The 223,345-nt window shown below is 71.4% G+C and carries 234 protein-coding genes and 5 pseudogenes (1 of these 239 running past the window's edge); 120 read left to right on the top strand and 119 right to left on the bottom strand.

What is annotated here, in order from left to right; all coding sequences use genetic code 11:
* The 9 genes from ABD954_RS06510 to ABD954_RS06470 form a co-directional block, all read left to right on the top strand.
* Window positions 1-173, top strand: the 3' portion of a protein-coding gene (locus ABD954_RS06510) for a thiamine-binding protein (protein ID WP_345491996.1). Its footprint begins 103 nt before the window's first position; 173 of the gene's 276 nt are visible here — the last part of the coding sequence; its start codon lies beyond the left edge, outside the window; the stop codon is at window positions 171-173.
* 44 nt (window positions 174-217) lie between these two features.
* Window positions 218-556, top strand: a complete 339-nt coding sequence (locus ABD954_RS06505; RefSeq protein ID WP_345491994.1) for a helix-turn-helix domain-containing protein — start codon at window positions 218-220, stop codon at window positions 554-556.
* 155 nt (window positions 557-711) lie between these two features.
* A complete protein-coding gene (gene uraD / locus ABD954_RS06500) occupies window positions 712-1,227 on the top strand; it encodes a 2-oxo-4-hydroxy-4-carboxy-5-ureidoimidazoline decarboxylase (protein WP_345484822.1) in 516 nt (171 codons plus the stop codon).
* The gene (gene uraH / locus ABD954_RS06495; RefSeq protein WP_345484821.1) at window positions 1,227-1,634 is read left to right on the top strand and encodes a hydroxyisourate hydrolase; all 408 of its coding nucleotides are present in this window, start codon (window positions 1,227-1,229) and stop codon (window positions 1,632-1,634) included. The genes uraD and uraH overlap by 1 nt, the downstream gene beginning before the upstream one ends.
* A gap of 5 nt (window positions 1,635-1,639) precedes the next feature.
* A complete protein-coding gene (gene pucL, locus ABD954_RS06490; protein WP_345484820.1) occupies window positions 1,640-2,563 on the top strand; it encodes a factor-independent urate hydroxylase in 924 nt (307 codons plus the stop codon).
* Between the two features lie 72 nt (window positions 2,564-2,635).
* Window positions 2,636-4,042, top strand: coding sequence for a nucleobase:cation symporter-2 family protein (locus ABD954_RS06485; protein WP_345484819.1), 1,407 nt, complete (start codon window positions 2,636-2,638; stop codon window positions 4,040-4,042).
* A gap of 48 nt (window positions 4,043-4,090) precedes the next feature.
* The gene (locus tag ABD954_RS06480) at window positions 4,091-5,482 is read left to right on the top strand and encodes an 8-oxoguanine deaminase (RefSeq protein ID WP_345484818.1); all 1,392 of its coding nucleotides are present in this window, start codon (window positions 4,091-4,093) and stop codon (window positions 5,480-5,482) included.
* 295 nt (window positions 5,483-5,777) lie between these two features.
* Window positions 5,778-7,226: a nucleobase:cation symporter-2 family protein gene (locus ABD954_RS06475; RefSeq protein ID WP_382745966.1), complete on the top strand. Its 1,449-nt coding sequence runs from the start codon at window positions 5,778-5,780 to the stop codon at window positions 7,224-7,226.
* Between the two features lie 71 nt (window positions 7,227-7,297).
* Entirely contained in the window at window positions 7,298-8,215 is a 918-nt protein-coding gene (locus ABD954_RS06470) for an aspartate/glutamate racemase family protein (protein WP_345484817.1), read from the top strand.
* A 144-nt stretch (window positions 8,216-8,359) separates the two neighbouring features.
* Here the strand turns inward: ABD954_RS06470 and ABD954_RS06465 are convergent, their stop codons facing one another.
* Entirely contained in the window at window positions 8,360-8,923 is a 564-nt protein-coding gene (locus ABD954_RS06465) for a hypothetical protein (RefSeq protein ID WP_345484816.1), read from the bottom strand.
* A gap of 165 nt (window positions 8,924-9,088) precedes the next feature.
* On the opposite strand from ABD954_RS06465, the gene ABD954_RS06460 reads away from it, so the two are divergent.
* Both ABD954_RS06460 and ABD954_RS06455 read left to right on the top strand, forming a co-directional pair.
* Window positions 9,089-10,057, top strand: coding sequence for a fibronectin type III domain-containing protein (locus tag ABD954_RS06460; RefSeq protein ID WP_345484815.1), 969 nt, complete (start codon window positions 9,089-9,091; stop codon window positions 10,055-10,057).
* A gap of 34 nt (window positions 10,058-10,091) precedes the next feature.
* The gene (locus ABD954_RS06455; RefSeq protein WP_345484814.1) at window positions 10,092-12,134 is read left to right on the top strand and encodes a hypothetical protein; all 2,043 of its coding nucleotides are present in this window, start codon (window positions 10,092-10,094) and stop codon (window positions 12,132-12,134) included.
* 218 nt (window positions 12,135-12,352) lie between these two features.
* Here the strand turns inward: ABD954_RS06455 and ABD954_RS06450 are convergent, their stop codons facing one another.
* The 3 genes from ABD954_RS06450 to ABD954_RS06440 form a co-directional block, all read right to left on the bottom strand.
* Entirely contained in the window at window positions 12,353-13,501 is a 1,149-nt protein-coding gene (locus ABD954_RS06450) for a GDSL-type esterase/lipase family protein (protein ID WP_345484813.1), read from the bottom strand.
* 261 nt (window positions 13,502-13,762) lie between these two features.
* On the bottom strand, window positions 13,763-15,385 hold the full coding sequence (gene aceB, locus ABD954_RS06445) for a malate synthase A (protein ID WP_345484812.1): 1,623 nt from the start codon (window positions 15,383-15,385) through the stop codon (window positions 13,763-13,765).
* Window positions 15,386-15,612: 227 nt separating this feature from the next.
* Window positions 15,613-16,290: a nucleotidyltransferase family protein gene (locus ABD954_RS06440; protein ID WP_345484811.1), complete on the bottom strand. Its 678-nt coding sequence runs from the start codon at window positions 16,288-16,290 to the stop codon at window positions 15,613-15,615.
* 158 nt (window positions 16,291-16,448) lie between these two features.
* Here ABD954_RS06440 and ABD954_RS06435 point away from each other — a divergent pair, with 158 nt between their 5' ends.
* Window positions 16,449-16,811 carry a DUF5955 family protein gene (locus tag ABD954_RS06435; RefSeq protein ID WP_345484810.1) on the top strand — a complete coding sequence of 121 codons (363 nt, stop codon included), beginning with the start codon at window positions 16,449-16,451 and terminating at the stop codon, window positions 16,809-16,811.
* Window positions 16,812-16,817: 6 nt separating this feature from the next.
* Here ABD954_RS06435 and ABD954_RS06430 read toward each other — a convergent pair whose 3' ends face one another.
* The 3 genes from ABD954_RS06430 to ABD954_RS06420 all read right to left on the bottom strand — a co-directional run bounded on the left by ABD954_RS06430 (window position 16,818) and on the right by ABD954_RS06420 (window position 18,913).
* The gene (locus ABD954_RS06430) at window positions 16,818-16,991 is read right to left on the bottom strand and encodes a hypothetical protein (RefSeq protein ID WP_345484809.1); all 174 of its coding nucleotides are present in this window, start codon (window positions 16,989-16,991) and stop codon (window positions 16,818-16,820) included.
* A gap of 81 nt (window positions 16,992-17,072) precedes the next feature.
* On the bottom strand, window positions 17,073-17,699 hold the full coding sequence (locus ABD954_RS06425; RefSeq protein ID WP_345484808.1) for a response regulator: 627 nt from the start codon (window positions 17,697-17,699) through the stop codon (window positions 17,073-17,075).
* Window positions 17,696-18,913 (bottom strand): sensor histidine kinase, encoded by a 1,218-nt coding sequence (locus tag ABD954_RS06420; RefSeq protein ID WP_345484807.1) that lies wholly within the window; start codon window positions 18,911-18,913, stop codon window positions 17,696-17,698. Before ABD954_RS06420 ends, ABD954_RS06425 begins: the two co-directional genes overlap by 4 nt.
* 124 nt (window positions 18,914-19,037) lie before the next feature.
* On the opposite strand from ABD954_RS06420, the gene ABD954_RS06415 reads away from it, so the two are divergent.
* A complete protein-coding gene (locus tag ABD954_RS06415) occupies window positions 19,038-20,126 on the top strand; it encodes an ABC transporter permease (RefSeq protein WP_345484806.1) in 1,089 nt (362 codons plus the stop codon).
* Window positions 20,123-20,803, top strand: coding sequence for an ABC transporter ATP-binding protein (locus ABD954_RS06410; RefSeq protein ID WP_345484805.1), 681 nt, complete (start codon window positions 20,123-20,125; stop codon window positions 20,801-20,803). The genes ABD954_RS06415 and ABD954_RS06410 overlap by 4 nt, the downstream gene beginning before the upstream one ends.
* 86 nt (window positions 20,804-20,889) lie before the next feature.
* Here the strand turns inward: ABD954_RS06410 and ABD954_RS06405 are convergent, their stop codons facing one another.
* Window positions 20,890-21,699, bottom strand: a complete 810-nt coding sequence (locus ABD954_RS06405; RefSeq protein ID WP_345484804.1) for an IclR family transcriptional regulator — start codon at window positions 21,697-21,699, stop codon at window positions 20,890-20,892.
* Window positions 21,700-22,034: 335 nt separating this feature from the next.
* Between ABD954_RS06405 and allB the strand changes: the two genes are divergently transcribed.
* Window positions 22,035-23,369 (top strand): allantoinase AllB, encoded by a 1,335-nt coding sequence (gene allB, locus ABD954_RS06400; protein ID WP_345484803.1) that lies wholly within the window; start codon window positions 22,035-22,037, stop codon window positions 23,367-23,369.
* 1 nt (window position 23,370) lies between these two features.
* Window positions 23,371-24,486: an allantoicase gene (alc, locus tag ABD954_RS06395; protein ID WP_345484802.1), complete on the top strand. Its 1,116-nt coding sequence runs from the start codon at window positions 23,371-23,373 to the stop codon at window positions 24,484-24,486.
* A gap of 255 nt (window positions 24,487-24,741) precedes the next feature.
* On the opposite strand, the gene ABD954_RS06390 is transcribed toward alc, so the two are convergent.
* A complete protein-coding gene (locus ABD954_RS06390) occupies window positions 24,742-25,500 on the bottom strand; it encodes an SDR family oxidoreductase (RefSeq protein WP_345484801.1) in 759 nt (252 codons plus the stop codon).
* Window positions 25,501-25,673: 173 nt separating this feature from the next.
* Between ABD954_RS06390 and ABD954_RS06385 the strand changes: the two genes are divergently transcribed.
* From ABD954_RS06385 to ABD954_RS06375, 3 genes are all read left to right on the top strand, one after another.
* The gene (locus ABD954_RS06385; RefSeq protein WP_345484800.1) at window positions 25,674-26,288 is read left to right on the top strand and encodes a dihydrofolate reductase family protein; all 615 of its coding nucleotides are present in this window, start codon (window positions 25,674-25,676) and stop codon (window positions 26,286-26,288) included.
* A gap of 97 nt (window positions 26,289-26,385) precedes the next feature.
* Window positions 26,386-27,312, top strand: a complete 927-nt coding sequence (locus ABD954_RS06380; RefSeq protein WP_345484799.1) for a DMT family transporter — start codon at window positions 26,386-26,388, stop codon at window positions 27,310-27,312.
* An 11-nt stretch (window positions 27,313-27,323) separates the two neighbouring features.
* Entirely contained in the window at window positions 27,324-27,686 is a 363-nt protein-coding gene (locus tag ABD954_RS06375) for a hypothetical protein (RefSeq protein WP_345484798.1), read from the top strand.
* Between the two features lie 269 nt (window positions 27,687-27,955).
* On the opposite strand, the gene ABD954_RS06370 is transcribed toward ABD954_RS06375, so the two are convergent.
* Entirely contained in the window at window positions 27,956-28,177 is a 222-nt protein-coding gene (locus tag ABD954_RS06370) for a hypothetical protein (RefSeq protein WP_345484797.1), read from the bottom strand.
* Between the two features lie 167 nt (window positions 28,178-28,344).
* Between ABD954_RS06370 and ABD954_RS06365 the strand changes: the two genes are divergently transcribed.
* The 3 genes from ABD954_RS06365 to ABD954_RS06355 are packed head-to-tail and all read left to right on the top strand — an operon-like array spanning window position 28,345 to window position 30,217.
* The gene (locus tag ABD954_RS06365; RefSeq protein ID WP_382745968.1) at window positions 28,345-28,479 is read left to right on the top strand and encodes a hypothetical protein; all 135 of its coding nucleotides are present in this window, start codon (window positions 28,345-28,347) and stop codon (window positions 28,477-28,479) included.
* Window positions 28,480-28,488: 9 nt separating this feature from the next.
* Window positions 28,489-29,670: a cytochrome P450 family protein gene (locus tag ABD954_RS06360; protein ID WP_345484796.1), complete on the top strand. Its 1,182-nt coding sequence runs from the start codon at window positions 28,489-28,491 to the stop codon at window positions 29,668-29,670.
* 16 nt (window positions 29,671-29,686) lie between these two features.
* A complete protein-coding gene (locus tag ABD954_RS06355; RefSeq protein ID WP_345484795.1) occupies window positions 29,687-30,217 on the top strand; it encodes a PaaI family thioesterase in 531 nt (176 codons plus the stop codon).
* 18 nt (window positions 30,218-30,235) lie between these two features.
* Here ABD954_RS06355 and ABD954_RS06350 read toward each other — a convergent pair whose 3' ends face one another.
* Window positions 30,236-31,240 carry a Gfo/Idh/MocA family protein gene (locus ABD954_RS06350; RefSeq protein WP_345484794.1) on the bottom strand — a complete coding sequence of 335 codons (1,005 nt, stop codon included), beginning with the start codon at window positions 31,238-31,240 and terminating at the stop codon, window positions 30,236-30,238.
* A gap of 474 nt (window positions 31,241-31,714) precedes the next feature.
* Window positions 31,715-33,073, bottom strand: a complete 1,359-nt coding sequence (locus tag ABD954_RS06345; RefSeq protein WP_345484793.1) for a hypothetical protein — start codon at window positions 33,071-33,073, stop codon at window positions 31,715-31,717.
* A 401-nt stretch (window positions 33,074-33,474) separates the two neighbouring features.
* On the opposite strand from ABD954_RS06345, the gene ABD954_RS06340 reads away from it, so the two are divergent.
* From ABD954_RS06340 to ABD954_RS06320, 5 genes are read left to right on the top strand one after another with little or no spacing between them, the layout of a single operon-like run.
* Window positions 33,475-34,494: a sugar ABC transporter substrate-binding protein gene (locus ABD954_RS06340; protein ID WP_345484792.1), complete on the top strand. Its 1,020-nt coding sequence runs from the start codon at window positions 33,475-33,477 to the stop codon at window positions 34,492-34,494.
* Entirely contained in the window at window positions 34,491-35,546 is a 1,056-nt protein-coding gene (locus ABD954_RS06335) for an ABC transporter permease (RefSeq protein ID WP_345484791.1), read from the top strand. Before ABD954_RS06340 ends, ABD954_RS06335 begins: the two co-directional genes overlap by 4 nt.
* Window positions 35,543-36,352: an ATP-binding cassette domain-containing protein gene (locus ABD954_RS06330; RefSeq protein WP_345484790.1), complete on the top strand. Its 810-nt coding sequence runs from the start codon at window positions 35,543-35,545 to the stop codon at window positions 36,350-36,352. The genes ABD954_RS06335 and ABD954_RS06330 overlap by 4 nt, the downstream gene beginning before the upstream one ends.
* A gap of 36 nt (window positions 36,353-36,388) precedes the next feature.
* Window positions 36,389-37,570: an ROK family glucokinase gene (locus ABD954_RS06325; RefSeq protein ID WP_345484789.1), complete on the top strand. Its 1,182-nt coding sequence runs from the start codon at window positions 36,389-36,391 to the stop codon at window positions 37,568-37,570.
* Entirely contained in the window at window positions 37,567-38,148 is a 582-nt protein-coding gene (locus ABD954_RS06320; RefSeq protein WP_345484788.1) for a hypothetical protein, read from the top strand. Before ABD954_RS06325 ends, ABD954_RS06320 begins: the two co-directional genes overlap by 4 nt.
* Here the strand turns inward: ABD954_RS06320 and ABD954_RS33570 are convergent.
* The 3 genes from ABD954_RS33570 to ABD954_RS06305 all read right to left on the bottom strand — a co-directional run bounded on the left by ABD954_RS33570 (window position 38,121) and on the right by ABD954_RS06305 (window position 40,909).
* The gene (locus ABD954_RS33570; protein WP_382745972.1) at window positions 38,121-38,570 is read right to left on the bottom strand and encodes a hypothetical protein; all 450 of its coding nucleotides are present in this window, start codon (window positions 38,568-38,570) and stop codon (window positions 38,121-38,123) included. The genes ABD954_RS06320 and ABD954_RS33570 overlap by 28 nt on opposite strands.
* Window positions 38,567-39,148: an RNA polymerase sigma factor gene (locus tag ABD954_RS06310; protein ID WP_345484787.1), complete on the bottom strand. Its 582-nt coding sequence runs from the start codon at window positions 39,146-39,148 to the stop codon at window positions 38,567-38,569. Before ABD954_RS06310 ends, ABD954_RS33570 begins: the two co-directional genes overlap by 4 nt.
* Before the next feature lie 240 nt (window positions 39,149-39,388).
* Window positions 39,389-40,909: an FAD-dependent oxidoreductase gene (locus ABD954_RS06305; RefSeq protein WP_345484786.1), complete on the bottom strand. Its 1,521-nt coding sequence runs from the start codon at window positions 40,907-40,909 to the stop codon at window positions 39,389-39,391.
* 236 nt (window positions 40,910-41,145) lie between these two features.
* Between ABD954_RS06305 and ABD954_RS06300 the strand changes: the two genes are divergently transcribed.
* The 10 genes from ABD954_RS06300 to ABD954_RS06255 are packed head-to-tail and all read left to right on the top strand — an operon-like array spanning window position 41,146 to window position 45,180.
* The gene (locus ABD954_RS06300) at window positions 41,146-41,466 is read left to right on the top strand and encodes a gas vesicle protein GvpO (protein ID WP_345484785.1); all 321 of its coding nucleotides are present in this window, start codon (window positions 41,146-41,148) and stop codon (window positions 41,464-41,466) included.
* Window positions 41,467-41,525: 59 nt separating this feature from the next.
* Window positions 41,526-41,960, top strand: coding sequence for a gas vesicle structural protein GvpA (locus ABD954_RS06295; protein ID WP_345484784.1), 435 nt, complete (start codon window positions 41,526-41,528; stop codon window positions 41,958-41,960).
* Complete coding sequence (locus ABD954_RS06290) at window positions 41,957-42,676, top strand: GvpL/GvpF family gas vesicle protein (protein ID WP_345484783.1); 720 nt, start codon at window positions 41,957-41,959, stop codon at window positions 42,674-42,676. Before ABD954_RS06295 ends, ABD954_RS06290 begins: the two co-directional genes overlap by 4 nt.
* A gap of 4 nt (window positions 42,677-42,680) precedes the next feature.
* The gene (locus ABD954_RS06285; protein WP_345484782.1) at window positions 42,681-42,914 is read left to right on the top strand and encodes a gas vesicle protein GvpG; all 234 of its coding nucleotides are present in this window, start codon (window positions 42,681-42,683) and stop codon (window positions 42,912-42,914) included.
* Window positions 42,915-42,939: 25 nt separating this feature from the next.
* Window positions 42,940-43,224 (top strand): hypothetical protein, encoded by a 285-nt coding sequence (locus ABD954_RS06280; RefSeq protein ID WP_345484781.1) that lies wholly within the window; start codon window positions 42,940-42,942, stop codon window positions 43,222-43,224.
* Window positions 43,221-43,532: a gas vesicle protein gene (locus ABD954_RS06275; RefSeq protein WP_345484780.1), complete on the top strand. Its 312-nt coding sequence runs from the start codon at window positions 43,221-43,223 to the stop codon at window positions 43,530-43,532. The genes ABD954_RS06280 and ABD954_RS06275 overlap by 4 nt, the downstream gene beginning before the upstream one ends.
* Window positions 43,529-44,341, top strand: a complete 813-nt coding sequence (locus ABD954_RS06270) for a GvpL/GvpF family gas vesicle protein (protein WP_345484779.1) — start codon at window positions 43,529-43,531, stop codon at window positions 44,339-44,341. Before ABD954_RS06275 ends, ABD954_RS06270 begins: the two co-directional genes overlap by 4 nt.
* Window positions 44,338-44,523, top strand: coding sequence for a gas vesicle protein (locus ABD954_RS06265; RefSeq protein ID WP_345484778.1), 186 nt, complete (start codon window positions 44,338-44,340; stop codon window positions 44,521-44,523). Before ABD954_RS06270 ends, ABD954_RS06265 begins: the two co-directional genes overlap by 4 nt.
* The gene (locus ABD954_RS06260; protein WP_345484777.1) at window positions 44,520-44,792 is read left to right on the top strand and encodes a gas vesicle protein K; all 273 of its coding nucleotides are present in this window, start codon (window positions 44,520-44,522) and stop codon (window positions 44,790-44,792) included. Before ABD954_RS06265 ends, ABD954_RS06260 begins: the two co-directional genes overlap by 4 nt.
* Before the next feature lie 40 nt (window positions 44,793-44,832).
* Window positions 44,833-45,180 (top strand): hypothetical protein, encoded by a 348-nt coding sequence (locus ABD954_RS06255; RefSeq protein WP_345484776.1) that lies wholly within the window; start codon window positions 44,833-44,835, stop codon window positions 45,178-45,180.
* 131 nt (window positions 45,181-45,311) lie between these two features.
* Here the strand turns inward: ABD954_RS06255 and ABD954_RS06250 are convergent, their stop codons facing one another.
* On the bottom strand, window positions 45,312-45,539 hold the full coding sequence (locus tag ABD954_RS06250) for a DUF5133 domain-containing protein (protein WP_345484775.1): 228 nt from the start codon (window positions 45,537-45,539) through the stop codon (window positions 45,312-45,314).
* Between the two features lie 308 nt (window positions 45,540-45,847).
* Between ABD954_RS06250 and ABD954_RS06245 the strand changes: the two genes are divergently transcribed.
* Both ABD954_RS06245 and ABD954_RS06240 read left to right on the top strand, forming a co-directional pair.
* The gene (locus tag ABD954_RS06245; RefSeq protein ID WP_345484774.1) at window positions 45,848-48,085 is read left to right on the top strand and encodes a catalase; all 2,238 of its coding nucleotides are present in this window, start codon (window positions 45,848-45,850) and stop codon (window positions 48,083-48,085) included.
* Window positions 48,086-48,278: 193 nt separating this feature from the next.
* Window positions 48,279-49,322, top strand: a complete 1,044-nt coding sequence (locus ABD954_RS06240) for a LacI family DNA-binding transcriptional regulator (protein ID WP_345484773.1) — start codon at window positions 48,279-48,281, stop codon at window positions 49,320-49,322.
* Here the strand turns inward: ABD954_RS06240 and ABD954_RS06235 are convergent.
* From ABD954_RS06235 to ABD954_RS06225, 3 genes are read right to left on the bottom strand one after another with little or no spacing between them, the layout of a single operon-like run.
* Entirely contained in the window at window positions 49,306-50,016 is a 711-nt protein-coding gene (locus ABD954_RS06235) for a sulfite exporter TauE/SafE family protein (RefSeq protein ID WP_345484772.1), read from the bottom strand. The genes ABD954_RS06240 and ABD954_RS06235 overlap by 17 nt on opposite strands.
* Window positions 50,013-51,425: an amidohydrolase family protein gene (locus ABD954_RS06230; protein ID WP_345484771.1), complete on the bottom strand. Its 1,413-nt coding sequence runs from the start codon at window positions 51,423-51,425 to the stop codon at window positions 50,013-50,015. Before ABD954_RS06230 ends, ABD954_RS06235 begins: the two co-directional genes overlap by 4 nt.
* Entirely contained in the window at window positions 51,422-52,816 is a 1,395-nt protein-coding gene (locus ABD954_RS06225; RefSeq protein ID WP_345484770.1) for a uracil-xanthine permease family protein, read from the bottom strand. The genes ABD954_RS06230 and ABD954_RS06225 overlap by 4 nt, the downstream gene beginning before the upstream one ends.
* A 523-nt stretch (window positions 52,817-53,339) precedes the next feature.
* Here ABD954_RS06225 and ABD954_RS06220 point away from each other — a divergent pair.
* The 5 genes from ABD954_RS06220 (at window position 53,340) to ABD954_RS06200 (ending at window position 58,251) form a co-directional block, all read left to right on the top strand.
* The gene (locus ABD954_RS06220; protein ID WP_345484769.1) at window positions 53,340-54,764 is read left to right on the top strand and encodes a nucleobase:cation symporter-2 family protein; all 1,425 of its coding nucleotides are present in this window, start codon (window positions 53,340-53,342) and stop codon (window positions 54,762-54,764) included.
* Window positions 54,765-54,821: 57 nt separating this feature from the next.
* The gene (locus ABD954_RS06215) at window positions 54,822-55,532 is read left to right on the top strand and encodes a helix-turn-helix transcriptional regulator (protein WP_345484768.1); all 711 of its coding nucleotides are present in this window, start codon (window positions 54,822-54,824) and stop codon (window positions 55,530-55,532) included.
* A gap of 118 nt (window positions 55,533-55,650) precedes the next feature.
* Window positions 55,651-55,872 carry a hypothetical protein gene (locus tag ABD954_RS06210; RefSeq protein ID WP_345484767.1) on the top strand — a complete coding sequence of 74 codons (222 nt, stop codon included), beginning with the start codon at window positions 55,651-55,653 and terminating at the stop codon, window positions 55,870-55,872.
* A gap of 223 nt (window positions 55,873-56,095) precedes the next feature.
* Window positions 56,096-57,817, top strand: coding sequence for an aa3-type cytochrome oxidase subunit I (gene ctaD, locus ABD954_RS06205; protein ID WP_345484766.1), 1,722 nt, complete (start codon window positions 56,096-56,098; stop codon window positions 57,815-57,817).
* The gene (locus ABD954_RS06200; protein ID WP_345484765.1) at window positions 57,814-58,251 is read left to right on the top strand and encodes a hypothetical protein; all 438 of its coding nucleotides are present in this window, start codon (window positions 57,814-57,816) and stop codon (window positions 58,249-58,251) included. The genes ctaD and ABD954_RS06200 overlap by 4 nt, the downstream gene beginning before the upstream one ends.
* A 15-nt stretch (window positions 58,252-58,266) precedes the next feature.
* Here the strand turns inward: ABD954_RS06200 and ABD954_RS06195 are convergent, their stop codons facing one another.
* The gene (locus ABD954_RS06195) at window positions 58,267-58,689 is read right to left on the bottom strand and encodes an SPW repeat domain-containing protein (RefSeq protein ID WP_345484764.1); all 423 of its coding nucleotides are present in this window, start codon (window positions 58,687-58,689) and stop codon (window positions 58,267-58,269) included.
* 319 nt (window positions 58,690-59,008) lie between these two features.
* Here ABD954_RS06195 and ABD954_RS06190 point away from each other — a divergent pair, with 319 nt between their 5' ends.
* The 3 genes from ABD954_RS06190 to ABD954_RS06180 all read left to right on the top strand — a co-directional run bounded on the left by ABD954_RS06190 (window position 59,009) and on the right by ABD954_RS06180 (window position 62,365).
* A complete protein-coding gene (locus ABD954_RS06190) occupies window positions 59,009-59,398 on the top strand; it encodes a TOBE domain-containing protein (protein WP_345484763.1) in 390 nt (129 codons plus the stop codon).
* Between the two features lie 98 nt (window positions 59,399-59,496).
* On the top strand, window positions 59,497-60,312 hold the full coding sequence (gene modA / locus ABD954_RS06185; protein WP_345484762.1) for a molybdate ABC transporter substrate-binding protein: 816 nt from the start codon (window positions 59,497-59,499) through the stop codon (window positions 60,310-60,312).
* 106 nt (window positions 60,313-60,418) lie between these two features.
* Entirely contained in the window at window positions 60,419-62,365 is a 1,947-nt protein-coding gene (locus ABD954_RS06180) for an ABC transporter permease (protein ID WP_345484761.1), read from the top strand.
* A 65-nt stretch (window positions 62,366-62,430) separates the two neighbouring features.
* Here ABD954_RS06180 and ABD954_RS06175 read toward each other — a convergent pair whose 3' ends face one another.
* On the bottom strand, window positions 62,431-62,943 hold the full coding sequence (locus ABD954_RS06175) for a thermonuclease family protein (protein WP_345484760.1): 513 nt from the start codon (window positions 62,941-62,943) through the stop codon (window positions 62,431-62,433).
* A gap of 1,356 nt (window positions 62,944-64,299) precedes the next feature.
* Between ABD954_RS06175 and ABD954_RS06170 the strand changes: the two genes are divergently transcribed.
* The gene (locus tag ABD954_RS06170) at window positions 64,300-65,691 is read left to right on the top strand and encodes a serine/threonine-protein kinase (protein ID WP_345484759.1); all 1,392 of its coding nucleotides are present in this window, start codon (window positions 64,300-64,302) and stop codon (window positions 65,689-65,691) included.
* A 124-nt stretch (window positions 65,692-65,815) separates the two neighbouring features.
* A pseudogene (locus ABD954_RS06165) lies at window positions 65,816-66,061 on the top strand (IS5-like element IS4811 family transposase); the annotation flags it as partial.
* Window positions 66,062-66,546: 485 nt separating this feature from the next.
* On the opposite strand, the gene ABD954_RS06160 reads toward ABD954_RS06165, so the two are convergent.
* Together ABD954_RS06160 and ABD954_RS06155 are read right to left on the bottom strand one after the other, a co-directional pair.
* Window positions 66,547-67,215 (bottom strand): hypothetical protein, encoded by a 669-nt coding sequence (locus tag ABD954_RS06160; protein WP_345484758.1) that lies wholly within the window; start codon window positions 67,213-67,215, stop codon window positions 66,547-66,549.
* Window positions 67,191-67,619: a hypothetical protein gene (locus ABD954_RS06155; protein ID WP_345484757.1), complete on the bottom strand. Its 429-nt coding sequence runs from the start codon at window positions 67,617-67,619 to the stop codon at window positions 67,191-67,193. The genes ABD954_RS06160 and ABD954_RS06155 overlap by 25 nt, the downstream gene beginning before the upstream one ends.
* A 167-nt stretch (window positions 67,620-67,786) precedes the next feature.
* Here ABD954_RS06155 and ABD954_RS06150 point away from each other — a divergent pair, with 167 nt between their 5' ends.
* The 12 genes and pseudogenes from ABD954_RS06150 (at window position 67,787) to ABD954_RS06090 (ending at window position 77,126) form a co-directional block, all read left to right on the top strand.
* A complete protein-coding gene (locus ABD954_RS06150; RefSeq protein WP_345484756.1) occupies window positions 67,787-68,224 on the top strand; it encodes a restriction endonuclease in 438 nt (145 codons plus the stop codon).
* Window positions 68,225-68,505: 281 nt separating this feature from the next.
* Window positions 68,506-69,371: pseudogene (locus tag ABD954_RS33565) on the top strand (IS630 family transposase); the annotation flags it as partial.
* Window positions 69,372-69,625: 254 nt separating this feature from the next.
* Window positions 69,626-69,841 carry a hypothetical protein gene (locus tag ABD954_RS06135; protein ID WP_217171192.1) on the top strand — a complete coding sequence of 72 codons (216 nt, stop codon included), beginning with the start codon at window positions 69,626-69,628 and terminating at the stop codon, window positions 69,839-69,841.
* Between the two features lie 131 nt (window positions 69,842-69,972).
* Window positions 69,973-70,335: a hypothetical protein gene (locus tag ABD954_RS06130; protein ID WP_345484753.1), complete on the top strand. Its 363-nt coding sequence runs from the start codon at window positions 69,973-69,975 to the stop codon at window positions 70,333-70,335.
* Window positions 70,336-70,466: 131 nt separating this feature from the next.
* Entirely contained in the window at window positions 70,467-71,732 is a 1,266-nt protein-coding gene (pcaDC, locus tag ABD954_RS06125; RefSeq protein ID WP_345484752.1) for a bifunctional 3-oxoadipate enol-lactonase/4-carboxymuconolactone decarboxylase PcaDC, read from the top strand.
* Window positions 71,733-71,742: 10 nt separating this feature from the next.
* The gene (locus ABD954_RS06120) at window positions 71,743-72,375 is read left to right on the top strand and encodes an MBL fold metallo-hydrolase (RefSeq protein ID WP_345484751.1); all 633 of its coding nucleotides are present in this window, start codon (window positions 71,743-71,745) and stop codon (window positions 72,373-72,375) included.
* 97 nt (window positions 72,376-72,472) lie between these two features.
* Entirely contained in the window at window positions 72,473-73,252 is a 780-nt protein-coding gene (locus ABD954_RS06115) for an exodeoxyribonuclease III (RefSeq protein ID WP_345484750.1), read from the top strand.
* Between the two features lie 80 nt (window positions 73,253-73,332).
* Complete coding sequence (locus ABD954_RS06110) at window positions 73,333-73,767, top strand: DUF6278 family protein (protein WP_345484749.1); 435 nt, start codon at window positions 73,333-73,335, stop codon at window positions 73,765-73,767.
* 153 nt (window positions 73,768-73,920) lie between these two features.
* The gene (locus tag ABD954_RS06105) at window positions 73,921-74,673 is read left to right on the top strand and encodes an amino acid ABC transporter ATP-binding protein (RefSeq protein WP_345484748.1); all 753 of its coding nucleotides are present in this window, start codon (window positions 73,921-73,923) and stop codon (window positions 74,671-74,673) included.
* A 13-nt stretch (window positions 74,674-74,686) separates the two neighbouring features.
* Window positions 74,687-75,604, top strand: coding sequence for a glutamate ABC transporter substrate-binding protein (locus ABD954_RS06100; RefSeq protein ID WP_345484747.1), 918 nt, complete (start codon window positions 74,687-74,689; stop codon window positions 75,602-75,604).
* A 20-nt stretch (window positions 75,605-75,624) separates the two neighbouring features.
* On the top strand, window positions 75,625-76,269 hold the full coding sequence (locus ABD954_RS06095; RefSeq protein WP_345484746.1) for an amino acid ABC transporter permease: 645 nt from the start codon (window positions 75,625-75,627) through the stop codon (window positions 76,267-76,269).
* Complete coding sequence (locus tag ABD954_RS06090) at window positions 76,266-77,126, top strand: amino acid ABC transporter permease (RefSeq protein WP_345484745.1); 861 nt, start codon at window positions 76,266-76,268, stop codon at window positions 77,124-77,126. Before ABD954_RS06095 ends, ABD954_RS06090 begins: the two co-directional genes overlap by 4 nt.
* 52 nt (window positions 77,127-77,178) lie before the next feature.
* Here the strand turns inward: ABD954_RS06090 and ABD954_RS06085 are convergent, their stop codons facing one another.
* From ABD954_RS06085 to ABD954_RS06075, 3 genes are all read right to left on the bottom strand, one after another.
* Window positions 77,179-78,732: an alpha/beta fold hydrolase gene (locus ABD954_RS06085; protein ID WP_345484744.1), complete on the bottom strand. Its 1,554-nt coding sequence runs from the start codon at window positions 78,730-78,732 to the stop codon at window positions 77,179-77,181.
* A 120-nt stretch (window positions 78,733-78,852) separates the two neighbouring features.
* Complete coding sequence (locus ABD954_RS06080) at window positions 78,853-80,016, bottom strand: L,D-transpeptidase family protein (RefSeq protein ID WP_345484743.1); 1,164 nt, start codon at window positions 80,014-80,016, stop codon at window positions 78,853-78,855.
* A gap of 75 nt (window positions 80,017-80,091) precedes the next feature.
* Complete coding sequence (locus ABD954_RS06075; protein ID WP_345484742.1) at window positions 80,092-81,351, bottom strand: hypothetical protein; 1,260 nt, start codon at window positions 81,349-81,351, stop codon at window positions 80,092-80,094.
* A gap of 122 nt (window positions 81,352-81,473) precedes the next feature.
* Between ABD954_RS06075 and ABD954_RS06070 the strand changes: the two genes are divergently transcribed.
* Window positions 81,474-82,757, top strand: coding sequence for a cytochrome P450 (locus ABD954_RS06070; RefSeq protein ID WP_345484741.1), 1,284 nt, complete (start codon window positions 81,474-81,476; stop codon window positions 82,755-82,757).
* On the opposite strand, the gene ABD954_RS06065 is transcribed toward ABD954_RS06070, so the two are convergent.
* Complete coding sequence (locus ABD954_RS06065; protein WP_345484740.1) at window positions 82,711-83,442, bottom strand: hypothetical protein; 732 nt, start codon at window positions 83,440-83,442, stop codon at window positions 82,711-82,713. The genes ABD954_RS06070 and ABD954_RS06065 overlap by 47 nt on opposite strands.
* Window positions 83,443-83,664: 222 nt before the next feature.
* Between ABD954_RS06065 and ggt the strand changes: the two genes are divergently transcribed.
* Window positions 83,665-85,458, top strand: coding sequence for a gamma-glutamyltransferase (gene ggt, locus ABD954_RS06060; protein WP_345491989.1), 1,794 nt, complete (start codon window positions 83,665-83,667; stop codon window positions 85,456-85,458).
* Between the two features lie 13 nt (window positions 85,459-85,471).
* On the opposite strand, the gene map is transcribed toward ggt, so the two are convergent.
* The gene (map, locus tag ABD954_RS06055) at window positions 85,472-86,239 is read right to left on the bottom strand and encodes a type I methionyl aminopeptidase (protein ID WP_345484739.1); all 768 of its coding nucleotides are present in this window, start codon (window positions 86,237-86,239) and stop codon (window positions 85,472-85,474) included.
* Window positions 86,240-86,272: 33 nt separating this feature from the next.
* On the opposite strand from map, the gene ABD954_RS06050 reads away from it, so the two are divergent.
* The 9 genes and pseudogenes from ABD954_RS06050 (at window position 86,273) to ABD954_RS06010 (ending at window position 95,863) form a co-directional block, all read left to right on the top strand.
* Window positions 86,273-86,524, top strand: a complete 252-nt coding sequence (locus ABD954_RS06050) for a helix-turn-helix domain-containing protein (protein ID WP_345484737.1) — start codon at window positions 86,273-86,275, stop codon at window positions 86,522-86,524.
* A 469-nt stretch (window positions 86,525-86,993) separates the two neighbouring features.
* Window positions 86,994-87,434 carry a PPOX class F420-dependent oxidoreductase gene (locus ABD954_RS06045; protein WP_345484735.1) on the top strand — a complete coding sequence of 147 codons (441 nt, stop codon included), beginning with the start codon at window positions 86,994-86,996 and terminating at the stop codon, window positions 87,432-87,434.
* Between the two features lie 77 nt (window positions 87,435-87,511).
* Window positions 87,512-88,882 (top strand): UL36 very large tegument protein, encoded by a 1,371-nt coding sequence (locus ABD954_RS06040; RefSeq protein WP_345484734.1) that lies wholly within the window; start codon window positions 87,512-87,514, stop codon window positions 88,880-88,882.
* A gap of 348 nt (window positions 88,883-89,230) precedes the next feature.
* Window positions 89,231-90,073, top strand: a complete 843-nt coding sequence (locus tag ABD954_RS06035; RefSeq protein ID WP_345484733.1) for a nitrilase-related carbon-nitrogen hydrolase — start codon at window positions 89,231-89,233, stop codon at window positions 90,071-90,073.
* Window positions 90,070-91,365, top strand: a complete 1,296-nt coding sequence (locus ABD954_RS06030; protein ID WP_345484732.1) for an aspartate aminotransferase family protein — start codon at window positions 90,070-90,072, stop codon at window positions 91,363-91,365. Before ABD954_RS06035 ends, ABD954_RS06030 begins: the two co-directional genes overlap by 4 nt.
* 4 nt (window positions 91,366-91,369) lie before the next feature.
* Window positions 91,370-91,846, top strand: a pseudogene (locus ABD954_RS06025) (amidohydrolase family protein); the annotation flags it as partial.
* Between the two features lie 145 nt (window positions 91,847-91,991).
* On the top strand, window positions 91,992-93,383 hold the full coding sequence (gene hydA / locus ABD954_RS06020; RefSeq protein WP_345484731.1) for a dihydropyrimidinase: 1,392 nt from the start codon (window positions 91,992-91,994) through the stop codon (window positions 93,381-93,383).
* Window positions 93,384-93,434: 51 nt separating this feature from the next.
* Window positions 93,435-94,448, top strand: coding sequence for a TIGR03842 family LLM class F420-dependent oxidoreductase (locus tag ABD954_RS06015; RefSeq protein ID WP_345484730.1), 1,014 nt, complete (start codon window positions 93,435-93,437; stop codon window positions 94,446-94,448).
* Between the two features lie 428 nt (window positions 94,449-94,876).
* Window positions 94,877-95,863 carry a DUF5655 domain-containing protein gene (locus ABD954_RS06010; protein WP_345491987.1) on the top strand — a complete coding sequence of 329 codons (987 nt, stop codon included), beginning with the start codon at window positions 94,877-94,879 and terminating at the stop codon, window positions 95,861-95,863.
* On the opposite strand, the gene ABD954_RS06005 is transcribed toward ABD954_RS06010, so the two are convergent.
* Together ABD954_RS06005 and ABD954_RS06000 are read right to left on the bottom strand one after the other, a co-directional pair.
* Window positions 95,823-96,242 (bottom strand): PPOX class F420-dependent oxidoreductase, encoded by a 420-nt coding sequence (locus tag ABD954_RS06005; protein WP_345484729.1) that lies wholly within the window; start codon window positions 96,240-96,242, stop codon window positions 95,823-95,825. The genes ABD954_RS06010 and ABD954_RS06005 overlap by 41 nt on opposite strands.
* 675 nt (window positions 96,243-96,917) lie before the next feature.
* Window positions 96,918-97,274 carry a Fur family transcriptional regulator gene (locus ABD954_RS06000; protein WP_382745974.1) on the bottom strand — a complete coding sequence of 119 codons (357 nt, stop codon included), beginning with the start codon at window positions 97,272-97,274 and terminating at the stop codon, window positions 96,918-96,920.
* Window positions 97,275-97,554: 280 nt separating this feature from the next.
* Here ABD954_RS06000 and ABD954_RS05995 point away from each other — a divergent pair, with 280 nt between their 5' ends.
* The 6 genes from ABD954_RS05995 (at window position 97,555) to ABD954_RS05970 (ending at window position 104,896) form a co-directional block, all read left to right on the top strand.
* Window positions 97,555-98,214 (top strand): choice-of-anchor M domain-containing protein, encoded by a 660-nt coding sequence (locus ABD954_RS05995; RefSeq protein WP_345484727.1) that lies wholly within the window; start codon window positions 97,555-97,557, stop codon window positions 98,212-98,214.
* A gap of 77 nt (window positions 98,215-98,291) precedes the next feature.
* Window positions 98,292-99,995 (top strand): choice-of-anchor M domain-containing protein, encoded by a 1,704-nt coding sequence (locus tag ABD954_RS05990; RefSeq protein WP_345484726.1) that lies wholly within the window; start codon window positions 98,292-98,294, stop codon window positions 99,993-99,995.
* Between the two features lie 80 nt (window positions 99,996-100,075).
* A complete protein-coding gene (locus tag ABD954_RS05985; protein ID WP_345484725.1) occupies window positions 100,076-101,617 on the top strand; it encodes an anchored repeat ABC transporter, substrate-binding protein in 1,542 nt (513 codons plus the stop codon).
* On the top strand, window positions 101,614-103,242 hold the full coding sequence (locus ABD954_RS05980) for a TIGR03773 family transporter-associated surface protein (protein ID WP_345484723.1): 1,629 nt from the start codon (window positions 101,614-101,616) through the stop codon (window positions 103,240-103,242). Before ABD954_RS05985 ends, ABD954_RS05980 begins: the two co-directional genes overlap by 4 nt.
* Window positions 103,239-104,006: an anchored repeat-type ABC transporter ATP-binding subunit gene (locus ABD954_RS05975; protein WP_345484722.1), complete on the top strand. Its 768-nt coding sequence runs from the start codon at window positions 103,239-103,241 to the stop codon at window positions 104,004-104,006. Before ABD954_RS05980 ends, ABD954_RS05975 begins: the two co-directional genes overlap by 4 nt.
* Window positions 104,003-104,896 (top strand): anchored repeat-type ABC transporter permease subunit, encoded by an 894-nt coding sequence (locus tag ABD954_RS05970; RefSeq protein WP_345484721.1) that lies wholly within the window; start codon window positions 104,003-104,005, stop codon window positions 104,894-104,896. The genes ABD954_RS05975 and ABD954_RS05970 overlap by 4 nt, the downstream gene beginning before the upstream one ends.
* A 71-nt stretch (window positions 104,897-104,967) precedes the next feature.
* Here the strand turns inward: ABD954_RS05970 and ABD954_RS05965 are convergent, their stop codons facing one another.
* The 6 genes from ABD954_RS05965 to rpmB all read right to left on the bottom strand — a co-directional run bounded on the left by ABD954_RS05965 (window position 104,968) and on the right by rpmB (window position 109,359).
* The gene (locus ABD954_RS05965) at window positions 104,968-105,795 is read right to left on the bottom strand and encodes a class I SAM-dependent methyltransferase (RefSeq protein ID WP_345484720.1); all 828 of its coding nucleotides are present in this window, start codon (window positions 105,793-105,795) and stop codon (window positions 104,968-104,970) included.
* Window positions 105,796-105,934: 139 nt separating this feature from the next.
* Complete coding sequence (locus tag ABD954_RS05960) at window positions 105,935-107,095, bottom strand: GTP-binding protein (protein ID WP_345484719.1); 1,161 nt, start codon at window positions 107,093-107,095, stop codon at window positions 105,935-105,937.
* Window positions 107,096-107,101: 6 nt separating this feature from the next.
* Window positions 107,102-107,272, bottom strand: a complete 171-nt coding sequence (gene rpmF, locus ABD954_RS05955) for a 50S ribosomal protein L32 (RefSeq protein ID WP_344642506.1) — start codon at window positions 107,270-107,272, stop codon at window positions 107,102-107,104.
* 59 nt (window positions 107,273-107,331) lie between these two features.
* A complete protein-coding gene (locus ABD954_RS05950) occupies window positions 107,332-108,558 on the bottom strand; it encodes a GTP-binding protein (RefSeq protein WP_345484718.1) in 1,227 nt (408 codons plus the stop codon).
* Window positions 108,559-108,817: 259 nt separating this feature from the next.
* Entirely contained in the window at window positions 108,818-109,123 is a 306-nt protein-coding gene (gene rpsN / locus ABD954_RS05945) for a 30S ribosomal protein S14 (RefSeq protein ID WP_345484717.1), read from the bottom strand.
* Complete coding sequence (gene rpmB / locus ABD954_RS05940) at window positions 109,123-109,359, bottom strand: 50S ribosomal protein L28 (protein WP_282697264.1); 237 nt, start codon at window positions 109,357-109,359, stop codon at window positions 109,123-109,125. The genes rpsN and rpmB overlap by 1 nt, the downstream gene beginning before the upstream one ends.
* Window positions 109,360-109,426: 67 nt before the next feature.
* On the opposite strand from rpmB, the gene rpmG reads away from it, so the two are divergent.
* The 4 genes and pseudogenes from rpmG to rpsR all read left to right on the top strand — a co-directional run bounded on the left by rpmG (window position 109,427) and on the right by rpsR (window position 111,341).
* Window positions 109,427-109,591 (top strand): 50S ribosomal protein L33, encoded by a 165-nt coding sequence (rpmG, locus tag ABD954_RS05935; protein WP_345484713.1) that lies wholly within the window; start codon window positions 109,427-109,429, stop codon window positions 109,589-109,591.
* A 47-nt stretch (window positions 109,592-109,638) separates the two neighbouring features.
* Entirely contained in the window at window positions 109,639-109,884 is a 246-nt protein-coding gene (locus ABD954_RS05930; RefSeq protein ID WP_345484712.1) for a type B 50S ribosomal protein L31, read from the top strand.
* On the top strand, window positions 109,884-111,035 hold the full coding sequence (locus ABD954_RS05925) for a CobW family GTP-binding protein (RefSeq protein ID WP_345484710.1): 1,152 nt from the start codon (window positions 109,884-109,886) through the stop codon (window positions 111,033-111,035). Before ABD954_RS05930 ends, ABD954_RS05925 begins: the two co-directional genes overlap by 1 nt.
* 70 nt (window positions 111,036-111,105) lie before the next feature.
* Window positions 111,106-111,341: pseudogene (rpsR, locus tag ABD954_RS05920) on the top strand (30S ribosomal protein S18).
* A 182-nt stretch (window positions 111,342-111,523) separates the two neighbouring features.
* Here rpsR and ABD954_RS05915 read toward each other — a convergent pair.
* The 35 genes from ABD954_RS05915 to ABD954_RS05745 all read right to left on the bottom strand — a co-directional run bounded on the left by ABD954_RS05915 (window position 111,524) and on the right by ABD954_RS05745 (window position 143,280).
* Complete coding sequence (locus ABD954_RS05915) at window positions 111,524-112,819, bottom strand: SPDY domain-containing protein (RefSeq protein WP_345484709.1); 1,296 nt, start codon at window positions 112,817-112,819, stop codon at window positions 111,524-111,526.
* A gap of 13 nt (window positions 112,820-112,832) precedes the next feature.
* Window positions 112,833-113,984 (bottom strand): DnaB-like helicase N-terminal domain-containing protein, encoded by a 1,152-nt coding sequence (locus tag ABD954_RS05910; RefSeq protein WP_345484708.1) that lies wholly within the window; start codon window positions 113,982-113,984, stop codon window positions 112,833-112,835.
* Window positions 113,984-115,252: a DNA cytosine methyltransferase gene (locus tag ABD954_RS05905; protein ID WP_345491985.1), complete on the bottom strand. Its 1,269-nt coding sequence runs from the start codon at window positions 115,250-115,252 to the stop codon at window positions 113,984-113,986. The genes ABD954_RS05910 and ABD954_RS05905 overlap by 1 nt, the downstream gene beginning before the upstream one ends.
* A 5-nt stretch (window positions 115,253-115,257) precedes the next feature.
* Entirely contained in the window at window positions 115,258-116,118 is an 861-nt protein-coding gene (locus ABD954_RS05900; RefSeq protein ID WP_345491983.1) for an adenine nucleotide alpha hydrolase family protein, read from the bottom strand.
* 303 nt (window positions 116,119-116,421) lie between these two features.
* Window positions 116,422-116,760, bottom strand: coding sequence for an SH3 domain-containing protein (locus ABD954_RS05895; protein WP_345484707.1), 339 nt, complete (start codon window positions 116,758-116,760; stop codon window positions 116,422-116,424).
* A 305-nt stretch (window positions 116,761-117,065) separates the two neighbouring features.
* On the bottom strand, window positions 117,066-117,878 hold the full coding sequence (locus ABD954_RS05890; protein ID WP_345484706.1) for a hypothetical protein: 813 nt from the start codon (window positions 117,876-117,878) through the stop codon (window positions 117,066-117,068).
* Between the two features lie 52 nt (window positions 117,879-117,930).
* The gene (locus ABD954_RS05885; protein ID WP_345484705.1) at window positions 117,931-118,524 is read right to left on the bottom strand and encodes a hypothetical protein; all 594 of its coding nucleotides are present in this window, start codon (window positions 118,522-118,524) and stop codon (window positions 117,931-117,933) included.
* 81 nt (window positions 118,525-118,605) lie between these two features.
* On the bottom strand, window positions 118,606-120,399 hold the full coding sequence (locus ABD954_RS05880) for a type IV secretory system conjugative DNA transfer family protein (protein WP_345484704.1): 1,794 nt from the start codon (window positions 120,397-120,399) through the stop codon (window positions 118,606-118,608).
* A 43-nt stretch (window positions 120,400-120,442) separates the two neighbouring features.
* The gene (locus ABD954_RS05875) at window positions 120,443-121,195 is read right to left on the bottom strand and encodes an SPDY domain-containing protein (RefSeq protein WP_345484703.1); all 753 of its coding nucleotides are present in this window, start codon (window positions 121,193-121,195) and stop codon (window positions 120,443-120,445) included.
* Window positions 121,192-121,704 carry a hypothetical protein gene (locus tag ABD954_RS05870; RefSeq protein ID WP_345484702.1) on the bottom strand — a complete coding sequence of 171 codons (513 nt, stop codon included), beginning with the start codon at window positions 121,702-121,704 and terminating at the stop codon, window positions 121,192-121,194. Before ABD954_RS05870 ends, ABD954_RS05875 begins: the two co-directional genes overlap by 4 nt.
* Before the next feature lie 77 nt (window positions 121,705-121,781).
* Entirely contained in the window at window positions 121,782-122,639 is an 858-nt protein-coding gene (locus ABD954_RS05865) for an SPDY domain-containing protein (protein ID WP_345484701.1), read from the bottom strand.
* Between the two features lie 24 nt (window positions 122,640-122,663).
* Window positions 122,664-123,482: an SPDY domain-containing protein gene (locus ABD954_RS05860; RefSeq protein WP_345484700.1), complete on the bottom strand. Its 819-nt coding sequence runs from the start codon at window positions 123,480-123,482 to the stop codon at window positions 122,664-122,666.
* A complete protein-coding gene (locus ABD954_RS05855) occupies window positions 123,479-123,637 on the bottom strand; it encodes a hypothetical protein (RefSeq protein ID WP_345484699.1) in 159 nt (52 codons plus the stop codon). Before ABD954_RS05855 ends, ABD954_RS05860 begins: the two co-directional genes overlap by 4 nt.
* Window positions 123,638-123,937: 300 nt before the next feature.
* The gene (locus tag ABD954_RS05850; protein ID WP_345484698.1) at window positions 123,938-124,339 is read right to left on the bottom strand and encodes a hypothetical protein; all 402 of its coding nucleotides are present in this window, start codon (window positions 124,337-124,339) and stop codon (window positions 123,938-123,940) included.
* Window positions 124,336-125,025, bottom strand: coding sequence for a hypothetical protein (locus tag ABD954_RS05845; protein ID WP_345484697.1), 690 nt, complete (start codon window positions 125,023-125,025; stop codon window positions 124,336-124,338). Before ABD954_RS05845 ends, ABD954_RS05850 begins: the two co-directional genes overlap by 4 nt.
* Complete coding sequence (locus ABD954_RS05840; protein WP_345484696.1) at window positions 125,022-125,762, bottom strand: hypothetical protein; 741 nt, start codon at window positions 125,760-125,762, stop codon at window positions 125,022-125,024. Before ABD954_RS05840 ends, ABD954_RS05845 begins: the two co-directional genes overlap by 4 nt.
* Before the next feature lie 113 nt (window positions 125,763-125,875).
* Window positions 125,876-126,001, bottom strand: a complete 126-nt coding sequence (locus ABD954_RS05835; protein WP_345484695.1) for a hypothetical protein — start codon at window positions 125,999-126,001, stop codon at window positions 125,876-125,878.
* 321 nt (window positions 126,002-126,322) lie between these two features.
* Window positions 126,323-126,742 carry a hypothetical protein gene (locus ABD954_RS05830; protein WP_345484694.1) on the bottom strand — a complete coding sequence of 140 codons (420 nt, stop codon included), beginning with the start codon at window positions 126,740-126,742 and terminating at the stop codon, window positions 126,323-126,325.
* 139 nt (window positions 126,743-126,881) lie between these two features.
* Entirely contained in the window at window positions 126,882-128,630 is a 1,749-nt protein-coding gene (locus ABD954_RS05825; RefSeq protein ID WP_345484693.1) for an MFS transporter, read from the bottom strand.
* Between the two features lie 92 nt (window positions 128,631-128,722).
* Window positions 128,723-129,907: a hypothetical protein gene (locus ABD954_RS05820; protein WP_345484692.1), complete on the bottom strand. Its 1,185-nt coding sequence runs from the start codon at window positions 129,905-129,907 to the stop codon at window positions 128,723-128,725.
* Window positions 129,904-131,172, bottom strand: a complete 1,269-nt coding sequence (locus ABD954_RS05815; protein WP_345484691.1) for a hypothetical protein — start codon at window positions 131,170-131,172, stop codon at window positions 129,904-129,906. The genes ABD954_RS05820 and ABD954_RS05815 overlap by 4 nt, the downstream gene beginning before the upstream one ends.
* A 241-nt stretch (window positions 131,173-131,413) precedes the next feature.
* Window positions 131,414-132,148, bottom strand: a complete 735-nt coding sequence (locus ABD954_RS05810) for a hypothetical protein (protein ID WP_345484690.1) — start codon at window positions 132,146-132,148, stop codon at window positions 131,414-131,416.
* A complete protein-coding gene (locus tag ABD954_RS05805; protein WP_345484689.1) occupies window positions 132,145-132,408 on the bottom strand; it encodes a hypothetical protein in 264 nt (87 codons plus the stop codon). The genes ABD954_RS05810 and ABD954_RS05805 overlap by 4 nt, the downstream gene beginning before the upstream one ends.
* 190 nt (window positions 132,409-132,598) lie before the next feature.
* The gene (locus ABD954_RS05800; RefSeq protein ID WP_345484688.1) at window positions 132,599-133,096 is read right to left on the bottom strand and encodes a hypothetical protein; all 498 of its coding nucleotides are present in this window, start codon (window positions 133,094-133,096) and stop codon (window positions 132,599-132,601) included.
* A gap of 109 nt (window positions 133,097-133,205) precedes the next feature.
* On the bottom strand, window positions 133,206-133,733 hold the full coding sequence (locus tag ABD954_RS05795) for a hypothetical protein (protein ID WP_345484687.1): 528 nt from the start codon (window positions 133,731-133,733) through the stop codon (window positions 133,206-133,208).
* Complete coding sequence (locus ABD954_RS05790; RefSeq protein WP_345484686.1) at window positions 133,730-134,521, bottom strand: hypothetical protein; 792 nt, start codon at window positions 134,519-134,521, stop codon at window positions 133,730-133,732. Before ABD954_RS05790 ends, ABD954_RS05795 begins: the two co-directional genes overlap by 4 nt.
* A gap of 96 nt (window positions 134,522-134,617) precedes the next feature.
* Window positions 134,618-135,130 carry a hypothetical protein gene (locus ABD954_RS05785; protein WP_345484685.1) on the bottom strand — a complete coding sequence of 171 codons (513 nt, stop codon included), beginning with the start codon at window positions 135,128-135,130 and terminating at the stop codon, window positions 134,618-134,620.
* Window positions 135,127-136,053 (bottom strand): ParB N-terminal domain-containing protein, encoded by a 927-nt coding sequence (locus ABD954_RS05780; RefSeq protein ID WP_345484684.1) that lies wholly within the window; start codon window positions 136,051-136,053, stop codon window positions 135,127-135,129. Before ABD954_RS05780 ends, ABD954_RS05785 begins: the two co-directional genes overlap by 4 nt.
* Before the next feature lie 7 nt (window positions 136,054-136,060).
* Window positions 136,061-137,575, bottom strand: coding sequence for a VirB4 family type IV secretion system protein (locus ABD954_RS05775; protein WP_345484683.1), 1,515 nt, complete (start codon window positions 137,573-137,575; stop codon window positions 136,061-136,063).
* Window positions 137,576-137,603: 28 nt separating this feature from the next.
* The gene (locus ABD954_RS05770) at window positions 137,604-138,011 is read right to left on the bottom strand and encodes a DUF6238 family protein (protein WP_345491981.1); all 408 of its coding nucleotides are present in this window, start codon (window positions 138,009-138,011) and stop codon (window positions 137,604-137,606) included.
* 57 nt (window positions 138,012-138,068) lie between these two features.
* Window positions 138,069-139,517 (bottom strand): SCO6880 family protein, encoded by a 1,449-nt coding sequence (locus ABD954_RS05765; RefSeq protein ID WP_382745988.1) that lies wholly within the window; start codon window positions 139,515-139,517, stop codon window positions 138,069-138,071.
* 116 nt (window positions 139,518-139,633) lie between these two features.
* Window positions 139,634-140,986: an SCO6881 family protein gene (locus ABD954_RS05760; RefSeq protein WP_345484681.1), complete on the bottom strand. Its 1,353-nt coding sequence runs from the start codon at window positions 140,984-140,986 to the stop codon at window positions 139,634-139,636.
* A 28-nt stretch (window positions 140,987-141,014) separates the two neighbouring features.
* Window positions 141,015-141,704: a hypothetical protein gene (locus tag ABD954_RS05755; protein WP_345484680.1), complete on the bottom strand. Its 690-nt coding sequence runs from the start codon at window positions 141,702-141,704 to the stop codon at window positions 141,015-141,017.
* Complete coding sequence (locus tag ABD954_RS05750; RefSeq protein WP_345484679.1) at window positions 141,704-142,069, bottom strand: hypothetical protein; 366 nt, start codon at window positions 142,067-142,069, stop codon at window positions 141,704-141,706. Before ABD954_RS05750 ends, ABD954_RS05755 begins: the two co-directional genes overlap by 1 nt.
* A 92-nt stretch (window positions 142,070-142,161) precedes the next feature.
* Window positions 142,162-143,280 carry a C40 family peptidase gene (locus ABD954_RS05745; protein ID WP_345484678.1) on the bottom strand — a complete coding sequence of 373 codons (1,119 nt, stop codon included), beginning with the start codon at window positions 143,278-143,280 and terminating at the stop codon, window positions 142,162-142,164.
* A 496-nt stretch (window positions 143,281-143,776) separates the two neighbouring features.
* Between ABD954_RS05745 and ABD954_RS05740 the strand changes: the two genes are divergently transcribed.
* The 15 genes from ABD954_RS05740 to ABD954_RS05670 all read left to right on the top strand — a co-directional run bounded on the left by ABD954_RS05740 (window position 143,777) and on the right by ABD954_RS05670 (window position 155,607).
* Window positions 143,777-144,532: a DNA-methyltransferase gene (locus ABD954_RS05740; RefSeq protein ID WP_345484677.1), complete on the top strand. Its 756-nt coding sequence runs from the start codon at window positions 143,777-143,779 to the stop codon at window positions 144,530-144,532.
* Window positions 144,533-144,700: 168 nt separating this feature from the next.
* On the top strand, window positions 144,701-145,279 hold the full coding sequence (locus tag ABD954_RS05735; protein ID WP_382745990.1) for a DUF4913 domain-containing protein: 579 nt from the start codon (window positions 144,701-144,703) through the stop codon (window positions 145,277-145,279).
* On the top strand, window positions 145,276-145,752 hold the full coding sequence (locus ABD954_RS05730) for a hypothetical protein (RefSeq protein WP_345484674.1): 477 nt from the start codon (window positions 145,276-145,278) through the stop codon (window positions 145,750-145,752). The genes ABD954_RS05735 and ABD954_RS05730 overlap by 4 nt, the downstream gene beginning before the upstream one ends.
* Entirely contained in the window at window positions 145,749-146,123 is a 375-nt protein-coding gene (locus ABD954_RS05725; protein WP_345484673.1) for a hypothetical protein, read from the top strand. Before ABD954_RS05730 ends, ABD954_RS05725 begins: the two co-directional genes overlap by 4 nt.
* Before the next feature lie 22 nt (window positions 146,124-146,145).
* Window positions 146,146-146,835, top strand: coding sequence for a hypothetical protein (locus ABD954_RS05720; RefSeq protein WP_345484672.1), 690 nt, complete (start codon window positions 146,146-146,148; stop codon window positions 146,833-146,835).
* Between the two features lie 31 nt (window positions 146,836-146,866).
* Window positions 146,867-147,574: a hypothetical protein gene (locus ABD954_RS05715; RefSeq protein WP_345484671.1), complete on the top strand. Its 708-nt coding sequence runs from the start codon at window positions 146,867-146,869 to the stop codon at window positions 147,572-147,574.
* Window positions 147,575-147,715: 141 nt separating this feature from the next.
* On the top strand, window positions 147,716-148,165 hold the full coding sequence (locus tag ABD954_RS05710; RefSeq protein ID WP_345484669.1) for a hypothetical protein: 450 nt from the start codon (window positions 147,716-147,718) through the stop codon (window positions 148,163-148,165).
* Window positions 148,162-148,584 (top strand): hypothetical protein, encoded by a 423-nt coding sequence (locus ABD954_RS05705; RefSeq protein WP_345484668.1) that lies wholly within the window; start codon window positions 148,162-148,164, stop codon window positions 148,582-148,584. Before ABD954_RS05710 ends, ABD954_RS05705 begins: the two co-directional genes overlap by 4 nt.
* On the top strand, window positions 148,585-148,986 hold the full coding sequence (locus tag ABD954_RS05700; protein WP_345484667.1) for a hypothetical protein: 402 nt from the start codon (window positions 148,585-148,587) through the stop codon (window positions 148,984-148,986). It begins immediately after the preceding gene.
* 32 nt (window positions 148,987-149,018) lie between these two features.
* Complete coding sequence (locus tag ABD954_RS05695) at window positions 149,019-149,855, top strand: winged helix-turn-helix transcriptional regulator (protein ID WP_345484666.1); 837 nt, start codon at window positions 149,019-149,021, stop codon at window positions 149,853-149,855.
* Window positions 149,856-150,080: 225 nt separating this feature from the next.
* Window positions 150,081-151,367, top strand: coding sequence for an MFS transporter (locus ABD954_RS05690; protein WP_345484665.1), 1,287 nt, complete (start codon window positions 150,081-150,083; stop codon window positions 151,365-151,367).
* Window positions 151,364-152,869 (top strand): ATP-grasp domain-containing protein, encoded by a 1,506-nt coding sequence (locus tag ABD954_RS05685; RefSeq protein ID WP_345484664.1) that lies wholly within the window; start codon window positions 151,364-151,366, stop codon window positions 152,867-152,869. Before ABD954_RS05690 ends, ABD954_RS05685 begins: the two co-directional genes overlap by 4 nt.
* Window positions 152,866-153,717, top strand: a complete 852-nt coding sequence (locus ABD954_RS05680; protein ID WP_345484663.1) for an SPDY domain-containing protein — start codon at window positions 152,866-152,868, stop codon at window positions 153,715-153,717. The genes ABD954_RS05685 and ABD954_RS05680 overlap by 4 nt, the downstream gene beginning before the upstream one ends.
* Before the next feature lie 14 nt (window positions 153,718-153,731).
* Window positions 153,732-154,565, top strand: a complete 834-nt coding sequence (locus tag ABD954_RS05675; protein WP_345484662.1) for a hypothetical protein — start codon at window positions 153,732-153,734, stop codon at window positions 154,563-154,565.
* A gap of 58 nt (window positions 154,566-154,623) precedes the next feature.
* Complete coding sequence (locus tag ABD954_RS05670) at window positions 154,624-155,607, top strand: MSCRAMM family protein (RefSeq protein ID WP_345484661.1); 984 nt, start codon at window positions 154,624-154,626, stop codon at window positions 155,605-155,607.
* Between the two features lie 248 nt (window positions 155,608-155,855).
* On the opposite strand, the gene ABD954_RS05665 is transcribed toward ABD954_RS05670, so the two are convergent.
* The 3 genes from ABD954_RS05665 to ABD954_RS05655 form a co-directional block, all read right to left on the bottom strand.
* Window positions 155,856-157,130, bottom strand: a complete 1,275-nt coding sequence (locus ABD954_RS05665; protein WP_345484660.1) for an MFS transporter — start codon at window positions 157,128-157,130, stop codon at window positions 155,856-155,858.
* Window positions 157,131-157,211: 81 nt separating this feature from the next.
* Window positions 157,212-157,742, bottom strand: a complete 531-nt coding sequence (locus ABD954_RS05660; protein ID WP_345484659.1) for a carboxymuconolactone decarboxylase family protein — start codon at window positions 157,740-157,742, stop codon at window positions 157,212-157,214.
* Window positions 157,743-157,785: 43 nt separating this feature from the next.
* Window positions 157,786-158,676, bottom strand: coding sequence for a hypothetical protein (locus ABD954_RS05655; protein WP_345484658.1), 891 nt, complete (start codon window positions 158,674-158,676; stop codon window positions 157,786-157,788).
* 630 nt (window positions 158,677-159,306) lie between these two features.
* Here ABD954_RS05655 and ABD954_RS05650 point away from each other — a divergent pair.
* Window positions 159,307-159,642 (top strand): ArsR/SmtB family transcription factor, encoded by a 336-nt coding sequence (locus tag ABD954_RS05650; RefSeq protein ID WP_345484657.1) that lies wholly within the window; start codon window positions 159,307-159,309, stop codon window positions 159,640-159,642.
* A complete protein-coding gene (locus ABD954_RS05645) occupies window positions 159,642-160,364 on the top strand; it encodes a cation efflux transmembrane domain-containing protein (protein ID WP_345484656.1) in 723 nt (240 codons plus the stop codon). The genes ABD954_RS05650 and ABD954_RS05645 overlap by 1 nt, the downstream gene beginning before the upstream one ends.
* Window positions 160,365-160,588: 224 nt before the next feature.
* On the opposite strand, the gene ABD954_RS05640 is transcribed toward ABD954_RS05645, so the two are convergent.
* The 3 genes from ABD954_RS05640 to ABD954_RS05630 are packed head-to-tail and all read right to left on the bottom strand — an operon-like array spanning window position 160,589 to window position 164,207.
* Window positions 160,589-162,613, bottom strand: coding sequence for a coiled-coil domain-containing protein (locus ABD954_RS05640; RefSeq protein WP_345484655.1), 2,025 nt, complete (start codon window positions 162,611-162,613; stop codon window positions 160,589-160,591).
* Entirely contained in the window at window positions 162,610-163,185 is a 576-nt protein-coding gene (locus tag ABD954_RS05635) for an ABC-three component system middle component 2 (RefSeq protein WP_345484654.1), read from the bottom strand. The genes ABD954_RS05640 and ABD954_RS05635 overlap by 4 nt, the downstream gene beginning before the upstream one ends.
* A 47-nt stretch (window positions 163,186-163,232) precedes the next feature.
* Window positions 163,233-164,207: a serine/threonine protein kinase gene (locus tag ABD954_RS05630; RefSeq protein ID WP_345484653.1), complete on the bottom strand. Its 975-nt coding sequence runs from the start codon at window positions 164,205-164,207 to the stop codon at window positions 163,233-163,235.
* A 292-nt stretch (window positions 164,208-164,499) separates the two neighbouring features.
* On the opposite strand from ABD954_RS05630, the gene ABD954_RS05625 reads away from it, so the two are divergent.
* From ABD954_RS05625 to ABD954_RS05615, 3 genes are read left to right on the top strand one after another with little or no spacing between them, the layout of a single operon-like run.
* Window positions 164,500-164,862, top strand: a complete 363-nt coding sequence (locus ABD954_RS05625; protein WP_345484652.1) for an SPDY domain-containing protein — start codon at window positions 164,500-164,502, stop codon at window positions 164,860-164,862.
* Between the two features lie 43 nt (window positions 164,863-164,905).
* On the top strand, window positions 164,906-165,211 hold the full coding sequence (locus tag ABD954_RS05620; RefSeq protein WP_345484651.1) for a hypothetical protein: 306 nt from the start codon (window positions 164,906-164,908) through the stop codon (window positions 165,209-165,211).
* A gap of 41 nt (window positions 165,212-165,252) precedes the next feature.
* Window positions 165,253-165,930 carry an SPDY domain-containing protein gene (locus ABD954_RS05615; RefSeq protein ID WP_345484650.1) on the top strand — a complete coding sequence of 226 codons (678 nt, stop codon included), beginning with the start codon at window positions 165,253-165,255 and terminating at the stop codon, window positions 165,928-165,930.
* 189 nt (window positions 165,931-166,119) lie between these two features.
* On the opposite strand, the gene ABD954_RS05610 is transcribed toward ABD954_RS05615, so the two are convergent.
* The 9 genes and pseudogenes from ABD954_RS05610 to ABD954_RS05570 all read right to left on the bottom strand — a co-directional run bounded on the left by ABD954_RS05610 (window position 166,120) and on the right by ABD954_RS05570 (window position 173,780).
* On the bottom strand, window positions 166,120-166,812 hold the full coding sequence (locus tag ABD954_RS05610; RefSeq protein ID WP_345484649.1) for a hypothetical protein: 693 nt from the start codon (window positions 166,810-166,812) through the stop codon (window positions 166,120-166,122).
* An 88-nt stretch (window positions 166,813-166,900) separates the two neighbouring features.
* Window positions 166,901-167,134, bottom strand: a complete 234-nt coding sequence (locus tag ABD954_RS05605) for a hypothetical protein (RefSeq protein WP_345484648.1) — start codon at window positions 167,132-167,134, stop codon at window positions 166,901-166,903.
* 136 nt (window positions 167,135-167,270) lie between these two features.
* Complete coding sequence (locus tag ABD954_RS05600; RefSeq protein WP_345484647.1) at window positions 167,271-168,983, bottom strand: relaxase/mobilization nuclease domain-containing protein; 1,713 nt, start codon at window positions 168,981-168,983, stop codon at window positions 167,271-167,273.
* Entirely contained in the window at window positions 168,980-169,597 is a 618-nt protein-coding gene (locus tag ABD954_RS05595) for a plasmid mobilization protein (protein ID WP_345484646.1), read from the bottom strand. Before ABD954_RS05595 ends, ABD954_RS05600 begins: the two co-directional genes overlap by 4 nt.
* A 116-nt stretch (window positions 169,598-169,713) precedes the next feature.
* Complete coding sequence (locus ABD954_RS05590) at window positions 169,714-169,905, bottom strand: hypothetical protein (protein WP_345484645.1); 192 nt, start codon at window positions 169,903-169,905, stop codon at window positions 169,714-169,716.
* A gap of 809 nt (window positions 169,906-170,714) precedes the next feature.
* Window positions 170,715-171,179, bottom strand: a pseudogene (locus ABD954_RS05585) (DUF2637 domain-containing protein); the annotation flags it as partial.
* The gene (locus tag ABD954_RS05580; protein WP_345484644.1) at window positions 171,176-171,859 is read right to left on the bottom strand and encodes a WhiB family transcriptional regulator; all 684 of its coding nucleotides are present in this window, start codon (window positions 171,857-171,859) and stop codon (window positions 171,176-171,178) included. The pseudogene ABD954_RS05585 and the gene ABD954_RS05580, both read right to left, overlap by 4 nt.
* A 119-nt stretch (window positions 171,860-171,978) precedes the next feature.
* Window positions 171,979-172,731, bottom strand: coding sequence for an ATP-binding protein (locus ABD954_RS05575; RefSeq protein WP_345484643.1), 753 nt, complete (start codon window positions 172,729-172,731; stop codon window positions 171,979-171,981).
* Complete coding sequence (locus tag ABD954_RS05570; RefSeq protein WP_345484642.1) at window positions 172,728-173,780, bottom strand: hypothetical protein; 1,053 nt, start codon at window positions 173,778-173,780, stop codon at window positions 172,728-172,730. Before ABD954_RS05570 ends, ABD954_RS05575 begins: the two co-directional genes overlap by 4 nt.
* A gap of 1,235 nt (window positions 173,781-175,015) precedes the next feature.
* Between ABD954_RS05570 and ABD954_RS05565 the strand changes: the two genes are divergently transcribed.
* A complete protein-coding gene (locus ABD954_RS05565) occupies window positions 175,016-176,245 on the top strand; it encodes an MmyB family transcriptional regulator (protein WP_345484641.1) in 1,230 nt (409 codons plus the stop codon).
* Between the two features lie 158 nt (window positions 176,246-176,403).
* Window positions 176,404-177,066 carry a TVP38/TMEM64 family protein gene (locus ABD954_RS05560; RefSeq protein ID WP_345491979.1) on the top strand — a complete coding sequence of 221 codons (663 nt, stop codon included), beginning with the start codon at window positions 176,404-176,406 and terminating at the stop codon, window positions 177,064-177,066.
* Window positions 177,067-177,174: 108 nt separating this feature from the next.
* Here ABD954_RS05560 and ABD954_RS05555 read toward each other — a convergent pair whose 3' ends face one another.
* Window positions 177,175-177,741, bottom strand: coding sequence for a hypothetical protein (locus tag ABD954_RS05555; protein ID WP_345484640.1), 567 nt, complete (start codon window positions 177,739-177,741; stop codon window positions 177,175-177,177).
* A gap of 247 nt (window positions 177,742-177,988) precedes the next feature.
* Between ABD954_RS05555 and ABD954_RS05550 the strand changes: the two genes are divergently transcribed.
* The 5 genes from ABD954_RS05550 (at window position 177,989) to ABD954_RS05535 (ending at window position 182,987) form a co-directional block, all read left to right on the top strand.
* On the top strand, window positions 177,989-178,648 hold the full coding sequence (locus ABD954_RS05550) for a TetR/AcrR family transcriptional regulator (RefSeq protein WP_345484639.1): 660 nt from the start codon (window positions 177,989-177,991) through the stop codon (window positions 178,646-178,648).
* Between the two features lie 632 nt (window positions 178,649-179,280).
* The gene (locus ABD954_RS05545) at window positions 179,281-179,691 is read left to right on the top strand and encodes a four-helix bundle copper-binding protein (RefSeq protein ID WP_345484638.1); all 411 of its coding nucleotides are present in this window, start codon (window positions 179,281-179,283) and stop codon (window positions 179,689-179,691) included.
* 341 nt (window positions 179,692-180,032) lie between these two features.
* Window positions 180,033-180,761 (top strand): SanA/YdcF family protein, encoded by a 729-nt coding sequence (locus ABD954_RS05540; RefSeq protein WP_345484637.1) that lies wholly within the window; start codon window positions 180,033-180,035, stop codon window positions 180,759-180,761.
* 48 nt (window positions 180,762-180,809) lie between these two features.
* Window positions 180,810-181,289 carry a DUF6153 family protein gene (locus ABD954_RS33560; RefSeq protein ID WP_425584029.1) on the top strand — a complete coding sequence of 160 codons (480 nt, stop codon included), beginning with the start codon at window positions 180,810-180,812 and terminating at the stop codon, window positions 181,287-181,289.
* A 75-nt stretch (window positions 181,290-181,364) separates the two neighbouring features.
* A complete protein-coding gene (locus ABD954_RS05535) occupies window positions 181,365-182,987 on the top strand; it encodes a multicopper oxidase family protein (protein WP_345484636.1) in 1,623 nt (540 codons plus the stop codon).
* A gap of 43 nt (window positions 182,988-183,030) precedes the next feature.
* Here the strand turns inward: ABD954_RS05535 and ABD954_RS05530 are convergent, their stop codons facing one another.
* From ABD954_RS05530 to ABD954_RS05475, 12 genes are all read right to left on the bottom strand, one after another.
* Entirely contained in the window at window positions 183,031-183,309 is a 279-nt protein-coding gene (locus tag ABD954_RS05530) for a heavy-metal-associated domain-containing protein (protein WP_345484635.1), read from the bottom strand.
* Entirely contained in the window at window positions 183,306-184,460 is a 1,155-nt protein-coding gene (locus ABD954_RS05525; RefSeq protein ID WP_345484634.1) for a sulfite exporter TauE/SafE family protein, read from the bottom strand. The genes ABD954_RS05530 and ABD954_RS05525 overlap by 4 nt, the downstream gene beginning before the upstream one ends.
* A 115-nt stretch (window positions 184,461-184,575) precedes the next feature.
* Window positions 184,576-185,013: a hypothetical protein gene (locus ABD954_RS05520; RefSeq protein WP_345484633.1), complete on the bottom strand. Its 438-nt coding sequence runs from the start codon at window positions 185,011-185,013 to the stop codon at window positions 184,576-184,578.
* A gap of 60 nt (window positions 185,014-185,073) precedes the next feature.
* Window positions 185,074-185,706, bottom strand: coding sequence for a thioredoxin-like domain-containing protein (locus tag ABD954_RS05515; protein WP_345484632.1), 633 nt, complete (start codon window positions 185,704-185,706; stop codon window positions 185,074-185,076).
* A gap of 118 nt (window positions 185,707-185,824) precedes the next feature.
* A complete protein-coding gene (locus tag ABD954_RS05510; protein WP_345484631.1) occupies window positions 185,825-186,466 on the bottom strand; it encodes a DUF1326 domain-containing protein in 642 nt (213 codons plus the stop codon).
* Window positions 186,467-186,839: 373 nt separating this feature from the next.
* The gene (locus tag ABD954_RS05505; protein WP_345484630.1) at window positions 186,840-188,258 is read right to left on the bottom strand and encodes an NADH-quinone oxidoreductase subunit N; all 1,419 of its coding nucleotides are present in this window, start codon (window positions 188,256-188,258) and stop codon (window positions 186,840-186,842) included.
* Between the two features lie 5 nt (window positions 188,259-188,263).
* Window positions 188,264-189,769, bottom strand: coding sequence for a complex I subunit 4 family protein (locus ABD954_RS05500; RefSeq protein ID WP_345484629.1), 1,506 nt, complete (start codon window positions 189,767-189,769; stop codon window positions 188,264-188,266).
* A 4-nt stretch (window positions 189,770-189,773) separates the two neighbouring features.
* Window positions 189,774-191,621, bottom strand: coding sequence for an NADH-quinone oxidoreductase subunit 5 family protein (locus tag ABD954_RS05495; protein ID WP_345484628.1), 1,848 nt, complete (start codon window positions 191,619-191,621; stop codon window positions 189,774-189,776).
* Complete coding sequence (locus tag ABD954_RS05490; RefSeq protein WP_345484627.1) at window positions 191,618-191,923, bottom strand: NADH-quinone oxidoreductase subunit NuoK; 306 nt, start codon at window positions 191,921-191,923, stop codon at window positions 191,618-191,620. The genes ABD954_RS05495 and ABD954_RS05490 overlap by 4 nt, the downstream gene beginning before the upstream one ends.
* A complete protein-coding gene (locus ABD954_RS05485) occupies window positions 191,920-192,480 on the bottom strand; it encodes an NADH-quinone oxidoreductase subunit J (protein WP_345484626.1) in 561 nt (186 codons plus the stop codon). The genes ABD954_RS05490 and ABD954_RS05485 overlap by 4 nt, the downstream gene beginning before the upstream one ends.
* A 7-nt stretch (window positions 192,481-192,487) precedes the next feature.
* Entirely contained in the window at window positions 192,488-193,375 is an 888-nt protein-coding gene (locus ABD954_RS05480; protein ID WP_345484625.1) for an NADH-quinone oxidoreductase subunit H, read from the bottom strand.
* Entirely contained in the window at window positions 193,368-194,135 is a 768-nt protein-coding gene (locus tag ABD954_RS05475; protein ID WP_345484624.1) for a hypothetical protein, read from the bottom strand. Before ABD954_RS05475 ends, ABD954_RS05480 begins: the two co-directional genes overlap by 8 nt.
* An 18-nt stretch (window positions 194,136-194,153) precedes the next feature.
* Between ABD954_RS05475 and ABD954_RS05470 the strand changes: the two genes are divergently transcribed.
* Window positions 194,154-194,363, top strand: coding sequence for a hypothetical protein (locus ABD954_RS05470; protein ID WP_345484623.1), 210 nt, complete (start codon window positions 194,154-194,156; stop codon window positions 194,361-194,363).
* A 362-nt stretch (window positions 194,364-194,725) separates the two neighbouring features.
* Here ABD954_RS05470 and ABD954_RS05465 read toward each other — a convergent pair whose 3' ends face one another.
* Complete coding sequence (locus ABD954_RS05465) at window positions 194,726-195,124, bottom strand: NADH-quinone oxidoreductase subunit A (RefSeq protein ID WP_345484622.1); 399 nt, start codon at window positions 195,122-195,124, stop codon at window positions 194,726-194,728.
* Window positions 195,125-195,440: 316 nt separating this feature from the next.
* Here ABD954_RS05465 and ABD954_RS05460 point away from each other — a divergent pair, with 316 nt between their 5' ends.
* Window positions 195,441-195,869 (top strand): DUF6153 family protein, encoded by a 429-nt coding sequence (locus tag ABD954_RS05460; RefSeq protein WP_345484621.1) that lies wholly within the window; start codon window positions 195,441-195,443, stop codon window positions 195,867-195,869.
* Window positions 195,870-195,956: 87 nt separating this feature from the next.
* On the top strand, window positions 195,957-196,619 hold the full coding sequence (locus tag ABD954_RS05455; protein ID WP_345484620.1) for a hypothetical protein: 663 nt from the start codon (window positions 195,957-195,959) through the stop codon (window positions 196,617-196,619).
* A gap of 184 nt (window positions 196,620-196,803) precedes the next feature.
* Here the strand turns inward: ABD954_RS05455 and ABD954_RS05450 are convergent, their stop codons facing one another.
* The 7 genes from ABD954_RS05450 to ABD954_RS05420 form a co-directional block, all read right to left on the bottom strand.
* Window positions 196,804-197,259 carry a hypothetical protein gene (locus ABD954_RS05450; RefSeq protein WP_345484619.1) on the bottom strand — a complete coding sequence of 152 codons (456 nt, stop codon included), beginning with the start codon at window positions 197,257-197,259 and terminating at the stop codon, window positions 196,804-196,806.
* Window positions 197,260-197,414: 155 nt separating this feature from the next.
* Entirely contained in the window at window positions 197,415-198,617 is a 1,203-nt protein-coding gene (locus tag ABD954_RS05445; RefSeq protein WP_345484618.1) for a L,D-transpeptidase, read from the bottom strand.
* 91 nt (window positions 198,618-198,708) lie between these two features.
* Window positions 198,709-199,443 (bottom strand): hypothetical protein, encoded by a 735-nt coding sequence (locus ABD954_RS05440; RefSeq protein ID WP_345484617.1) that lies wholly within the window; start codon window positions 199,441-199,443, stop codon window positions 198,709-198,711.
* 209 nt (window positions 199,444-199,652) lie between these two features.
* Complete coding sequence (locus tag ABD954_RS05435; RefSeq protein WP_345484616.1) at window positions 199,653-200,069, bottom strand: hypothetical protein; 417 nt, start codon at window positions 200,067-200,069, stop codon at window positions 199,653-199,655.
* Window positions 200,070-200,115: 46 nt separating this feature from the next.
* Window positions 200,116-200,532: a MerR family transcriptional regulator gene (locus tag ABD954_RS05430; RefSeq protein WP_345484615.1), complete on the bottom strand. Its 417-nt coding sequence runs from the start codon at window positions 200,530-200,532 to the stop codon at window positions 200,116-200,118.
* 330 nt (window positions 200,533-200,862) lie between these two features.
* Entirely contained in the window at window positions 200,863-201,771 is a 909-nt protein-coding gene (locus ABD954_RS05425; protein WP_345484614.1) for a M56 family metallopeptidase, read from the bottom strand.
* Entirely contained in the window at window positions 201,768-202,136 is a 369-nt protein-coding gene (locus ABD954_RS05420; RefSeq protein ID WP_345484613.1) for a BlaI/MecI/CopY family transcriptional regulator, read from the bottom strand. The genes ABD954_RS05425 and ABD954_RS05420 overlap by 4 nt, the downstream gene beginning before the upstream one ends.
* A 357-nt stretch (window positions 202,137-202,493) precedes the next feature.
* On the opposite strand from ABD954_RS05420, the gene ABD954_RS05415 reads away from it, so the two are divergent.
* From ABD954_RS05415 to ABD954_RS05400, 4 genes are all read left to right on the top strand, one after another.
* Window positions 202,494-203,648 carry an aminotransferase class V-fold PLP-dependent enzyme gene (locus ABD954_RS05415; RefSeq protein ID WP_345484612.1) on the top strand — a complete coding sequence of 385 codons (1,155 nt, stop codon included), beginning with the start codon at window positions 202,494-202,496 and terminating at the stop codon, window positions 203,646-203,648.
* Window positions 203,649-203,675: 27 nt separating this feature from the next.
* A complete protein-coding gene (locus tag ABD954_RS05410; RefSeq protein ID WP_345484611.1) occupies window positions 203,676-204,074 on the top strand; it encodes a DUF6153 family protein in 399 nt (132 codons plus the stop codon).
* A gap of 93 nt (window positions 204,075-204,167) precedes the next feature.
* The gene (locus tag ABD954_RS05405) at window positions 204,168-204,806 is read left to right on the top strand and encodes a DUF305 domain-containing protein (RefSeq protein ID WP_345484610.1); all 639 of its coding nucleotides are present in this window, start codon (window positions 204,168-204,170) and stop codon (window positions 204,804-204,806) included.
* A 198-nt stretch (window positions 204,807-205,004) separates the two neighbouring features.
* Window positions 205,005-205,682, top strand: a complete 678-nt coding sequence (locus ABD954_RS05400; RefSeq protein WP_345484609.1) for a response regulator transcription factor — start codon at window positions 205,005-205,007, stop codon at window positions 205,680-205,682.
* Window positions 205,683-205,903: 221 nt separating this feature from the next.
* On the opposite strand, the gene ABD954_RS05395 is transcribed toward ABD954_RS05400, so the two are convergent.
* The 7 genes from ABD954_RS05395 to murJ all read right to left on the bottom strand — a co-directional run bounded on the left by ABD954_RS05395 (window position 205,904) and on the right by murJ (window position 213,843).
* Window positions 205,904-207,127: a DUF1015 domain-containing protein gene (locus ABD954_RS05395; RefSeq protein ID WP_345484608.1), complete on the bottom strand. Its 1,224-nt coding sequence runs from the start codon at window positions 207,125-207,127 to the stop codon at window positions 205,904-205,906.
* A 78-nt stretch (window positions 207,128-207,205) separates the two neighbouring features.
* Window positions 207,206-208,501: an MDR family MFS transporter gene (locus tag ABD954_RS05390; RefSeq protein ID WP_345484607.1), complete on the bottom strand. Its 1,296-nt coding sequence runs from the start codon at window positions 208,499-208,501 to the stop codon at window positions 207,206-207,208.
* On the bottom strand, window positions 208,501-209,646 hold the full coding sequence (locus ABD954_RS05385) for a PLP-dependent cysteine synthase family protein (RefSeq protein WP_345484606.1): 1,146 nt from the start codon (window positions 209,644-209,646) through the stop codon (window positions 208,501-208,503). The genes ABD954_RS05390 and ABD954_RS05385 overlap by 1 nt, the downstream gene beginning before the upstream one ends.
* An 81-nt stretch (window positions 209,647-209,727) precedes the next feature.
* Window positions 209,728-210,090 (bottom strand): hypothetical protein, encoded by a 363-nt coding sequence (locus ABD954_RS05380; protein WP_345484605.1) that lies wholly within the window; start codon window positions 210,088-210,090, stop codon window positions 209,728-209,730.
* 735 nt (window positions 210,091-210,825) lie between these two features.
* On the bottom strand, window positions 210,826-211,656 hold the full coding sequence (locus ABD954_RS05375; protein WP_345484604.1) for a hypothetical protein: 831 nt from the start codon (window positions 211,654-211,656) through the stop codon (window positions 210,826-210,828).
* Window positions 211,649-212,224, bottom strand: coding sequence for a SigE family RNA polymerase sigma factor (locus ABD954_RS05370; RefSeq protein ID WP_345484603.1), 576 nt, complete (start codon window positions 212,222-212,224; stop codon window positions 211,649-211,651). Before ABD954_RS05370 ends, ABD954_RS05375 begins: the two co-directional genes overlap by 8 nt.
* The gene (gene murJ, locus ABD954_RS05365) at window positions 212,221-213,843 is read right to left on the bottom strand and encodes a murein biosynthesis integral membrane protein MurJ (RefSeq protein WP_345491977.1); all 1,623 of its coding nucleotides are present in this window, start codon (window positions 213,841-213,843) and stop codon (window positions 212,221-212,223) included. Before murJ ends, ABD954_RS05370 begins: the two co-directional genes overlap by 4 nt.
* Window positions 213,844-214,067: 224 nt before the next feature.
* Here murJ and ABD954_RS05360 point away from each other — a divergent pair, with 224 nt between their 5' ends.
* The 3 genes from ABD954_RS05360 (at window position 214,068) to ABD954_RS05350 (ending at window position 216,521) form a co-directional block, all read left to right on the top strand.
* On the top strand, window positions 214,068-215,246 hold the full coding sequence (locus tag ABD954_RS05360; protein ID WP_345484602.1) for a lipid II:glycine glycyltransferase FemX: 1,179 nt from the start codon (window positions 214,068-214,070) through the stop codon (window positions 215,244-215,246).
* Between the two features lie 275 nt (window positions 215,247-215,521).
* Window positions 215,522-215,737, top strand: a complete 216-nt coding sequence (locus tag ABD954_RS05355) for a CbtB domain-containing protein (protein ID WP_345484601.1) — start codon at window positions 215,522-215,524, stop codon at window positions 215,735-215,737.
* A 19-nt stretch (window positions 215,738-215,756) separates the two neighbouring features.
* Window positions 215,757-216,521, top strand: a complete 765-nt coding sequence (locus ABD954_RS05350) for a CbtA family protein (RefSeq protein ID WP_345484600.1) — start codon at window positions 215,757-215,759, stop codon at window positions 216,519-216,521.
* A 69-nt stretch (window positions 216,522-216,590) separates the two neighbouring features.
* Here ABD954_RS05350 and ABD954_RS05345 read toward each other — a convergent pair whose 3' ends face one another.
* On the bottom strand, window positions 216,591-217,631 hold the full coding sequence (locus ABD954_RS05345; protein WP_345484599.1) for a C40 family peptidase: 1,041 nt from the start codon (window positions 217,629-217,631) through the stop codon (window positions 216,591-216,593).
* A 255-nt stretch (window positions 217,632-217,886) separates the two neighbouring features.
* Between ABD954_RS05345 and ABD954_RS05340 the strand changes: the two genes are divergently transcribed.
* Window positions 217,887-218,471: a histidine phosphatase family protein gene (locus ABD954_RS05340; RefSeq protein ID WP_345484597.1), complete on the top strand. Its 585-nt coding sequence runs from the start codon at window positions 217,887-217,889 to the stop codon at window positions 218,469-218,471.
* 28 nt (window positions 218,472-218,499) lie between these two features.
* On the opposite strand, the gene ABD954_RS05335 is transcribed toward ABD954_RS05340, so the two are convergent.
* The 4 genes from ABD954_RS05335 to ABD954_RS05320 all read right to left on the bottom strand — a co-directional run bounded on the left by ABD954_RS05335 (window position 218,500) and on the right by ABD954_RS05320 (window position 223,293).
* On the bottom strand, window positions 218,500-219,285 hold the full coding sequence (locus tag ABD954_RS05335; protein ID WP_345484596.1) for an SGNH/GDSL hydrolase family protein: 786 nt from the start codon (window positions 219,283-219,285) through the stop codon (window positions 218,500-218,502).
* Between the two features lie 269 nt (window positions 219,286-219,554).
* A complete protein-coding gene (locus tag ABD954_RS05330) occupies window positions 219,555-220,466 on the bottom strand; it encodes a F510_1955 family glycosylhydrolase (RefSeq protein ID WP_345484595.1) in 912 nt (303 codons plus the stop codon).
* 292 nt (window positions 220,467-220,758) lie between these two features.
* Window positions 220,759-223,038, bottom strand: coding sequence for a heavy metal translocating P-type ATPase (locus ABD954_RS05325; protein WP_345484594.1), 2,280 nt, complete (start codon window positions 223,036-223,038; stop codon window positions 220,759-220,761).
* Between the two features lie 36 nt (window positions 223,039-223,074).
* Window positions 223,075-223,293, bottom strand: coding sequence for a heavy-metal-associated domain-containing protein (locus ABD954_RS05320; RefSeq protein WP_345484593.1), 219 nt, complete (start codon window positions 223,291-223,293; stop codon window positions 223,075-223,077).
* Window positions 223,294-223,345: the final 52 nt, after the last annotated feature.

The following is a 223,345-nucleotide window of genomic DNA, read 5'->3' as shown; positions in this document are numbered from 1 at the left end:
CGGTCGACGTCGGGCCCTTCGGGAACACGGCGGAAGGGCGCGCCGACGAGGTGCTCACCGCGGTGGACGCCCTGCTGCGGAAGTCCCTGGCGGCCGGCGCCACCCGCGTCTCGCTCCAGGTCAACGTGCTCGGTGACGGTGGCGGCGACGCGATCGACGAGGGGGAGAAGTGACCGAGCATCCCCTGGTCACCGCGGTGAAGCCGCTGGTCGACGCGATGGGCGCCGAGCTGCTCGGCCCCGAGCAGGCCGAGGCGGACGACGTCGTCCTCGCCTGGGAGGGCGAGGACGTGCTCGCGGTACGGCTGCCGCAGCTGTCCGAATCCCTCGACCACATTCTGGCCGCCATGGAACGGCGGCACGGGATGCCGCTCGCCGAGCTCGACCGCAAGAGCAAGCAGGAGGTGGTCCGGATCCTGGAGGCACGCGGTGCCTTCTCGGTCCGCCACGGGGTCGAGACGGTGGCCGGCGCCCTGGGTGTCAGCCGCTTCACCGTGTACAACTACCTGAACCGGGAGACCGCCCTGAACAGGGAAAAAGCCCCGAAGGACAGCTAGTTGATCAATCCGCACCGGAAGCCGTCGTCCAGATGTCGGGACGACGGCTTTTGTGTGGCCGACTTTTCAACAAAGTGTTGACGTCGTGTTGCGGAGGGCGTTAGCTATCCGCAGCCCGTCCGACGCACAGCGAAAAACAGCCACGGAGGCTTCCCGTGACTTCAGGTACGACACCGGGCCTCACCCGGTTCAACACCTCGGCGGAGGGCGACGCCCTCGCGGCGCTCCACGAGGTGTGCTCCAGCTCGGCGTGGGGGAGCAAGATCCTCGCCCAGCGCCCGTATGCCACCGCCGAAGCCCTCTTCCTCGCCAGCGACGCCGCCATGGCCGAACTGACCGCCGAGGACCTGGCCGAGGCGATGGCGGGCCACCCGCCGATCGGTCGTCCGAAGGCCGGGGACCCGACCTCCTCCCGCGAGCAGAGCGGGATGGCCGGCGCCTCCGCGGAGCTCAAGGCCGAGATGCTCGAACTGAACCTGGCCTACCAGGAGAAGTTCGGCCATGTCTTCCTCATCTGCGCCACCGGCAGGACCGGCGAGCAGATGCGCGACGCGATCCGGATCAGGATCGAGAACTCGCCCGAGCAGGAGCGGGAGATCGTCCGCACCGAACTGGGCAAGATCAACCGCATCCGCCTGACCCGTCTCGTAGAGACCGAGGAAGAGAACTGATGAGCACCGACACGACCGCCTCGGTGTCCACCCACATCCTGGACACCAGCATCGGCCGGCCGGCCGAGGGCGTGGCCGTCACGCTCGCGGCCCGCGCCGGCTCCGACGCCGAGTGGGTCGCCCTGGGCGGGTCCGCCACCGACGCGGACGGGCGCTGCAAGGACCTCCCGGCCCTGCCGGAGGGCACGACCCACGTACGGCTCGACTTCCAGACCGAGGCGTACTTCCTGAGCAAGCAGAACCAGCAAGCCGAGGCGCAGCAGGACGCCCCCGCGAATCGGGACAGTGGTGCTCCGGTCGCGTTCTTCCCGGAGGTGGCGATCACGTTCGCCGTCGTGCCGGGTGAGCACTACCACGTACCGCTGCTGCTCAACCCGTTCGGCTACTCCGTTTACCGAGGGAGCTAGCAGACATGCCCACGATTCTCGGCCAGAACCAGTACGGCAAAGCAGAGAACCGCGTCGTCAAGATCACCCGCGACGGCGCCACCCACCACATCAAGGACCTGAACGTCTCCGTCGCCCTCTCCGGTGACCTCGACGACGTCCACCTCACCGGCTCCAACGCCAACTGCCTCCCCACCGACACGACGAAGAACACCGTCTTCGCGTTCGCCAAGGAGTACGGCATCGAGTCCGCCGAGCAGTTCGGCATCCACCTCGCCCGCCACTTCGTGACGAGCCAGGAGCCGATCAAGCGGGCCCGGATCCGGATCGAGGAGTACGCCTGGGAGCGGATCGCCAGCTCCGACGCCAATTCCAAGTTCATAGGCTCGGACGAGGTCAACCACTCCTTCGTCCGCAAGGGCCAGGAGACCCGCGTCACCCAGATCACCTACGACGGCCAGAAGTGGGAGGTCATCTCCGGCCTCAAGGACCTGGTCGTCATGAACTCCACCAACTCGGAGTTCTGGGGCTACATCAAGGACAAGTACACCACCCTCCAGGAGGCGTACGACCGCATCCTGGCCACCCAGGTGTCGGGCCGCTGGCGGTTCAACTGGACCGACGACGACCAGCGCATGCCCAACTGGGAGCGGTCCTACGAGCAGACCCGCAAGCACATGCTCGAAGCCTTCGCGGAGACGTACTCGTACTCGCTGCAGCAGACGCTCTACCAGATGGCCACGCGGATCATCAACCACCGCGCGGAGATCGACGAGGTCCGCTTCTCGCTGCCGAACAAGCACCACTTCCTGGTCGACCTCGAGCCCTTCGGTCTGAAGAACGACAACGAGGTCTACTACGCCGCCGACCGCATGTACGGCCTCATCGAGGCCACCGTCCTCCGGGACGGCGCCACGGCGCAGATCCCGGTCGACATGACCAACCTCTAAGCGGCACTGAGTCACCGGCCCCGCCCGCCCGCAGTCGGCGGGGCCGGTGCACCAGACCGGAGGGAACCTCCCATGGCTCAGCCTGCAAAGGGGCCGGCAACCGCCGAAGGCCCGTGTCCCACCCCGCCGTCCACCCCGGCCGACTGCCACCCCGTGGACGAGAAACTCCCCGCCTCTCGGCTCGTCCCGGCGGCACTCCAGCACATCGCCGCCATGTACGCGGGCGTCGTCACCCCTCCGCTCATCATCGGCCAGGCCGTCGGCCTCGACGCGGCCGGGATGACCCGGCTCATCGCCGCCAGCCTGCTCATCGCCGGCTGCGCCACCATCCTGCAGACCCTCGGCCTCGGCCGCTTCGCCGGAAACCGGCTGCCGTTCGTCAACGCGGCCTCCTCCGCCGGCATCGCGCCCATGCTCGCCATCGCCGAGACCAGCGCCCCCGGCCGCCAACTGCCCGCGATCTACGGCGCGGTGATGGTCGCCGGCGTCTTCTGCCTCGCCGTCGGCCCCTTCTTCGGCCGGCTCCTGCGCTTCTTCCCGCCGCTCGTCACCGGCGTCGTGATCACCCTGATCGGCGTCACCCTGATGCCCGTCCCCGTCGGCTGGGCCCAGGGCGGCGACCAGAACGCCGCTGACTTCGGCGCCATGAAGTACCTGGCGCTCGCCGCCTTCACCCTCGTCGTCATCCTGCTCTTCCAGCGCTTCGGCAGGGGGTTCGTCAAGCAGATCGCCCTGCTGCTCGGCCTGTTCATCGGCACCCTCGCCGCCGTCCCCTTCGGCATGGCGGACTTCACCGCCCTGCGCGAGGCCCCGGTCGCGGCCCTGCCCGCCCCCTTCGCCTTCGGCACGCCCGAGTTCCAGCCCGCCGCGATCCTCTCCCTGTGCATCGTGATGCTGGTCCTGATGACCGAGTCCAGCGCCGGCATGCTCGCCCTCGGCGAGATCTGCGAGCGGCGCAGCGACGGCCGGACCATCACCCGCGGACTGCGCACCGACGGCATCGCCACCCTCCTCGGCCCCGTCTTCGGCGGCTTCCCCACCTCGGCCTTCGCCCAGAACGTCGGCGTCGTCTCGCTGACCCGGGTCCGCAGCCGCTACGTGGTCGCCGTCGCCGGCGGCGCCCTCCTGGTCCTCGGCGCCTTCCCCGTCCTCGGCGCGGTCGTCTCCCTCGTCCCGATGCCGGTCCTCGGCGGAGCGGGCATCGTCCTCTTCGGCTCCATCGCCGTCAGCGGCATCCGCACCCTCTCGGAAGCGGGCCTCGACGACAGCTCCAACATCATCCTGGTGGCCGTCGCCCTCGGAGCGGGCATCATCCCGCTCGCCGCTCCCACGTTCTACGCCGGATTCCCCGCCTGGGCGCAGACCGTGCTCGGCTCCGGCATCAGCGCGGGCGCGCTCGTCGCCGTCCTGCTGAACCTGTTCTTCCATCATCTCGGCACCCGGAGCCGTCACACGGCCCCGGCACTCAAATCCTCCTAGGGTCCTGCCGTGCCCGACCGTCTCCCCTGGAATGAAGGAAGCACCGCCATGGCAGCACCTTCGGCAGCCCCCCAGCGCATCGTCATCGAGAACGCGGCGATCGCGACCGTCGACGCGAACGACACCGAGTACGCCACCGGCCACCTGGTCGTCGCCGACAACCGCATCGAGTCCCTCGGCGCCGGCAAGGCGCCCGAGGGCCTGGAGAACGTGGTCCGGCGGATCGACGCCACCGGCCACCTGGTCACGCCGGGTCTGATCAACACCCACCACCACTTCTACCAGTGGATCACCCGGGGTCTCGCGACCGACCACAACCTGTTCAACTGGCTGGTCGCGCTCTACCCGACGTGGGCGCGGATCGACGAGCAGATGGTGCGCGTCGCCGCACAGGGCTCCCTCGCCATGATGGCCCGCGGTGGTGTGACCACCGCGATGGACCACCACTACGTCTTCCCGAAGGGCTCGGGCGACCTGTCCGGCGCCATCATCGGCGCCGCCCGCGACATGGGCGTCCGCTTCACCCTCGCCCGCGGCTCCATGGACCGCAGCGAGAAGGACGGCGGCCTGCCGCCGGACTTCGCCGTCGAGACCACCGAGGGCGCGCTCGCCGCGACCGAGGAGACGGTGAAGAAGTTCCACGACGCCTCCTTCGACGCGATGACCCAGGTCGCCGTCGCCCCCTGCTCGCCCTTCTCCATCTCCACCGAGCTGCTGCGCGAGGGCGCCGCCCTCGGCCGCCGGCTCGGCGTGCGGATGCACACCCACGGCTCGGAGACCGTGGAGGAGGAGAAGTTCTGCCATGAGCTGTTCGGCATGGGCCCGACCGACTACTTCGAGTCCACCGGCTTCCTCGGCGAGGACGTGTGGATGGCGCACTGCGTCCACATGAACGACTCCGACATCGCGGCCTTCGCCCGCACCAAGACCGGCGTGGCCCACTGCCCCTCGTCCAACGCGCGCCTCGCCGCCGGCATCGCCCGCGTACCCGACATGCTCAAGGCGGGCGTGCCGGTCGGCCTCGGCGTCGACGGCACCGCCTCCAACGAGTCGGGCGAACTGCACACCGAGCTGCGCAACGCGCTGCTGATCAACCGCCTCGGCGCCCACCGCGAGGCCGCGCTCAACGCCCGCCAGGCCCTGCGCCTGGGCACCTACGGCGGTGCGCAGGTCCTCGGCCGCGCCGACAGCATCGGCTCCCTGGAGCCGGGCAAGCTCGCCGACTTCGTCCTCTGGAAGATCGACGGCCTCGGCCACTCGTCGATCGCCGACCCGGTCACCGCCGTCGTCTTCGGCGCGGCGGCCCCGGTCACCGCGTCCTTCGTCAACGGCAAGCAGATCGTCGAGAACAACCGACTGCTGACCGCCGACGAGGACCAGATCGCGCGCGACGCGCGCACGGAGGCCCAGCGCCTGGCCCGCATCGCGGCCCAGGGCTGATCCTCCCCCAGGAGTCCGACCGAGGGGGACGGCCCTCGGTCGGTCGCCGTGGACCCGAGCGGGGTGCACGGCAGCCGGGCCGGGGGGTGTCCGTACGCCCAGTCGTACGGCACCCCCCGGGACGGTGAACCAGCGACCGCCGCCCCCACCGGTCGCACCGTCACCGCGCCGCACCCCTCCGCCTGGCGCACCGCACCACCCGAGCAACGAGCCGCACCCTTGCACCCGCACCGCATCGCACCACCTCCCTGACATCCTCGTCGCCGCCGACGTGTAACCGACCGGAGGAACCGCCGTGGCCGCCAAGCCCCAGGTTCGCAATGCACCAGACGCAGGCTCCGCCCCCGACGACCGCGAGAAGCACCCGGTCGACGAGACGCTGCCGCCCATCAAGATGCTCACCAGCGGCTTGCAGCACGTGGCCGCCATGTACGCGGGAGTCGTCGCCCCGCCCCTGATCGTCGGAGCGGCCGTCGGCCTCTCCGGGACCGAACTGACGTTCCTCACCGGAGCCAGCCTCTTCACCGCGGGCCTCGCCACCTTCCTCCAGACCCTCGGCGTCTGGAAGATCGGCGCCCGGCTGCCCTTCGTCAACGGCGTCACCTTCGCCGGCGTCGCCCCGATGCTCGCGATCATCGACACGACGAAGGACAAGGCCGACGCCCTCCCCGTCATCTTCGGCGCGATCATCGTCGCCGGACTCCTCGGCTTCATAGCCGCCCCCTGGTTCTCCCGCCTCGTGCGGTTCTTCCCGCCGGTCGTCACCGGCTCCGTGATCACGCTCATCGGCGTGTCCCTGCTGCCGGTCGCCTTCGGCTGGGCCCAAGGCCCCAACCCGGCGGCCGACGACTACGGTTCGACCACCTATCTCTCGCTCGCCGGCATCACCCTCGTCGTGGTCCTGCTGCTGCGCCGCTTCACCCGCGGCTTCCTCAAGCAGGTCGCCGTCCTGGTCGGACTCGTCATCGGCACCCTCATCGCCATCCCCTTCGGCGTCACCGACTTCAGCCCGGTGACGGAAGCCGACATCGTCGGCTTCCCGACCCCGTTCCACTTCGGCGCCCCGCAGTTCGCCCTCGCCGCGATCATCTCCATGTGCGTGGTCATGCTCGTCTCCATGACCGAGTCGACCGCCGACATGCTGGCCCTCGGCGAGATCGTGGACCGGCCCGCCGACGAGAAGACCATCGCCGCCGGCCTGCGTGCCGACACCCTCGGCTCGGCCCTCAGCCCGCTCTTCAACGGCTTCATGTGCAGCGCCTTCGCGCAGAACATCGGCCTGGTCGCCATGACCCGCATCCGCAGCCGCTTCGTCGTCGCCGCCGGCGGTGGCTTCCTGGTCCTCATGGGCCTGTCGCCGGTCGCCGCCTCGCTGATCTCGGTCGTGCCCCGGCCGGTGCTCGGCGGCGCGGGTGTGGTCCTCTTCGGCTCGGTCGCCGCCAGCGGCATCCAGACCCTGGTCAAGGCCGGTCTGGAGAAGGACAACAACGTCCTGATCGTGGCCGTCTCGCTGGCGGTCGGCATCATCCCGATCACCAAGCCGGAGTTCTACCACGCCTTCCCGGAGACGGCGAAGATCATCCTGGACTCCGGCATCTCCACCGGCTGTGTCGCCGCCGTGCTCCTGAACATCGTCTTCAACCACCTCGGCCGGCGCCGGGACGACGACGAGGTGACCGCGCCGATGGAGCCGGGCGAGGAGATCTCCGAGACCCGTACGGCGAAGGCGGCGCACGTCCACTGAGCCACCGCCGTCCGTCCCTCCCCGACACCGCCCCGGCCCCCGCGCACCCCGCGGGGCCCGGGGCCGCGGCCGTGGTGCTGATCAACCCCAACTCCTCCACGGCGACCACCCGCATGATGACGGCGATCGCCCGGAGCACCCTCGCCGGCAGGAACCTCCACGTCCGCGGCGTCACGGCCCCCCACGGCCCGGCCATGCTCACCGACCCCACGAGCCTCCGTGCCGCCGTCCCCCACGTCCTGGCCGCCGCACACCAGGCCCTGGCCTCGGGCGACTGCGCGGCGCTGATCGTCGGGGCGTTCGGCGACCCGGGGGTGGGTGAGCTACGGAGGGCGTGGTCGCTCGGCCCGCCCGCGGGCCCGACGGCCGGAGCGGCCCTCTCCTCGCCGACCGGGCACGATGATCCCGCGCTGCCGTCCGGCCCGGCGGGGCCGCAGCCGACGGCCGGGTCCGACGGCGCCGGGTGGGCAAACGCCCCGGCGATCGTTGCCGGCGCGGTCCGTGTGCCCCGTATCGGCTTGGCCGTGCCGCAGCCGACGGCCGGGTCCGACGGCGCCGGGTGGGCATGCGCCCCCGCCGTCGTCCCTGGCGCCGTCCCCGTCGTCGGCATCGGCGAGGCGGCCCTCGCCGAGGCGGCTGCGGGAGGCAGGCGCTTCGGGGTCGCCACCACCACCCCGCATCTGGAAGGCTCGATCGCCGCCCACGTCGAACGCCTGGGCCTCGCCGCCTCGTACACCGGCGCGCGCTTCACCTCCGGCGCCCCCGCCCGCCTGGCCGCCCGTCCCGAGGCGCTCCTCGCCGCCCTCGCCGAGGCCGTCCGTGCCTGTGTCGTACGGGACGGGGCCGAGGCCGTCGTCATCGGTGGCGGCCCGCTGGGTGACGCCGCCACCGCCCTCCAGGCCCGCTTCACCGTCCCGGTCATCGCCCCCGTCCCCGCCGCGTGCCGCCTGGTGGCCACGCTACTGACGCGAGCCGCCCCCGAGGGATGACCTCCGGGGTCGCGGCCCGCGCCCACCCGGTGCCCCGCAGCCCTGGGCACGGGTCCGGACCGGTGTCCCCAGAGCGGACCGCAGCGTCGGCGCGGATCGACCCCGGACCCGCCCCCCCCGGACCCGCGCACCGTCCTCGCCCCCTCACCGTTCCACCGCCATCCGGCGCCGGCACTCCTGGGCCAGTGCTGGATAGGCCGTCGCGATCGCCTCGTACAGGCGGCGGCGCAGGAGGCGTTCGGCCTCGGCGCGGCCGGTGTCGCCGTAGAGGTCGTCGAGGAGGGACTCGTAGCGCGAGAGGGCGTGGCGCAGATAGCCCACCTGCCAGCGGGCCATCGCGCCCGCCGTGACGCCGCCCGGACCGCGTGCTCCGAGGAGGTGGCGGTGGCGGACCGCGCGGCGCTCCAGCTCCGGGGCGGGCATGCGGGGGACCTCGATCGGCTCCGCCCGGATCGCGGCCAGCACGGCGCGGCGCCGTCGCTCGGCGGCCACGCCCCTCGCGGCGGAGGACCGCCCGGACGTGAACTCGGGGGTGCGCTCCACGGCCTCGACCCGCGCGAGGAGATAGAGCCGCACCGGGGCGGGCGACCAGCGTCGCGGGTCGCGGCCCTGGACGTCGGCCTGGCCGAGCAGCTCGCTGACCATGGCGTCGCTCCAGCCGCGTCCGCGCAGCCCGGCCAGGGACACATAGGTCGTACGGTCCGTCACGATTTCCCCCAAGTCGACTACGGAGAGTGATGGGACCAGTGAAGCGCACGCCACTGACAACGCCCGCTCCCCACCTCCGCCCCCCGCACCCTTGCCGCGCCCCCGACCCGTGTGTCATACAGGTCCAGACCTTTCACGGACCGCCCGGCCGGACGGAGGCAACCCGTGCAACGCCCGCGCGCCGCAAGCCTGCTGACGCTCACCACACCGGTCCTGGCGGCCCTGCTCGCCGCCTGCTCCGGCCCCGCCGAACCCGCCAGGGACACCCGGGCCCCCTCCGTGCCCACCGCCGTCACCGCCACCGCGGGCAGCGCCACCACCGTCCACGTGATGTGGAGCGCCGCCACCGACGACCGGGCCGTCACCGGCTACACCGTCTACCGCCAGGGCCGCAAGGTGAGGGACCTCCCGGCAGGCACCCTGATGACCGACGTCACCGGGCTCGCCCCCGCCACCGCCCACACCTTCACCGTCCGCGCGCGCGACGCCGCCGGCAACCTCTCGCCCGACAGTGCGGCCGTCACCGCCACCACCCTCGCCGCCACCGCCGAGGACCGCACGCCGCCCACCCGCCCCACCGCCCTGCGCGTCACCCCCGCCGGCCGCGACGGAGCCACCCTCACCTGGCGCCCCGGCCGCGACGACACCCGCGTGACCGCCTACGACGTCTACCAGGCGGACTCCCGCATCCACACCGTCCCGGGCACCGCCACCACCGCCCGCCTGAGCGGCCTGCGCCCCGGCACCGCCTACTCCTTCACCGTCCGCGCCCGCGACGCCGCCGAGAACTCCTCCCCGGACAGCGACCCCGCCGACCTCACCACCGCCCCGGCCTCCGGCGCCCGGCCGAACACCGCCCCCACCCACGTCACCGCCCGCGCCACCAAGGGCGCCCTCACCCTCACCTGGACCCCGCCCCGCACCGGCGCCCCGGTCAAGGAGTACGAACTCCACCTGAACGGCCGCTTCGCCACCACCATCGTCTGGGGCGCCCAGCCCCCGCCCGGCCCCGTCAGCTACACCCTCACCGTCCCCGCCACCCCCGGCGTCCGCCACACCCTCACCCTCCGCGCCAAGCTCCCCGACGGCACCTGGGGCGACTTCTCCGCCCCGCGCACCGCGGTCACGGTCTGAGCGTCCCGACCCGCCCGGAACTACGCTGGGAAACGTGGCCGAGATCGTTCTCACCAACACCGGGCTCGACGCCTTCCTGGAGACGAGCCCCGAGTTCCGGGGCCCGGCGGCCGTCCGGGCCGTGGAGGCCGTGCTCGGGCTGCTCGCGCTGCGCGGGGCGGACCGGACGGCCGGAGTGCCCGAACCGACGCCGGAGCTCGCCGAGCGGCTGCTCCTGGAGGACCTGCCCGCCTTCGTGTGCGCGCCGCCCGAGGAGCTCGCCCTGTACCCGGCGGTGCTGCGGGCCCTCGCCGGGCGGTTCGACGGCGACCGCCGGGCCCGGGTCGAAGGCATGATCGGGGAGGCCGAGGGCGACTTCGAGCGCGCCATGCGCGATCCCGGCAACCTCACCTGGCCCCGCTGGTACGCCCAGCTCCTGCGCGCCGACGGGACCGACGCCGACGACCCCGAGGCCGTACGGGCGTGGCTGGGCCGCCTGGAGGCGCCGCCGCTGCCCGACGGCGTGCGACGGGCGGACCTGATGGGCCGCACCGCCCTCGCCGACGTGCTCCTCGCCGAGGCACTGACCCGGGCGTACGTCCGCGACGCCGAGCGGCCGCCGCCCGGCGGGCCGGTGCTCAGCGACCACGAGGTGGCCGGGGGCATCGGCGCCGTGGCCGCCGCGCTGCTCGACCGCTGGACCGCGGCGGGGCTCGCCGAAGGACTGGCCGGCGACTACGCGCACCTCGCGCCCGGCCCGGACGACTTCCCCCACCTCGCCCTCGCCGACGCCCTGCTCGACGAGCACCTCGACTACTACGGCGACGCGTCCGTTCCCCTGCCGCCGCCCCAGCCCGAGGCCGGGGCAGAGACCGGGAGCGGGGCCCAGGGCGGCACCGGCACCCAGGACCTCGAACGCGACGCCGACCTGCTCGCCGCCGCCGTCGACGCCCTCGCCCAGGCGCCGGAGACCGGACTCCGGGCCGGAATCGGAACCGGACTCGGAACCGAAGTCGGGACCGAAGTCGGGATTGGATCCCGGACCGGCCCCTCGGCGGGCCCGGGCCCGGAGCCGGACCCGGACACCGGAACGTACGGCGGCGAGGCCGCGCACCTCCTCTACACCCTCTACCAGCGCGGCTGCTCCGCCGAGTCCGTCGCCCGCCGGGCCGCCGAGTTCGAGGACTGGACGGTGGACCCGGCCCTGGAGGACGCCCCCGTCCGCGTACCGCCTCCGGCTTCCCCCGGATACACCACCCCCACCGCCGGAGAGCTCGCCCGGCTGCTCGGCGTCCCCGGCGTCGACGACACCGAGCGGGCCCGCCTGGACCGGCCCGCGCACCAGCTCGCCGCGGTCGTGGACCGACTGGCCGCGACCGGGCTCGTCTTCCGCAGCGGTGACGCCTTCGGCCTCACCCCCCACGGCGCCGCCGTCGTCCGCTACCTCCTCTCGGTCCGAGGGGTCGCCGTGCCCGACGCCGCCGAGACGACCGCCTGGGACGCGCCCGCCCTCGTGTCCGCCGCGCAGGGCTGGCCTCCGGCCGTCGCGGCCCGTGCCCTCGCCGAGTGGCTGCGCGCACACGGCTCCGCCGCCGGAGAGGGACACGGAGACGGAGAGGGACACGGAGACGGAGAGGGAGACGGAGAGGGACACGGGGACGGAGAGGGAGGCGGAACAGGCGACCGTATCGAGGCGGCCTGGAGCGCCCTGCTCCGTGCCGTGGGAAGCGTCAGCGCCGGCACCTCCGACGCCGCCGCCACCCGTGCGCTGCTCGGGCTCCTCGACTGGTCCGCCGCCCCGACCGCGGCACTGCGCGGGGCCGTCGGCGACCGGGTGGCCGGTGCCAGGGCAGCCGAGGAGCTGCGGGCCCGTGGTGAGACGGTCGCCCCGGACGCGGTGCCCCGGGCCGCCCTGGCCCTGCACGTCCTCGACCACCTGCCCGGCAAGCGGGGCCCGCTGGAGTCCCGGCGTGCCGCCTTCGACGCGGCCGCGGCGGACTGGCCCGGCGGCTCGGCGGCACTGGTCCGCGCGATGGCGGAGGCGGACCCGGACGAGACCGCCCGGATCCTCGGCCCCCTCGGCGTCGGCCTGCCGTGAGACCCCGGGGCCGGCCGCGCTCAGCTCCCCGATGAGCCCATGCCCCGGGCGCCCGACCCGGGCCCGCACCCCGCCCGGGCCCGCACCCCGCCCGTGCCCCGGCCGCCCGAACCCTCACCCGCCCCCGAGCCCTCACCCGCCCGGACCCCTCACCCCTCCCGAGCCCGCACCCCGCGTGGCCCCTCCCCGCAGTTCACAGCCCGCAGCCCTGGCGCGGGTCAGCCCGCCGTCAGGTACATCCCCGACGCGCCCGTCCCCGCCGTGTTGCGGCAGCTGTAGTTGCCGCTGGTGCGCCCGTTGACCAGGGCGAGGCAGCGGCCGAGCGCCGCCTGCCCGTAGGCGTTGGGGTGCATGTTCTCCTGGAGCGGTCCCTGCGTCTGGTTCTGGTCGATCCAGCGGGCCCATTCGCTGGTCGCCGCCGAGGCGGGCACGGTCGCGCTCACCTGCTTGCTGGCCTTCGCGCACACCTCGCGCCCCTGGAGCATGTCGCGCAGATCCATGAACTGCGCCCCCTTGGCCGTGGCCACGGCCTTGAGGCGGCCCGCGATCTGCGGCACGAGCGAGTCGCGCGCCCAGTCGGAGTCCTTGTCCCAGAAGGGGCAGCCGCCGGTGTTCGTCCGGCTCCAGCCGCTCTCGGAGTAGCGGTTCTCGGTGGAGCGGGGGATGGGGGAGGGGTACGACTGGAGCACGATCCGGTAGTCGCCCGCGGCGTAGCCGGCCCCGGTCATCACGGCCCGGATCTCGTCCACGGCCTTGCCGACGTCCGCCATCACCCCGTCGATCTTCGCGTCCACCTCGGCCTGCTGGTCGTCGTGGCAGTAGGAGTACCAGACGATGTAGTCGGTCGCGCAGGTGGTGATGATGTCGGCGAAGCCGAGGTCGTTGCCGCCGATCGACAGCGCGATCAGCTTCACGTCGTGCGTACGGGCGACGGTCGCGAGCTGGTCGGCCTGCGGGGCCTCGCCCTTGTACGCCACACCACCCTGCGAGGCGCGGAAGACGTGGTCCGTGGTCGCGCCGGAACAGGCCAGGTTGACGAGCGCGGAGGCGATCGGTCCGGCGCTCTTGACCTCGGCGGTGTCCGAGCGGTGGCAGCCGTTGGCCGCCGTGGCGCCGTAGACCCGGGAGGGGTCGTAGCCGCTGCCCGTCCAGGCGCGGTCGGTGCCGTTGCGGCTGCCGCTGGTGGTGAGGCTGTTGCCCTGCCAGCGGCCGGCCTCGCCGGAGATGTAGCTGTCGCCCATGGTGACCACGGCGGTGGGGCCGGATCCGGGCGAGGCGGCGGCGGGGGAGGGGAGCAGCGCGCAGAGCGCGGCGGCGAGGCACAGCACGAGCGACCCGCGCAGCACGCGGTGAGGGGACGAAGGCATGGCTGTACTCCTGCGGTGTGCGTACGGCGTCGTACGCGGAGCGGTGGGGGACAGCCGCCGGCCGGTGGCATGGCGGAATTTCGCATGCCGTGGCTTGTTACCGCTAGGTAGCTGCGCGTCTCGGTTGCGTCACGTGACTTGTGAAACACCATGGATCGAAAAGTGTGCAAAGGGCGAAAGGCCCCGCCCCCGGTGCTGTGCGAACACCGGGGGCGGGGCCTTCTCACGGCCTGCCGAGGAGGCCGGGCGGCTGCTGTGCGGTCAGCCGACCAGCTGGTCGTACGCGGGGAGGGTGAGGAAGTCCGCGTAGTCGGCGTCGAGGGAGACGTGCAGCAGGAGGTCGTGCGCCTGCTGCCACTTCCCGGCCGCGAACGCCTCCTCGCCGATCTCCGCGCGGATCGCGGCCAGCTCCTCGGCGGCGACCTCGCGGGCGAGCTCGGGGGTGGCCTTCCGCCCGTTCTCGAACACGACCTCGGCGTTGATCCACTGCCAGATCTGCGAGCGCGAGATCTCGGCGGTGGCCGCGTCCTCCATCAGGTTGAAGATGGCGACGGCGCCGAGGCCGCGCAGCCATGCCTCGATGTAGCGGATGCCGACCTGGACCGCGTTGCGCAGGCCCTCGTACGTCGGCTTCGCGTCCAGCGAGTCGATGGCGATGAGGTCGCCGGCGGCCACCGACACGTCCTCGCGCAGCCGGTCCTTCTGGTTCGGCTTGTCGCCGAGGACGGCGTCGAAGGAGGCCATGGCGATCGGGACCAGGTCGGGGTGGGCGACCCAGGAGCCGTCGAAGCCGTCGCCAGCCTCGCGGTCCTTGTCGGCCTTGACCTTCTCGAAGGCGACCTTGTTGACCTCGGGGTCCTTGCGGGACGGGATGAAGGCCGCCATGCCGCCGATCGCGTGCGCGCCGCGCTTGTGGCAGGTGCGGACGAGGAGTTCGGTGTACGCGCGCATGAACGGGGCCGTCATCGTGACCGCGTTGCGGTCCGGAAGGACGAACTTCTGCCCGCCGTCACGGAAGTTCTTGACGATGGAGAACAGGTAGTCCCAGCGGCCCGCGTTCAGGCCGGCGGCGTGGTCGCGGAGCTCGTAGAGGATCTCCTCCATCTCGTACGCGGCCGTGATGGTCTCGATGAGGACCGTGGCGCGGACGGTGCCCTGCGGGATGCCGACGTAGTCCTGGGCGAAGACGAAGATGTCGTTCCAGAGGCGGGCCTCCAGGTGCGACTCCGTCTTCGGCAGGTAGAAGTACGGGCCCTTGCCGAGGTCGATCAGGCGCTGGGCGTTGTGGAAGAAGTACAGGCCGAAGTCGACCAGGGCGCCGGGCACCGGGCGGCCGTCGACGGTGAGGTGACGCTCCTCCAGGTGCCAGCCGCGCGGGCGCATGACGACCGTGGCGAGCTCCTCGGCCGGCTTCAGGGCGTACGACTTGCCCGACCTCGGGTCGGTGAAGTCGATGTTCCGGGTGTAGGCGTCGATCAGGTTGACCTGGCCCAGGATCACGTTCTCCCAGGTCGGCGCGGACGCGTCCTCGAAGTCCGCGAGCCAGACCCGGGCGCCCGAGTTCAGCGCGTTGATCGTCATCTTGCGGTCGGTCGGGCCGGTGATCTCCACGCGCCGGTCGTCGAGGGCCGCCGGGGCGGGAGCGACCTTCCAGGAGTCGTCGGCGCGGATCGCCGCGGTCTCCGGCAGGAAGTCCAGGGTGGACGTACGGGCGATCTCGGCGCGGCGCTCGGCCCGGCGGGCGAGCAGCTCGTCCCGGCGCGGGGTGAACCGCCGGTGCAGTTCCGCCACGAAGGCGAGGGCCGCGTCGGTGAGCACCTCCTCCTGGCGCGGCAGGGGCTCGGCTTCGACGACGACCAGGGAGGACGGCGCTGGTGCGGACATGAACTGTCACTTCCTTCAGCGGACTTCACGGGCGGTGCCATCCGGCCGCCGGGCGTCGTCGTGCGGCACGCAGTGCCACAGGCGCCGGGATACGGCCGGGAGCGCCGTCACGGAGGATCAGGCGCTTCTGAACAGTGGATACTAGTTTCCTCATAGTGGAAGTTCAATGGTTTGTTGATGTCGAGATTCTTTGGGTCGACACAAGATGGCGCTCGGTGCCACCCCCCTCACTCAAGGTGCACCAGGTCCGCCTCGGTGTCGATGTCGTAGGGCTCGGCCACATCCGAACAGTCCACGAGCGTGATCGCGTCCCGGTGCTCCTTCAGATAGTCCCGCGCCCCCTGGTCGCCGACCGCGCCCGCCGCGATGCCCGCCCAGCGGTCCACCCCGAAGAGCACCGGATGGCCGCGCCGCCCCTCGTACGAGGCCGCCGCCAGGCTCCCGCGCCCGCGGTACGCCTCCCGGACCCGCGCCACCGCCGCCGCCCCGATCCCCGGCTGGTCCACCAGCGACACCAGGGCCGCCTCCACCGGCAGCGCCTCCGCCTCCAGCGACGCGAGCCCCACCCGCAGCGACGAGCCCATGCCCTCGGCCCACTCCGGGTTCTCCACCAGGACGCACCCCGGCAGCCTCGCCTCCGCCCGGACGCGGTCGGCCGCCGCCCCGAGCACCACGTGCACCACCTCGCAACCCCCCTCCCGCAACACCCGCACCGCGTGCTCCACCAGCGGCCGGCCACGGTGGGACAGCAGCGCCTTCGGCCGTCCTCCGAGCCGCCGGCCGCCCCCCGCCGCGAGCAACAGCCCGGCCACGAGCGGCTCGGCGGCGGCGACGGGACGGGTGGGTGCGGGTGCTGGTTCGGTGCGGGCGGTGGCTTCTTCCGTCCCAGAGGTCTCACGGTTCATGGGGACTGCATACCGCATCGGGGGCGCACCACTCGGATGCCTGAAACTGTGTCCGCCCGCTGGCGCGCCGGGCGCGCGAGGGAGTTAACTGACCCGCGACCGCGAGCGCCTGACCACCGCTCGGCGGTCGGCACAGAGTCGTGCGTGGGGGGAGAACCATGTTGCGAGGCGTGGGGCAGAGGCGAGTGACCACTGACGGCGTGGACCCGAGAGTGGCCGAGCTGCGCGCCGCCGTGTCCCGGCTCCGGCGGGAACTGGCCGGGCACCGGAGGGAGTTCGCCGACCGGGGCATCGCCGAGGACGAGCTCGCCGCGCTGGACGCGATGGCGACGAGCGGCGCCCCCGAGGTGTGGCGGCTGCGCCGCTCGCTCCTGCTGATCGCGGGCGCCGTCGGCTCCGTCAGCGCCCTCGCCGAGGGCCTCTCGGCCGTCCGCTGCGCCGTCGAACTGTTCGGCCCGCCCGCGACCGGCGGCCCGGCGCCCGGCCCGCCGCCGGTCCCGGGGCCGCGAACGGGAGCGTGAGCGCGATCAGAAGCTGCGCACGAGGAACCAGGCCGCCACGCCCAGCACCGCCAGCACGCCGCCGACGGAGACGACCGTGCCCGCCTTCTCGTTCGTGGCGTGCCCTATGGCACTGCCGAGGAGTCCCACGAGCGGTGCGACGAAGACGATCAGCGCGATGCCGACCACGTGGTCGATCACGATCCAGCCCCCCTGACGGTCACCGTGCGGTGATCCGGCCCCCATCGTAGGGGCGCCGCCCCCGGGCGGCGAGGTCCCGGCTCAGCGCCTGATCAGCCGGCGGGCCGTCGCCGCCGCCACCGCCGCCGTGCGGGAGTCGACGCCCAGCTTGGCGAAGATGTGCACGAGGTGGGACTTCACCGTCGCCTGGCTCAGGAACAGCGCCTTGCTGATCTGCTGGTTCGACAACCCCTCGCCGACCAGCTGGAGCACCTCCAGCTCGCGCTTGGTCAGGGCCTCCGAGGGCATCCGCATCCGGTCCATCAGCCGGTGCGCCACCGCCGGGGCGAGCGCCGACTGGCCGGCCGCCGCCGTCCGCACCGCCGCGGCCAGCTCCTCCGGCGGGGCGTCCTTCAGCAGGTAGCCCGAGGCGCCCGCCTCCACCGCCGCCAGGATGTCCGCGTCCGAGTCGTACGTCGTCAGGACCAGCACCCGCGGCCCGCCCCGTACGGCGGTGATGGCGGCCGTCGCCTCCGAGCCGTGCATCCCGGCGCCGAACTGCAGGTCCATCAGGACCACGTCCACGCCCCCGGCAGCGGCCAGCTCGACCGCCCGCTCGGCCGTCGCCGCCTCCCCGACCACCGCGAAGTCCGGCTCGGTGTCGAGGACGGCCCGCAGTCCGGCCCGTACCACCGGGTGATCGTCGGCGAGCAGCAGTCGGATCGTCATGTGTCGGCTCCGGTGGGCAGCGAGGGGGCGGAGGGCGAGGGGAGCGGAAGGGGCAGGGAGACGGCCACGGCGGTGCCCTGGCCCGGCGCGGACTCGACGGTGAAGGAGCCGCCGAGCGACTCGGCCCGCGAGCGCATCGCCGTCAGTCCGAAGCCGCCCTCCGAGGACGCCCGCCCGGCGCGCACGGCGGCCGGCTCAAAGCCCCTGCCGTCGTCCACCACGTCCAGCGTCACCCACCCGCCCATGAACGACAGGGTGATCTCGGCCCGCGAGGCCGAGGCGTGCCGGACGGTGTTGGCGAGCGCCGACTGGGCGATCCGCAGCAGCGCCACCTCGTACGGGGTGGGCAGGGCGACCGGCGTCCCGCTCACCGAGCACCGCACCCGAGGACCGTCCGGCCCCGCCGTCCCGCACAGCCGCTCGAGCGCCCCGGCCAGCGAACCGTGCTCCAGGCCGGGCGGCGTGAGCGCCCGCACGAAGCGCCGCGCCTCCGCCAGGTTGTCCTGCGCGGCCCGCCGCGCCTCCTCGATGTGCCGGGCGGCCGCCGACCCCTCGGGCAGGGCCCGCTCGGCGGCCCGCAGCAGCAGCTGGATCGAGGACAGGCCCTGCGCCAGGGTGTCGTGGATCTCCCGGGCCAGCCGCTCGCGCTCGGCGAGCGTCCCCGCGTGCCGCTCGGCCGCCGCCAGCTCGGCCCGGGTGGCGATCAGCTCCTCCACCATCCGGCGGCGCCGCTCGCTCTCCCGGTACAGCGCCTGGTAGCCGAGGACCGTGGCGACGGCGACCGCCGCGCCGAGCAGCGGACCGATGAACACGCCCGGGTTGAGCGGGGCGCCGTGCCCCACGTACGACAGGATCGCCGCGCCCGCCGTCAGCGCCACGGCCGGCAGCGACCAGCGCACCGGCAGCAGGTGCAGCTGGAGGAAGTAGAGCGGGAAGGCCACCCACAGCCCCTCGGGCGTGGCCCAGAGCAGCAGCAGCCAGGCCGCGCACAGCCCGGCCAGCCACACCGCCGCCGCCTGTCGCGACCCCCGGACCGCGTCCCGCACCGGGGGAAGCAGCGAACCGGCCGCGTAGACCGCGCCGGTCACCACCGCCGCCAGGGTCCCCCCGGCGGAGTGGGCGCGCAGCGCCGACAGCGCGAGCAGGCCCGCCATCAGCAGATGGAGGCACGCGCGCAGGACGCGCAGGGCGGGGGTGAGCGATCGGGGATCCATGGTCCGTCCAGCGTATGCGCGGGCGCGGGCCGGTTCGGACAATCCGGACTCAACCGAAAGTTTGATTGCCGAGCCATCCGTGGCGCGATGCCCGACGCGGACCCCGGCGAGCAGGCTTGGTCCCATGTTCGTGGCATGGAGAGACCTGAGATTCGCCAAGGGGCGATTCACCTTGATGGGCACGGTGATCGTGCTGATCACCCTGCTCGTCGGACTGCTGTCCGGGCTGACCGCCGGGCTCGCCCGCGAGAACATCTCGGCGATCACCGGCCTGCCCGCCGACCGGATCGCCTTCGCGGCGCCGCCGTCCGGGCAGTCCGTCTCCTTCACCAGCTCGACGGTGAGCGAGGACCAGTGGCGGCGGTGGGCCGGGCGGCCCGGAGTGACAGCCGCCGAACCCCTCGGCATCCGCACCCTCAACGCCACCGCCGGCGACCGCACGGCCGCGCTCTCCGCCTTCGGTACGCGGCCGGCCGGCGGCCTCGCACCCGGGACCGGGCGGCTCGCGCCCGGGCACGCCGTCCTGTCGGAAGCGGCCGCCGAGGAACTGGACGCCACGGCCGGGGACGCGGTGCGCCTCGGCCCCCTGGAGGTCACCGTCGCCGCGGTCGCCGGAGACGCCTCGTACAGCCACACACCCGTCGCGTGGATCACCCTCGACGACTGGCAGCGGCTCGGCCGCGACGGCACCACGCCCGAGGAGCGGGCCACGGCCACCGTCATCGCGCTCAGCGGCTCCGGCGCCGACTGGGCTGCCGGCGACCAGGCCCTCGGCACCCGGTCGCGGACGGTCGACGGCGCCCTCACCGCCATAGGGTCCTACCAGGCCGAGAACGGCTCGCTCCAGATGATGCGCGGCTTCCTCTTCGTCATCTCCGCGCTGGTCATAGGGGCCTTCTTCACCGTCTGGACCATCCAGCGCAGCGCCGACGTGGCCGTCCTGAAGGCGCTGGGCGCCTCCACCCCGTACCTCCTGAAGGACGCGCTGGGCCAGGCCGTGGCGATGCTCGGCGCGGGCACCCTGCTCGGCACCGGTCTCGCGGCCGCCGTCGGCGGACTCATCAGCGGCGGGGACGTGCCCTTCGTCCTGCGGCCGCTCACCGTGCTCGGACCCGCCGCCGTCATGATCGCGCTCGGCGTCCTCGGCGCGGCCCTGTCCATCCGGCGGATCACCGCCGTCGACCCCCTGACCGCCCTCGGGAGTGCCCGATGAGCCTGCGGCTCGAAGACGTGACCCTGACCTACCCGGACGGCGAAGGCCGCCTCACCGCCCTCGACGCCGTCTCCCTGGAGGTCCCGGCCGGCGGTCTCACCGCCGTCGTCGGCCCCTCCGGCTCCGGCAAGTCCAGCCTCCTCGCGGTGGCCGCGACCCTGGTGACCCCGGACCGGGGCCGGGTCGTCGTGGCCGGCACGGACACCGCGCCGCTGGGGCCGGCGGAGAAGGCGGTGCTGCGCCGCGAGAAGATCGGCATCGTCTTCCAGCAGCCCAACCTGCTGCCCTCGCTCACCGCCCTCGAACAGCTCCAGGTCATGGCCCACCTCTCCGGCCGGAGCCCGCGCGCCGTACGGGACCGGGCCCGGGACCTGCTCGACGCCGTCGGCCTGGCCGAGCAGGCGCACCGCCGCCCCCACCAGCTCTCCGGCGGCCAGCGCCAGCGCGTCAACATCGCCAGGGCGCTGATGAACGACCCCTGCGTGCTCCTGGTGGACGAGCCGACCAGTGCCCTGGACCACGAGCGGGGCGCGGCCGTCATGGATCTGCTCGCCACGCTGACGGCGCAGCGGGGCACGGCGACGGTCCTGGTCACGCACGACCGCACGCACGTGGGACGGGCGGGGCGGGTGGTGTCGGTGCGGGACGGGCGGCTCACCCAGGCCGCGACGGTCTGAGCCGCCACCCTCCCGTCACCGCGTACGCGAAGGGCGCCCGGAACCCCACGGTTCCGGGCGCCCTTCGCTCGGGCGCGGGCAGGGGATCAGCCCTGGCCGTTGCCCGCCGTGTTCGCGAGCGCCGCCGACAGTTCCTCGGCGACCTCGTGGAGGATCGGGACGATCTTCTCGGTGGCCGCCTCCGTCACGCGTCCGGCCGGGCCCGAGATCGAGATGGCCGCCGCGGTGGGGGAGTTGGGGACGGGGACCGCGAGGCAGCGGACCCCTATCTCCTGCTCGTTGTCGTCGACCGCGTAACCCGTCTCGCGCACCACGGCCAGGGCGTCGAGGAAGCCCTCGGGGGTGGTGATGGTCTTCTCGGTCGCGGCCGGCATGCCGGTACGGGCGAGGAGCGCGCGGACCTCGTCGGCCGGGGTGTGCGCGAGCAGCGCCTTGCCGACGCCCGTGGAGTGCGGCAGCACCCGGCGGCCGACCTCGGTGAACATGCGCATGGAGTGCTTGGACGGCACCTGCGCGACGTAGACGATCTCGTCCCCGTCGAGCAGCGCCATGTTCGCCGTCTCGCCGGTCTCCTCGACGAGCCGGGCCAGATACGGGCGGGCCCAGGTGCCGAGCAGCCGGGAGGCGGACTCGCCGAGCCGGATCAGGCGGGGGCCGAGGGCGTAGCGGCGGTTGGGCTGCTGGCGGACGTAGCCGCAGGCGACCAGCGTGCGCATGAGCCGGTGGATGGTCGGCAGCGGCAGTCCGCTGCTGGCGGAGAGCTCGCTCAGCCCGACCTCGCCGCCTGCGTCGGCCATCCGCTCCAGGAGGTCGAAGGCACGCTCGAGGGACTGGACGCCTCCGCTCGCGGCGGCGGGCTTGGCGGCGTCGGTGGTGCTGGCGCTGGACGTCGGCACGTCAACGGTCCTTTCGGGGCAGGCGGGCAAGTCAGCAGCCTACCGGGCGGCCGCGCCGGACACACGGCCCAGGTCCCGGCGTCCGGGCCGGTCAGGGGGGTGTTTGTCCGTTGTCGGCGGCTGCCCGGAGGGGCCCTGGTCCGCCCCGCATGTGCGGAGCTACGTTCTACTGTACGAAATTCCACTTCCACTTCATGGAAACCTCCAAGCAGGGTTCCTCGGCGGCCCATGCTGGAAGTGTGCCCTTGACGACATGTCGTCTCGCGCGCAGACTCCTTCAACAGTTCGTTGAAATTCTGCTTCGTGGAAGAAGCACGGAAGAAGAAGGGGTACGGGTGGACGTCAACCTGGTCCTGCGCTCGACGCGCGTCATCACCCCCGAGGGAACCCGCGCGGCGTCGATCGCCGTCTCCGGCGGGAAGATCGCGGCCGTGCTGCCGTACGACGCCGAGGTACCGGCCGGCGCCCGGCTGGAAGACGTCGGCGACGACGTCGTCCTGCCCGGACTCGTCGACACCCACGTCCACGTGAACGACCCCGGCCGCACCGAGTGGGAGGGCTTCTGGACCGCCACCCGCGCCGCGGCCGCCGGCGGCATCACCACCCTCCTCGACATGCCGCTCAACTCCCTGCCGCCCACCACCACCGTCGAGAACCTGCGCATCAAGCAGGACGTCGCCCGCCCCAAGGCGCACATCGACACCGGATTCTGGGGCGGCGCCCTCCCCGACAACGTCAAGGACCTGCGCCCGCTCCACGACGCCGGCGTCTTCGGGTTCAAGTGCTTCCTCAGCCCCTCCGGCGTCGAGGAGTTCCCCCAGCTCGACCAGGACCAGCTGGCCACCTCCCTCGCCGAGATCGCCGGCTTCGGCGGCCTGATGATCGTGCACGCCGAGGACCCGCACGAGCTCGACGCGGCACCCCAGAAGAGCAGCCCGAAGTACACCGACTTCCTCGCCTCCCGGCCCCGCGTCGCCGAGAACACCGCCATCGAGAACCTGATCAACCAGGCCCGCCGGCTCAGCGCCCGCGTCCACGTCCTGCACCTGTCGTCCTCCGACGCCCTGCCGCTCATCGCCGCCGCCAAGGCCGAAGGCGTCAAGATCACCGTCGAGTCCTGCCCCCACTTCCTCACCCTCACGGCCGAAGAAGTCCCGGACGGCGCCACCGAGTTCAAGTGCTGCCCGCCCATCCGCGAGGCCGCCAACCAGGACCTGCTCTGGCAGGGCCTCGCCGACGGCACCATCGACTGCATCGTCTCCGACCACTCGCCGTCCACCGCCGACCTCAAGACCCCGGACTTCGCCTCCGCCTGGGGCGGCATCTCCTCCCTCCAGCTCGGCCTCCCCGCCATCTGGACCGAGGCCCGCCGCCGCGGCCACGACCTCACCGACGTCGCCCGCTGGATGTCCACCGCCCCCGCCCGGCTCGCCGGCCTCCACCAGAAGGGCGCCATCGAAGCCGGCCGCGACGCCGACTTCGCCGTCCTCGACCCCGACGCCACCTTCACCGTCGACCCGGCCGACCTGGAACACCGCAACCGCATCACCGCCTACGCGGGCAAGACCCTGCACGGCGTCGTCACCTCCACCTGGCTGCGCGGAGAGCGGATCGCCGACCACGGCACCCTCACCGAGCCCACCGGCCGCCTCCTCGAAAGGAACAACTGACGTGTCCGCCATACCGCGCTTCACCGGTGACGCCAGCCCCTACGGCGGCGGTGACCCCTACGCCGACTACCGCACCGCCGACTTCCCCTTCACCCAGTACGCCGACCTCGCCGACCGCCGCCTCGGCGCCGGCGTCATCGCCGCCAACGACGAGTTCTTCGCCGAGCGCGAGAACCTGCTGAAGCCCGAGGCCGCCGAGTTCGACCCCGAGCACTTCGGGCACAAGGGCAAGATCATGGACGGCTGGGAGACCCGCCGCCGCCGCGGCGTCTCCGCCGCACAGCCCCACCCCACCGAGGACGACCACGACTGGGCCCTCGTACGCCTCGGCGCCCCCGGCGTCATCCGCGGCATCGTCGTCGACACCGCCCACTTCCGCGGCAACTACCCGCAGGCCGTGTCCGTCGAAGCCACCTCCGTCGCCGGCTCCCCCTCGCCCGAGGACCTCCTCGCCGACGACGTCAAGTGGACCACCCTCGTCCCCCGCACCGCCATCGGCGGCCACGCCGCCAACGGCTTCGCCGTCGACGTCGAACAGCGCTTCACCCACCTCCGGGTCAACCAGCACCCCGACGGCGGCATCGCCCGCCTCCGCGTCCACGGCGAAGTCGCCCCCGACCCGCAGTGGCTCGCCGTCCTCGGCACCTTCGACCTCGCCGCCCTCGAGAACGGCGGCCAGGTCGAGGACGCATCCGACCGCTTCTACTCCCCGGCCACCAACACCATCCAGCCCGGCCGCTCCCGCAAGATGGACGACGGCTGGGAGACCCGCCGCCGCCGCGACAAGGGCAACGACTGGATCCGCTACAGCCTCGCCGCCGAATCCGAGATCCGCGCCGTCGAGATCGACACCGCCTACCTCAAGGGCAACAGCGCCGGCTGGGCCGCCCTCTCCGTCGCCGCCGAAGGCTCCGAGGACTGGACCGAGATCCTCCCCCGGACCCGCCTCCAGCCCGACACCAACCACCGCTTCGTCCTCGACGCCCCGGCCGTCGGCTCCCGCGTCCGCATCGACATCTACCCCGACGGCGGCATCTCCCGCCTCCGCCTCTACGGCTCCCTCACCGAAACCGGCGCGGCCCGGCTGACCGCCCGCCACCAGGAACTGGGCGGCTGACCCCACCCGCCCACCGGAACCGGGCGGGCACGACACCCCGCCCGGCCCGCGAGGGCGCACCGGCCCGACAGCACCGGTGCGCCCCGTATTTTTTGTGGCTCGGTTCGCCTAGGTGCTCGTGGGTGCCGAGGGGGCCAGGACGGCACGTCACGGATTGCCCTGGGGGCGGGGCCGGACATCGGGGCTACCCGGCGGCGGGGCAGCGCGTCGGACCGGTTCGGGGCCGGGCCGCGCGTCCGCTTCCGCCCTCCCGTGTCACGCCGCGTGGCCGCCGTCCACCGAGAACTCGGCGCCCGTCACGTACGCCGCCTCCGGGCCCGCCAGGAACGCCACCATGGAGGCGACCTCGTCGGCGGTGCCGAAGCGGCCCAGGGCCGTCACGGCCGCCTGGCCCTGCGCGTACGGGCCGTCGGCCGGGTTCATGTCCGTGTCCGTCGGGCCCGGGTGGACGATGTTCGCGTTGATGCCCCGGCCGCCCAGCTCGCGGGCGAGCGCCTTGGTCAGGCCGACCAGGGCCGCCTTGCTCATCGTGTACAGCGTGCCGCCGGGGCCCGGGACCCGCTGGGTCATGCAGGTGCCGATCGTGACGATCCGCCCGCCGTCCGGCATCCGCGCGGCCGCCGCCTGCGAGGCGAGGAACACGGAGCGGACGTTCACGGCGAGGACCCGGTCCACGTCGGCCAGGCTCAGCTGCTCCAGCGGCGCGACCACACCCACGCCGACGTTGTTGACCAGGACGTCGAGCCCTCCGAGGGCGTCCACCGCCCACTCCACGGCGCCCGCCGCGTCACCGGCGCCTGCGGCGTCGGCCCGCAGCGGCAGGGCCGTGCGGCCCAGTGCCTCGATCCGGGCGGCGACCTCCTTCGCCCGGACCTCGTCCCGGACATAGGTGAAGGCCACGTCCGCTCCCTCCCGGGCGAGCCGCACGGCGGTCGCCGCCCCCACGCCCCTGCTGCCACCGGTGACCAGGACCGCCTTGCCGCTCATGCCGGTCGTCGCCTTCGTCGTGGACATCGCGTACTCCTCGCACATCGGTTGTCGTTGCGAGTTCAATCAAACGGTGGTGGTGCGGCCGGCGCTGGCGGGAAACGGACGGCGACGCGACCACCGATGAGATCCGCGGGCGGGCGGGGTCGACACGGGTGGGACACGATGGTCCGGAAAGAGCGGAAGAGAGGGCATTCGTCATGGCCACCCTGAGCCTCACCCAGTTCCTCACCCTCGACGGCGTCTACCAGGCCCCCGGCGGCCCGGAGGAGGACCCGAGCGGCGGCTTCGACCAGGGCGGCTGGGTCGCCCCGTACCTCGACGAGGACTTCGGCCGCTTCGTCAACGAGGTCTTCGCCCGGCCCGCCGCCTTCCTCCTCGGCCGCCGCACCTACGACATCTTCGCGAGCTACTGGCCGCACCAGACCGACCCCGACGACCCGGTGGCGGGCCCGCTCAACGCGCTTCCGAAGTACGTCGTCTCCACCACGCTCACCTCCGGCGACTGGCCCACCACCACGGTGCTGCGGGGCGACCCGGCCGATGCCGTCGCCGCGCTCAAGCAGCGCGTGGACGGTGAGATCCAGATGCACGGCAGCGGCGGCCTGGCGCAGACCCTGCTCGCCCACGACCTCATCGACCGGCTGAACCTGCTGGTCTTCCCCGTGGTCCTCGGCAGCGGCCGCCGGCTGTTCCGCGAGGGGGCGACCCCGAGCGCCTTCCGGCTGCTCGACGCCCGCACCACCGCCGCGGGCGTCGGCATCCACACCTACGAGCTCGCCGGCCGCCCCCGCTTCGGCACCGTCGGCGAATGATGTAGCCACCACCGTTGTCCGGCGGATACGGTGATCGCGCCCGCGTGAGAGCCGCCGAAGTCTCCACCCCGCAACAAGAGCCGGAGACCTCGCCGCCATGTCCTCGCTTGCCGCACCCCTGCCCCTCGGCGCCCCGCGCCGGGCCTGGCTCACCGACCTGCCCGTGCTCCTCGTGGCGGTGGTCTGGGGCACCAGCTACCTCGCCGCCAAGGGCATCACCGCCACCCACACCGTGATCGCCGTGCTCGTCCTGCGGTTCGCCGTGGTGCTGCCGGTGCTCGTCGTCGCCGGATGGCGCAGGCTGCGGGCGCTGGACGCGGCACAGTGGCGCGGCGCGGGCCTCCTCGGACTGATCCTCGCCGGAATCTTCCTCCTGGAGACCTACGGAGTCGTCCACACCTCCGCCACCAACGCGGGCCTGATCATCAGCCTCACCATGATCTTCACCCCGCTCGCCGAGGCGGCCGTGACCCGGGTCCGGCCGCCCCGCGCCTTCCTCGCCGCCGCGGCGCTCTCCGTGACGGGCGTGATCCTGCTGACCCAGGGCGCGGGCTTCACCGCACCGTCGGCCGGCGACCTGCTGATGCTGCTCGCCGCCCTCGCCCGGACCGTGCACGTCCTCGCGATGTCGCGGATCAAGGCCGTGCGGAGCGCCGACTCGCTCTCCCTCACCACCGTCCAGCTCGGCGCCGCCGTCGCCGTCTTCGCGCTCCTCGCCGCCGCGCCCGCCACCGGGGCCTCGCCCTGGTCGGTCGCGCTCGGCTTCGGGCCGCGCGCATGGGCAGGACTCCTCTTCCTCTCCGTCTTCTGCACCCTCTTCGCCTTCTTCGTGCAGATGTGGGCGGTGCGCCGCACGTCGCCTTCCCGGGTCAGCCTGCTGCTGGGCACCGAGCCCCTGTGGGCCGCCGCCGCGGGCATCGCCCTGGCGGGTGACCGCCCCGGCGCCCTCGGTCTCGCGGGCGCGGTCCTCGTGCTGGCGGGCACCACGTGGGGCCGCCGGGCCGCCGACCGGGACGCCGGGTAGGTTCACCGGTCATGACCACACGCCACCCGCGCCACCCCCGCCCCGTCCCCTCGCCGGTCGAGACGCTCCGCGCACGGGCGGTCCGCACCCAGGGCTGGGGCCTTTGCCTGCTGACCGTCGCCGCGCTGCTGTGGGTGTGGTGCGCGGTGCTGCTCCTCACCCCGTACGAGACGGACCGGGGCAACGACTGCGGCACGCTGCTCTCGGGCGACTACCACCACGACGAGCCGTGCTACGAGTCCCGTGACTGGCCCGAACTCCTCGGCCTGCTCGCGGCGTCCGTCCCCTTCGCCGTCGCGGGCGCCGCCGTCCACGCCCGCGGCGCCCTCACCCACCGCCTGGCGCCGCTCCTCGCCGACCTCGACGAGAAGTGACGGCCGTTTCGACCTGCTCCGGGTCCCCCGCCTGTACGGGATCCGGCACGGGAGGTTCGCCTCGCTGAAGCGGGCGTTGCGGAGCGTTGATCCGGTGGGAGTGGCCCTCCACGAGCCCCTCTCCAGCGCGCGCCGCCGGCATCCCGGAGCAGGACGAGGAGGAAGACCGGTTCAGATGGGCGGGCGCGGGTGACGTGGCGGGGTTCTGGAAACGGCCCGCCGGGGGAGGCCCGGCAGGGCCGGCTCGGAAAGCACGCAGGGCGGCCCGGTCAGTGGCGTGGCACCCGGTCCGACACCACCAGTATCGCCACGCCCAGGGCCGCGATCACGATGTTCGCGAAGACCTCGTGGCCGTGCAGGAACCCGACGTTCTCCGTCAGGAACCGGGTCATGCCGAGCAGTTTGAACCAGCCGTCGGTCAGCTCGCGGATCACTCCGGCCACGCCGAAGACCATCATCAGGAAGCCCGTGACTTCGAGAAACCTCTTCATGCCCCGATCGTGATCCATGCGCCGCCCGCGCCGCGTCGGCCGTCGGTATCCGTCTCGTGGGGCTCGCGTCCGACGTTCGTACGACCGAAGCCGCCCCCCGCGCGACTTTGGTATCGACCGGTCGCCGCACCCCCGCCGCCCGGCCCCCGCCCGCGTACATCGCCGTCATGGGCGTCCCCACCGTCAAGACCCACGACTCGCGGATTCCGGCCACCTTCGGCCTCGACAACCGTGTCCGGATCGCACTGCTCGTCCACGGCGCCGGCCCTCTCGACCTCCCCGACCCGGACGGCGGCGCCTAGCCTGGACCGATGTCCGTCATCGACCTGGGGGCGTACGGCCCGGACTTCACCGCCGACCCGTACCCGTACTACGCGAAGCTCCGCGCGTCCGGACCCGTCCACGAGATCCTCACACCCGAGGGCATCCCGGCCTGGCTGATCGTCGGATACGAGGAGGCCCGCGCCGCGCTCGCCGACCCGCGGTTCGTCAAGAACACCTCCGCCGTCGTCGACTTCGTCCCGCTGGAGGTCGAGGTCATCGGCCCCAACCTGCTCGGCGTCGACCCGCCCGACCACACCCGGCTGCGCAAGCTCGTCGCGGGCGAGTTCACCGGCCGCCGGGTCGAGGCCCTGCGCCCGCGCGTCGTGCAACTGGCCGGTGAACTCCTCGACGCGATGGCGCCCGCCGGCCGCGCGGACCTCGTCGACGCCTTCGCCTTCCCGTTGCCCATCACCGTCATCTGCGAACTCCTCGGCGTCCCGGCCGCCGACCGGGACTCCTTCCGTGCCTGGTCGAACGAGCTGGTCGCCCCGACCGGCGCCCTCACCGAGCGGGAGGCCGTCGAGGGCTTCGGCGGCTACCTCGACGAACTCATCGAGGACAGACGCGCGGCCGGGCCCGCCGACGACCTGCTGTCCGCCCTCATCGCCACCCGCGCCGAGGACGGCGACCGGCTCTCCCTGCCGGAACTGCGCGCCCTGGTCTATCTGCTGCTGATCGCCGGCCACGAGACCACGGTCAACCTGATCGCCAACACGGTCCGCGCGCTGCTCCGTCACCCGGACCAACTCGCCGCGCTCAGGGCAGACTTCAGCCTGCTTGACGGCGCGATCGAGGAGGGGCTGCGCTACGACGGACCGGTGGAGGCCGCCACGTACCGCTTCGCCGTCGAGGACGTCCCCGTGGGCGGCGCCGTCGTTCCCGCCGGTTCCGTCGTGCTCGTCGGCCTCGCCGCCGGCGCCCGCGATCCGGGCCGCTTCCCCGACCCCGACCGCTTCGACATCCGGCGCGACCCGCGCGGCCACCTCGCCTTCGGGCACGGCATCCACTACTGCCTGGGCGCCCCGCTCGCCCGCCTGGAGGGCAAGATCGCCATCCGGTCGCTCCTGGAACGCTTCCCCCGGCTGGAACTGGACCCTACCGGCGGCCCGTTGGAATGGCTGCCCGGCCTGCTGATCCGCGGCACCCGCCGTCTCCCCGTGACGTGGTGAAACCCCTAGGAGCCCCGTGAGCCCCGTGAACCCCCCGACCGACCGGGTCGAGCCCGCGACCGACCGGGTCGAGCCCGCGACCGACCGGGGCGGGCCCGCGACCGACCGTCCCGGCCCCGCCTCCTCCGACCGTCCCGGCCCCGCCCTCGACCTCGCCCAGAAGGTCCTCGACAGCCAGCCCTTCAGTCGCCTCCTCGGCGCCCGGATCACCGCCTTCGGTGACGGCGCCGCCACTCTGGAACTGGACATCCGCGAGGAACTGCACCAGCAGAACGGCTTCCTGCACGGCGGAGTGCTCTCCTACGCCGCCGACAACGCCCTCACCTTCGCCGGCGGAGCCGCCCTCGGCCCGGCCGTCCTGACCGGCGGCTTCACCATCCAGTACCTCCGCCCGGCGGTCGGAGCGGTCCTGCGCGCCCGCGCCCGCGTCGTCCACGCCGGACGGCGACAGGCCGTCGTCCGCTGCGACCTGCTGACCGCCGACGCGGAAGGGACCGAGACGCTGTGCGCGGTGGCCCAGGGCACGGTGATGCCGGCCGGCGGCTGAAGCCCAGGAGGCACCCGCCTAGGCCGGCACCTCGTCGATCCGCACCGGGCGCCGTTCGCGGCGCGAGCGCTCGCACGCCTCCGCGATCCGCAGGGCGGCGAGCGCCTCGCGCCCGTCGCAGGGGTTGCCGCGCTCCCCGCGCACCAGGCCGACGAAGGCGTCGAGCTCCGCCTCGTACGCCGGCGCGAACCGCTCGAGGAAACCGGTCCAGGGCTTGGCGGGCGGCGGCGGGCCCTGCGGTTCGAGCGACTCCAGCGGAGTCCGCTCGTCCATCCCGACGGCGAGCTGTGCCCGCTCCCCGGCCAGCTCCATCCGTACGTCGTAGCCGGCGCCGTTGCAGCGGGTCGCGGTGGCCGTGACCAGCGTGCCGTCGTCCAGGGTCAGCAGCGCGGCGGCCGTGCCCACGTCCCCGGCCGCGCGGAACATCGCGGGCCCCGCGTCCGACCCGGTGGCGTACGCCTCCACCACCTCCCGGCCCGTCACCCAGCGCACGATGTCGAAGTCGTGGACCAGACAGTCCCGGAACAGCCCGCCCGACAGGGGCAGATAGGCGGCGGGCGGCGGCGCCGGGTCCGAGGTCACCGCCCGTACGGTGTGCAGCCGCCCGAGCCGGCCCGATCCGACGGCCTCCCGCGCCGCCCGGTACCCGGCGTCGAACCGCCGCATGAACCCCAGCTGGAGCTGGGTTCCGGCCGCCGCGACCGCGTCGAGCGCGGCGAGCGTCCCCGGCACGTCGAGCGCGATCGGCTTCTCGCAGAAGGCGGGAAGCCCGGCCGCGGCGGCCCGCCGGATCAACTCCGCGTGCGCGGCCGTCGCCGACGCGATCACCACCGCGTCGAGCGCGTGCTGCTCGAACAGCGCCTCCACCGTCGGCGCCGCCTCGGCCCCCAGTGCCCCCGCCACGCGCGCGGCCCGCTCCCCGTCGGCGTCGGCGAGCACCAGGGCCTCCACCTCCGGGTGCCGGGCGAGCACTCCCGCGTGGAAGCCGCCGATCCGCCCCGTCCCGACCAGTCCGATCCGCATGCGCCCAAGGTGGTGCGGAACGGATCGGGTGTCAAGGAACGCCCGGCCACCCGACCACCCGACCATCCGGCCTCGCGGCCCCACCGCCCCGCCTGGTCGGCCCGCCCCGACCACCTCCCGCCCCGCCCCGCTCCCACCTTCCCGCCGGGTCCCCGTTCCGCCCGGCCGGGCCGACCGAGGCGCCTACCGGCGGACCCCGGCGACGGACCGTCCGTCGCCGCGGGTACGGGCGCGGCGGCGACCGGCGACCGGCGACCGCGCGTACGGCTACGGGACGGGCTCGGGCCCGGCACCACCGCGCCCCGCAGCGCGACCCTTGCCCCGCTGCGGGGGATCCGGGGCGCGGCATGCCTTCAGCGGGTGACCGGGCCCGCCGGGCACCCCGGCCGGCCGGGCTCAGGACGCTGCCTCGTCGCCGTCAGGCCGCCGGCAGGGGTGCCGGCCCGCACCGGCAACCGGCCCCCCTGCCCGCCGTCATGCGCCCCAGCCGCGCGGCCCGCCGGTCTTGCCGTCCTGCTCGTCCTGGTCGTCGGTGTCGGCACCGGAGTCGGGTTCGGCGCGGTCGTCGAGGGTGATGGTGACCCGTTCGCCTCCGCCGGGGCCGATGCCGGTCAGGCGCTGCCGGATCCGCTCGTAGACCTCGGCCGCGAGTTCCCGGTCTCCGCTGCCGTCGGAGGCAGCGGAGGCGACGGCGTCCAGGGTGATCAGGAGCGCGATGAGCGAGCGGCCGGACAGCGGGGCGAAGACCCGCTCGTCGGGCTCGTCGATGACGCGCGGCGGGACGCGGAAGTGCCGGTGGCCCGCCGTGAGGCCGGTGAGGAACTCCCAGGTGTCGCGGTGGCAGCGCATGTCGGCGGAGGAGATCCGGGCGGCGGTCCGCAGCAGCGCGGTGTGCTCCGCGCTCACCGGCGCCGGCGCGGCGTCCTCGCCCTCGGCGGCGTCCTCGCCCTCGGCGGCGCCCTCGGCCTTCGCGGCGTCCTCCGCCGCCGCTGCGGCGGAGGTCCGGAGCTGGTCGACCATCGCGCGGATCTCGGCGAGTTCGCCGGTCAGCGTGGCGAGACCGGTGCGTGCCTCCTCCAAGGCGGTGGTGATCCCCTCGGTGACCTGTTCGGTGACCTGTTCGGTGGCCTCGCGGACCGTCTCGAGCAGCCGTCCCGCGGCATCGCCGCCCCCCTCCCCGCGCTCCCCGGCGGTGGGAGGGGTGGTGACCCGCTGCCCGGCCGGGCCGGCACCGGGCTCCTGGGAGGCGCCGTGCTCCTGGGGGACGGGCGTCCCCCCGAGCGTCACCGCACCGCCGGCACCGCCCGCGCCGTCCGCGCCGCCCCCGGCCTCCTCACCGCCCTCGTCAGGCCCTTCGGGCCCGGCCTGCGTCGCCTGCGGCCCGGGGGAGACGGGGACGGAGCCGCTGTCGGGGTGCCGGTCGTCCTCGGTGCCGCGCTGGACCGGGATCGCAGGCGGGAGGAGCGGTGCCGTGGCGGCCGGGTCCGTCGGACGGGCGGGGCCGCCGGGAGCCGACGACCGGGGGACGAGGGCGAGGAGGTCCAGGCGGTCGAGGGTGGCGCGCAGTTCGGTCAGCTCGGCCCGCAGGAGACCGGTGACCTCGTCGACCTTGCTGGTGACGACCTCGGCGGAGGGTGCCTTGGTGGCGCTGAGCAGGTCGTAGCGCATCCTGCCGATCTCTTCCGTGACCCGGTGGAGCCCGTCCGTGACCGCCCGGGAGGTGGCCTCCTGGGCTGCCCGGTGGGAGGTGTCGACCCTGTCGAAGCTCTCGGTGAGCGACGTGCGCGTGTTCTCCTCCGCGTGGAGGACGGCGTTGTGCACCATCGTGACCATCTGGGCAAGATCCGGCTTTCGGAGCATCTCCACCTCGTGCATTGCGGTATGTAGTCGATCGGTACCGCTGCGTATGGTGCAGGAGGTCAAACCGGTGGCGCGGCGGAACGGACCAACTCCTTCCGCCACGAGCGAGATTGGCCGTTCAACGCCTCCTCCGTGGCCGGTTCGGTCCCCTCGTCGAGCCGGCCGCCGTCGGCCAGGGCCGGCGGCCGGCTCGGCGGGGCGGATCGGGTGCCCGTCGATGCCGGTCACCTATCGGTGACCCGCGCCCGGGGCTACGCTCCGACGCGTCGGCGCCCGCCGCGCCGACGGCGACGCAGGCCCCGCTGAAGATCGGCGCGACCCCCATGACCGATACTGCAATGCACGCAGAAGGACACAAAGGAGGGCACGGCCTCGTGACCAGGGTTCCTGACGGAGGGGTACGCGCGGCTGTCGGCGCCGTGCTCGCGGTGGCGCTGACCGCCGCGCTCGCGGGATGCAGCAGCACCGGCGGCAAGCGCGCGGAGGACGCCCGCAAGGCGGCCGCCGCCCAGGGCAGGGCGGCCGTGGACACCCCTCGCTGGACCTTCGCCATGGTCACCCACTCGGGCGACGGCGACACCTTCTGGGACATCGTCCAGAACGGTGCCAAGCAGGCCGCGGTCAAGGACAACATCAACTTCCTCTACGCCCACAGCGACGAGGCGCAGACGCAGGCCCAGCTCATCGACTCGTACGTGGCGAAGAAGGTCGACGGCCTCATCGTCTCCCTCGCCAAGCCGGACGCGATGAGGACGGCCGTCGAGAAGGCCGTCAAGGCCGGCATCCCGGTGATCACCGTGAACTCGGGAGCCGAGCAGTCCAAGGCGTTCGGCGCCCTCACCCACATCGGCCAGGACGAGACCGTCGCCGGTGAGGCCGTCGGCGAGGAGCTCGACCGGCGCGGACGCAAGAAGGCCCTGTGCGTCCTGCACGAGCAGGGCAACGTCGGGCACGAGCAGCGCTGCGCCGGAGCGAGGAAGACCTTCGACGGCGACCTGCAGAACCTGTACGTCGACGGCACCAACATGCCCGACGTCCAGGCGTCCGTCCTGGCCAAGCTCCAGTCCGATCCGTCGATCGACGCCGTCGTGACCCTCGGCGCGCCCTTCGCCGACGCCGCCGTGCAGGCGAAGAAGACCGCCGGCAGCAAGGCGGAGGTCGACACCTTCGACCTCAACGCCAAGGTGGCCGGCGCCCTGGAGGCCGGCACCCTCGGCTTCGCCGTCGACCAGCAGCCCTATCTCCAGGGCTACCAGGCCGTCGACCTGCTCTGGCTCTACCGCTACAACGCCGACGTCCTCGGCGGCGGCAAGCCGGTCCTGACCGGACCGCAGATCATCACCAAGGACCAGGCCGGGGCGCTGAAGGGCTACACCGAGCGGGGCACCCGATGAGCGCCGCCGCCCCGCCCTCCGACGGGCTCGACCACGTCGACGAACGCCTGCTGCGCACCTCGCCGCTGAAGAAGCTGCTCGCCCGGCCCGAGCTCGGCTCGGTCGTCGGCGCCGTCGCCGTCTTCCTCTTCTTCTCCGTGGTCGCCGACGGCTTCCTGCGCCCCTCCAGCCTCGGCACGGTCCTCTACGCGGCGTCCACCATCGGCATCATGGCCGTGCCGGTCGCCCTGCTGATGATCGGCGGCGAGTTCGACCTGTCCGCCGGCGTCCTGGTCACCAGCTCGGCGCTGATCTCCTCGATGTTCAGCTACCAGATGACCGCGAACGTCTGGGTCGGGGTCGGCGTCTCGCTGCTCGTCACGCTCGCCATCGGCGCGTTCAACGGCTTCATGCTGACCCGCACCAAACTGCCGAGCTTCATCATCACCCTCGGCACCTTCCTCATGCTGACCGGCCTGAACCTCGGCTTCACCAAGCTGATCAGCGGCACCGTGTCCACCAAGTCGATCGCCGACATGGAGGGCTTCCCCTCCGCCCGCGCGCTCTTCGCCTCCACCTGGACCGTCGGCGGCGTGGAGCTCAAGGTCACCATCCTGTGGTGGCTGGTCCTCGTCGCCGTCGCCACCTGGATCCTGCTGCGGACCCGCTTCGGCAACTGGATCTTCGCCGTCGGCGGCGGCGCCGACGCCGCCCGCGCGGTCGGCGTCCCGGTCCACCGGACCAAGATCGGCCTCTACATGGGGGTGGCGTTCTGCGCCTGGGTCTCCGGCCAGCACCTGCTGCTCTCCTTCGACGTCGTCCAGTCCGGCGAGGGCGTCGGGAACGAGCTGATCTACATCATCGCGGCCGTCATCGGCGGCTGTCTGATCACCGGCGGCTACGGCTCCGCCATCGGCTCCGCGGTCGGCGCCCTCATCTTCGGCATGACCGGCAAGGGCATCGTGTACGCGGAGTGGAACCCGGACTGGTTCAAGTTCTTCCTGGGCGCCATGCTGCTGCTCGCCACGCTCCTGAACGCCTGGATCCGCAAGCGCGTGGAGGCCGCCAAGTGACCACGACGACGAAGACCCCCGCGCCCGGGCCGCTGGTCGAGCTCGACGCCGTCAGCAAGTACTACGGCAACATCCGGGCCCTCGAAGGGGTCTTTCTGCAGGTGCACGCGGGGGAGATCTCCTGCGTGCTCGGTGACAACGGCGCCGGCAAGTCCACCCTCATCAAGATCATCGCCGGTCTGCACGGGCACGACGCCGGCACCTTCCGCATCGAGGGCGAGGAGGTCGCCCTCGCCAACCCGCGCGACGCCCTGGACCGCGGCATCGCCACCGTCTACCAGGACCTCGCCGTCGTCCCCCTGATGCCGGTGTGGCGCAACTTCTTCCTCGGCTCCGAGCCGACCCGGGGCAAGGGCCCCTTCAAGCGGCTCGACACCGAGCTGATGCGCACCACCACCCGCGAGGCACTGCTCCGCATGGGCATCGACCTGCGGGACGTCGACCAGCCCATCGGCACGCTCTCCGGCGGCGAGCGCCAGTGCGTGGCGATCGCCCGCGCCGTGCACTTCGGCGCCAAGGTCCTGGTCCTGGACGAGCCGACGGCGGCGCTCGGGGTGAAGCAGTCCGGAGTGGTCCTGAAGTACGTGGCGGCGGCACGTGACCAGGGCCTCGGAGTGGTCCTCATCACCCACAACCCCCACCACGCCTACCTCGTCGGTGATCGTTTCGTCCTGCTGAAGCGCGGTGTCATGGCGGGCAGCCACACGAAGGGCTCCGTCACCCTGGACGAGTTGACCCGGCAGATGGCCGGCGGCAGCGAGCTCGAGGACCTGCGCCACGAACTGGAACGTCCTTCCGCTTCGTGACGCGCCCTTCACCTCCCTCCTGGCAGAATCGAGCCGATGAGTACCTACCGTGACCTGACCGGCCGAGGCTCCGCCCGGGGCACGGTCCTGCGGACCATCGGCCCCCGGGAGCGGCGCTCGCACCTGACGGCGCCCCGGGTGCCGACCGTCGGCATCGACATCGGCGGTACGAAGGTGATGGCCGGCGTCGTCGACGCGGACGGGAACATCCTGGAGAAGGTCCGCACCGAGACCCCCGACAAGTCCAAGAGCCCCAAGGTCGTCGAGGACACCATCGTGGAGCTCGTCCTGGACCTCTCCGACCGCCACGACGTGCACGCCGTCGGCATCGGCGCGGCCGGCTGGGTCGACGCCGACCGGGCCCGGGTGCTCTTCGCCCCGCACCTCGCCTGGCGCAACGAGCCGCTGCGCGACGCCCTCCAGGACCGGCTCGCCGTCCCCGTGATGGTCGACAACGACGCCAACACCGCCGCCTGGGCCGAGTGGCGCTTCGGCGCCGGACGCGGCGAGGACCACCTCGTCATGATCACCCTGGGCACCGGCATCGGCGGCGCCATCCTGGAGGACGGCCAGGTCAAGCGCGGCAAGTACGGGGTCGCCGGCGAGTTCGGCCACATGCAGGTGGTCCCCGGCGGCCACCGCTGCCCCTGCGGCAACCGCGGCTGCTGGGAGCAGTACAGCTCCGGCAACGCCCTCGTCCGCGAGGCCCGTGAGCTCGCCGCCGCCGACTCCCCGGTCGCGTACAACATCATCGAACGGGTCAAGGGCAGCGTCCCCGACATCACCGGCCCGCTCATCACCGAGCTCGCCCGCGAGGGCGACGCCATGTGCGTCGAACTGTTCCAGGACATCGGCCAGTGGCTCGGCGTCGGCATCGCCAACCTCGCCGCCGCCCTCGACCCCTCCTGCTTCGTCATCGGCGGTGGCGTCTCCGCCGCCGACGACCTGCTGATCGGCCCGGCGAGGGACGCCTTCCGCCGCCACCTCACCGGCCGGGGCTACCGCCCCGAGGCCCGCATCGCCCGCGCCCAGCTCGGCCCCGAGGCCGGCATGGTCGGCGCCGCCGACCTCGCCCGGCTGGTCGCCCGCCGCTTCCGCCGCGCCAACCGGCGCCGGGTCGAGCGCTACGAGCGGTACGGCCGCTACGCGCAGGCCCTGCGCGCCGCCACCGCCGCCGCCGACCGGAACGCCCGCACCACCCAGGACCCGCAGTCATGACGCCGACCGAACTGACGCCGCCGCCCCCCACCCGCCCCGACGGCAAGCTGCCCGAGGACCGGCGGCACATGCTGCGCCGCCGCTGGCTCACCGCCATCATCATCGTGCTCCTCGTCGGCATCCCGGCCGGCTATCTCGTGATCTCCGCCGGCCAGAGCCGCGCCAGCGGCCGCGACAAGGAGCGCGAGTCCTCCGTCGTCGGTCTCCAGGACAACCGGCCCTCCCTGATGAAGCGCCGGATCTACGAGATCCCGATCCCCTCCGACGCCTGGCACGTCGCCTACTACGAGACCAGCAACTGGAAGACCAGCCGGCTCTACGTGCAGTTCGCGACCACCGCGGCCGGCCTCGACGCCTACCTCCACGACAGCGGCACCAGCCGCGCGGCCCTCGTTCCCGGCGACGTCACCATCGGCAGCCGCGACGCGGGGATCGTCGGCTGGAACTTCCGCCCCGGCCACCCCTGGTCCGGCACCACCGTCACCCGTGAGAAGCCCCGCCCCACCAGCGACATCACGGTCGACCTCACCGACCCGGCCTTCCCCCGCGTCTACGTGGTCTCCACCACCTCCCCCTGACGCGGCCCGGAGGCGGCGAGGGTGCAGACGCCGTCCGCGCACCGCCGCTCCAGCCGGCCGCGCGAGACGGTCTGCGCCAGGCCGACCAGCCAGCAGGCGGGACAGCCCCGGAACGGGATCAGGGCGAGCGGGGCCGCCAGCAGGGCGGCCGGGCCGGCGACGGGCACCAGCGCGATCGCGCCGGCGATCAGCCCGAAGCCGAGGACGCCGCGCACCAGGTGGCGCGGGACGGACCTGCTCGCGAAGCCGGCGGTTCGCGTGTCCGGGACGGCTCGCGTGACGAGGACGGGTTTCGCGTCCGTGACGGCTCCTGCGGCCCGCGCGCGTATCAGGTCACGGGCGGGGTGCGTGTCCGGGACGGATTTCGCGGTGTTCTCGGTGTTCACGGTGTTCTCGGTGTTCACGGTGCTCGCGCTGTTCACGGTCGTGGGTCTCCTTCGACGAGTGGGCCGGCCGCCAGCGCGTGGCGCAGTGCCGCGCGGGCGCGGTGCAGCCGCGACTTCATCGCGGCGTCGCTCAGTCCGAGCGCCCGGGCCACGGTCCGGCCGGGCAGGCCCTGGACGTCCCGCATGACCAGCACCTGCCGCTGGTCGTGGGGCAGGGCGGCGACCGCGGCCGCGATCCGCTCGGCCTCCAGCCGCTGCAGCACCGCGTCCTCGGCCGACGGTGCCGCGGGCGTCGCTGCCCCCGGCCCGGCCTGCTGCCCGCCGTCGCCGCGCGAGACCAGCAGCCGCACGTGCCGGAGGCACTCGTTGCGTACGATCCGGAACATCCACGAGGCGAGCGCGCCCGTGGCCCGCAAGGTGCCGATCTTCCGGTACAGGATGATCAGAGCCTCCTGCGCCGCGTCCTCCGCGTCCTGCGGTGAGGCGCACAGCGACCGGGCGAACCGGCGCACGTGCGGCTGCGACGCCAGGACGACGGTGGTGAGCGAGGTGACGTCACCGTCCTGGGCGGCCCGGACCAGCCGCTCGTCCGGCCAGGCGAAACGTGGGGTCATGAGCTGCTCCTCCCGGCGAGCCGTCCCGTACGCCGGCGCCGGTCAGCCACGGCTCCCGTAACGCCGCATCAGGTGCCAGGCGCACGCGCCCGCGAGCAGGACTCCGACCACGACGAGGCCAGTGACCATCATTGCTGTTTCCTCCCGGTTCCGTACCGGCCCGTGCGACCGGTACGGACATAGGAGGGGGGAAGGCCCGGAAAGGATTCGCCGCGGCGGAGGTTTTTCCCCTGCCGGCTCTCAGTCCAGCGGACGCGGTTCGAGCGGGCGGACGGCGGGGCCCTGGAGCACGCGGCCGTCGGGGGCGAACCGCGAACCGTGGCACGGGCATTCCCAGGCCCGCTCCGCGTCGTTGAAGTGCACCAGGCACCCCAGATGCGTGCAGCGCGCCGAGACCGAGTGCGCCGTGCCCTGCTCGTCGCGGTACACCGCGCAGCGCCGTCCGCCGACCCGTACGACCGCGCCGGTGCCCGGCGGGATCTGCTCGACCTCGTCCACGTGGGAGGAGGCCAGCCGGTCGCCGACGAAGTGCTTGACCACCGAGCCCTGCAGCTTCATCAAGGACGCCGTCTCCCGCACGTGGAAGCGGCCCGGGTCGTACAGCGCGGACCAGGGCAGTTCCTCGCCCGCGATGCGGGCCGCGAGCAGCCGGCCGGCCATGACGCCGTTGCTCATGCCCCAGCCGCCGAACCCGGCCGCCACGTGGACGTGCCGGGAACCGGGGTGGAAGCGGCCCACGAACGGCACCCCGTCCGTGGACGAGTTGTCCTGCGCCGCCCACCGGTGCGTGACGCGGGCCTGCGGGAAGTGCTCCCCGGTCCAGGCGGCGAGCCGCTCGTAGCGCGCGCCCACCTCGCCGTCGCCCGGCGTGAACGACTCGCCGGTGACGATGAGCAGCCGCCGTCCGTCCGAGAGCGGCGCGGTGCGCACCGAACGGGTGTCGTGCTCGTGCGTGAGGTACGTGCCCCGCGGGGCGAGGTCCGCGGGAAGTTCCGCCGCGACGACGAGTTCGCGGCGGGGTTCGAGCCGGGAGAAGAGCAACGCCCGGTCGAAGACCGGGTAGTGGGTGGCCACGATCACGTCACGGGCGACGATCTCGGTCCCCTGCTCGGTGGTGAGCCGGCAGGGCTCGCCCTCGTGCAGCGAGACGACCCGGGTGCGCTCGTGGACGACGCCGCCCCGCCGGACGAGGTCGGCGACGAGCGCGAGGAGGTACTTGCGCGGATGGAACTGCGCCTGCCCCTCGACCCGCACCGCGCCGGCGACCGGGAACGGCAGCTCCGTCTCCTCGACGAAGGAGGCCGGCAGGCCCGCCTCGCGCGCCGCGTCCGCCTCCTCCCGCAGCCCGTCGACGGCGTCGGGCCGCTCCGTGTACACATGGCTCGGCGCGGTCTCGAGCTCGCAGTCGATCCCGAGCTCCGCCGCCACCCGGCCGACCTGCTCGACGGCCTCCTGCTGGGAACGCGCGTACAGCCGCGCCTGTTCGGCGCCGAACGACGACCGCAGCCGTGCGTAGATCATGCCGTGCTGGACCGAGAGCTTCGCGGTCGTGTAGCCGGTGACGCCCGCGGCGACGCGGTCCGCCTCGAGCAGGGCCACCCGGCGTCCCGCGCGGGCGAGTTCCCACGCCGCGCAGATGCCGGCGATGCCGGCGCCGACGACCGCGACGTCGACCTCCAGGTCTCCGGCCGGGCCGGAGTACGCGGACCCCGGTGCGGTCTCCATCCAGTACGACTCGTAAGTGCCGGGCAGACCGGTCATCTCAGTGCCTCCACTTCGCACACGCTACGACGGGCGGCGGGGCCGGCCCGCGCGACGCGCTCGGAACCGTTCGCCTGATCGGGCGGACCCTGCCCGGTTTCCCCCGACCGCCGGCCCTACCCGTGCCTCCGGGGACGCCAATGCCGAAGGACGGGGCGTGAGGTGGCGTAGGGCGGGCAGGCGGATCGGGAGCGTTCGCCCGAAAAGCACCCCACGACAGGAGAGAGGAGAGCACCGTGGCCCCGTCATCGGACAGCCGCACGAACCGCAAGGCGGCCGACGCCGAGCCCGAACGTCCGCCCCCGCTCGCCGAGGTGAGCCGGACGGCGATGGAGCAGCTCGAGGAGCTGCTCGGCCAGCCGGCGGAGTCCGTCAGCTCCTGCGCGCGCGGCGAGGACGGCGGCTGGCACCTCACCGTGGAAGTCCTCGAACTGAGGCGCGTCCCGGACACCATGAGCCTGCTCGCCTCGTACGAGGTCGACGTCGACCACCACGGGCAGCTCATGGGCCACCGGCGCACCCACCGGTACGAGCGGGGGCGCGCGGACCGCCGCTGAGCCGGCGGCCCGCCCCGCACCCGTCCATCCGTCCCGAGACGAGAGGGAGACCGAGCACCATGACCGTCGTTCCCACCCAGACCGCCCCGGCCACTGCCTCCGGAGGCGGATCCAGCGGCCTCTACGACGTACTCGAACTGGTTCTCGACCGTGGACTGGTGATCGACGCATTCGTGCGTGTCTCGCTGGTCGGCATCGAGATCCTGAAGATCGACATACGGGTCGTCGTGGCCAGCGTCGACACCTATCTGCGCTTCGCCGAGGCGTGCAACCGCCTCGACCTGGAAGCCGGTCCGCGCAAGAACCCGGGCCTGCCCGAACTGGTCGGCGAGGCCACCGAGTCCGGTGCGCGCAGGAAGACCAAGGGCGCCCTCAGCGGCGCCGCGCAGAGCATCTCCGACGCCTTCACCCAGGCACGTGACGAGGCGGTGGAGGAGAAGAGCGGCAGCAGCTCGCGCCGGCGCGGCTCGACCCGTGGGGAGGAGAAGGAATGAGCACCTACGTCTACGTCATCGCACCCGCCGACCGGAAGGTCCCGGACGACATCGAGGGCATCGGCGACCCTCCGCGGCCGGTGCGGACCGTGCGCAGCGGCGAGTTGATGGCCCTGTGCAGCGACGCGCCCGCCGAACTCAAGCCCAAGCGCCGTGACCTGCTCGCACACCAGCACGTCGTGATCCGGGCCGGCAAGGACGGCCCGGTGCTGCCGCTGCGGTTCGGCGGGGTGTCACCCGACGACGACACCGTCGCCGCCGTCCTGGCGGAGCACCACGACCGCTACCTGGAGCGGCTGAAGGCGCTCGACGGCAAGGACGAGTTCAACGTGAAGGTGCACCACGACGAGGAGGCCGTGCTCCAGGCCGTGCTCGCCGACGACGCCGACCTGAGGGCCCGCCACGCCGCCAACAGGGCGGCGGGCGGCGGAAGCCACGAGGAGAAGCTCGCCTTCGGCGAGCTGGTGGCGCGGGCCGTCGCCGAACGGGAGAGGACCGACGCCGAACTGGTCGAACGGACCCTCACCCCGTACGCGGCCGCGGTGGTGCACGGCCCCGAGGGCACCGGTCGGCTGGCCAACCTGTCGTTCCTGGTGGAGCGCGAACGGCGGCAGGAGTTCCTGGACGCCGTGCGCGACCTGCACCAGGAGCACGCCCACCTCCAGGAGCAGGTGACGGGGCCGCTGCCCCCGTACAGCTTCGTCGAGACGGACTGACCCCATGGGACTGCTCACGGAGATCCTCCTGCTGCCCGCCGCGCCCGTGCGCGGTACCGCCTGGGTGCTGCGACAGGTCGTGGACGTGGCGGAGCGGGAGTACTACGACCCCGCCGTCGTCCAGCGGGAACTGGCCGGACTCGTGGCCGCCCTGGAGGCCGGCGAGATCGACGAGGCGGAGTTCGACCGCCGGGAGGACGCCCTCCTGGCCCGCCTGGACGCGAGGAGAACCCCATGAGCGGACACCCCCCGAGGGAGGACCGATGGCCCGTCCGATGACACCTGCCCCCCGCCTCCTCGTCGGTCTCGCCCGGGTCGCGGGCCGGTCCTCCGCCCGGCTCCACGCCCTCACCGGCGGCAGCCGCGGCCTGGCCTCGCTGACCCTGGCGGGCGCCCGGCGGGCCGGGCGCCTCCGGGGCGCCCTGCACGCCGCCGTCACCGCCGGCACCGGACGCCTCCGGCACCACGCCGGACGCGTCCGGGGCCGGGCCGGACGCCTCCGGCAGCGAGCCGGGCGGTCGCGGCACCGAGAGGAGAACGGAGCATGACGATGCCGTCGGGCCTTCCCCGCCCGTACGACGAACAATCGGCCAACCTCGCCGACATCCTGGAGCGCGTCCTCGACAAGGGCGTGGTGATCGCCGGGGACATCCGCATCAACCTCCTCGACATCGAGCTCCTCACCATCAAGCTGCGACTCGTCGTGGCGTCGGTCGAGCGGGCCAAGGAGATGGGCATCGACTGGTGGGAGCAGGACCCCGCCCTGTCGTCCCGAGCGCGGCGGGGCGAACTCGGCCGCGAGAACGAGGAACTGCGCCGCCGCATCGCCGAACTGGAGGCGAGGCAGGAGACATGAACGACGCACCCGTGCCGAAGGAGCACCTGCTGTACGTGTACGCCGTCGTCCGCTCCGCCGGAACCGGCGGGGGACCGCCCGCCGTCCCCGGCGACACGCTGGGCGGCGGCCTGACGACCGTGGAGCACCGGGGCCTGACCGCCCTCGTCGAACCGGTCCCGGCCGCCGACTTCGACGAAGCACCCCTGCGCGCCCACCTGGAGGACCTGGACTGGCTCGCCGAGGTCGCCCGCGCCCACCACGCCGTGGTCGCCGCGGCCGGGCGGCAGACCACCACCGTCCCCCTGCGCCTCGCCACCGTCTGCCGCGGCGAGCAGGGCGTGCGCCGGCTGCTCGACGAGGGGGAGCGCGGCCTGACGGACGCGCTGGACCGCCTGACGGGCGTCCACGAGTGGGGAGTCAAGCTGTACGCCGACGAGTCCACCGCCACCGGAGCGGCGCCCGCGACGGCCCCCGCCGCCGCGTCCGGCTCCGGGCGCGACTACCTGCGCCGCCGACTGGGCGAGCAGCGGGCCCGGCGGGACGCCGACGACACCGCGGCCCGTACCGCACGGGAACTGCACGACGTGCTCACCCGCGCGGCCGTGGACGCGGTCCTCCACCCGCCCCAGCAGGCGCGCCTGTCCCGGGCCCCCGGCCGGAACGTCCTCAACGCCGCCTATCTCGTCCCCGACGAACGGCAGCGGGAGTTCCTCGACGCCGTCCCGCCGGTCGAGGAGCGGCATCCCGGCCTGCGCCTGGAGATGACGGGTCCCTGGGTGCCGTACTCCTTCGTGCGGACCGGGGCCGAGGGAGGGCCGGAGCAGTGACCGACCAACGGGAGATCGCACTCGTGGACCTGCTGGACCGGCTCCTCGCGGGCGGGGTGGTCCTCGCCGGTGACCTCACCCTGCGGATCGCCGACGTCGACCTGGTGCGCATCGACCTGAAGGCGCTCATCAGCACCGTCGGCGAGACCGTGCCCTCCCCGTGGGCGGAGGTGACGCCATGACGCGGCCCCGACGCGTCGAACTCGACCCCGACACCGTCGAACGCGACCTGGCCTGCCTGGTCCTGACCGTCGTCGAGCTGCTGCGCCAGCTGATGGAGCGGCAGGCCCTGCGCCGGGTCGAGGCGGGCGACCTCAGCGAGGAGCAGGAGGAGCGGATCGGACTGACCCTCATGCTCCTGGAGGACCGGATGGCGCTGCTGCGCGAGCGCTTCGGACTGGAGCCGGAGGACCTGAACATCGACCTCGGGCCGCTCGGCAAACTCCTCTGAAGCCGGGTTTGTTCCCGTCCGGTCCGGTCAGACGCACACTATGACTGCATCGGAGAAGAGCAACGAGACCTCGTCCCGCCGCACCAACTCGGGCACCGCCTCGGCCACGGCGAAGAAGACCGTCCGTGCCGTGGAGGAGACCGGGGAGAAGGGCACCGGGACGCTGACCGCCCTCCCCGCGCCCCTCGCGGAGAAGACCCTCGCGGCCGTCCACGCCGTGCGCGGCACCGGCGACATGCTGTGGACCGCCGTACGCGCCCGCAAGGGGGTCACCGGGAGTGCGGCCGTCAGTGCCGCGGCCGCGCTCACCGGCGCGTACGCCCTGGGGCGCCGGGCCGGACTGCGGAGCCGGGGCCCGCTCTCCCGGCTCACCGGCGGACGCATCTGATCCGCCCTGAGGTCCCCCGCCGAACCGTCGAAGGCGGCGGGGGACCCCGACGAGAAGGGGCGGCTCCGGATCTCCGGAGCCGCCCCTTTCGACGTGCTTCTCGACGTGTCTTGCTCTGTCGGTCCCGCCGGTCAGGCCGGCAGGAGCGAGTCGTCCTCGGGGCGTGCACCGGGGAGCCGGTGGCGGGCGACGACGAGAGCCGTGTCGACGTCCCGGGTGCCCGTGGAGACGCAGAGGGTGTACGCGAGATCGTCCATGCGCCGGCGCACCTCCGGGCTTCCGTTCTCCGCGTGCAGCACCCTGAGCGTCTCGTACTGCTCGATCAGATTGCTCAACACCGCGGGATGGGCCATCAGCACAGTGCTTTCTCCTCTCGTCAGTACGGGCGGCCACCGCCCGGTCGAGGCGCCGCGTACCCCGCTTCCCGGGGTGTATGCACAACCCGTTCCCAGCGGTCGCCGGGGCCCGGGTCCCGGCCCGGACCGACCGTTTTCGTCCCCCGCCCCAGGGCAGACGGTGCAGAGGTGGAGCACGCCGGGCACGACGGCGTCGGTCAGATGCCGCGATTCCCGGCCGATACGGGTGAGAGCCGCCCGGACACGGCGTGGCCGGAGAGGGCTCCGGTTATGGCTGCAAGGTCCACCCCTACCGTTTCTTGGGAGTAACGATGGCGACTGAGCACTCCGACGCGGCCCCGGAACGGGGCGAAGGCGGCCTGCCGGGGAAACCGGGGCCGGTCTCTCCCAGCGTGGCCGAGCCGACGCATTCCACCGAGCCCCTGCCGGCGAAGCCGGACCAGGCAGGCCCGGAGACCGTGAGCCCGACCGGACAGGCCACCGGGGCGGCGCCGGCGCGCGTGGCGCAGAGCGGCGCCTATCTGACGACGGCCCAGGGCGCGCGCCTCCATGACACCGATCACTCGCTGAAGGCCGGAGCGCGCGGGCCGGTGCTGCTCCAGGACCACCATCTGCGGGAGAAGATCACCCACTTCGACCACGAGCGGATCCCGGAGCGGGTGGTGCACGCGCGCGGCGCCGCCGCCCACGGCGTCTTCCGCGGGTACGGCACGGCCGCCGAGGTCTGCAAGGCAGCCTTCCTGGCGAAGGACGTCGAGACGCCGGTCTTCGTGCGCTTCTCCACCGTCCTCGGCTCCCGCGGCTCCTCGGACACGGTCCGCGACACCCGCGGGTTCGCGACCAAGTTCTACACCGACGAGGGCACCTTCGACCTGGTGGGGAACAACATCCCGGTGTTCTTCATCCAGGACGCGGTCAAGTTCCCCGACATCATCCACGCGGGCAAGCCGCATCCGGACCGCGAGATCCCGCAGGCGCAGAGCGCCCACGACACCTTCTGGGACTTCGTCTCGCTGCACACCGAGGCCACCCACCACACGCTGTGGAACATGTCGGACCGCGGCATCCCGCGCTCGTACCGGATGATGGAGGGCTTCGGCGTCCACACCTTCCGGCTCGTCAACGGCGCCGGGGAGACCTCGCTGGTGAAGTTCCACTGGAAGCCGAAGCTGGGCGTGCACTCGCTGGTCTGGGAGGAGGCCCAGCTGATCAACGGCATGGACCCCGACTTCCACCGGCGGGACCTGTGCGACGCCATCGAAGCGGGCGCCTTCCCGCAGTGGGAACTCGGCATCCAGGTCTTTCCCGACACCCCCGACCAGACCTTCGAGGGGATCGACCTGCTCGACCCCACCAAGATCGTTCCCGAGGAGCGGGCCCCGGTCCAGCCGATCGGGCTGATGACCCTCAACGCCAACGTCACGAACTTCTTCGCCGAGACCGAGCAGGTCGCCTTCCACCCCGGCCACCTGGTGCCCGGCATCGACGTGACGGACGACCCGCTGCTCGCGGGACGGCTCTTCTCCTACCTCGACACCCAGATCAGCCGCCTCGGCGGGCCGAACTTCGCGCAGATCCCCGTCAACCGGCCGCAGGCCCCGGTCAACGACATGTTCCGCGACGGCATGCACCAGACCGCCGTGCACACCGGGGTGGCGCCGTACCGGCCCAACAGCCTGGACGGCGGGTGCCCCTTCACGGCCGGCGCCGACACCGGCGCCTACGTCGAGACGCCCGTGCGGGTGTCCGAGGCACGGAAGGTCCGCGAGGCGCCCGCCTCCTTCGAGGACCACTTCACCCAGCCGCGGCTGTTCTGGCTCAGCATGACCCCGACCGAGCGCGAGCACATCATCGCCGCGTACACCTTCGAACTGGGCAAGTGCTACGAGCAGGCGGTCAAGGAACGGGCCCTCGGCGTCCTCGCCAACATCGACCCGGTGCTGTGCGAGCAGGTCGCCGCGGGCCTCGGACTGCCGGCCCCCGAGCCGACGGTCCCGCTCGCCGACGTGGAGGCCAGCCCCGCGCTGTCCCAGCTGGGCGCCGCCTGGCCGACCGACGGCCGCGTCGTCGGCATCGTCGCCGACAAGGCGGCCGACCTGTCCGGCGTACGGGCGGCCCGCCAGGCCGTCCTGGACGCCGGCATGACCCCGCTCGTCATCGCCCCGGCCGGCGGCACCCTCGACGGCGACGGCGAACCCGTCACGGTACAGCGGACCTTCGCCACCGCCCGCTCCGTCGAGTTCGACGCCCTCCTCCTGGCCGGCGCGCCCGCGGCGGGCGCCGACGCCTACGGCGCCCGCGACGCCAAGGCCGGCTCCCCGCTCGCCCAGGGCACCGACCCGCGGGTCCTGCTGCTGCTCACCGAGGCGTACCGGCACGGCAAGGCCGTCGGCGGATGGAACGGCGCCTCGGCGCTGCTCCAGTCCGCCGGCATCGACCCGGGCGGCCCCGGCGTCATCACGGCCGAGAGCGGTACGGCCGCCGTGGCCGCGACCACGGAGGCCCTGGCCCGCCACCGCGCCTGGGACAGGTTCCCGCCCGCCCTCTGACGCCCGCGCCCCGCCCCCGGCACCGGCCGGCCCCGCTCCCGCACGTCCCCGGAGCGAACCGGCCCGAACGGCCGGGGGCGGCGCTCCACCCGCCGGGTCCGGCCCCGCGTGCCGGACCCGCTGGTCAGCGACGCCGGGCGTCGGCGAGGATAGGGGCACCACCTGTCCCCGAGCGCGCGAGGAGCGACGTCAGATGCCCACGTCCGGGGCCGGTTCCAGACCGCCGACGATCGCCGACGTCGCCACCGCCGCCGGAGTCTCGCGCACCACCGTGTCGCACGCGCTCAACGGGCTCGGCAAGGTCGACCCCCGCACCCGGGAGCGGATCAAGAAGGTGGCCGCCGAGCTCGGTTACCGGCCCAATCTGCGGGCGCAGCGGCTGCGCCGCGGCCGGGCGCAGGCCATCGCGCTCGCCTCGTCCATGCCGTTCGCCGTGGCCGCGGGTCCCTCCCGGCTCGGCTTCTACATGGAGATCGCCGCCGCGGCCGCCGAGAGCGCCCTGCTGCACGAGTACGCGCTGGTCCTCGTGCCCCCCGTGCGCTCCGGTTCCGGCCTGCACTCGGCCGACATCGACGGAGCCATCGTCGTGGAGCCGGACGTCGACGACGCGGCGGTGGCCGACCTGAAGGAGCGCGGACTGCCCTACGTGGCGCTCGGCAGGCCCGTGTCGCCCGACGAGGCGGCCCCGTACGTCGATCTGCGCGGCGGACTCGTCACCGAGAAGCTCCTCGCCCACCTGCGCGAACAGGGCGCCCGCCGGCCGGCGCTGATCATCGGGTCCGGGCGACGGCACACGGCGGTCGACGCCCGCGCCGCGTACGAACGGCTCGCCGCGGACCACGGCTGGGAACCGGTCGTGGCGGCCGCGCCCGAGGCCGGCGGCGAGGAGGCCGGCTACCGGTGCTGCGCGGAACTGCTCGCCCGCCACCCCGACACCGACGCCGTGTGCGCGCTCGTGGACGCCTTCGCCGTCGGCGCGGTCCGGGCGATCCGGGACAGCGGGCGCAGCGTCCCCGGCGACGTCATGGTCGTCACCCGGTACGACGGCCTGCGCGCCCGCACCTGCGAGCCGCCGCTCACCGCCGTCGACCTCCGCCTCGACCGGGCGGCCGCCGACGCGGTGGACCTGCTGCTCGGACGGCTGCGCGGCGAGGTGACCACCGGCGCGGTGGTCACCTCGCCCGAGCCCCGGGTGGTGCCGCGGGCCTCCTCGCTGCGCCTCACCCCCCGAGGATGAGGACCACACCGGAGACCAGGGCGAACCCGAGCACGAACAGCCGTGTCCTGGACGCGTTCATCCGGTGGCTCACCAGGCGGCTCGCCCACGCGCCCACGGCGATCGCCGGCAGCAGCGTGAGCGCCCAGCCCAGATCCCCGGGATTCCCCTTCCCCGTGGCCAACAGCAGCCCCAGCGAGGCCAGTTCGCCGACGAGGAAGCAGGCGGCGACGGTGGAGCGCAGCTCGGCCGCCGGCCGGTGCTGGTAGACCAGGGCCAGCGGCGGCCCCCCGACCCCGGTGGCCGTCTCCGTCAGGCCGGTCACCGCACCCGCGCCGAGGTAGGCGGCCCGGCCGGGGGCGAACGCGGGCGCGGCGAGGCTCACGACCGCCGCGAGCACGGTGGCGATCCCCACGAAGAGCCCGAGGCCGCGCTCGGGGATCAGCCAGAGCAGCGCGAGGCCGGCGGGTGCGGTGACGAGCCGTGCCGCGGTGATCCAGCCGGCCCCGCGCCAGTCGAGGAAGGCCCGTTCGCGCCAGGCGACGTACGCGTTGAGCGGGATCATCGCCGCCAGTACGAACACGGGCAGCAGGCCGGGCGTCAGCATCCCCGCCACGGGCGCGACGATCAGCGCGAAGCCGAGACCGCTGCTGCCCTGTACAAACGCGGCGACGGCCACGGTGAGGGCGAGGATGGCCAGCGTGGTGGTGCTCATGGTGCGGTGCTCCTCAGGCGGGCCGCCGTGGACGTCGGGTGCGCCCGGGTGACGGGCGCGCGTTCCACCGTGGCGCGGGCCAGTTCGACCGCGCGGCTCACCAGCGCGGCGCCGTCCCAGGCCGTGGGCCGGCCGTGCCACAGGCGCAGTCGGCCGCCGACGAACACGGCGGTGATCTGGTCCCGGTTGCCGCGGCGCACCAGCTCCCAGGGCAGGTCCCAGGAGAGCGCCAGCTCGGGGTGGGTGACGTCGACGAGGAGGAAGTCGGCGGCCAGGCCCTCGGCGACGGTGCCCGTCCGGGCGCCGAGACCGACGGCGTCGGCGCCGCCCCGGGTGGCGTGCTCCAGCCAGGTCCAGCCGGCGCCGCACGAGGAGTCGCCGCTGGCCAGGCCGTACGCGATCCGCTGGGCGAACTCGGCCGCCTCGGCGAGGCGGAACCCGTCGCCCCGGGTGCCGTCGGTGCCGAGGCCGAAGCGGACGCCGCGCTCGGCCATGGCGAGGGCCGGGGCGACGGCGTTGCCCTTCCAGGCGCTGGCCACCGGGTTGTAGCTGACGGCGGTCCCGGTGTCGGCGAGCAGGGTCAGCTCGCCCGGCGTGAGCAGGGTGGCGTGCGCGGCGAGCAGATGGGGTCCCAACGCCCCTACGCGGTGCAGGTGTTCGAGCGGACGCAGGCCGTGCCGCAGCAGGGAACGCTCGACACCGGCCAGATGTTCGTTGACGTGGATCTGTACGGTGGCGCCCGCCTGCGCCGCGAGTCGGGCGACGCGCCGCAGGGTCGCGGACCGTGCCGCCTCGGGGACGGAGACGGCGAGCGAGGCGTGGACGAGCGGGTCGCCCTCGTAGCGGGCGAGGTGCTTGTCCGCGCGGTCGAGGACGGCGGGGTCGGCGTCCTCGGCGTGATCGCCGGCGACGTCGTCGGCGTCGTTGCAGACCAGTCCGAGCACGCAGCGGACGCCGGCGTCCCGCGTGGCCGAGGCCACCACCTCCATGTCCACGGCGGCCCGGGTGCCCGCGTCGGCGACCGTCGTGAAACCGCCGCGCAGCGCCTCGAGCGCCGCCAACTTGGCCGCGACGTAGGCCGATTCCTCGTCGAGGGCGCGCTCCAGCGGCACCCACACCCGGCGGAAGATCTCCGAGGGCTCCCCGAAGGCGAGCGCGGAGCCGAAGCTCTGGGTGAGGTGGTGGTGGGCGTCGACGAAGCCGGGCATCAGGAGGTGGCCGGGCAGTCGTACGCTCTCCAGGTGCGGATGGGTGCGCCGGAGCTCCTCCACGGGGCCGACGGCACGGAACGAGCCGTCGGCGACGACGACCCCGTGGCCGTCGGCGGGCCCTGCCGGCAGCAGGACGGCGTCCGGTTCCAGGAACAGGGGGCCGGGGGCGTCGAGCAGTGCGCGGGTGCTGGGGTTCATCGGTCGCTTTCCGTGCGGCGGGTGGCCAGGCGTGCGGCGAGGCCCGGCCTGACGTGGTGGAAGAGGAGGTTGAGGACGGCGGCGGTGAACGCGCCGACGGCGACGCCGCTTTCGAGGAGGATGCGGAGGTTCGGCGGGAAGCCCGCGTACACGCCCGGGATGAGGATGGGCAGGAGGCCCAGCGCGAGGGCGACGGCGCAGACGAAGGTGTGGGTGTGCCGGTCGAGGTGGGAGCGGCCGAGCATCTGCACGCCGAGCACGGTGATGACCGCGAAGACGACCATGGCGGTGCCGCCGACGACCGCCGACGGGATGACGCTGATCGCGCGGGTCACGGGGGCGAGGAAGCCGATGACGATGAGGACCGCTCCGGCCGCCGCGGTGACGAAACGGCTGCGCACTCCGGTGACCCGGACGATGCCGATGTTCTCGCCGCTGGTCACCATCAGCGGCAGGCCGAAGCAGCCGCCGAGGAGCGAGGTGAGGGCGTCGCCGCGGATGGTCGCCGGTACGGCGGTGCGCCGGTCGACCTCCTTGCCGACGGCCTCGGCGTTGATGACGGTCTGGCCGGTCGCCTCCGCCATCGACGCGAGGCTGTAGAGCATCAGCGGCAGTGCGGCGAGCAGGTTGAACTGGGGCGAGCCGAACGGCATCGCCTGCGGCAGGCTGACCAGGCCGCCCTCCGCGACGCGGCCGAGGTCCATGTGGCCGAGGAGGGCGGCGAGCGCGGTGCCGGCCAGGAGCCCCAGCATGACGGCGAGTTGCCGCAGGACTCCGGTGAACAGCAGGTAGAAGACGACGGTGAAGCCGATCGTCGCCATGCCGAGGAGCAGGTTCGTGGTGTCGGCGAAACCGGGGCTGCCGGGCCGGCCGGTGACGAGGAGCGCGCCGACCTTCACCAGGTTGACGCCCACGATGACGATCATCGTGCCGATGACGAGGGCCGGGAAGAACGCCAGCAGCCGGGAGAAGACGGGCAGTACGACGAAGTAGAAGGCCGCGGTGAGGATCACGGCGCCGGTGGCCGTGCGCAGGCCGTGCTGTTCGGCGATGGCCAGGAAGAGGATCAGCGGTGCGCCGCCCGGCAGCATCACGAACGGCAGCCGGGGGCCGAACTTCCACGGGCCGAGGGACTGGACGAGCGAGCCGATCCCGGAGAGGACGAAGGCCGCCGAGAGCAGGTCGACGGTCAGCCCGGCGTCGAGCCGGAGGGTGGCGCTCATCAGGAAGACCGCCGAGATCGGCGTGGCGGCCATGACGAGGACGTGCTGGATCCCGAAGAGCAGGATGCGGCCCAGCGGGCGGGACTCGTCGACGGGGTGGACGGGGGCGGTGGACTCCGGCGCCGGTGGCTGATCCGTACCGGGAAGGGTCTGGCGGGGACTGGACACGTTCGAGCTCCGTTCGGCGTTCGACACGTCGTGGTTCAGCCGCGATCCGGCCCTGGACGGGGAGCCGAGCGAGGTGGCCAAATCGATTTGGCCGTCAGTATGTGAGGCGCCCCGGAGGTCGTCAAGGGGTGCGGGCGACGAGAGCCGTCCCGGCGGACCGGGCTGACGAGGCATCAGGAACGACAACGAAATCCGTAGCCCGGCGAGCCCTGCGCCATCGATTCGTAAGTTACCAGGGGGTTTTGCTTCAAGAAGCGGGGGCCGACGCCTTGCGTGATGGCCCGCCCGTCGGGAAGGATCTGACTCCGGCCCGGGCCCTTCGCCCCGCGGCCCCCTCATGCCTCCATGTCTGGACGCCTGGCAGCGCACGGTAACCCCGGGCCGCCGGCCGGTGGACCGCCCGATCCGCGCGGCCACCCGGATGCTCCCTTGGAGGCCCCCACCCCGACCCGGCGCCCCGGTCCCGCCGGCGTCCCCGCGTCCCGTTCTCCTCTCATTCACCTACCCCCAAGGCAAGGCAGAGATGGCACCACTGTCCTCGCGCCGGCGACCCCTCACCACCGGCCACCCGGTGGACGAGGTCCTCCCGCTCCCCACCCTCGCGCTCTACGGATTCCAGCACGTCCTGGCCTTCTACGCCGGTGCCGTGCTCGTACCGGTGATCCTGGGCAGCAGCCTCGGCCTCTCGCGGCAGGAACTCGTCTACCTCATCAACGCCGACCTGGTCACCGCCGGCATCGCCACCATCATCCAGGCCTGGGGCTTCTGGCGGATCGGCGCCCGGCTGCCGCTCGTCCAGGGCGCGACCTTCACGGCCGTCTCGCCGATGATCGCCATCGGCCAGGGCGCGGGCGGCGGCACCGCCGGCCTCCTGGTCGTGTACGGCGCCGTGATCACCGGCGGCGTCGCCGCCTTCCTCTTCGCCCCGTTCGCCGGACGCCTGACCGCGTACTTCCCCCCGATCGTCACCGGCACCCTCCTCACCGTCATCGGCGTCGTCCTCATCCCGGTGGCCCTCCAGGACGTCGGCGGCGGCGCGGCCCTCATGGGCGGCCCCGGCTACGGAGACCCCGCCCACCTCGCGTACGCGGGCGGAACCCTGCTGTTCATCCTGCTCGTGGTGCGCTTCGGCGGCCCCTTCCTGCGCAGCGTCGCGGTGCTGCTCGGACTCGTCGGCGGGACCACCGTCGCCTGGCTGCTCGGCGACGTCGAGTTCGGCACGGTCCACCAGGCCGACTGGCTGGGCGTCAGCACCCCCTTCCACTTCGGCCTGCCGCAGTTCTCGGTCTTCCCCATGCTGGCGATGGTCGTCGTCATGCTCATCACCATGGTCGAGACGACCGGGGACGTGTACGCCATGGGCGAGATCACCGGCCGCAAGGTCGATGGCGAGACGGTCAGCCGCGCGCTGCGCGCCGACGGCGTCGCCACCGTCCTCGGCGGGGTGTTCAACTCCTTCCCGTACGTGGCGTTCGCCGAGAACATCGGCCTGGTCCGCATCTCCCGCGTCACCAGCCGCTTCGTCGTCGTCGCGGCCGGCGTCCTCATGATCGGCCTCGGCCTGGTGCCCAAGGCCGGCGCCCTGGTCGCCTCCGTCCCGCACCCGGTGCTCGGCGCGGCGGCCGTCGCCATGTTCGGCATGGTCGCCACCGTCGGCATCCAGATCCTCGCCAAGGTCGACCTGCGCGAGGAGCGCAACGCCGTCATCCTGGCCGTCAGCCTCGGCGCCGCCATGCTCCCGACGGCCGTCGCGCCCTTCTTCGAGCGCATGCCGACCGAAGTGCGGGCCGTCCTCGGCAGCGGCATCACCCTCGGCACCCTCACGGCCGTCCTGCTGAACCTGTTCTTCCACGTCCTGGAGAGCCGCCGCACCCGGCAGGACATCGACTGGGACGGCCTGGCCGCGTACGACGACGGGACCGGACCGCAGACCACCACGGCCCGCTGACCCCCACCGCTCCCCGGCGCCACCGCTCCGGGAAGCGCCCACCGAGGTGATCCGCACGTGTCCCACCCTCCCTTCTCTCCCGCCCAGGCCCGCGCCGCGCGCGAGCGCATCGGCCTGGACCCCGGACAGGTCGTCTCCGTCATGGCGCAGCTGGGAGTGCGCCGCCCCGTGGCGGTCCTCCTGGCATGGGAGTCGGGGGCGATGGCGCCGACCGAGGCCGAACTCTTCGCGCTCGCCGACGCGCTGTGGTGCCCGGTGCCCGTCCTGATGGACCTGCGGCCGCGATCCCTGCGCGAACACCGCCTGGCCCGGCAGCTCACCGCCGAGCGGCTGGCCCGGCGCATCGGCATGGACCCGCGCGACTACCTGCGTGCCGAGCGGGAGCACCGCTGGAACGGCACCGACCGGCAGACGCTCCTGCTCGCCGACTCCCTCGGCCTCGAGGCGGACGAACTGCGCGGCGTCATCGGCCGCGCCGGGGAACTCGACGGCCTGCTCCGCCAGGCCGTCGAAGGCCGCTGGAAACAGCACACCGCCACCCTCGCCCGTCTCCTCGGCACCCGCGAGCGGCCGGTGGCCCACGCGCTGCGGACGCTGCACCAGGAGTACGCCCGTTTCAACGAGCGCTACATGGGCCACCTCGTCGCCCGCAGCGACGACACCCGCCTGAAGGAGATCGCCACGGAACGGGCCGCGTGGCTGAACGCCCTGTCCGACCGCTTCCTCGACCTCGTCGGCCACGACTCGCCGCCACCCTCCGCGCCCTGACGGACACGGGCGTTCAAAATGACGGACAGCGGGTATATCGGCCTGTTCGGCGCCGGCCGGGCGCCCGCGCTCCGCGGACGCGGGCCCGCAACCGCGGCTTCACGGCGGTGAGAACCCCATGACCCAGTGCAAGATCCCCGACTACCGCACCGGCCACCGCGGCCGGCACTGGACCCACGCCCTGCGGTACGCGCAGAAGACGGGGGCTGTCATCGTCACCGACGACACCGGCGAACCCGTCGTCTACGCGCACGAGCAGTCCGGGCCCGGCCGCTTCAGGCCCTGGATCACCCCGACGGGCACCCGTTACGACAGCCACGACGTCCACCCCGAATGGTGACCCCGGCGGCCCGGGGGGCGCCCGCGGATCAGCCGCGTGGACGCCCGCGCCCCCCTCCGCCGAACGGATGATGTTCGGGGGGCGGCCCCGCGTACCCGCAGGTCAGCGCCGGTGTGATGAAGCGACTGAGGCCGGGCGGCCGTGTCCTGGCGGCCCCGCCGCAGGCCACCTGGCTAAGGTCGCTCCGCCCCGCGTTCACCCCGTCGCCCTCACCGGAGTTCCCATGGTCACGTCCACGGAGCCGCCCACCCTCGTACCGGTGGAAAGGAGGAGCAGGGGACAGATCGTCGTGGACTGGCTGACCACGACGGACCACAAGAAGATCGGGCACCTCTACCTGATCACGTCCTTCGTCTTCTTCCTGCTCGGCGGCCTGCTGGCGCTGGTGATCCGCGCGGAACTGGCGCGGCCGGGTCTGCAGATCGTCTCGGCGGAGCAGTACAACCAGGCGTTCACCCTGCACGGCACGGTGATGCTGCTGCTCTTCGCGACACCCACCTTCGCCGGCTTCGCCAACGCGATCATGCCCCTGCAGATCGGCTCGCCGGACGTGGCCTTCCCCCGCCTGAACATGTTCTCGTACTGGCTGTTCCTCTTCGGCGGCCTGATCGCGTTCGCGGGGATCTTCACCACGCAGGGCACCGCCGACTTCGGCTGGACCGCCTACACGCCGCTCAGCGGCGGCGAACGCACGCCCTACGTCGGCGGTGACATGTGGATCATGGGACTCGCGCTCGGCGGCTTCGGCACGATCCTGGGCGCGGTCAACTTCATCACCACGATCATCTGCATGCGCGCTCCGGGCATGACGATGTTCCGAATGCCGATCTTCACCTGGAACGTCCTGCTGACGTCGGTGCTCGTCCTGCTCGCCTTCCCGGTCCTGGCGGCGGCCCTGTTCGCGCTGGAGGCCGACCGGCAGTTCGGCGCGCACGTCTACGACCCGGCCAACGGCGGAGCCCTGCTCTGGCAGCACCTGTTCTGGTTCTTCGGGCACCCCGAGGTCTACATCATCGCCCTGCCGTTCTTCGGCATCGTCAGCGAGATCTTCCCCGTCTTCTCCCGCAAGCCGCTCTTCGGCTACATCGGGCTGGTCGCGGCGACGATCGCCATCGCGGGCCTGTCGGTCACCGTCTGGGCGCACCACATGTTCGCCACCGGCGCGGTGCTGCTGCCCTTCTTCTCCTTCATGACCTTCCTCATCGCGGTGCCGACCGGCGTGAAGTTCTTCAACTGGATCGGCACGATGTGGAAGGGATCGCTCTCCTTCGAGACGCCGATGCTGTGGTCGATCGGCTTCCTCGTCACCTTCCTGTTCGGCGGCCTCACCGGCATCATCCTCGCCTCGCCCCCGATGGACTTCCACGTCACCGACACGTACTTCGTCGTCGCGCACTTCCACTACGTGGTCTTCGGCACGGTCGTCTTCGCGATGTTCGCCGGCTTCTACTTCTGGTGGCCGAAGATGACCGGCACGATGCTCGACGAACGCCTCGGGAAGATCCACTTCTGGTCGCTGTTCGTCGGCTTCCACGGCACCTTCCTCGTGCAGCACTGGCTCGGAGCGGAAGGAATGCCCCGCCGTTACGCCGACTATCTGCACGCCGACGGCTTCACCGCGCTCAACACCGTCTCCTCCATCGGCGCCTTCCTCCTCGGCATGTCCACGCTGCCGTTCTTCTACAACGTCTGGAAGACGGCCAAGACCGCCCCGCGCGTCACCGTCGACGACCCCTGGGGCTTCGGCCGCTCCCTGGAGTGGGCCACCTCCTGCCCACCGCCCCGCCACAACTTCCTCACCCTGCCGCGCATCCGCTCCGAATCGCCCGCCTTCGACCTCAACTTCCCGAGCCTCGCGGCCCTCGACTACGGCCGCGCGCACAAGCGGGACGTCATCGACGATCCCGGCGCGGCGCAGAAGCCCCAGGGCGGCCGGGACGCATGACCGTGCCGAGCCGTGGTGAGCCGTACGGCTCCGTGGACCACGAGGACGACGGCGGCTCACCGCGGCCGACCGGGCACCCGGCCGGCGACCGGCACGCCCTCACGGCGGAGGCCGCCGCCGGCATCAACCGGCTCGAGGGCTACCTGCTCGCCCAGCGCGCCCGCGACGAGGCCGCTGAGGCCGGCCTCGCCTTCGCCCGCCGGCTGCCCTGGCTGGGTGCCCGGGAGGAGGCGGAGGCGGCCCGCCTGTTCGAGCAGGAGTACCTGGCCCTGCGGCGCCGGATGCTGCAGGCCACCGTCGCCCGCGCGGAGGAGCTCCGGGAGGAGTACGGCCGGCGCTACGCGCTCCTGCGCCGCCGACTGGTCGCCACCGCCCTGGGCCTCGGCGGCGCCCTGTCGGCGGTGCTGGCGGTCGTGGTGCGCGGCGTCGGTTAGGCGGTGCGGGGTCGGTTAGGCGGTGCGGCGGCGGTCCAGCCACCACAGCACCATGGACGCGGCGCTCAGCACCACCAGAACGCCGCCGGCCACGATCGCGAGCATCCGGTCGGCCGTGTGCACGGCCGTGTTCTGCGCGTCGAGGACGAACGGCGAGATCACCAGCCACACGCCCGCGAGACCCACGACGGCGTCGGACCACAGGCCACCGCCGCGGTAGACGCGCCGGCCCGCGGTGAACGCGACGACGAGTCCGACCAGCATCTCGTTGATCTGCGCGTCCTTGGGGCCGGTCTGCGTGGCCATCGGCATCAGCAGGAGCACCGCCGAGACCACCAGCATGAGCAGGCCGAGGAGCTGATCGTGCGCCCCCTGACGCAGGACGTGCGGCGGGTTGGCCACCCGGGGCTTCAGCCCCCGGTCGATGTGGATCACCATGGCTCCTCATCTCCTCCGGGTCGTGCGGCGCCCGGCGGGTACCCCTGATGCCGCGGCCTACACGGGCGCCGGGAGACACCCCTGGAGTCGCGCGAGACACCCCCTGGAGTACGGATGTGGCGTCGCCCGGCACGGGGCAGGCCGCGCGCGACCGCTCGGGTGGGGATCGTGCCCCTGCACCCCGGTCGCCCCGTCCCGTCCGAGCGGTGAGACCACCGCCCACGGCCCTCGTCGCTTCCTACGGCCCTCCTCGCATCCGCCATGGACAGTCCCACAGACTTGTTGCAGATGAGATCGAGGACGGCCTACGGTGACGCATATGCAGTCCTACACCATCGGACAGGCCGCGCGGCTCCTCGGCGTCAGCCCCGACACCGCACGGCGCTGGGCCGACGCGGGCCGGGTCGCGACCCACCGCGACGAGAGCGGGCGGCGCGTGATCGACGGGAGGTCACTGGCCGCCTTCTCGGTGGAGATCGGACAGGGCGAGGACGACGACGCGTCGTACACCTCCGCGCGCAACGCGTTCCCGGGGATCGTCACCGCGATCAAGCTCGGCGACCTCGCCGCCCAGGTCACCGTCCAGGCCGGACCCCACCGCCTGGTCTCCCTCCTCACCCGGGAGGCCGTGGAGGAACTGGGACTGGAAGTCGGCGTGCAGGCCACCGCCCGCGTGAAGTCGACCAGCGTGCACATCGACCGCACCTGAGACCTCACCTCACGCGGGTCCGCGTACAGACGCCCCCGGCCGTCGGCGCGACCGGCCCGCCCCGCATCCCGAGACCTTCTCCAAGGAGCCCGACCCGCATGTCCGTCACCCGCACCCGCACCCGTCGCCGTACCGCCGCCGTCCTCACCGCCGCCCTGCTCATGCCGCTCGCCGCCTGCGGCACCGACGACGCCGGCAGGGGCACCGGCGGATCCACCGCCTCCGGCTCCGCGAGCGGCGACACCCCCGCGGCGAACCTCACCGTGCTCGCCGCCGCCTCCCTCACCGACGTGTTCGAGACGGCGGGTGCCGCGTACGAGAAGTCCCACCCGGGGACCCGGATCACCTTCTCGTTCGCCGGCTCCCAGGAACTCGTCGCCCAGGTGTCCCAGGGCTCGCCCGCCGACGTCCTGGTGACCGCCGACACCAAGAGCATGGACAAGGTGAAGGCCGACACCGGCACCCCGGCCGTCATCGCGCGGAACCGGCTCGTCATCGCCACCGGCGAGGGCAACCCGCACAAGATCGCGGGCCTGAAGGACCTCGCCGACACCAAGCTGAAGGTCGTCCTCGCGGCGCCGGAGGTCCCGGCCGGCAAGTACAGCAAGCAGATCCTCGACGCGCAGAACGTCACCGTGAAGCCGGTCTCCCAGGAGCCCAACGTGCGCGCCGTGCTCAGCAAGGTCGAACTCGGCGAGGCCGACGCCGGCCTCGTCTACCGCACCGACGCCACGAGCGCAGCCGACAAGGTCGACGCGGTCGAGATCCCCGACGCGCAGAACGCCATCGCGCAGTACCCCGCCGCTACGCTCAAGGATTCGAAGAACGCCCGGGCAGCCGCCGCGTTCGTCGCCTGGCTGTCCTCGCCCGAGGGCCAGAAGATCCTCCGGGACGCCGGCTTCCAGAAGCCGTGACCGACGCGATCCTCCCCGGTGACGGGCTGTCCGCACCGGGGGACCGGACAGCCCCGGCGCCTCGTGTCCCCGCCCGCTCCAAGCCGTCACACCCCCGGGACCAACGATGAAACGAGCAGACCCCCGCGTCGGCGGACGCCGCACGGGAAGCTCCCGGCCACCCCTCGTCCTCGCCCTGCCCGCGCTGCTGGCCGTGGCGTTCCTGGCGCTGCCGCTGACCGGCATCCTGGTGCGGACCCCGTGGGGCGAACTCGGCGACCACCTGACGTCGCCGGGCACGGTCGAGGCGCTGAAACTGTCGCTCCTGGTCTCCTTCTGGGCCCTCGGCCTCTCCCTGCTCCTCGGCGTCCCGCTGGCGTGGCTGCTGGCCCGTGTGCCGTTCCCCGGCAAGGCGTTCGTCCGCTCGCTGGTCCTGCTGCCGATGGTCCTGCCGCCCACCGTCGGCGGCGTCGCCCTGCTGCTCGCCTTCGGGAGGCGCGGGCTCCTCGGCCCCTGGCTGGAGAGCACCTTCGGCATCACCCTGCCGTTCCACACCTCCGGCGCCGTCCTCGCCGCCACCTTCGTCGCCATGCCGTTCCTCGTCATCAGCCTGGAGGGCGCCCTCGGCGGGCTGCGGCCCCGCTACGAGGAGACGGCGGCCTCGCTCGGCGCCTCACCCGTCAGGGTCTTCTTCACGGTCACGCTGCCGATGGTGGCGCCCGGGGTCGTCGCGGGAGCGGCGCTCACCTGGGCGCGGGCACTGGGCGAGTTCGGCGCCACGATCACCTTCGCCGGCAACCTCCCCGGCACCACCCAGACCCTGCCGCTCCAGGTCTACCTCCTGCTCCAGGACGAACCCGAGGCCGCCACCTCCGTCTCGCTGCTGCTCCTCGCCATCGCCATGGGCGTCCTCGTCGCCCTGCGCGGCCGATGGACCGGCACCCCCGCCGACCGCACGCACCAGGCCGCCCCCGAGGCGGGGCCGGACCCGGCCGGCCCCCACCCGGCCGACCCGGCGGCCCCGTCGCCCCCCACCGGCCGATGGGCGCTGCACGCCCGGGTCACCGGCTTCACCCGGGTCACCCTGGACGCCGAACCCGGCACCACCATCGCCGTCGTCGGACCCAACGGCGCCGGGAAGACCACCCTGCTCCGGGCCCTGCTCGGCCTCACCCCCCGCGCCCAGGCGGACCTCACCCTCGGCGACACCGACGTCACCGGCCTGCCCCCGCACCGCCGCCGCGTCGCCTGGGTCCCCCAGGACGGCGCCCTCTTCCCGCACCTGTCCGCCCTCGCCAACACCGCGTACGGCCTGCGCGCCCAGGGCGTCCCCCGGGCCGAGGCCCGCCGAGAGGCCCGCGCCTGGCTCGACCGCCTCGGCGTCGGCCCCCTCGCGCACCGCAAGCCGACGCAGCTCTCCGGCGGCCAGGCCCAGCGGGTGGCGCTGGCCCGGGCGCTCGCCGCCCGCCCCAGGCTGCTGGTCCTGGACGAGCCGCTCGCCGCCCTCGACCAGACCACCCGGGCACACGTACGGCACACCCTGCGCACCCACCTGGCCGGTTTCGGCGGCGTCTGCCTCATCGTCACCCACGACCCGGTGGAGGCCGTCTCCCTCGCCGACCGCGTGCTGGTCCTCGACGAGGGCCGCGCCCTCCAGGACGCCGCCCCGGCCGAGGTCACCCGCCACCCGCGCTCCCCGTGGGTGGCCCGGATGCTCGGCCGCAACGCCTGGCCCGGCACGGCCACCGCCGACGGCCTCGCCCTCGACGGCGGCGGGCTCCTGATCGCGGCCGAAACCCCGCCGCCCGGCACCCCCGCACTCGCGATCGTCGCCCCCGAGGCGGTGTCCGTGCACCGGGAGAGGCCCGCCGGCAGCCCCCGTAACGTCTGGCCCGGCACCGTACGCGAGATCACCACGAGCGGCAGCCGGCTGCGGGTCCTGGTCACCCCGGACGGGGCCCCCGACCTCGTCGCCGAGATCACCCCCCAGGCGGCCGCCGAACTCGGCCTCGCCGACGGGGTGTCCGTCTGGACCAGCGTCAAGGCGACCGAGACCACGATCGTCGCTCTCTGACCGCCCCGACGCCCCTCACGAGCACCCGGGCCCGACGGGGAGGCCCGAGCCGAGGTCCTGACCGGTCACCGGCCCGCCGGGCACGCGGACCAGAGACCCGCGCCGGACCGGCGGGCGGCGGACTCGGCCGCGGACATCGTCTTCCAGTGCTTGTCGTTGGGCTCGTACAGCACGGCCTTGGCGTGACCGCTGCGCACCAGGGACTCGTTGACGAAGACGCCGCTCTCGTTCCACACGTACAACAGGTAACGGCCGTAGCGGTCCTTGAGCTCGACGTCGATCTCCGTCCGCAGGATGCTGCCCGGTGGCAGCAGCCGGGCGGTACGGGCCGTGGCCTCGCGGCTGTAGCAGGCGCCGCGCTCGGGGGTGTCGATCTCGAGCAGGCGGACGCGGGCGACGGTGCCCTCCGGGACGATCCGTCCGGTGCCGCGTACCTCAAGCGTGTCGCCGTCGACGACACGGATCACGACAGGACCGTGCGGGGCGGCGGTCGCCGGAGCGGCGGGTGCCAGGACGCCGAGGCCCAGCAGTGCGGCGGCCGAGGCCACGACGGTGGTTCGCGGGCGTCGGGAAGACATCAGGACCACCCCTCTCGGGCGGGTTCTCCTCCTCCAGTACAGCACCGGAGCGGCGGGCGCGCGAAGCGCGTCGGCCGGCGGAACCCTCACGCCGGACCGGCACGGGGCTACCGCTGTCCTCCGGCCGCGGGTGACTTCTTCCGTTCCGCGCCGGCTCCGACCTGTACCTGCTGGAGAGTCCTGCCCGACGGGTCGGACGCGCAGGCGGTCACGATCCTCCGACACCGCCGCGGCGTACCGCCGCCCGACGGCCGCCTCCTGATCGGGGAGCCCGGGCTCCCCGAAGTCGTCGGTACGGGCGCCGCACGGTCTAGGAACCGGACCAGCCGCAACGCACCGTCTGAACCGAGCGCTTCCGGTCCCCTACGCTCGGAGCAGGCTGCCCATGAACAAGCCGCCACCTAGTCTGCTCGACTTCCGGCACAGGGGCTTCCGAGCCGCCCCTGTCCGTGCCGGCCGGGGGGAGGGGCTCCGTGGGGGCGCGTCCTTCTGAGGCGCCGGCGGCGTACGAAGCGGTGACCAGGGCTTGTTTCCTGGTCGAGGCGTACGGCTGCTGCGGTCTGGTCGTAGTTCAGGGCCATGCGCGATGCCCACCCGAAGCCCGGCATTCTGGTGGCACCCGACGAAGGGGTGGAGTCCGTCGGGTCCGGAGCGGAGCGGGTGTCGTCCAGGCCATGGTGTGCACGATCTCCTTGACCAACTCCAGGCCGTCTGCGGGTGCAGGAACGCGAACCGGGCGACCCTCTCGTCCTTCCAACCGGTCCGGGCGACGAACGCCGTCTGGCCCCCACGCAAGCCCGCCCGCCCTGTCGACCCGGCTCAGTCACCCTTCCCGGGGCGAGGGCCGGGTGGGTGTCCCGACCCTCGGCGGCGGGAATCCGCCCCCTTGCCGTCTCGAAGAACCTCGTCGGCAAGGGAAGGGCCCGGTGGGGTTGTCCGGAGCCTCCCGTCATGCGGATCGTGGTCGGCGCAAACATCCCGAGGAGACCCGGAGGTGGCCCGTAGGCGGCGACGGTCTGGGTCTTGTCCACGACCGGGATCAGGTCGGCGTTCTCGAACGAGGCAGTCTCGGCCTTGTTCCACAGCGGGCACCCGGCCTCGACCGGAAGGGTGGCGGCCTTCGCCGTCAGGCGGTCGCATGCCGTGTTCCGGATGTGGGCGAAGTTGTTGCCGTCGGGCGTGAAGGGGCCGGAGAGCAAGCCGGTCAGCTGTGAGGGACGCCGTAGAGCATGCCCGCATGGTGCCGCGCCGCCGCGGGGAGCGTCTTACGGCACGCCCGGGGCCGGTGCAGCTGGTTCGGGAGCACGGTCGGTAACCAGGTGAGCCGGCGCGGCAGGCCCCGGCTATATTCCATGCGTGGACGACGATGACGGGCAACTCCTCGCGGGTCGCTACCGGTTGAGGCGACTGCTCGGTCAAGGTGGCATGGGGGCCGTCTGGCAGGCCCACGATGAGCAGCTGGGACGGGACGTCGCCGTCAAGGAGTTGCGGCTGCCCGAGCATCTGGGCGAGGCCGAGCGGCAGAACTGGATCGCCCGGCTCGACCGTGAGGCCCGTGCCGCTGCACGACTGAAGCATCCGGGGATCATCACCGTTCACGACCGGATATCCGGCCCCGACGGACGGCCCTGGATCATCATGGAGCTGGTGAACGGCGGTTCCCTGGCCGATCTCATCGAGGCGCAGGGCGCGCTCACGCCCCAGCGGGCCGTCGATGTCGGGCGGCAAGTGGCAGCTGCGCTCGGTGCCGCGCACCGGATGGGGATCACCCACCGGGACATCAAGCCCGCAAACATCCTTCTCGAGGGGGACCGGGTCGTCCTGACCGACTTCGGGATCGCAGCCCTCGAGGGAGACGCCACCCTCACCGCCACCGGCATGATCATGGGTACGCCCGCGTTCATGGCGCCCGAGCAGGTCCGTGGCCTGCCCGCGACGGCCGAGTCCGATCTGTGGTCGTTGGGGGCGACGCTGTACGCCGCGGTGGAGGGGCGCCCGCCGTTCGAGGGGTCTGCCCCCAGTGCGGTCCTGGTCGCCGTCGTGACGGAGGAACCGGCCCCGGCGGTGCGGGCCGGTGCGCTCGGCCCCGTACTCGACGGACTGCTGCACAAGGATCCTGCCGCGCGTCTGACCATGGATCAGCTGCAGGACCGGCTGAACGACGTCGCCCTCACGGCTCCACCCCCTGCGGCGGCGGCCCCCGTCACGTTTCGAACCCCAACCATGCCGGCGCAGAGCCCCGCTGTGCAGCAGCTGGCCTCGCAGTCCACCGCCGCACCGGGGCCCGCACGGCACCGACGTTTCCCACCGTGGGCCAAGCTGGGCGCGATGACACTGGTCATCGCGCTGGTCACGTATGCCGGGTACTTCTTCGACAACCGGGCTGACGAGAACTCGTACGAGGCCAACCGGAGAGTGGCCGACGCCCTGACCGCGCCCACGGGCTTTTCCCGGCTGACCACGACCCGCATCGACCAGGACCGGGCACAAGTGACGTACACGTGGCCCGACCCGTGCGACAGTCATTGCGCCGACCAGGTGTCCGTGGTCGAAGAGTGGATGAGGACGCAGGCGGGCGTAGCCCGGGTCGACACCCTCGGGGCCGAGCTCGGCGGCTGTCTCGACGACGAGTTCGGTTGCCCCCTTCTTATCGAGCAGGCGCCGTCCTACAAAGACCCGACCCTTCAGGGCGCCGCACTCCAGACGGAGGGCGGCCGGCTCTCCTTCAGGGTCGACGTGGGCCGATAGCCGCCAGCCGCCGCCCCTGGGGCGGCGGCTGGCGGGAGTGACGTGGTGGAGCCAGCCGCGCCAGGTCCGGCCCCCGAAGTGGTTCAGCCCGAGGCCGTATTCGAGCTTGCGGTAGTCGTCCTCGATCACCATCGTCTGGGCCGACTGCGCCTACGCCGGCCAGCTCGTGATCTGGGCGAAGAAGTGCCTGGATCTGACGGTGAAGACGACGAAGCCGACCCAAGAACGCGGTCGGCTTCGTCGTCCTGCCCCGACGCGGGTGGTTGAAAGGTCGCCGGTCTGGGTCATGCACGCCCGCCGACACGCCCGCGACTACGAGCGGCTCATCCAGCACTCCGAATCACTGATCACCTGGGCCGCGATCACCCTGCCGGCGCACGCGGGGCCGTGAGGTGATGAGGGCGTCGGCCACCGGCAAGGGGTTTCGCCCGCCGTGCTGGTGGGTGCGTCGTCGCGTCAGTCCTGAGTGATCTCGTCGTCAGCAGCGCGAGCGACCACGTACACGGTGTCTTCCAGAAAGACGGCTGGGTAATGACCGGGGCCGGGGTCACATTTCCCGCCGTCAGCCCCCACCAGTTCATACGAGGTGGAGCCCCGGGCCCGCGTACTGGCCGCCGCCTTGCAGGCCGCCCTCTACGGCGACCTCGAACCTCTTGCCCGCGCCCTGCTCGAAGCGTCCTAACGGCGCTACCCAAGGCCGGGTTCCACGGCCGGGGGCCGGAGCAGGCGGGCTCGGGTGAGATCACCAGCTCCGGCTCCGTGCCAACGCCCCCACGCCCCGCGAGGCCACGCGTCCGCGCGGCCTGGCGCCTCCCGGCCCTCCAAGTCCGCGACAGCCCGCTCGGCGGCCTCGTCTCACCAGTCCGTGAGGTCCATCGCCCACGTGCAGTGCGGGTCCACGTCGTCCTTCCGCATGCGCTCGGTCTCGGTGACCAGCGAGGGAAGAGCGGCGGTCAGGGCGGTGACGGCCCCCGACGGACGCACATCGACCGCGACGATCCCATCGATGTCGTCCGCGGCCAGGTACAGGCGCAGAAGGTCCGGGGTCGGCAAGAGGAAGCCGACCATCAGCGGGTCGGGGAACTCTCCGGTGTACGGGTGGACGAGCGTGCGCATGATGGTCAGCGCCCGCTCCTCTACGGGCTCCGGCGTGGGCTCCACGGCCGCCAGGTCGACGCGAATCACCGGCACATGCGGCAGCTCGGCGCTGAGGCTCTCTTGCGGATCGACGTGCGGGCCGGTCAGGAGCGTGCGCAGCACCCCTGTGACGTGATCCGCGGTGACGGGCTCACCACCGGTGGTCAGGGGGAACTCGTAGAGGGTCAGGTCGGGTGCTTGGCTGGCGACCGGCGGGCCCGTCGCCAGCCGGATCGCATGCGCCGGTGGCGGCGCCGGCAGGACGCCCCGCAGATACCGGTCGCCCGCGACCGGCGCCAGGGCATGGTGGAACAGCAGGCCGGTGAGGGTGGCCTGCTGCTCCGTAGTCTCGTCCCACATGGTCACTCGTTGATCCAGTTCGGGCACTTGTTCACGCCCTTGCAGTAGGCGGTGATCACGCCGATCTTCTGGCCCCTGCCGGCGTCGTACCGCGCGTCGGCCGTCTTCTGCGCGTACTGCGCGATGACGATGATCTTCACCTGGCGGCCGCCGTTGACAGCGACACCCCAGTACTCGAGGCGCGCGCCGTTCTTCTTGTCGACCTTGCCGGCGATGGCCGCGTTGACGATGCCGCACTTCTTGATGTTGTGCTTGCCCGAGAAGTGGTTCCACCCAAGCTCGTGGTTACCGACGCGTGTAGGGACGGTCCGGCCGTCCGGGTCCGTCTGCGTGCACTTGACCGACTTGTTCCAGAACGGAGCGGCATCCGCCGGATGGGCAGTCAAGCCGAGGACCGCGATCGTGGCAGCCAACGCTGCGGTCTTCCTCATGGAGACCACGATGACACCAGCCTGATGCCACGTCACGGCGTCGGTAGCGCATGTGGGTGACCTCAAAACGAGTCACTTGCTGCTGCTGCCGCCAGGTCCCCGCGCCCGGGCCGCTCCTGTCCGCGCGGCGCACCCGCCGGTGGTCGTGCTCGCGACGTCGCGGAGCTGTGCCGGAGGGACGGCTGCCGCAACGTCGCCGTCAGGGCAGGAGCGGCGACCTGGGTGCGGACGTCGTCGGCCACCTGGCCGACGGCCGCAAACTGGTGATCCAGGTCAAGAAGTACGCCCCGCACCGAAGCGTGGGCTCGCAGGGCATGCAGAAACTCGTCGGCACCGCCCGCCTCAAGCACGGCGCGGACGCCGCCCTGTTCGTCACCACCTGCCGCGCGTTCCCCAGGGACGCGCTTGTCCTGGCGCTGCGCCAGGACATCGTGGCCCTGCACCGCGACCTGCTCGGCTCCTGGGGCAAAGGCGCTCACCTGGAGACACCAATCCCCACTCAACGGCAGCGGCGGCACCAGGCGCCGCTCCTCCGCCTGAGCGCGTCATCTGGCCTGCGGGCGGACGCCGCATTTTCCCCTGCGTGGCCCACTCATGAGTTGTGACGTGCCAGGATCGGTGTCATGGCGGTCCTCGGGGTACGCATTGAGTTCTACGAGAAGTCGGCGACGTGGGCGAGCCGTCTCAGAACATGCTGGGCGCGCTTACCGCGACCACGGATTCAGGGCCGCAGGTGGCCCGGCGTGGGGGAGCTGTTCTCGCTGACCTCCCTGCGGGTCGGGCCGCGTGAGCACCACGTCGGCGTCGACTTCACCGGGCACGGCCCGTTTCTGCCGGTGCGGGCGGTCGAGCACTACCCGACCCCCATGGACGATGAAGACAACCCAGGCTGGAACGGGAACTGGAGCGTGGGCCGCTGGTCCACGGCTGGGCCGACCTGCGGTGGACACTGGCCCGGGTCAAGACGCTGATCGGCCGGCTGTTCCACGTGAGCGACACCGTGGAGGGCATGTGGCTGCTGCTGCAGCGGCACGGCTGGTCCTGGCAGCAGCCGGCTCGGCGGGCGATCGAGCGTGACGACGCGGCGGTCGGGGCCTGGAAGAAGGAGACCTGGCCGCGGGTACGAGCACCGCGGCGGCATGTGACGGCTGGATCGTCTTCGAGGACGAAGCCGGGCAGTCGATGACGCCGCCGCGAGCGAGAAGCTGGGGACGCATGGGCTCAACGCCAGTGGTCCGGGTCCGTGGCCGGGGGTCCATAGCCGGGCCGACCTGCTACAAGCCGGGGAAGCGGTCCCGGACGTTCTCCTCGGTCCGCGAGTACCGGGGCCGCAAGGGCGAGCCGAAGGGCATCGGCTGGCGCGACCTGTGCGACCTGCTGGTCAGAGCGCACATCCAGCTCGGCGGCCCGATCGTGCTGGTCTGGGACGACCTGCGCATGCACCTGGTCGAGGCGATGCGCCGATTCATCGCCGACCACGCGGACTGGCTCACCGTGCTCCAACTTCCGTATCACGCACCGGACTTGAACCCGCAAGAGGGCATCTGGTCACTGGTCAAACGCGACATCGGCAACCTCGCCGCAGCCGACCTCGGCCAGATCACTCGCGCCGTCAAGCGCAGGCTCAAGCAGATCCAGTACCGTCCGGACCTGGTCGACGGCTGCCTGACCAGCACCGGCCTGATCACGGACGGCTGGCCGGCATCACGCATTCAAGCTCAGGCAATAGCTTCGAGCGTTTCTAGACAGTGACTAAAATCCGCCCTTGAATGACAGTGTGGCGGTCAGTAAATTCAGCTGCCCGCCGGACTGTTGTCCGGCGCCGTAGGTCGATATGCAGGGAGACAGGGATGCGCAGCAGGTTTTGAACCTGCCGCTGACTCGTGAAACGCGGGCCAGCGGGGTTCTTCGTCAGCTTGGTTGCCCTGACAGGGCACCGTCCGAGGGAGAAGTATGCCCTCAGTCGGACACCAGGTGACCCCGCTCGCGTATCCGAGGAGTACACCTTGCTGGACCGTTTGATCGACCTCCTGTCTCAGACCCGGACCCTCCGCGCCCTGCTGGACTTCTGCACCATCGTGGTCCGTCTGCTGCCCGCGTTGGTCGTGATCGTGGCGCTCATCCCCTCGTTCGTCGTCTTCGCGTTCATCTCCGCCGGGGCACGCAGGTCGGTTCTCGACATCGTGGACCGCCTCACGAACTGGACCCTCGCCCGCTACTGAAGTCGATCGAGTGATGTCGGTGCCGCTCGCCTGACAGCTGGCCGGCGGCACCGACCTGGCCCTGTGGGCGTCGGGTCGACGGACCCGAAACCGGTCGAAGCCCGAAGCTGCTGGTCAGCTACGGTGGCGGCATGCCTGAAAGCCTGCCCGAGGATGTAGCCGACGTGCTTGGCCTCGTCCTGAACTCGGACGAGCCGATTCACGTCCCCCTCCGACGGCAGGTGCCCCGACTCAGGGTGCGATCCCGCTGCACGTGTGGGTGCGGCACTGCCTACTTCGACCTTGACGCCGACGCGTTGGAGCCCGCGCCAACGGGCCCCGGCACCGTCGTGGCTGCCGACGTGCAGCTGTTCACCGAAACCGGCGAGTGCCCTGGTGAGGTCTTGGTCTTCGCGCGAGGCGGCTACCTCTCATGGCTGGAGGTCTGTTCTTGGAGCGATGACGTCGAGGTGAACCTCTCCGCGGCGCGGCGCCGGCTACAGCCGTCGTCCTGAACCCGAGCCGGTAACAGCCGACGTCTCGGACCCTGACGCCGCCACCACGGGTCGACCGACATCACGAGTTCAAGTTCAGTAGGTTCGACCCGGCGATGTGAGAGATTGTGAGAGATGAGAGGGTCACGCGGGTGAGTGAGACACCGACGAACACCCTGCAATACCGCTCCGACGGGCGAGAAGACGCTCCGGTCCTGGTCCTCGGGCCGTCCCTGGGGACCACCTGGCACATGTGGGACCGCCAGATACCCGAGCTCTCCCGCAGCTGGCGCGTCGTCCGTTTCGACCTGCCCGGGCACGGCGGCGCCCCCGCCCACCCGGCCGCCTCCGTCGCCGAACTCGGCGACCGGCTGCTCGCGACCCTCGACGAGCTCGGCGTCCAGCGCTTCTGCTACGCGGGCTGCGCCCTCGGCGGCGCCATCGGCCTCGACCTCGCCCTGCGCGCGCCGCAGCGGGTCGCCTCCCTCGCCCTCGTCGCCACCTCGCCCCGCTTCGGCACCGCCGACGAGTTCCGCCAGCGCGGCGTGATCGTGCGCACCAACGGCCTGGAGCCGATGGCCCGCAGCGCGCCCGAGCAGTGGTTCACCCCCGCCTTCGCCGGCGCCCAGCCCGCCATCGTCGACTGGGCCGTCCAGATGGTCCGCGCCACCGACCCCGGCTGCTACATCGCCGCCTGCGAGGCCCTCGCCGTCTTCGACGTCCGCGAGGCCCTGGGCCGGATCGGCGTGCCCGCCCTCGTCCTGGTCGGCGCCGACGACCGGGTCACCGGCCCGGCCGAGGCCCGTACCCTCGTCGCCGGCATCGCCGACGCCCGGCTCGCCGTCGTCCCCGGCGCCTCCCACCTGGCGCCCGTGGAGCAGCCCGCCGCCGTCACCGAACTGCTCACCGGCCACTTCGCCGAGATCGTCCACGACTCCACCGGCGCGCTGAACGCGCCGCCCGTCCCGCCGGTCTCCGCGCCCCTCCTGCCGGCCGACGGCACCGCCCCCGCCCCGGCCGCGGCCCAGGAGGAGGAGCCGCGCCCCGACCCGTACGAGACGGGGATCAAGCTGCGCCGGGAGCTCCTGGGTGACGCCCGGGTCGACGCGGCGCTCGCCGACGACTTCGGCAGCGACCTGCAGGACCTCGTCACCCGCTACGCCTGGGGCGAGGTGTGGAGCAGGGACGGCCTCGACCGGCGCACCCGCAGTGCCGTGACCCTCGCCGCGCTGGTCGCCGGCGGCCACCACGAAGCCCTCGCCGACCACACCCGGGCCGCGCTGCGCAGCGGTCTGACCCCGGACGAGCTGCGGGAGATCCTCCTCCAGACCGCCGTCTACTGCGGCCTGCCCGCGGCCGAGAGCGCACTGCGGGTGGTCGGCCGTGTGGTCGCGGAGGAGACCACGCCCCAGGCGTAGGCTGCGGGCCGTGAAGCTGACGAAGAACACCCACGCCTGCGTCCGCCTGGAGAAGGACGGACGGACGCTCGTCATCGACCCCGGGATGTTCACGGAGGAGGACGCCGCGCTCGGCGCGGACGTCCTCCTCGTCACCCACGAGCACCCCGACCACTTCGACGAGGGAAGGCTGCGGGCCGCCCTGGAGGCGAACCCCGCCGCCGAGGTGTGGACGCTGCGGAGCGTCGCCGAGCAGCTGGCGGCGGCCTTCCCGGGCCGCGTCCACACCGTCGGCCACGGCGACACCTTCACCGCCGCCGGTTTCGAGGTCCAGGTCCACGGCGAGCTGCACGCCGTCATCCACCCCGACATCCCGCGCATCACCAACGTCGGCTTCCTCGTCGACGGGTCCGTCTTCCACCCCGGGGACGCCCTCACCGTGCCGGACCGGCCCGTGGAGACCCTCTTCCTCCCGGTGATGGCCCCGTGGAACAAGATCTCCGAGGTGATCGAGTACGTGCGGGAGGTCAAGCCGGTCCGCGCCTACGACATCCACGACGCCCTGCTCACCGACCTGGCCCGGCCGATCTACGACCGCCAGATCGGCGCCCTCGCCGGCACCGACCACCGCCGGCTCGCCCCCGGCACCTCCACGGAGCTCTAGGGGGCCGCTCCCCGGTCCCGCCGGGCCGGCGACGCCCGGCGGGGGCTCGGGAGCCGACGGCGGCCCGTTGTCACACCCCCCGGCTAGGCTTGCGCTCATGCGCATCGCCACCTGGAACGTCAATTCGATCACCGCCCGGCTGCCGCGGCTCCTGGCCTGGCTGGAGAGCAGCGGCACGGACGTGCTGTGCATCCAGGAGACCAAGTGCACCGCCGAGCAGTTCCCCACCGAGCAGCTGCGCGAGCTGGGGTACGAGTCGGTGGTCAACGCCACCGGCCGGTGGAACGGGGTCGCCCTGGTCTCCCGGGTCGGCCTGGAGGACATCGTCACGGGCCTGCCCGGCGGTCCCGACTACGAGGGCGTCCAGGAGCCGCGGGCGATCTCCGCGACCTGCGGCCCCGTCCGCGTCTGGTCGGTCTACGTGCCGAACGGCCGCGAGGTCGCCCACGACCACTACGCGTACAAGCTGCGCTGGCTGGAGGCGCTGAAGGCGGCCGTCGCCGACGACGCGGCGGGCGAGCGCCCCTTCGCCGTGCTCGGCGACTTCAACATCGCCCCCACCGACCAGGACGTCTGGGACATCTCCCTCTTCGAGGGTGCCACCCACGTCACCGAGCCGGAGCGGGCCGCGCTCGCGGGGCTGCGCGAGGCGGGTCTGAGCGACGTGGTGCCGCGGCCGCTGAAGTACGACCACCCCTTCACGTACTGGGACTACCGCCAGCTGTGCTTCCCGAAGAACCGGGGCATGCGCATCGACCTGGTCTACGGCAACAAGCCCTTCGCGGACGCCGTCAAGGACGGCTACGTCGACCGCGAGGAGCGCAAGGGCAAGGGCGCCTCCGACCACGCCCCGGTCGTCGTCGACCTCGACGTCTGACCCACGGCCCGGGCCCCGGCGGCGGGACGATCTCCGCGTGCCGGGTGGTGCCCGGGGGAGCGGGGTGCCAGGCTGGTCGGATGAACATCCCGTTCCTGGACAACTGGCTCAAGCGGCACGACGTCGCGTCCCCGCTGGTCTCGGCCTTCGACCGGGATCCGCAGGGGGCGGCGGACCTGCTCGCCGAGTGCGAGCTGCTGAGGGCCCGCGCCCAGGAGGCCGGAGTGGAGCTCGACGACACGCCCCGCTCCCTCGCGGCGCTCGACCAGCTCCCGCCCCGCTGGCGGGACGACCCCGAGGAGCTGCCCTGGGTCGGCAACGACGCCGGGCTCTACCTCGGCACGGTCCTCGTGCGCACCGTGCCCGGCGCCGGCTGGCGTCTGCGTCCGGACGGCCAGCCCGTGGTGCTGCTCGCCTCGGGACGGGAGATCAACGTGGTGGAGGCGGGGCTCGACTGGGCCACCACCGGGACGCCCCAGCTCGCCCAGGTCTATGCCGAGGCCGCCGAGTTCTGACCGCTGCCAGGGGGCATCAAGCCCCGCCATGCCCCTTCTGCAGTAAATACGGCTTATCACCCCTTCATGCGTGTCGGGCGTGAAGTCCCTTTTTCTGCTGGATAGTTTGCGCTGACCTCGACACCAGCGGAGAACACAGGGGGCAGGGCAGACATGGCCGTCGTCGATCGCGATCCGTTGATCGAACTGCGGGGCGTCAACAAGCACTACGGCACGTTGCACGTCCTCCGGGACATCCACCTCACCGTCGGCCGAGGGGAGGTCGTCGTCGTCATCGGCCCGTCCGGCTCCGGGAAGTCGACGCTCTGCCGGGCCGTGAACCGTCTGGAGGCGGTCGAGTCCGGCGACATCCTGATCGACGGACAGCCGCTGCCCTCGGAGGGCAAGGCACTCGCCCGGCTGCGCGCCGAGGTCGGCATGGTCTTCCAGTCCTTCAACCTCTTCGCGCACAAGACCGTCCTCGCCAACGTCTCCCTCGCCCAGACGAAGGTCCGCAGGCGCCGCAGGGAGGAGGCGGACCGACGGTCCCGCGAGCTCCTCGACCGGGTGGGCCTCGCCGCGCACGCCGACAAGTTCCCCGCCCAGCTCTCCGGCGGCCAGCAGCAGCGGGTCGCCATCGCCCGCGCGCTCGCCATGGACCCCAAGGCCCTGCTCTTCGACGAACCGACCTCGGCCCTCGACCCGGAGATGATCAACGAGGTCCTGGAGGTCATGCGGCAGCTCGCCGAGGAGGGCATGACGATGGTGGTCGTCACCCACGAGATGGGCTTCGCCCGCTCCGCCGCCCACCGCGTGGTGTTCATGGCCGACGGCCGCATCGTCGAGGACCGCACGCCCGAGGACTTCTTCACCGCGCCGCGCAGCGAGCGGGCCAAGGACTTCCTGTCCAAGATCCTCACGCACTGAGGGGACCGGAAGCATGCAGCGTACGCGACGCACCCTCGCCGTGCTGGCCCTCCTGGTGGCCGCCGTCCTCACCGGCGCCGGCTGCGGCAAGGAGGGCAGCCCGCCCGTCAAGGGCCCCGCGCCGGGCCGGCTCCCCGTCTACCAGGTGCGGTCCGGCTTCACCCTGCCCGACTCGCCCACCTGGAAGCGGGCGAAGCAGCGCGGGCACCTGGTCGTCGGCGCCAAGGAGGACCAGCCCTACATGGGCGAGAAGGACCCCGCGACGGGCACCTACTCCGGCTTCGACATCGAGATCGCCCGGATGCTGGCCGCCTCCCTCGGCTTCGACCCGGCCGGCATCCGCTTCCGCACCATCGCCTCCGCCAACCGTGAGACCGCCCTGCAGAACGGCCAGATCGACTACTACGTGGGCACCTACACCATCAACGACAACCGCAAGAAGCTCGTCGGCTTCGCCGGCCCCTACTACATGGCCGGCCAGTCCCTCCTCGTCCGCACCGACGAGGACGGCATCCACGGCCCCGAGGACCTCGACGGCAGGCGCGTCTGCTCGGCCGCCGGCTCCACCCCGTTCCAGCGCATCCAGAAGGAGTACCCGAAGGCCGACCTCGTCGCGTACGACACCTACTCCGTCTGCGTCGACAACCTGCTCACCTACCAGGTCGACGCCGTCACCACCGACGACACGATCCTCATGGGCTACGCCGCCAAGGTCCCCGACGAACTCAGGATCGCCGGGAAGCCGTTCTCCAAGGAGCCGTACGGCATCGGCGTCCCGCGCGACGACACCGCGCTGCGCTTCGCCCTCGACGACGCCCTGGCGGCCCACGAGAAGAACGGCGACTGGAAGAAGGCCTACGACGCGACCCTCGGCCTCTCCGGGGTGCCCGCCCCGACGCCGCCCCCCATCGACCGCTATCCGGCGAGCTGAGGAAGGAGCACCGCCACCCCATGGACGTCCTGACGGACAACTTCTCCACCTACGGCGACGGGTTCCTCGGCACCCTCGAACTCACCGTCTACGCCTCGCTGCTGGCCCTCGCCCTCGGCTTCCTCATGGCCTCCTGCCGCGTCGCGCCGGTGGGCTCGCTGCGGGTGCTGGGCACCGTGTGGGTCACGGTGCTGCGCAACACCCCGCTCACCCTGCTGTTCTTCGCGGTGATGCTGGGCCTGCCCCGCTTCGGCATCGTGCTGCCCTTCGAGCTGTTCGCGGTCCTCGCGCTCGGCTGCTACACCTCCGCCTTCATCTGCGAGGCGCTGCGCTCGGGCATCAACACCGTCCCGCTCGGGCAGGGCGAGGCCGCCCGCAGCCTCGGCATGACCTTCGCCCAGACCCTCGGCAGCGTCATCCTGCCGCAGGCCTTCCGCTCGGTGATCCCGCCGATCGGCTCCACCCTCATCGCCCTCGCCAAGAACTCGGCCATCGCCGGGGCGTTCAGCGTCACCGAACTCCTCGGCACCTACAAGACGTTGAGCGAGCTCGGCTACAACATCATCTGGACCTTCGTCTGGATCGCCGTCGGCTACCTCATCATCACCCTCGCGATCAGCGCGCTCTTCCACCTCCTGGAGAGCCGCTGGGGAGTCGCCCGATGACCCATGCCTCCACCGCGCTCTACGACGTCCCGGGGCCCCGCACCCGCCGCCGGCACCTGCTCTACGGCCTCGTCTCGACCCTCGCGATCCTCGGCATCGCGGCCTGGGTCCTGTACCTCCTCTTCGACACAGGCCAGTTCACCGCCGCCAAATGGTCGCCCTTCGCGTACGAGGGAATCCAGGAACTGCTGCTGCGCGGGCTCGGCAACACCCTCAAGGCCTTCGCGTACGCCTCGGTGCTCTCCCTCGCGCTCGGAGCGGTCCTCGCCACCGGCCGGCTCTCCGAGCACCGGGTCTTCCGCTGGACCGCCACCCTGTTCGTGGAGTTCTTCCGGGCCATGCCCGTCCTGGTGATTATCTTCTTCATCTTCGTGGCGCTCAAGGTCCAGCCGCTGCCCGCCCTGGTCGCCGGACTGACCCTGTACAACGGCTCGGTCCTCGCCGAGGTCTTCCGTACGGGCGTCAACGCCGTGGCCCGCGGCCAGCGCGAGGCGGCGTACGCGCTCGGCATGCGCAAGACGCAGGTGATGACGTACGTCCTGGTGCCGCAGGCGCTGCGGGCGATGCTGCCCGCCATCATCAGCCAGCTGGTGGTGGCGCTGAAGGACACCTCGCTGGGATTCCTCATCACCTACGAGGAGTTCCTGCACGCGGGGAAGCTGATCGCCTCCGACCTCGACTACGATCTGCCCTTCATCCCGGTGGTGATGGTGATCTCGCCGATCTACATCGGGATGTGCGTGCTGCTCTCCTGGTTCGCCACGTGGGTGGCGAAGCGGGAGCGGCGCAGCCCGAAGACCAGGGCCACGGACATCGCCCCCGCCGAACCGGCCACGCTGCTGCCGGGCCGCGAGTAGCCCGGGCACGGGACCCCCGCACGGGCCCTGCCCGCCCGGCAGCAGCCGGTGATCACTCCTCCCGCAGCGGTACCGACACGTAACTCGGGTCGGCCGCGGGGGAGGAGAAGGTCAGCTGCGCGCCGGTCGGGTTGTGCTCGATGTACAGCGGGTCGACCGTGTCCACGACCAGGGCGAGCCGGTGCCCGGCCGGCACGTCGTACGCCGTCGAGAACAGCTCCAGGTCGACGGCGAACGGCTTGCCGGGCACCTTGCCGTGGAAGGTGTACGGGGCGTTGCTGATCAGCTTGCCCAGGCCGAGCGGGCCCACGTCGTACAGGTAGGCGACGAAGGTGCCGCTCGACGCGGTGGGCGTGACCGTGGTGTGCAGCCGCGCCGTGCCGCGCACGCGCTGCGGGGCGTCATGGCGCTCGGACTGCCAGACGCCGGCGAAGGAGCGGGGCAGCAGCGGGATCGAGGCGACGGGCGGCGCCTGGAGGAACTGGTCCAGGAGGTTGGAGAGCATCACGACGCCTCCGTTGGCGCCCGAGTCGACGTTCGCCCACACGTGCTCGGAGTCGCCGAGCATGAACTTCCGCCGGTCGGCGCCCACCGACTTCCAGTCGGCGTAGCCCTCGTAGCCGGCGGCCGAGCGCGGCTTGAGGCGGACCGGCTGCTCGCGGTCGACGCCGTTGTCGGCACCCTTGAGGTGGTGGTCGAACCAGCGCTGCGTGCTGGTCCAGGTGTCGTTGGGCAGGCCGAGCAGGCCGGTGGCCTCGGCGGTGGCGTGGTCACCCGGGCGGAACTCCAGGCGCTTGGGAAGGTTGAGCTTCTCGTAGAAGCTCGCGAACTGGTTGGGCGGGAAGACGGTGTCGCCCCAGGCGTTGCCGAGCATGATCGCGGGGCGGTTGGCGTTGAGGGCGTCGACGTAGGTCACCGCGGAGCGCTTGCGGCCCCAGGCGATCATCTCGTCCTCCTTCTCCAGGTTGGAGGAGAGGAAGTCGCCGAGGATCTGGCGGAGTTCGGGGCCGGGCCGTCCGGTGAGGTATCCGGCGCCGCCGAGCAGGGCGGCGGCCTGGAGGTGCTGGGTGCGGCCGCTGTAGATCGAGTCGATGAGGTCGGCCCAGCCGCTGAGGGCGGCGACCGCCCTGATCCGCTTGTCGTGCGCGGCGGCGAGCAGGCTGATGCCGGCGCCGTAGGAGACGCCGGCCATGCCGACCTTCGCCGGATCGGCCGGGGTGTTCGCCAGGGCCCAGTCGATGACGAGGGAGGCGTCGGCGACGTCCTTGGGGCCCGCGGTCTCGATCTCGCCGCCGGACTGCCAGAAGCCGCGCGAGTTGTAACCGACCACGACGTAGCCGGAGTCGGCGAGCTTCTTCGCCTGCGCCAGGTACTCGATCTGGGGCATGCCCCAGCTGGTGGGCAGCACGATCACGGGGTAGCGGACGGAGCCGTCGGCGCCGGCGGGGGTGGCGACGTTGGCCTTGAGGACCGTGCCGCCCTCGCCGGCGATGTCGACGAAGCGGAGGGTGGCGCCTTGGTCGGCGGCCTGGGCGGCGGGGGCGAGCCCGAGCGCCGTGCCGGCGACGAGGGCGGCCGAGACGGCGAGGGACAGGGCAGTGCGCACGGGTCACTCCTCACTGGTTCACTGGAGGGGGGCAGTGAAGTGACCCGACGGTAACCGGGGAGACTTACCCGTGGTAACCGGTCGGTAAGTTACGCATGGGTAACGATTGGCCGGTTCCTGTCAGCGCAGTGCGCTCCTGGCCTGCCAGTCGGCCCACGACAGGTTCCATTCGCCGTAGCCGTTGTTCAGGGCCTGCGTGCCCTTGGCGTCGGAACCGGTGATCTCGAACGGGTCCCCGACCTGCACCGCCGCGTACACGGCCGCGGCGTTCGCGTCGCTCATGCCGACGCAGCCCGAACTCTTGTTGGCGTTGCCGAAGTAGGCCGCGTTCCACGGCGCCGCGTGCGCGTACATCCCCGACCAGGTCAGCCGCATCGAGTAGTCGACCATCTTGTCGTAGGCGTCGCCCAGTCCGACGGTCTCGGAGCGCATGTTGATCGTGCCCTCCTTGGACATCAGGACGGTCTTCCCCCGCCAGGACGCCTTCTCGCCGCCGGGCGTACCCGCCGACACGGGCACGTCCTTGACCACCTGCCCGTCCCGCAGCAGCTTCAGCCGGTGCCCGTCGAGGTCGACCTCGACGACCTGGTTCCGGCCGATCGTGAAGGTGGTCGAGTAGTCGCGCACGAACCAGCCGCCGCTGCCGGAGTCGACGCCGTTCAGCTCCGCGTCCAGGGTCACCTTCGTGCCCGGCTTCCAGTACTCCTTCGGCCGCCAGTCCACCCGGTCCTTGCCTGACCAGTCCTGCATCCAGCCCCAGGACCCCTCCGTCGGATTGGACGTGGTGACCTTCAGCCGCCGCTCCACCGCCGCCTTGTCCTTCACCGGGTGGTCGAACACGATCGACAGCGGCTGCGCGACGCCCACCGTGGTGTTCTTCCCGGGCGCCAGCGTCAGCTTGTTCACCTTGTCCGGCGCCGCCGTGGCGAACTCCGCCTTCGCGCTTTTGCCGTCGGCGTCCTGCGCCTCCACCGCGTAGGCCGTGCCCGGTGCGGCCGGCCGCTCGGAGGTCCAGGTCTTCCCGTCGGCGGACACCCGCCCCGCCAGGTTCCCGCCCTTGGAGTCCGTCACCGTCACCTGCCGCAGCCGCGGCCCCTCGGTGAGCGTGACCACCACCGGGGCGCCCGCCTCCGCCTGTCGCCCGGTCAGGTTCACCGAGATCCGGGTCGACGGCGCGGCCCGGTCGGAGCCGGCCCCGGACCCGCCCGGACCGCCGGAACACGCCCCGAGCGTGAGGGCCAGGGCGGTGGTGGCGAGCAGGGCGGGCACGGGTATGCGGTTCACGGGAACGACCTCCGGTGGTGATCTCTTACGGAAGGTGAGAGTCCCGGCGACCGGAGATGGTTCCGTACATGTGCCCTATTCCTCGGATGTCGGATGTGACATGGGCGATACGGGCCGGGCGGAGCCGCCCTGGAGCACGACGGCCTCGGCGAGGTCCCGTCGCGCCTCGGCGTACCGCTTGACCGCGAGCAGGAACATCGCCCGGTCGGTGAGGGCCCGCGCGAGGACCGGATGGCCGTCCGGGAGGCCACGGGCGAGGGCGACGCCCTCGTCGAAGCACGGCAGGAGCGTCTCTGCCGCCCGACGGCCGGAGGTCTCCCACCGCAGTGCCCGACGGAGGACCAGGCGACGGTGGACGGCGATCAGGGCGGGCAGGTCACCGGACCCGCGCAGGGCGGCGACCTCCCGTTCCAGGGAGGGGACCGACGCGAGGTAGCCCTCCCGCGCGTCCGGTGACCAACCGTGGACGACATGGGCCCCGAACGGCGGCATCGGGGCGGCCGGAGTGGCCGCCGGTTCCTCCGGCCGCCCCGACAGGAGGAACAGCGTGACCCACCACGCCTGGATGTTGCTCCAGCTCACCGGCTCCCCGTCCCGCGCGAGCCGGGTGAGAACCGTCAGCGCCTCCTGCCGGGCAGCCGCGGCCCCGGCCACGCGCCCGGCCGCCCGCAGCATCCCGGCGTGCTGGACGACCAGCCACACCAGCGAGGCCAGCGGAGCACGGCCCGCCGCCGCCTCGCTCCGCCTGCCCGCCACGAGACGCGCGAACAGCTCCAGTGCCTCCTCCCGCCGTCCGGCGGCATCGAGCTCGGCCGCCCACTCGATCAGTTCCCACTCCGAGGCGTCCGTCCCCTCCTGTCCGAGGTGCCGGCCGAGCAGTCCGGCCGCCTCCGCGTGCCGGCCCTCCTCCGCCAGGACCTTCGCGAGCCTCCCGTAAGCCCCGGACCCCGCCAGCTCCTCGCACACCGCACGCCCCTCGGCCCGCCGGCCGGCGGCGAACAGGGCGCGTTCCCAGGCCCCGAGCGCGCGGCCCACCCGCGCCTCGGACACGTCGCCGTCCATCCGCAGCGCCTCGTCCGCCGCCTCGGCGAACAACCGAACCCGCACCTCCCGGTCGTCCAGTTCGTACCCGCGCTCCAGCAACGCGTCCACCAGCAGCGGCAGATAGGCCCGCGGGCTCACCCGCGCCAGCACCCGGTACGCCAAGACGCGCTCCCAGGTGCCCAGGTGCTCGACGCCCAGCAGCAGCACCCGCGCCCGCAGCACCGCGTCCTGATCGGTCTTTCCCGTGTCCGCCACGTTCCCCCTGCTCTCCGCGCCCTCCGTGTGAGGCACGAAGGGAGATTCTGGGAGTCGGGGCACAGGCCGGACAAGGCTCTCGAACTGTGCGTTCCGTCCTACGAAAAACGGCTCTGACCTGTCATGATGGTGACGTCTTCACCCCGACGGGAGGGCCGGTGGAGCACACGAGCGAGGCACCCGAGGCCGTCGGCGGACCGCGGACCGTCCCCGATGTCTTCGACCCGCGGCTCTACGCCGCCGGCATCCCGCACGACCGCTTCCGCGTCCTGCGCGACCACCATCCCGTCGCACGCCAGGAGGAGTACGAGCTCCTCGGCTGGCCCGCCGGGCCGGGGTTCTGGGCCGTGACGCGGCACGCCGACGTCGTACGGGTGCTCAAGGACGCCGCCGGATTCTCCTCGTACCTCGGCGCCACCCAGATCCGCGACCCCGACCCCGCCGACCTGCCCTTCATCCGGCGGATGATGCTCAACCAGGACCCTCCCCACCACGGGCGGCTGCGGCGGCTCGTCAGCCGGGCCTTCACCCCGGGCCGGATCGAGCGGTTCGCCGCCACCGCGCGCCTCCGGGCCCGTCAACTCCTGGACGCGGCCAGGGAGTCCGGTCCGGAAGTGGACCTCGTGCGGGCCGTCACCGACGACTACGCCCTGCTCAACCTCACCGACCTGCTCGGCGTGCCCGCGAGCGACCGCGGGCTGCTGCACTCCTGGACCGAGCGGGTCATCGCCTACCAGGACCCCGACGAGCCGCCTGTCCTCGACGCTGCCGGACGTCCGGTCAACCCCCGCTCACCCGCCCGGCTCGCCGAGATGTTCGCCTACGCGCGCGAACTCGCCGCCCACAAGCGCGCCCGTCCCGCCGACGACATCATGACGACCCTCGCCACCGGCGAACTGCGGGACGCGGAACTGGAGATGTTCTTCTTCCTGCTGACCGTCGCGGGCAACGACACCGTCCGCTCGGCCGCCCCCGGCGGACTCCTCGCGCTCGCCGAACACCCGGACGACAGGCGCGCGTTGTGGTCCGGAGACATCGGTATGGACACGTCGGTCGACGAACTGCTGCGCGTCCACCCGCCGGTGCTGTCCTTCCGCCGCACCGCCACCCGGGACACCCGGCTGGCCGGCGTGCCGATCGCCGCCGGCGACAAGGTCGTCGTCTTCCACCCCTCCGCCAACCACGACGAGCGGGTCTTCGCCGACCCTCACCGGCTCGACCTCGCCCGCACCCCCAACCCGCACGTCTCCTTCGGCGACGGCCCCCACGTCTGCCTCGGCGCCCACTTCGCCCGGCTCCAGCTCCGGATCCTCTACGAGGAGGTACGGGCGTCCTGCGCCGGCCTGGAGGTCACCGGGCCGCCCCGGCGCCTCGTCTCCAACTTCATCAACGGGATCAAGTCGCTGCCGGTCCGGCTGGAGCCGTACGCGCCTCGCGGGTGATGTCGGCGACCACCTCCACGACGTCCGGGCCGTACGCGTCGGAGTTGACGACCTTCAGCAGCAGCGCGAACGTGCCGTCGCGTCCATGGGTGCGCGCCAGCCGCTCGTGGTGACGCGACAGATGGCGGGCCGCCGCCTGATTGGCGACCGCGGCCTGGCCGCAGAGCAGGAACAGCGGCCGCTCGCCCTCGCCGCCCGTCAGCCGGGCGAGGACGACGTACTCGGTGGTGCCCCACTGGGCGCGGTAGCTCTGGCCTCCGACGGTGAACATGCCCCGGTCCTCGCGCGGATCCGGGTCGACGTTCATCGTCAGCCCGGGCAGCAGGTTGGCGAGGTGGGCGCCCATGCGGTGATTCGAGTAGGGCCCACCGATGCAGAATTCCGTCGTCTCGCCCAGTCCCCGGCGGGCCGTGTCGTGCTGGATGATCCGCAGCCGCGCGCCGCAGTCCTTGATCAGGGCCGAGAGTTCGAGCAGCGCCGACACGTCGGTGGCGTGCACGGCCCGTTCGTTGCCCGCCTGCCGGTTCACCACCAGCAGGCACTCGGAGCCGGTCGGGAGGCCGAAGAAGGCCTGCTTCCTGCGGAGTCGGCGCCGCAGGACGGAGGTGCGGGCCAGCCAGCCGAGGGAACCGCTGATCCCGGTGGCGAGGACACCGAGGACGACGTTCCACAGGTCTTCGTTCATGGGCGCGCATGCTATCGGCGATCGGGTGACCGTTCGAGATCCGGTGATCGGGTGAGCGTCCGAGGCGGTCCTGACGGCGGGCGGGCGCGGAAGTTACGCTGCGCGGACGGTCATCGACTGGAGGTAAGGATGCGTCGTTCCGCCGTCGTACGCGATTCCGCCGTGCGTCGTTCCGCACCGCACCGCTCCGCCCCGCGCGATCCCGCCGGGCGCCGTTTCGCCGTGCGGCAGGCGTCGGTCGTGGCCGTCGCCGTCACGGTGCTCTCGGTGGGCGCCGCCGCTCCGCCGACGGCCGCCCCGCCGCGTCCCGCGCCGCCGGTCAAGGTGCCCGTCGCGACCGGCTGGGGCGGAGCCGTCGCCAGCGTCGACGCCGACGCCTCCGCCGCCGGGGTCGAGGTCCTGCGCCAGGGCGGCAACGCCGTCGACGCCGCCGTCGCCGTGGCCGCCGCCCTCGGCGTCACGGAGCCGTACTCGGCCGGCATCGGCGGGGGCGGCTACTTCGTCCACTACGACGCGAAGACCCGTACCGTCCACACCATCGACGGCCGCGAGACCGCGCCCGCCTCCGCGGACGCGAACCTCTTCGTCGAGAACGGCAAGCCGATCCCCTTCGAGGAGGGCATGACCAGCGGCCGCGGCGTCGGCACTCCCGGCACCCCCGCCACCTGGCAGACCGCCCTCGACGCCTGGGGCAGCAAACCGCTCCGCACTCTGCTGCGCCCCGCCGAGCGCCTCGCCCGCGACGGCTTCACCGTGGACGCCACCTTCCGCGCCCAGACGGCCGCCAACGAGGCCCGCTTCCGCGACTTCCCGGCCAGCGCCGAACTCTTCCTCCCCGGGGGCCGGCTGCCGGTCGTCGGCTCGACCATCAAGAACCCCGACCTCGCCCGCACGTACGCGAAGCTCGGCCGGGAAGGTGTCGGCGCGCTCTACGAAGGGCCGCTCGCCCGCGACATCGTGAACACCGTCCGGCACCCGCCGGTCCGCGAGGGCGCCACCCGCGTCGTCCGCTCCGGCGACCTGACGGAAGGCGACCTCGCCGCGTACCACACCATCGAGCGCCGCCCCACGAAGGTGTCCTACCGGGGCCTCGACGTCTACTCGATGGCGCCGTCCTCCTCCGGCGGCACCAGCGTCGGCGAGGCCCTCAACATCCTGGAGGGCACCGACCTCTCCCGCGCCCCCGAGGCCCGCTACCTCCACCGCTTCGTCGAGGCGAGCCGGATCGCCTTCGCCGACCGCGGACGCTGGGTGGGCGACCCGGCCTTCGAGGACGTGCCCGTGCGCGGACTGCTCTCCCAGCGGTACGCCGACTCCCGGGCCTGCCTGATCCGCGACGACGCCGTCCTGACCAGCCCGCTCCCGCCCGGCGACCCGCGCCACCCGGTGCCCTGCGGGAGCGGCGGGACCGCGGCCCCCACGACGTACGAGGGGGAGAACACCACCCACCTCACCGTCGCCGACAAGTGGGGCAACGTCGTCGCCTACACCCTCACCATCGAGTCGACGGGCGGCAGCGGCATCACCGTCCCCGGTCGCGGCTTCCTGCTCAACAACGAGCTGACCGACTTCTCCTTCGCCCCGGCGAACCCGGCCGTGCACGACCCCAACCTGCCCGGCCCGGGCAAGCGGCCGCGCTCCTCGATGTCGCCGACGATCGTCCTCGACAAGAGCGGCCGGCCGGTGCTGGCGCTCGGTTCGCCGGGCGGCGCCACCATCATCACCACCGTGCTCCAGACCCTCACCGGAGTCGTGGACCGCGGACTGCCGCTCGTCGACGCCATCGCCGCACCCCGGGCCAGCCAGCGCAACCAGCCCACCACCGAGCTCGAACCGGACCTGTGGAACAGCCCGCTGCGGGCGGAGCTCGAAGCGCTCGGCCACGCCTTCCGGCAGAACCCGGAGATCGGCGCGGCGACCGGCGTCCAGCGGCTGCCCGACGGGCGGTGGCTGGCGGCAGCGGAGAAGGTCCGCAGGGGCGGCGGCTCGGCGATGGTGGTCAGGCCGGCGCCGTGACCGGTCGCTGTCATCACAGGGCGGTCAGGATGCGCGGACCGTCGTCCGTGACGGCGACGGTGTGCTCGGTGTGGGCCGCGCGCGAGCCGTCGACCGTACGGATCGTCCAGCCGTCCTGCGCCGTGTAGTGGTGGTCGGCACCGCTGCCGATCAGCATCGGTTCGATCGCGATCACCATGCCGTGCCGCAACGGCATGCCCCGGCCCGGGCGTCCCTCGTTGGGGACGTCCGGGCCCTCGTGCATCGTGCGGCCCACGCCGTGGCCGCCGAAGCCGTCGGCGATGCCGTAACCGGCGCGGCGGCAGACGCGGCCGATCGCGTGCGCGACGTCGCCGACCCGGTTGCCGACCCGCGCCGCCGCGATGCCCGCCTCCAGGGCCTCGTACGCCGTGTCGACGAGCCGGGTGTCCTCCGGGCGGGCCCGGCCGACCGTGAAGCTGACGGCCGCGTCCCCGACCCAGCCGTCGAGGACCGCCCCGCAGTCGGCGCTCAGCAGGTCGCCGTCCGCGAGCGCCGTGTCGTCCGGGACGCCGTGCACGATCGCGTCGTTGACCGAGAGGCAGACCACGGCCGGGAAGGGCACGGGAGCCCAGTCCGGCCGGTAGCCCAGGAACGGCGAGCCGGCTCCCGCCGCCGCCAGGACCCCGCGCGCCACCTCGTCCAGCTCGGCGAGCGTCACCCCGGGCGCCGCCTTCTCCCGCACGGCCTCCAGGGCCCGTGCCACCACCCTGCCGGCCTCGCGCATGAGCAGCAGGTTCTCGTCCGTCTTGATCTCCACCATGCCAATTACTATACCGGTATTAGAATGGGCGGCATGGTGCGCACACCCCTGACCCCCGAAGAGCACGAGCGCGGCGAACGCCTCGGCCGGCTGCTGCGCGAGGCGCGCGGCGACCGGTCCATGGCGGAGATCGCCGCGGCGGCCGGCCTCTCCGCGGAAACCCTCCGCAAGATCGAGACCGGCCGCGCCCCGACCCCCGCCTTCTTCACCGTCGCCGCGCTCGCGGGCGTCCTCGGCCTGTCCATGGACGAACTGGTGACGCGCTGCGCCTTCGTCCCCGTCTAGCCGGGACGAGGCCGGTGTCCCGGGGCGTGCCTCCGCCGGTCGTCACAGGCGGCGCGCCCTTCCGTCTCGTGCGGACACCGCCGGCCGCACCCGTCCGTGCCACGGGCGCTCGACCTCGTCGAGCAGGGCCGGGCCGGGTCCGAGGGGCGAGGCGGCCCGGACCGTCGAGGGCCGTGCCGACCGACGTGCGGCAGCGGCCGGTCGACGGGGCGTCCTGGGACAGGTCGAGGGGCGGCGCGCCCTCGGCGCGCCATGGAGCGCGACGGCTTCGTCTCCCGGACCGGGCGCGACGAGAACCCCCTCCGTGCCGAAGTGCGCTCACCGGCCTCGGCCGCTCCCCGCTCGCCCCCGACACCGCCTGCGCCTGGGCCCGCGCCCACGGGCCGCGGATAGCCGAGGCCCGGATCGCCGAGGCGCGGGCCGGCTGCGACGGCGACACCTGAGCCGGCTTTGCTCGTAGGCTCCGGGCATGGAACCCGACAGCACGCAGTCCGACACGAAGCCTGGCGCGAAGTCCGAGACGCTGCCCGAAGAACTGCGGCGCGGCCGCTACGTCAGCCTCACCACCTTCCGCAAGGACGGCACCGGCGTCGCCACACCCGTCTGGTACGCGGTCGAGGGCGACGAGCTGTACGCCTGGACCCGCACCGACTCCTGGAAGGTGAAGCGACTGCGCCGCGACCCCCGGGTCGTCGCCGCCGTCTGCGACGTGCGCGGGAACGTGGCGGAGGGCGCCATCCGCGTGGAGGGAACGGCCCGGCTCGTCACGGGGGAGGAGCTGCGCCGCGTGCGCCGGCTCCTCTCGCGCAAGTACACCTGGCAGTTCTGGGCCGTGGACTGGCCCGCCATGATCGCCCGCCTCGGCAAGCGGCCCCACACCGGCATCGTCGTGCGGTTCACGGGAGCCTGACCGAAAACCCTGCGTAGCCGTCCCGTAACACTCCTGAGGTCCAATGCCGGTGGCGGCGGACCGAAAGGCAGTGGGGCATGGCGGTGCGGCAACTCCCGGCGGAGATCGTGGCGTTCACAGGATGGCTGGGCGAGCTCGCCGGCCGGCTCGCCCCCGACGAGGGCTGGTACGGCGTCTTTCGCGCCCGCGACCCGGAAGGCATGCGCGCCTGCTTCGACGGTACGGACATCCTGCCGTGGGACGTCGTCGCGTCGCTGCTCCAGGACCTCGGCGAACCGTCCGACGGGCCCCTCGCCCTCCGGGGCCGCGCCCTGCACGACGCCGCCGCGGCCGTCCACGACCGGGCCCCGGGCGGCGCGCAATCCCTCACCGGGCGGCGGGACCTGATGGAGCGCGCGGCCTACGACGCGCAGGCCCGCATCCGGGACCTGGCCGCGCGTCCGGACCGGGACCCGGACGGCGCGTCGCTCGCCTGGGCCCGCGACGACCTGACCCGCGCCCGCGCGAGGATCGCCGAACTCGACGCCCGCCTCGACCGCCTCGGCCTCCTCGACCGACAAGGCCAGGGCCGACTCGGCCGGCCGGGCAGGGGCGGCGCGCCGGCCGGCACGACGGGCCGCCCCCACCCGGGTGCGGCAGCGGCGACGCCGGCGGCACAGGCCGCCCTCGCGCCCACCCCCGTCTCCGCGCCCGCCCCCGTCACTGCCGCCGCGCCCGTCCCCGCCCTCCGCCGCCCCCGGGGAGCCCGTTACGCCGGGCTGGAGGTCGCGGATCCGGTCCTGCCGGTCGGGCTGCCCGCGACCGAACCGCCCACCGCTCCGGCCGCCGCACCGCGCGGCGCGCGGTTCGGTGGGGTGTCCGCCGCGCCCGCACGAACGACGGCCGCACCGGAGGCGCCCGAGGATCCGGAGCGGGCCGCCCGGGCCGCGGGCAACGCCGTCCACGCGCTGCGGCGGCTGCGCGCCCAGGGCCGCAGCGGCGAGGCACACGCGCTGTTGTGCGAGGCGCTCGCGGGTCCGCCCGCGTGGCTCCCGGTGCTCGCCGCCGAGCTGCACGCAGCCGGGCTCGCCGCCGACTGGGCCACGCTGCTGTGGGAGGCCGCCACCCTGCCGCCCGGACGGCTGGCCGCCGTCGCCGGGGCGCTGGCCGACGCGGGCCGCCCTCAGGACTGCGAACAGCTGCTTCGGCAGGGCGTGGCCCGGCCCGTGGAGGAGCTGGCCGGGGCCTGCGCCGCCCTCTACGCGGAGTCCCGGCACGACGAGGCCCTGACCCTGCTCACCGCCTTCGTCCGCTGCCGGACGCCGGAGGACGCCGCCCGGCTCGCCGCCGCGGGCCCGGACGCCGGCCCCGCCGCCCTCACCGCCGGGCTGCTGGCCGCCGCCCGCTCCGTCTCCCCGGAACGCGCCCGCGACGTGCGGCACGCGCTGCGGGTCGCGGGGCTGGCCTGACGGGGCGGTGCGACGGACCGGCGCGAAGGCCCCGTACGGAGCCCTCACCACCCGGCGCGCGGCGACCTGTCCCCGTACCGCGCGAAGGCCGCCTCCCGCACCGGCGACGCCCGGTGGCACGCCGCCTCCCGGCAGGAGAGGGCCGGCGGAGGTGAGCGGCAGGGCCCGGGACGTGTCCGTACGTGTCGGTGCGTGTCCGACGTGGACCACTCGGGTATGAAACATGATCGACTCCGCCGGTTCGCGGCAGTGGTCTTGCTCCGGGCTGTGACGGGGCTTACGTTCTCCTCCTACGCATCGCGTCTACGTGCGTAGAGGCTCTCTGACGCCGTGCCGAAGGAGCAGCTCATGACCGACGTCGTACGCGCCGCGCTCGTCCAGGCGACCTGGACCGGCGACACCGAATCCATGATCGCCAAGCATGAGGAGCACGCCCGCGAGGCAGCCCGGCAGGGGGCGAAGGTCATCGGGTTCCAGGAGGTGTTCAACGCCCCGTACTTCTGCCAGGTCCAGGAGCCCGAGCACTACCGCTGGGCCGAGCCGGTGCCCGACGGGCCCACCGTGCGCCGGATGCAGGACCTCGCCCGCGAGACCGGGATGGTCGTCGTCGTGCCCGTCTTCGAGGTCGAGGGCGCCGGGTTCTACTACAACACCGCCGCCGTCATCGACGCCGACGGCACCTACCTCGGCAAGTACCGCAAGCACCACATCCCGCAGGTCAAGGGCTTCTGGGAGAAGTACTACTTCCGTCCGGGCAACGCCGGCTGGCCCGTCTTCGACACCGCCGTCGGCAAGGTCGGCGTCTACATCTGCTACGACCGCCACTTCCCCGAGGGCTGGCGCCAACTCGGCCTCAACGGCGCGCAGTTGGTCTACAACCCCTCGGCCACCCACCGCGGCCTGTCCTCCTACCTCTGGCAGCTGGAGCAGCCCGCCGCCGCCGTCGCCAACGAGTACTTCGTCGCCGCCATCAACCGGGTCGGCATCGAGGAGTACGGCGACAACGACTTCTACGGCACCAGCTACTTCGTCGACCCGCGCGGCCGGTTCGTCGGCGACGTCGCCTCCGACAAGGAAGAGGAACTCGTCGTCCGCGACCTCGACTTCGGCCTCATCGACCAGGTCCGCCAGCAATGGGCCTTCTACCGCGACCGCCGCCCCGACGCGTACGACGGGCTGGTGCAGCCGTGAGCAGCCTCTACGAACGCCACCGCGCCGTCGCCCCCGACTGGCTCGCCCTCTACTACAAGAACCCCATCGAGCTCACCCACGGCGAGGGCCGCCACGTCTGGGACGCCGACGGCAACCGCTACCTCGACTTCTTCGGCGGCATCCTCACCACCATGACCGCCCACGCCCTGCCCGAGGTCACCAAGGCGGTCGCCGAACAGGCCGGGCGGATCATCCACTCCTCCACCCTCTACCTCAACCGCCCGATGGTGGAGCTCGCCGAGCGCGTCGCCGCCCTCTCCGGCATCCCCGACGCGCGCGTCTTCTTCACCACCTCCGGCACCGAGGCCAACGACACCGCGCTCCTCCTCGCCACCGCGTACCGCCGCTCGAACCAGATCCTGGCGATGCGCAACAGCTACCACGGCCGCTCCTTCTCCACCGTCGGCATCACCGGCAACCGCTCCTGGTCGCCCACCGGCCTCTCCCCGCTCCAGACCCTGTACGTGCACGGCGGCGTCCGCACCCGCGGCCCGTACGCCCAGTACACCGACGAGCGGTTCATCGACGCCTGCGTCGCCGACCTGGAGGACCTGCTCGGCCACACCCGGGACGTCGCCGCCCTCATCGCCGAACCCATCCAGGGCGTCGGCGGCTTCACCTCCCCGCCCGACGGCCTCTACGCCGCCTTCCGCAGGGTCCTCGACCGGCACGGCATCCTGTGGATCGCCGACGAGGTGCAGACCGGCTGGGGCCGCACCGGCGAGCACTTCTGGGGCTGGCAGGCACACGGCCAGGCCGGACCGCCCGACATCGTCACCTTCGCCAAGGGCATCGGCAACGGCATGTCCATCGGCGGCGTCGTCGCCCGCGGCGAGATCATGAACTGCCTCGACGCCAACTCCATCTCCACCTTCGGCGGTTCACCCGTCACCATGGCCGCCGGACTCGCCAACCTCTCGTACCTCCTCGAGCACGACCTCCAGGGCAACGCCCGCCGCGTCGGCGGCCTCCTCATCGAACGGATCCGGGCCGCCGCGGCCGGCACCGACGCCGTACGCGAAGTCCGCGGACGCGGCCTGATGATCGGCATCGAACTCACCGAACCCGGCACCGACCGGGCCGACCCCGACGCCGCGGCCGCCGTCCTGGAGACCACCCGCGCGAACGGCCTCCTCATCGGCAAGGGCGGCGGCCACAACACCAGCACCCTGCGCATCGCGCCCCCGCTCTCGCTGACCGTCGCCGAGGCCGAGGAAGGCGCGGCGATCCTCGAACAGGCCCTCCGTTCCCTCCCGTCCGCAGGGGAGTAGTCCCGTGAGCACCCGCACACTCATCAGGGGCGGGCTCGTCCTCACCGCCGCCGACGAGCTCCACGCCGACGTCCTCATCGAGGACGGGCGGATCGCCGCCCTCGCGGCCCACGGCTCGGACGTCGCCGCCGGCTGGACCGCCGAGCGCGTCATCGACGCCACCGACCGCTATGTCATCCCGGGCGGTGTCGACGCCCACACCCACATGGAGCTCCCCTTCGGCGGCACCTTCGCCTCCGACACCTTCGAGACCGGCACCCGCGCCGCCGCCTGGGGCGGCACCACCACCATCGTCGACTTCGCCGTCCAGACCGTCGGCCGCAGCCTGCGCGAGGGCCTCGACACCTGGTACGAGAAGGCCGACGGCAGGTGCGCCGTCGACTACGCCTTCCACATGATCCTCTCCGACGTCAACGAGCACACGCTCAAGGAGATGGACAAGTTGGTCGAGGAAGGGATCTCCTCGTTCAAGAGTTTCGTTCGGTCGCGTGACCCGGGATTTTCTAGCGGAGTAGGCCGCGTGCCGTGCGGGGTGGCGGCGTGACGGGGTTGGCGGGCCGGGGCGTGGCCTCGGCCCGTGCCGGTGGTGGCCTGTTCGGCGGTCGGCGTGAAGGGATGGCGGGGGCATGACTCGGACTCTTATTACCGGCGGTCTTGTGATCACGGCCGCGGACGAGGTGCACGCGGATGTGTTGATCGAGCACGGCCGGGTGGTGGCGTTGGCGGCGCCGGGGACGCAGGAGTGGACGGCGGACCGGGTGATCGACGCGTCGCAGAAGTATGTGATCCCGGGCGGGGTGGATGCGCACACGCATATGGAGCTGCCGTTCGGCGGCACGTTCGCGTCGGACACGTTCGAGACGGGCACGCGGGCGGCGGCGTGGGGCGGGACGACGACGATCGTCGATTTCGCGGTGCAGGCGAAGGGCCATTCGCTGCAGGCCGGCCTGAACGCCTGGATGGAGAAGGCGGACGGAAACTGCGCGATCGACTACGCGTTCCACATGATTATGTCGGACGTGAACGAGTCGACGCTCAAGGAGATGCCGAAACTCATCGAGCATGGGATTTCCTCGTTCAAATTGTTTATGGCGTATCCGGGGGTCTTCTTTTCGGATGACGGGCAGATCCTGCGGGCTATGCAGGTGGCCGGCGAAACCGGCGGGCTGATCATGATGCACGCGGAGAACGGCATCGCGATCGACGTCCTGGTGGAACAGGCGCTGGCGAGGGGCGAGACCGACCCCCGCTATCACGGGGAGGTCCGCAAGGCCCTGCTTGAGGCGGAGGCGACACACCGGGCGATCCAGCTGGCCCGGGTCGCCGGCTCCCCGCTCTATGTCGTCCACGTCTCCGCGCAGGAGGCCGTGGCCGAGCTGGCGGCGGCGCGGGACATGGGCCTGCCGGTCTTCGGCGAGACCTGCCCCCAGTACCTGTTCCTCTCCACCGACAACCTCGCGGAGCCGGACTTCGAGGGCGCCAAGTACGTCTGCTCGACGCCGCTGCGGCCGAAGGAGCACCAGGCGGCGCTGTGGCGGGGCCTGCGGACGAACGACCTCCAGGTGGTGTCGACGGACCACTGCCCGTTCTGCTTCGTGGGGCAGAAGGAACTGGGCCGCGGCGACTTCTCGAAGATCCCGAACGGTCTACCGGGGGTGGAGAACCGCATGGATCTGCTGCACCAAGCGGTGGTGGAGGGGCACATCACGCGCCGCCGCTGGATCGAGATCGCCTGCGCGACCCCGGCCCGGATGTTCGGTCTCTATCCGCAGAAGGGGACGATCGCGCCGGGCGCGGACGCGGACGTCGTCATCTACGACCCGCACGCGACGCAGGTGCTGTCGGCGGAGACCCACCACATGAACGTCGACTACTCGGCGTACGAGGGGAAGACGGTCACCGGCCAGGTCGAGACCGTCCTCTCGCGCGGCGAACTCGTGCTCGACCAGCGGAAGTACGTGGGACGCGTGGGCCACGGCACCTTCGTTCCGCGCTCGACCTGTCAGTACCTGGGCTGACCCAGCGCGGGGACTCACTTCACCGCACCGACTTGAACTTGGAGGTCCCGCGTGGACTTCGGACTCGTCCTGCAGACCGACCCGCCCGCCTCGCAGGTCGTCGGCCTGATGCGCCGGGCGGAGCGCAACGGCTTCCGCTACGGCTGGACCTTCGACTCCACCGTGCTGTGGCAGGAACCCTTCGTCATCTACAGCCAGATCCTTGAGCACACCACCAAGCTCCACGTGGGTCCGATGGTGACGAACCCGGGGACGCGGACGTGGGAGGTGACCGCCTCCACCTTCGCGACCCTCAACGACATGTTCGGCAACCGGACCGTGTGCGGCATCGGCCGCGGCGACTCCGCGATGCGGGTCGCCGGCCGCAAGCCCAACACGCTCGCCCGGCTCGGCGAGGCCATCGACGTCATCCGGGACCTCGCCGAGGGGCGGGAGGCGAGCGTCGACGGCAACCCGATCCGCATCCCGTGGGTGAAGAACGGCAAGCTGCCGGTGTGGATGGCGGCGTACGGGCCGAAGGCGCTCGCGCTGGCGGGACAGAAGGCGGACGGCTTTATTCTCCAGCTCGCCGACCCCTTCCTCACCGAGTGGATGGTCAAGGCCGTCCGCCAGGCCGCCACCGACGCCGGCCGCGACCCGTCATCCGTGACCATCTGCGTCGCCGCCCCGGCGTACGTGACGGCGGACGACTCGCCCGACGCCCTGGCCCACGCGCGCGACCAGTGCCGGTGGTTCGGCGGCATGGTCGGAAACCACGTCGCCGATCTGGTCGCCCGGTACGGCGAGCACTCCGACATGGTGCCCGACGAGCTCACCGCGTACATCAAGAACCGCCAGGGCTACGACTACTCCCACCACGGCCGCGCCGGGAACCCCTCCACCGACTTCGTCCCCGACGAGATCGTCGACCGCTTCTGCCTCCTCGGCCCGGCCGAAGCCCACATCGCCAAGCTCCGTACGCTCCGTGACCTCGGCGTCGACCAGTTCGCCGTCTACAACATGCACGACAACCGCGAGGCCACCATCGACGCCTACGGCTTCGAGATTATCCCCGCGCTCCACTGACGAGGCTGCAGGCGTAGGCTCCCATACCTCCACGGCGAAGCTGATTAGCAGCTGGTCCGCGTTTTCCCGATGCCCATCAAGTCGAGCGCGTCGCGATCCTTAAGCCTGCCGACAGGCTGCTGACCTGCTGTTTTCCGAGTGTGCATCATGGGCGTTACGTGTGTTAGGTGCGATATCTTGACGCATATCGGACGCACGTGGCGCACGCCCTACGCGTGAGCTGACGGTCTACCAGCTGCAAAGAGCCCCCTCTTGACCGGTACGACATTCCGGTTGGAGGGGCGGCTTTCTGCTGCACGCGCGACCAGATCGCGACCTCTCCCAGTGCGCTCACCGCCATCGCTGATCAAGTGTGCTCTGTTGTTGCACCCTGGCGAGGAAATATGCCTGCGGCGCTGAGCGTTGGAGGGGTCTACGAAGAGGGGGAGGTGTCGGAACTGCGGTTGTTCCAGACGGTGCACGGGGGCGTGAACGAGCTTACGGCCCGGCTTGCTGCGGCCGAAGCGGACGTACAGGGCCTTGTCGAGGCGAACATGGAGGCGCTGCTCGGCGTCCGGTTCGTGGCGTCCGAATACAGCACCGGCGCCGTCCACGGCGGACGTATCGACTCGCTTGGGCTGGACGAGAACGGCTCGCCGGTGATCGTCGAGTACAAGAGGGCGACCGACCCCGGTGTCCTGTCACAGGGCCTGTACTACATGCTGTGGCTGATGGACCACCGGGACGAATTCCATGCCCTGGTCCGCGAGCGCCTCGGTGCGACCGTGGCCTCGGCGGTGCTGTGGAGCGGGCCGCGGCTGATCTGTATCGCCGGCGACTTCACGCGATACGACCTGCACGCGGTGCGCGAGCATCGCCGGTCGATCGACCTGGTGCGGTACCGGCTGTTCGGCGATCATCACATCGCACTGGAGACGGTCGCCTCGGTCGCCGCCCCCGGCAGGCCGGCCGGCCGACGGGACACTGCGCGGGGCGGGCAGGGGCAGGCGCCCCGTCGTAAGGCCGGCACCATGACGGAGCTCGCGACGGTCGTCGACGAGGTGCTGCGAGGGTTGGGGGAGGACGTGACGAAGGTGGCGCGCAAGCAGTACGACGCCTACCAGCGGCTGCGGAACTTCGCCTGTGTCACCGGCCGGCAGGACAAGCTCCTCGTCTACCTCAAGGCTGCGCCGACGGCAGTCGAGCTCGTGCCTGGCTTCACCCGGGACGTGACAGGGCTGGGGCACCACGGCACGGGGCACCTGGAGGTCCAGCTGCGCTCGGAGAAGGACGTCGAACGGGCGCTGGAGCTGTTCCGCGAGTCGTACGAGGCGGAAACCGGGGATCCTCTCCTATATTCCGCTACATTCCGCCCCGCACCGATCCCGGGCAGTTTCACCAGCCAGAGGGCTTGGTTGGGCCAAGGACGCGGGTGACGGTGATCTCGATGACGACCCGGTGGGGGTTCACGCGTGGGGTCTTGTACCGCTCGGTGTACCGGCGCTCGGCGTCGGCGACGGACGCTGGGTCATCCTTGATGACGGCAGTTCCTTCGAGGGTGGACCAGCGTCGGCCTTCGGCCTGACTCACAGCGACGCGTGCTTCGGTGCCGGCGGCCAGGGCAGCGCGGATGTTGCGGACCTTCTTGTTGCCGCCGTCGGTGATGACGCGGGCGATCCGAGTCTCGGGGTCGTAGGTGACGCCGACAGGAGTGGTATGCGGGGTGCCGTCTGGCCGGAGCGTGGTCAGGAAGCAGGTCCTGCGCTCCTGCCAGAACGTGTCGTCTCCGTCGGTGTGCGGGGTGGCGGTGTCCAACGGTCGGTCTCCTCGTTGCGAACGGCTCGGCACAGCACCCTCCGGCCTGGTGGTGCGGTGCGTGACGTGGGCCTCGACCGTAACGCGAGGGCGAACCGGACCTGCGCCGGGCCCCGGCCGTCGCTTCACACGAGGGGCGGCCAGGTCAGGCGTCGCTTCCGAAGGGCTCTTGACGTGATCGATGCCGCGCTCCCCGTATGGCTGTACATCGGAATCCTTGCGAGGAGTCCGCGCAGACCGCTGCATTGCCCGGGCGTCAGCCGACTCCGCAGGCTGACCGACCAACATCGTCGATGTGACCCGGGCGCCCCCCACGAGGTCAAGCCCCGCGTCTCCGGTGCCCTCCAACGCTACGAAGACGCGCCGGCGGCGAAGCGTCGGCCTGGTCTTGGAAGTGGCCCGAGGCTTCCTGGAGGCGATGGATGGCGCGATGACGGGGAGGATCCCTGGGGCCGGCCTGACCACGACCCTCACCGTGCGAGTGGCCGACGGCTCCCCGCCGTCTGTTCCTGACCTGGCGCCGGGACGGCCACCTGACGCCGGAGTGCCGGGCACGTCGATCCCGAGGTCCGTCACCGGCGACTTCAGCAGCCGGGCCGGCTCGCAGGCAGCCGGAAGTTGACGTCCGAGCTGCATGGTGCCTTGAGCGCTGCACGCTATGCGCTGCCGTTCCCGTCAGCAGGCCGTTGCTGAGGGACGTCGGCAGTCTGCGCAGTCGCCCGTGAGCTCGAGGGTGTGGTGGATGTCGCTGAAGCCGGATGCCGCCGCTACGTCGGCGACCCAGCGTTCGACGACTTCTGTGTCGATCGGGTGGCTGCGGCCGCAGTCGCGGCACATGAGGTAGTGGCGGTGTACGCCTGCGGGGCGGATCCGGTACAGGCGTTCTCCCGCCTCGTCGCGGACGGTGTCGACCTGGCCGGCGCGTTCGAGGGCCTGGAGCGCGCGATACACCGTGGTCAGGCCAGTAGGCATCCCCGTCGCGGCCAGTGACGCGTGCAGCGCCTTGGCGGAGACGAAGTCAGGTGAGTGCATCAATGCGGTGTGCACGGCTTCGCGCTGACGGGTCGTACGTCTCCACGCGCCGGGCTGAGGTTGCGTCCGCGGCCCGGAGTCAGCCGGACTCACGCCAGCCATCTCCTCTTGTCTCCTCGTGAGCTGGGGAGCCGACAGCATAGATGAAAATGAAATCCAGGTGCAACTAACTGGGGTCGCGGTGTCGTGGGGTGAGAAGGGGGGTTGCGATGGGTTAACGAAAATGATTATCGTCTCGGTGTTCCATGACAGACATGGACATGACCCATGGGGGGTTACCTTGCACACCCGTAAGCGCCTGATGACCGTCACCGGCGTGGCCGCCGCCGCGCTCGCCGTGGCCGGGCTCAACAGCTCCGCCTTCGCCGCGACGACGCTCTCCACCGGCCACGTCGACGTCCTCGACGCGGAGTGGGACGGCGCTGTCTTCACGCTCCACGTGCACGACGAGACCAACGCCGCCGAGTACGCCCCGGCCGACGCGGTCCTCTCCGTACCGGCCGCGGCCAAGGTCGCGCGCCCGTCCGGCACGCAGTACGGCTTCCTCGGCACCGGAGCCCAGGTCTGGGTCCTGCCCCAAGACGAGGCCACGGCGACCGCCAAGAACATCCTGTGGCCCGGTATCTCCACCGAGCACCTGGCCACCGGTGTGTTCGCCAACAACACCGTGCAGTACAAGCTCGGCACCGTGACCCGCAACGGCGCCGCCACGGACGACTTCAGCGTCTACAAGGTCAATGGTTCGACCGTGGACCGCTACTGGGACAGCGGTACCACCACCTCGTACAAGAACAAGACGTTCGCCGTCGGCGGGCACGACCACGCCAACTGGGCCTTCGAGGAGCCCGGCACCTACAAGGTGAACTTCACGGTGACCGGCACCGTGGGCGGCGTCGCCAAGTCGGCCACGGCCACGTACACCTTCACCGTCTCCAACTGACCGGCCCATCGAACGCGGTGACCCGCCCGTGCCCCGCCGCACGGACGGGCCACCGCCATGGCAAGGAGAAAGGGACCATGAGCGTCCTGACCCACGGCCGTCGAGCCGTCGCGGTGACCGCCGGCACCCTGGCCGCGGCGCTGCTCGCCACCGCGGCCGGCCTCGTCGCGGCGGCTGGCGGAACCGCCCACGCCGATGCCGCCGCCGTCGTACTCGCCCAGGGCGACATCGACTTCGTACCCCAGCTCGCCGACGGCCGGCTCGACCTGCGGATCGCCGACCGCACCGGCGCGACGACCGTGGTGCGCGAACCCTCCGCGGTCGTGCTGCACGTGGTCCCCGAGGCCAAGGAATCGATCATCTCGCCGGTCAACCCGATCCTGGGGGACGGGCTGTACGGGTGGTTCCTGAACGGCCGTCACGCGAAGGACATCTTCGCGCTCGCGCCGGGCTGGACGGGCCTGGCCGGGGCGCGGTCGGTCGAGGTCACGCTCGACCGCTCGCAGGGGGAGGGGCGGTTCGCGCTCTACACCTTCACCGAAGAGATGGAGGGGTCGGACCAGGAGCCCGTCCAGCACCTCAACAGCGAAGACCCCGCCTACCGTTCCTTCGCCCTGCCCCAAGGGCCGGACCGGTTCGCGCCCACGTGGGGCTTCGCCGCCGAAGGTGTCCACCGGCTCACCCTCACCGTGAGCGCGACACTGGCCGACGGGACGAAGGTCAGCGACACCGAGACCCTCGCCGTCGCCGTCGGCTCCACGGACCCGACGCAGGTACGGCCCGGGGACGGCTCCACACCGACCCCCACGCCCACCACCCCGACTCCGTCCACCCCGACGCCGACCTCGACGGCGCCGCCGGCCGCGCACATCATCGCCGACGGACACATCGACCTGGCCGCCCGCCCGGTGGAAGCCGGAAAGCTCGCCTTCCAGATCAAGGAGGGCACACCCCAGGCCCCGCGGTGGCTGGAGCCCGACGACGTCGTCATCCATGTGAAGCCCGCGGCCAAGCGCCGTATCACCGAGGCGTACGACTTCCTCGGCACACCCGGGGACCCCGTGTGGTGGCTCCCGTCCACTCAGCTCGCCGGACTCGTCTGGCCCGGCTGGAACACCGAAGGGTTCTCCGCCTCCCAGGTCAAGGGCAGGATCACCTACCGCGTCGAGTCCCTCCAGGGCCCCGGCACCCTCGCCATCATCAACGACAACTCGATGGACAGCACCACCCTCGTCAACAGCGGCGACGGGCTGCCCGACGCGTTCGAACACACCGCCGGCAGCCACTCCCACTCCGCGTGGGCCTTCACCAAGGAAGGCGTCTACCGCACGACCTTCACCGTCGCCGCCACCCTCGCCGACGGCACGAAGCTGAGCGACACCGCCACGATCGCCTGGGCCGTGGGATCCACCGACCCGGCGACGGTGAAGCCGGGCCGGGGGACCGAGCCCACCGCTCCCGCGACCGCCACTCCCACCGCCACCCCGAGCACCACCGCGACCGTCTCCCCGCCCGCCCCGTCCGCGTCGACGTCCCCACCGGCCACCGGCGGAATGAACCCCTCGCAGGACACCTCGCAGGGTGCTTCCGGATCGGTCGGCGGCACCGGGAACGGTGTCCAGGCCACCAGCGGATCGGCAGGCGGCCGTCTGGCGTCCACCGGCAGCTCCGCGCTGCTCCCGATCGGCCTGTCGCTCGCCGCCGTCTGCTCCGGAACGGTGGCCTTCCTCGCCGCCCGCCGCCGCCGGGAGGTCGAGACGATCCCCACCACCGCTCACTGACCGCCGGCTCCGGGGCGTCATGGCCGTCCCTCCCCGCCCCGGAGCCGGTCCTCCTCCGTACCAACCAAGGAGTTTCCGTCGTGCGCACCGCACCACGAAGAACCGCTCTCGCACTGGCCGGTGCCCTGCTGCTGGCCGGCTGCTCGGGCACCGGCCCCGGCACGTCCGACGCCGCCCTGACGGTCTCGACGACGACCGGCATCATCGCCGACCTGGTACGCCGGGTCGGCGGCGAGCGCGTCGACGTCACCTCGATCGTGCCGCACCACGGCGACCCGCACTCCTACGAGCCCAGCCCGGGCGACACGGCCAAGGTCGCCCGGGCCGACCTCGTCTTCTCCAACGGGCTGCTCCTGGAGGAGCCCGGGATCATGAAGATGATCCACAACAACGCCCGCAAGGACGCGCCGAAGGTGGAGATCGCCGCCAAGCTGGAGCAGTTCGGCGGCACGGTCATGAAGCTGGAGGAGGACCTCGGGCTCGACGTGCTGTGGCTGGGCTGGGCCGTGGAGGGCAAGGTCGCCGGCGACGGGGCACACGTCCGTACCACCGCCGTGAAGCTCACCGGGCCGGGAGACCTGCACGTCTACCTCACCGACACGCTCGGCAACCCCACCAGCTACATCGACTCCTCCGACGGCCTCGACGGCAAGGACTCCTTCACCCTGCCGCCCGAGGCGCACACCCACGTCAACTGGGTCTTCACCAAGCCCGGTACGTACGAACTGACCGTACGCGGCCAGGTCGAGGCACTGGACGGAAAGACCACCGACGCCGGGCAGGGCACCGTCACCTTCACCGTCGGCGGCGCCGCGCACAACAAGGCGGCCAGGGGCCGCAAGGCGCTCGATGGCGGCCACGCCGACCTCACCCTCAACGCCCAGGAGAAATCGGTCTACGTACGGACCGACGAGAAGGCCACCGGCGAGCGGGTGCGCATGGCCGGCACGGCCGTGGCGCTGAACGTGCCCGACCGGGCGAAGCAGAAGGTGCCCAAGGAACCGCAGTACCGCTTCCTCGGCTCGGCCGGCCAGGACATCTGGGTGCTGCCGCAGGCCGTCATCGGCAAGCACGTCCACGGCGACATGGACCCGCACGCCTGGGGCGACGTCTCCAACGCCGAGGCGTACGCGCGCCGCATCCAGGCCGAACTCACCAAGGCCGACCCCGCCGGCAAGGCCGTCTACGAGCGCAACACCAAGGCGTACCTGAGCAAGCTCGCCGACCTCCACAAGGACGTCGCCGCCACCCTCGCGACCGTCCCCGAGGCCAACCGCAAGCTCATCACCACGCACGACGCCTTCGGCTACCTCGCCAAGGCATACGGCATGGAGGTCGCGGGCTTCGTCGTCCCCGTACCGAACCAGGAGCCGAGCGCGGCGGAGGTCGAGAAGCTGCGCAGCACCATCCGGCAGAAGAAGGTCCCGGCCGTCTTCCTCGAACCCAACCTCGCCGCACGCGCCGACATCCTGCGCCGGGTCGCCCAGGACGAGGGCGTCGGCCTCTGCACGATCTACGGCGACTCCTTCGACGACAAGGTCCACGACTACGTCGGGATGATGCGCCACAACGCCGACGAACTCGCCCGCTGCCTGGGCGGAAAGGGAAGCAGCAACCGATGACGAGCGTACGGAAGAAGGGGACGACGGGCCGGATCGCGCTGAGCTGCGCCGCCCTCGGCACCGCCATGGCGCTGAGTCCCGCCGCCGCGGCCCTCGCCGTGACCGACGAACCCGGCCCGGCCGCGACGGCGGCGCCCACGGAGCCGGTGGCCGGTCAGGCGATCGGCATCGACGACACGCATCTGGTCGTCGTCCCGGACGACGCCTCGTACGCCTTCCTGGGTGCCCCGGGCACGCGGGTGTGGGAGACCGAGGAGCCCGTGGGCACCGCCGGCCTCACGCTCACGGGCGTCGAAGGACCCGGCGCCCTCGTCATCCACCGGGCGGGGGAGGGGACGGGCCCCGAGCCGCTGGCGCACAGCGGCGCCGCCGAGGGGCTCCCCGAGGACGGCTACGCGATCCCGCCCCGTACCGAGGGCGTTGCCGGGCCCGTCGCCCGCTGGGCGTTCACCGCCCCGGGGACGTACCTGCTCACGCTCGCCGACCCGTCGGCGGAGCACGATCCCGTCCGCCGGACGACGACGCTGACGGTACGGGTCGGCAACGGCGCCGTGGCCGCGTCACCGCTCCCGCTCCCGGCCCCGGGCGAACCGGTACCGCCCGTCACAGGCGAACCCGGCTCCGCACCCCAGCCGTCCGGCACGGCCACGCCCTCACTCGACCAGCCCGTCCGGACCAAGGGCGCCCAGTCCGTCCAGGCGCGTGTCGGCGCTCCGCGCGCCGCGCAGGCGCCCGCCACCACCAAGGCCGCCACCGAGAAGAAGGTGCTCGCGGAAGGGCACCTCGACATCGCCGCCCGCGTCGTCGACGGAAAGCTCCAGATCCAGGTCAAGGACGGCACGGTCGCAGGCAAGACCACCTGGCGCGAACCCTCCTCGGTAGTGCTCCACATCAAGTCCGCCGCTAAGAAGCAGATCCCGGCGGGGGACACCTTCTCCTTCCTGGGCAAGGCCGGCGACCCGATATGGCTCCTCGACCAGGTCCAGCAGGAGGGCCTGCTGTGGCCCGGCTGGTCCACGGACAACGTCGAGGCGGGCGCGCTCAAGGGCGGCGTGAAGTTCGGACTGACCAAGGCCGACGGGCCGGGCGGCTTCGCCCTCTACACGTACGACGGCCTCTCGGGAGCGTCCGTCCTCTTCAACAGCAAGGACGGCGTACCGGACACCATCGACGTACCGGCCAACACGCACGCGCACGGCGGTTGGGCCTTCCGGGGCGAGGGCGTCCACCGGCTGACCCTCTCCATGACCGGCACCCTGGCGAACGGCTCCGCCTCGACCGACACCGAGACCGTCACGTTCGTGGTGGGCGACAAGACGGACCCGGGTTCCGTCAGCCCGTCCGGCGGCGCGTCCGGAACCGGGGGATCGTCCACGGGGCCCGACGGCAAGCCCGGTCCGGACGGGGGCACGTCCGCGTCCGCAGGGACGGGAGAGGGCAGCGGCAATTCGGGGCAGGGTAACGGCAGCTCGGGGCAGGGCAACGGCACCTCGGGCTCCATGGCGAGCACCGGTGCGGAAGACGTCGTGCTCATGGGTGGCGGCGCCGTGGCGCTCGCCGCCGCCGGCACCGCGCTCGTCGTGCTGAACCGTCGCCGGGAGCAGCGGAACGGAGCAAGGGCATGAGCGACGAGGCTCCCGTCCTGCGGGCCGAAGGCGTCACCGTCGCCCTGGGAGGCCGCATCGCGCTCGAGGACGCCCACCTCTCGGTCCGCCCGGGGCAACTGGTCGGGCTGATCGGACCCAACGGCGCCGGCAAGACCACCCTGCTGCGCGCGGTTCTCGGCCTGACCCCGCTCGCGTCCGGCCGCGTCCTCGTGGCCGGGCAGCCCGTCTCCGAGGCACGGCGGCTGATCGGCTACGTCCCCCAGCGGCACGAGTTCGCCTGGGACTTCCCGGTCGACATCACGGGCGCCGTCCTGTCCGGCCGTACCAAGCGCATCGGATGGCTGCGCCGGCCAGCGGCGGCCGACCACGCCGCCGTGGAGCGGGCCCTGGAGCTCACCGGGCTCACCGACCTGCGGCGCCGGCCCATCGGCGAGCTGTCGGGCGGCCAGCGGCAACGCGTCCTCGTAGCCCGTGCACTGGCCGCCGAACCACGGATCCTGCTCCTGGACGAGCCGTTCACCGGCGTCGACGTCCCCACGCAGGAACTGCTCAACGACCTGTTCGGCCGGCTGGCCGAGGACGGAACCGCCCTGCTGATGACCACCCACGACCTGGCGGCCGCCGCCCGCACCTGCACCCGCGTCGTCCTGCTCAACCGGACGGTGGTCGCCGAGGGCGGACCGGAGCTGCTCTCCGACCCGGACCGTATGCTCCGGGCCTTCGGCCTCGACCGGGCGGCCGTGCCGCACCAGCGGACCTCCGACAAGGAGGCGGCGGCGTGATCGAGTTTCTGCTCTCCCCCTGGGAACTGCCCTTCATGCAGCGCGCCTTCGCGGTCGCCGCGGTCGTCGGCCTCGTGTGCGGGGTCGTCGGGGTCTACGTCGTCCTGCGCGGCATGGCCTTCATCGGCGACGCCGTCGCCCACTCCGCGTTCCCCGGGGTGGCGCTCGCCTACGCCCTGGAGGGCAACCTGCTGCTCGGCGGCGCCGCCGCCGGTGTCACCACCGCCGTGCTCATCGCCTTCGTCTCGCAGAACCGGCGGCTGAAGGAGGACACCGTCATCGGCGTCTTCTTCGCGTTCGCCTTCGGCCTCGGCATCGTCCTGGTGTCCACCCGCGACAGCTGGACGACCGACCTGTCCTCCTTCCTCTTCGGCCAGGTCCTCGCCGTCGGCCCCGAGGACGTGTGGACGGTGGCGGCCATCGGCGCCGTCCTCGTCACGGTCGTCCTCCTGCTGCGCAAGGAGCTCATCGCCGTGACCCTGGACCGGGAGACGGCCCGCGCCGCCGGGCTGCCGGTCTTCGGCCTCGACCTGGTGCTCTACATCGTGGTGACGACGACGATCGTCATGTCCCTGGAGGCCGTCGGCAACATCCTCGTCCTCGCGCTGCTCATCACGCCCGCCGCGACCGCGCGCATGCTCACCGACCGGCTCGGTGTCATGACCGCTCTGGCGTCCGGCATCGGCTGCGCCGGCACCCTGGGCGGCCTGTACGTGTCCTACGCCTACGACCTGGCCGCCGGCGGCTCCATCGTCGTCGTCCTCACCGGGATCTTCGCCCTCACCTGGTGCCTCGCCCCCAAGCACGGCCTCCTGACCCGTGCCCGCCGTCGAGCGGTGCCCACAGCGACACCGCACGCGCCGGAGCCCACGCGAGAGGCGACCGTATAGAAGACGGACAGGCAATGGGAACGAAGTGGGGCGCCGCGAGAATCTCGCGGCGCCCCACTGGGCTTCGGGTCCTACGGAAGCCTGAACAGGTTCATCCGGTACTCCTCCACCTGGGGCAGCCGCTGCCCGGCGAGACCGGTGAGCATCTCCCGGTAGGCGGCGGGAAGGGGGTCGTACACACGCGGCGGAAGAGCGGAGAGCGTGTGGGAGGCGATCAGCTCGGTCCCGGGACACCACTGTGTGATGACGTCCGGGCCGGCGCAGGACCATCGCATGCGGGCGTCCACCTTGCTGAGCGCGTCATGCCGGTCCTGGTCGCCGACGATGGCCGGGCCCGCGGTGTCCAGGGCCAGCCACGACCCCGGGAAACGCTCGGCGAGCAGACCGACGACCGCGCGGACATCGGCCTCGTCCAGGAAGGGCAGCACGGCCTCGGCACTGAAGAAGTACGGGCCGTCGGCGCCGGCCGCCACCGCCTCCGTCCACGTGCCGTCGGTCACGGAGGCGGCGATCGTCGTCCGGCGCGGGGTGTCGGTGAAGAGGGACCGCCGCACCTCGATCACGTCGGGCAGATCGAGCTCGAACCAGCGTGCCCTTCCGTTGTCGACGCGCTCGTAGCGCGTGTTGAGACCGGTGCCGATCTCGACGACGGTGCCGGACGGGTGGGTGGTGAGGAAGTCCCTCACCCACCTGTCGAACAGCACCGACCGCAGAACCGTTCCCACGAGGCTCGGCAGACCGTCGAAGCGCCGGAAGTCGTAGGGCAGCGCCGCCACGATCTCCTCGGCGCGCGGGTCGCGCAGCGCGGCGTCCTCCTTGCGGTGCTCCACCGCCCGTCCGTAGAGCGGAATCAGGAGTGTCTCCTGGACCGCGCCCCGGAAAGGACCGTGTTTCGTCACTCTTGCCTCCATCCCGGCCCGCGTGGAGGGGAGCGCTCAGGGCTCGCCCGACTCTTCGGGGGCCTCGCGAAAAGGGGCCGGGCCGGACGGTGCCGTGGCTGCGACCACCGTCCGGCCCGGAGCGTGCGGGGCTGGGGTTTCAGGCCGCCTGCTCGTGTTCGCAGGCGTCCTCGATGCCGTACGTCTCCCAGTCGGGGAAGTCGTCGTCGGCGGGAACGGTCTCGCCCGGTGCCAGCAGGCAGGCGTCGAGGGCCGCGCGGAGGGCGTCGGCGCGCAGGCCGGTGCCGATGAAGACCAGTTCCTGGCCCTGCGTGGTGTCCGGGCCGCGGGCGCCGGACGGTTCGAACCGGGCGACCGCGCCGGCCTGGGACCACAGCCCGGTCACCCGGGGCCGACTGGCGAGCCAGAAGAACCCCTTGGAACGCAGGACCCGCCCGAACGTCCCGCTGTCGAGGCCCTTGGTGACGAACGCCCACAGCCGTCCGGGGTGGAACGGCCGGTCGGAGCGGAACACCAGCGAGGAGATGCCGTACTCCTCCGTCTCCGGCACGTGGTCGCCGTTGAGCTCCTTCACCCAGCCCGGGGCCTGCTGCGCCTTCTCCACGTCGAACAGGCCGGTGCCCAGGAGGCGTTCGAGGGGGACCTGCCCGCGTACCGAGGGCACGATCCGCGCCTCCGGATTCAGCCGGGAGAGCGCGGCGCGCAGCCGGCGCGCCTCCTCCGGTCCCACCAGATCGAGCTTGTTGAGCACGATGACATCGGCGAACTCGACCTGGTCCATGAGCAGGTCGCTGACGGTGCGCTCGTCGTCCTCGTACGGGGCGAGGCCGCGCGCGACGAGTTCGTCGCCACCGCCGAGTTCCGTCAGGAAGTTCGCGGCGTCCACGACGGTCACCATCGTGTCCAGCCGGGCGAGGTCGCCGAGGGTGGCCCCGTCGTCCCGGGGAAAGGAGAACGTGGCGGCGACCGGCATGGGCTCGGAGGTGCCGCTGGACTCGATGAGCAGGTAGTCGAAGCGGCCCTCGCGGGCCAGTCGGTCGACCTCCTCCAGGAGGTCGTCGCGCAGGGTGCAGCAGATGCACCCGTTGGTCATCTCGACCAGCCGCTCCTCGGTACGGGACAGGGCCGCCCCGCCGCCGCGCACGAGCGCCGCGTCGATGTTGACCTCACTCATGTCGTTGACGATGACCGCGACCCGCAGCCCTTCGCGATTCCCGAGCACGTGGTTGAGCAGCGTGGTCTTCCCGGCCCCGAGGAACCCGGAGAGCACGGTCACGGGAAGCCGGTCGGTGGACGTCATGAGCGCTCAGCCCTCCGGCTGGATGAGGCCGCGCTCGTACGCCTTCACCAGGCGCTGCGGGACCTGGTACACGACGCCGTCGACGGTGACCGGCACCAGCTGGGGCGTGGTCGCCTTCCACTGGGCGCGGCGGTGGCGGGTGTTGCTGCGGGACATCTTCCGCTTGGGGACGGCCATCGTGAGACTCCTCGGTCCGGTGCTGACGCGAAGAGGCTATATGAAAATGGATGCCATTCTCAATCTGGCTCTGTCCGGCTGAAGAGCGGGTCGGACCACCCGCTCCAGACCGCGCGGCCCAGTGACAGCTCGGCATCCGTGACCAACGCGCTGTCCAGCGCGCTCGTGATGCGGTCGGCGTCGATGCCCGGGCCGGTGAACCGGATCTCACTGCGCCGCTCGCCGTAGTAGTCGTCCCACAACCAGCCGGCGAGCGTGCGGCGTTGCGCGGAGGCGGCTTCCCACGCGTGGGTGTCGGACTCCTCCAGCCATCGGTCGGCCTCGCGGACATCGAGGTGGGGGCCTGCCGACCGCCACTGGATGACGGCGTCCGGCCGGTTGGCGAACCAGAGGTGGCCCCGGCTCCGCAGCACGCCGAACATGACGTCCCCCAGGGCTTCGGCGAGCCGGCCCGGGTGCAGTGGCCGGCGGGCGCGCCAGACGAGACTGGAGACGGCGGGGTGGGTGTCCGGGACTGAGGGGAGGAACGTGACCGGCTCCAGCGATCCCGCCCACGCTTCGCGGGCGAGTGCGGGTGGCCGTCTCCCCGTCAATGCCTCGCCGCTCGGGGGCGGTTGCCGGAGCGTCGCCACATGGGCGCGGGTGTTGAGGTGCCGTACGAGGGTCACCGCGCCCTCCCGTGCGGAGGAGCCGTCCCGGGTGGCCATGAGGAGCGTGTCGACGGCCTCGATCTGCCGGACCGCGGCCTCGGCCGCGGTGAGCGGCTCGCTCCATCCGGCCTCCCCCCACAGGCGCGTCGTCCGGCGTACGTCGGTGACGTCCCTCAGGAGGGTGGCGGGGTCGATGGCGGCGAGCACGGGAGCGCAGTCGTAATGGTCGTCCAGGCTGTCGGCCCCGATCCTCTCGCGCCACAGATCCAGGAGGAAGGGCAGGAGGTCGGTCTCCGGCGGCAGTGTCAGGAGGACGTGCACGTCCTTCCTTGCCCGCCGCAGTGCGATCAGGTCCTGTCGCAGGATCACGCTCGGGTCGCCCGTCGCCCCCGACGAGACGTGCGCCGCCTTGCCGGCGGAGGGCGATCCGGTGGCTGTCAGGCGCTGGACCACCGGGTACGGGCCGGCCGTGCCGGCCTGGATGGACACGGAGACGGTGACTGCCTCCGGGTGCCGACGGGACAGGAGTCCGGCGAGCTCGCCGCGGACTCCGGGGGTGTTGCCGACGAGGACGCTCAGCAAGCCCTTCGGGGGTGGATGGGCGCTCGGCGTGCGGCGCTTCGGTTCAGGATGCATGTCGAGGATGTCTCGCGAAGGGGGAGGCCGGGTGGCGGGGCGGGGTCTCGCGGTGGGCACACCGGGCCGGTTGCGGCGGGATGCCTCGGCCTCTCGGGCGTCCGCGTGCGGCCTCCGCGGCCCCCCTCGCGGGCCCGCGGGGTGCCGCACGCGGACGGAGCGACCCTAAAAGCTCATGGCATTCGTTTTCAATGGCCGGGCTGCGGTTGGTGTGCGCGAGGGCCGCCCGGTCGGGTCGAATGGCCGGTGGAGCGGGTGTCTACCAGGACGACTTGGTCACTCCCGGCAGGAAGCCGGCGTGCGCCTGCCGGCGCGCCCGTACCCGGGAGAGGCCGAACTTGCGCAGGTAGCCGCGGGGCCGGCCGTCCACGCTGTCGCGGTTGCGTACGCGGGTGGCGCTGGCGTTGCGGGGCTGTCGGCGCAGCTCCGCCTGGGCGGCCTCGCGTTCGGCCGCCGTGGAGCGCGGGTGGCGGATGATCTCCTTCAGTTCCGCCCGCCGGGCGGCGTACCGCTCGACGATCTCCTTGCGCTTCTCGTTCTGCGCGATCTTGCTCTTCTTCGCCATCAGACCTTTCCTCCCCGTGCGCGGATCCGGGCCACGGCGGCCTCGATGCCGATCGTGTCCACCGTCTTGATCGCCCGGGCGCTCAGCGTGAGGCGGACGTGCCGCCCCTCGCTCGGCAGCCAGTAGCGCTTGCGCTGGATGTTCGGGTCGAAGCGGCGCGAGGTGCGCCGGTGCGAGTGGGAGATGTTGTTGCCGAAGCCCGGCTTGGCGCCGGTCAGTTGGCAGTGGGCCGACATGGATGCAGCCGCCTTTCTCGCTGGGGGAGCGTGTTGGTAATGGAAATCATTGCCATATACTAGCCGCATGGCACGCAACGAGATCCGCCCGGTCATCAAGCTCCGCTCCACGGCGGGCACCGGGTTCACCTACGTCACCCGCAAGAACCGGCGCAATGACCCGGACCGCATGGTGCTCCGCAAGTACGACCCTGTCGTCGGCCGCCACGTCGACTTCCGCGAAGAGCGCTGACCCCCTTCGCACACCACCCCGCCCCCGCACCACCGAAAGGCCCTGCCATGAAGTCCGGAATCCACCCCGCCTACGCCCCCGTCGTCTTCCGCGACTCCGCCTCCGGCACCGCGTTCCTCACCCGCTCCACGATGACCAGCGACAAGACGATCGAGTGGGAGGACGGCAACACCTACCCGGTCGTCGACGTGGAGATCTCCTCCGCGAGCCACCCCTTCTACACGGGCACCGCCCGGGTCCTCGACACCGCCGGCCGCGTCGAGAAGTTCCAGCGCCGCTACGGGGCCCGCTGATGGGCCACGAGCAGCAGCTCCCCGTCGTCATCGTCGCCGGCCTGCACGCCGAGGCCAGGACCCAGGTCGTCGACCGCCTGCTGCACGCCGTGCAAGGGAGCGTGGCGCTGCACCACGACCTCGCCGGAGCACCTGACGGCACCGTCCTGCGGCTGATCCGCGACGCCTCCGGAACCCTGTCCCGCGGCGAGACGCCCTTGGTCGACGACTGCGCGTGCTGCGCACTGCGCGAGGACCTCGTCCCGGAACTGCAGCGGCTCGCCGACGCCGGCCTGACCCGGCTCGCCGTCGTCGAACTGTGGGACTCGGTCGAGCCCAAGGCCATGGCCGAGGTGATCGCCGGACACGGCGGCGACCGCCTCGCCCTGACGAACGTCATCACCGCCGTCGATCCCGCGCTCATCCTGCCCTACCTCGCCAACGGCGACGACCTCGCCGAGGCCGGCCTCGCCGCCGCCCCCACCGACCAGCGGACCGTCGGCGACACCTGGGCCCGCCAACTGGAGTACGCGCCCGTTCTCGCCGTCGTCGACAACGACGAAGCCGACGACGAGGACCGCGCCCTCCTCGCACAGCTGCACCCCACCGCGCTCCGCGTACCGGCCGCGTCACCGGAACTCGCCCGGGCCGCGTTCGCCGGCATCGACGTCGAGGCCGCCGCGGCCGCCCAGCACCCCGCCTGCGCACTCCTGCCCCAGGAAGCCGACGAGGCAGGCGTCACCACCTTCGTCTGGCACCGCCGACGGCCGTTCCACCCCGAGCGCCTCTACCATGCGCTCGAAGACCTGTGCTGCGCCGCCGCACGAAGCCGCGGCCGCTTCTGGCTCGCCGACCGCCCCGACACCCTGCTCGCCTGGGACGCGGCCGGCGGGGCGCTGTGTGTGGAGAGCGCCGGCCCTTGGCTGGCATCCCTGCCGGACGCGGCCTGGGAGATGGTCCCTCCCATGCGCCGGGCCGCAGCCGCGCTCGACTGGCACCCCGAGCACGGCGACTGCTGCCAGCATCTCGTCTTCACCTCGCCAGGTCTCGACCGCGACGGCCTGGAACGACTCCTCGACTCCTGCCTGCTGACGGACGCGGAGTACGCGTCAGGGCGCGAGGCATGGAAGCACCTGCCCGCCGCCTTCGCCTCCCTCCTCGACGCCGCCTGACACCAACCCGCAAGACCCGCTCACGGCTCGGCACGACCGTGACCGAAAACTTCCACAAGGAGACACCGACATGGCCCGACGCCCCGACCCTCGCAAGCCCGTCAAGTCCCGCCCCAACCCGCTCGACGCCGCCGGGATCACCTACATCGACTACAAGGACACCAACCTCCTGCGGAAGTTCATCTCCGACCGTGGCAAGATCCGCAGCCGACGCGTCACCCATGTGACCGCCCAGCAGCAGCGGGCCCTCGCCACCGCCATCAAGAACGCCCGGAGATGGCTCTCCTGCCGTACGCCAGCCGCTGATCGCATCTGGGCCGACCCTTGGAGCGTGCTGACGGGCTCCGTTGGAGAGCCCGGCCGCGCGGAGAGTAATCTGATTGATTGCCATTTCGCTTTCGTCGGGCGGGGAGGACGTATGGGCGCCGGGTCGATCCGCGCACTGAGTGTGCTGTTCGGTAAGTGTCTGTCTGCGTAGGAGCACGTGTTCAGCGGACGCGACCACGAGGCTGAGGAGCCGTGGCGGGCAGCTGGGAAACCAGGGTGGCTCGGCGTGCTGGGGCGGGTGGGGGCTCGGCGAGCGCGGCGGCGGTGCCGGCGAGCTGGGTGAGGACGTCGTGACCGACGCCGGCGGACAGCCGGATGGCCCACGCCGCCCGGTCGAGGTCTTCCCCTCCGTACAGGACCCATCGGTCATCCGTGGCGTGAGGGACGTGGTCGAGGGCGATGGTGCGGTTCGGTGCGCGCCAAGTCGTCCAGGCCGGGTGGCTCGCCGGATGCCAGCCGGCGTCCCGCAGCGGTTCGTGAGGCTCCCCAGCGCGCGCAGGGGATGGGGTGTCGAGGTGTTCGAGCAGTCCCCTAATGAGCGGGATGGGGGTGCCCGCAGTGAGAGTGGCGTGCCAGAGGCGCTCGCCTACGGGCCCGTTGTACTCGGCCATGCTCCAGGCGGTGTCGGTGCGGTGGCGCGCTTCGTGGTCGAACTCCGCCCGGACGGTAAGGCTCTCGTGCGAGACGATGGTCGTCTCGTCTCTCCAAGTCCGGTACTTCTCCCACCGGGGGTTGCCTTCGAGGAAGGACGTGAGGAACTGCTCGTGCTCTCCGAGGGCGGCGACAGGCGGCGCTGCCGGCGCCGTGGCGATGCTGTCGGCGGAGTGCCCCGCTGGCCTCTGCCCGCGTAGCACCTGGCGTACGGTCCTCTCCAGGTCGGTGAGCGGGGCGGGGCCGGGGCGGACGGCAACGCTGTAGAGGCGCTGGAAGTCGGCGACGGCTTCCGCTTCGTGGTCGAAGCGGGCGACGACCTGGCGGAGGTGGTTCTCGCCGTGGAGGCGGACGTGCCGGCGCACGCCTGTGGCGTAGCTGCCGACGGCGACGGTGGTGTGCCCGTCCTCGGCGTGTAGATGGATGAACAGGCGACCCTCGGCAATGTCGTCGTGAATGCGCTGGGCCTCGGCGCTGACCTCGCGCACTTCCTCTCTGGTGCACCAGGGGAAGGGGTAGTTCCCCCAGGTCCACTCGGTGTCGATCTCCTCCTGGAGGTCGGGGGCGATGTCGACGGTGAACCCGTAGCGGTGGAGCTGTTCGGCCGCCGTTGCGGCGTAGTAGGGCTCCTCCCGGTCGATGCGGGCCAGGACCATGGTGGTCGGGCTGGTGCTGCGCCAGCCGAGGTCTTGCAGGTGGGAGCGGGCGGCGTCGGCTGTCGGGCCGCTGGTGGTGGCGATCACGCCGGAGTGATGGTCTGGGTGGAGGGCGAAGTGGATGTGGGCGTCGGCGGGGGCGTACGGCATCGGGAACCTTCGGCTACGGGGCCCGGCCCGCGGTGGGCCTGGCGGGAACGACTCGGGCGGAAGTCGTGGTGGGGGTGGTGAGGAGGCTGCGGGGGCCGGCTCGCGAGGGGATCGTGGTCTCGGCCTCGGCGGTTGGGGCCTTGGGCGAGCGGGTGGCTCGCTGCCAGCGGTTGCGAACGGCGTGCAGGTCGGCGAGGGCGCGTCGGCTGCCGGTGACCAGCTGGTGCACGCTGTTGGTGGGGTCGTCGGCGTAGGCGGTGACCCGGACGGCCGCGTGTTGGGCCCGAATGAGCAGGGTGCGTTCGACGAGGCGCTCGCCCCAGTACTCAGCGGAGCCGACGGGCGTCGACAGCAGGGCGAGCGTGTCGGCCGAGGTGATGCCGGCGGCGAGGACGCCGCGGTGTTGGGCCTCCCAAAGCACGGTGACCGGATCCACGGGTTCCCCGCGGTGGGCCAGCGCGGTCACGCATTCCCACAGCCCGGCGTGGACGGGGTGGAAGAAGTCGTCGGCGGTGAGCCATCGCATCTCCTTCACGTACGCGGGCCACGACACGGCGCTCGCGAGCAGACACTGCTCGGCCTCCAGAGCCTCCTCCGTGTCCACCGGCGGCGGGGGAGGAGGCGGGGGTGTGCGCGGCAGGGGGGCGGAGTGGGAAGGGAAGCAGCCGGCGAGTTCGTCGAGGTGCCGGACGAGTGCGTTGGCGGCGGTGAGGGCGTGTCCGGGGCGGTCGGGCACGGTGGTGTCAGCGGCGGCCTGGGCCAGCTGCTCGGCGTGAAGGCGGATGGTGCGCCGGGCGTGCTCGGACCGGATGATCGCCGCGTACGCGGACGCGTGGCTCGGCCGGGGGCAGGCGGAGATCAGGGTGTGCATGAACGACGCCGTCAGTCCTGGTGTGTCCGACTGGGCCTTGGCCAGGACGGTGTTCAGCCAGTCCACGCCTGCTTCGGCGGTCTGGTCGTCCGGGGCGGGAGAGGACTGCATCGCGGCGAAGACGGCGGCGTGGAAGGAGTTGTCGAAGGCCACGGGTTCGACGCCCGTGAGGTCCGCGAGGACGTTGGGGTTGAGCAGGACGGCTCCGAGGAGAGCCTGCTCGGCGTAGTGCGTCGGCGGGCGCTCCACCGGTTCGTACGGGGTCTCGTCGTCACGGTCGGGGGTGCGGGGCATCAGGCGGCCAGGGTGAAGTCGTCGGGGTTGAACGGGACGCCGATGTGCGGGGCGAGGAGGTGGGCGGCGAGCCTCGGGGGGACGGCGTTGCCGATCTGGGAGAACCGCTGGCCCTTGTTGCCTTGCCACGGGTAGCCGGCGGGGAAGCTCTGCAGGATGCCGGCCTCGGCGGCCGTTATCCGGATCGGTGGCGGTGGTTCGATCCCGTTCCCGGGAGGGGCGTCCGGCGATGGCTCGGCGACCCAGGTGCACTCGTTTGCGCGGTGCCCGAAGAACAGGGTCCCGGCCGGCTCATCGAGGCCCCTGACCGTGGCGTTGGTTTGGTTGTTGCTGCGCAGCGACCACGACCAGCGGTGCGCTTCGGCGGTGAAGGTCGGCGCGGGCGCTTCGGCGGAGCGGTCGTCGCGTATGCCGTGCCGGGTGCCCCAGCCGGGCCCTTCCCGGCGGGACGCCAGCACCAGATCGCCGACCATCGGCGCCCACGTGCCTCGGTCGCGGGCGTCGGAGAGCGTCTTGCGGGCTCCGGAGGGGAAGGGTTCGGGACCGCCGCCCGGGCCCCCGCCGGCGCAGATGGTCGGGACGGGACGGTCGGTCGCACCCCAGCCGAGGGCCTCGGCCATGGACACCCACTGCGCGCGGCCCGGCCCGAACAGCGACTCGGGCTCGGCGAGGCGGGCGTGTGTGGGCGGCGGTGGTTCGGCCGTACGGACGCGGGAGGCGAGCAGGATCGCCCGCTTCCTCGTCTGCGGGACGCCATAGTCGGCCGCGTTCAGGATCCCCGTCCAAGCGGAGAACCCCCAGCCGCGCAGGATCGCCGCGTACTGGCGCCACAGCGGCAGAACATCGGGGACCTCCTCCATGGCCACCCACTCCGGCTCGCCGACCCCGTTCAGGGCATGCAGGTAGCGCATCGGCTCCGCCGCGAGCAGGGACCGCTCGTCCCGGCAGGCAGCCAGCAGCCTCTCCCGGGTGTCGCGACCGGAGGCGAGATCGGCGACCGCCTGGTGCACCAGCGGCCGGTCCACCAGCCCCAGGCGCTTGCCCGCCATGGACCACGCCTGGCAAGGAGGCGACGCGATGAACCCGCGCGTCCGGCCGGCGAACATCTGGCACGGGTACATCGCGACGTCGGTACGGATCGTCAGCAGCCCCGCCGCCGCCCTCGTTCGGCACGCCCACTCATCCCACTCCAGACCGACATCACGGATCCCGAGCAGGTGCAGCGGGTGGCTCCATCCGCCCGGGCCCGCGAACAGGTCCAGAACCAGCCCGTTCACGCGGTGAGCCCGAAGTCGTCCTGCACCGCTTCCACTTCGCCCCGGCACGACCACGGGGAGCAGCCATCCACGACGCCCTGCTCCAGCTGATCCGCGTCGGCGAGGCTCCGCTGACGGGCGGCCCACTCGGCCGCGGTGACGTGGTCGATCGGGGCCTGATCGAGTGGGACCCGTGAGCGGTGCAGGAACGCCTCGCCCAGCAGCTTGTTGCCGCTGGCGTTGGCGCGGGCGTTCCCCTTCCGGATCGCCGCGTCGAAGGCGACGACGTCCGCCCACTCCGAGGGAGAGTGATCGCGGATATTCCGCCACTGCGCATTTCCGTGGAACGGGCACCCGAGACAGCTCGATTTCGGCGTATCGGCAAGCCCCAGGGACCTCAGATAGTGTACGCAGTCGGAACGTGACCAGCCCATGTCGATCAGCGGATGCCGGTTCCGCATGTACTTGACGTCGGCGTCCTTGGCACGGTGGAACTCGTCGGTGGATATGCCGATCCACTGCTCGACGAACAATCCCTTCGGGACACGGATCGGATACGGATAGCCGAGCAGGTCTCGGATCTTCTTCTTGATCGGCTTGACCTTGTACTCCCCGGTGCACTGGCGCCTGGTCATCCCAGGTCGCCCGTCCTTGTTGAGGATGTAGAGGGGCATCGAGGCGAAGCGGTGATCAGGGTCCAGGGCATCGTCTCGAATGTTTCCCGACGTGACCCGAAGGATGGGTATTCCGGCAGGCTTGGCTATTTCACGTTCGAGGAGTTCGAGGTGGTCATAAACGGCCCTAGGCTCCCATCCCGTGTCAGCAAAAATTGCGTAATCGACCTTCGGGAGGGTGCCGTCGGCGGACAGTGCGAGCAGGGCACTGGACTGAATGCCGGCACCGAGGGAAATGGCACGAAACTGGGGATTGGGGGAAATGAGGCTTCCTAGTAGGCGGTGGGAGGCAGGGCATGATGTCGCGTGCCGCGAAAACTGCGGCGGCGGTACTGAGCGAGCGGCGCAGCGCTGCTGGCGGCTGTTGGCGGAGGCCGTGGCTGCGCGCGGTGTGTTCCACAGGCCCTCGGTGGCCGCGGGCCCCTCTTGCGCAGGCGATAGGTGCCCGCGGGGGGCTGATGGCGACCGAGGGCCTCGGTTACGCGGGCAGCAACACGTACCTGGATGTCAGTCGAGGCACATGTACGCGTCGCGGTAGACGTAGCTGCCGGAGACCCAGCCCTTCACGCCCGTCGTACGGTCCGTGATGTAGTGCCAGCCGCCGCGAGAGGAGTGCACGGTGAACCGGTGGCTGCGGTAGAGGACGCCGACGATGGAGGAGCGGGTCGTGGGGCTCTTGCGGATATTGACGGCGTTGGTGCCGACGGTCCACGGCCCGGGCCGGTCGCAGTCCCGCACCAGCGGGAGGGCGGCGGGCGCGGTGGTCGCGGCCGAGGCGGAGGCGGTTGCCGGAACGGCGAGGGTTGCCAGGGCGGCGGCGCACAGGACGGTGCGGGGGATACGCATGAAGATCTCCAAGGGGATTGGGAAAGCGGGGGCCGCATGGGCGCAGCGGCGGGAGAGAGGTGGAACGGGCGTCGCGAGGTCCCCGGGGTAGCCGCCGCAAGTACGGATGGGGTGGTTCAGCGGCGGCGGGCGCGGGGTGCCGGCCAATTGCCGATGTGCCGGGCGGGCGCGGAGGCTGGAAACGTCTCGTCTCGGGGCGCCGGAGGCCGTGGAGCACGGAGCAGTCAGCTTGACCAGGTCGGCGAGGTCGCGCGGCTCCAGATCGGCGGTGCGGGACGGCGACTGTCGTCCGTCGGGCAAGACCGTCAGCGCCGCGCGCCCACCGGGCGTGCCGTGCTCGTGACCGTGGTGGGTACCGATGTGACGGCAGCGGGGCGGCGGTGTTGCGCCGGCCCTGCTGAGACAAGGGCCTGGATACCGTCGGAGGTGAGCCGGACGCCGTACCGGTCCTGCTGGAGGAGTGGGGTGAGGGTGATCAGCTTCTTGTCGACGAGTGCGTCGATGGTGGCGGCCCTCATGTACGCCGCTGGAGGGCTGGCGACTTCTCGTGTGCCGGTGGCGGTTTCCCGGACGACGCCGTCGCCGCGGGCGAGGGAGGCGAGGCCCTTGCGTTGCGCTTCGCTGACCTTGACGGTGGGGGAGTTGGTGCTGAGCTTCTCCCGTGTCGCCCGCTCCTGGGCGTAGAGATAGCCGTCGTGACGCAGCAGGGCGGCGCTGACGTCTTGGACGGCCACCGGCGTTCGGTACAGGTGCGTGCGGGACTGCTCCAGCAGCCGGTTGGCCAAGGCGGTTTCGGCGTGGGCGAGAGCGGACACGGCGTCCGACGCCCGCGCGGCGGCGTTCGCGGTGGCCTCGGTGAGGTGACGGAGGACGGAAATCGCCTCCTGGCTGTCGACGGTGGTCGCTGCGTCGCTGAGTGCCGCCTGGGCCAGGAGCTTGCCGGTGTGCAGCGAGGTTCGGTACAGCGCGCTGCCCGTACGAACGGTGGCTGACAGTCGCTCTGGCGGCTCGTCCCGCTGTCGCATGAGCTCGTCGAGCAGGTCGCCGCACTTCAGCAGGTACTGGGTCACGGCCCACAGGTCCTCATCGATCGGCCCTGGGGTGAACGGGTGTGTCAAGAAACGGGGCTCCTTGGAGGAGAAGGGGGGCGGGTGCTTGGGAGCGTCGGCCCTACCGCCGGGCGGGGCGGCTTGACGTAGTCGCTGTGGAAGCGGGCGCGGGAGCATGGGCGTGAGCAGGGTGGGCCCGGACGTCATTGGCACCGGGGCCGGCGAGGGAACGGGCGATGCGGGACTGGTCCTCGGCCCGTGCGGCGGCGGACGCCAGGCGCCGCGAAAGGTTCTGAGCGACCACGCGGTAGGTGCCGGCAGCCTGATCGAGCTCGTCCATCGCTTCGGTCAGGTACTGGCGGCTGGTCTCCGGCGTCCGATCGCCATCCTCGTACAGCAGGGCGTCGGTGCGTCCGGTGATGCCGTACGTGCACAGCGACGAGGCGAGGGAAACCCGCAAGGCGGCCTCGGCGAGGTGTGCGAGGTTCTCATGGCCGTTCTTCATGACCGCGTACTGGCTGGTCGACAGGGTTTCGAACTGTTGCAGGCAGCGGATGGCCAGGCTGTGTGTGCGGACCGCGATCGGCACGATCTCGCGTACGGGCCGGGCGATGTCCCCGGTGCGTACGCCCTCGATCTCGGTCCGCAGGCCCTGTAGTCCACCCGGTATCTGCCCGAGGATGCGGGTCTGCTCGGCGAGGTCGATGATCTGCACGGTCGTCTCCGGGAACGGCTGGAATCAACGGAACGGGGCTACGGGCCGTCGCCGGTGAGGCACCGCACGCTTGGTTCGTGGCTACGCGGCCTGGTCGAAGTCGGCCTGCTCCGGAGCCTGTTTGGCGACGGCGCGGGCCGTGATGGCCTTCGAGGCGCGGGCAGAGGCGGCGGCGAGTTCGTCGGCGCCGTGCTCGGCGTACCAGGGGCGCAGGTCGAGCATCGCGACTCGCATGCCGGTGGCCAGGCACAGGGCGGAGCCCTTGGGGAGGGCGCGGATCGCGTCGGCGGGCAGGATCCGTTCCTGCCGCATGCTGATCGAGGTCGACTTGCCGGAGTCGGAGACGGAGGTGGAGGTGGTCTCGACGTCGTGGTCGCCGATCATCCGGGAGAGCTTGTCGGCGAAGTCGGGGTCGTCGATGCCGGAGCCGATGACCTTGACGGTGGCCGCGGACCACATCGCGTCCATCCCGGCGTCGCCCCAGACCTTCTGGCCCTGACGGTAGGACTGCAGGATGGTGATCGGGATGATGCCGCGCGAGCCCAGGTGGGAGTACAGGTCCGGCAGGTCGCTGATCTTGCACACGTTGGCGGCCTCGTCGAGGATCGCGAGCATCGGCGGGTCCAGTCGGCCGCCGGCGCGCTCGGCCTGGGCGGTCGCGGCCCGCATCACGGAGTCCGCGCACGCCGCGATCAGCGCCGAGGCGCCGCCGCCCCCGTCCTTCGACAGCAGGAACAGCGAGTCGCTGGAGGTCACGAAGTCGGCCGGGCGGAACTCGGGGACGTCCTTCTGCGGGGTGACCCAGGCGGCGATCTCGCTGTTGAGCAGGGCGGCGGCATACTGGCGGGCGGTCTCGTAGATACCGTCGCGTGTCTCGGGCGGGCCTTCGACGGTGCCCTTGAGCTGGGAGGCGACGGCGGTGAACTTGTGATCACGCAGGATGTCCAGCGGGGTTCGGTCAGCGGGGAAGGCCAGCCACTGCATCACGTCGGTGATCGGCCGCTCGTCAAGCGCCGCGGCCAGGAACAACTGGGCGAGGATGTTGCTGCCGGCCTTGGACCAGAAGTCGCCCTGCTGGTTCGCATCGACGGAGGCGGCGAGGAAGTGCCCGGCGAGTCGCCCCGCGCCGTCGAGGGTCTTGGCGTCGGTGAGCGGGTTCCACCACATCTCGCGGGAGGCGTGGGCGATCTGCTGTGGGTCCATCGACCACACCCGTCCCACCAGACTGCGGGCGTCGTAGGTGGCCGTGTAGGCGTCGCCGGCAGCCTTGTTCGAGGTCAGCAGCACAGGCCCGGGTGCGGCGAGGATGGACGGGATTGCGAGGGAGGTCGTCTTGCCGGACCTCGGGGCCATGATCGCCACGGCGACGTCCTCGAAGCCCATGCGCACCTCGTGCCGCGTCCCTTGCAGGTTGCCGAGAAGGATGCCGGTGTCGCGCGGCTCGATGTGCTTGGCGTTCTTCAGGCTCGGCCGCAGTGAGCGGGCCTTGGTCTCGATGGCCTTGGCGAGCAGCGGCTTGATGTCGCGAGCCTTGGCCATCCCGTCGACCCTCTTCTTCCGGCCGCCGGCCCGGTTCGTGTACCGGAGCCACAGGGCTCCGGCACCGGCGGCCAGGAGCAGCGTCAGCACGACAGGGACGATCCGGGTGGTGATGAGCAGGGACGCTTCTCCGGCCTGCGGCCAGAGCTGCTCTGGGCGGAGGAGCGCGTCCCCTGGCCGGTACGGCACCCAGGGGCCGGTGCCGGTCGCCCAGGCCGTGAGGTTGCCGCCCAACCAGGCGATCGAAGCGAGGGGAAGGCCGACGGCGAGAGCGCCGAGGAGAATCTTCAGGGCTATGTCGTAGCCGTCGGAACTGGAGGAAGGAGCAGGCGACAAGCGGTGGTTCCTTGAGCGGTGCGGCCTTGGTGGGCGAGGAGCTTCAGCGGGTGCGTCGGGGCGCCGGCGGCGGAGTCGGGAGCGTCGGCGGTGGAGTGTTGAGGCGGCGGGCGGCGAGGTGCTCAATCCGTTCAGGCAGCGCCCGGGCGACTCTCTCGGCCGGCCACTCCTGCCAGCGCAAGGTGATCCGGCGGCGGGGGAAACCGATGGTCTGCTCGTGGGAGCGGCGGACCGGCTCCGGATCGGCGAGTGCCTGCATGAACGCGGCCACGAGGACCGGAGGCGTGCCGGCGCTGAACCACGCGTGCCACACCGGATCGTCCTCGTCGAGGGTGGCCGTGATGCGCCAGCTGTGGCTGCCGGAGAAGTTGAAGCGCTCGCCCGTCACGCGGCCGTCCGGCGAGCTGAACTGGCCGTTGGGGGCGGCGTCCCACCGTGCCCGTCGCAGTGACTGGTAGGGGTCCGCTACCTTGCGTGCGTGGTAGTCGGGGTCGGTAAGGGCGTCGGTGACGGCGGCGATCAACTCGACGGGCGTTCCGCCGCCGAAGGAGGCGTTCCAGACAGATCCGGTGCGACCGTCGTGGTGGGAAAGGTGCCACCAGGGCTCGTTCAGGTCCGGCTCGAGGCGGAGCGTCGACTTCTGGTTAGGGCTGGTCAGGACGACCCGGGGCATCAGCGGGTCATGGCCGTGACTCCAGCCGGCCCCTTCGTGCAGGGCGGCGGTGACCCAGGCCGGGTCGCCGGGGCCGGCGAGGTACCGGGGCGAGATGAGCGCCTGTTCGACCTTGATGCTCATCCGCGCCTCCCCACCTGCCGGCGGGCCGCCGCCGCAGCGGTCGGGGCGGGCGCGGCACTCAGAATCCGCGGCGGCGCCTTGAGGGCGACGGTGTGGATGTCGAGGAGAGCACGGCCCTGGGTGGCCCAGGTGTCCAGGTAGCCCCACGCCTCCTCGTTGCGCTCGGCCAGGGAGTCGACGAACTTCTCCTGCGACACCGGCGGCGAGGTCCGCCGGGCTTCGCGGACCTTTGCATGCCCGCTCTGGAGCGCCTCCAGCTGCTCCAAGGCGCGGGTGAGTTCGCCCAGTTGCCATGTCCATCGGGGCTCGACATCACCGGCGTTGATGTGCTGGAGCTGGACGCCAGCCGTGGCGAGGAGCTCGCGGGCAGAGGAGCGGATCTCCTGGAACGCTCGCCAGATCTCGGAGTCCCGTTGGACCATGCGCCAGCCGTACGACACTTCGTCGTACGGCCAGCCGTCGGCGTCGGTGTGCTTGTCGGAGTAGGCGTCCCAGGCGGCGAGGATCACCTCGCTCTCGACGAGGAAGACCTCCAGCTGCTTGAGGAGGCGGGCGTGCCGCGCGGACGGGGAGCTGGACGGTGTGATCAGAGTGAATCCTTGTGTCGGAGGTGGTGGTCAGCGGCTGCGGGCGGACGTGTGACGGAGGGGGTGCTCGGTGCCGGTGTCGTCGTGACCGCTGTCGCGGCAGGGCGGTGTCGGCGGGCCGCTGCGAGACGCTCCTGGTGTGCGGTCACGATCTGTTCGCTGATTTCGATCTCCCGGCCCACGGTGAGGTGGGGACTTTCGTCGATGGCGAAGCGAGGGCGCGGCACTGGTGCCGGATTGGACAGGGCGGTGGCGACGGAGCCGAGCACATGGGCGGGGGTTCGGATGTCCAGAGAGGCGCACCACAACCGCCCCTCAGGTGCGTGCGGTCTGTGGGTGCGAGCCACCTCGATCTGCCAGCCGCAGCGGCCCATGGAGGGCGAGATTCGCTGCTCGACGACCGTGGTGCGGTCGGGCGACACGATCCGGTGGCCGCCGAGCCCATCGGTGGTGTGCTCCCAGCTGCGTCCCGTGAGGATGGCCGCCAAGTCTTCCCGAGGTTCCTTCTCCGGCTCGGGGCGGAGGAGGGTGTCGGTGAGTCCTGCGATGATCTCCACCGGTGTCGAGCCGCTGAATGTGGCGTACCAGCGGTCGGGGCCGTGTCCGCTGTGCACCGTCCACCATTGGCGTGCGTACTGGGCGGAGGGCTGGAAGACCAGCTCGTGCTGCTGGTCGGGACTTTGCATGCGGATGACCGGGTGGAGCGGGTCACAGGGCACGCTCCACCCGGCGGCGCACAGGGCGTGCGTGATGTGCCTGGGGTCGCCAGGGCCTGCGAGGTAGCGCGGGGAGACCGGCGATCCGAGCTTGCTCTCGTATTCGTTGGTGAAGGCGTCCAACTGACGCCAGGTGATCACGGTGGTGGGCTCCGTTCGCGAGAGCTAGCGGCGGGCGCGGGCGGCGCCGCCGGCCATGCCGTACGGACGGGCGATGGCGGCCGGTTGGTGGGTGCGGGGCCGGGTGGAGGCCCAGGAGTGGCGGGCCCAGGTGGCGGCCCGGGCGGCGGTGATGCGGGCCTGCTGCCAGGCGCCGAGTTCTGAGGGCCGTACGGACACGGAGGTCGTGCGGATCCACTTCGAGGGCGGCACGTGACCGCGGGGGCGCATGGCCGGCTGCGGGTCGGCGAGAGCTGCGGAGAAGTTCTCGATCAGGTGCATGGGGGTCGTGGCCGAGAAGACGGCGTCCCAGGTCCGCCCGTGCTCGGTGCGGGCTCCGGCCCACCAGTGGGCCTGGCCGGGTCCGCTCTGATGGAACTGCAGCCACGTATTGCGGTCGGGGCTGACGGCGGTGAAGTGCTGGGAGCGCTCGGTCTCCCAGCGCTGTTGCTGGAGCGGGGCCCAGGGGTTGGGGGCATGGGCGGAGCGCTCGCGAGTGAGGGCGTCGGTGAAACCGGCGACGATCTCCACGGGAGTCTGCCGGGTGAAGGTGACCTGCCAGCTCGGCTCGGTTGCGGTCGCCTGCCCCTGGATCTGCCAGCCGCCCGGCCGACTGCCCGGGTCGTAGACGGCGCGGACCTTGCGGTCGGAGCGGTCGAAGACGAGCGGCCCGCCGGTTGCCGAGCGGTCCGTCCAGCCGGAGGCGCGCAGGAATTCGGTCACGTGCCGGATGTCGCCGCCGCCGGCCAGGTGCCGTGGCTCAACGAGGTAGTGCTGTTCGGCGTGCTCAGCGGCACCCCAGGTTGCTTGCTGCTTGCCGGTCACCGGTGCCTCCGTACGACGAGCGGCACGGGCGCCGGGGGCTTGGCGGACTCGCCAGAGGAAGGGTTGTGGGTGGCGGCGAGGGCGTCGAGGTGCTCTTCGAGGTCGAGACCGATGTCGTGGAGTTCGTTGGCGGCGCGCCCGAGGGCGAGCCACACCTCGGGGGGCAGGAGTCCGCGCGTGGCCTGGTCCTGGGCAAAGCGGCTCGCGTTCGTGACCAGGGCGGTGAACCGGGCGAGGACGCCGTTCTCGGGGTCGAAGGTGTGCTCCAGGACCTGGACGGTGTCGGGCGGCGTGAGCCCGTGCTGGGTCAGGTACTGGTTGAGGAGGTCGAGGCGTGTGGCGATACCGCGAGCCTGGTACGCGCCGTAAGTACGGGGAATGGGGCGCTCGTTCAGCGTGTGGCCTCCAGGAGAGCGGCGGGGGAGCGGGAACGGGACCCGGGCGAGGGACGAAGGTCAGCGCCGGGAGCGAGGCGGGCCGGCAGCAGGTGGCGGCGGGGGCTGGGAGGGACCCGCGTTCCCGCCCTGTGTGACGCGGTGGGTCTGCATGACCCGGGCCCAGGCGGTCACGTCGAACTCGTCGGGGTCGATGTTGACGTCGTATCCGGCGACGAGGAGCGGGAGGATCGTTCGCGTGGCGAGCTGGCGCTGTGCCTTCTGGCTGAGTCCTTCGGGGGTCTCGTGCCAGGTGTAGACGGGGCCGTCGGTTTCCTCCCGTCGGCGTTCCAGCCCGGAGGCGTCGAGCTGGGCGAGCAGTTCCTCAGGGGCACCGGTCCGGCTGACGATGTGGAGCCGGTCGGGATGGCCGGTTTTGCGGTAGATCTCGACGTCGGTGTTGTTCTCGTCAGCGACGTTCAAGGCGTACTCCGTGGAAGGGATGACCGGGCGGTGGTCACCGGCGGCGGGGCGGTGACGTCTTCGCCGTGTGCGTGGGGGACGGGGTGGGCTGGCGGGATGCGGCCGGTGAGGGGGCGCGGGCCGCCTGGGTACGCAGGTCCTCGAGCTCCCGCCAGCACCTGGGTGATGTCGCTCAGGCGCTGGGCGGGTGTGGCGTCGTGGTCCTGATCGCGTAGCTGGTCGGCCCAAGTGGTCCACACGGCCACGAGTACTTCGCGGAGCCGGGGCAGTATTCCGGTCTCCGGCGCGGTGATCTCGGCCATGACGCCGGCGAGGAGGTGCGGCTCCACCGTGCCGTTGGCGAGTTCGGCCAGCTGGGCGAGATATCGGAACGCGGCCTCCCGGTCTCCGTCCGGGGTGGCAAGGACGTTGAGGTCGGGTGCGAGGTAGACGCTGTATCCGGCGACCAGAAGCGCGTGCGATGCGGCCGTTGCCCCGAGGCGCTGCCGTTCGACGGGCATTGCGACCGGCTGCCGGTGGTAGTGGATGCTGGGGCCTGGGTGGCGGGTGAAGCCGCCGGTGGTCTGCAGGATGCCGGCCGCGCGCTGGTCTCCGCCGATCGCGAGGACCAGCTGGGTCCGCGGGTCGCGCGTGATGGTGACGTAGTTGAGGAGGAGGAACTCGGGCTCCTCCGCAGAGCCGTTCATCGGCCGTGGGCGGTGGACGGCGCCGTGCGTGCGGGCAGCGGGTGGGCCGCGGCGAGCGCGGGGCGGCCGGGGTGTCGCATACCGACGCCGACGCCGAGGTCGGCAAGTCGCGCGCCGATGGCTCGGACGGCCTGTGCCTGCACAGCGGTGTCGTCTCCCGGAAGGACGAGGAGGTCCTTGGCCGTCTCGTAGAGGAAGCCGTGCTTGGCGAGCAGCTTGGCCAGCGGTGCGGAATCGGGGACCGGGGTGGTGAGGGCGTCGCCGGCCCAGGTGAGTTCGATCTGGTCGGGCAGGGGTGAGGTGAGAGCGGCTGCGTTGCGGCGGGCGTGGGCGGCGGCGTCGGCGTAGCGGGGAAGCAGGTGGAGCGTGATGGCCTCGGCTGCGTGGAAGGGGTCGGCGGGGACGGCGAGCCCGTCGGGCTCGCGGACACCCGTGTACGCGGCTGCCGGGAGGCCGGCGGGGGCCATGGCGGCGACGAGGAAGCCTTCGGCCTGGCCGAGGTGGTCGATGACGAGCAGGCGGGCGTGGTCGTCGGTGCGGGTGAGGACCGCGCAGACGGAGACGCCGTAGGTGGCGATGGCGTGGGCGGTCTGGTCCATGTCCCACACCTCGGCGGTGAGGTGGTCGTAGTCGGTGTCGCCGTGGTCGGGGTGGTATTGGCTGGTCCACCGGCCGGGCAGTTCGCCGGCGAGGATGGTGGCGAAAGATTCGAGGTCGCTGGGATCGGTGTCGTGCACGGGAGTCCTTGGTGCGTGGGTCAAAGGCGCCGGGTCGGCGGCGGGGCGGTCAGCCGGGGGCGGCAGGGTGCGGGTCGGGTGCGGCTGGGGGGGAGATGAGCCCGAGGTCGCCTTCAAGGCGCGGGGTTCAGCGGCGAGGCGGCGCGCAGATCCGGCTGAAGCTGCTGCCAGGTGCCGTCGAGGCGGATGAGGTTGGCGATCAGGTCGACACGGTGGCGTGAGCCTGGGCGGCGATCCACCGGCAGCCCCCTCGGCGCCGGGGATCGCGAGCCGGTTGCGCGGGCGATGCGGTGGGCGATCTCGGCCCACTCCGGCCCACTCCGGCCCCGTCAGCGTCCGGTTGCCCTGGGCCAGGCGGACATCGATGTGGATGGCCGCTCGCCAGTAACCTTCGGGGCTCGCGGCGGAGGGATGCTCGAACAGTGGATGGCTGACGTGCTCGGCCCAGTCCACCGAGATTCAGGACGCCGGATCGCCGTCGGCCGTAGGCGTCCACGCCTGCCCAGCGGGCGACCACCGTGTTCTCGGCGAGCTTCGCCCGGATTTGTGTGGGCGGGGGATTACCGGCCGGCCGCCTTGGTGTCGTCGGCGTGGACGAGTTGGCCGAGGTCGGTGACCCGGTACCAACCGAGGTCGACCGGCTTGTCGCCGAGGACCTTCGGCAGCAGGTAGTCCTCCAGGGCGCGCAGGTAGATCAGGCAGTCCGGGCACCGCTTGGAGAGGTGGACGAGGTAGCGGGGGTGGCCGGTGATGAACGACTGCGCGCCGCCGATGGGGTTGCGCAGGCGCCACCCGTCCTCGTCCGTGGGCGTGTGCCACGACGGGGTCACGACGGTCATCGCGTCGCCCCACAGTTCGCCGTCGGCGACGCCCTTGATCACCACGACCTGGTCGCCGGGGGCGAAGTGAGCGTGGGCGATGTCCCGGTCGCAGGTGATCGTGTCGGCGGGAGCGAACGCGGGACGGGTGGGTTCGGGCACGGCAGAGTCCTTCCGCAGAAAACCGCAGGTGGCGGCGAGGGCATGACTCCATGGTCTGGAAAAAGGCCGGTTAGGCTAACCGGGGATCGTGCGCTATACATTCACGCCTCCGCGCCGCGTCACGGCCGCCTGCTGGGTATCACCGGTACGGGTTCTCGGTGCCGATGTCCTCGCTCGTGGCGGCGTCGAGAAGCTCCGGCAGCTCGGTTCCCTCGGCTTCGCGCTGGTCTATCCACCATCCGGCCCGGGTCACCGTGCGGATCTTCTCCTCCAGCACCGCCCAGTCCGCCTCGCCCCAGATTCCCTCGGTGACGAGCGCCGTGTAGGCGGCGGTGACCAGCTGGAAGCGGCAGCGCTCGCCCCACTCCAGCGCCCGTTCCGGGCCCTCCAGCAGCGGCATGTCGAACCTCTCGGTCCACTCTCTGGCCGCGGCCTGCTCCTCCGCGCGCCGGGCCGTGAGCCACTGCTCCTTTGCGGCGGTGTCGGCGTCGCGGCTCGCCTTCCAGCAGTCAGTGCACACCCGGCCGGCGAGCCACCGGGCGAAGCGGGCCCTGCGGTCGGCCGCCCGGTCGGACAGGTCGTGGGTGACCTCGTGTCCACAGCTGTGGGCGACGGTCCAGACGGTCTTGACGGGCATGAACGATTCTCCTTCGTCGAGGGGGAAATGGGAGGAGGCCGGGCTGGCGCTCGTGGTGCGACGGTGCCGGCCCAGACGCCGCGAACCGAGAACGGGACGGGAAAGGGTGAGGACGGCAACGGCGAGGAAGGCGCCGGCCGCGGGCAGTGCCGACAAGCCCAGGAGGTGGCCGACGAACCTACCTGCGAGGACAGTTCCTGCGGCCTGGCCTGTGCCGACGGCGAGGATGAGCCACGCGTACGCCTCCGTGGCGCGCGAAGCCGGGGTGAGGGCGTCGACCGTGTCGAAACCCGAGGTGATGACCATGGTGAGAAACAGGCCCGGCAGCGCGGCTGTGAAGATTGCGGTCCGGGGCTCGGGTTGCGCCAGCAGGGGCAGCCATCCGACTGCGAACATCGCTGTGGCGCAGACGAGTTGGGTCCCGGGCGGGAGCCTGCGGGGCAAACGGGCGTAGAGCAGGCCACCGAGGAACGAGCCGGCGGAGAAGGCCGCGGGCAGGACGCCGGTCAGCCGGTCGGCGTGGTGGGCCTCGGCCATCGCGGCTGCCCAGACCGTCAGCGCGCCCAGGGCGAAGCCGATCCCGGAAAGCCCGGTGCACAGCAGCACCAGTCCGCTACTCATCAGGCGCCCTGGGCGGGCAGGCTCCTTGGTGTCGCCGCGGCCGGCCCGCCAGGTACGTGAGGGCTCGGAGGTGAGCACGACCGTGGCGCCGAGCATGCCGAGCAGGGCGGTAATCCACAGAGCGACGTCGGCACCGTACGTGGTGGCGAGCCAGGTGGCCAGGAGCGGGCCGGTGACGTACAGGAGCCCCTGGGAGCCGGTGTCGAGAGCCTGGACCACCTTCCGCTGGCCGGAGTTCGTCACGACGGTCGGCCACAGGGTCCGCAGGCCCGATTCCAGTGGAGGGCTCGCAAGGCCCGCGAGGGCGACTGCCGCGGTGACGAGTGCCAGGTGCCCGTCCGGGCCGATCGCGGGCAGGGCGAGCAGGCTGCCGTTCGCGACGACGGCGGCGGGCGTGCTCACGTGCGTCTGCCCGTGCCGGTCCATGAGGCGGCCCTTCACCGGTTGCGTGAGCCCGGACGTGAGCCCGTAGACGGCGGCGAGCGTGCTCGCCGCCGCCAGCGACCCGCCGCCCGCTGTCACCCACAGGACCAGAGCGACGGGGACCATGCCGCTGGGCATCCGCCCGGTCAGGGTGCCGGCCAGTAGGCGGACGACGTGGCGCGCACCCAGGACGGCCCGGTAGGTCACGGGCGGCGGGGCAGGGGAGAGCGGATCAGCCAGGAGCAAGACGAGCGGGGACTTTCCGGGAAGAGGCTGGAGGCACCGCGGCTACGCCTGCTCTACTGGCGGCGCGGAACGTGAGGTGGCGTGGCCGTGGCCATGGGGCGCCGGGCAGCGGCCCGCACGGCTGGTGGTGGCTTGATGTGCTGTGGCCGGGGAGTGCGGTGCGGGGGCAGCACGGCGATGGTGTCCTCGAAGGCGGCCAGCGCCTGTTGGAGCTGGCGGTCGAGGAGATCGGCTTGGACGATCAGCCCCCGCAGGCGTACCGATAGATCACGGCCCGCCACGGTTTCGGTGGCGAGGGCGAAGTCGGCGCACTCACCCAGGAGCTCCGAGAGCTGCGACAGATGACACGGCCCGCTTCCGTCACTGGCCACATGGCCGATCGCCTCGGCGACCGCCTGACTCTGCGAGGCTCGGGCAACGTCCTCGATGAGATCGGCGAGCGGCGGAAGTCTCCCCGCGATTCCGCGGAATCGCCGCCCTGGGTGCAGGACACCTGGTTGAACCGGTGGAGGCAGCACGGCCAGGGCCTGGTCGTAGGTGTCGCACCGGCCGAGCACCCGCATCGTGGGGCTGTCGACGTCCCCTGCGACGATGAGCACGCAGTCGTCGATCGGCTCGTCGAGGTGCGGGACCCCGACGACGGTCAGCTGTCGGCCCGCAGCGTCGTACCGGGACTCGTACAGGTACATCATGTGGCGGCGCCGGACGTCCTGGGCGTGCGCGGTCCACCGAGCCTCCTCGGCGACGGGGAGTTCCGGCCCGGGAAGCGGAGGTTCGTCCTGAACGGCAAGGTCCTCGAGGTACTTTGCCCTCTCGGCCCAGGTGATCTGGCATTGGCGCACGACCGCGGTGTCGCCGTTCGGCGGGTTCGCGAGGCGGGCACGGGCCAGACGCGCGGCGGCTTCCAGGTCGTCGACGAGCACGGACCACCCGGCAAGGTGTCGTGCAGGAGGCTGGAACCGCAGAGCGACGCGAGCACGGTCGATAAGAAGCCCGGTGTGCGGAAGCAGTTCGGCGAAGGCCTTGGACTGCTCGCGGTGCTGCTCGGCCACGATTCTCCGCTCCACGGAGACGGAGTCGGGCCAGTCCATGCCGTTCTGGGCCTGCTTGATTGCTTTGTCGCTGCGCGCCTGGATGTCGGCGAACCGGGCGGCATAGGTCGTCAGGGCGTCGATGGCCGCGTCATCGGAGGCAGCTGAGCTGATGAGGTCTCCAGTGTTCGAACGAGGTCGGGTCACAGGCATGGCGTTGCGGAGGAAGACCGGGCGGGCGCGGGAGGGAGTGCTCGCGGGGGGCCGATAGCCTTGGTCGCCGTGGAAGCCGCGCCGGCGGGCGGCTTGGCGTCGGCGATGGTGCGGTGGGCGAGGGTGACCAGTCCGTCGCCGCCCTCGATGAGCCACCAGGCCAGTGGATCGGCATGCGGTACGACCCGGGGCGTGCTGGTGGCGGGGGCCGGTGTTCCGACCATGTCGTCCACCTGCTTGAGGAAGGCCGTCTCGTGCTCGTCGAGCGTGCCCAGGTCGCGTACGGCGGCGACGACGTGCGGCGCGGCCGTCGTGAACCGAGTGAACGCATCCACCAGAACCGCCGGGGGCGGCTCGGGGATTGTTCCCGCCTCGTACGTCTCACGCACCCAGGTCAGGTCGTCCGCAAGGGAGTTGGCCCGGGAATGGAGCACGGCACGCGTGTACGCCGGCAGTAGGCGGCCGCGGATCACGTGCGCGGCTGCGGACGGTGCCGGCTGCACGGTCACACCCGGTGGCGGGGCGACGAAGTCATCGGGCATCTGGTCGCGGGGGTGGAGCGCGCCCACGTGGTAGACGTCGCGGCGTGGATCCTTGAGGACAGTGAGTTCCGTGCCGTCGTCGCGCTGGAGGATGGCTGTGCGCCGCACGCGGTGCTGGTCCAGCGTGTCCGCAACGTACCCCGTGCTCCACAGACAGGCGGCGAGGTCCTCCTGCCACACCTTGAGCGCGTAGTTCTCGACCCTGACGGTCCACGGTCCGGCTAGGTGCTCGGCCAGGTCGCGCGCGAAGTCCCCGATGTACTTATCGCTGCTGGAGTTGATGCGCACACCGGCGATCTCGCTGACAACGTGGAGGGTGATCAGGACTTCCCGGGCGCGGTCGACATCGTCCAGCGGGAGGGTGTGGTGGCCCTCGTCGGTCTTGTGGAATCCGGCGAGGTCCATGGCGGTGCGGGCCCAGCGCCAGTTGTCGCCGTCGACATGCCCGACGACACCGTCTCGGTCACTGGTGAACAGGGTGATCTCGGTGTTGGAGGGGCGCGCGGTGGGGTTCCCGCGAGCGCCGGCGAGCCGGGCGACTTCACTCAGGTTCAGGGGGATGTTCCTCTCGGTGGACGTGCCCGAGCGCGCTGGCCTGAGCGTGGAAGGTTGTGAGCAGGTCGATGCCGAGCTGGTAGAGCTGCCGGTCGGCGATGTCGAGAAGCTCGCTGGTGCGCAGGTAGCGCTCGGCGAGCGCGGGCTGTCCGTGCTCGGCACCAGGCGCCGACGGCGCGCAGGAAGTCCCGCAGGGCGAGGAGCGCGCTGGCCTCGGTGCCGGTCAGGGTGTCGACGAGGACGTGGACCTGCGCTGCGGAGCCCGCGAGGGGCAGGCGCTGCGTCCAGGCCCGTACGGTGTCTGCCGGGTCGGTTAGCGCGAGCGCGGAGAGGAAGGGGAGGGCCTCGGCTCGGGCCCGGCTGCGCAGCTCGGTCCCGGACGGGGCCTCCGGGAGGTCCCGGTTCACCGGCCTCGCCCCCCGCCGCTCGGTGCCGGGGCCGCTGACGGGGGCAGATGTGCCTCGTACTCCCGCGCTCGTTGTTCGTTGAGGCGACGGACGAGGGCCTGCAGCTTCGGCGGGGCCTCGACCCGCTCGTGCGATTGCTGGCGTGCGGAGGAGGGCGCGAGATCTGGTGTCGCTTGCAGGCGCAGGGCGATCCGGTCGACCTCGATCTCCACGACCCGCAGGACTCCCGCGAGTTCGGCCAGGCGCCGGGCGTCCCGGTCGTGCGTGGGGCCCGGGAGCGTGGAGACGGCGGATGCCGTGGCGAGCAGCAGGTCGGCCGCGGGCCGCAGGAGGCTGTCGTCGCCCTGGGCGAGGGCGGCGAGTGTTCGCCCTGCCTCGTACGGCTGTCGGAGGCCGTCGGCGTTCTGCGCCCAGGTCCTCAGAACCTGAGCCGCTGCTCGTACGGAGCGCGGGGCACCGCGCTCGCCGCCCGGCGGGGCGGCGGGGGAGAGGGAGGGATCGAGCTGTACCGAGTAACGCGCCGCACGCAGCATCTCGGCGGCGTCGGAGGCGTGGTCGTTCTCCCGTTCCTCGCCCATGTCGAAAGGCAGACGGTGCCAGGTACCGCGCAGCGTGTACTGCCTGACGAACCCGGCGTGGGAGAGCAGTTCGGAGGCGAGTGAGTCGATCGGCCCGTCCGCCTCCACTTCACCGCCCGGGCAGCGGACGATGCTGATCGGGTTCTCGGTCACCGGGTGTGCCCCTGTCCGGAGGCGGCGAGCGGACTTGCCGACCGTGTGGACGTGGGTGTGGCCTGGGTGGAGACGGCCGGCCGGTACTGCGAGGAACGGATGCCGGCGGCTTGGGCGATCCGAGAGCGGCGTTCCATCAGCCCGGCCCAGGGCTGGATCCGAGGTGGGCCGGCGCTCTGGGCGGGGTCGAGGGTGTAGTCGGCGTGGACGTCGAAGCCGTGCCGGCGCAGGTCGTGGACGGCCTGCCGGGTGCGGCGCACGCCGTCGTGCTCGGGGCTGGTCAGCCGGTACAGGCCCTCGACGCCGGGGACCGGCTCGAACTGCTCTGCTGTGAGGTACCAGTGGGCGAGGTGCGGTTTCGTGTTCGCGGTGGGGGCGGCGACGAATCCGTACTCGGGGTGCTGGCCGAAGTTGAAGTGCTGCTTCAGGAGGATTCCTTTCCGAGGGCGGTCAGCGACGCTTGGGCCTGGTGGAGGCCCGGACCCGCGCGGCAGGCCGGGCGGGGAAGGGCGTGAGCTTCGGCAGATCGCGTGGCAGCGCCATCGGCGGGGGGCTGCCGGGCATCCAGAGCTCGAACGCTTCGCTGAAATGGGCACGAGGATCGGTGTCCCAGGAGATGACCGGGCCGCGGTGGTCGATCTGCCGGCTGATCACTTCGATGCCGACCGGATGGAGGATGTAGCCCCAGTGGTGGCCGCTGGAGTTGTCCTGCGTCACGGTTTCCCGCTCGGCGGGTGTGCCGTCGAGGTTGACGACGTCGGTCATCTCGCGGCTGGGCCACTGCTCGCCGCCGGTCAGCCGCTGCAGCAGCCCGGGCGGCGATCCGTCGAGAAGGTCGGTGCCGATCTCGTCCCAGGCGAAGACGACGTCGTCGATCACGTACCGGCTCAGGGCCTCGATGTCCCGTCTGAACCGGAACTGGTAGGCGGCCAGCAGCAGCGGAAGCATGTTCCGGGGGCTGCTGTCGAAATGAACGTGAACACCCTCGTATCCCGTGGCGGTCGGGCGGGCGATGAAGGCACGAGATCCCAAAAGAGGCTCCGAAAGGGGAAGGGGTTTATGGAGCACGACCGGGCATGGGCGCGGGCAGCGCCGTCGGGAGGCCGGGCAGGACTCCGGGGTGGACGGGTTGCCAGGGCTGCTGCGGGGAGGCGGGGGCGAGGTCGACCATGCGCTCGGGGACGACGTGGAGGTCTTCCCCGAGTCTGCGGAGCCGGGCGGCCGCTTCGGCGAGGTCCTTCGCCAGGTGGAAAGCGTCGTCATCGCCGTCGTTCCGGTCGTGCGCACGGGCCTTCTCGGCGGCGGCGTCGAAGAGTTCGGCGAGTCGGGTCAGCAGCCCGTCATTGCCGTCGAGGACCTGGTGCAGTACGGCGGCGACTTCCCGCTCGTCGGTGGAGGTGTTGACGCGCGCGGTGAGGGCGAAGAGGAGATTGCCGTACGGGAAGCGGGCGTCGGGCTCGTCCCCGGCGGCCGGGGGCGGACCGTCGAGTGGCGTGTGGGATGTCAGCGAGGTGTTCTCCGAACGTGGAATGCGAGGGTGTGGCGCCAGGCGGCCGCTTCGGTGCGTGCCGGGGAGGCTTGTCACCGGGATCGGTGGGCTGGGCGAGGGCCGCCCCCCGCCGTAGAGGGGACGGCAGTGCCGGCCGGGGCATGGTTCGCCTGAGCAGCGGGTGCCGAAGCTGCGGTCACGGCGGCTGCGGCGCGGGAGCGCGTCGGGGCGTGGCGGAGGTTCAGCCCGATGCCGGTCTGAGCGAGCCGGGCGGCGAGGACCTGGATCCGTACGGCGGTCGCGACGGGCCCGTACCCGGCGGGGAGGAGGAACGCGCCCTGGTCGGGGACGTACTGGAACCCGGAGACGTACAGCGTGTCGCGGGCCTCGTCGGGGACGCTCGCATACGGGGTTCCGAGGACGCCGTCGCTGTAGCGGGTGAGCGTCACCGCCTTCGCCGTCTCGGGAGCGGTCTGGCGATGGGCCGGTGGATCAGGCCGGCGCCGGGCCCGCGCGCGTACGGCCTCGACGGCCCTGGCATGGCGGGGCAGGAGCCGACAACTGATCGAGGCGGCGGCCCGTACGGGATCGGCGCTGACCGCGATGCCGTTCGGCTCCGGCACACCACGGAAGTGGTGCGGCTGGAAGCCGGGAGGCTCCAGTGCGGCGACCAGGAACTGGCCGCGGCGGAGCGGCCGGTCGATGACGTAGAGCTCCTCGCCGGCCGAACCGGTGAGCACGGCGTGATGCCCGAGAACGTGCTCGCTGACGGCCCAGTCGACGTGACCTGTGTCCCACAGGCGCTCGGCCACCGGGAACTGCTCGCTGTACGAGGCGTGGCGGTGATACTCGCTCGTCCACGTGCCTGGCAGCCGAGTGGCCAAGTCGGTCGCGAAGCTGGAGAGGGACGTTGGGGTTGAGGCTACGGGTCTGGAATCGATGGGCGGTTCTGTACCGCTCGACACGCGGGGCACCATGGCCTACAGCTCGTCGTGGCCGAGGGCCCAGTCGACATCGTCGAGGGTGTCCTGCTGGTAGTCGAAGACGACCTGTTCGAGAGGGTGAAGGCTCGCGAATCCCGGGTTGGCGCGGAAGGCGTCGGTACGCTCGTGGATGTACTGCTGGGTCTCGGCCGCTGCTGTAATCGTGCGGACCGTGTTCCGTGCGGAGATGAGGCCCCACTGGGTCATGTCCGTCGGGGTGGTGTTCTTCATCCACACCCAGATTCCGTTGCCGAGCTTGATGATGCTGTCGGGGTGGTAGAGACCGCCGGTCTTCCTGTTGCGGCGGGGGCTTCGGCGTTCACCCAGGTCACGCATGAGGCTCTGGGCGGCCTTCCTGAGGACCGCGCCCTGCAGGTCGTCGTGCTCGCGCATCCGGTCGCACAGGACGTCGAGCAGGTCGTCCTTGTGCATACGGCCGGTGTCGGTGGTGACGTACTGAGCGGCTTCGAGGGCGAGTTTGCGCAGCAGGGGGTCGGAGGAGTACTTCACGGGAGGTTGCGTTCCTTCCAAACGCCGGCCATCTCGGCCAGGGCGGTGGCGGCGTGTTCGATCACTTCACGGGTGACGGCGCGTCCGGGTGGAGCGAGTTCGGCGTCGTACTGGGCGAAGGTGCGGCTGCCGCGTATCTGAGCGAGGGCGGGGAGGATCTCGCACAGCAGGTTGGTGGCGACCCGGCGCTGGCGCAGCTCTTCCTCCTGCCGGGCCTTCCGCTCTGCCCAGGCACCCTGGATGGTGAGCTCGCCTTCGACGACGCGGTCGGCGAGCTGGGGGTCCTCGGCGCGCAGGCGGGCGAGCTGCGATTCCGCCGATTCGGCCTGGGCCTTCTGCTTCTGGGCGACCGCATACGCCTCGTTCAGCCCCATCGTGCCGTTGATGACCGACTCGGCCAGATCAGGTGCATGTCGCAGAACCACGCTGGCTTGTCCGACGCGTCCGACCGAGACGCCGGCCTGTTCACTGAGTGAACGGACGGACTGTTCACCGAGTGAACGCCCGGCGTGTTCACTGAATGAACGCGCTTTGGCCGCGATCATGGCGAGCTGGCCCTTGGTCAGGTGGCGACGCCGGCTATTGACCGACAGCACGTAGGTGCTGGCGTCGTCCCCGTCGTAGGTGGAGTAGGTGGGCTCGACGTCGGCGATCTCACAGGCCCGAAGACGGTTCTTGCCGTCGAGGATGCGGCCTGTGGTGTCCAGGACGACGGGGTTGTGAAGGCCGCGCTCGCGAATGTCGTCCGCGAGCGCCTGGAGCTCTTCCTCGTCGAGCATCGGGAAGAGCGCGGTGGTCGGGTGGAGCTCGATGGTGTTCTCCGTGAGGGTGCCGGTGTGGTGGGGGTGGCTCTGTTCGGTGGTGCGGCCGACGTCGTCGGACAGCTCGAAGTCGGGGTTCAGGGAAGGCTCCAGGGGCGGCATCTCGGGGTCAGTGCATGCGGGAGTCGGTGTCGAACAACGCCTGCTCGGTGGGGTGGAGGTGGTGTTGGACCACGAAGCTCCGGCCCGCGACTCGCCACAGGCCGCGTCCGCGGGTGAGGTGGGAGAGGGCCTCCGTCTCGACGGCGGTCAGGCCGAGCAGGGTGGCGGCGGCGTGGATCTGATCGGTCTCCTGGCGGTAGACGATGCGGGTGGAGCAGCCGGCGAGGAGTCCTTCGGCGAGCGCGCGGCCCTGGGAGCCGGCGTCACCGGCGGTGAGCAGGTCGCTGAGGCGGTGGATGACCATGAGGTTCGCAATGCCCAGGCCGCGGGAGAGCTTCCATTGGCTTTGCATGCGCTGGAGGAGGCCGGGGTGGCGCATCAATCTCCACGCCTCGTCGTAGACGATCCAGCGCCTGCCACCGGCGGGGTCGCTGAGGGCGGCCTCCATCCAGGCGGAGGCACAAGTCATGGCGAGGACGAGAGCGGTGTCGTCGCCAGAGCCGCCGAGCCGGGACAGGTCGATGGAGAGCATCGGACTGGCCGGGTCGAAGGCGACGGTGGAGGGAGCGTCGAACATCCCCGCCAAGTCACCGTGGACAAGGCGGCGCAGGGCGTGGGAGAGGTCGCGGGCGGCTTCCCCGAGGTGGCCGGAGACGGTGCCGGCGGCGGCGTCGAGGAGATGGGGCTGGGCCAGGGTGTGGGCGACATCGCCGAGCAGCGGGGCCCGGCCGGCGGCGGTCGCGGCCCGGACGACGCCGTCGAGGGCGATGTCGAGGGCGGTGTGCTCCATGGGGAGCAGGTCGCGGCCGAGCACGGTTCGGGCGAGGGAGCCCAGCAGGAGCAGCCGGCGCTTGCGGACTTCGCCGGCCCAGTCCGCTTCCGGGACAGAAAGCGGTTTGGGCGCGGCATCGAGGGGATTGAGCCGTCCGGGCAGGCCCGGGCCGAGAGCGATGGAGGTGCCGCCGAGCGCGGCTGCCACTGGAGTCCACTCGCCCTTCGGGTCGCACGGCACGTAGACGCGGTAGCCGAAGGCGACCGAGCGCAGCGCGAACGACTTCGCCAGCGCGCTCTTGCCCTGCCCGATGACGCCTGCCAGGAGGATGTTCGGGTTGGTGAAGCCTTCTACCTTCCCGTACAGGGCGAAGGGGTCGAAAACGAAGCTCCCCTCGGCGTGGACATCGCGGCCGATGTAGATGCCCTCGGCACCCAGGCCGCCTTCGGCGAGGAACGGGTACGCGCCGGAGGCGGTGGCGGTGGTTATCCGGTGGGCGGGCAACCGCAGCCGCCCGCCGCGAGCAGAGGCTGGACCGGGACGTCCGGCCGACGGGTAGAGCGGTGTGGGTATCTCGGCTTCGGCCGCGGTGTCGACGGTGTCCTTGAGTGCGGCGGCCTTGGCTTTGGCCTGGGCTTCGGCGAGCTGCTTGCGGGCCGCGCGGCGGCTGGTGCGGTCGGTGCTGTGGGGGGTGAACAGCGGACTGGCGGAGGCACGGCGGGCCCGGCGGCCGGGGCGGTGTCGGGACATGAGTGGATCGTTTCTGCGCTCGGATGACTCAGGCGGTGCCGTGGTCGGCCGGGGTGGTCTTGCGGCGGATGGCGTGGCCGGAGGCGAGGTGGCGCTGGCAGATGGTGAGGACGAGCGGGCCGTCGGGGAGCCGGTCGGGGGTGCAGTCGGGTGCGGCGGGCAGGGTGTGAAAGGCCTCGTGGAGGCACGTGGCGGCCTGCCACAGTCGCAGGTGGGCGGCGGCCAGGTGCCGTCCGGCGGCCGGGTGTTCGGGTCGCACGGTGTCGGCGACCTGGTCGAGGAGCAGGTGCAGGCGGGTGAGGTGCTCGTGCAGGTTGTCGAGGTGTCGCCGGTCGGCGCGGGCCGCTGAGGCGAGGGAGCGGGCGTGGTGGCGGATGCCGGCGGTCGCGGCCCGCAGGTACGGGTGTGCGTCGGTCGGGTCGGTCGTGGTGGTGATGGCCAAGAGCGGAAGGGTCTTTCTGCGGGAGCCTGGATCGGATCAGGCGGCGGGGCCCTACTTCTCCTGGGCGGTGCGGGCGAGGGGGAGGGCGGCCAGGGTGAAGGCGTCGGGCTGCTGGTAGACGAGGCGGCGCAGGTCGACCTGGGCGGTGACGGCGGCGGTCTCGATCTGAGCGCAGGCCGCGTCCAGGGCCTGGTCGGTGTCGGCAGTGACGGTGAGCAGGCCGGTCATCGCGACATCGGCGTGGCCGGCGATCAGCTGCCGTTCGCGTTCCTTGACGTCGCCGTACTCGACGACATCGGATTCGGAGTCCACCTGTCCGCGGCGGGCACGTTCGTTGGCGTCGGCGATGATCGTCGCCTTGGTGCGCTGGACGTCGCGGAGCGCGGACTCGAAGCCCTGGGGGACGTAGAGGAGGGAGAAGGAACGGCGCACGCCGGCGGTGAAGAGCAGCTGGTGGAGGAAGCCGGCGAGGACTTCCGTGCGCGGCCAGTTCTCGACCCAGTAGGTGGTGTGGCGGGCGGTGTCGGTGATGAGGCGGTCGTGTTCCTCGACCTGGACGACGGGCCCGGCGGCGGCGGGGGCGGCTTCCGCGCGGCCGGTGTCCGACCACTGCTGCAGGGCGGCGAGCGCCTTCGGGTCGTACGCGGTGCGGATGACGGCGGCGATCTCCCGAGCGGTCAGCCAGCCGTTCACGGTCAGCCCGGCGTTGCGGGCGGCCTGGGTGAGGGAGGAGGTGGCCTGGCCGAGGACGGTGAAGGCGCCGGGCAGTCCGCCGCCGGCCTGGTTGATCAGGCGTTTGGCGCCCTTCAGGTCGAGGGAGATGGCCAGGTAGGTCTCGTGCGGGGCGGCGGCCGGGCCGGCGGAGGCGACGAGGTCGCTGTAGATGTGGCCGGCGAGCTGGGTGTCGGGCCGGCCGTGGGTGTTCCAGTGGCGGGTCAGGGTGTCGCCGGAGTCGGGGACGGTCCGCTCCAGAACCTGGACGGTGGCGATGTGCCCGGTGCGGGCGATCCCGGCCAGGGCCCGGCCCCACGCGCTCACGTGGGAGTTCTGGGTGGCGGGGTCCAGCAGGGCGAAGGCCCGGCTCGTCACGCGGGCTACGGCGGTGAGCGTCTGCCGGTGCGGGTCGTGGAGGGCGGCGGCCTGCCCGTCTGCCGGGGTGACCACCTTGATCGAGGCGGCCGTTCCCGGAAGGTGGAGGGTTCCCTCGGCGCGCGGGCGGGTGGCCGGTCGGGCGAGCCACAGGGTCTGCCCGGTGCGGCGGCGCTGCACGTAGCGGGCGACGATCGGTGCCCAGTCGATCAGGGACCGGCCGCTGCGGCGGACGGCGACGAGGGCGGCGACCGCTGCCCACAGCGGGGTGAGGATCAGGGCGCCGGGCAGGCCGGTGGTCACGACGGTCACCAGGAGCAGGGCGAGCGCGGCGGAGGTGAGGACGAGCTGGGGGAGGGACAGGCCGAGCAGGATCCCGCGCCGGGACCTGGACGGGAACTTGACCGTCATCGGCGGGGTGATCGTGAGGTCAGACAAGGCAGGGGCTTTCCACAGCGAGGGCGGCGGCCCCGGGGCGGAACACGGTGGTGGTGTCCGCCCCGGGAACCGGGGACGGGATCGGGGTGTCAGGACCCGGTCGGGGACGGCGGTGCCGTGAACGGGCTGCTGCCCGTCGCGGGCCCGGAGCCGTGCGCGGCGCCGACAGCACCGGTGCTCGGGGGCGGCGCATCCTGGGTACTGCGCGGTGTCGCACCCGCGGCGGGGCCGCCGGAGGCGCTGTTGCCGGTCCCGAAGGAGTTGCCCGAGTCCTGGGCCGCCGGGCTGGTCGGCATGGAGCGGACCGCCTCGTCCAGGCCGCTCTTGACCTTGTCCATGGCCGGCGATGCTCCGGTGCCACCACCGCTGCCGGAGGGGCTGGCGGCGATGTCGCCGGGGAACCCGCCGGGTCCCGAGGCCGCGCCCTGCGGCGATGCAGCTCCGGCTCCGGCGGCAGCACCGCCGGTTCCCGCGGTCGCCGCCGCGGCTGCCGCCTTGCGGGTCGCGTTCTCGGCGTGCTGCTTCGCGAGCTGGGCTCCCGCCCCGCCGGAGCGGTGCAGCGTCTCACCGTCGGTGGACTCCGCCGCCCAATGCACGAACTTGAACGTCGCGTACGGGCACAACATCACCAAGAGCATGATGACGATACCGGCCATGACGTCGGCGAGCGCGGCGATCCCGCCGTCCGCGTCGGTTTTGCCCATGGCGGAGACGCCGAGGAGGAAGATCACGGTCATCAGGAGCTTGGAGACGATCAGCGTGGCCGTCGCCTCGATCCAGCCCCGCCGCCAGCGGCGGGCGGCCTCCCATCCGCCACCGGCGCCGGCGAAGACCGCCAGCGTGACGAGCACGAGGATGCCGACCTTCCTCACCATCATGACGCACCAGTAGAGGACCGCGCCGGCGGCGGCACCGAGGGCCGCGAGGGCGGCCACCAGCCAGCCGAGCGGGGAGATGGCGGCGATCTGCGAGACCTTCACCATGCGGCGGACGGCGTCCTCGATCGATGTGCCGGCTGCCGCGAACAAGCTGTCCGACAACGCGTCGACGACTTCGATCGCGACCGTGGTCAGGGTGATGGCCGCGAAGCAAAAGATCACACCGCTCGCGGTGCCGGTGAACGCTTGGGCCAGGGCCTGCCCGTCGCGCTTCATCGCGGCCCGGACGAGCTGGGCGCAGAAGGTGGCGACCAGGATGGTCAGCCCGATCGGCAACAGCAGCTCGTAGTTGTCGCGGAACCACCCGGCATGGAGATCGATCTTGGTGGTCGTGTTGACCGCCTCGGCGGCCAGGTCGGCTGCTGCTGCGGCGAGTTCGCCGCAGGATTTGGCGATCCAGTTGCCGATGCCTTCGGTGATCGCCTTGCCCGGGTCAGAGACGAAGTCGATCGCGTCGGCCGCGTCGCACAGCTTGCCCGCGACCGGAAGAGCACAGAAGTCCACGGCGGACTCCTCCTATCTGTTCAGCGGGTCAGGGGGCGGTGTTCGGCGCGATGGCCACCAGGGCGCAGTCGGCGCTGGGCCGGCACTGGACGGCGAGCGTGACCGAGCGGTCCTCGGCCCCACCCCCGCCGTCCTTCCAGGCGATGGTCTGCTTGCCGGTGACGGTGACGGCGTAGATGTACGCCTCGGTCAGCGCGGCCGGGGCCTCGGCCAGGGCCTGCTTGAACGCCGACGGGAAGCGCGACGCGGAGACGGTCGCCGTGGCGTACTGGGCCTGGTCGTGCATCCGTGACCACAGCAGCGGGTCGGGTACCTGGGCCTGGATCGAGGTCCAGTCGGTGTACTTCGTCTCGGTCGTCATCCAGGCGTGCATGCCGGCGAGCTGCTGGTCGCGGCTGGTGGCACGGGTGTCGTAGGACCAGAGCATCACCGCGGCGGCACGGCCGTAGGCGAGGGGATCGGACAGGCGCGGCGGCGGGGAGACCGTCCCCGTCGGCGTTCCCGAGGCGGGCACGGAGGTGCCGGGACGGGCGGACGGGCCGCTGGCGGACGGCTCGTCGGCGGGGGCCGCGCCCCGGCCGCCGCCTGTGGTGACGTAGGCGGCGAAGCCCGCACCGGCCAGCAGCACGGCCAGGACGGCGGCGAGGAAGGCGACGCGCCGGCCGGTGGACCAGTGCGAGGCCAGGGCGCCGAGGCGGGGGCGGGAGCGCTTGCCCATCAGCGGACCTGCGCGCCGAGCGTGGAGAAGAAGGCGATGATCCCGTTGGCCGCGCCGAGACCGAGCGCAACGAATGCGGAGACGATCGTGCCCTTCTTACCGTTGGCTTCGGCCTGGTGACCGCCGCTGTGATGGCCCCAGGCCCACACACCGAGGGACACTGCGATGGCGCCGACGGCGGCGATGATCGCGGCGAGGTTGAGGGAGCCGACGATGTTGCGCAGCAGGTCCAGGCCCGGCAGGAAGCCGCCCTTGGGGGAGACACCGGGGTCGTAGGCCAGGTAGGTGACGCGATCGGCGAAGTGCTGGAGGGGAGCGAGGGTGGTGATGGTCGAACTCCTTGCGGACGCAGGCCGGATGGCCATGCGGGAAGGGGGAAGAGGGAAAGGCGCGCGGCGGCGGGTGGCGCGCGGCAGCCTGGGAAGCGGCCCGTGGCCCATGAAGCGGGCGGGGAGCGCTAGGAGTTGAGGGCGGGGATGCGGCGGACGGCGAGGATCTGCCAGTCGGCGACCTTCTCGATCCGCACCGGACGGCCGGTCTTCGGCGCATTGATCACCAGGCCCGCGCCCATGTACATCCCGACGTGCTCGGGCACGGCGGCGGTGCCACGGGTGAAGAGCAGGTCACCAGGCCTCAGAGCGTTCGCCGGGACCGGCACGCCCTCCTTGACCTGGGTGTACGTGGTGCGGGTGAGGGTGACGCCGGCCTGCGCGTAGGCGACCTGCATCAGGGAGCTGCAGTCGCAGCGGCCCATCGGATCAGGCCCATGGGCGTCCTTGCAGGTCCCGCCCCACTGGTAGAGGGTGCCGAGCTGGTGCATCGCCCAGGTGATCGCCGTGCGGGCCCTCGCCGTGGCGTCGGCCGGGATCTCGTACCCGGCGGGGACGGCGCCTTCGGGGATCTCGCCCCAGGCGGATCCGTCCTCGCCCGGCTGGCAGCCACCATCGGGAGCAACAGCTCCGGCGTTGCCACCGTCTTCGTGAAGGGTCGGCGCGATCGCCTGTTGCAGGGCGCGGGCGAGCGGCTCCCACTGGGCGTACGCGTCCGGGAGCCCGGAGCGCTGCACGGCTTGGGCGGCCTGGGTGACCGTCATCTGCTGCCACCCTGCGACCTTGAGGAGCCCCTCGTAGAACTTAGTGGCGGCGTGGACGGGGTTGAGGATCTCCTCGGGGGTGCCCCAGCCCTGGCTGGGCCGCTGCTGGAACAGCCCGAGTGAATCCCGGTCCCCGTAGCGCAGGTTGCGCAGCCGGGACTCCTGGATCGCGGTCGCGAGGGCGACGATCCGGCCGCGCTCGGGGACCTTCATGGCGATCCCGGTGGCGACGATCGTCTTGGCGTGCGGGATCTGCTCGGCGGGCAGCTCCAGGCCCTCGACCCGTATAGCGGGGGCGGCGTCGTTGCCGCCGAGGATGCCGGCGACCTGCCGGGCGACGGCCTTGGCGTCGGCCACATCGCCGGTGGCGCACGTCGACGCGCGGGCAGCGGCGCTGCTGGCGGCAGCCGCCGTGGCGGCGGCGCCGGCGAGAAAGAGAGGGGACAGGCAGAGAACGCCAGCGGCGGCGGCTATGCCCTTCAATCCGGTGCGCCTCCCGAGGAGAGGAGGGCCTTACGCGGTGTTCGGGGCAGGGGCGGGTACGGCTGTGTCACAGCATGAATCCTTCGGTGAAGCCCGGCAGCGCTGGTACGAGGTGAGAAGGGCGCGATGGGCCGGAGTGAGGCGATCGGGAAGGCCTGGAGGGTGCGCCGGGGGCAAGTTGCCGCTCGCCGGTCGGGCGCCCCGCAGGGGACATCGCTCAGACGGGTAAGGACATGGCGGTGCCTTCACGGCAGGGAGAGGAATGCCACCGGGCTGCTCGGGCCAGGCGGTTGTCAGACTGTAGGGTCCGATTCCCGGTTGACCTAATTCTTCGTGTGGCGGGGGTCAACCGGGAATCGTGACCTACAGTGTGGCTTCCCCACTCGCCCACCGCCCTTATGGGGCGTGCTGGCTCTGTTGTGCCCGCATTCGCCGCGGCGGTGCTTCCTTCGCGAGTCGGGTTCCCTCTCTCCGTAACCCGAATCGGGGTACCTCTTTGCCTTTTTCCCTGCATCATGGTGACGCGCTCGGTGTGCTGACCGGCCTTCCGGACGACTGCGTGGACGCGGTCATCACCGACCCGCCGTACAACTCCGGCGGCAGGACCGCGAAGGAGCGCACCTCCCGCACCGCCCGACAGAAGTACACCTCCGCCGACGCCGGCCACGAACTCGCTGACTTCCCCGGCGAGAACATGGATCAGCGTTCCTACGGCTTCTGGCTCACCCAGATCATGACCGAAGCCCACCGCCTCACCCGCCCGGGCGGGACGGCGTTGCTGTTCACCGACTGGCGGCAGCTGCCGATCACGACCGACGCGATCCAGGCGGCCGGCTGGCTGTGGCGCGGGGTGCTGGCCTGGCACAAGCCGCAGGCTCGGCCTCAGAAGGGGCGCTTCACACAGAACTGCGAGTTCATCGTGTGGGCGTCGAACGGGCCGATCGACGGCTCCCGCAACCCTGTCTATCTGCCCGGCCTGTACTCCGCCTCCCAGCCCTCGGGCAAGAACCGGCAGCACATCACGCAGAAGCCGGTCGAGGTAATGCGAGAACTGGTGAAGATCTGCCCGCCGGGCGGCACCGTTCTGGACTTCACCTGCGGCTCGGGCTCCACCGGAGTCGCCGCGCTGCTGGAGGGCCGCGATTTCATCGGCGTCGAGAAGACCAGGCACTACGCCGAGATCGCCTCCGATCGTCTGACGGAAACGCTTTGTCAGAGCGTCGGGCAGGACGATCTCACCCTGACCGCCTGACGCCCGGGCCTACCTCCTTGTTCCGGTTAGGGCCATCTCGACACTCCGGCTGAATTCCCGCCCACCTTTCTCAGATTCCCGGCAGCCACGCCCGTGCCGGAGGAGGAGCTTTCCTTGGTGCATGACCCCATAGAAGAATTTGGCGACGCTCCCGGGGGATTCGACCCGGTGCGCCTGCCGGAAGGCGATCTGGACAGCATCCAGGCCACTGTCCGCCAACTGCTCGACCGCTCCGCCGAACAGGCCCGCCAGCTCGACCACCTCGCCGCCGCACCCGCACCCACGCCGCCCTTCCCCGGCTTCGGCATGTCGCCGTCGCCCGGCGGGATAGTGATGCCGCTGGAACCGCGGCCGATCCTGGAGCTGGACGGCGAGGAGTACGAGAGCGAACTCGACCTGCTCACCGACTGGGTGGAGGACTACCTCATGCCCACCTATGGCGCCGAGGTCACCACCGCCGCCCCGTGGTGCGACCAGTGGCAGGAGCACCTCGACGTCGTCGCCTGGCTGCATGCCCTGTGGATGGCGTACCTCCAGCACAAGGACCCCGAAGCCGGACCGGCCGGGATGTTCGTGTGGCACCGGGACTTCCTCACCCACGCCATGGCCGCCGTCCGCGCCCCGGGCGGGCCGCTGTCGGCCTGCCAGACCGACCCCGACCGCCCGTCGCACCGCCTCCTTCGCGGACCCGGCCGCTCCATGCGCGGCGTCGCCCGCGACGCCGAGGCAGGACAGGCAGCCGCATGACCGCCGAGGGCCGGCCGGCGTACGGCCTCACCTTCGACCCCCGAGCCCTGACCGACCTTCTCCAGGCCCCCAGTGACATCCGCGACCTCTCCCTCGCCCTCCTGCAGGAAGTCGTCAACGCGGACCGCGCCGGAAGCAAGCTCAAGGCCGAACTGTCCGGGCTGCGCAAGCTCTACGTCGACTCCCGGGCCGCCTGGCGCCTCGTCTACGCGGTCAGGCCGGCCCCGGCGCGCTCGGCCTACCCCATGGAGATCCACGTCGTGGCGGTCCGCCCCCGAAAGGGGCACGACGTCTACGACACCGCGGCCCAGCGCCTGGGCATCGGGCGCCGTCCGCTCGGCACTCGCGCTCACGCCGCCCGCACCCGGTCCGCCCAGATCGACGCCTACCGCACCATCCCGAAACCTGGCCCGCCCCCGGGCCTTCCCCGCCCGGCCCAGCCCACCGTTCTCACCACGAAAGCCGTACGTTGACGACCTTCCCGAACTTCCTCGACCACTACGCCAGGACCCTCCTGAACATCCGGGCGGCGACGGAGAACCCCCACCACCGGGCCCTGCTGGAGACGTACGCAGAGGTCCAGCAACTGGAGGCCCGGCTCCTGGACGCCGTCGTCGCGCCCCACCCGCAGAGCGGACCGGGCGAGAAGCACCCGTGCACCGAGCTCCTCATCGACCGCCTCGCCGCCGGCCAGGAACTCGCCGCCCTGCTGTCCGCCGCCTGCTGTCGCCCGGATGGGGAAGAAGCCGACTGCGATGACCGCAACAGCTGCTCCCCGCACTGCGATCCGGACGCGAAGGAGGAAGCGGACGAGACCCCGTGCCGCGACTGCCGACGGCACTGAACCCGCCACGAAGGAACGCCCCTTGTCCCAGTCGGTGACTTCGGCGCCCTCCCCGGCGCTGACCTCCTTCGACCACCGCATCGAACTCGCCGTCGGCTTCAGCATCGACCGCCTCTGGCACGACCACGACCACGGCCTCCTTGACGAGCAGACCGCCCGCCTCGCTGCGGCCCACCGCACTCTGTCCGACGCCGAACGGGGGGTGACCTTCTACCGCGTCCTCCTGCAGCGCCTGGCGAGCGGCGACCACGCCATCGACGAATCGCTCTTCCCTCGCATCGACCGCACGGTCGAGCAGCTCAAACAGGCCGTCACGTGCCGGAAAAAGCTTGAGCGGGACGTCGCCGACGCGCTCGAACCCATCGACGCACGGGCGGTCCGGAACCCGGCCGCTCACACCGAGCTGAAGGCCCGCGAGATCGCCCTGCTTCTGGCGATCAGCCAGGGCGCCAAACTTTACGAGCACCTCCTCACGCAGCGGCTGTCCGTGACGACAGCGTCCGGCACGCGGGTCACTCAGCAGGACTGCGAACGGCTGGAACAGGCGGGCCTCATCCAGCGTGACGAATCCCGTCCCCTGCACGCCGGTCAGCCGGTCACTCTCACCGACGCCGGCCGATCCGCGCTCTCCACCCGGCCCTCGGACCGGTTCGCAGCCGGCCTCGCAGCTCGCCCCGGCTCCTGGCCCGCCACCTCACGGACCCGTCGCTGAGCTGCCTCCTCCGGCCCCGTAAGGACCTCATTTGACCCATTCCCAGCACAACCCGGACTTCCGACTCAACGGATACCGGCCGGCCACACCAGGGGTCGGAAGCGACTTCGACGACCGCATCTCGCTGTGTGAGAACGAGCTGACCACGCTGGCCAAGCACCACACGGCGGATGACCGCCACACCTTTCTTGTCCTGCACGACGCCTCCACCATCTACGGCGCCCCGGGCGGAGCCGCGATCATCGCCCTGCACCTCACCCGGGACGTGGGCTCCCGGACCTTCACTTTCGACAGCGAGCGGCACCCGCTGCTGGCGCTCGCGCAGTCCTGGCTCATCCGACGCGGCTGCCCCGACGACGCCGTCTATCCGCCGGGCGACCGCGGCACCCTGCCCGCCGACGAGACCACCGCGACCCTGGAACGACGTCTTCGCCACGCGGCCAACCGGTACTCGCTCGTGGAGAGTCACGTCGGCGAGGGATATCCGACGCAGGAGACCGCGGTGCTGCTGGAGGCCGTGAATCCCCGGCAGGCGCACCCCTACCGCCTGCTGCTCGAAGTCACCGACCTTCAGGCCGGCACCCACCGGCTGCGCGAGGGAGCCTTCGAGACGGCGGAGGCAGCCCTCGACTGGCTGGAGGACCGCAGCACCCCGCTGCCGGCGCCCACGCCCACCACTGCCCGCAGCCTTTCGGCGAGGCCCGCGGGCCCGGCCTCCGCCCGGGGTCGTACCCGCTGACCGGCCGGCGCGAGTGGCGGAAGGTAGCAGCAAATCCCCGGTTAGGTAAACCGGGGATTCTCCGGATCCTTGATGTCACCCGCCCGGAGCGCCTGCTTCCGGCCCTTCCCGCTTGCCCACTTCAAGGAGAGGAGTCTGCCCGTGTCCGAAGAAGCCGACGACGACGTTCTTCTCGCCGTGGCCCGCCAGATAGAGGACCGCTTCGGCGCGTCCCTCGACGACCTGCGTGTGACCGTACGCAGCAGCCCCGCCCCGTCATTCCTGCCCAGCGCTGTGGTGCGCTGGTACGACGACCTCGAAGAGGCCCAGAGCCTGCTGACCTCGGCCGAGGACGAGCTCGTCGAAGCCCTGCAGCGCGCCCCGGCAGGGGAGCTGGACGAGCAGGTCATGACGCTGGCGCAGCGCGTCAACACCGCACTCACGATCCGCGACGGCCGCGCGCTCACCGTTCGCCACCTCCTGGAGGACTACCCCCTGCCCGCGCAGCCGGCCATCAGCCGGGCCGTCCGCCGCACGGGTCCCGTCCTGAGCACCACCCCGGTGCCGAGGACCGCAGCCCCCGTATCCGTCCCCGTCAGGAGCCGCCGATGAACGTACGCACCAAGCCGAGCAGCCAGGACGACCGACTCGTCGACGTCTTCGGCGCGCCGATCGACCAGCTGTACCAGGCAGCCGTCACGGATTCCCGGCTCCGCACAGCCCTGGAGATGCGCTCGTTCCTTGCCCTTACGGAGGAGCAGGTTGCCCGGGTCCGCGAACGCGTCCATGTCCGCAGCGCCCCCGACCGCAGCATGGACGAGCTGTCGGAGGACGAGCTGCGGATGGACGCCTACTGGATGGAGGCCGCGCTCTCGGCCCGCCGTGACTACCTCACCGCTTTGAACGAGGTCCTCGACGCCGAGCCTCCACCCGAACCAGCACGCCCAGTGACGTTCACCCAATCGGTGATCACCGCTCGAACCACCCCGCCGGCCAGGGACGCGGTGGCGCACCCGGCTAGAGGACGCTGATTGCCCTACCCCGTATCGGAATCGCTCGCCGAGCGGATCGAAGCCCTCTACGGCTGGCCCCGGGCCGACCTCGAAGCCCACGCCGCCACCACCGACCGCCCGACCATGCTGGCCGCCCTCCTCGACGCCTTCTCGACCGTCGAACTCGCCGAGAAGAACATCGAGTTCCAGCGCGAGCGCCTTCTGCAGCTCGCCGCTCCAGGCCGCGATGTCGGTCGATCCACTCCCGGCCACCTTCTCGACTGCAGCCGCCGCATCGCCGAGGCGGTTGTCATCCGCGACACCCAGGCCCAGCACGCCACCGCCGTGCTCCAGAGCCTCCACCGCACGCCAGCATCGGCCAGCCCTCCGGCCTCCCCGTCTCCGGTGCCGCCCACCGCCCGAGCCGCGCACGCCCGTTGAGCACCACCCCACCACGTTCCAGGAGTACTCCCATGCCTGCCTCCGGCCTGCCCGCACCCACCCACCGCGACCTCGACCAGGTCACCCAGGCTCTGGAGACGATCTCCCCCCGGTGGAACGCCTGGATCCTGATGACGCTGACCACTCCCGGCCGATACATGGACCTGAAGGCCCGCATGCCGTGGTTGCACGACGGTCAACTCCAGCCCAAGCTCCGCCTCTTGGAAGCCGGCGGCCTCGTCCAGCGCACGGAGCACACCCGTCGCCACGTCGTCTACGGGCTCAGTGACAAGGGCGTCCGCCTGCTGCCCGTCCTCGACACCCTCGCCGAGTGGGGCCGGCACCACCTGGAGCGCCCCACCACGAAGGACCCCGTCACCAAGAAGGAGACGCCCCGCTCGGCAGCCAAGGCCGAGGAAATCGAGGACGCCCTCGCACTGATCTCTCCCCGGCACGCCACCGCGATCCTGTGGGCACTCCGGGTCCGCAACGCCTCGACCGCCGCAGCCCTGGCCTCCTCCGTCATGCCCGACGCTCACCCCACCGCCGTCTACCACCCCCTGCGCCACCTGACGATCAAGGGCCTAGTGGGCCGCGACCGCGAAGGGAAGTTCACGCTCACCGCCGCGGGCCGGGCCCTGACCCCTGCCTACCAGGCACTCATCGCCTGGACGACGGGCTCACCCGCCTCCTATACCGCCTCGCCCACCCTGCGCCCTGTTCCCACGCAAACCGGTCCCGACCCGCGGATGACGGCCGCCGCCCTGGAGACAACACCGGTCGCTCCCGCGTGGAAGCCCGGCGACCTGTTCTCCCACACCTCCGTCGCCCGGCCGCTTCCGGCTGCGGCGGGAGTCGCACGCCGCTGAGTAAGCAGGCCGAACCCGGCGCCCAGATCGACGCGCTTGTCGCCCGCCGAGGCGGAGGCAGCCAGCTCCTGCGGATGCTCACCACCACCTCTGCCCACCTAGAGGGCGAGCCTAGGCGGCCCCGTCCGTCCGGCCGGCGTTCCGCCGCAGCGGGCGGTAGTCCCTCCGCCCCTTCCGCTTCACCCGCCGTGCGCGGGCTGGACTCCTTCTTCTCGACGAAAGCACATGACCGACTTCGTGATCGCCGGGCCCCGGCACGCCCTGCTCCCCAAGCTGTCCCTGCTGCGCCGCATCTACCTTCCCCGTACGGCCGATGCGGCCGCGTTCGCGATGTCCACGTACGGCATCCCGCTGATCGTGCTCGCCACCACCCAGTCCGCCACTCTCACCGGCATCGCCTTCGCCCTGGAGTGGGTGCCCCGCCTCGCCGCGTTCTCGCTCGCCGGGCAGGTCGTGGACCGGCACGGCACCAAGCGAGTCTTCCGCATCGCCTCGGTACTGCGCGCCCTGGCCGTCGTGGCCGCGGCGTTCGTGCTGCCCACACAGGCCGGAGGAGTGGGGGCGACGGTCACGGTGATGGCGCTCGCCGCCATCACCGGCGTCGTCACGGAGTTCTCCTACATCGCCGCCGAGACCGCGGGCGCGACCGCGAGCAAGGACGCCGGCGACCGCGCCCACCGGGTGCAGTCCGTCCTCCTCGGCATCGACCAGACCGCCACCCTCGCCGGGCCCGCGCTCGCCGGATTCCTCCTGCACTGGGTCGGCGTCACCGGCACCCTTCTGACGATGGCCGCCTGCTCCCTGCTGGGAGCGCTGCTGGCGCCCTGGCACCGCGAACCCCGGCTCGTCCCGCCTGCGGCACCCGCGCTCAGCGGCCTGCGCACCGGCTGGAAGACCCTCACCTCCCTGCCGGCACTCGCCTGGCTCGTGACCGGCCTGACCGTCTCCAACCTGGCCACCGGGTTCCTGCAGGCCGCCGCCCCGGTCATCGTGGTGCAGCACCTGGGCCAGTCCAGCGCCGCCGTCGGCCTCATCTGGTCAGCCGCAGCCGCCGCTTCCCTGCTCGCCGTCGCCGCCTGCCGCTTCGCGATCGACCGCCTCGGCCTGTGGCCGGCCGGAGCCGCCAGCGCGGCCGTTGCCGCCCTCGCCGGACTCGCCGTCTCCCAAGCCGGCGACTACACCCGCTTCCTCGTCATGACCGCCGTCCTCATGGCCGGCGAAGGCGGCATGACCGTCGTCCTGCGCACCCTGCGCTCCCACCTCATCCCCGAGCCCGTCTTCGGCGCCACCCTCGCGGTGACCATCCTGGTGATGCTCCTGCCGTTCCCGCTCGCGGGCATCCTCGTCGCCCTCACCCCCGCCACCGCGATCGGCCACGTCCTGACCGCCTGTGCCGGCCTCCAAGCCGCCGGTCTCACCGCCGCGTTCTGGCGCCTGCGACGCGAACCCGCCATGCGTGCCACCCGCACCGCCAGCTCGGCCCCATCGCTCGGAGAACCACAACCGCAATGACCACCACACCCCTGTCGCCGTTCAGTGCCGACCAGGCCCTGTGCGCCGCCTCCCTCGTCCGCGGCCTCACCGACCGCCTTGCCGTCTTGCCCGCCGCCGAGGCGAGCGGTCTCGCCGGCCACCTGCTCGCCCCGGGCGGCCTGGCCACCGACATGCGCCGCCTGCTCGACGCCGCCACCCGCCACACCAGCACCCCCGAAGACAAGGACCTCCCCGTGACCACCTTCCCGGCCTCCTCCCCCACGCATACCACCGGCCGTCCGACGGTCCTGATCGTCGCCCCCGGCGACGAGGTGTACCGGGGCTACTGCCTGGAGCAGGTCGCCGCCGCGTACGACGTCGTCGTCATCACCCCACAGGCCCTCACCTGGGAGACCGAGCACGTCGTCGACCACGAAGTCGCCGACCCGTACAAGCTCGACGAACTCTTGCCCGCAGGGGAGGCGCTCGCCGCCCGGCACGCCATTGCTGGCGTCCTGACCTGGAACGAGCCCCTGCTCGTCAAGGCCGCCCGCCTGGCCGAGCACCTTGGACTGCCCACGAACCCGGCGTCCGTGATGGAAAACTGCCGCGACAAGCACGCCACCCGCGAGCTCCTGGCTGCCCACCGGGTCCCTTCGGCGCGTTCAGGCCGCGTCGCCGACCTCATGCAGGCCATGACCCTGGCCGAGGACATCGGATACCCGGTCGTCCTCAAGCCCGCCGGCCAGGCCGGAAGCGTCGGCGTCATCCGCGTCGACAAGAGTGAAGACCTCGCCCGGGCCTTCGACTTCGCCGCCGCAGGTGCGGGCCTCGCCGGAGGCCAGAACGCGCACGTCCTGGTCGAGGAGTACCTCGACGGCCCGGAGATCAGCGTCGAATGCGTCACCCAGCACGGCATCGCCCATGCCGTCGCCGTCACCCGTAAGAAGCTCGGCTTCGAGCCGTACTTCGAGGAGATCGGCCACACGGTCGACGCCGCCGACCCGCTGCTCGCCGAGGTCGCCCCGATCGCCACCGCCGCGATCCGTGCGCTCGGCATCGACCACGGCATCCAGCACGTCGAGATGCGCCTCACCACGTCCGGCCCGCGGATCATCGAGGTCAACGGCCGCATCGCCGGCGACCTCATCGGCCACCTCGTGCGTCTCGCCACCGGCCTCGACCTCCCCCGCATCGCAGCCGACATCGCCTCCGGCACAAGCCCCGGCCTGGAGCGCACCCGCCTGCGCGCCGCCGGCGTCACCCTCCTCTACCCGGAGACCTCCGGTACCCTCACCCACCGCTCCATCGACAAGGAGTTCGCCGGCCGCACGCCGTGGCTCGACCGCCTCAAGTGGATCGGTCACCTCGGCGACGAGATCGTCCTGCCGCCGGAAGGCGACGTCGACGTAGCTCGCGCCGGCCTCTACGTCGTCACCGGCTACGACGCCGCCAAGGTGGAAGAACGCCTCGCAGAGACCGCGAAGCACATCACCCTCGCCGTCCGGTCCGCTGCCGGGGCCGCAGGAGCCACCGCGTGACGGAGAACGTGACCCGCCGTGTCTATCCGCCCGAAGGCGATGTGTACGTCACCCCCCGCTACCTGGCCGGGTCCAATGGAACCGGCGACGCAGGCTTCGCCCCCGTCGCCCACTGGCCCCACCATGACCTCGACGACGGCCCCTGTCAGCTCCTGGTCACCTCGCCGGACCACCGCATCCGGATCGGCTGGTACGGCGACGACTTCGAGCTGTGGAAGATCACCGCCAGCGAGGACACCTCCTCCCCGACTCGCTGGTCGGCGACCTTCAACCACGTCACCCCAGCGGAGCTCGTCGCGGCCCTGACCACCGAGCTCGCACAGGACTGGGCCGAGGGCAACGACCGCTTCCTCGAACGCCCCTCCCCGTACTGGCGAACCGGGATCCAGCCCCTGATCGACGGGGGCTGGTCCCGCAAGCCATTGCTCCCCGGCGAGATCGGGTTCCTCGCGCCCGACGGCAACGCCGGCGTCTCCATCGACGTCCGCGGCCAGGACCCGGACGCGGAGACGATCGAGCTGTGGGCCGGACCGCCCGGCTGGGGCACCCGAGCAGAGGCGCGGTTCACCGCCAACACCCCTGCCCACCTGGTTGCCGCCACCGCGGCGGCCTTCACCGACCCGACCCCAGTCCTGCGTTACCGCGAACACCTCTCCCCACAGCTCGCGGCCCTGGCCCAGCTCACCCCCGTCACCCCACCGAAGCCGCCAGCCCCGACCCCGCTCGACGTCCAGCGCACCCTACGACGGCCGCCGGCGATCACCACGCTCAGCGTGCCCCGCTGGAGCACCACCACCCGACCCCCGGCGACCGCGATGCCGTCCCCTGGACGCGCCGCGCGCCGCTGACCCCCGGAACTCACATGCCCCTGCGCGCCAAGGAGTTCTTCGACGAACTCGCCCTCCCCTTCGCCTCTGGCACCGTTGTCGGGGATACCTACTACGCCACACCCGTGAGGGACTCGCCGCTCCGGCTGCGGATCGAATTCGCCCAGACGGTCATGGACCGGCAGTACGACGGTCTCCGCCTCACCGTCACCCACGTCGAGCGCGGTGCCCTCGACACCCGGCACCTCTCCTTCGCCGACCACGACACCTTCGTCCGGCGTGATGCCGCACAAGGGCTCGCCGCCGGCCGCGGCGTCATCCGCGACTGGCACAAGGACGGCCCTGCGCCCTGGGCAGGTGCGGAACTCGCCGGCCTGCGCAAGGCGATCGAGGACCTGGCGCGCATCTGGTGTCCCGCCCTGCTCACGGCGCGCGAGGTCGAACCCGAGCCCTGGGCGGTCCGCTGGCACGACCAGTTCTGGGCAAGCGACCCGGCAACGCTCGCCCGGCTCCACGAAGCGACGCAAGCCGTATTCGGCCTCGCTGAGGCCGGCACCTACGACGGCAGAACCGTCTCCGAGTCCCTCCACAACGCCCGCTTCTACGTCATGGACATCCTCGGGCTACCCCTCGACCAGGGCATGCTCGCCGAAGCCGCCGCCGTCACCCAGCTCACCGGACGCCGACTCGGCCCCGACACCGTCGCAGCCCTCGACCGGATCTCCAGCATTCCGCTGGACGAACAACGATCCCTCGTTCAGGCAGCCGCCTGGCGGCACGCCGCCGCCACCCCGGCAGTACGACGTTCGAGCGCGTCTTCCGCCCTCCCGGCGACTGCGGCCATCCGGTCCACCACCCGCATCCACTGACTCCCGCCCCCGTGGCGGCCTCCAACATCACACCAAGAATCAGGAGACCCCCTTCTTCATGCGTGCCTCCCGCCGTACCGCGGCCACGATCGCCGCGACCACTCTGGCCACCGGCTCCCTGATCTGGGCCCCGACCGCCTTCGCCGAAGCCCCCGACATCCCCCCGGGCGCCATCGAGATCACCAAGAAGGACCCCGACGGCACCCTCCTCGCCGGCGCCGCGTTCTCCCTGCTCGACACCCTCAACGGCACCAAGGCCCTGACCGGCAAGACCGCCACTAACGGCATCCTGCGCTTCGAGAACGTCCACCCTGGCACGTACCGTCTCAAGGAGACCGACTCCGGCAGCCCCATCCACGAACTGGCCCCCGACCAGGATGTCATCGTCACCCCCGAGCACACCGTGAAGCTCACGGTCATCGACACCTTCAAGCCCGCCGAACTGCTGGTGAAGAAGATCGACAAGAAGACCGGCAAGCCCCTGGCCGGCGCCGTCATCAACATCACTTCCGCTACCGGCACCGGCAAGGCGCTCACCCTGACCACCGGCAAGGACGGCACCGCAACCACCAAGCTCCCCGTCTCCTCCCGCACCGGCACTGCCTACACCGCCACGGAGACCAAGGCCCCCACCGGCTACCAGCTCGACACCACCCCGGTGAAGATCACCGCCAAGCCCGCGGAGAAGACCACCGCCACCTTCGCCAACACCAAGAAGGCCCAGCCCACCCAGCCGCCCACGACCCCGCCGACCACACCTCCGGTCACCCCGCCGACCACACCCCCGGTCACTCCGACGACGCCTCCGGCCAAGCCGAGCACCCCCGCGCCGTCCAGCTCCGCCACCACCACACCGGCAACGGTGCCGACCGCCAGCGCGCCGAGCCCCCCGACCCCGGAGGGCTCCCTCGCCCACACCGGAGCCGACTCCAACACCTGGATCCTCGTGTCCGGCGGAGCTCTGATCGCGGCCGGAGGTGCCACCCTGATCGCCATTCGCCGGCAGAAGAAGAGCGACGAGGAAGGCCAGTCCGCCGGCTGACCGAGCCAAGTTCAGCGAAGACCTTCTAGACGGTCCCCAGGAACCATCGTCAGGTTCCTGGGACCGTTTGCGTTGCTCCTGTAGGCGCTTCGTCTCCGCGTCATGACCCTTCCCGTGTTCGTTCCCGTACGAGCAAGGCCGCGGCCGTCGCCCGCGTGGAGCGGGACGGCGGCTACGGCTTTCTCGGTGTGCGGCCAACAGCGCGGGTTCTGTATGACGGAGACAGTCTGAGCGAGGTTCGTGGCGCTTCACGCGGCCTTGGTGAGGGTGGACCGGTCGGTGCTGGGGGCGTGCCGGGCGGGTGTCGCGAGTGCGGTCGTCGCTGGTCGTCGCTCGTGGCGCGGCCACAGGAGGAGGGCGCCGATCGCTCCCGCCACGGCAAGGGCCGCGAGGACGGTCCAGGCGAGAGTGAAGCCGCCGTTCGTGCCGAGCCATCCCGCGACGGGGTAGGTGATCAGCCAGGCCAGGTGCGACAGGGAGAACTGGGCCGCGAACGCCTCGGGGATCGCGTTCCGTCCGACGGAGGCGCGCAGGACCTTGCCGGTCGGTGTGATGATCAGCGCCATGCCGACGCCGATCGCGGTCCAGATGATCGCCGTACCGGTCCATGTGGCGAGGCCGGCCGCGGTGAGCGTCACCGCGGCGGTCGTGGCGGCGACGAGGACTCCGGCGCCGGTCGTCATGACGGTGCGGGCGGCGATGCGGTCGAGGACGCGGGGCAGTACGAGGGCGGCCAGGAGGGTTCCGGTGCCCGAGGCGGCGAGCATCCAGGCGACGTCCGACTGCGAGCCGCCGAGCTCGTCTCGGACGTGGTTGACGGTGTTGACGACGACGATCGACCCTGCCGCCGCGACCACGAGGTTGAGCGCCATGATGCCGCGCAGCCGCGGCGTCCTGAGGAAGGTCCGGATCCCCGCTGCTGCCTTGTCCCATGCCTTGGTGTGGGTGCTGGGGCGGGCGTCGGGGACGCGTGCCGACAGGACGAGCAGGGCGGAGAGGAGGAATCCGGCGGACGTGCCCAGGAACAGCCGGTCGAAGCTCAGGAACGTCAGGGCGACGGCTGCGAGGACGGGGCTGAGCAGGCTCTCCATGGTGGAGGCGACCTGGGACGCGGAGAGGGCCCGCGTGTAGTCGGTCTCGTCGGTGACGATGTCGGGGATGACGGCCTGGAAGGTCGGGGTGAACGCCGCGGAGGCGGCCTGGAGCAGGCCGATCAGGACGTAGATGTGCCAGACCTCGGTGACCAGCGGCAGCGCGAGGACCACGACGCCGCGGATCGCGTCGAGGCCGAACAGGAAGGTCCTGCGGGGGAGCCGGTCGACGTACGCGGCGGCCAGCGGGGCTATGAGCACGTACATGACCATCTTGATGGTCAGGGCGGTGCCGAGGACCGTCCCGGCGCGCGGGCCGGCGAGGTCGTAGGCGAGCAGTCCGAGGGCCACGGTGGTCAGTCCGGTCCCGAACAGGGCGATGACCTGGGCGCTGAAGAGGCGGCGGTAGTCGCGGATGGCGAACAGACGCATGGCGGGTTCCTTCCGTGTCCATGCGGCGGGGCACGGCCCCGGGGTGGCGGCCGTGCCCCGCGAGTACAGGCGGGGGTGTCTCTAGGCACCGGTGTCGCTCCCCGGTGTCAGGCCGGCGAGCAGGTTGAAGGCGCCGGTGAGGATGTTGAGCGCGACGACGCCGACGACGTCGGCTATCGCGCGGTCGCTGTAGCCGTGCTCACGGAGCGCGCCGAGCTGTTCGTCGGTGATCGACGTCGGCTCGCGGTAGACCTGGAGGGCGAGGCCGATGATCGCCGCGATCGCGGGATCGGCCGAGGTGCCCGCGTGGGCGCGCTCGATCTCTTCCTCGTCCACGCCCAGGGCGCGGGCGGCACCGACGTGCGCGTCGAGGCAGAGCCCGCAGCCCTGGAGTGCCTGGACGGCGATCGAGATCCGTTCGCTGATTCTGCGGTCGAGTTTGGCTCGTCCCATGGCCCTGCTGAGCTGGAGGTATCCGCCCAGTACGGCCGGTGAGTGCGCCATCGTGGAGACCATGTCGCCGATCTGACCGTGGCGGGAGGCCAGGTCGGCGAGCAGGTCGCGCGAGGCGCCGACCGCCGTGTCGGGCGTGAGTCGGGTCAGGCGGGGCATGACGTTCCTTCCGGTGCGGGGCTGTACGTTCCGTTCATGCCGGTCAGTGGTGTGCGTGGTGTGCGTGGTGTGCGTGGTGGCCGTGGTGGCCGTGGTGTGCCTGGTGACCGTCGTGGTGGCCCTCGTGCGCGGGCGCGGCAGCCGCCGAGGCGGTCCGCACGGTGAAGTCGGCCGTCCGGACGACGCCGTCGTGCTGGAAGTCCAGGTACAGGCGGTACGTGCCGGCCGACGGCGCGACCGCCACGAAGGCGATGTCGGGGCCGGGCGCGGTGATGCCGTCGCCGGGGTGGCCCTCCGGGTGGACGTGGAGGTAGCCAAGGTCACCGACCCGCAGCGCCACGAGGTGCCCGTATGCGGCCAGGTAGGGCTCCAGGTCGGTGACGGGGCGGCCGTCCCGGCTGACGGTGAGGGTCAGCTCGCTCGCCCTGCCGGGCACGAGCGTGCCGTCGAGCGCGACGGTGTACGCGCCGATCCGTGCGATTCCGGTGGCTTCCGGGAGCGGCCGCGGCTCGTACGGTCCGGCGACCGCGACGTCGATCCCCAGCGTCAGGGTCCCGTCGTGGCCCGCCGGGTGGATGTCGGTGAAGAACTTCCAGTCTCCCGGCTCCAGGGCCAGTTCGGTGCTCCAGGTGCCCTTCTCGTCCCGCACCGGGTGCACGTGCTGGAAGCCGGACGTGTCACGCCGGACGGCGATGAAGTGCAGCTCCTTCTCGTGTTCCGGGACGAACTCGGTCACCGCCCGCCCATCGGGACCGACCACCTGGAAGCCGACCGGCTGCACGCCGGCGGTGCGGATCGTCGAGTCGAGCTCGAGGGTGTACCCGTCCTGGGAGACCGACAGCCCACCGGGCAGAGCTGCGCCATGGGCACTGTGTCCGCCATGAGCCCCGTGGACGCCGTGGTTGGCCTGGTCCAGGCCGGAGTGATTCCTCATCACATCTCCCAGGTGTGAAGTGCGCCTTTCGGCGTCGTCCGTTCAGGACGTTGATCGTAACCATATACCCCCGGGGGGTATTCCGGAGGGCTGCGATGGCGGAAATTTCCCGAGGGGGCGCCTTCGGAAGTGGATCTACCGGGCGGAGTCGCCCATTAATGGTCAACTGGCAACTGCCAACCGCCAGACAGCGGTGTGCCAGCACGGCTGCTCATGCCACGAGGGCAGTAGGACCAGCTCGGCACGCTCGACTTGGTCGTGAACGCCGTGGCGCTGTGGGCGCCGGTACCTGGGCGCCCCGTCAAGCGCTGCGGACGGTTGCCGGCCGACGAGCTGCACGGCTCTGGACGAGGGCGTCGCCCGTGTCTCCCCGCTGTGTCACACCAACCTCAACGTCCTTGGTTCTCTCGCCGACTTGGCCATGTTGCTGTTGATGCTGTTTGGGAGCCTCGGCGGGGTGTGGAGGGCGGTGGACCGGCAGCCGCACTCGGGCGCGCTACTCGACCACCTTCGGCAGGCAGGCCCTGTGGTCGATCTCGGCACCGGGGCCGTACCCCCGGTCCCGCGGTCGCGACCATTGCCGCAGATTCAAGGTTTTATGAATTCATGCATCTGTGTACTGTCGGTAGTGTGCTGACTCTCGCTGCTGACGTCGAGGTGCTGGCGCGGTTCGGCCGTGCCCTAGCCGACCCGATCCGCTGCCGGATACTCCTCGCCCTGCGCGAGGCCCCGGCCCACCCTGCCGACCTCGCCGACACCCTGGAAATTTCGCGCACGCGGCTGTCGAACCACCTAGCGTGCCTGCGCGACTGCGGCCTGGTCGTCGCGGTACCGGTGGGCCGCCGTACTCGGTACGAGCTCGCCGACGAACGCCTCGGGCAGGCGCTGGACGACCTACGCACCGCCGTCGTGGCGGTCGAGGCCGACAAGGCCTGTGTGGACGCGGACGAGAAGGGCTGCTGCTGATGACCGCCGAGATATCCATCGGCATAGGCCCGGCTCCGACCCGCCGTGACGCGCTCGCCAAGCGGATACGGCTGCTGGTCGCGGCCACCATCACTTACAACGTCATCGAGGCGGTCGTTGCCATCACCGCTGGGACGATCGCCTCTTCCACCGCACTGATCGGCTTCGGCCTGGACTCGGTCATCGAGGTCTCCTCGGCTGCGGCGGTCGCCTGGCAGTTCTCCACACGCGACCATGCTGTGCGCGAGGCCCGGGAGAAGCGCACACTGCGGGTCATCGCGGTGTCGTTCTTCGCGCTTGCCGCCTACGTCAGCGTCGACGCCGTCCGCGCGCTGGCCGGCACCGCCGAGGCCGAACGTTCCATCCCCGGCATCGTCATCGCCGCCCTGTCCCTGGCCGTGATGCCGTTCTTGTCCGTCGCCCAGCGCAAGGCCGGACGCGAACTCGGCTCCGCCAGTGCGGTCGCCGACTCCAAGCAGACCCTGCTGTGCACGTACCTCTCCGCCGTCCTCCTGGCGGGCCTGGTCCTCAATGCCACCCTCGGCTGGTCGTGGGCCGACCCGATCGCCGCCCTTGTCATCGCCGCCGTCGCGGTCAAGGAAGGCCGCGACGCCTGGCAGGGCAAGGGCTGCTGCGCAACACCCGCCGCCGCGGCGGTCCCCTCCGGCGGCACCGAGACAGACGCGTGCGGCTGCCGCCCCGGCTGCGACTGCTGCAACTGACCATTCACCAGTGCGAAGCGGGCCCCAGCATCAACACCGGGCCCGCTTCGCACTGAACGGCTCCATGGTCCCCTCGCCCGTCCGAGCCGCAGCAGCCACTGACGCCCCTGCCAGCTCAGAGTCAGAGCAGCACCGGCCCTCGACTACTGATTGGCTGATCCGCTACGCCGCCGTTACTGGATCAGCCCGCTACCGGAGAAGAGCGCCGTGGCAGGGAACGCGTTTTACACCTCGGCATTCACCTCGTCGTCCGCGCTGGTTTCGTCTTCGATCAGTCCGTACGGTGGACGGTCCTCGTTGCGGCTGTAGCGCACCACCACGCTGCCTTCCACCAGCGGTGGCGGGCTGTTGTCGGCGACGATGAGCTGTGCTCGGCTACCGCGCTCTGCGAGCCAGAGGGAGAGGTGGTGGTAGAAGTCGTCGATGGCGACGGCATCCGCGATCACGGCATCGAGGGTGCCGCCGTGGCCGAGGTTTTTCTGAGGGCTGTCGATCATGAGGAATCCCGGGTGTGCGGCCCCTGTTTCGACGGCGATCTCGAAGACGGCCAGCTGCCAGGCCAGGGTCAGCAGGGTCCGGGCGCCGGAAGAGGCTTCCTGGTACGGCTCACCGCGCACGAAGGGTGTGAGGTCGGTCTTGATGAAGGGCGTACTGACTTTGGGGTAGCGCCAGGCCCGCAGGAGCTCGCCGTACCGGCTGCTGATCTTGGCGATGATCCGATCGCGGTCGTGGGAGGCGTCCCCGAGCCGTGCGAGTTCCTCGCGGAGACGGGCAATCTGAGCTTCGTGGCGTTCCACGGCGTCGGCCCGTTTGGCAAGTCCTTCGCGGAGCTTGACTGCGCTCTCGGCCTGTTCGAGTTGGCGCAGGACCTGTTCGCGCCTTCGATGCAGGTCGTCGCGGGCGGCGAGGAACGGTGAGACGGAGGGCGATGTCGCGGCGTCCAGCGCGGCGGCGGCTTCCTCTTCCCGGATGGCCGCTTCTTCCGCCCGGAGTTTGAGTGCGGCGAGCGAGGCGCCGAGCTCATCGATGTAGGTGGTGATCTCCTTGAGGCGGGCTTTGGTGGACCGAGTCTCGGCTGCGACGTCCACCCGGTTGTCCCCGGCCTGGCTACCGGTGTCAGCGGCGCCCAGGGCCAACGTCCCTTCTGTTTCCGTTAGTTCATGGCGACAGAGGCTGCAGCGTCCGTTGTCGGCGGTGGGGGGAGCCGACAGCCGGTTCAGGCAGGCAGGGCAAGTGGTGACGCTCAGGGGATCGAAGAGCTGCTGTGCTTCGCCGAGCATGCCGAGCTTGAGGAGATCGTCGGCGTACTGCGCTCGGAGAGGCATTAGGCGTTGGATCTGCGTTTCGCAGTCCCGCAGGACCGCTGCCGCCCGTTGTGAAGTCTGGGCCGCCTTTTTGTGCTGGTGGCGCAGTTGGGCCGCGAATTCCGTTCCTGCCCGCGCCCGGCGGTCCAACTCTGTGAGCTGGCTTGTGATGTCAGCCAGCTCCTGTTCGTGGACGGCAGGTGTGGGTTCACCGTCCAGTGCGGTGGGAGCCTGCTCCACGACGAAGGTACGGGCTGCTGCAAGTTCGGCTTTCGCGCGGTTGAGCCGGCCGCCGAGTTCCTGGATGCGCTGGCCGAGTTCGACGGCGCGGTCGTCGTGGACCCCGAAGGCGACGTCGACGACCTGCCGCAGTTTGTGCTTGCGCATGTAGTCGTTCTCGAAGAGGAAGTTCTTGTCCGCGACGCGTTCGTTGGGCAGGAAGGCGAGCCACATCAGGTCGCGGAAGCTGAGCGGGTCCGTGCGGGATTCGCTGTTGGTAGGCGCTTCGCGTAGCTGGACGCCTTCGAGCTTGCAGTGGCTCAGAAGGAGGGAGGACAGGCTTTCCGGTGCCCCGGGCGGGTCGATGGGCCTGCTCTCCGCCCTGGAGGCGGTCCTGCTGTCGAGCGTTCCGCGGCGTACGAAGGCGACCTTCGAGGGCTCTCCGACCGACCGCTCGATCACGTGCGGCTCGCCGGAGAGCTCGACCTCCACGAGGCATGAACGGACCCTTCGCAGCACCTCTTGGTGGCGGGGGTGCCGTTTCGCTCCGAGCCCGTAGGCGATGAACTCCAGCACCGCCGTCTTGCCGGAGCTGAACGCCCCGGCGATGACGGAGAGGTTCCGTACCCTCTGGCCGGCGGTGAAATCGACGTCGTAAGACCGATCCATGCCGACCAGGCGCAGATGGCGGATCCGGATGCCGGGAAGCGGCTCCATGGTGATCATCCCTCCCAGGACGTTTCCGGCAACGGGCCTGGCCCTAGAACGCTCATGAGGGCAGCCGTGGGGCCGTCGGGTCCGTCCGGCCTGAGCCACCGTGCGGTCTGCTCGCGCAGCCTTTTGTCGCTGAGTTTGCGGAGCTGGCGGACGACGATGTCGGCGGCGGCAGCAAAGGAGGTGGCGTAGGTGGCGGTGAACTGCCCGCCGAGCTCCTGACCGGCCTCGGTGATTGAGTAGGTGAGGGAGCCGTTGCGGGTTCGGACTTTGCAGCACCCATAGGCCACCAGGAGCGCCAGGTCGTGCTGGATCCGTTCCCGCCGGCTCGTGAATCGCTGTGAGGAGGACGCGTAGGCGAGGACCTGCGGGTCGAATCCGGCCAGCCGGAGGAGGCTGGCGTCCCGGCCCTCAGAGGGAACTACGAGGAAGGGGTTCGCGGAGAGGAAGTCGTAGTATCCGAGGCGTTCCAGGGTCGCCCCGTTCGCGTCCTGCGCGGCGACGGCGTCAAGGAGCAGCAGCAGTTGTGCGAGGCGGAAAGGCACTTCGTCCTCGGGCATCACAACGGGCCGGTCTGCTTGCACAGCATGCTCCTCATCAGTGGTCGAGCGGTACGGACGGTCGTGAGTTCTCAGTCGCCGACGTGACCGCTCGCGATCTGGCGCCAGTGCGTGACCCACCCTGCCCGACGGTTGTCGACCAGCCGGTGGACCAGACCCCAGCTGTGCGTCACCTCCAGACGCAGCACCTTGGGCAGTTTGTCGTGCTCACCGCGCACCTCGCGCCATACCCGGCCGTGCAGAGCTGCGAGGGTGCCCTCGGCCGAGCACTCGTTGAACTGCATCTCCCACACCCCGTGAAGGGTGGCGTCAGCAGAGCTCAAGGCGGCAACCTCAGCCGGCACGCCCTTGTGTGCGACTTCGCGCGCCACCAGGTCGGCGTTGAAGAACTGCCTCTTCGCCGAGTCCAGTTCGATGTGGCCGGCCTCGGTCATCTGACGCACGAACAGGGCTGAGTCGAGCGCTGCCGCCTTCTCCTCTTCCATATCCAGCACGAGGCGCATCTGCTCCTGGGCGGGAGCGGCGGGTGGCGTAAACGGTTCGTAATAGGCGCGGCGTACCTGGTCACCTTCGGGGCTCTGCAGCTTCCTCAGAAGCGTGGTCTCGTCCCACAGCTCGATGACGAGGCTGTGCGCCCTTTCCTGCCGCTTTTTCCAGCCGTCCCACCAGTCGGCTGTCGGACCGTCCATGCTCGAGGGGATGCACAGGATCCAGAGCGTAATGGTGTGACCGTTGGCAGCTGCGGCTTTCAGCGCGTTCGCGAGTGATTTGCGAATCTGCTGCGACTGGCTGATTGTGGTCTTCGGCATGAAGTACTTGGACTGCCACACAGTGATGGCGCCCCCGAGGTCACCGGCGAAAGCGTCGATTCCCCAGTCGCCCGGATTCGCCGCGATCATCCGGACGTTCGGATTGGTCGCACTGGCGAGCTGCGCGAGCATCTGCTCGAAGTCGGCCCGTGCCCCGTCCGCGCTTCCGGTCCGCAGTTCGTGCACTCCGAAATGAATGGGCGGAACACCAGCTGCCACCGGCATGGAGTTGTCCAACCTGCACCCCCGCATCCCGCAGGCAACCCGAGTGAACCCACTTCAGCGGGATGTTCACCCTGCGCCACACACAGTAACGGCCGCCAGCGTAAGTGTTACGCAATCAATCGATCAAGGTGTGCGGCGGCAATATCTCGGCTACTGCACGGTGGATGCGCCGGTGGGCAGAGACAGGGACGCCGGTTCGCCCCGGGCAGACAGGGAAAGTCGCGAAAGGACTGGTGGAACGGGGAGAGGCGATGTCAACGTAGACGCCTCCCCAAGAAACCCCAGGTCAAAGAGGTGATTACTCGTGACCGTGGATGCTTCGAGCCCCGGGTTCACCACCACCGTCGCCGCGCTCCGACTGCGCACGTGGCTGCTCGGCCGAGGGCAGCCGATGGCAGTGATCGACCTCTTCACCGATGTCGACTTCAAGGTCATCGTGGATGACCGCGCTGACGTCCATATCGCCAGCAAGGACGGCCGGTTCTACCTCGGTTGGTTCCCCGACGGCCGGCCAGGGTACAGCGGCGAGGGCTGGAAGGTCGCAGTCACTGGCACCGCCGACGCCCCCGGCTACTCCATCTCCTTCGACACGGAGACCCCAGTCGACGTGGTGGCCGCAGCGGTCACGCGAATCCTGGCCACCTCCAGCCCCGTCGCCCCCGCCTGACGGCGGCGACCCCAGACCATCCTTCTTACGCACGGAGGCCCTGTTGTCCTCGGACTTCACCGCCCGCCACCTCATCGCGTGGCTTTCCTCGGTCACCCCCGACACCCCCGTACGCCTCGCCATCAACCCGTTCTTTCCGCTGGAGCACGCCATCGCCGATGTCCTGGCCACGACCGACGCGTTCGGCAACGCCGTGATCTACGTCGTGGAGAGCGGAGAGCAGCTCGGTCCCGTACCGCCAGCCGTGACCGTCGGCGCGGGCTGGCATGAGCCGACCGAGGCCCCGCGCCGCCACCGCGGCGCCGTAGCCGCGCACTCGTACCACCCCAATCGCCTGGAGGGCATCTGAACCCGTACCACCCCCACTACCCTTCCCACCCCGCGTACTGGGTGCGGCCGCGCCACCTGGCCGGCGACGACGACGAACTCGCCGACCGTGTCGCCGACACGCTCATGGAGGTCGGCTGGAGCACGTGGACGACGGCGCGAAGCACGCTGCTGCACCTCAGCCCCCGTGGACTCGCCGGTGCCGAGTGGGTCCGGGGCTCTCACGACTTCCTGCTCGGGGATCTCCCGGTTGCCTGGCACATTTCTGCCCGAACCTGCGCCGGCAGCGCGGTGATGGAGTGGAACGCCTACTTCACCACCGGTACGCCCCCCGAGGCGATCGGCGACTTCCTCCTCGCGGTCGAGGCACGTACGGACCCGGCTATCAACTACGCCGGCCGCGACGTCGTCCTCGACGCCCTCTGCGCGCTCGGGTGGGCCCGCGATCTCGACACCCCGCATAGCCGTGTCTGGGACCCCGGCATGTCTGCCGGCTTCGCCTGGGGGGAACTGCCCGAGCTGGTCCGCGACAGCGATCCGCGCCCGGACCTGTACGGATGGCAGGCGTGGGCCGAGCCCGTGATCGGCGAGCCCTACCAGTGGACGGCGACCTTCAGCGCCAGCGTCCCCCACGATCTCGTCGCCGCTTTCGCCGCTTCCCTCGCCTCACCCATACCGGTGCTGCGCCGCAACCCGCCCGAGAACGCGGACGGCCGCCTTTTCGTCACCCCGGCCCCGTAACCCGCTTGTCACTGCCGGCCCGCTCCCACCACTCTTGAGAGAGGTCCTCGGGCCGCGACGCCCTCCGCCTTCACCCCTGTTCATGATCACTTGTACGACACTCGTCCGCGCCGGTTGCGCGTGGTGAACGAGGGCGGCCCCTGGGCTCAGAGAGCCAGGGGCCGCTTTCGTATGCCCGGAGGGCCAGGGTCAGCCGCGTGCCTTGTCGACGGCGCGGTTGAGATGTGTGTCGACGAGGGCGGGCGATCCGGAGACGACGACGAGCACGGAACCGGCGCGGACGGCGGTCTGCTTCATCACCGTGTCGCGTCCGCCGGCGGTGAACGTAAGCAGATGGCTCCACGCCTCGTCGCCCATGGCGGGCGCCGGCAGCTTCTGCGTGGCGACCGCGATCGGGGTGTCGCTCACGACGACCTGATAGAGCGGGCAGCTGGTCATGGCCTCGAAGACGGTCTTCGTGTCGAGGCCGAGCTTGGCCTGGGTGTCGCTGTACAGCTCCTCGGCCACCTCGGAGTTCGTACCGCGGGTGTAGGTGAACGTGGCCTTGGCGCTGTTGGCGAAGTCCAGGCTCCCGCCAGCCGCGGCGTCGCCGCCGAGGTGCTCCAGGGCGGGGCAGCCGATCACGGTGACGCCGTCGCGGCTGCTGCTGCTGGACTCGGGCTTGCGGGTATAGCCCTGGCCGAGGTCGGTCTCGTCGAGGAGGTGCTCGGCCAGGGCAGCCGAGGTGAGGGGCGCGGCGGGCCTTGCGGCCGGGGCCGGCTTCACTGCGGCGGTGGGCGAGGAGCCGGAGTCGCCGGCTCGGGCGTTGCTGCCGGCGCAGCCGGAGATGGTGAGCGAGGCGAGGACGGCGGCGGACAGGGCGGTGGAGGCGCGACGGCGCACGGGACCCCTTCAATGGTCGACAGCGGGCTGACTGGCCGGACCCGCGACGGGGTTCTCCTCCGGCGACATCGGTGGGGCAGGTGGGCGGTCAGTGGCCGAGGTGCCGCAGGCCGTCCTCGTAGGAGGCGTGCTCGTGCGTGAAGGGGCATCTGTGCTGGCCGTACCAGGCGATGTCGAGGCGGGCCTCGGGCTGCTCGTGCCCAGCAGGGCAGCGCAGCCATACCGCGTCGGGGACGTTGATCACGACCCAGTCGCGGTAGGCGCCGCACCCGTCGCACGTCCGTACCTCTCCGTCGATCACGAGCGGTCGCTGGTGGAGCATCTTCAGCCCTACGACGTGGTTTTGGGCCTGGGCACGAGCCTCGAGCGGGGGCTCGACGTCCGTCAGCCGCATGCGCCCGCCCGCCGTGATGTGGGCTGGTCGGCGGTCGGGCCAGTGCGGTTGTCAGAGCAGGGGCCTATCGGTTAGGGCGCCGCGTCACGTTCTGCTCCTGGGACGCTGTGCGTGATGCTCCGGAGGACGACCGCCTGACGGGGTTCATTCCGGCTGCGTCGGCGGGAAGGTCCGCGGCCCGGCGCAGTCGCCAGACCAGGACGTCGCTGACGCGCTCTGCGGTGTTGAGTTCGCGGCGTCCGGCGGCTTCGGTGAGGAGTGTGGCCGGGTCATGGCCGGCGGCCTCGGCGTCGGCGAGGGTGGCCGCCAGGGCGTACCAGCCGGGTTCGGCGAGGACCTGCTCGGCGAGATCGGGGATCGCGCTTCGTACGACGGCGCTCTGCAGCTGTAGCAGGGGGCGGGCGAGGCGCCGACCGCGCTGGTGGAGCACGGCGAGCGGATGGTCGGCGGCGGCCCGGTAGGCGGTTCGGAGGTGCTCGGCGGCCCGGTGAGCGGCTTCCGCCTGCTGGGCGTGGTCCTTCCTGGCGTGCCAGTGCGCGATGGCGGTGATCAGGAAGAACAGCATGTCGATCGCCATGGCCGTCGTGGCGCCGTCCTCCCCGCGACCGAGGGCCGGCCCGCCGTGGACGAGTTCACGGGCGGCCTGCCGCAGGGCACGGTCGTGCCCGCGCACGGCGCGGACGTGGGAGCGGGAGGCCCGCTCGAATGCCCAGGCGGCTTCTCGTAGTTCCCGGCGGGTGTGGGCGGCGGACGTTTTGGCGAGCGCGTCGAGGACCTCTCCCGCGGCGGCGATGTAGGCGGCGGCGACCGCGTCGTCGCCCTGCTCGACGACCATGACAGCCTGCCAGGCCGCAGCCGCCGTCCGTCGGCGCGCGGCTGCCGGCGCTCCCGGCCCTGCCCGTCTCGGTACTTCGGCCGGGATGTCGTCTCCTCCGGGGGCATCTGCGGACCAGCGCTCTCGGATGCGGGGCAGGGAGAGGTCGGGGGCGAGACGGGCGCCGGGGTAGTAGACGGGCTCACCGTCCTTGTTGCGGTCGTCGGGCAGCGCGACCTTGTATCCGAGCAGATCACCGGAGGGAGCGACGCGCTTCTTCACCAGGAGGCCGGCGGCGGCCAGCCGGTCGAAGAACTCCTTCTCGCCCTGGGCGCCGGCGACGGCGCGTCGTGCGGTCTCACGGAGTTCCTCGCGGGCGGTCCGCTCGCGGCCCTGGCGCTCGGCCTTGTGCCGCTCGGCGCTGGTGGGCCGCTGAGCGGCGGTGCCGTCCCCGGGCGCGACCTGGTGCAGGCCGAACTCCTTCTCGATGAGCCGGACCTCGGCCTGGGCGCGTTTGCCGGAGCGGAAGTCGTCGGGCCGGGTGCCGTCCTCGCGCACGAGGGTGGCGACGATGTGGATGTGGTCCTCTGCGTGCCGTACGGCGGCCCATCGGCAGCCGGGCCGTCCCTCGCCCGGGTCGATCCCGGTCGCGGCGACGATCCGGCGGGCCACCTCGGCCCACTCCGCGTCGGACAGCGTCCGGTCTCCGGGCGCGGTGCGTACGGAGGTGTGCCAGACGTGCTTTGCGGGCCGGGCGTGCTTGGGGAGAGCTTGGACGGGCTGGTCCAGGAGCTGCTGGAGGTCCTTCAGGGTGGCCTGCGGATCGCGGCCGGGGTCGGGGGCCATGCCGTCGAACGAGGCGACGAGGTGCGGGTCGACGTGCTCCTCGCGCTTGCCGGGGCCGTAGAGGTAGGCGAGCAGGCCGATGGTCCGGTCGCCGGGCTCGTTGACGCTCGGGATCATGCCGCCTGCTGCCGGTCGAGAACCGCGGTCGCGGCAGCATGGACCGCTTCGGCCGCGCGTCGCACGGCCGCGAGGGTTGCCTGCAGCTGAGGTGCGTCCGCGCCGGAGTTGAGCGCCTTCACGGCCTGGTTGAGATTGCTGCCGGCCCAGCCGAGCTTGCGTCGGCTGTCGAACAGAGCGGTGATCACGTCACGGTCGTCGGCGACCTCGGCGCTCGTGCGCTCGAGATCGCGGGCTGCGGCGAGCGCGGCACGGGCGAGGAAGCCGGCGACGGACAGGTTGCAAGCAGCGGCGGCGGCGACGATCAGCGCATACTCGTCTTCGTTGAAACGGGTGTTGGGCTGGCGAAGACGCTTCTTCGCCGGCGGCTGACGTGGTCGCTGGCGCGCACGGCGCTCGCGACGGCGCGGCTTCGACTTCTGCTCTTCCTCCGGCTTCGATCCGCCCCCGGTCGAAGCCTCCGGGACCTGCGCCCCCTGGTGCAGGTCCTCTCCCGCCCCTTCGGGGGCGGGCTCGACGGAAGCTACGCTTCCGCCCCAACTTGCTCCCTCCCGCACCGAGTTGTCGGTCTTCCGCCTGCCGGTGGGGGTGGGGGTGTTCTGCTGGTTCGTCACGGGGCCGGGTCCTTGGGTCGGGGAAGAGCGGGACCGCTCCGGGCACGGCGTCGGAGCGGTTTGGCGGAGCCGAGAAGGCCCAGCGGGTTGCCGGGGCTTCTCGGCTACCGCTGGGGCTATCCGCATTCGAGGCAGCGTGCGACGTGTCCGGACAGGTCCTTGGCCATGCGGTGTTTGCTTCCCTGGGCCAGCCCGCTGCTGCCTTTTGCGGTCGGCGAGCCCTGGTGCCGGGCGGCGTGATTGAGCAGGTAGGTGGTTTCCTGCGTGTACCTGGCCTTGATCCGGGCGAACTCCCGGCAGGTCTTCATCGCGCGCTCCTCGCGGCCGTGGCCTGCGGCGTACGCAGACGCTTCAGAACCGGGGTCAACCGGTCGTTTCGGATGGGGATCTTGTGTTCGCGCATGATCCCTCTGAGCTGGACGCGGGTGACGGCTTCGTTGCCGTCCCGCTTCAGTACCTCGGGGATATGGGGACGGACCAGCTCGATGATCTCGTCCTCGGTCAGCCGTGGGGCACGTGGCCGCCGGCCCTTCGGACCCACGGACGGTTCTTGGTCCCCGTGAGTGTCGGGACGGCCCCCCCGGGCTTCCTGGTCCCCGTCGGTGTCGGGACGGTCCCCGTGGGGTTCCCGGTCCCCCTCGCCATCGCGACCGTCCTCCGGGGGCGGGTGGGGGAGGGGCAGGTCAAGGTCTGCTTCCGGGTTGGCGTGCTCGTGCAGGGGACGGTCGCCTCTGGCCAGCGGCTTCCGGCCGGTATCCCGGTGAGAGGACTGAGGAGCCGCCCGGGTGGCCATGGTGTTCGTCCGAGCGCCAGGGCGGGGACCGTTGCCTGCCCGGACCCAACGCTCCCTGGTCCCCTCATCCTGTCCGCGGGGACCGGACACTCGGCCGTCGTGCTCCAGGCGCGGGACCGAGTGCGTGCCCGGCTGGGGACCGTCCCCTGTGGCACTCGCCTTCCTGAGGGCGGCGGTGGGGACCGGGGACGCTGCGTTGAGGCCGTCCCTTTCCCGGGGACCGGCGGTCCCCACTTCCACGGTCCCCGCAGTGCTCTGCTGGAAGCGACCCCGGTCCCCTTCGACCACGGCTTCGGTCCCCGGCGCCGTCGTCGGTGTGGGCGCTTCGTCGTGCCGACTGCGAGGCGCGACGAGTTGGTGGATCTGTCGCATCAGGACACCGAAGGCCAGCAGGGCAGCGGTCGGAGGGACGGCGGCGACGATGTAGTCGAGCAGCGGGACCGGGGCGTCGGTGCTGCCGTGGACGCCCGCGACGTTCAGGGCAATCGAGCCCACCGAACCCGTGACCGTGAGACCGATCGCCCAGCCGTCCGTCACCCGCTTCAGGCCCGCGCGGAGCATCAGCAGTTCACCGGTGACGATGAAGGCGTCCACCGTCGCGGGCCAGGCCCACTGCCGGACTACGGAACCGCCCAGCCCATGTTGGCCGGCGACTTCGGCCAGGTGGGCGTAGGACAGCCAGAAGGACGCGATGGTGAGGGCCACGATGACGGCGCCGGCGGTGACGAGGACGTACTGCTCGGCATCCCGCGTGGAGGGACGCTCGGTCGGATCATGAGGGTGGGTCATGCTGCCTTTCGGAGCTCGTCGAACAGGACGGGCGCGTGGACGTGCCGGTCCACCGGGACGATGTCCTCGTCACTGCGCTCGATGTCCGGACTGTCCGCGTCGTGGACGGTGCTCGTCGGCGGCTTCTCGCCGCGAGCCGTGGCCTCGCGAGCGGTCACGGCCGGCGTGGGGTCGGAGTGCACGTTGTGCCGGTCACGGTCCTCGATCGCGTGCGACTCCTCGCGCATCACGTCCCGGGCCCAGTCGACCGTGACGCGCAGGATGTGGGCGAGGCGGGTGGCACTCCAGCCCCTGGCGCAGGCATAGCGGATGATGGCCTTGCGCTCGAGACTGCTGAGGTGGATGTCCCGCCCGTTGATCGCCGAGCGCACCCGGCTGTAGTCGAGGCGGCCATCGAGCTGCTCACGCCACTTGGCCCGCTCTTTCAGGGTCAGCCCGCCCCACATCCCCCACTCGGCCTTGTTCTCCAGGGCGAAGTTGAGGCAGTCGAGCCGCACGGGGCAGGCGGCGCAGACCTGCTTGGCCTGCTGCCGGTCGCGGGTGTTGCGGGGGCCGTGGAAGAACAGCCGGTCGGCCTCCTCGGGGTCGATGCCGTAGCAGGCGGCGCGGGCGTGCCAGCTGTGGTCCGAGATCGAGCGGATGGTCGGCTGGGGGCCGGTGTTGGTCGTGATGTAGCGCATCAGGGTGTCTTTTCGGGTACGCCTCGGGCCTCTTCGATGCCGCTCGGGCGGCGGAAGGGCAGGGCGGGGCGGAGGGGGCCCGACTGCGGCGGCGGGCCGAGGAGATGAAGGGACGCGCGTCAGCGCTGGAAACGGCGGTCGGGGCCGGTGAAGCGGACCGGGGTGCACATGCCGGACAGGCGGCTCAGCACCCGGTCGCCGACCAGGTCGCGCAGGACCGGCTGGCCGGGGGAATCGGCGAGCTGGCGGACCGGCGGCAGGTTGGTGGTGAAGACCGTCGGAAGTCTGTTCTGGCAGCGCCAGTTCACCAGCCGGAAGAGCACCTCTTCGTTCCAGGCCGATGTCTTCGCCGCCCCCAGGTCATCCAGGAGCAGCAGGGGCACCCGGACGATCCGGCGGAGCTGGTGCTCCAGGTCCACGCCGGCCTGAGGGCGGGCGTCGCCGTACAGGTCGGCGGCGGTCGTGGCGTGCCAGGCCACCCCGCACCCGGAAGCGGTCAGGGCCCGGATGGCGGCGTACGCCTGGTGGGTCTTGCCGGTTCCGAGATTCCCCCACAGCAGCAGGGACGGTCCGTGCGCGATCCGTCGGCGGCCAGGGGTGCCGTACTGCGGGTTGAGCCCGCCGGTGTTCGGGGCGACCGCGCTGTCGGCGACCTTGCGCACCCAGGCGGCGACGTCGGGGTGCTCCACCAGGGCGTCGCGGTAGTCGATCGGGATGCGCTGCTGCGCGGCCTCCAGGGCTGGGATCGGCTCCGGGGTGTCGGGGAGTGCGGCGGCCAAGTCGATCCCGCGCTCGGCGAGCTTCGCCTCCAGGCGGGCTCGCAGCCGTTCCGGTACGGCGGGCTGGGGGTCGGCGAGTTGGTACCGGGTCACAGCCGGCCTCCGAATCCACTCGGCTCGGCAGCAGGGTCGATGTAGGGCATGTAGCTGGAGGTGGCCCAGGGGCCCCCGCCGGAGGCGCCGACGGCGGACGGCGACCGCGAGGCGTTCAGTGCCTCGTTGACCAGGCTCGGCAGGACCGTCGCGTGCAGGCCCTTCATCCGCAGCTGGCCCAGGGCAGCGCGGATCACGTCCGGGTCGAAGCCCTCGTTCAGGAGGCCCTTCACTTGTCGGCCGACGAGGGCCACGACGTCCTTCGGAGGACGGTGGGCGCAGTCCCGCACGTACTCGGCCACCAGCGCCTTCGTCGAGGTGACCGGCGCAGCGGTGGGTGTGGCGGGGGTGTCGCCCCCCTTAGGGAAAGATCCAGGATCCAGGATCCTAGATCCAGGCAGCAAGCCCTCGCGAGTATTCGTCGAACCATCGTTGAATGCCGCCTGACCTGCGGGTTCGCCGGGCGGCTCCGATACGGCCCGGACGAGGTGTCCCTCGCTGATCACGCGTACGGTGCCGCCGCTCACCACGGCCTCCGAGGCCGTGTCCGGCGCTCCCGAAGCGGACGATTCCTGTGATTCGAGGGCTCGTCGAGGATGCGTCGAAACCGTCTGGGCCACGTCCGGGCCCGCGGGCCGCGCGGTGTCGGTCTGCTCGGCCGCCGGGCAGGACTCTTGGCAACAGCCGCCGCACTTCTGGTGGCTCTGATGGACCGGACACCGCGGGCGACGCGAGGCGGAGGGGCGGTCGATCTTTTGGTGCTTCTCCCACGTCACCACGTGCAGGTAATCGTTCCCGTCGCAGCCCGCGTATCGGCAGATCAAGCCGGCACTCGCCAACTGCTCCAGGTCGATGGCGACGTTGGCAGGCGTGTGATCGGCGCGAAGGGCCCAGAGCCGACCCGCGATGATCGCGGGGTGGTCGCGGAAGCGGCCGGCGTCGTCGGCCTGCGTGAGCAGCCCGAAGAAGGTCACCATCGCGGTGACGTCGACCGAGGCGAGATCTTCCGACTCGAACGCCTCGGGCTTGATCGTTCGGATACGCGCCATCAGGCAGCACCCCCCATGGGGAGGCGGCGAATCGCACTCGTTGCGCGGGCCAAAACCCCCGGCCACTTGCGCAGAGCGGCGGTCATACGACACTCTCCTGTTCAGTGAAGCCGCACCGGTTGGTCCCGTGAGAAGGACGGTGCGGGTGAATGTGATCTCCATCGCGGGCCACAGCCCGGACGGGTGATCTGTTCAGGCGTCCGGCGTCCGAGAGTTGCCGCTCTCGGGCGCCGCCGCTTTTTCCTCGTCCGTTTTGGACTGTCGAATCCTTACATGATCATCGCTCGTCTCGATTCGGGCTTGATCACCCGAGGGGACGACGAACATACGCAGACTCTGTCGGCGAGTCCATACATAGCTCTGAATCCCGTTACAAATAGCGCTGATCCGAGAGGTCATCGGTGTTCATTGCGTCTCTGGTGCTCTATGAACCCTCCGAGTTCTTGCGGCACCTTATCCAAGATCGATAACCTTCCCCCTGTCGCATGCGGCGCCGTCAGCCCGCTGACCTGCTGGTGACCAGGATTTAAGCCCGACCCGGAAACATCGTCAACGTGGTCTCAAGCTGGTTTTACGCGCGTAGACCCGGCTTGGAACCCGCGCGCTGAGGTGGGCGTCCTGGCTCTAACTCCCCAATCAAGAAAGCGAAATGGTTCAGCCTGCAGGATGCTGGTCTTCGCTGGTGGGCGGGGGATCAAGGGAGTGGCGAGCCGGAAAGAAAAAACCGGCAAGTATTTGCCGGTTTTGAAACCGGCAAATTCCTGCCGGTTCTCTGTCCGATTCGCTCCTGAACGCTGCGATATCGTCGCCTGCCCGCTACCTACGCAAGCGTAGGAACGTGTGGCAGCCGTCACGTAAGTCCAGGGGCGCGATTCAAGATCGACTATCTATCTCGTACTCTTGAATGGAGGTCAGGGGAGGGCCGCCGCGCGGGGCGCGGTAGCCCTCTTTTTTGTTGCCTCCTCTCGGGGACCACACACCCTCCGCAGGAGGGATACAGAACAATCGAGGAGAAGTGGATGGGCGCCACAGTGCCCCTCCCCGCAGACCACGGGGACAGGGACAGGGCAGTTGTAGCCTCAGGCAACGACGGTGGTGAGAGCGAACCTGTGGTCACTCGACCCGGCCGACCGTCCCCCGAGCGTGGAGAGCTTCCGCACGCTGGGCAGGTCATGGGATTCGCCGGCCAGCTGCGCTCCTGGCGCAGGGCGGCTGGCGAGCGCAGGGGCCGCCGGGTGACCCAGGGGGAATGCGCCAAGGCGATTGACCGGTCCGAACGGTGGTATCGCGACCTGGAGCGCGGCGCCGGCAGGCACCGCCTCGACCGCAAGCAGTGCGACGATCTTGCCGACCTCCTGCAGCTCGACCGCGACGAGTTCATCGCGCTTCTGCTGTACAACAACCTCGGCACCAACACCGCGGCCGGTGGAGGCGTTGACTCGCGTGTCCGCACCGGGCTGCGCCTGCTGATCGACAAGCAGATGCCCTCGCCCACCTACCTGTGCGACGCCAACTGGAACATCCTCGGCTACAACCAGTCCATGGCGGAGTGGTGGCCTTGGGTGATGGAGCCGGGGGCGAACCTGATGCGCTGGGCCCTGACGAGCCAGGAAGCGCGAGCTCAGTACCACGACTGGCACCGGCACGCGGTGGAGTACGTCCGCATGCTCAAGTTCGCCCTTGCCGGGCGGGGAGACTCCGGCGAGCTGATGGAACTCATCGGCGACGTGTGCAAGGACCACGAAGTTCGGCGAATCTGGGAAACGTGCGGCGAGCTCACGGAGAACAGGGACGGGCATGTCTTCCGGATGAGCATTCCGGCGATGGGGTGGGAGCCCATCGACGTCGTCAGCCACGTGCTGTACCCGGCGAACTTCCCCGACTGCCGGTTCGTCGTCATCACCTGGTGGGCGAAAGAAGACGACGAGGCCGAACCCGCCGACGTGGACGCAGCCCTTGGCTCCCGGTCGTCAGAGGCCCATGGTGAGAAGTCGCAGGAGCAGCCGTCAGCTGCCGCGCGGCGCCGTGTCGCGCACGCCATCACGGGGCGCCTCTCCGTCCGCACCGCCGAGGATGCTGCTGCCCTCGCTGGCGATGACGGGATCGCGCTGCCCGTGCTCAGTCGGATGATCGGGCCGAACTGCCAGCTCACGCTCTCCCCCTCCACCCAGACGGTCATCTGGGCGGTCCAGGAAGCGGACGGAGAGTGGGGCATCAGCGAAGTGGGCGCCTATACGCTGATCGTCAAGATCCCGGATGCGGCCATGGTGGATGAAGCCCGCGAGGAGATGAAGCGCCTGACCAGGGCGATCCTGCCCGCCGACCCGAAGCAGGCGGTGGCACGGATTCAGGCACTCCTCCCGCAGCTCAGGAAGCGCATTCAGAATCTCGAAGAGGTGTGGCGGGACCTGTACGAGGAGGACCGCACGGTCCCGTACATCTGGAGCCCGATCGACGAGATCTGAGCGTCGGGCCACAAACAACCGCCGGCGATGGTCGACAACTCTGAGGAGGTCGGCCATCGCCGCTTTCGTTGTCAGTCTGGCCTCGGAGCCTCGGAGCGCGCCTATCGCCAGCGGCTCAGGCGGTCGGATGACGTCCACGTACACTCGGACCTGTGCATATGACACCGTCCGTTCGGCTGGGTCTGCTCGTCGTGATCCTGGCAGCGGCGGCCGGTTCCCTGCTCCTGTGGAGCCCCCAGCGCGTGCTGTCGCAGGGGTTGACCTCTGACACCCCGCCCGTCTGGGCGGGTATCGTTTTCGTGTTTGTGTTCGCGATCGGCACCCTGGCGTTCTTCCCGAAGCCGGTGCTGAACGTCGCGGCCGGGGTCCTCTTCGGTGCCCCGGAGGGGTTGCTGCTGGCCGTGGCGGGGACGACCCTCGGTGCTGTCCTCGCGTTCGTGCTCGGCCGAGGGCTCGGCCGTGCAGCGCTCCAGCCGTTTCTGAAGGGAAAGGTGCTGCTAGCCCTGGACCGGCGGCTCACCCAGCAGGGCTTCCGCAGTGTGTTCCTGCTGCGTGTCGTACCCGGCGTTCCATTCCCGGCGGTCAACTTCGCCGCCGCCTTCTCCGGTGTACGGCTGCGCTCCTTCACCGCCGCTACGGCGCTGGGCGTGCTGCCCGGTACGGCTGCCTACGTGGTCGCGGGGGCCTCCGCCTCGTCGCCGAGCTCGCCGGCCTTCCTGATCTCCGTCGGAGTCATGGTCGCGCTGACGGCGCTCACCGCCGTCTCGATCTGGCGGTCCCGGCGTGCCATCGGCACGCCGGCTGCCGAGAGCTTGGCCTGACAGGTCGGTCGCAGGTCGGTCAGCGACCCTCGCCGTCGCCGCTGCTGCCGCGAGGGATCCCTGTGCTTCATTCACCGCCGCTGGCGGGCGAGCGTGGACCCCACGACGCTATCCGTGTGTTTCTCCGGTGCGGAGCCCGATGCTCACCTTGGACCTCTGATCGGGACCGGAACGCTGCTGCTTGCGCTGCCCATAGCGGGTCCGGCCCTGGGGCTTGTAGGTCGACAGGGCGATCGCAAGCAGGAGCACGGCCAGGGCTGCGGCGGACTGTATGACGAGCTGGGTCCGCAGGTCGGTGAGGGTGTCGCCGGACCAGTCCGGTGCCGCGGCTGCGCTCGCGATGTGGCTGATGGGTGGCATGTGGAGGAGCAGCGCGCCCGTCGCGAGGACGGTGATCGCGAGCTTTACGGTCACCCAGTAGTAGCGCAGGAGGCCCCACGTCGTTCCGAGTGAGGACACCACGCCGGTCGCCAGGGATGCGAAGCAGAGCGGGACGATCACGTACCAGCCGGTCACGCCCATCGTGACGTACACCGACCGCACCGTCAGCGCATCCTGCGCGGTCAGTCCGGTGACGGCGAGGGCGAGGAAGACCGCGACCGCGCCGAACCAGCCGACGGAGGCGGTCACGTGAGCGGTGAGGGCGAGCTTGCGCACGCGCGGCGACATCGCCATCAGCCGTGGCCTCGCATGCCGCCGCCTGCCAGGTGGAGGACGAGGAAAGCCACGATGAGGATCGCCGCACCGATCAGGAGCGCGGTCATCCAGCGAGGCCGGGGAGTGTGCGGGGGAGGGGCCTGCTCGGACATAAGAAGACTCCGATGCGTACGGGAACGGCGGATGCTGTGCCGTCACTTTTTCGATACAAGTTGTCTCTGTCAAGTCATAGTGTCACGCTCACGTCGTCCCGTACATTGTGGGAATGCCGAAGCTGTGGAACGAGACGATCGAGGAACATCGCAGCGCCGTGCGGGACGCGACGCTCGACGCGACCGCCGCGCTCGTGGCCGAGCACGGCCTTATGTCCGTGACCATGTCGCGAATCGCGCAGGAGGCCGGCATCGGGCGGGCGACGCTCTACAAGTACTTCCCGGACGTCGAGTCGGTCCTCATCGCCTGGCATGAGCGGCAGGTCATCCACCACCTCGAACAGCTCGAAGCCGTTCGGGACCGCATTACCGACCCGGGCGAGCGGCTGCAGGCCGTCCTGGAGACGTACGCGCTCATCTCGTACGAGCGTCACGGCCACCACGGCGCCGACGTGGCGGGCCTGCTTCACCAGGGCCCGGTGATCACGCAGGCTCACCAGCGGCTCCTGGAGCTCGTGCGGAACCTCGTCGCGGAGGGCGCCGCGAGCGGCGTGTTGCGCGCCGACGTTGCCGCCGATGAGCTCGCCGCGTACTGCCTCCACGCCCTCGGCGCGGCGGCGGGGCTCCCGTCGAAGGCGGCGGTCCGGCGGCTCGTCGAGGTGACTCTCGCCGGGCTGCGGCCCGCGGACCGTCCCTCCGGGGACGGTACGTCGGCGACCTGGGATGGCGCGGGGCACGGCGACGGTCACCACCCTCGTCACGGCTCTCACTGAGCCGACCACGGCGAGCTTCGCGCGATGTGCGACAAGAGGTACAACACCCAGACCGAGGAGATCGGCAAGTTCGAGGCGGTGATCGCCGGTAAGCCGATCATCGTCACACCGGCCAGGGCGGCCTGGCCGCCACCTAGAACGGCGCTGGTGCGGCCGGCTGGCTGCGGCTGGCGTGGCCGAAGCGCTGGCACCGCAGCCGTGAGGCGTCGCGCACGTCGTCAGTGACCAGGCGCAGCGTCGGGCAGAACCGGTGGGCGCTAGCCACACTGGCGTTCTGGATCGTCACGTTCGCGGCTGCCAGCGTTCCGGTGCCTCTCACTGTGACCTCCGAGGCGGCATCGCTCGTGGCGGCGCCGCCTCAGCGGATCGGAGCCCCCACAGTGCCGCCGGGAGGCCGGACAGCGGTGGGCCCTGGCAGCACCTGCACGGGGCCGTACCAGCAAGCCGGTGGCTCTACCTGGATGCCGCTCCCGCGGGGCCGGCGACCCGATGACACGGCAGACGGCCGTACTGGCCAGACCGGGCGGCGGCTGCGAGCCGCGAGACGGTTTCCCGCGCCCCGCTCGGTGTTACGCGTACAAAGCCGGGCAGCCGCCCGCTAGAAGCACCCCAACGTATCGGAGGGCTGAACCATGACCACCGCCGTCAACGACATGCTCGACACCTATCCCGCGGACCTGGGCGGCGTCGACCGCGAGAAGCTCGCCCGCTGCATCGAAGAATGCATCGCCTGCGCACAGGCGTGTACCGCGTGCGCGGACGCCTGCATGTCGGAGGAGATGGTCGCCGAGCTGACCAAGTGCATGCGAACCAACGCCGACTGCGCCGACATCTGCACGGCCACCGCTGCGGTGCTTTCCCGTCACACCGGCTACGACGCCAACATCACCCGCGCGATCCTCACTGCCTGCGCCACCGCGTGCAAGGCGTGCGGCGACGAGTGCCGGCGCCACGCCGACATGCACGAACACTGCCGGGTCTGCGCCGAGGCCTGCCGCCGCTGCGAGCAGGCGTGCAACGACCTGATCGCCTCTCTCGGCTGAGCCTGCTCGGGCCCACGGGGTGCCCCGGAAGCTGGAGCGCTTCCGGGGCTCCCCCGTGTGCCGTCCGCGCCCAGCTCTTGCCGGTATCCCTCGCAGCCCGTCGGCGTCGCCGAGCCCCGGAACGGCCTTGGCAATAGCAGAACAGCGAGCTCCGCCGTCGGTTGGTGAGGCTGATCACACTGGAGGTGAAACCGGATCGCACTGGGTGGCGTCGTCGTTGATCAAGACTGTGGGAGTCGTTGAGACGGCGGACCCGCCGCGCACCACACGGCCGAGGGACGGGGAGCCGGCGGAGGACGATCGCCGGACGCCGCGGCCGACGATCCAGAAAGACTCACGCCATGCATCTGCCCAGCGCCACGCGCGCTTCCTACCGCACCGACCGGAAGCCGGGAAGCCTGAGCCGGGCTTGGTTGCCGCGCACCCGTGCCGGGCGTCGGCGAACCGCTCAAGCGGTAATGACGCTGTGTGTGCTGGCGCTTCTGCCGGCGACGTGGACCTTCACGGTGTCGGACGACCGGCTGCGGACTGTCGAAAGTGTGCCGAGCACCGATGTGGCGATGGTGTTCGGAGCGGGCCTGCGGGGCGGGGAGCCCGGCTCCTATCTCGTCCACCGTCTGGACACGGCAGCTGACCTGTACAGGCAAGGACGCGTCAAGGTGATTCTGGTGACCGGCGACAACAGCCGCCACGACTACGACGAACCACACGCGATGAGCATGTACTTGACCAAGCGTGGTGTGCCCCACGCGCGCATCGTCAGTGACTTCGCCGGCTTCGACACCTGGGACTCGTGCGTGCGTGCCAAGAAGATCTTCGGTGTCGACCGAGCGGTCCTCATCAGCCAGGACTTCCACATTCGGCGAGCGGTCGCCCTGTGTGAGGCAGCAGGCGTCGATTCCTTCGGTGTCGGCGTCCCCGGCGTTCGCAACGCGACCTGGTACTACAGCGGCGTACGGGAGATCATGGCGGCGGGCAAGGCGAGCTTCGACGCGGCCTTCCAGCCGGACCCCACATTCCTTGGCCCGAAGGAGCCGGCGGTGCGACGGGCCCTCACGGTTGAGCGATGAGTCGAGTCCGCGCCGGTTCCGCCAGCAGCGCCGATACCCCCTAGCCGTATGATGTTCGAGGAGTTCGGTGGTCGTCGATCCGTGCGGAGAACGGAGACTGAGGTGGCAGGGCGCTCCAGGGTAGCGACAGGGTGGGGCCGGTTCGTGCTCGCCGTCGCGTTGCTCGTGGGCATCGTGCTGATGCACGTCCTCGGCCACCCCGGCGACCATGCGGCCCCGACGCACTCGTCTGGGAAGCACATGACTACCACCACGCACGCTGTCGCGGCGGTGGAACATGTGGCGGCCGACGCGGTCCACGCGTCGCACCCGGATCCCGCCCATGGAGCCGGAGTCGCGGCCGCCTGCGTGGCGGTTCTCGGCGCCGGAATCGGCCTCCTCCTGGTGGTCCGCCGCGCCCTAGCACGCGGGTGTCGCGGGGCCGAGGCGCTGTTGCCGGCCGTACGGCTTGCTCACGCCCTCCGCGCGATACCGCCGCCGGCCCCGCCCAGGTCCCTCCTGACACGCCTCTCGTTGTTGCGCATATAGGCATACCGCCCGCTCCACATCGTGAGCGGAACATCGCCCTGTCATGCAACGACGATGCCAAGAGGTTCCACAGTCATGTCCCGATTCACCCGCCGCACCATCCTCGGCGCCGGTCTCGCCGCAGCAGGCACCGGTCTGGTGACCGCCTGCTCAGGCTCGATGAGCGGCATGGACCACTCCTCGGGCGGCAACGGCATGTCGCCGAGCGCCGACTATCTCACCCCCGACAGCAAGGAGATCGGCGCGACGGAAGCGCTGCGCAAGCCCGGCCCCGAGCGCAGGTTCAAGCTGACCGCGGTCGAGACCCGGCTCGATCTGGGCGGCGGACGGACGGTCCGCTCCTGGGCCTACGGGGACGATCTGCCCGGCCAGGAGGTCAGGGTCACCGCCGGCGACACGCTCGCGCTCACCCTGGCGAACAACCTTCCTGAGGCGACGAGCGTTCACTGGCACGGGCTCGCCCTGCGCAACGACATGGACGGCGTCCCCGGCCTCACGCAGCGCGACATCAAGCCGGGCGGCTCCTTCGACTACCGCTTCGCCGTTTCCCACCCGGGCACGTACTGGTTCCACCCGCACTCCGGTGCCCAGCAGGACCGCGGCCTGTACGCGCCGCTGATCGTCGAGGATCCCAAGGAGCCCTTGAAGTACGACAAGGAGTGGGTGATCGTCCTCGACGACTGGGTCGACGGTGTGGACGGTTCCACGCCGGACGCCGTGCTCGCCGAGCTGAGCAAGGGCATGGGCGGCATGGACCACGGAAGCTCTGGCGGTTCCGGCGGCTCCGGCGGCGCGAACGGTCACGAGGGCCATGGCATGTCGAACATGGCGATGACCACTCAGAAGTCCCCGTCTCCGAAGCCGTCGGGCCCCTCCCGGGTGCTCATGGGCGCCACGAGCGAACTCCTGGGCGGCGACGCCGGTGACGTCGGCTACCCGCACTACCTGATCAACGGCCGTACGCCGGACAAGCCGCAGACCTTCACGGCCAAGCCCGGCGACCGGATCCGGCTCCGGATCATAAACGCGGGCGGCGACACCGCCTTCCGGATCGCCCTCGGCGGCCACAGGTTCACCGTCACGCACACGGACGGCTTCCCTGTCGAGCAGACACAGGCCGACGCGCTCCTGCTCGGCATGGGGGAGCGCTTGGACGCCCTCGTCACCGTGGGGAACGGAACTTTCCCGCTGACCGCGCTCGCCGAGGGCAAGAACCGCACGGCCCTGGCCGTCCTGCGCACGGGCGGCGGAGCGGCGCCCGCCGCTTCCGTACGTCCCAAGGAGCTCAACGGCAAGGTCGTGCACGGCGGACAGCTGAAGGCGGCCGAGTCCGTACGGCTCGAGTCCGGCCGCCCGGACCGGACGATCGAGTTCAAGCTCACCGGCTCGATGGCGAAGTACGACTGGGCCATCAACGGCAAGAAGTACGACCCCGCCCAGCGCTACCCGGTCCGCAAGGGTGAGCGCGTCCGGCTGTCCTTCGTGAACGACACGACGATGTGGCACCCCATGCACCTGCACGGCCACACCTACGCGCTCGCCGACGGCGGCGCGCGCAAGGACACCTCGATCGTGCTGCCGGGCAAGACGCTCGATGTCGACTTCGACGCCGACAACCCTGGTCTGTGGATGATCCACTGCCACAACGTCTACCACGCCGAGTCCGGGATGATGACGGTCCTCGGCTACCTGAAGTAGGGCGACGGCCCGGCCCGGGAACTCGGGTCGGGCCGCCTCCAGCTCATGCTGAGCCGACCGGGCGGGCCTCGTACTCACCGGCCCGGCGCACGGCGGCCAGCAGCGCGTCCGTGTCCACGACCGCGCCCTCCTCGAACCGGACTGTGCTGCGTCCGGTTCGTACGTCGGTCCGCGCCGAGCTGACGCCCGGAATCTCCTCCAGCTCGTCGTCGATCAGCAGACCGCAGCTCGTGCAGTGCATGCCCTCGACTTCGAGGATCAGCTGAGGGCCCGAGCTGGCCGCCTCCTGCTTCTTCCTGCTGCCGAACAGTCGCAAGATCACGCCTTCTCGAAGTCGATGGAACCGGTCTGCATGCCCATGGCGCACGAGAACATGAGCTTCCCAGCGTCGCGCGTACCGAGGTCGATCACGGTGTCGCCGTTCCGTTCGACGATCTCCTGGACGCCGAGCTCGGGAATGGTGAAGGCGCGGGCGCAGCCGCCGGAGTCCTTGCCCCGGAGGATGAGCGTGGTGGGCAGGCCGGCCTTCGCCGTGAACTGGGTCGGGGTGTAGAAGTCCGTGACGGTCAGGGTGATCACCTGCCGTCCGGAGGCGTCGACGCGGACCGGTACATCGTTCGGCGCGGGCTCCTGGGCCTCGGCACCGCTGTCCGCGCTCTCCCCGGAGCTGGGCTCGGGGGAGAAGACCGGAACGGCTGCCGAGGTGTTCTTCGTGCTGCTGTCGAGGGCGACCCAGCCGCCGGCCTGAAGCCCGGACGCGACAGTCCACACGGCAACCGCGAGGACGACGACGCCGGTGAGTGACGCGAGCTGCCCGGAGAGCGCCCGGGTGGAGCGGCGGAAGAGGTAGCCGAGGACGGCGAACAGCGGAGCCGTACCGATCACGAAGCCGGCCATGACGGCGGCGCCGGCCACCGGCGAGCCGGACGTCACGGCGATCAGCTCCACGGACAGCGTGACCCCGCACGGGACCAGGACCGTGGTCAGGCCGATGAGGGCGGGCGTGGCCAGGGACTCGGTCTTGGCGCTCCGCCGGAACAGCCGGCCGAAGGAGGCGGGTGCCCGGGGCACGAACCGGGCCACTGCCTTGACCCCGAACAGGTCGAGCGCGAACAGCACCATCAGCAGGCCGGCGACGACGAGCATCACGGCCCGGGCACGGGGGCTGGGCTGGAGCACGTCGCCGAAGACGCCCAACAGTGCTCCGAGGAGAGCGTGTGAGACGAGCTTGCCGGCGAGGAAGGCGCCGACGGGAGCGAGCGCCTTGGGCTCCGGGGGAGCGGGCGGTGCCGCCTTCGTGGTCGAGCGGCGTGCTCCGGCCAGGGTGGCCACGCGGGCCGGCGCCGCGTCGGCGGAAGCGCGGCGGGTCACCGCACCGGCGAGCAGACCCCCCTGAACGGCGGCGCACGAGGCACCACCGGCGAGTAGACCGGTCGTGAGACCGGTGACGAGCAGGGTGAGGGACGACGGCATACGTCGAGACTCCTGAACGGCAAGGACGGCACGAGCGCACGGGTACGAGCGCGTGCCGAGATGGACGTGAGGGCGGGCGCGTCCGAGGAAGGGGTTTTCCGCAGACGGGCCGCCGTCAGGTCCGGCTGACGCAGAGGCGGGTCAGTTCAGGAGGCGAGGGGGGAGCGAGGGGCGGCGGGACACCGGAGCGGGGCGGCCCTGGCTGTGCGAACGCAGGAGTAGGCGCGTCTTCGGCGTGCGCGCAACCGCTCCGGTCGCCGCCGACCGGCGGAACGGACGGCTGGGCGCAGTCACTGACATTCGACATCGGGCAGGGCTGCTGGAGGTCGTGCGGATCAGAGACGGCCGGAGCCGTGCCGTTCTCGGCCGCGTGCATCCCGATCATCATCTGGCCCATGTCCATGCCCATGTCCATGCCCATGGACGGCATCGAACCGGTCATGCCCGGCATGACCATGGCCGGACGGGCCATCCCGGTGAGGCACAGCGCGACGACACACGCCATCAGCAACGCAGGCAGCAGCCTGAGGCGGGAGGGCGTGGCAGTCGTCACGAGCGGCATCGTAGCGGCACCGGCCAACCCTGCGGGCAGCGGACCGCTGGTCCGGCATGGTCAGGATGTGACCCCGCCACTGCACGTGGCACCCGGTTCCGGAGCCTGCGGCCCCTGGACGTGTCGGTCGAGGAAGGCGTCCACGCGGGAGTCGGAAGCGCTGCTCACACCCACCTGCTGCCCCCAGGCCGTGAGGACGATCGGCGCAGACTGCTCAGCGCGCGGGCTCATCAGCGTGTACGGCGTCTCGGTGACGCGCTCGCTCAGCGTCTTGACGTCGGCTGCTGTGGCCTTGTTCGTGTACGTCACCCATACGGCGCCGTGCTCCAGCGAGTGAACCGCGTTCTCGTCCCGTATCGGAGTCGTGTACACGTTGCCGTCGCAGTTCTGCCAGACGGGGTCGTGATCGCCGCCGACGGGCGGCGTCATCGGGTAGGCGATGTCACCGGTGACGTGGTTGCGGCCGAGGTCGGGCCAGCTCCGCTCGCCGGCGATCGGCGCGGCCGGCTTCCCTCCCGAGTCGTCGCTGGTGACCAGGTAGCCGACACCGCCGACCGCAGCCGCCAGAATCGCGGCCGAGACGGCGAACGTGGTGACCCGCCTGCGGTGCTCGCGGGCGCGTTCCGCTCTCCGCAGCTCCTCTGCCCGTGCACGGCGGGCGGCGGATTTTCCGTTCGAACCGGGATATCCCATGAGCGGCGCCCCTCCCGCGGCCGCGGCTTCCTCCGTTCCCATCGTAGGCGCGACGGAGTCGCCTCGGCGGCCCCCGTTGCCGGGGGAGCGATCGCTCAGGGGGCCACGCCGTCGACTGTCACGTGCTGGGGCGCCAGTCGAACGGGAAGTGCTTGCTCGATCCTCCGCGGTACGTGCGGGAGAAGGCGAACCCTTCGGCGTGGTCCGCGTTCACGACACCCCACGTCGCGACCTGGCCGGGCCCCACCTCGGCCCCGGGAGCGTTGATCAGTTGCACGCGGCGGTTGGGGTCCGAGGTGGGGCCGGTCAGGGCGGTGGCGCCCACGCTCACCTCGTCGGAGACGGTCGCGCGCCAGTACTGGAGATCTTGCGCGGCTTCGAAGTCGATCGGCGCGTATCGGACTTCTCGTACGTCGCTGATCAGGGAACCGAACTTGCCGGGCCATCCGCCGACGTTCCCCCGGAAGATCTCTTCCAGGGCGTCCCGTTGCGCCGGCGTGCCCTTCGCGTCGATGTAGAACATGACCGTCATGGTGGCGTCGGTGTCGTCGGCCCACATGTTGCCGGCGAACTCTCCCAGCGCGACGACGCCGAGGCCGTCCAGCCGTTCGTTGCCGTAGTGCCCTTCGTGGATGTGCCACACCAGCGTGAACAGGCAGGCGCCGTTCGTGGGGGCCTGGGCGAAAGTGCAGGGGCAGGGCATGGAGCAGCTGCACACGTCGAACCACTCGCCTTTGAGGTGCCAGTTCGTCTTGTCCATGAACTCCGGATCCCCGTTACCCCTAGGGGGTATGCGCGCTCGAAATCGCGTTCGCCTCTAACCGGCCACTCACCCGGTGGCCGAGTGCGATCGTCCTCATCCGCCGCCGGTACTCGTCGCCGTCGATGCGGCCGTGCACAAGGAGGCCGGTGCACCATCGTTCGGCGGCCGCCAGAGCGGCATCCCGCCCCCGCAGGCGCGCCAGGGGAGGACAGCGTCGCTCTTTCGTACCGCTTAGCCGCAGGATGTCGTACCAGACGGCGGCCGCGATGAGCGCCCCCGCAACTATGGCCAGAACGGCAACCACCACGGTCATCACCCCTGCGGTACGCAGCGGGAAGTTGCTCCCTTCATTGTCCCGCGCCGCGGGCCGCTAGGTGGCGAGGGAACTGCCCAGGGCGGGGAGTACGGGGCCAGCAGCGAGTCCGAGTCCCACCGAGATCAGGGCGGCCGCGTAGGCGACCCCTCGCGCCGATCGGTCCCCGTCGGTGAGAGCGGCACCGTTACCCCGCGAGACCGCGGGGCCGATCCAGCGCAGGTAGTAGAAGAGGGAGGCGACGGTGTTGATGGCGGCCAGGATCGCGAGCCAGGTGTAGCCGCCGTCGATGGCGGCGCTGAATGCCTCCAGCTTGCCGACGAAGACTGCGGTCGGCGGGGTGCCGACGAGGCCGAGGAGGCAGATGACGAGACTCGCGGCGAGGAGTGGGGCCCGTCGGGCGAGGCCGCGGTAGTCGGCGAGCCGGGTGGCCCGGGGGAGGGCGCAGACCACGGCGAACGCGCCCAGGTTCGTGACGGCGTACGCCGCCAGGTAGTACAGCAGGGCCGGCTGGGCGAGATCCGACCGCCCGGTGACGGCGACGGGCAGCAGCAGGTATCCGACCTGGCTGATGGTCGAGTACGCGAGGAGCCGTTTCACGTCGTCCTGGAAGAAGGCGGCGAGGTTGCCCAGAGCCATCGACGCGGCGGCGATCACCGCGACGACCTCCGGCCACGGCATGCCGCTGTCGGCGAGGACGGCCTCACCGAGGCGGAGCAGGGCGGCCAGGGCGCCGATCTTCGGGATCGTGGTCAGGAAGGCGGCGACCGGCGCCGTACTGCCCTGGACGGCGTCCGGCACCCAGAAGTGGGCGGGGACGGCACCAGCCTTGAACAGCACCCCGGCGAGGAGCCCGACGGCCCCGGCCGCGACGAGCCCCTCGGGCGCCTCGGAGAGCGTGGGCCCGAGCGATGGGTATCCGGTCGCCCGCCCGACCGCGTACAGGACGGTGATGCCGGCCAGCATCAGGACGCCGAGCAGCGCGCCGACCACGTAGTACTTGAGGGCCGCCTCGGTGCCCGGGCCGTCCTTCCGGAAGCCGGCGAGCGTGTACGCGGGGATGCTCGCCAAGAGGTATCCGGCGGAGAGCAGCAGCAGGTCTTGGGCGCCGGCCATGACCAACGCGCCGAGGGCGGACAGCTGGAGGAGGACGTACGTCTCGCTCTCACGCGCGTGGGCGTGGAACGGCCTCGCGAAGAGGGCAAGGACGAGCAGGACGGCGGCCAGGACGACGATCCGGGACGTGCTGGTGACCGGGTCGACGGTGAACGCCTCGCCGAACGCGGTCACGTCGGGGCGTGCCGCGGCGACGGCTGTCGCCACGATGCCGGCGCTCGCGGCCACCGCCGCGAGCAGCCCCACCAGCCACTGCCTGCGGCGCGGCAGCCAGGCGCCGAGGAGCAGTCCGAGCACGGCCGAGGCGGCGAGCAGTACCTCGGGAAGGATGTCGAGCGGGTTCTCGTTCATCTCGCTCATGACGTTCATCGGGCGAGCTGCTCCAGGACCGTGCGGGAGGCCGGTTCGATGACGTCGAGGAGGAAGCGTGGCGCGACGCCGAGGATCACGGCGAGGACGAGGAGCGGGAGGATGCCCGCGTACTCGTGGGCCCGCACGTCCGGGAACGCGCGTGGCGTACCGGGTGCGTCCGGCAGTCGCAGCGGCCCCATGAGGATCTGCCGCAACGCGCGCAGGAACAGCCCGGCGGTGAGCAGGATGCCGAGTACGGACAAGGCGGTGGCGAGCGGCCTCGGCCCGAGGGAGCCGGTGAAGATCTGGAACTCCGCGATGAAGCCGGAAAAGCCGGGAAGCCCGAGGGACGCGAAGGCCGCCGCGCCGGTGAGGGCCGCGAAGACGGGCGCGGTGGCGGCGAGACCGCCGTATGCACTCATCTCGTACGTCCGTCCCCGCTCGTACAGGACGCCGGCAAGCAGGAACAGGGCTCCGGTGATCAGGCCGTGGCTGACCATCTGGGTGACCGAGCCGGTGATCGCGAGCGAGCGGGCCTGGGCGGAGGTGTCGGCGGTCGCGGCGGCCGCGCCGACCGCCAGGATGATGTAGCCCATGTGGTTGACGGAGGTGTACGCCACCATCCGTTTGAAGTCGGTCTGGGCGAGCGCCACCAGGGCGCCGTGGAGGACGGAAACGACGCCGACCACGACCAGCACGATGGCGAACCGGCGCCAGGCGTCCGGCAGCAGGGGCATGGCGATGCGGAGGAATCCGTACGTTCCCATCTTCAGGAGCACCCCCGCGAGGATCGCGGATCCGGCCGCCGGTGCTTCGGTGTGGGCCGGTGGCAGCCAGGTGTGGAAGGGGACCGTCGGCGTCTTCACGGCGAGTCCGATCACGACGGCGAGCAGGACGAGGGCGGCGTAGGTGGAGCGGCCGGCGAGGGGGTTCTGCCGGGTCAGGTCGACGATGTCGAAGGTGTGCGGGGCAGCGGCCAGGTAGAGGCCGATGAAGCCGAGGAGCAGCGCGAGCGAGCCGATGAACGTGTAGAGGAAGAACTTCAGCGCCGCCCGCTTCGCGTCGCGGTGGCCCCACCCGGCGATGATGAAGAACATCGCCACGATCGACAGGTCGAAGAAGACGAAGAACAGGATGAGGTCGAGGGAGACGAATAGCCCCAGGCACGTGGTCTGGAGGAAGAGGAAGAGTGCGGCGAACTCCCGGAAGCGTCGGTTCTCGCGGAGCGAGTAGAGGGCGCAGGCGAGGAACAGGATGCAGGTGAGGGCGAGCAGCGGTAGGGACAGGCCGTCGATGCCGATGTGGTAACTGACGCCTGCGTTGGGGATCCACCGGGCCTGCAGCTCGTGTTGGATGCCGCCCCCGGTCCGGTAGCCGGCCCACAGGGCGACGACGAGACCGAGCTCGGCGGCGGCCGTCGCCACCCAGACAGCGCGCAGCGCCCGTACGGGGATACGGGAGGGGAGCGCGAGGAGCAGCAGGGCGACCGCGGTCGGGGCGAAGACGAGGGCGGTGAGCAACGGGCTACCTCACGAGGACGAGCACGACGGCGATGACGGAGAAGGCGGCGACGGCCTGGGCGAGGTACTGGTGCAGCTGGCCGGTCTGCGGGCGGCGGGCCCAGGTGCCGAGCCGCCGGGACGCGGTCGCGACGCCCTCGACCGCGCCGTCGACGGCCCCCTCCACCAGCCGGTTCGTCCACCGGGCGAGCTTCAGCGTGCCCCGGGCCGAAGCCTCCACTGAGCGGTCCAGGACCTGGTCGTCGAACGCGGCGGCGGCACGGGCGATCCGCAGGGTGGGGGAGACGAGGAGGACGCGAGCGGCCCATTCGAGTACGAGCCAGTTCTCGCTCCCCGCCTTCAGACGGCCGGGCAGCGGGACCCGGCGGGTGCCCCAGCCCCAGGCGACGGCGGAGGCGGCGAACGTGAGTCCGCCGGAGAGGGCGAACTCCCAGACCAGCGGTGATGGTTGGCCTTGGGTGCCGAGGTATTTGCTGAGGGCGTCTCTGAGGGGCGGAAACGCCACGGGCGTCAGCGCGAGGCAGGCGAGCGCTAGAAGCGTGAGCGGTGCGACGGCTCCGAGGGGGATCGGTTGCCCGTCCCGGGGCTTGGGCTCGGGCCGGTCCCATGCGAAGCGGAGGATCTTCACGCTGTAAACGGCAGAGAGAACCGCTGCCGCGAGACCGGTGGTGTAAAGCCATGAACTGTCCTCAAGTGCCCCGGCGAGCAGGACGTCCTTCGCCGCCCAGAGCGAGAGCGGCGGCAGCCCGGCGAGCGAGAGGGCACCCACGGTGCAGAGTACGCCGACGGTCCGGTACGCCCGGGCCGCCCCGCGCAGCTCTGGGAGCCGCTGCGTCCCCCACGCCGTCAACCAGGCCCCGGCCACCAGGAAGAGCAGGCTCTTCGCGGCGGCGTGCGCCATCAGCTGCAGCGCAACTCCCGTGGTCGCCCCCACACCGGCCGCCAGCACCATGAACCCGATCTGTGCGCAGGTGGAGGCCGCGAGCAGCTGCTTCAGATCGGTCTGTGCGACGGCGACGACCCCGAGGGCGACGGCGGTCGCCGCGCCCACCCACGCCGCCGCGTCCGCACCCCAACCGGAGGCGTCGAGGAGGGGGCCGGTCCGCAGCAGCAGGTAGGCGCCGGCGACCACCATCGCCGCGGAGTGCAGGAGCGCGGACACGGGGCTCGGGCCCTGCATGGCGCGGGAGAGCCAGAAGCTGAAGGGAAGTTGCGCGGACTTTCCGATCGCTGCGATGAGAATGCCCGCCGTCACGAGGGACGACCAGGGTGCGTCGAGAGACGCGAGCCCGTCGAGGCTGAGCGGACCGGGTCCCGCCGCGAGGGCGGCACCGGCCGCGAGATACAGACCCAGATCGGCGGCACGGGTCGTCAGGAAGGCGGTGTCGGCCGCGGCGGTACGTTCCGGCTCGCGCCACCAGAACCCGATCAGCGCCCAGGAGGTCGCGCCCATGACCTCCCAGCCCATGAGGAGAGTCGGGAGGGTGGTGGCGGTTACGGTGACCAGCATGCTCCCCGCGAAGAGGAGCATCAGCCCGAAGAAGCGGGCCCGCGCCTCGTGGGCGCCGAACTCCGCCACGCTGAAGAGCAGTACGGCGAGGGTGACGGCGGTGACGGTGACGACGAGGACGCCGGAGAGGCCTTCCACCGCGATCCGGAAGGGGAGACCCTCCATCAGGGGCGCCTCGACGGCGGGGTGCCGGAGAGAAGCCGTGATCGCGAGTCCCAGGGTCGAGGCCGAGACGCCGACCGCGACCAGCGGGGCCGCCCGGTCCGCGCGCCGCCCGGCCAGAGCCAGCAGCACACCGGCGCCAAGCGGCAGGGCGATCAGCGTCCACAGCAGAGCGCTCATTCCCTCAACTCCGCCGCCATGTCGGTCATGTCGATCTCACGGGAGCGGAACAGGGCCGTGACGACGGCGAAACCGATCGCCATCTCAACCGCCATGGCGGTGATGGCGACCACGATCAGGACCTGACCGTCGGCCGTGGCGGGCGCGATGTAGTGCCAGGCCGCGCCTGCAGCGAGAATCACACCGCCCAGCATCAGCTCCAGGCCCATCATCAGCATGACGATCGACTGCTGCGTCAGCGCCCCGAACAGGCCGACGCAGAACAGGGCGGAGGCGAGGACGAGGAACAGCTCCAGGCTCACCGGCCCACCCCGCCCCGTACCGGGTCCTCGGGGCGGGCGGCCCGGAGGTCGTCGCCGAAGCGGTCGTACCGGCCGCGCCGGGTGGAGAGCACGACGGTCGCCACGATGGTCGCGAACAGTGCCATGCCCAGCGTCATCATGGTGAGCATCTGCGGCCCCATCAGGGACATCCCGAGGTCCATGGTCGGATCGGCGGGAGGCCGCCCGCTCCGGCGAGGCCAGGGGGCGAGCAGGATGCCGACGAGGAGCAGGACGAAGGACAGCGCGCAGATGACGGCCGCCCCGCGCTTGTTGTGGACCATCGTCATCGGCATCAGCCCGGCCGGGTTCATCATGAACATGATCATGAAGACGGCCATGATGGCCATCTCGATCGTCATCATCAGCACGGTCACGATGCCGAGGTAGTCGAGGCCGAGCACGATCAGCTCCCCGCCCACGCACAGCAGCGCGGTGAGCAGGGAGAAGGTCGCACGGGCCATCGAGTCGAAGCGGAGCACCATGACGCCGCTCGCCACGGCGAGCACCGCCAGGACCCAGAACGCCACCGTAGTCATCGTCCCCTCACCGTCCGAGCACCACCACGGCCACCACCAGGGCCTGCGCCACCGCCAGCGGTGTCAGAATCACCCAGGCCAGCTCGACGTACCGCTCCATCCGTACGGTCGGCATCCTGCGCCGCAGCCAGAGCAGGAGACCCAGAACGGCGCCGGTCTTCAGCGCGGTCCAGGCCCAGCCCGGCAGCAGCGGACCGTGCCCGCCGCCCAGGAACAGCGGTACGGCGAAGGCGGCGGCCACCACGAGCAGCAGCCACCGCCCGCCGAGGAACAACAGTCGGTCCACCCCGGACAGCTCGACCGCCGCGCCGCCCGCCGCGTCGGCGCCCACCGGCTGGTCGAACGGCCCCCAGAAGGCCATGGCGAGCGCGCTGAGCAGATAGATCCCGAACGCCGCCGGCATCCACACCGCGAACCAGAGGCCGGCCTGGGCGTCCACCACCGCACCCACCCGCAGGGACTCCGCGCCGAGCGCCGCCGTCGTGATCGCCAGCATGTGCGGCAGCTCGTACGCGAGCCCCTGCGCCAGGAAGCGGTAGCCGCCGACCAGCGACAGGGTCGAGTTCGGCCCCCAGCCCGTCAGCCACACGGCCGCCCAGGCCAGCGCCTCCATGGCGTTGAACCACACGATCCCGTCCGGCAGATCGGACACCGACCGGAAGCCGAAGGGGAGGACGACGGCGGCGAGGATGGCGGCGACCGGGAGCAGCGTCGTTCCAAGGCGTACGAGAGGTACGTCGGCGGCCCGCATGATCCGCCGCTGCTTCACCAACAGGCGCAGGACCTCGCGGCCCGCGCCGGTCGACCTCACGTCGACGGTCGCCGCGGCCGAGGCCACGAGTGCCAACGCGAGCGGGAGGACGAAGACGGCCCAGAGCGGAGCGGACTCAACCATGGCCATGGGCTCCCGGCACGTGCTGAACAGCCAGTTCGTCGAGGTCGGGGTCCAAGCTCGCCACGATGAGGCGCGCGCAGGCGAACTCGGTGCCTTCGAGCAGCCCGGGCAGCGCGTCGAGCAGGGCCTGGGAGGGGGGCACCTGGGTGTCGAGGCGACCCCGAGGGCCGACCGGGTGATGGGCGGTGAGCCGGTCGCGGTCGTCGACGTGGTCGAGGGCCTGCTCGAGCCCGTCCAGCCACGCGATCAGCCTCCCGTGCACGTCACCCCCTGGCTGCACTCCGGCCTGTTCGCCGACTCCCGCCGTGAGCCACCGCAGTGTCCACGACCTGCGTACGCGCCGAGCCAAGGGGCGGATGAGCGACTGGAATTCCGCTCCGGGTGCACCGTCGAGCGCCCGATCGCGGGCGACGCGTGCTCGGGTCGCCGCCTCCCGCCAGCCGGCGACACCGAGGAGCCTGCCGAGGCTGTCGAGGTGTGCCGCACATCGCCGCCGAGCGGCCTCGCCGACCGTCACCGGGTCACCGGCCATGGCCCTGAGCCACGGCTCGTTCCAGAACGCAGGCCCGGATGGGGAAGGTGCGGGCACGGCTTCAACCTCCGCGCGCTGCACGACGTCGCCCTGGAGTTCGAGGTGCAGCACCAGTCCCGCCGGCCAGTCCGGGAGCGCGGGCCCGAGCGGCACATGGAGCCGGTCGAGCCGCAGTCCATCCCGGTCGTCAGCCCTCTCGGCCATCGGAAGGCCGGCGACGACGCCCATGTGGTTACCGTGGTCGCCGTGTCCCATGTGGTCATGGGCCATGGAGCCGTGGGACATGTGGTGGTGATCCATGTCACCGCCGTGGTCCGCATGGTCGGCTGCCTGATGTGGGTCGTGGCCAGCGTGGTGAGCGCCCGCGTGATGATCACGATGGCCCTGCTCGTGTCCACCATGCCCCTCGTGGCCATGGTGACTGTTATGGCCGCCGTGCCCGGCATCGTGCCCTGACGCCGGGGCGTGGCCCTCCGGATGATCCGGTTGGGCCCTGCGCTGGGCGGGCCCTGAGACCGGCTGAAGAAGGGCGGCGTGCGCCTGGTCGAGTGCCTGCGCCGTGTGTTCGGCGTCCGTGACGGTGACTCGCGCCCTCGGATTCGGTACGCCTTGCCAGAGCCGCTCCGCCCAGTCACCGTCGCGTACGGGAAGCGGGGTGCCCGCGAAGACCACCAGGTCCGCTGAGGCGGGTCCGGCGGCCTGCGGCCATCCCCTGCGAGAGAGTTCCGCCTCGACGGCCAGCCTTTCGCGCGTAGCGCCCCGACTGGCCGCGATCAGCACGGCCGGCCTGGCCAGGGCCATTCTGTTGATGCCCGTCCTCAGGTCCACCGGAAGGCCCCCTCGCGCCAGGCGTAGCCGACGCCGGCGAGCAGGATGCCGAGGAACAGGAACATCTCGACGACCGCAGGTGTGCCGATCCTCGGCACGACCTTCGTCCACGGGTACATGAAGAGCATTTCCATGTCGAACGCAAGGAAGATCATCGTCACGGGGTACCAGCGCACATGGAAGCGCGATACCGGGTGTTCCTGGGGTTCGAGGCCGCCGCTGAACGGGCTGGCGTGCAGCGGTTCTCGGACAGTGCGGACGACGGCCCCGAGGCAATGCAGGAGGAACACGCCGATCAGGGCGACTGCGAGGAGAGTGGCGACGGGCTCCCATCGCGCGGCTTCCACGTGATCCCCCTTCCCGGCGGGCGGACCGCTCCTGCCCGCCATCGGCAGGCAGCATCTCAGCGACAAAGCCGGGAAAGATGGAGCAACACGTACAGAAGCGAAATTTCAGTGCTGGTCGCGGGCGGCGGGACGGTGGTCGTCTGCTCGGTCGGGCCATTGCTCGGGCTCTCCGCCTGATGGGCGACGACCAGGGAGTGGGCGCCCCTCCGTTCGTGGGACGGGACCGCCCAGCACGGTGCAGCCCACGCCGTGGGACGCCGCGCAGGCGCATTCACGCCTGGTGCTATCTTCCTCCCAGTCCAGGTGGGGACGCCCGTGTCGGCCTTCCCGTTACCAAGCCCTCCTATGGTCGTGAAGCGTGATCTCAGGCAAGGTCCGTCGAGACCATCACACGGGAGCGTTGCTGCGGGCAACGCTCCTCGCGATGGTCCTTGCCGTATTCGCGATGCACGTCGTCGCTTCACATCAGCCGGTCCACACCGGGCACGCCGCCGCGTCATCGCCGATCGACGCAGGGAACAAGGGCCAGCACGCTCACTTTGACGTCGCCCTCGGCGACGCGACCCAAACACCGGACAACCCGGACGGCGAATCCCCCTGCGACCACGGCGGAGTCGGAGAAAGCTGCCTGGCGCTGCTGTGCATCGTCGCCACCCTGTTCACGTTCCTCCTCAGGCGCGGGGGCTCCGATCGCGTCGTCCGCCGATGGGCAAGACGCGCGCGTCCCTGGATCAGCCGCACCAGCGACCCGCCGTGCCTGCACCGTCTTTCGATCCTGCGCTGCTGAGAGCTGCACCAGCGTGCGCCGCGCCATTCGTGTCGGCGCCGCTTCTGCCTGCTTTCACACACTCAAGATCCGAAAGGCCTTACCCGCGTGACCACCGTTATCGATCCCGAGCTCGACCAGACCCCCGCCACGAGACATCGCCGCCCGACCTTCGACAAGAAATCACTCCCGGCTCGCTACAGCGGCCAGATGCTCTACTTCATGGGCGCCGCCCTCATCGCCGGCGCCGTCGTCCACTACCCGATCAATCCGTCGCTGTACGCGATCATCTGCGTCGTCGGTGCCGTCGTGTTCCTCCTCGGCACCATCGTCAACGAGTTCGTGCTGGCCGACGAGCGTCCGGCGTTGAGCCAGGCAATCTCGCTCGTCGCGTTCTCCCTGCTGCTGTCCTTCGGCGTCGGCCTGGTCGGCGGCGGCATTCAACACTTCGAGCAGTTCCCCGAGCGCAGCGCCTGGATGACCCCCGTCGGCCTGCTGATGTCGTACGTCGCGTTCGTCGCCAAGGACTCCAAGGGCCGCTGGCGGCACCTCGTCAGTCCGTTCGCGGCCGTCGTCGTCATCATCGCGGCCCTCGCCTGGCTGGGCATGACCGCCCTCGCCGGCACCATCAGCTCCGACGGCCACAGTCACGACCACGGCTCCACGACCGGGACCCCCGCGAAGTCGGACCAGGCTCCCGCTGAGCAGGACCCTCCGGCCAAGGCACCCGCAGAGCCGACGGAGGATGGACACGGATCCCACAGCCACTGATCCTGGTTCGGCCACCTCGTAGCCGTTCTCGCGAGCCCAAGCGTGGACCACGCTGGGCTCGCAGTCCGCTCACGACGCTTGAACTTGCCGTCGGCGGCCTCGGGTATCCCTGCCTGGCCCGCCGTGCCCCACGCCTGCCTCGTAGGGAGTCGCCCAGGCCGCCCGATGTGCTGTCCGTCGAGCGTCAAACAGGTACGGGGCAGTTCTCGGCCGTGCGGAGCCGGCGGACCAGCGCGTACAGGAGAAGTCCCATTGAGGCGAGCGCCAGAACGGGCTGGAGCGGTGCCCAGAAGGACAGGGCGCCGCTCACGCCGATGGCGAGCACGACGAGCTTGTTGCAGATGGGGCAGCCCACCGCGAAGGCCGACAGCAGACCGGCGCCCAGGGCCCGCGCCGTCACCGGGCGGTCCTCCCGGGCCCGCTCGTCGGCGGCGCGGGGGCCCACGCGGACGTACGTCGCCACCAGCAGGCCCTCAAGAACCGAGCTGGCGAGCCAGACCGGGTAATTCCACCAGAGGACCGGCGTCATCCGTGTGTACAACGGCGACGGGACGACACCGGTGGGCACGCCGATCATGATCGCCGCGAGGAGAGCCACTGCCACGGCGACGGCCCATCTCCGCACAGGCCAGCTGCCCATGGACGTACTCCTTCGAAGAGGGATGCCGTCGGCCGGGTGAGCACGCCACTGCGGGGGAGCCTGCTCCGAAGGACCGGCCGACGGCGGAACCGATCGTAATCTACGAAACTGCTTAGAAGAACAGCAGGATCTTCGTCACTCCCGGACGGGCGGAGTCAGGAGAGGGCGCTCCCCTTCTTCCAGGTCTCCCAGTCGACGTTCCAGGCGCCGTAACCGTTGTTCACCGCGACCGTGTCCTTGGAGTTCACGACGGTGACCGGGTCGCCAAAGCGCACCTGGTCGTAGAACCACTTGGCGTCCGACGTGCTCATGCCGATACATCCGTGACTGGCGTTGACGCGGCCGAACTTGCCCTCGTTCCATGGCGCGGCGTGCGCGTACGTACCGGACGGGGTGAGCTGGACGTCCCACTTCACATCGCCGAGGTCGTACGCCTCGGGCCCGAAGATGCCGACGGTGGCGGAGTTCATCCGGATCGAGGGGACCTTGCTCAGAACGACCATGGTGCCGTTCCAGGTCTCGAAGGTCTCCTTGCCGGTGGAGACCTTGAGGGTCCGCAGGACCTTCCCGTTACGGGAGACCGTCATGGTCTTCTTCACGACGTCGACGGTGCTGGTCACGGCGTCGCCGATGCGGAAGTTCACGACGCGCTGCTGGGTGCCGTAGACGCCGCCGCCCGCGTCCACGCCGGCGAGGTCCATGCGCAGCGTGACCGAGGTGCCCGGCTTCCAGTACTCCTTCGGCCTGTAGTCGATCCGGTCCTTTCCGTCCCGGTCCTTCAGCCAGCTCCAGGCGCCCTCGATCGCCGGGGACGAGGTCACCTTGAGCTTCCGCTCGACGGCGGCCTTGTCGTGGATGGGCTTGTTGAACGTGATCGAGACCGGCAGGGCGACGCCTACGGTCGACCCCTTGTCGGCGTTGTACGTGCCGACGAAGGTCTTTGCGGCCGCCGGGGTCGTGTAGCTCGTCGACTTGCTCAGGGGTGCGCCGTCACCTCCGGTGCCCCGGGCGGAGATCGTGTACGTGGCGCCGGGGGCCAGGGGGGTGGTCGAGGTCCAGACGGACTTGTCCTCGGAGAGCGTTCCTCCGACCTTTCCGGGGCCTGGGGCGCTCACGTCCACGGAGGTCAGCGCGCCTCCGTCGGCTATGACCGTGATCTTTCCGGACGTCTTGGTGTCGATGGCTATCGAGGACGGTCCGCCGCTCTTCGCGGTCTCCTTCGCCGGCTTTCCGGCGCCTTCGGTGCCGGAGCCGGTCGCCCCTGCCGAGCTGCATCCGGCGACGAGGAGTGCGGCGGCCGAGGTGAGCGCGACCACGTGTACGGCGCGGCGCTGGTTGCGGGATCTCGTGTTCTTCATAGCGGCCTTCCGACTAATGCTCTAAGTGACTTAGAAGACGAGTGCGGATGCGGTGCGGTTCCCGCCCGACGGACAGGAGCCGACCGCGAGTTCAGTGAGCGTGACCATCGGCCGCATCTTCGGGCTCGGCGCTCGTGGGCGCCTCGCCAGGCCTGCTCGGTTCGGTGGTCGAGGAAGGATCCGACGGTTCGGGCTCGGTTCCGTGGTCGTCGGGCTCCGGTGCACTGCCCCCGTGGCTGTGTCCGCCGTCCTCGGCCGCCTCACCGGCCATACCGGCAGCGAGGGTGCTCAGACCGAAGTAGCAACCGCCGGCGAGAAGTAGGACGGCCAGTCCGAGGGGGCTGAAGATGCGGCGGGAGGAGGTCTCCGCGTCCTTGAGTACGAAGGCGATGAACGAGACGACGATCCCAAGAGGGACGAGGATCGCCGCGCGCGCAGGGAAGTCCTCGAAGTGCTGGAGCCCGCCGCTGAGCATGCCGATGCCGAAGGACAGCAGCAGGGAGGCGCCGATCACCACGAGGCCGCGGGCGAGCGGCGGACGGTCCTGGGCCAGCAGGAACTCGTTGACGAGTGTGGCGACGAGGAAGACGAGGACGCCGATGACGGCCACCACGGTGTAACGGGCGGGGTCGAGTGGATGGTGCACCACGGCGCCGCTGATGAGGCCGGCGCCGACGAAGTACAGGACATAGCCGATATAGCGGCCGGCCAGCGGTTGCTTGCGCTTGCGGCGGGATCGGCCGGCGCGCCGAGCGGCGGCACGTCCTCCCGGTGCGGACTGTGGCGCGGTGTCATGAGATGCGGGCCGGTCGGTGAGCAGGGACACGGGTGCCTTCCATGGTGCGGTGGGCGCGTGGCAGCCGGCCTTCCGCCGGGCGGGCGGAAGCGGCGCCGGAACGCGCGAGGGAGCGGGCCCAAAGCGTGGCCTGTCGGCGAGACGGCGCTTCGGACGGGACGCGAAGAGATGACCTGGCGGTGAGCCGAGTGAAGAGGGCGGGCTCGAGCCCAGAGGCGGCCTGCCGCCCCGAATTCCTGCTAGATACGCAGAACGGCCGGGGCGGGGCAGGATCCCGCTGCGGGAGGAACCGTCACCGCGGCTTTGCCGATGCCGGCCGCGTCGTCGAGAGCGCGCTCCACGGCAAGCGGGGACACCACGGGCGGCAGGATGTCGAACCCTGCGGGGGGCTGCCCGGTCGCGCAGTCCTGGACTGCGTGCGCCCGGTCCCCATCGGGGTCTTGGTCGTCGAAGGACGCCTGGACCCGGTCGTGGACGTGTCCGACGGCGGTGGTGACGACACTGCCCGGTGCCGTGTGTCCGGCGTTGCTGTCGGCGTGGAGGCCGTGCGCGTACAGGAGCCCGAAGAGCAGCGCTCCGAGCCACAGCAGTCGCGACCACGGCGGAACCAGAGCGCGCGTGCGGCGCTTGCTCACCGCCGTAGGTTCCGTTACCACGGCGCGATCATAACCAGCCCGGGTGACGCGTCGGGACCGGGGGCCTTCAGACCCGGGGCTTCTCGATGATGGAGCAGACCATCGACGGTTCGCCGCACGAGCGGTCGTTCTCGGCGGCCTTCCGGGCCTCGGCAAGGGACCGGCGCAAGGCAAGGAGGTCGTCGACGGTGGCGTCGATCTCCGCGATGCGCACGTCGAGGAGATCGCGTACGGCATCGCACGGCGGCTGCCCACCACGGCGGATGTCAAGTACAGCGTGGACATCGTCGAGACGCAGTCCCAGGGCACGGGCGCGCCGTATGAAGGTCAAGAGCGCCACGTCGTCCTGGGAGAAGAGCCGGTAGCCGGTCAGTGTCCGCTCCGGCCGTGGCAGCAGGCCCTTCGCCTCGTACACGCGGATGGCCTTACGGGTCACGCCCGCCGCGCGCGCGGCTTGGCCGATGGTCAGGGCTCGCGATGTCATGTTCTCCTCCTCACCTCCAGTGTTGACCTGGCCCCAGGGGCCGGGTTCCAGCATTGCTCGTGACGGACCGACGAGCCAGAAGAAGGTGAGCGGAATGCCGTTCCGTGAGGGCGAGGTCTACCGGTGTCCCGACGAGGGCTGCGGTTGTGAGCTGACCGTGACGAAGGGCGCCCCGGCGACGTGCGGCGGTCAGCAGGCTCCGACCTGCTGCTGCGGACAGACCATGGTCAAGGTGGCGTGAAGGAGCCGTGAGAGGTGGTCCCGGGGCCGTATCCCGGGCCACCTGATGAGCGGCGTGAGTGCGTCGGACGGCGGAGTCGGTGCGTACGGTCAGACGCCGGGCGGGCAGGCCACCAGCAGCGGCAGCAGCGGGATGGCCAGGGCGACGGAGGCCACCGAGCCCCAGAGAGCCGGGTGAGGGGCCCGGCGCGGACCGAGGATGCGCTTGATGCGGAGCAGGGCGGTCGAGCCGCCCGCGCCGAACGCGGCCTTCGGCGCCCGGCCGGCGGCCATCTCGTACATCGCGGTCGCCAGAACCTCGTGGGAGTGGCTTCGCAGGGCGCGGTCGTCGGCGATCATCTCAAGGAGGACAGCCATCTCGTCCCGTCCCCGGCGGGCGAGCGGCATCCAGGGGAAGACCGTGGCGAAGGCCTGTGCGGCCGCGATCAGCAGATGATGGCGGCCGGCGATGTGTGCCCGCTCGTGCTCCAGGACGGCGTCGAGCTGCTCTTCCGTGAGCAGTCGCACGGCGGCCTCGCTCACGACAATGCGGGAACGGAGACCCGGGAGGCAGTACGCGGCGGGGGTGCCGTGCGGCAGGACGGTGGCGCGCAGGCGGTCGGAGCGCACCCCCACCTTGTCGAGCCGGTCGCGGTGCCGGGCACGCACGATTCCCGCTCGCGTCACGTGGAAGAGGTAGGCGCCTGCGAAGGCGGCGACAACGGCGACGGGCATCGCCAGGGCCAGCCGGTCGGCGGTGGTCGGGTTGGGTTCCGAAGCTCCCGTCCCCAGGCCGCAGGCGTGCAGCAGCCCGACGAGTCCCGCGTGCAGGTGTTCCGTGGGCGTCGCCAGCTGCGACGCGGCGAGCGCGGTCGCGAGGGTGAACGACAGCATGAGGGCGAGCCATATGGCCGCTGCGAGCGCCGGTGCCCGGTGTGGCCAGGCGCTGCGCATCATCAGGCGTGGGGCAGCGACGCCGACGACGGCCGCGTATCCCAGGAGCGCAGGCGCCGCGTTCACTGCTTCGCCCGTCGTCCGACGTCCCGAAGGGCCTTGCGGAGTGCTGTGATCTCGCTGTCGTCGAGGTTCTCCACAAACTGGACGAGGGCCGCAGGCCGGTCCTCACTCGCTTCCAGGCCGTCCTCCATGAGCGCGGCCGAGTACGCCTCGCGGGTCGCGACGGCCTTGTACCGCCAGATCCGACCGTCTCTGGCGCGCGTGAGGTAGCCCTTGTTGAAGAGGATGCTGGTGACCGTCGTCACGGTCGTGTACGCGACGTCGCGATGGAGGTTGATGTCGTCGACGACCTCACGCACGGTGGCGGGGCGGTTCCATCTCCAGAAGCGGTCCATGATCTCCGCCTCAAGCTCCCCCAGCCGACGCATGGCCCGTGTCCTCTCCGCTGATCCCGCATTCGCGTTCATAGTAGACGGGCAGCTCAGAGGGCAGTCCCGCTCAGGCGAAGGGGTTGTTCCTACGAAGCCCTGTTCAAGCCGTCCGGGTGATCGTGATGTGGGCACCCGTAGCCACCTTGCGTAACGTCGTCACCAGAAGGGCACCGACAGCTATTCTGCCGCCGCTTCGCCGGTCGCGGTGCAAAGGGGTGCTGGATGTCGATGACGAGTCGGCGCGATCTGCTGGTGAGATCCGCGGGAGCGGTGGCGGTGACCCTCGCGCCCAGCGCCTGCGCGGCAGGGGCGAGTACACCGCCGGAGCAGCCGGTCACTACGCCTGATGGGCGAGTGGACTGGGACGCCTTGCGGGCGCAGTTCCGTCTGGAGCCGGGGTGGGCGAACCTCGCGTTGTTCTACCTGGCTTCGCATCCGAAGGTGGTGCGAGATGCGGTGGATCATCTGAGCGCTCAGGTCGACGCCAATCCTCTGTCGGTGCCATCGGGGCTGTCGTTGCCCGACGGTCCGACCGGATGGCCCCGGGTGCGCCAGGCGCTCGCCGGCTATCTGGGTGGCCGGGCCGAGGAGATCGCGATGACGGCGAGCACGAGCATCGGGCTGGGTGTCGTCTACAACGGCGTCGTGACCCGTCCGGGACAAGAGTTCCTGCTGACGGAGCTCGACCACAGCTCCCATCGCACCGCCGCCCGACTGGCCGCCGAGAAGCACGGCAACACGGTGCGGCTGGCCTCCTGGTTCGCCGACTCGGCCACCGCGACGGCGCAAGGCATCGCAGCGGCGGTCGGCGAGGCGATTCGCCCGAACACCAGAGTCGTCGGGATCACCTGGGTGCAGTCCAGCACAGGGCTCCGTATGCCGGTGCGGGCGGTGGCCGAGGTGGTGCGCCGGGCCAATGAAGGGCGCAGTCCTGCCGACCGGTGCCTGCTGGTCGTCGACGGCGTGCACGGGCTGGCGGCAGTGGACGAGGACGCCGCCGGCCTGGGCGCGGACGTGGTGATCGCCGGAACACACAAATGGCTGTTCGGCCCCCGGGGAACGGGGCTGATCTGGGTGGCGCCGGACGTCCTCGACCAGCTGCGGCCGACCTTCGTGAGCTTCATCGCGAGCGGAGGAACAGCGTCCCTGTCACCCGGCGGGTTCCTGGCGTTCGAGCACGCCTTCGCCCTGCCGGCGGCGGTAGAGCTGCATGAGCGGCTGGGCCGAGCACGCGTCGCCGCCCGCATCACACAGCTGTCGACGCGGGCGAAGCAAGGACTGGGCCGCATCCCCGGGATCACCGTGCACACACCTGCCGACCCGGATCTGTCTGCCGGCATCACCTGCTTCAGCGTGGCCGGACACACCCACCAGCAGGTCGTCGACCACGCCGCCACCCGCCGCGTACGGCTGTCCACCTTGAACTACACCCGCATCGGCACCGCCGTCATCAACACGCCGGCAGAGATCGACACCGCACTCGACAGCCTGGCCGATCTCACCCGCTGAGATCCGGCCAGGGCCTACGATGGGGCTATGAGTGCCGACAGGACGTGTGCAGGGCAGCCGAAGAGGCTGCGCCTGCACGTGCTTCTTGTCCTGGCCGTGCTCCTTGGGCTGCTGGGTATGCACGCCATGGGGCCCGTACCTGCGATCGCGCAGGCGAGCGGCTCGTCTCAGCCTGCGGTCGTGGTGATCGACGCGGCGACTGAGCACTGCGATCACGACTGCTCGGGCCACGGAGCGCCCGGCGACCACGCCGATCCGACGTGCGCCACGGCCGCTCTCGCAGCCTCGGTCTCGCTCCCCCCGCTCACGCCCACGGTGATCTGCCCGGCCGAGCCGGCTGCCGGCCTCGTGATCGCGGACACCGCTGCAGCCGACGGCGGCCGTGCTCCGCCCTCCCTCGCCGAACTTCAGCTCCTGCGGATCTAGGAAGCACCGCGGCGCCGTTCCCCATGTGGCTCGTCCCACCGGGCGAGGCGGCGCTCACCGGCATACCTTCCGAAGTGAACGCAGGAGTCATACATGAACACGCACCGTAAGCTGATCCGCCGTACCGCCCTCGTCGCCACCGGCGGCGTCGCCGCCCTGGTGCTCGCCGCCTGTGGCGGCAACGGCGGAAGTGGCCACGACATGGGCTCCATGGTGTCCACGACCTCGGCCCCCGCCACCAGCGCGCCGGCGCAGGCGGTCGACCACAACGCGGCGGACGTCTCCTTCGCCAAGGACATGATCCAGCATCACCGGCAGGCCGTGGAGATGGCCGACCTGGCCCCGACGCGGGCGGAGTCCGCGGAGACCAAGGAACTGGCCGCGAAGATCAAGGGCGCCCAGGACCCGGAGATCAAGACCATGTCCGGCTGGCTCACCTCGTGGGGCGAGGAGGTCCCCGCCGACATGTCCGGCCAGGGCCACGACATGGCGAACGGCATGCCCGGCATGATGAGCAAGGCGGACATGGACGCGCTCATGAAGGCCAAAGGCGCCGAGTTCGACAAGATGTTCGCCGAGATGATGATCAAGCACCACGAGGGCGCCATCGAGATGGCCAAGAAGGAGAAGGCGGAGGGTAAGTATGGCCCCGCCCTCAAGCTGGCCGACGAGGTGATCAAGGCCCAGACGGCCGAGATTGAGCAGATGAACAAGATGCTCGGTAGGAGCTGACCCCACCGAGGAACCGGCTGCTCTGCCGCGGTGAGGGACGCTTGCCGCGGCAGGGCGGGATGGCGGGTCGGCGCGTCCCTCTTCGCCCGAACCCCGGGTTGGCCGGAGATGAGCTCGGCATCGAAGCCGCAGTGCGCCGCCTGTCGCGGTCACTCCGGCCGGGCTGCGCCGCCGCACTGAAAAGACGGAGAGCGGCTGATGCGGATCCTGCTAGTGGAGGATGAGCCGCGGATCGCCGAGACGGTCCAGCGAGCCCTGCTCTCGGAGCACATCGAGGTCGACGTGGAGTCCGACGGCGTCAAGGGGCTCTGGGCGGTGACAGAGCAGGACTACGACGTCATGGTCGTCGACACCATGCTGACCGGCCTCAAGGGGTATGAGGTCCTTCAGCGGATGCGCTCGCGGGACGTGTGGACGCCCGTGCTGATGCTCACCGCCAAGTACGGCGAGGGCGACGAGGCCGCCGCGTTCGACCTGGGCGCCAACGACTACCTGACCAAGCCCTTCTCCTTGGTGGACTTGGTCGCACGGCTGCGAGTTCTGTCGCGGTGCGGCTCAGCCGCGCGCGCTGCGGCGCTCGTGGCCGGTGACCTCACACTGGACCCCTCCCGACATCGCGTGGCCCGTGGCCGCACCTCAATCGTGCTGACCTCGCACGAGTACCACGTGCTGGAATGCCTGATGCGCCACAAAGGCAAGGCGCTCGACACGGCAGACATCCTGCGCGACGTCTGGGACGCCGACTACGACGGCAGCGAGAGCGTCATCGATGTCTACATCCGCTACTTGCGGATGAAGATCGACGAGCCGTTCGGCCGGCATGCCGTCCGCACCGTTCGTGGCGTTGGGTACCTGCTCGACTCTGAGGGCGGCTGAGCAGTCCGGCCGTCCGTTCGGTGATCCGCGTTGGGTGCTCGCGGCTCTGGCCGGAGTCACTGGTCCTCGCCCACGACGGCTTGGTGGACGGCCACCGCGCTCCGCTGCGGGAAGCCACTATCAACCGGGTGGCCAGGTTCCGGTTCTGCCCGATCAAGCGGCACGTGTGGTCGGGGGGGCCGGTCCTGCCGGACGCGGCGACCCCGACCACGCCGCTTGCCCTATGGGGTGAGAACCCGCATCGCCATACCAGCTGCGGGCTTGGGGCCGAAAGAGGTCGACTTGCGCGGCATGAGCACCCCTTGCTCGGCGAGTTCGCGGACTTCTCCCGTGGTTGGTGTGGGCAGGAGGACGGCAGTGCCCGACCCCTCGGCCGTCACGGCGGCTACGGCCCGGTTCGCGTCGTGCAGGTACGTGACCGTGCCGGGTAGATCCGGCACTGACCAGCAGCGCGCGATGAGGAGGTGGTCGGTGACCGCGGCCGGCTGCCGGTGCCATGCGGAGGGCAGCCCCTCCAGCGCGTCCACGACCGCCGCCGAGCTCGGATCCGTCACGCTCCACGCATTCCCGCCCCCGACGAGGACCAGCTCGTCGGGCCGGGGCAGGCGTGGACCGGACGGCAGCGGGCGGACGCGGGCCACGCCGGCCGCCGCCCGTGCGGCCTTCTCCACGTCAAGGCCGGGAAGTACGCGGTGGATCGCAGTCAGCCGCAGTGGTGTAGAGGCCGAGTCGACGAGCAGGGCGAGACTGCGGTTCCAGGGCAGGCCGTCCCGCCACCTGCTGAGGCGCCGACAGGCCGCGAGGCGGTGATGGCCGTCCGCGACCAGAGGGACCTGGCTCGTGGCAAGGCCGGCGGTGAGCATGGCCTGATCGGCTCGATCAGAGCACCGCCACAGGTAGTGCGTGATGCCGCCGAGCTGGGCGGACGCGACGCGGGGGTGTTGGGCGACCCAGTCCGCAAGGCGGCGGCCGGTGCCCTCGGCAGCGCGGTGGGTGAGCAGGAGGGGTTCCAACTGCGCACGCAGACCGGACATGTGGACCGCGCGCTGCTGTACCACGTGATCCCGCACATCCTCATGAGGGACCACGGGCTCGGCCTGCCCGCCCGAGAGTGCGAATTCGCCGATCAGGCCGCGCTGGAGCAGCCTGGGGCCGAGCCGTTGCTCGTAGACGTACAGGGAAGGCTCAGGATCTCGGCGCAGAACGCCGCGCTCCAGCCACCGTTCCATCTGACCTGCGGCGTCCTGCGGATCGGGCGCCAAGAGCAGACGGGCTATGTGGTGGGGGCGTGCGCGCTGGGCGCGGGCGTGGGCGGGGCTCATATCGTCGTACGGGGGGCTGAGTACGGCGGACAGTTGGCCGGCCCGCGCCGAGTCATATCGGACGGCGCGGAACGGATAGAGCCGCACGGTGGTACGCGCCTTCCGCGACGGGACGGTCGTCAAGGTTCACTCCCGAAGATGGGCATGGCGGTGCGGGGGCGGGCGTGTCGTGGGCGCCCGCCCCCTGCCGCCGACGTCAGATCAGACGGTCACGGACTGCGGTCGGGCCTCGGCCGGTGGTTCGGCGAGGCGGCCGGTGCGGTGCAGACCGTACAGCGCGGAGGTGCACGCCAGGCCGAGCGCGGTCAGCGCCAGCCAGGGCAGGGCGGAAAGGCCGGCCTTGCGGGCGGCGTCGAGCGCGGCTCCGGTCAGCAGGTTGCCGAGGGTGATGCCGACTCCGCAGATGGTGTTGTAGAGGCCGTAGTGCGTGGCGACGAGGCGGTTGCCGGAGAGGCGGACGATGGTGTCCATCTCGAAGGGGTAGGCGATCATCGTGCCCACGGCCAGGAGTAGCGCCGCCAGCGTCGGCGGTACGGCGGCCAGCAGCCACAGCCCGATGCCTCCGCTGGGTACGGGAACCGCAGTGGAGGCGAGGAGAGGCACGAACGCCACGCCCATGGTGAGCAGTCCCCAGGTGAGGGCGCGTCCCGGCTCCATACGGGCCTTGCACCAGGCGGTCACCCTCGTCTGGAAGAGGATCGTGCTCAGCCCGGACACCGCGAATAGGACGGCGACGGCCGCCGTGCCGAAGGTGCCCTCGCCGCCGAGGCGCCGTACCTCCAGGGGAAGGGCCAGGTAGACCTGGAAGGACATGACGTACGAGCCGATCATGGCCACGGAGAAGAGCAGGAACGGTCGGTTCGCGAGGATGCCACGCCACTCGGCGAGCACGCTCTGCCCCTCCTTCTCCTTCGTCTCCTTGGCCCGGCGGGCCGGGAGAGCGCGGATCTGCACGACGCTCAGTACGGCGAAGATGCCCGCTGCGACCAGGCACGTGACGCGGAAGTCCACGCCGGTCAGCACCATGCCCACCAGCGGGCCGAGCAGGATGCCCGCCTGGTAGAAGACGTTGAACAGGGCGAACGCCTCGACCCGGCGCTCACCGGCGTCGGCGGCGAGATAGGCGCGGGTGGCGGGATTGAACAGCGCGCCGGCCAGACCCGTCGCCGCTGAGGCGGCGATCAGCGCGGGGACGGAGTCCACCAGGCCCAGGGTCGCGAAGCCGACGGTCCGCAGGACGAGGCCGGCGATGATCATCGGCTTGTAGCCGAGCCGGTCCGCGAGGGTGCCGCCGACGAGGAACATGCCCTGCTGGCTGAAGTTCCGTACGCCGAGGATGAGTCCGACGAGCCAGCCGGCGAGTCCCAGAGGCCCGGCGAGATGCGCCGCGAGATAGGGCATCAGCATGTAGAAGCCGAGGTTGATGGTGAACTGGTTCACCATCAGCAGCTGCACGCTGCGGTCGTACGAACGGACTTGGGAGATCGTGCCCTTCATCAGACCTGCTCCTCCGCGGCGTCCGCGAGGTCCTCGTCGTCCACGTCCGCGTCCAGGTCCGCGCCCGTATCGGTGAGCGTGAGGGGGTCGACCACGGTGGCGCAGCGGGTCCAGCGGGTGACCTCCTTCTCGTCGAGGCGTCCGATGACGTCCGGCTCGATCGCGGGCGGACCGTCGAGCAGACCGTGGGCGGCGCAGTAGTCGTCGTCGTACACGGTGCCGAGGTAGCGCTGCGGGCCGTCGGGGAAGATCGCGGCGATCCGTGTCTCCTTGGGCAGGGAGCGGGCGAGCCAGCCGGCGACCAGGGCGACGGCGCCGACGCTCCAGCCGCCTGTGGCGTAGTGGGAGGTGGCGAGCTGGCGGCAGGACCACACCGCCTCGCTCGGCGCCACCCAGTGCACCTCGCTGAACTGCTCATACGCGACGTTGCGCGGGTAGATGCTCGATCCGAGCCCGCGCATGAGCCGTGTGCGGGCCGGCTGGCCGAAGATCGTGGACCCGATGGTATCGACACCCACGAGCGTCAGGTCGGGGTAGAGCTGCCGCAGGACGCGGGAGACGCCGGCGGAGTGCCCCCCGGTGCCGACGCTGCACACCAGGACGTCGATGTGGCCGAGTTCCGTGGCGAGTTCGAGGGCGAGAGGTGTGTACGCGGTGGTGTTGTCCGGGTTGTTGTACTGGTCCGGGCACCAGGACCCGGGGTGCTGCGCGAGGAGCTGGGTTACGCGGTCGCGGCGGGCCTGCTGCCAGCCGCCGGTGGGGTGCGGCTCGGACACCACGTTGACCTGGGCGCCGTACGCGGTCAACAGCCGGGTCATGGACATCTCCAGGCCCGGGTCCGTGACCAGGGTGACCGGGTGGCCGTAGACCATGCCGGCGAGGGCGAGGCCCAGGCCAAGCGTTCCGCTGGTGGATTCGATGATCCTGGCGCCGGGGCGCAGATCGCCACGGGCGCGGGCCCGTTCGACCATGTGCAGGCCGGGGCGGTCCTTGATGCCGCCGGGGTTGAAGCCCTCCAGCTTCGCCCAGAAGCCGCGGCCGGCAGGGGCGAGCGGCTCCGAGATGTGGAGGAGCGGTGTGTTGCCTACCAGCCCGGAAAGGGCGGAGCGGGTGGGGGGTGTGACGTCGGTGGTCGAGGAGTGCATGATCCGCTCTCATTTCGGTGGTGCGCGTCGAGTACTCGTTCGGGAGGGCGGCCGCGTTGCACGCGGCCGGAGCCGAACGGTCTAGATGCGCCACCGGCAGACGCGGATCTGCGTCGAGCGGCCTGATCCGTATATGGCCGCTCGGCCGTCGGGCGGAGCGCGCACTTCGGTGGCCGCCGCGGTCGTGGTGTCGCCGAAGGATGAGGCGAGCGCGACGGCGTCGGACACGTGCCGGGTCGCGACATGGGTCTCCGGCACGACGCCCGGTGAAGAACAGTCGATGCCGTGACCGCTGTGCCTGTGCTGCGGGGACCGGTCTTCCGCGCGCTCGGCATCGAGGCCGAGCGCGGTGGTGGTGACGGTGTCTCTGTCCACCGGGGGGTGCCCGGCTTCGTGCAGAGGCGTGAAGCAGAGGAAGGCCGACAGCAGCAGGGTGCCGATCATGGCGGCGATTAAAGGGTTGTTGGGGTGGCGAGGCACAGTTCCTCCGGGCGGGGCCGTACCGGCTCGGTCCCTGGCGACAGGAGGGAGCGGTACCCGCGAGAGATATGGGGCATGGGGGGGCAGAACGCGCCGCTCGTCTCGCCCCCGGGCACGCGGGCGCGTGGGCGGAAAGGGGAGCGGGCGGCAGGGCGTTCTAGACCTGAAGAACCGTCGAGGCTCTCGGGGGTGCGGACGGTGTTGTGGTCGCCTTGACCATGTCGGCTTGGGTCCCGATGCTGGGCCCGGCGAAACAAGGCACATCGAGCTGTCGTGAGGAACACGGCGTATTGGGTGCCGGTGTTCCCTCCGGCGGTTCCGGCGAGCATTCGTGTGCCGGGTGTGCCGGATCGAGGTCGCCGGAGCGTTCCACAGAGCTGTGGGAGACGCTGGTCATGGCGGGCGACGCCGTAACCGCGGCCCCGTCCATGTCCGTGTGTACTCCATGGCCGGCCAGGAGGCCGAACAGGAGCGCGGCCAAGCCGAGCAGCCGTCGCAGCCTCGCCGACAGGCGGGCTTGCGACGCGCGTGAGCGCGGCCGGGAGGTAATCACGCCGTTATCTTAACCATCTCTTCTGGGTGGTTCGGAATTCCATCTGAAACATGGCGTGAATAAGTCGTGCAGATGCTCGCTCGATTGTCCGATTTGGAGGAATCGGTCAGGGTCTTTACTAAGCAACTAAGAAATAAATTTACCGCTCAACAATGCTCCTGCTGTCGGCCCTGCGTTGACCCCATGCAGCGTTCCGTGCGTGGATCGGTGTGTCTCGGGTCGGCGCTGTGCGCCGCGGCCAGTACCAGCACGGCCACGCGGTGGTCCGACTGGACGAGCGTGACGCGTAGCGGTGCATTGGAGACGCCCGCCAAGGCGTAGTCGTAGACGACAGGCGCGTCCGGGCCGTGTCCTTCTCCCGGCCCTGATGTCCGGGCTCCGTGCCAGCCGCAGCGTCGCAGCGCCTCGGTCACGTCGTCGACGCTCCCCCGGGCCTGGTCTTCGGTTGGGAAGTCGACGATCCGGTGCTGAGCCGTGGCACGTCCCTGGCCGCTGTACGTGCGGACGATCTGATCCCTCGCGCTCGACTCGGAGAACCAGACCAGCCTGCACGGGTGGGTGCCCCCGCTCGGCAGCGTCGCCGTCGACCCGTCTCCGGTGGAGACCGTCCGCCAGCGGTACGTCGCGTTCCAGGGCAGGGTCGTGGGGGAGAGCAGGGAGTCGGGAGCCAGCCCGCGTCCCGAGCCGGGGGAGGGGAGGATCGAGGCCGCCGCGACCAGTTGGCCGGTCACCGGGCCGGGCTGTGCCGAAAGGCGTGCGTCCGTGGGGCGGGGGAGAAGCCACCAGCCGGCCGTGAGCGCCACGGCGACGACGGTGGTCGCGGCCCCCGTGCGGCGGCGAGCGCGGCGCCGTATGGCTCGGAGACGTACGTCGGCGACTCCGCCGGCGGGCGCGACGAGGGAACTGGCCTCGACCGCGAAGTCCTGGAGCCGCGCATCCAGTTCCGTGGCGAGCGGCGTGGACCTGTCGTCATTCATGCGGATACGCCTCCTGTCGAGGCCGGTACGGTGCGACCGCCTGTGAGCGGGCGCGCGCCGGAGGCTCCGACGCGGCGGGGTCGGAAAGATGGCTGTTCAGGATGCGCCGGGCACGCATGAGGCGCGAGCGTACCGCCGTGCTGGTCGAACCGGTCTGCCGGGCCACCTCTTCCACGGGCAGGTCGGCCAGATGATGGAGGACGACGGCGCGTCGCTGCTCCGGGGTGAGGTGCCGGAGCGCCGCGACCAGGGCCACGTGGTCCGGGTCGAGACCGGGTACGTCTGCGGGCGGCCCGTGCCGGAAGTGTGCCTTGAGCCGGTTGCGGGCCCGACGCCACGAACTGACCGCGAGCCGCAGGGCGACCGTCCGGACCCACGGGGTGGGATCTCCCTGCTCGGCCAGCTCCGACCAACGCGGCCAGGCTCGCGCGTACGCCTCCTGTACGGCGTCCTCCGCCTCGGCGATGTCGCCCGTGACCGCGTACACGACGACGATCATGCGCCGCACGCTTTCCGCGTAGAACCTCTCGAAGTCCCGCTCGGCGGAGTCGGGCACCGGAGTGTTCACTGGCCGCCTCCTGGTCGTTCCGTACGGTGCCGGCCGCGGGCGCCCAGTCGCCGCCGCAGCGGTGTCAGCAGCGCGTCCGCCTCCGGCACACCGAGCGGGCGGGCGAGCAACAGCACGGACAGACCGATGAACCCCGCACCCGCCAGCAACACGGCTGCGTCGACGAGCGGACCGTCGCCCAGCAGATGGATGCTCAGCTGGTCGAGGGCGAGCGCCGCTCCGGCACCGGGCAGGCATGCGGCGGCGAGCCGCACGTGCGTACCGAGCGCGCCCTCGAAGCCCCGCCCCAGACGCCGTCGTAGCACGGTTGCCGTACACGCGAGTCCGACTGTGCAGGCCAATGCGTACGCGCCGGCGATGCCGACCACGGCCCAGCGCGCGGGGAGTAGCGCGTAGGCGGCGAGTGACAGGCCGGCGTTGAGGCCGGCGATGACGAGGGTGAGGAAGAAGGGGGTGCGGGTGTCCCCCAGTGCGTAGAACCCCCGGGCGAGGACGTACTGCGCGGAGAACGCCGCGAGGCCCGGAGCGAAGGCGGCGAGGACCCAGCCGATCGCCTGTGCGTCGGCCTCGGTCACCTGCCCGTACTGGTAGGCGACGCCCGTGAGGCGAGGCGCGAGGAGCAGGAAGACGATGCCGGCGGGGACGATCGCCACCGCCGTGGTCTTGAGGCAGCGGGTGAGCTCCGCGCCGATCCGGCCGGGGTCGCCGTCGACCGCCGCGCGGCTCATCACGGGCAGCAGAGCCGTCACCAGGGAGACCGTGATGATGCCCTGCGGGACGACCCACAGCTGATACGCGCTGCCGTACGCCGTGTACCCGACACCCGCCGCGATGCCCTCGGCGTCCGCCCTCACACCGGCCGTCGTCGTGAGCAGGGTCACCACCCAGTACGCGACCTGGTTCACGAGCACGAGCAGCAGCGTCCACACCGCGGCCCGCACCGGTCGGCCGAGCCCGGAGTTGCGCCAGTCGAACCGTGGGCGCCACCGGAACCCGGCCGACCGCAGGGCGGGCAGGAGGGCGAGGGCCTGTATCGCGATTCCGGCCGTGCTGCCGAGGCCGAGGAGGAGCAGCTGCCCGTCGGTGACCTGGCCGGCGCTGGTCGCCGTCACGGCGACCACGAGGTAGATCCCGAAGACGGCGATCACGACGACGTTGTTGAGGACCGGCGTCCACATCATCGCGCCGAGCCGACCCCGGGCGTTGAGCACCTGACCCAGCACGGTGAAAGCGCCGTAGAAGAGGATCTGCGGCAAGCAGTAGCGGGCCAGGGCCACCGTGAGGGCGCGCTGGGCGTCGGCGTAGTCCGTGTACGCGGTGACGATCCACGGCGCCGCGAGCACAGCCACGGCGGTGATCGCGGTGAGCGCGAGCAGGCAGAGGGTGATGAGCCGGTCGGTGTACGCCGCCCCGCCGTCCTCGTGCTCCTTTGCCGCACGCACCAGCTCGGGCACGAAGACCGAGTTGAGCGCCCCGCCCATGAGCAGGATGTAGACGATGTTCGGCACCGTGTTGGCGACGTTGTAGGCGTCCGCCAGCAAGGCCGTCCCCAGGGCCGCGACGACCACCGCGCTCCGTACGAAACCCGTGATCCGGGAGACGAGCGAACCGATCATCATCGACGCCTTGCCGCGCCTGCTGCCCGCGTCCGTCTTCCGGGCGTCGACATCGGCTCCCGCCGGCCTTGTCCCCGTCACGCCGCACCTGCCCGCGAGCCGGTTCCGCGGATCCCTGCGAAGTCGTCTGCCACATTCCGGTGCCGCCGGGCGTGCATGAGACAGGCGGGGGTATCCCGCCGCCCTCCCGAAGGGGGCGCAAGGACCAGAACGAGGAGACCTTCGACATGGCTGTCGCCGAGGTGCAGATGACCCACCGTGCCGGTGCCCTGGAGATCATGCCCACGACCCCTGAGCAGCACTTGGCCTACCTCGACTCCCTCTCGGGACGTGTGTGGGGCGAGCAGGTCAGCTTCCTCCAGCTCCCCTCCTGGAGCGCCGTCAAGGAGGGGTGGCGGGCCGAGTGGATCGGCTGGTTCGACGGGACAGGACGCCAGCGTGCCGCCGCCCAGGTGCTGTACCGGCAGCTGCCGGGCACCCGGCGGTACTTCGCCTACATCCCCGAGGGGCCGGTGCTGGACTGGGCCGACCCGGCGCTGATAGAGGTCCTGCAGCTGCTCCTCGACCACCTGCGGGCAGCCGGGGCCTTCGCTGTACGGATGGGGCCGCCCCTGGCGTACCGCCGCTGGAGCGCTGCGACGCTCAAGGCGGCCGTGGGCCCCGGGCGCCGAGTCGGAGACGTGCTGCCGGACGTCGTCGAGCCGGTCGGATCGGCCGTGGCGGACCGGCTGCGGGCGGCCGGATGGCGGCGCTGCGGCGAGGACGGCGGCGCGGGCGACGCCCAGCCGCGCCACCTGTTCGAGCTTCCGCTGGCCGGTCGGAGCACCGACGACCTGTGGTCCGGCTTCAACCAGGAGTGGCGGCGCAACGTCAAGAAGGCGCAGACGGCCGGGGTGGAGACCTACCTCGGTACCGCCGAGGACCTTCCCGCCTTCTACGACCTGCTGCAGGTCACTGAGCGGCGCGACGGCTTCCGCCTGGGGCGCTCGCTTCCGTACTTCCAGCGGCAGCACCAGGAACTCAACGCGGAGGAGAACGGGCGCATGCGGCTCTACCTCGCACGGCACGACGGCGAGGTGCTCGCCGCCCACACCATGATCGTGGCAGGCCGGCGGGCCTGGTACCAGACCGGGGCCTCCGCCGACCACCGCCGCGAGGTCAGGCCGAGCAACGCCCTGCAGTGGCGACTGATCCGCGACGCGCACTCCCTGGGGGCTACCGTCTACGACATGCGGGGCGTACCGGACACCCTCGACCCCGCGGAGCGGTCCTTCGGGCTGATGCGCTGGAAGCTCGGCACCGGAGGGGAAGTGGTGGAGACCCTGGGTGAGTGGGAGCTGCCCCTGCAGGGGGCGGTGAACAGGACCCTGCACCGCGCCATGCAGGCGTACCTGTCGCGCCGCTGAGGCCACCCCGGGGGCATGTGGATCGGTCATGGGGGAACCCTAATCGATCCTTCTAAGTTATTTAGAAGGTTGGTTGTGGGGCCGGGTGCCTTCGGCTACCTTGACCAGGACAAGTCAATCGACGGGCAGCGGAAGCCGGTGGGAATCCGGCACGGTCGCGCCACTGTGTGCTCGGCGGCAGCCGCTCATCTTCTGAGCGGTGCGGTCCGGCAGGTCAGACTCGCCCCGTCGGTCGAGCTCCACCGACCGGGACGCGTGGCCTTGGAGGTCCTGCCATGGCTCAGGCCACCGCTCAGCCGAGTGCCGTTGCCACCCCCGCCGTACTCCCCATCAAGTCGATCCTGCCCTGGGCCGTCTTCTTCGGGGCCCTGATGCTGCTCGCGCTCTTCTTCGTCGGCGCCGAGCAGGGCGCCACCGCGATCTTCGCCGGCGAAGGCGTCCACGAGTGGGTGCACGACGGCCGTCACCTGCTCGCCTTCCCCTGCCACTGAGACAGGGAAACCACACATCATGAACTCGACAATTGTCGGCAAGCTCCTCGCGCGTGGGATGGCGACCGGCCTCGTGGCTGGTCTCCTCGCCCTGGTCGTCGCCTACTTCCTCGGTGAGCCGCCGACCGAGGCGGGCATCGCCTACGAAGCGGCGCACAGTCACGAAGAGGGCGAGGAACTCGTCAGCCGTGCGGCCCAGTCCACCACTGGTCTCGCGACCGGTGTCCTCGTCTACGGCGTCGGCCTGGGCGGCATCGCCGCGCTGGCGTACTGCTTCGCCCTGGGCCGCGTCGGCGCGTTCGGCCCCCGCGCCACGGCTGGTCTGCTGTCGCTCAGCGGCCTGGTCACGGTCTACATCGTGCCGTTCCTCAAGTACCCGGCCAACCCGCCTGCGGTCAGCGACGCGGCCACCATCAGCCAGCGCACCACCCTCTACCTGCTCATGGTGGTGCTCAGCGTGCTGCTCGCCGTCGCCGCGGTGATTCTGGGCAAGCGGCTCGCGCCCCGTCTGGGCAACCGGAACGCGACCATCGCGGCAGGCGCGTTCTTCGTCCTCGCCGTCGGACTCGCGTACGCGTTCCTGCCGGCGGTCAACGAGATGCCGAAGGACTTCCCGGCCGAGGTCGTCTGGCAGTTCCGCATCTCCGCGCTCGCTGTCCAGGCGGTGCTGTGGGCCGGATTCGGTCTCGTCTTCGGCGTGCTGGCCGAGCGGTTGCTGCAACCGCGCCGGGCCGGCACGCGGATCGGGGCCGCGGAGCCGAGAGCGGTGGCGCCCTCGGCCTGATGCCCGTCCACACGGGAGGGGGCGCCGGTTGGGTACCGGCGCCCCCTCCCCTTTTTTCGCGTTCGTGCGTCAGCCGATGCGTACGCCCCACATGAAGGGCATGCCGCTGCGGGCGATGGACTCGTAACGCACCTGCGCGCCCGGCTTGGGGGCGTGGAGGATCTGTCCGTTGCCGGCGTAGAAGCCGACGTGGCTGAGGTCGCTGCGCATGAGGATCAGATCGCCGGGCTTCAGGGCGCTGAGGGAGTTGATGCGCGTGCCGGCGTTCGCCTGGGCCTGGGAGGTGCGGGGTATGGTCACGCCGGCCTGACGGAAAGCCCAAGAGGTGAGGCCGGAGCAGTCGAAGGAGCTCGGGCCGCTCGCGCCCCAGACGTACGGCATGCCGACCCTGCTCTTGGCGGCGGCGAAGGCCGCGGCGGCGCGCTGGGAGGCGCTCGCCTCGTTACCGAGGTCGACCCGTGCACTGGCCCGGTTGGCCCGGTCCTCCTCTTCGTTGATTCGGGCCCGCTCCTTCGCCGACAGGGTGTTGAGCAGCCGCTGCGCCTCGCCGAGCTTGCCCTGGATCTCCTTCTTCCGCTTGCCCAGTTCCTTCTGCACGGCGTCCAGGTCGCCCAGCTTCTGGGACGCTTCCTTGCGCTGCTGTTGGAGTGCCCGCTGCTGGGAGAGGAACTGCTGGAGGACGGTTGACTGCCGCTCGCCGACCCGGTCGAGGGCGGACGCCTTCTCCAGGTACGTGTCGGGGTCCTCGGAGAGGAAGAGCTGGATGGCCGGGTCGAGGCCCCCTGAGCGGTATTGGCCGGCGGCCACCGTGCCGATCCGGTCGCGCAGTTCGTTCAGCTCGCCCTGCTTGCGGGCGGCGGTGTCCTGGAGCGTCGCGACCTGCTTCTTGAGCTCGTCGGCCTTCTCCTTGGCCCCGTTGTACTTCTCGGTGGCCTGGGTCGCCTGCTCATAGAAGCGGTCCAACTGCGCCTTGACCCCCTTCTTGTTGGGGTCAGGCAGCGGGTCGGCCGAGGCCGTCTGGGTGGACAGGGCCACGGCCGCCGCGGCGGTGGCGGTGATGACGCCGGTGTAGCGCGGATTGGACTGCTTCGGGCGGCGGTGGGAGGCCACGGCGGAGCTCCTTCTTCCTTGGCCGCCGACGGGCGGGGCATACAGCGGGCACGGCGACGTCTCCGTCGCCGCCCCGGGTGGGCGACCGGCTGTGCGAAGACTCCGCGAATACTAAGCTGCTTAGAGACTTAGTCTCAATGAGGGGCCATGGGGCGCGATGTGAGGCGTGCCACAAGCGGGTCGGACATTGATGGAAAGCCCTCATCGTGAGCGTCTTACGATGACCCGGTTCTGTGCACAACGAAGGGACCGCTCGTGAACGTCCGGCTCACGTTGGTGTGCGCTCCCGCCGCTGCGGAGCGCGATGTGCGATTCGGCGAGGTGCCGCTGGACGAACGGGCGCTGCGGCAGGCCGGGGAGATGGCTGCTGCCCTGCCGCGAGCCTCACTGCACTACTCGGCACCGTCTGAGCGGTGCGAGCAGACGGCCCGGGCCCTGCTGTGGGACGTCGTGACAGTGGAGCCGGCCCTTCGCGACATGGACATGGGCAGGTGCGCAGGGCGGACCCTCGGTGAAGTCGCGGAACGGGAGGGTGACGGGCTCGCCGTCTGGACGACCGACCCCGAAGCGGTGCCGCATGGTGGCGAGTCCGTGTCACAGGTGTGCGAGAGGGTCGCAGTTTGGCTCGACGGATTGCCCGCTGACGCCGGGCGGGTGCTGGCCGTCGCGGAGCAGTCGGTGGTGCGTGCGGCGGTAGTCGGTGCCTTGGGCATGCCGCAGGCGCTGTTCTGGCGGATCGATGTGCCGCCCCTGGCGGCTGTGCACCTCAGGGGGCGGAACGGCCGCTGGAATCTGCGGATGGGAGCGCTCTCGACCGTGCGGGACTGGGGAGAGAACTGACCGTCGGCGGTAGGTGGCCATCGGGGAGCTACAGGGGCAGAAGTTGCGGACGCTTCGGCTCCAGGACCTCGTCAGAGGCCCTGCCGAGCAGGTGCTGGCCGAGCCAGGGAAGGAAGTGCTCCTTGGCCCAGCGAAGGTCGTCCAGCCTCTGGGGCTGCCGTACGCGTCCCTGCAGCGCGTGGGTTGCGGGTGCGCTTCGCGTCGGGCGTAGCCCCAGAACGCCTGCGGCTCGTAGCGCGACCTGTCGGTGCCCTTCGGACGACAGGTGCAGGCGGTCATCGCTCCACGCGCGGGGATGCTGAAGGGCCTTCATCGACCAGAGGTCCACGACCAGGCATCCGTGCCGGTCCGCTATGGCGTGGATGTGCGCGGTGTAAGTGGCGATCTTTCCGCGCAGTCGGCGCAGTACGGGTGTGCCCCGGGGATCGAAGCCGGTGAACACGAGCACGGTCTTCGCGTGGGAGCTGAGCTCGACCACTGCTTCCTCGAACCGCTCTGCGATGCGATCCACGGAACTGCCCAGCCGTAAAATGTCGTTGCCGCCGGCGCAGAAGCTCACCAGGTCCGGCGTCAGTTCGGCTACCTGCGGCACCTGCTCCTCGAGGATCTCGTCGATGAGCCGGCCACGAACGGCGAGATTGGCGTAACGGAAGGGCACCGGCGAGCGGCGGGCCAGCAGATCGGCGAGGCGATCGGCCCACCCCAGGAGAGCGCCGTCGGGAGCCTCGTCGCCGAGCCCCTCGGTGAAGCTGTCTCCCAAAGCCACGAACGAGCCGATGGGGGCGCTGCCAACTGTGCTCTGCCTCTCCAGCATTCTCGCCCTCCCTGGACACCCGGTCCTGCCGCGACTCGAGAAGCCGTAGGACCGGGCGAGCACCGTGAGGTACGCCGGGCGGGCGGGGGATGTGCCGCAGGCGTACCTGCAACCCATGGGCATCGCCCGGTCCTAGTGGTTGAGGCTCGGTACCGGGGCGCCGGATCCCGAGCCGTGTGAAGCATCCTGGCGTGGGCGCGTGGCGCTCGACAAGCGCATTCCCTTGCGGCAACACGCGATGGCGTGATCACGCCAGGATGCCGCAGCCATCAGTGGTGATCGCCGCTTGCCACGGAGAGGCGCTTGGTGAACGTCTTCCCCGCGTCCCGGGACTCGTAGATGCCGTCTTGGGTGGCCGCGAGGATGTGCTTTTCGTCGACGGCGGTCAGGGCCTGCGGCTGGCCTCCGGGTACGGAAGCCGTCTTCTTCCAGGTGCTTCCGCCGTCCGAGCTGATGCTGAGGGCACCGGTGAAGTCGACGCCGAAGAGGGATTCCGGGGACGCCCAGGAGAGGAATTCCATCCCCGGCCCCTGGCCGGGGGCGAAGGTCGCGCCTCCGTCCGTGCTGCGCGCGACGCCCTCCGCCGTGGTGGCGACGAGCTGGTTCGGCTCGGCGGGGTTCACCGCGAAGTCGAGGGCCTGCAGACGGGCACGGTCCTGCCAGGTCCTGCCGTCCTTGCTGACGCGCAACAGACCGCCCGTGCTGTCGTACCCGTAAGTGATGCCCTTGGCGTGGTCGAGGCTGTGGAAGTCCGCCTCGCCCTTGAGCGAAGCGGTCTTCCAGGACTTTCCGGCATCGGTGCTCTTGATCAGCCCGTGGTTGTCCGGCTGGTCACTGCCGGGGGCCGGGTGGCCGCTGGCCAGGAAGGTCTTGGCGCCGGCCACGGTGAAGCCCATGAAGTCGTCCCTGCTGTTCCCGACGAGCTGAGGGCTCCCCTTGTCGTCCGCGGTGTAGATCCCCTCGTGGGTGGCCACGTAGAGCCGCCCGTCCTCCGGGTCGATTCCGAGTCCGTGGATGTGGCTGTGCAACGCGGGCTGCGGCTCCTTGCCCTGAGCGGCGGCACCATCGGCGGAGCCGCCCTCGCCGCATGCGGCGAGCAGGACGGTTCCGGCGGCGATGGCGCCCACCGCGAGAAGACCGCGGGTGCGCTTGCGGGGGGAAGGAGTCGAGGAGGGGGACATGGTGCTTCACCTCGTGCTGGTTGTGATGTCGGGGTGGGTCGGTTGTAGGGGAGGCTGCCGGCGGCTGCGCGCGACGCCTGACTGAGGGCTGGCAGCCCGGCGGTCTCGCGTTCACACGGCGGGGCGCGGCCCGCCCTCCGACAGTCAACCGTGCCCCGCCTATGGGCGGCCGGGCGGGGTGGCAGACGAGAGCCGGACGAAGGCGCCTCGGCGGGCGGCGGCTGGCGTGAGGGGCAACGGGCGCGGAAGAGGGGCGGACCCGTCCGGGTCCGCCCCTCGGCGTTGGTTCGCCTTACTTGTCGATGGGCTGGAAGCCGCGCAGGCGCAGGCTGTTGCCGACCACGAAGACCGACGAGAAGGCCATCGCGGCACCGGCGATCATCGGGTTGAGCAGTCCGGCCGCGGCGAGCGGCAGGGCGGCGACGTTGTAGGCGAAGGCCCAGAAGAGGTTCGAGCGGATGGTGCCGAGCGTCTTGCGGGAGAGCCGGATGGCGTCCGCCGCGGCCCGCAGGTCGCCCCGTACGAGGGTCAGGTCGCCGGCCTCGATGGCGGCGTCCGTGCCCGTGCCCATCGCCAGGCCCAGGTCGGCCTGGGCGAGCGCGGCGGCGTCGTTGACGCCGTCGCCGACCATGGCGACCGAACGGCCCTCGCCCTGAAGCTTCTTGACGACGTCCACCTTGTCCTGCGGCATGACCTCGGCGATCACCTCGTCGATGCCGACCTCGGCGGCGACGGCCTCGGCGACCGCCTTGTTGTCGCCGGTGAGCAGGATCGGGGTCAGGCCGAGCGCACGGAGCCGCCTGATGGCCTCGGCGCTGGTCTCCTTGACGGCGTCGGCGACCTCCAGGACCGCGCGGGCCTCGCCGTCCCAGGCCACCGCGATGGCGGTCTTGCCGGCCTTCTCGGCGGCGTCCTTGGCCGACTTCAGGCTCGCCGGGAGGGTCACGGCCCACTCGTCGAGCAGCTTCTCGCGGCCGACGAGGACGGCGTGGCCGTCGACGACGCCCTGGACACCGAGGCCGGGAACGTTGACGAAGTCCTCGGGGGCGGGCAGGGTGCCGACCTTCGCTGCCGCGCCGGTGGCGACGGCCTGGGCGATCGGGTGCTCGGAGGAGTGCTCCAGGGCACCGGCGAGGCGCAGCACGTCGGTCTCGTCCGTGCCGGCGGCGGTGTGGACCTTGATCAGGGTCATCCGGCCGGTGGTGACGGTGCCGGTCTTGTCCAGGACGATGGTGTCGACCTTGCGGGTGGTCTCCAGGACCTCGGGGCCCTTGATGAGGATGCCGAGCTGGGCGCCGCGGCCGGTGCCGACCATGAGGGCGGTCGGGGTGGCCAGGCCCAGGGCGCACGGGCAGGCGATGATCAGGACGGCGACGGCCGCGGTGAACGCGGAGGTCAGGCCCTGGCCCGTACCCAGCCAGAAGCCGAGGGTGCCGAGCGAGAGGGCGATGACGATCGGCACGAACACGGCCGAGATCCTGTCGGCGAGGCGCTGGGCGGCGGCCTTGCCGTTCTGGGCGTCCTCGACGAGCTTGGCCATCCGGGCGAGCTGCGTGTCGGCGCCGACCCGGGTGGCCTCGACGACCAGGCGGCCGCCCGCGTTCAGGGTGGCGCCGGTGACGGAGTCGCCGACCCCCACCTCGACGGGCACGGACTCGCCGGTGAGCATCGAGGCGTCGACGGCCGAGGAGCCCTCGACGACCGTGCCGTCCGTCGCGATCTTCTCGCCGGGGCGGACCAGGAAGCGGTCCCCGACCTGGAGTTCGGCGGTCGGTACGGTGACCTCCCGGCCGTTCCTGAGGACGGTCACCTCCTTCGCGCCCAGCTGCATCAGCGCCTTCAGCGCCGCGCCCGCCTTCCGCTTGGAGCGGGCCTCGAAGTAGCGGCCGGCCAGGATGAAGGCGGTGACGCCGGCCGCGGCCTCCAGGTAGATGTTCCCGGCGCCGTCGGTGCGGGCGATGGTGAACTCGAAGGGGTGCGTCATGCCGGGCGTGCCGGCGGTGCCGAAGAACAGCGCCCACAGCGACCACAGGAACGCGGCGACGGTGCCGACCGAGATCAGCGTGTCCATCGTGGCGGCGCCGTGCCGGGCGTTGGTCCAGGCGGCCCGGTGGAAGGGCCAGGCGGCGTACGTGACGACCGGCGCGGCGAGCGTGAGGCTCAGCCACTGCCAGTACTCGATCTGCAGGGCCGGGACCATCGCCATGGCGATGACCGGTACGGCGAGGGCGACGGCGGTGACCAGGCGCTGCTTCAGCGGCCGCAGCTCCTCGTCGGCCTTCTCCTCGTCGGTGGGGCCGCCGCCGCCGTCGGCGCCGCCGCTCGCGGCCGGGCGCTCGGGCTCGGGCTCGGCGGCCGTGTAGCCGGTGGCCTCGACGGTGGCGATCAGGTCGGCGACCGGGATGTCGGCGGAGAAGGTGACCTTCGCCTTCTCGGTCGCGTAGTTGACGGTGGCCTCGACCCCGTCCATGCGGTTGAGCTTCTTCTCGATACGGGCCGCGCACGAGGCGCAGGTCATGCCGCCGATGGCGAGCTCGACCTGGGCGGCGCCGGCCGTCGTTGGGGTGCTCATGACTGCTGCTCCTCGTTCGCTGGTGTCTTGCTGGGATCAGGCGCGGCCGCGGTAGTCGTAGCCGGCGTCCTCGATCGTCTCCTCGACGACCGTGTCGTCGAGCGCGGCGGTGCTGTGGACGGTGACGAGGCCGGTGCCGATCGTGATGTCGATGGCGTCGACTCCCTCGATCTCGCCGAGCGCCTTCGTGACGACACCCTTGCAGTGGGCGCTGTTGACGCCGTCGACCTTGTAGGTGGTGGTGTACGCAGACATGAAACCCTCCCGATTCTCTTCGATACCCCCCGGGGGTATCGACCTGCGTTAT

This window comes from Streptomyces roseoviridis (assembly GCF_039535235.1).
Classification (GTDB): Bacteria; Actinomycetota; Actinomycetes; order Streptomycetales; family Streptomycetaceae; genus Streptomyces; species Streptomyces roseoviridis.
The sequence above is the reverse complement of the archived record's forward strand: the minus strand, read 5'-3'. Positions and strand labels throughout refer to the sequence as shown.

What these genes read in the sequence shown, in the direction of transcription:
- ABD954_RS05975 (WP_345484722.1), top strand. Translation starts at nt 103,239, where the DNA reads ATGAGCGACGAGGCTCCCGTCCTGCGGGCCGAAGGCGTCACCGTCGCC.
- ABD954_RS06415 (WP_345484806.1), top strand. Translation starts at nt 19,038, where the DNA reads ATGTTCGTGGCATGGAGAGACCTGAGATTCGCCAAGGGGCGATTCACC.
- ABD954_RS06200 (WP_345484765.1), top strand. Translation starts at nt 57,814, where the DNA reads ATGACCGTGCCGAGCCGTGGTGAGCCGTACGGCTCCGTGGACCACGAG.
- ABD954_RS06280 (WP_345484781.1), top strand. Translation starts at nt 42,940, where the DNA reads ATGGCCCGTCCGATGACACCTGCCCCCCGCCTCCTCGTCGGTCTCGCC.
- ABD954_RS06240 (WP_345484773.1), top strand. Translation starts at nt 48,279, where the DNA reads ATGCCCACGTCCGGGGCCGGTTCCAGACCGCCGACGATCGCCGACGTC.
- ABD954_RS05405 (WP_345484610.1), top strand. Translation starts at nt 204,168, where the DNA reads ATGAACACGCACCGTAAGCTGATCCGCCGTACCGCCCTCGTCGCCACC.
- aceB (WP_345484812.1), bottom strand. Translation starts at nt 15,385, where the DNA reads ATGTCCGCACCAGCGCCGTCCTCCCTGGTCGTCGTCGAAGCCGAGCCC.
- ABD954_RS06040 (WP_345484734.1), top strand. Translation starts at nt 87,512, where the DNA reads ATGGCGGTGCGGCAACTCCCGGCGGAGATCGTGGCGTTCACAGGATGG.
- ABD954_RS05560 (WP_345491979.1), top strand. Translation starts at nt 176,404, where the DNA reads ATGACACCGTCCGTTCGGCTGGGTCTGCTCGTCGTGATCCTGGCAGCG.
- ABD954_RS06305 (WP_345484786.1), bottom strand. Translation starts at nt 40,909, where the DNA reads ATGACCGGTCTGCCCGGCACTTACGAGTCGTACTGGATGGAGACCGCA.
- rpmG (WP_345484713.1), top strand. Translation starts at nt 109,427, where the DNA reads ATGGCACGCAACGAGATCCGCCCGGTCATCAAGCTCCGCTCCACGGCG.
- hydA (WP_345484731.1), top strand. Translation starts at nt 91,992, where the DNA reads ATGACTCGGACTCTTATTACCGGCGGTCTTGTGATCACGGCCGCGGAC.
- ABD954_RS05400 (WP_345484609.1), top strand. Translation starts at nt 205,005, where the DNA reads ATGCGGATCCTGCTAGTGGAGGATGAGCCGCGGATCGCCGAGACGGTC.
- ABD954_RS05510 (WP_345484631.1), bottom strand. Translation starts at nt 186,466, where the DNA reads ATGGACAAGACGAACTGGCACCTCAAAGGCGAGTGGTTCGACGTGTGC.
- ABD954_RS05640 (WP_345484655.1), bottom strand. Translation starts at nt 162,613, where the DNA reads ATGATCACCATGGAGCCGCTTCCCGGCATCCGGATCCGCCATCTGCGC.
- ABD954_RS06290 (WP_345484783.1), top strand. Translation starts at nt 41,957, where the DNA reads ATGAGCACCTACGTCTACGTCATCGCACCCGCCGACCGGAAGGTCCCG.
- ABD954_RS05480 (WP_345484625.1), bottom strand. Translation starts at nt 193,375, where the DNA reads ATGGTTGAGTCCGCTCCGCTCTGGGCCGTCTTCGTCCTCCCGCTCGCG.
- ABD954_RS05845 (WP_345484697.1), bottom strand. Translation starts at nt 125,025, where the DNA reads ATGAACGGCTCTGCGGAGGAGCCCGAGTTCCTCCTCCTCAACTACGTC.
- ABD954_RS05430 (WP_345484615.1), bottom strand. Translation starts at nt 200,532, where the DNA reads ATGACATCGCGAGCCCTGACCATCGGCCAAGCCGCGCGCGCGGCGGGC.
- ctaD (WP_345484766.1), top strand. Translation starts at nt 56,096, where the DNA reads ATGGTCACGTCCACGGAGCCGCCCACCCTCGTACCGGTGGAAAGGAGG.
- ABD954_RS05960 (WP_345484719.1), bottom strand. Translation starts at nt 107,095, where the DNA reads ATGACGTCCACCGACCGGCTTCCCGTGACCGTGCTCTCCGGGTTCCTC.
- ABD954_RS05420 (WP_345484613.1), bottom strand. Translation starts at nt 202,136, where the DNA reads ATGCGTCGGCTGGGGGAGCTTGAGGCGGAGATCATGGACCGCTTCTGG.
- ABD954_RS06375 (WP_345484798.1), top strand. Translation starts at nt 27,324, where the DNA reads ATGACCACACGCCACCCGCGCCACCCCCGCCCCGTCCCCTCGCCGGTC.
- ABD954_RS06380 (WP_345484799.1), top strand. Translation starts at nt 26,386, where the DNA reads ATGTCCTCGCTTGCCGCACCCCTGCCCCTCGGCGCCCCGCGCCGGGCC.
- ABD954_RS06390 (WP_345484801.1), bottom strand. Translation starts at nt 25,500, where the DNA reads ATGTCCACGACGAAGGCGACGACCGGCATGAGCGGCAAGGCGGTCCTG.
- ABD954_RS06155 (WP_345484757.1), bottom strand. Translation starts at nt 67,619, where the DNA reads ATGAGGAAGACCGCAGCGTTGGCTGCCACGATCGCGGTCCTCGGCTTG.
- ABD954_RS06050 (WP_345484737.1), top strand. Translation starts at nt 86,273, where the DNA reads ATGGTGCGCACACCCCTGACCCCCGAAGAGCACGAGCGCGGCGAACGC.
- ABD954_RS06350 (WP_345484794.1), bottom strand. Translation starts at nt 31,240, where the DNA reads ATGCGGATCGGACTGGTCGGGACGGGGCGGATCGGCGGCTTCCACGCG.
- ABD954_RS05765 (WP_382745988.1), bottom strand. Translation starts at nt 139,517, where the DNA reads ATGACGGTCAAGTTCCCGTCCAGGTCCCGGCGCGGGATCCTGCTCGGC.
- ABD954_RS05330 (WP_345484595.1), bottom strand. Translation starts at nt 220,466, where the DNA reads ATGTCCCCCTCCTCGACTCCTTCCCCCCGCAAGCGCACCCGCGGTCTT.
- ABD954_RS05685 (WP_345484664.1), top strand. Translation starts at nt 151,364, where the DNA reads ATGACCACCACACCCCTGTCGCCGTTCAGTGCCGACCAGGCCCTGTGC.
- ABD954_RS05670 (WP_345484661.1), top strand. Translation starts at nt 154,624, where the DNA reads ATGCGTGCCTCCCGCCGTACCGCGGCCACGATCGCCGCGACCACTCTG.
- ABD954_RS05555 (WP_345484640.1), bottom strand. Translation starts at nt 177,741, where the DNA reads ATGGCGATGTCGCCGCGCGTGCGCAAGCTCGCCCTCACCGCTCACGTG.
- ABD954_RS06090 (WP_345484745.1), top strand. Translation starts at nt 76,266, where the DNA reads ATGACCCATGCCTCCACCGCGCTCTACGACGTCCCGGGGCCCCGCACC.
- ABD954_RS05775 (WP_345484683.1), bottom strand. Translation starts at nt 137,575, where the DNA reads ATGTCCCGACACCGCCCCGGCCGCCGGGCCCGCCGTGCCTCCGCCAGT.
- uraH (WP_345484821.1), top strand. Translation starts at nt 1,227, where the DNA reads ATGAGCACCGACACGACCGCCTCGGTGTCCACCCACATCCTGGACACC.
- ABD954_RS06095 (WP_345484746.1), top strand. Translation starts at nt 75,625, where the DNA reads ATGGACGTCCTGACGGACAACTTCTCCACCTACGGCGACGGGTTCCTC.
- ABD954_RS06480 (WP_345484818.1), top strand. Translation starts at nt 4,091, where the DNA reads ATGGCAGCACCTTCGGCAGCCCCCCAGCGCATCGTCATCGAGAACGCG.
- ABD954_RS05990 (WP_345484726.1), top strand. Translation starts at nt 98,292, where the DNA reads ATGAGCGTCCTGACCCACGGCCGTCGAGCCGTCGCGGTGACCGCCGGC.
- ABD954_RS05350 (WP_345484600.1), top strand. Translation starts at nt 215,757, where the DNA reads ATGAACTCGACAATTGTCGGCAAGCTCCTCGCGCGTGGGATGGCGACC.
- ABD954_RS05320 (WP_345484593.1), bottom strand. Translation starts at nt 223,293, where the DNA reads ATGTCTGCGTACACCACCACCTACAAGGTCGACGGCGTCAACAGCGCC.
- ABD954_RS05730 (WP_345484674.1), top strand. Translation starts at nt 145,276, where the DNA reads ATGACCGCCGAGGGCCGGCCGGCGTACGGCCTCACCTTCGACCCCCGA.
- ABD954_RS06235 (WP_345484772.1), bottom strand. Translation starts at nt 50,016, where the DNA reads ATGAGCACCACCACGCTGGCCATCCTCGCCCTCACCGTGGCCGTCGCC.
- ABD954_RS05690 (WP_345484665.1), top strand. Translation starts at nt 150,081, where the DNA reads ATGACCGACTTCGTGATCGCCGGGCCCCGGCACGCCCTGCTCCCCAAG.
- ABD954_RS06285 (WP_345484782.1), top strand. Translation starts at nt 42,681, where the DNA reads ATGGGACTGCTCACGGAGATCCTCCTGCTGCCCGCCGCGCCCGTGCGC.
- ABD954_RS05580 (WP_345484644.1), bottom strand. Translation starts at nt 171,859, where the DNA reads ATGCGCTACATCACGACCAACACCGGCCCCCAGCCGACCATCCGCTCG.
- modA (WP_345484762.1), top strand. Translation starts at nt 59,497, where the DNA reads ATGTCCGTCACCCGCACCCGCACCCGTCGCCGTACCGCCGCCGTCCTC.
- ABD954_RS05910 (WP_345484708.1), bottom strand. Translation starts at nt 113,984, where the DNA reads ATGCCCCGCACCCCCGACCGTGACGACGAGACCCCGTACGAACCGGTG.
- ABD954_RS06435 (WP_345484810.1), top strand. Translation starts at nt 16,449, where the DNA reads ATGTTGCGAGGCGTGGGGCAGAGGCGAGTGACCACTGACGGCGTGGAC.
- ABD954_RS05600 (WP_345484647.1), bottom strand. Translation starts at nt 168,983, where the DNA reads ATGATCCCGAGCGTCAACGAGCCCGGCGACCGGACCATCGGCCTGCTC.
- ABD954_RS06450 (WP_345484813.1), bottom strand. Translation starts at nt 13,501, where the DNA reads ATGCCTTCGTCCCCTCACCGCGTGCTGCGCGGGTCGCTCGTGCTGTGC.
- ABD954_RS05445 (WP_345484618.1), bottom strand. Translation starts at nt 198,617, where the DNA reads ATGAAGAACACGAGATCCCGCAACCAGCGCCGCGCCGTACACGTGGTC.
- ABD954_RS05780 (WP_345484684.1), bottom strand. Translation starts at nt 136,053, where the DNA reads ATGCCGCCCCTGGAGCCTTCCCTGAACCCCGACTTCGAGCTGTCCGAC.
- ABD954_RS05605 (WP_345484648.1), bottom strand. Translation starts at nt 167,134, where the DNA reads ATGCTCCACCAGCGACCGCTCGTGATCGACGGAGAGGTACGGACGTGC.
- ABD954_RS06035 (WP_345484733.1), top strand. Translation starts at nt 89,231, where the DNA reads ATGACCGACGTCGTACGCGCCGCGCTCGTCCAGGCGACCTGGACCGGC.
- ABD954_RS06045 (WP_345484735.1), top strand. Translation starts at nt 86,994, where the DNA reads ATGGAACCCGACAGCACGCAGTCCGACACGAAGCCTGGCGCGAAGTCC.
- ABD954_RS06220 (WP_345484769.1), top strand. Translation starts at nt 53,340, where the DNA reads ATGGCACCACTGTCCTCGCGCCGGCGACCCCTCACCACCGGCCACCCG.
- ABD954_RS05360 (WP_345484602.1), top strand. Translation starts at nt 214,068, where the DNA reads ATGGCTGTCGCCGAGGTGCAGATGACCCACCGTGCCGGTGCCCTGGAG.
- ABD954_RS05450 (WP_345484619.1), bottom strand. Translation starts at nt 197,259, where the DNA reads ATGGGCAGCTGGCCTGTGCGGAGATGGGCCGTCGCCGTGGCAGTGGCT.
- ABD954_RS06180 (WP_345484761.1), top strand. Translation starts at nt 60,419, where the DNA reads ATGAAACGAGCAGACCCCCGCGTCGGCGGACGCCGCACGGGAAGCTCC.
- murJ (WP_345491977.1), bottom strand. Translation starts at nt 213,843, where the DNA reads ATGATGATCGGTTCGCTCGTCTCCCGGATCACGGGTTTCGTACGGAGC.
- ABD954_RS05645 (WP_345484656.1), top strand. Translation starts at nt 159,642, where the DNA reads ATGACCGCCGAGATATCCATCGGCATAGGCCCGGCTCCGACCCGCCGT.
- ABD954_RS05895 (WP_345484707.1), bottom strand. Translation starts at nt 116,760, where the DNA reads ATGCGTATCCCCCGCACCGTCCTGTGCGCCGCCGCCCTGGCAACCCTC.
- pucL (WP_345484820.1), top strand. Translation starts at nt 1,640, where the DNA reads ATGCCCACGATTCTCGGCCAGAACCAGTACGGCAAAGCAGAGAACCGC.
- ABD954_RS06420 (WP_345484807.1), bottom strand. Translation starts at nt 18,913, where the DNA reads ATGGATCCCCGATCGCTCACCCCCGCCCTGCGCGTCCTGCGCGCGTGC.
- ABD954_RS05475 (WP_345484624.1), bottom strand. Translation starts at nt 194,135, where the DNA reads ATGGGCGTCGTCGCCGGCCTTCCGATGGCCGAGAGGGCTGACGACCGG.
- ABD954_RS06485 (WP_345484819.1), top strand. Translation starts at nt 2,636, where the DNA reads ATGGCTCAGCCTGCAAAGGGGCCGGCAACCGCCGAAGGCCCGTGTCCC.
- ABD954_RS33560 (WP_425584029.1), top strand. Translation starts at nt 180,810, where the DNA reads ATGATGTTCGAGGAGTTCGGTGGTCGTCGATCCGTGCGGAGAACGGAG.
- ABD954_RS06270 (WP_345484779.1), top strand. Translation starts at nt 43,529, where the DNA reads ATGAACGACGCACCCGTGCCGAAGGAGCACCTGCTGTACGTGTACGCC.
- ABD954_RS05525 (WP_345484634.1), bottom strand. Translation starts at nt 184,460, where the DNA reads ATGCCGTCGTCCCTCACCCTGCTCGTCACCGGTCTCACGACCGGTCTA.
- rpsN (WP_345484717.1), bottom strand. Translation starts at nt 109,123, where the DNA reads ATGGCGAAGAAGAGCAAGATCGCGCAGAACGAGAAGCGCAAGGAGATC.
- ABD954_RS05550 (WP_345484639.1), top strand. Translation starts at nt 177,989, where the DNA reads ATGCCGAAGCTGTGGAACGAGACGATCGAGGAACATCGCAGCGCCGTG.
- ABD954_RS06370 (WP_345484797.1), bottom strand. Translation starts at nt 28,177, where the DNA reads ATGAAGAGGTTTCTCGAAGTCACGGGCTTCCTGATGATGGTCTTCGGC.
- ABD954_RS06245 (WP_345484774.1), top strand. Translation starts at nt 45,848, where the DNA reads ATGGCGACTGAGCACTCCGACGCGGCCCCGGAACGGGGCGAAGGCGGC.
- ABD954_RS05755 (WP_345484680.1), bottom strand. Translation starts at nt 141,704, where the DNA reads ATGGGCAAGCGCTCCCGCCCCCGCCTCGGCGCCCTGGCCTCGCACTGG.
- ABD954_RS06260 (WP_345484777.1), top strand. Translation starts at nt 44,520, where the DNA reads ATGACGCGGCCCCGACGCGTCGAACTCGACCCCGACACCGTCGAACGC.
- ABD954_RS05390 (WP_345484607.1), bottom strand. Translation starts at nt 208,501, where the DNA reads ATGAAGGGCACGATCTCCCAAGTCCGTTCGTACGACCGCAGCGTGCAG.
- ABD954_RS06195 (WP_345484764.1), bottom strand. Translation starts at nt 58,689, where the DNA reads ATGGTGATCCACATCGACCGGGGGCTGAAGCCCCGGGTGGCCAACCCG.
- ABD954_RS05375 (WP_345484604.1), bottom strand. Translation starts at nt 211,656, where the DNA reads ATGAATGACGACAGGTCCACGCCGCTCGCCACGGAACTGGATGCGCGG.
- ABD954_RS05335 (WP_345484596.1), bottom strand. Translation starts at nt 219,285, where the DNA reads ATGCTGGAGAGGCAGAGCACAGTTGGCAGCGCCCCCATCGGCTCGTTC.
- ABD954_RS06335 (WP_345484791.1), top strand. Translation starts at nt 34,491, where the DNA reads ATGAGCGCCGCCGCCCCGCCCTCCGACGGGCTCGACCACGTCGACGAA.
- rpmF (WP_344642506.1), bottom strand. Translation starts at nt 107,272, where the DNA reads ATGGCCGTCCCCAAGCGGAAGATGTCCCGCAGCAACACCCGCCACCGC.
- ABD954_RS05465 (WP_345484622.1), bottom strand. Translation starts at nt 195,124, where the DNA reads ATGGCGGGCAGGAGCGGTCCGCCCGCCGGGAAGGGGGATCACGTGGAA.
- ABD954_RS06345 (WP_345484793.1), bottom strand. Translation starts at nt 33,073, where the DNA reads ATGGTCACGATGGTGCACAACGCCGTCCTCCACGCGGAGGAGAACACG.
- ABD954_RS05930 (WP_345484712.1), top strand. Translation starts at nt 109,639, where the DNA reads ATGAAGTCCGGAATCCACCCCGCCTACGCCCCCGTCGTCTTCCGCGAC.
- ABD954_RS06410 (WP_345484805.1), top strand. Translation starts at nt 20,123, where the DNA reads ATGAGCCTGCGGCTCGAAGACGTGACCCTGACCTACCCGGACGGCGAA.
- ABD954_RS06320 (WP_345484788.1), top strand. Translation starts at nt 37,567, where the DNA reads ATGACGCCGACCGAACTGACGCCGCCGCCCCCCACCCGCCCCGACGGC.
- ABD954_RS06505 (WP_345491994.1), top strand. Translation starts at nt 218, where the DNA reads ATGGGCGCCGAGCTGCTCGGCCCCGAGCAGGCCGAGGCGGACGACGTC.
- ABD954_RS05800 (WP_345484688.1), bottom strand. Translation starts at nt 133,096, where the DNA reads ATGCTTCCGCTGCTGCTGGCCGCCTACCAGTTCCGGTTCAGACGGGAC.
- ABD954_RS06295 (WP_345484784.1), top strand. Translation starts at nt 41,526, where the DNA reads ATGACCGTCGTTCCCACCCAGACCGCCCCGGCCACTGCCTCCGGAGGC.
- ABD954_RS06440 (WP_345484811.1), bottom strand. Translation starts at nt 16,290, where the DNA reads ATGAACCGTGAGACCTCTGGGACGGAAGAAGCCACCGCCCGCACCGAA.
- ABD954_RS05695 (WP_345484666.1), top strand. Translation starts at nt 149,019, where the DNA reads ATGCCTGCCTCCGGCCTGCCCGCACCCACCCACCGCGACCTCGACCAG.
- ABD954_RS06100 (WP_345484747.1), top strand. Translation starts at nt 74,687, where the DNA reads ATGCAGCGTACGCGACGCACCCTCGCCGTGCTGGCCCTCCTGGTGGCC.
- ABD954_RS06115 (WP_345484750.1), top strand. Translation starts at nt 72,473, where the DNA reads ATGCGCATCGCCACCTGGAACGTCAATTCGATCACCGCCCGGCTGCCG.
- ABD954_RS05660 (WP_345484659.1), bottom strand. Translation starts at nt 157,742, where the DNA reads ATGCCCCGCCTGACCCGACTCACGCCCGACACGGCGGTCGGCGCCTCG.
- ABD954_RS06310 (WP_345484787.1), bottom strand. Translation starts at nt 39,148, where the DNA reads ATGACCCCACGTTTCGCCTGGCCGGACGAGCGGCTGGTCCGGGCCGCC.
- ABD954_RS06360 (WP_345484796.1), top strand. Translation starts at nt 28,489, where the DNA reads ATGTCCGTCATCGACCTGGGGGCGTACGGCCCGGACTTCACCGCCGAC.
- ABD954_RS05505 (WP_345484630.1), bottom strand. Translation starts at nt 188,258, where the DNA reads ATGAGCGAGATGAACGAGAACCCGCTCGACATCCTTCCCGAGGTACTG.
- ABD954_RS05325 (WP_345484594.1), bottom strand. Translation starts at nt 223,038, where the DNA reads ATGAGCACCCCAACGACGGCCGGCGCCGCCCAGGTCGAGCTCGCCATC.
- ABD954_RS05570 (WP_345484642.1), bottom strand. Translation starts at nt 173,780, where the DNA reads ATGGCGCGTATCCGAACGATCAAGCCCGAGGCGTTCGAGTCGGAAGAT.
- ABD954_RS06175 (WP_345484760.1), bottom strand. Translation starts at nt 62,943, where the DNA reads ATGTCTTCCCGACGCCCGCGAACCACCGTCGTGGCCTCGGCCGCCGCA.
- ABD954_RS05655 (WP_345484658.1), bottom strand. Translation starts at nt 158,676, where the DNA reads ATGAGGAATCACTCCGGCCTGGACCAGGCCAACCACGGCGTCCACGGG.
- ABD954_RS06110 (WP_345484749.1), top strand. Translation starts at nt 73,333, where the DNA reads ATGAACATCCCGTTCCTGGACAACTGGCTCAAGCGGCACGACGTCGCG.
- ABD954_RS05705 (WP_345484668.1), top strand. Translation starts at nt 148,162, where the DNA reads ATGAACGTACGCACCAAGCCGAGCAGCCAGGACGACCGACTCGTCGAC.
- ABD954_RS05495 (WP_345484628.1), bottom strand. Translation starts at nt 191,621, where the DNA reads ATGAGCGCTCTGCTGTGGACGCTGATCGCCCTGCCGCTTGGCGCCGGT.
- ABD954_RS05915 (WP_345484709.1), bottom strand. Translation starts at nt 112,819, where the DNA reads ATGCCGTACGCCCCCGCCGACGCCCACATCCACTTCGCCCTCCACCCA.
- ABD954_RS05665 (WP_345484660.1), bottom strand. Translation starts at nt 157,130, where the DNA reads ATGCGTCTGTTCGCCATCCGCGACTACCGCCGCCTCTTCAGCGCCCAG.
- ABD954_RS05385 (WP_345484606.1), bottom strand. Translation starts at nt 209,646, where the DNA reads ATGCACTCCTCGACCACCGACGTCACACCCCCCACCCGCTCCGCCCTT.
- ABD954_RS06275 (WP_345484780.1), top strand. Translation starts at nt 43,221, where the DNA reads ATGACGATGCCGTCGGGCCTTCCCCGCCCGTACGACGAACAATCGGCC.
- ABD954_RS05980 (WP_345484723.1), top strand. Translation starts at nt 101,614, where the DNA reads ATGACGAGCGTACGGAAGAAGGGGACGACGGGCCGGATCGCGCTGAGC.
- ABD954_RS06065 (WP_345484740.1), bottom strand. Translation starts at nt 83,442, where the DNA reads ATGAACGAAGACCTGTGGAACGTCGTCCTCGGTGTCCTCGCCACCGGG.
- ABD954_RS05540 (WP_345484637.1), top strand. Translation starts at nt 180,033, where the DNA reads ATGCATCTGCCCAGCGCCACGCGCGCTTCCTACCGCACCGACCGGAAG.
- ABD954_RS06230 (WP_345484771.1), bottom strand. Translation starts at nt 51,425, where the DNA reads ATGAACCCCAGCACCCGCGCACTGCTCGACGCCCCCGGCCCCCTGTTC.
- ABD954_RS05355 (WP_345484601.1), top strand. Translation starts at nt 215,522, where the DNA reads ATGGCTCAGGCCACCGCTCAGCCGAGTGCCGTTGCCACCCCCGCCGTA.
- ABD954_RS05545 (WP_345484638.1), top strand. Translation starts at nt 179,281, where the DNA reads ATGACCACCGCCGTCAACGACATGCTCGACACCTATCCCGCGGACCTG.
- ABD954_RS05925 (WP_345484710.1), top strand. Translation starts at nt 109,884, where the DNA reads ATGGGCCACGAGCAGCAGCTCCCCGTCGTCATCGTCGCCGGCCTGCAC.
- ABD954_RS06385 (WP_345484800.1), top strand. Translation starts at nt 25,674, where the DNA reads ATGGCCACCCTGAGCCTCACCCAGTTCCTCACCCTCGACGGCGTCTAC.
- ABD954_RS06190 (WP_345484763.1), top strand. Translation starts at nt 59,009, where the DNA reads ATGCAGTCCTACACCATCGGACAGGCCGCGCGGCTCCTCGGCGTCAGC.
- map (WP_345484739.1), bottom strand. Translation starts at nt 86,239, where the DNA reads ATGGTGGAGATCAAGACGGACGAGAACCTGCTGCTCATGCGCGAGGCC.
- ABD954_RS05380 (WP_345484605.1), bottom strand. Translation starts at nt 210,090, where the DNA reads ATGATCGGCACCCTGCTGCTGTCGGCCTTCCTCTGCTTCACGCCTCTG.
- ABD954_RS05675 (WP_345484662.1), top strand. Translation starts at nt 153,732, where the DNA reads ATGCCCCTGCGCGCCAAGGAGTTCTTCGACGAACTCGCCCTCCCCTTC.
- ABD954_RS06425 (WP_345484808.1), bottom strand. Translation starts at nt 17,699, where the DNA reads ATGACGATCCGACTGCTGCTCGCCGACGATCACCCGGTGGTACGGGCC.
- ABD954_RS06325 (WP_345484789.1), top strand. Translation starts at nt 36,389, where the DNA reads ATGAGTACCTACCGTGACCTGACCGGCCGAGGCTCCGCCCGGGGCACG.
- ABD954_RS05515 (WP_345484632.1), bottom strand. Translation starts at nt 185,706, where the DNA reads ATGGGATATCCCGGTTCGAACGGAAAATCCGCCGCCCGCCGTGCACGG.
- ABD954_RS05535 (WP_345484636.1), top strand. Translation starts at nt 181,365, where the DNA reads ATGTCCCGATTCACCCGCCGCACCATCCTCGGCGCCGGTCTCGCCGCA.
- ABD954_RS06255 (WP_345484776.1), top strand. Translation starts at nt 44,833, where the DNA reads ATGACTGCATCGGAGAAGAGCAACGAGACCTCGTCCCGCCGCACCAAC.
- ABD954_RS05875 (WP_345484703.1), bottom strand. Translation starts at nt 121,195, where the DNA reads ATGAGCATCAAGGTCGAACAGGCGCTCATCTCGCCCCGGTACCTCGCC.
- ABD954_RS05590 (WP_345484645.1), bottom strand. Translation starts at nt 169,905, where the DNA reads ATGAAGACCTGCCGGGAGTTCGCCCGGATCAAGGCCAGGTACACGCAG.
- ABD954_RS06365 (WP_382745968.1), top strand. Translation starts at nt 28,345, where the DNA reads ATGGGCGTCCCCACCGTCAAGACCCACGACTCGCGGATTCCGGCCACC.
- ABD954_RS05750 (WP_345484679.1), bottom strand. Translation starts at nt 142,069, where the DNA reads ATGGCCATCCGGCCTGCGTCCGCAAGGAGTTCGACCATCACCACCCTC.
- ABD954_RS05410 (WP_345484611.1), top strand. Translation starts at nt 203,676, where the DNA reads ATGAGTGCCGACAGGACGTGTGCAGGGCAGCCGAAGAGGCTGCGCCTG.
- ABD954_RS06130 (WP_345484753.1), top strand. Translation starts at nt 69,973, where the DNA reads ATGCCTGAAAGCCTGCCCGAGGATGTAGCCGACGTGCTTGGCCTCGTC.
- ABD954_RS06000 (WP_382745974.1), bottom strand. Translation starts at nt 97,274, where the DNA reads ATGCACTCACCTGACTTCGTCTCCGCCAAGGCGCTGCACGCGTCACTG.
- ABD954_RS06210 (WP_345484767.1), top strand. Translation starts at nt 55,651, where the DNA reads ATGACCCAGTGCAAGATCCCCGACTACCGCACCGGCCACCGCGGCCGG.
- ABD954_RS06105 (WP_345484748.1), top strand. Translation starts at nt 73,921, where the DNA reads ATGGCCGTCGTCGATCGCGATCCGTTGATCGAACTGCGGGGCGTCAAC.
- ABD954_RS05950 (WP_345484718.1), bottom strand. Translation starts at nt 108,558, where the DNA reads ATGCATCCTGAACCGAAGCGCCGCACGCCGAGCGCCCATCCACCCCCG.
- ABD954_RS05485 (WP_345484626.1), bottom strand. Translation starts at nt 192,480, where the DNA reads ATGACTACGGTGGCGTTCTGGGTCCTGGCGGTGCTCGCCGTGGCGAGC.
- rpmB (WP_282697264.1), bottom strand. Translation starts at nt 109,359, where the DNA reads ATGTCGGCCCACTGCCAACTGACCGGCGCCAAGCCGGGCTTCGGCAAC.